The 224,758-nt window shown below is 66.3% G+C and carries 216 protein-coding genes and 2 pseudogenes (1 of these 218 cut by a window edge); 104 read left to right on the forward strand and 114 right to left on the reverse strand.

Annotated features, from left to right (window positions below; genetic code table 11):
• A protein-coding gene (locus HTUR_RS15870) for a YihY/virulence factor BrkB family protein (RefSeq protein ID WP_012944344.1) crosses the window boundary here: on the forward strand, positions 1-526 show its 3' portion. Its footprint begins 311 nt before the window's first position; 526 of the gene's 837 nt are visible here — the last part of the coding sequence; its start codon lies off the left edge, out of view; its stop codon occupies positions 524-526.
• Positions 527-578: 52 nt separating this feature from the next.
• Here the strand turns inward: HTUR_RS15870 and HTUR_RS15875 are convergent, their stop codons facing one another.
• The 3 genes from HTUR_RS15875 to mutS form a co-directional block, all read right to left on the reverse strand.
• The gene (locus tag HTUR_RS15875; RefSeq protein ID WP_012944345.1) at positions 579-1,613 is read right to left on the reverse strand and encodes a PfkB family carbohydrate kinase; all 1,035 of its coding nucleotides are present in this window, start codon (positions 1,611-1,613) and stop codon (positions 579-581) included.
• Positions 1,614-1,686: 73 nt separating this feature from the next.
• Positions 1,687-3,651, reverse strand: coding sequence for a PAS domain-containing protein (locus tag HTUR_RS15880; protein WP_012944346.1), 1,965 nt, complete (start codon positions 3,649-3,651; stop codon positions 1,687-1,689).
• 75 nt (positions 3,652-3,726) lie between these two features.
• The gene (gene mutS / locus HTUR_RS15885) at positions 3,727-6,414 is read right to left on the reverse strand and encodes a DNA mismatch repair protein MutS (RefSeq protein WP_012944347.1); all 2,688 of its coding nucleotides are present in this window, start codon (positions 6,412-6,414) and stop codon (positions 3,727-3,729) included.
• 165 nt (positions 6,415-6,579) lie between these two features.
• On the opposite strand from mutS, the gene HTUR_RS15890 reads away from it, so the two are divergent.
• Together HTUR_RS15890 and HTUR_RS15895 are read left to right on the forward strand one after the other, a co-directional pair.
• Positions 6,580-7,398, forward strand: a complete 819-nt coding sequence (locus HTUR_RS15890; protein WP_012944348.1) for a universal stress protein — start codon at positions 6,580-6,582, stop codon at positions 7,396-7,398.
• 214 nt (positions 7,399-7,612) lie between these two features.
• Positions 7,613-7,954, forward strand: coding sequence for a HalOD1 output domain-containing protein (locus HTUR_RS15895; RefSeq protein WP_012944349.1), 342 nt, complete (start codon positions 7,613-7,615; stop codon positions 7,952-7,954).
• Between the two features lie 8 nt (positions 7,955-7,962).
• Here HTUR_RS15895 and HTUR_RS15900 read toward each other — a convergent pair whose 3' ends face one another.
• The 10 genes from HTUR_RS15900 to HTUR_RS15945 all read right to left on the reverse strand — a co-directional run bounded on the left by HTUR_RS15900 (position 7,963) and on the right by HTUR_RS15945 (position 17,219).
• Positions 7,963-8,661 (reverse strand): universal stress protein, encoded by a 699-nt coding sequence (locus HTUR_RS15900; RefSeq protein ID WP_012944350.1) that lies wholly within the window; start codon positions 8,659-8,661, stop codon positions 7,963-7,965.
• A gap of 49 nt (positions 8,662-8,710) precedes the next feature.
• Positions 8,711-10,132: an APC family permease gene (locus HTUR_RS15905; RefSeq protein WP_012944351.1), complete on the reverse strand. Its 1,422-nt coding sequence runs from the start codon at positions 10,130-10,132 to the stop codon at positions 8,711-8,713.
• Positions 10,133-10,242: 110 nt separating this feature from the next.
• Entirely contained in the window at positions 10,243-10,572 is a 330-nt protein-coding gene (locus HTUR_RS15910) for a hypothetical protein (protein WP_012944352.1), read from the reverse strand.
• Positions 10,573-10,674: 102 nt separating this feature from the next.
• Entirely contained in the window at positions 10,675-11,244 is a 570-nt protein-coding gene (locus HTUR_RS15915) for a hypothetical protein (RefSeq protein ID WP_012944353.1), read from the reverse strand.
• A gap of 72 nt (positions 11,245-11,316) precedes the next feature.
• Positions 11,317-12,291, reverse strand: coding sequence for a TIGR03560 family F420-dependent LLM class oxidoreductase (locus tag HTUR_RS15920; RefSeq protein WP_012944354.1), 975 nt, complete (start codon positions 12,289-12,291; stop codon positions 11,317-11,319).
• A complete protein-coding gene (gene thiD, locus HTUR_RS15925; RefSeq protein WP_012944355.1) occupies positions 12,288-13,649 on the reverse strand; it encodes a bifunctional hydroxymethylpyrimidine kinase/phosphomethylpyrimidine kinase in 1,362 nt (453 codons plus the stop codon). Before thiD ends, HTUR_RS15920 begins: the two co-directional genes overlap by 4 nt.
• A gap of 170 nt (positions 13,650-13,819) precedes the next feature.
• The gene (locus HTUR_RS15930) at positions 13,820-14,860 is read right to left on the reverse strand and encodes an AIR synthase family protein (RefSeq protein ID WP_012944356.1); all 1,041 of its coding nucleotides are present in this window, start codon (positions 14,858-14,860) and stop codon (positions 13,820-13,822) included.
• A gap of 105 nt (positions 14,861-14,965) precedes the next feature.
• Positions 14,966-15,187 (reverse strand): hypothetical protein, encoded by a 222-nt coding sequence (locus tag HTUR_RS15935; protein WP_012944357.1) that lies wholly within the window; start codon positions 15,185-15,187, stop codon positions 14,966-14,968.
• 37 nt (positions 15,188-15,224) lie between these two features.
• On the reverse strand, positions 15,225-15,548 hold the full coding sequence (locus HTUR_RS15940) for a hypothetical protein (protein ID WP_012944358.1): 324 nt from the start codon (positions 15,546-15,548) through the stop codon (positions 15,225-15,227).
• A 186-nt stretch (positions 15,549-15,734) separates the two neighbouring features.
• Positions 15,735-17,219 carry an MATE family efflux transporter gene (locus HTUR_RS15945; protein WP_049941770.1) on the reverse strand — a complete coding sequence of 495 codons (1,485 nt, stop codon included), beginning with the start codon at positions 17,217-17,219 and terminating at the stop codon, positions 15,735-15,737.
• A 240-nt stretch (positions 17,220-17,459) separates the two neighbouring features.
• Between HTUR_RS15945 and HTUR_RS15950 the strand changes: the two genes are divergently transcribed.
• The 3 genes from HTUR_RS15950 (at position 17,460) to HTUR_RS15960 (ending at position 20,473) form a co-directional block, all read left to right on the forward strand.
• A complete protein-coding gene (locus tag HTUR_RS15950) occupies positions 17,460-19,331 on the forward strand; it encodes a molybdopterin biosynthesis protein (protein WP_012944360.1) in 1,872 nt (623 codons plus the stop codon).
• A 126-nt stretch (positions 19,332-19,457) separates the two neighbouring features.
• Positions 19,458-20,111: a helix-turn-helix domain-containing protein gene (locus HTUR_RS15955; protein ID WP_012944361.1), complete on the forward strand. Its 654-nt coding sequence runs from the start codon at positions 19,458-19,460 to the stop codon at positions 20,109-20,111.
• A gap of 98 nt (positions 20,112-20,209) precedes the next feature.
• Positions 20,210-20,473: a glutathione S-transferase N-terminal domain-containing protein gene (locus HTUR_RS15960; protein WP_049941918.1), complete on the forward strand. Its 264-nt coding sequence runs from the start codon at positions 20,210-20,212 to the stop codon at positions 20,471-20,473.
• 328 nt (positions 20,474-20,801) lie between these two features.
• Here HTUR_RS15960 and HTUR_RS15965 read toward each other — a convergent pair whose 3' ends face one another.
• Both HTUR_RS15965 and HTUR_RS15970 read right to left on the reverse strand, forming a co-directional pair.
• Complete coding sequence (locus tag HTUR_RS15965) at positions 20,802-20,999, reverse strand: hypothetical protein (RefSeq protein ID WP_012944363.1); 198 nt, start codon at positions 20,997-20,999, stop codon at positions 20,802-20,804.
• Between the two features lie 66 nt (positions 21,000-21,065).
• A complete protein-coding gene (locus tag HTUR_RS15970; protein WP_012944364.1) occupies positions 21,066-21,695 on the reverse strand; it encodes an HAD family hydrolase in 630 nt (209 codons plus the stop codon).
• A 185-nt stretch (positions 21,696-21,880) separates the two neighbouring features.
• Between HTUR_RS15970 and HTUR_RS15975 the strand changes: the two genes are divergently transcribed.
• Complete coding sequence (locus tag HTUR_RS15975; RefSeq protein WP_012944365.1) at positions 21,881-22,318, forward strand: DUF7344 domain-containing protein; 438 nt, start codon at positions 21,881-21,883, stop codon at positions 22,316-22,318.
• 46 nt (positions 22,319-22,364) lie between these two features.
• On the opposite strand, the gene lwrS is transcribed toward HTUR_RS15975, so the two are convergent.
• Both lwrS and HTUR_RS15985 read right to left on the reverse strand, forming a co-directional pair.
• On the reverse strand, positions 22,365-22,754 hold the full coding sequence (lwrS, locus tag HTUR_RS15980; RefSeq protein WP_012944366.1) for an LWR-salt protein: 390 nt from the start codon (positions 22,752-22,754) through the stop codon (positions 22,365-22,367).
• Between the two features lie 2 nt (positions 22,755-22,756).
• Positions 22,757-23,038 carry a 4a-hydroxytetrahydrobiopterin dehydratase gene (locus tag HTUR_RS15985; protein ID WP_012944367.1) on the reverse strand — a complete coding sequence of 94 codons (282 nt, stop codon included), beginning with the start codon at positions 23,036-23,038 and terminating at the stop codon, positions 22,757-22,759.
• A gap of 232 nt (positions 23,039-23,270) precedes the next feature.
• Here HTUR_RS15985 and HTUR_RS15990 point away from each other — a divergent pair, with 232 nt between their 5' ends.
• Entirely contained in the window at positions 23,271-23,450 is a 180-nt protein-coding gene (locus HTUR_RS15990; RefSeq protein ID WP_008893856.1) for a hypothetical protein, read from the forward strand.
• A 3-nt stretch (positions 23,451-23,453) separates the two neighbouring features.
• Here HTUR_RS15990 and hemA read toward each other — a convergent pair whose 3' ends face one another.
• The 4 genes from hemA to HTUR_RS16010 all read right to left on the reverse strand — a co-directional run bounded on the left by hemA (position 23,454) and on the right by HTUR_RS16010 (position 27,088).
• Complete coding sequence (gene hemA / locus HTUR_RS15995; protein ID WP_012944368.1) at positions 23,454-24,788, reverse strand: glutamyl-tRNA reductase; 1,335 nt, start codon at positions 24,786-24,788, stop codon at positions 23,454-23,456.
• Complete coding sequence (locus HTUR_RS16000; RefSeq protein ID WP_012944369.1) at positions 24,785-25,441, reverse strand: precorrin-2 dehydrogenase/sirohydrochlorin ferrochelatase family protein; 657 nt, start codon at positions 25,439-25,441, stop codon at positions 24,785-24,787. Before HTUR_RS16000 ends, hemA begins: the two co-directional genes overlap by 4 nt.
• 29 nt (positions 25,442-25,470) lie before the next feature.
• The gene (ahbB, locus tag HTUR_RS16005) at positions 25,471-26,553 is read right to left on the reverse strand and encodes a siroheme decarboxylase subunit beta (RefSeq protein ID WP_012944370.1); all 1,083 of its coding nucleotides are present in this window, start codon (positions 26,551-26,553) and stop codon (positions 25,471-25,473) included.
• A gap of 127 nt (positions 26,554-26,680) precedes the next feature.
• Positions 26,681-27,088: a DUF5778 family protein gene (locus tag HTUR_RS16010; protein ID WP_012944371.1), complete on the reverse strand. Its 408-nt coding sequence runs from the start codon at positions 27,086-27,088 to the stop codon at positions 26,681-26,683.
• A gap of 117 nt (positions 27,089-27,205) precedes the next feature.
• On the opposite strand from HTUR_RS16010, the gene uppS reads away from it, so the two are divergent.
• Both uppS and HTUR_RS16020 read left to right on the forward strand, forming a co-directional pair.
• A complete protein-coding gene (gene uppS, locus HTUR_RS16015; RefSeq protein WP_012944372.1) occupies positions 27,206-28,162 on the forward strand; it encodes a polyprenyl diphosphate synthase in 957 nt (318 codons plus the stop codon).
• A 91-nt stretch (positions 28,163-28,253) separates the two neighbouring features.
• A complete protein-coding gene (locus HTUR_RS16020; protein WP_012944373.1) occupies positions 28,254-28,637 on the forward strand; it encodes a DUF7344 domain-containing protein in 384 nt (127 codons plus the stop codon).
• A 68-nt stretch (positions 28,638-28,705) separates the two neighbouring features.
• On the opposite strand, the gene HTUR_RS16025 is transcribed toward HTUR_RS16020, so the two are convergent.
• Positions 28,706-29,311 (reverse strand): undecaprenyl diphosphate synthase family protein, encoded by a 606-nt coding sequence (locus HTUR_RS16025; protein ID WP_049941771.1) that lies wholly within the window; start codon positions 29,309-29,311, stop codon positions 28,706-28,708.
• Between the two features lie 208 nt (positions 29,312-29,519).
• On the opposite strand from HTUR_RS16025, the gene HTUR_RS16030 reads away from it, so the two are divergent.
• Positions 29,520-30,869, forward strand: a complete 1,350-nt coding sequence (locus tag HTUR_RS16030) for a DUF92 domain-containing protein (protein WP_049941772.1) — start codon at positions 29,520-29,522, stop codon at positions 30,867-30,869.
• A 72-nt stretch (positions 30,870-30,941) separates the two neighbouring features.
• On the opposite strand, the gene HTUR_RS16035 is transcribed toward HTUR_RS16030, so the two are convergent.
• The 4 genes from HTUR_RS16035 to HTUR_RS16050 form a co-directional block, all read right to left on the reverse strand.
• Positions 30,942-31,142: a hypothetical protein gene (locus HTUR_RS16035; RefSeq protein ID WP_012944376.1), complete on the reverse strand. Its 201-nt coding sequence runs from the start codon at positions 31,140-31,142 to the stop codon at positions 30,942-30,944.
• Positions 31,143-31,222: 80 nt separating this feature from the next.
• Entirely contained in the window at positions 31,223-31,429 is a 207-nt protein-coding gene (locus HTUR_RS16040; RefSeq protein ID WP_226377456.1) for a hypothetical protein, read from the reverse strand.
• 140 nt (positions 31,430-31,569) lie between these two features.
• Positions 31,570-33,003 carry a DNA primase DnaG gene (gene dnaG, locus HTUR_RS16045; protein ID WP_012944378.1) on the reverse strand — a complete coding sequence of 478 codons (1,434 nt, stop codon included), beginning with the start codon at positions 33,001-33,003 and terminating at the stop codon, positions 31,570-31,572.
• Positions 33,004-33,179: 176 nt separating this feature from the next.
• Positions 33,180-33,989, reverse strand: coding sequence for an ArsR/SmtB family transcription factor (locus HTUR_RS16050; protein WP_012944379.1), 810 nt, complete (start codon positions 33,987-33,989; stop codon positions 33,180-33,182).
• Positions 33,990-34,204: 215 nt separating this feature from the next.
• On the opposite strand from HTUR_RS16050, the gene HTUR_RS16055 reads away from it, so the two are divergent.
• The 3 genes from HTUR_RS16055 (at position 34,205) to HTUR_RS16065 (ending at position 36,870) form a co-directional block, all read left to right on the forward strand.
• The gene (locus HTUR_RS16055; protein ID WP_012944380.1) at positions 34,205-34,507 is read left to right on the forward strand and encodes a DUF3311 domain-containing protein; all 303 of its coding nucleotides are present in this window, start codon (positions 34,205-34,207) and stop codon (positions 34,505-34,507) included.
• A complete protein-coding gene (locus HTUR_RS16060; RefSeq protein ID WP_012944381.1) occupies positions 34,504-35,988 on the forward strand; it encodes a sodium:solute symporter family protein in 1,485 nt (494 codons plus the stop codon). The genes HTUR_RS16055 and HTUR_RS16060 overlap by 4 nt, the downstream gene beginning before the upstream one ends.
• A 96-nt stretch (positions 35,989-36,084) precedes the next feature.
• Entirely contained in the window at positions 36,085-36,870 is a 786-nt protein-coding gene (locus HTUR_RS16065) for an SDR family oxidoreductase (RefSeq protein ID WP_012944382.1), read from the forward strand.
• Positions 36,871-37,455: 585 nt separating this feature from the next.
• Here the strand turns inward: HTUR_RS16065 and HTUR_RS16070 are convergent.
• Complete coding sequence (locus HTUR_RS16070) at positions 37,456-38,061, reverse strand: riboflavin synthase (protein WP_012944383.1); 606 nt, start codon at positions 38,059-38,061, stop codon at positions 37,456-37,458.
• A gap of 134 nt (positions 38,062-38,195) precedes the next feature.
• On the opposite strand from HTUR_RS16070, the gene HTUR_RS16075 reads away from it, so the two are divergent.
• Positions 38,196-38,480 carry a DUF7533 family protein gene (locus HTUR_RS16075; RefSeq protein ID WP_012944384.1) on the forward strand — a complete coding sequence of 95 codons (285 nt, stop codon included), beginning with the start codon at positions 38,196-38,198 and terminating at the stop codon, positions 38,478-38,480.
• 49 nt (positions 38,481-38,529) lie between these two features.
• Positions 38,530-38,682, forward strand: a complete 153-nt coding sequence (locus HTUR_RS27500; RefSeq protein WP_012944385.1) for a hypothetical protein — start codon at positions 38,530-38,532, stop codon at positions 38,680-38,682.
• A 15-nt stretch (positions 38,683-38,697) separates the two neighbouring features.
• On the opposite strand, the gene HTUR_RS16080 is transcribed toward HTUR_RS27500, so the two are convergent.
• The 4 genes from HTUR_RS16080 to HTUR_RS25635 all read right to left on the reverse strand — a co-directional run bounded on the left by HTUR_RS16080 (position 38,698) and on the right by HTUR_RS25635 (position 42,404).
• Positions 38,698-39,930, reverse strand: coding sequence for a M24 family metallopeptidase (locus tag HTUR_RS16080; RefSeq protein WP_012944386.1), 1,233 nt, complete (start codon positions 39,928-39,930; stop codon positions 38,698-38,700).
• On the reverse strand, positions 39,927-41,801 hold the full coding sequence (locus HTUR_RS16085; RefSeq protein WP_012944387.1) for a UvrD-helicase domain-containing protein: 1,875 nt from the start codon (positions 41,799-41,801) through the stop codon (positions 39,927-39,929). Before HTUR_RS16085 ends, HTUR_RS16080 begins: the two co-directional genes overlap by 4 nt.
• A gap of 97 nt (positions 41,802-41,898) precedes the next feature.
• Positions 41,899-42,057: a DUF7563 family protein gene (locus HTUR_RS27505; RefSeq protein ID WP_007260282.1), complete on the reverse strand. Its 159-nt coding sequence runs from the start codon at positions 42,055-42,057 to the stop codon at positions 41,899-41,901.
• Between the two features lie 161 nt (positions 42,058-42,218).
• On the reverse strand, positions 42,219-42,404 hold the full coding sequence (locus HTUR_RS25635; protein WP_012944388.1) for an HVO_0416 family zinc finger protein: 186 nt from the start codon (positions 42,402-42,404) through the stop codon (positions 42,219-42,221).
• Between the two features lie 181 nt (positions 42,405-42,585).
• Here HTUR_RS25635 and ubaA point away from each other — a divergent pair, with 181 nt between their 5' ends.
• Positions 42,586-43,428: an SAMP-activating enzyme E1 gene (gene ubaA / locus HTUR_RS16090; RefSeq protein ID WP_012944389.1), complete on the forward strand. Its 843-nt coding sequence runs from the start codon at positions 42,586-42,588 to the stop codon at positions 43,426-43,428.
• Between the two features lie 416 nt (positions 43,429-43,844).
• Here ubaA and HTUR_RS16095 read toward each other — a convergent pair whose 3' ends face one another.
• Together HTUR_RS16095 and HTUR_RS16100 are read right to left on the reverse strand one after the other, a co-directional pair.
• Positions 43,845-46,133, reverse strand: a complete 2,289-nt coding sequence (locus tag HTUR_RS16095) for an ATPase AAA (RefSeq protein WP_012944390.1) — start codon at positions 46,131-46,133, stop codon at positions 43,845-43,847.
• Positions 46,134-46,249: 116 nt separating this feature from the next.
• The gene (locus HTUR_RS16100; RefSeq protein WP_012944391.1) at positions 46,250-47,263 is read right to left on the reverse strand and encodes a PrsW family intramembrane metalloprotease; all 1,014 of its coding nucleotides are present in this window, start codon (positions 47,261-47,263) and stop codon (positions 46,250-46,252) included.
• 141 nt (positions 47,264-47,404) lie between these two features.
• Here HTUR_RS16100 and HTUR_RS16105 point away from each other — a divergent pair, with 141 nt between their 5' ends.
• A complete protein-coding gene (locus HTUR_RS16105; protein WP_012944392.1) occupies positions 47,405-47,782 on the forward strand; it encodes a DUF7532 family protein in 378 nt (125 codons plus the stop codon).
• Positions 47,783-47,804: 22 nt separating this feature from the next.
• Positions 47,805-49,241, forward strand: coding sequence for a DUF402 domain-containing protein (locus HTUR_RS16110; RefSeq protein WP_012944393.1), 1,437 nt, complete (start codon positions 47,805-47,807; stop codon positions 49,239-49,241).
• A gap of 66 nt (positions 49,242-49,307) precedes the next feature.
• Here the strand turns inward: HTUR_RS16110 and HTUR_RS16115 are convergent, their stop codons facing one another.
• The 3 genes from HTUR_RS16115 to HTUR_RS25640 all read right to left on the reverse strand — a co-directional run bounded on the left by HTUR_RS16115 (position 49,308) and on the right by HTUR_RS25640 (position 51,205).
• Positions 49,308-49,772, reverse strand: coding sequence for an NUDIX hydrolase (locus tag HTUR_RS16115; protein ID WP_012944394.1), 465 nt, complete (start codon positions 49,770-49,772; stop codon positions 49,308-49,310).
• 120 nt (positions 49,773-49,892) lie between these two features.
• Positions 49,893-50,882, reverse strand: coding sequence for a bile acid:sodium symporter family protein (locus tag HTUR_RS16120; RefSeq protein ID WP_012944395.1), 990 nt, complete (start codon positions 50,880-50,882; stop codon positions 49,893-49,895).
• Between the two features lie 188 nt (positions 50,883-51,070).
• Positions 51,071-51,205 (reverse strand): DUF7560 family zinc ribbon protein, encoded by a 135-nt coding sequence (locus tag HTUR_RS25640; RefSeq protein ID WP_012944396.1) that lies wholly within the window; start codon positions 51,203-51,205, stop codon positions 51,071-51,073.
• A gap of 215 nt (positions 51,206-51,420) precedes the next feature.
• On the opposite strand from HTUR_RS25640, the gene HTUR_RS16130 reads away from it, so the two are divergent.
• Positions 51,421-52,224: an SDR family oxidoreductase gene (locus HTUR_RS16130; protein ID WP_049941774.1), complete on the forward strand. Its 804-nt coding sequence runs from the start codon at positions 51,421-51,423 to the stop codon at positions 52,222-52,224.
• 25 nt (positions 52,225-52,249) lie between these two features.
• Here HTUR_RS16130 and HTUR_RS16135 read toward each other — a convergent pair whose 3' ends face one another.
• Complete coding sequence (locus HTUR_RS16135) at positions 52,250-52,681, reverse strand: hypothetical protein (protein ID WP_012944398.1); 432 nt, start codon at positions 52,679-52,681, stop codon at positions 52,250-52,252.
• Between the two features lie 102 nt (positions 52,682-52,783).
• On the opposite strand from HTUR_RS16135, the gene HTUR_RS16140 reads away from it, so the two are divergent.
• The 3 genes from HTUR_RS16140 (at position 52,784) to HTUR_RS16150 (ending at position 53,802) form a co-directional block, all read left to right on the forward strand.
• Positions 52,784-53,128, forward strand: coding sequence for a winged helix-turn-helix domain-containing protein (locus HTUR_RS16140; RefSeq protein ID WP_012944399.1), 345 nt, complete (start codon positions 52,784-52,786; stop codon positions 53,126-53,128).
• A gap of 1 nt (position 53,129) precedes the next feature.
• Entirely contained in the window at positions 53,130-53,450 is a 321-nt protein-coding gene (locus HTUR_RS16145; protein ID WP_012944400.1) for a DUF7521 family protein, read from the forward strand.
• A gap of 82 nt (positions 53,451-53,532) precedes the next feature.
• Positions 53,533-53,802 (forward strand): hypothetical protein, encoded by a 270-nt coding sequence (locus HTUR_RS16150; RefSeq protein WP_012944401.1) that lies wholly within the window; start codon positions 53,533-53,535, stop codon positions 53,800-53,802.
• Positions 53,803-53,837: 35 nt separating this feature from the next.
• Here the strand turns inward: HTUR_RS16150 and HTUR_RS16155 are convergent, their stop codons facing one another.
• Positions 53,838-54,893 (reverse strand): aldo/keto reductase, encoded by a 1,056-nt coding sequence (locus HTUR_RS16155; RefSeq protein ID WP_012944402.1) that lies wholly within the window; start codon positions 54,891-54,893, stop codon positions 53,838-53,840.
• A 148-nt stretch (positions 54,894-55,041) separates the two neighbouring features.
• On the opposite strand from HTUR_RS16155, the gene HTUR_RS16160 reads away from it, so the two are divergent.
• Positions 55,042-55,299 (forward strand): hypothetical protein, encoded by a 258-nt coding sequence (locus HTUR_RS16160; RefSeq protein WP_012944403.1) that lies wholly within the window; start codon positions 55,042-55,044, stop codon positions 55,297-55,299.
• Between the two features lie 45 nt (positions 55,300-55,344).
• On the opposite strand, the gene HTUR_RS16165 is transcribed toward HTUR_RS16160, so the two are convergent.
• From HTUR_RS16165 to HTUR_RS16180, 3 genes are all read right to left on the reverse strand, one after another.
• Positions 55,345-56,118 (reverse strand): hypothetical protein, encoded by a 774-nt coding sequence (locus HTUR_RS16165; protein WP_012944404.1) that lies wholly within the window; start codon positions 56,116-56,118, stop codon positions 55,345-55,347.
• A 663-nt stretch (positions 56,119-56,781) separates the two neighbouring features.
• Positions 56,782-59,325, reverse strand: a complete 2,544-nt coding sequence (gene folP, locus HTUR_RS16175) for a dihydropteroate synthase (RefSeq protein WP_012944405.1) — start codon at positions 59,323-59,325, stop codon at positions 56,782-56,784.
• Between the two features lie 86 nt (positions 59,326-59,411).
• Positions 59,412-60,503 carry an endonuclease/exonuclease/phosphatase family protein gene (locus HTUR_RS16180; RefSeq protein ID WP_012944406.1) on the reverse strand — a complete coding sequence of 364 codons (1,092 nt, stop codon included), beginning with the start codon at positions 60,501-60,503 and terminating at the stop codon, positions 59,412-59,414.
• A 320-nt stretch (positions 60,504-60,823) separates the two neighbouring features.
• Here HTUR_RS16180 and HTUR_RS16185 point away from each other — a divergent pair, with 320 nt between their 5' ends.
• The gene (locus HTUR_RS16185) at positions 60,824-61,198 is read left to right on the forward strand and encodes a cupin domain-containing protein (protein WP_012944407.1); all 375 of its coding nucleotides are present in this window, start codon (positions 60,824-60,826) and stop codon (positions 61,196-61,198) included.
• A gap of 10 nt (positions 61,199-61,208) precedes the next feature.
• On the opposite strand, the gene HTUR_RS16190 is transcribed toward HTUR_RS16185, so the two are convergent.
• Positions 61,209-61,994: an ABC transporter ATP-binding protein gene (locus HTUR_RS16190; RefSeq protein WP_012944408.1), complete on the reverse strand. Its 786-nt coding sequence runs from the start codon at positions 61,992-61,994 to the stop codon at positions 61,209-61,211.
• Positions 61,995-62,053: 59 nt separating this feature from the next.
• Positions 62,054-63,217, reverse strand: coding sequence for a hypothetical protein (locus tag HTUR_RS16195; RefSeq protein WP_012944409.1), 1,164 nt, complete (start codon positions 63,215-63,217; stop codon positions 62,054-62,056).
• Between the two features lie 201 nt (positions 63,218-63,418).
• Here HTUR_RS16195 and HTUR_RS16200 point away from each other — a divergent pair, with 201 nt between their 5' ends.
• The 5 genes from HTUR_RS16200 to HTUR_RS16220 all read left to right on the forward strand — a co-directional run bounded on the left by HTUR_RS16200 (position 63,419) and on the right by HTUR_RS16220 (position 68,211).
• On the forward strand, positions 63,419-65,077 hold the full coding sequence (locus HTUR_RS16200) for a hypothetical protein (RefSeq protein WP_012944410.1): 1,659 nt from the start codon (positions 63,419-63,421) through the stop codon (positions 65,075-65,077).
• 112 nt (positions 65,078-65,189) lie between these two features.
• Positions 65,190-65,765 carry a GNAT family N-acetyltransferase gene (locus tag HTUR_RS16205; protein WP_012944411.1) on the forward strand — a complete coding sequence of 192 codons (576 nt, stop codon included), beginning with the start codon at positions 65,190-65,192 and terminating at the stop codon, positions 65,763-65,765.
• 158 nt (positions 65,766-65,923) lie between these two features.
• Positions 65,924-66,622 carry a CDP-alcohol phosphatidyltransferase family protein gene (locus HTUR_RS16210; RefSeq protein WP_012944412.1) on the forward strand — a complete coding sequence of 233 codons (699 nt, stop codon included), beginning with the start codon at positions 65,924-65,926 and terminating at the stop codon, positions 66,620-66,622.
• The gene (locus tag HTUR_RS16215; RefSeq protein ID WP_012944413.1) at positions 66,619-67,353 is read left to right on the forward strand and encodes a CehA/McbA family metallohydrolase; all 735 of its coding nucleotides are present in this window, start codon (positions 66,619-66,621) and stop codon (positions 67,351-67,353) included. The genes HTUR_RS16210 and HTUR_RS16215 overlap by 4 nt, the downstream gene beginning before the upstream one ends.
• A 201-nt stretch (positions 67,354-67,554) precedes the next feature.
• Positions 67,555-68,211 carry a metal-dependent hydrolase gene (locus HTUR_RS16220; RefSeq protein WP_012944414.1) on the forward strand — a complete coding sequence of 219 codons (657 nt, stop codon included), beginning with the start codon at positions 67,555-67,557 and terminating at the stop codon, positions 68,209-68,211.
• A 13-nt stretch (positions 68,212-68,224) separates the two neighbouring features.
• On the opposite strand, the gene HTUR_RS16225 is transcribed toward HTUR_RS16220, so the two are convergent.
• Positions 68,225-68,875 (reverse strand): helix-turn-helix domain-containing protein, encoded by a 651-nt coding sequence (locus HTUR_RS16225; RefSeq protein ID WP_012944415.1) that lies wholly within the window; start codon positions 68,873-68,875, stop codon positions 68,225-68,227.
• Positions 68,876-69,010: 135 nt separating this feature from the next.
• Between HTUR_RS16225 and HTUR_RS16230 the strand changes: the two genes are divergently transcribed.
• On the forward strand, positions 69,011-69,580 hold the full coding sequence (locus HTUR_RS16230) for a DUF4188 domain-containing protein (RefSeq protein ID WP_049941776.1): 570 nt from the start codon (positions 69,011-69,013) through the stop codon (positions 69,578-69,580).
• A gap of 66 nt (positions 69,581-69,646) precedes the next feature.
• Here the strand turns inward: HTUR_RS16230 and carB are convergent, their stop codons facing one another.
• A complete protein-coding gene (gene carB, locus HTUR_RS16235; protein ID WP_012944417.1) occupies positions 69,647-72,871 on the reverse strand; it encodes a carbamoyl-phosphate synthase large subunit in 3,225 nt (1,074 codons plus the stop codon).
• Positions 72,872-73,209: 338 nt separating this feature from the next.
• On the opposite strand from carB, the gene HTUR_RS16240 reads away from it, so the two are divergent.
• Positions 73,210-75,312 (forward strand): hybrid sensor histidine kinase/response regulator, encoded by a 2,103-nt coding sequence (locus HTUR_RS16240; protein ID WP_012944418.1) that lies wholly within the window; start codon positions 73,210-73,212, stop codon positions 75,310-75,312.
• A 97-nt stretch (positions 75,313-75,409) separates the two neighbouring features.
• Here HTUR_RS16240 and HTUR_RS16245 read toward each other — a convergent pair whose 3' ends face one another.
• From HTUR_RS16245 to HTUR_RS16270, 6 genes are all read right to left on the reverse strand, one after another.
• The gene (locus HTUR_RS16245) at positions 75,410-75,946 is read right to left on the reverse strand and encodes a DUF5815 family protein (RefSeq protein ID WP_012944419.1); all 537 of its coding nucleotides are present in this window, start codon (positions 75,944-75,946) and stop codon (positions 75,410-75,412) included.
• Between the two features lie 113 nt (positions 75,947-76,059).
• Positions 76,060-76,818 (reverse strand): class I SAM-dependent methyltransferase, encoded by a 759-nt coding sequence (locus tag HTUR_RS16250; protein WP_012944420.1) that lies wholly within the window; start codon positions 76,816-76,818, stop codon positions 76,060-76,062.
• Between the two features lie 35 nt (positions 76,819-76,853).
• Complete coding sequence (locus HTUR_RS16255; RefSeq protein WP_012944421.1) at positions 76,854-77,738, reverse strand: aldo/keto reductase; 885 nt, start codon at positions 77,736-77,738, stop codon at positions 76,854-76,856.
• 134 nt (positions 77,739-77,872) lie between these two features.
• Positions 77,873-78,283 carry a DUF7124 domain-containing protein gene (locus HTUR_RS16260; protein WP_012944422.1) on the reverse strand — a complete coding sequence of 137 codons (411 nt, stop codon included), beginning with the start codon at positions 78,281-78,283 and terminating at the stop codon, positions 77,873-77,875.
• Between the two features lie 79 nt (positions 78,284-78,362).
• Positions 78,363-78,590 (reverse strand): hypothetical protein, encoded by a 228-nt coding sequence (locus HTUR_RS16265; protein ID WP_012944423.1) that lies wholly within the window; start codon positions 78,588-78,590, stop codon positions 78,363-78,365.
• Positions 78,591-78,810: 220 nt separating this feature from the next.
• Positions 78,811-80,049: an NAD(P)/FAD-dependent oxidoreductase gene (locus tag HTUR_RS16270; protein WP_012944424.1), complete on the reverse strand. Its 1,239-nt coding sequence runs from the start codon at positions 80,047-80,049 to the stop codon at positions 78,811-78,813.
• A 266-nt stretch (positions 80,050-80,315) separates the two neighbouring features.
• Between HTUR_RS16270 and HTUR_RS16275 the strand changes: the two genes are divergently transcribed.
• The 3 genes from HTUR_RS16275 to HTUR_RS16285 all read left to right on the forward strand — a co-directional run bounded on the left by HTUR_RS16275 (position 80,316) and on the right by HTUR_RS16285 (position 83,654).
• Positions 80,316-80,912 (forward strand): DUF6149 family protein, encoded by a 597-nt coding sequence (locus tag HTUR_RS16275; protein ID WP_012944425.1) that lies wholly within the window; start codon positions 80,316-80,318, stop codon positions 80,910-80,912.
• A gap of 135 nt (positions 80,913-81,047) precedes the next feature.
• Positions 81,048-82,283 (forward strand): polysaccharide deacetylase family protein, encoded by a 1,236-nt coding sequence (locus HTUR_RS16280; RefSeq protein ID WP_012944426.1) that lies wholly within the window; start codon positions 81,048-81,050, stop codon positions 82,281-82,283.
• 99 nt (positions 82,284-82,382) lie between these two features.
• On the forward strand, positions 82,383-83,654 hold the full coding sequence (locus HTUR_RS16285; protein ID WP_012944427.1) for an MFS transporter: 1,272 nt from the start codon (positions 82,383-82,385) through the stop codon (positions 83,652-83,654).
• A gap of 110 nt (positions 83,655-83,764) precedes the next feature.
• Here the strand turns inward: HTUR_RS16285 and HTUR_RS16290 are convergent, their stop codons facing one another.
• A complete protein-coding gene (locus tag HTUR_RS16290) occupies positions 83,765-85,099 on the reverse strand; it encodes an ABC transporter substrate-binding protein (RefSeq protein WP_394298187.1) in 1,335 nt (444 codons plus the stop codon).
• 273 nt (positions 85,100-85,372) lie between these two features.
• On the opposite strand from HTUR_RS16290, the gene HTUR_RS16295 reads away from it, so the two are divergent.
• The gene (locus HTUR_RS16295; RefSeq protein ID WP_012944429.1) at positions 85,373-88,567 is read left to right on the forward strand and encodes a methyl-accepting chemotaxis protein; all 3,195 of its coding nucleotides are present in this window, start codon (positions 85,373-85,375) and stop codon (positions 88,565-88,567) included.
• Positions 88,568-88,693: 126 nt separating this feature from the next.
• Here the strand turns inward: HTUR_RS16295 and HTUR_RS16300 are convergent, their stop codons facing one another.
• Positions 88,694-90,148, reverse strand: coding sequence for an FAD-dependent oxidoreductase (locus tag HTUR_RS16300; protein WP_012944430.1), 1,455 nt, complete (start codon positions 90,146-90,148; stop codon positions 88,694-88,696).
• Positions 90,149-90,258: 110 nt separating this feature from the next.
• On the opposite strand from HTUR_RS16300, the gene HTUR_RS16305 reads away from it, so the two are divergent.
• Both HTUR_RS16305 and HTUR_RS16310 read left to right on the forward strand, forming a co-directional pair.
• Positions 90,259-91,140, forward strand: a complete 882-nt coding sequence (locus HTUR_RS16305) for a homoserine kinase (RefSeq protein ID WP_012944431.1) — start codon at positions 90,259-90,261, stop codon at positions 91,138-91,140.
• A gap of 41 nt (positions 91,141-91,181) precedes the next feature.
• Positions 91,182-91,532 (forward strand): hypothetical protein, encoded by a 351-nt coding sequence (locus tag HTUR_RS16310; protein ID WP_012944432.1) that lies wholly within the window; start codon positions 91,182-91,184, stop codon positions 91,530-91,532.
• A gap of 7 nt (positions 91,533-91,539) precedes the next feature.
• Here the strand turns inward: HTUR_RS16310 and HTUR_RS16315 are convergent, their stop codons facing one another.
• From HTUR_RS16315 to HTUR_RS16325, 3 genes are all read right to left on the reverse strand, one after another.
• Positions 91,540-92,319, reverse strand: coding sequence for a hypothetical protein (locus tag HTUR_RS16315; RefSeq protein WP_012944433.1), 780 nt, complete (start codon positions 92,317-92,319; stop codon positions 91,540-91,542).
• 97 nt (positions 92,320-92,416) lie between these two features.
• Positions 92,417-93,331 (reverse strand): pyridoxal 5'-phosphate synthase lyase subunit PdxS, encoded by a 915-nt coding sequence (pdxS, locus tag HTUR_RS16320; protein ID WP_012944434.1) that lies wholly within the window; start codon positions 93,329-93,331, stop codon positions 92,417-92,419.
• 114 nt (positions 93,332-93,445) lie between these two features.
• A complete protein-coding gene (locus tag HTUR_RS16325; RefSeq protein ID WP_012944435.1) occupies positions 93,446-94,228 on the reverse strand; it encodes an acetoacetate decarboxylase family protein in 783 nt (260 codons plus the stop codon).
• 120 nt (positions 94,229-94,348) lie between these two features.
• Here HTUR_RS16325 and HTUR_RS16330 point away from each other — a divergent pair, with 120 nt between their 5' ends.
• The 3 genes from HTUR_RS16330 (at position 94,349) to HTUR_RS16340 (ending at position 98,731) form a co-directional block, all read left to right on the forward strand.
• Entirely contained in the window at positions 94,349-96,022 is a 1,674-nt protein-coding gene (locus tag HTUR_RS16330; RefSeq protein ID WP_012944436.1) for a PQQ-binding-like beta-propeller repeat protein, read from the forward strand.
• Between the two features lie 238 nt (positions 96,023-96,260).
• The gene (locus tag HTUR_RS16335; protein ID WP_012944437.1) at positions 96,261-97,898 is read left to right on the forward strand and encodes an outer membrane protein assembly factor BamB family protein; all 1,638 of its coding nucleotides are present in this window, start codon (positions 96,261-96,263) and stop codon (positions 97,896-97,898) included.
• Between the two features lie 122 nt (positions 97,899-98,020).
• Positions 98,021-98,731 (forward strand): DUF1405 domain-containing protein, encoded by a 711-nt coding sequence (locus HTUR_RS16340; protein ID WP_012944438.1) that lies wholly within the window; start codon positions 98,021-98,023, stop codon positions 98,729-98,731.
• Positions 98,732-98,738: 7 nt separating this feature from the next.
• Here the strand turns inward: HTUR_RS16340 and HTUR_RS16345 are convergent, their stop codons facing one another.
• Both HTUR_RS16345 and HTUR_RS16350 read right to left on the reverse strand, forming a co-directional pair.
• Entirely contained in the window at positions 98,739-99,092 is a 354-nt protein-coding gene (locus tag HTUR_RS16345) for a DUF7344 domain-containing protein (protein WP_012944439.1), read from the reverse strand.
• A gap of 463 nt (positions 99,093-99,555) precedes the next feature.
• The gene (locus tag HTUR_RS16350) at positions 99,556-102,450 is read right to left on the reverse strand and encodes a valine--tRNA ligase (RefSeq protein ID WP_081443476.1); all 2,895 of its coding nucleotides are present in this window, start codon (positions 102,448-102,450) and stop codon (positions 99,556-99,558) included.
• Between the two features lie 294 nt (positions 102,451-102,744).
• Between HTUR_RS16350 and HTUR_RS16355 the strand changes: the two genes are divergently transcribed.
• Complete coding sequence (locus tag HTUR_RS16355; protein ID WP_012944441.1) at positions 102,745-103,578, forward strand: DUF4097 family beta strand repeat-containing protein; 834 nt, start codon at positions 102,745-102,747, stop codon at positions 103,576-103,578.
• 100 nt (positions 103,579-103,678) lie between these two features.
• Here the strand turns inward: HTUR_RS16355 and HTUR_RS16360 are convergent, their stop codons facing one another.
• On the reverse strand, positions 103,679-104,323 hold the full coding sequence (locus tag HTUR_RS16360; protein WP_012944442.1) for a hypothetical protein: 645 nt from the start codon (positions 104,321-104,323) through the stop codon (positions 103,679-103,681).
• Between the two features lie 93 nt (positions 104,324-104,416).
• On the opposite strand from HTUR_RS16360, the gene HTUR_RS16365 reads away from it, so the two are divergent.
• Positions 104,417-107,035, forward strand: a complete 2,619-nt coding sequence (locus tag HTUR_RS16365) for an efflux RND transporter permease subunit (RefSeq protein WP_012944443.1) — start codon at positions 104,417-104,419, stop codon at positions 107,033-107,035.
• A 35-nt stretch (positions 107,036-107,070) separates the two neighbouring features.
• Here the strand turns inward: HTUR_RS16365 and HTUR_RS16370 are convergent, their stop codons facing one another.
• The 4 genes from HTUR_RS16370 to HTUR_RS16385 all read right to left on the reverse strand — a co-directional run bounded on the left by HTUR_RS16370 (position 107,071) and on the right by HTUR_RS16385 (position 110,418).
• Positions 107,071-107,988, reverse strand: a complete 918-nt coding sequence (locus HTUR_RS16370; protein WP_012944444.1) for an HFX_2341 family transcriptional regulator — start codon at positions 107,986-107,988, stop codon at positions 107,071-107,073.
• A 104-nt stretch (positions 107,989-108,092) separates the two neighbouring features.
• Complete coding sequence (locus HTUR_RS16375; protein ID WP_012944445.1) at positions 108,093-109,097, reverse strand: hypothetical protein; 1,005 nt, start codon at positions 109,095-109,097, stop codon at positions 108,093-108,095.
• Between the two features lie 124 nt (positions 109,098-109,221).
• Complete coding sequence (locus HTUR_RS16380) at positions 109,222-109,860, reverse strand: hypothetical protein (protein WP_012944446.1); 639 nt, start codon at positions 109,858-109,860, stop codon at positions 109,222-109,224.
• Between the two features lie 90 nt (positions 109,861-109,950).
• The gene (locus tag HTUR_RS16385) at positions 109,951-110,418 is read right to left on the reverse strand and encodes a Tfx family DNA-binding protein (protein WP_012944447.1); all 468 of its coding nucleotides are present in this window, start codon (positions 110,416-110,418) and stop codon (positions 109,951-109,953) included.
• 155 nt (positions 110,419-110,573) lie between these two features.
• On the opposite strand from HTUR_RS16385, the gene HTUR_RS25645 reads away from it, so the two are divergent.
• Positions 110,574-110,771, forward strand: coding sequence for a hypothetical protein (locus HTUR_RS25645; RefSeq protein WP_226377509.1), 198 nt, complete (start codon positions 110,574-110,576; stop codon positions 110,769-110,771).
• A gap of 294 nt (positions 110,772-111,065) precedes the next feature.
• On the opposite strand, the gene HTUR_RS16390 is transcribed toward HTUR_RS25645, so the two are convergent.
• The 3 genes from HTUR_RS16390 to HTUR_RS16400 form a co-directional block, all read right to left on the reverse strand.
• Complete coding sequence (locus tag HTUR_RS16390) at positions 111,066-112,058, reverse strand: MBL fold metallo-hydrolase (protein WP_012944449.1); 993 nt, start codon at positions 112,056-112,058, stop codon at positions 111,066-111,068.
• 56 nt (positions 112,059-112,114) lie between these two features.
• Positions 112,115-112,471: a hypothetical protein gene (locus tag HTUR_RS28035; protein WP_012944450.1), complete on the reverse strand. Its 357-nt coding sequence runs from the start codon at positions 112,469-112,471 to the stop codon at positions 112,115-112,117.
• A 290-nt stretch (positions 112,472-112,761) separates the two neighbouring features.
• On the reverse strand, positions 112,762-113,286 hold the full coding sequence (locus HTUR_RS16400) for a TRAM domain-containing protein (RefSeq protein WP_012944451.1): 525 nt from the start codon (positions 113,284-113,286) through the stop codon (positions 112,762-112,764).
• A 206-nt stretch (positions 113,287-113,492) separates the two neighbouring features.
• Between HTUR_RS16400 and HTUR_RS16405 the strand changes: the two genes are divergently transcribed.
• The 5 genes from HTUR_RS16405 (at position 113,493) to HTUR_RS16425 (ending at position 120,994) form a co-directional block, all read left to right on the forward strand.
• Positions 113,493-114,284 (forward strand): electron transfer flavoprotein subunit beta/FixA family protein, encoded by a 792-nt coding sequence (locus HTUR_RS16405; protein ID WP_049941923.1) that lies wholly within the window; start codon positions 113,493-113,495, stop codon positions 114,282-114,284.
• The gene (locus tag HTUR_RS16410) at positions 114,281-115,234 is read left to right on the forward strand and encodes an electron transfer flavoprotein subunit alpha/FixB family protein (RefSeq protein WP_012944453.1); all 954 of its coding nucleotides are present in this window, start codon (positions 114,281-114,283) and stop codon (positions 115,232-115,234) included. Before HTUR_RS16405 ends, HTUR_RS16410 begins: the two co-directional genes overlap by 4 nt.
• 879 nt (positions 115,235-116,113) lie before the next feature.
• The gene (locus tag HTUR_RS16415; RefSeq protein ID WP_012944454.1) at positions 116,114-117,382 is read left to right on the forward strand and encodes an ABC transporter substrate-binding protein; all 1,269 of its coding nucleotides are present in this window, start codon (positions 116,114-116,116) and stop codon (positions 117,380-117,382) included.
• Complete coding sequence (locus tag HTUR_RS16420; RefSeq protein WP_012944455.1) at positions 117,382-120,045, forward strand: methyl-accepting chemotaxis protein; 2,664 nt, start codon at positions 117,382-117,384, stop codon at positions 120,043-120,045. Before HTUR_RS16415 ends, HTUR_RS16420 begins: the two co-directional genes overlap by 1 nt.
• A 106-nt stretch (positions 120,046-120,151) precedes the next feature.
• On the forward strand, positions 120,152-120,994 hold the full coding sequence (locus tag HTUR_RS16425; RefSeq protein ID WP_012944456.1) for a polyprenyl synthetase family protein: 843 nt from the start codon (positions 120,152-120,154) through the stop codon (positions 120,992-120,994).
• Position 120,995: 1 nt separating this feature from the next.
• Here HTUR_RS16425 and HTUR_RS16430 read toward each other — a convergent pair whose 3' ends face one another.
• Both HTUR_RS16430 and HTUR_RS16435 read right to left on the reverse strand, forming a co-directional pair.
• Entirely contained in the window at positions 120,996-122,120 is a 1,125-nt protein-coding gene (locus tag HTUR_RS16430) for a DUF373 family protein (RefSeq protein ID WP_012944457.1), read from the reverse strand.
• Positions 122,121-122,246: 126 nt separating this feature from the next.
• Entirely contained in the window at positions 122,247-124,304 is a 2,058-nt protein-coding gene (locus HTUR_RS16435; protein ID WP_012944458.1) for a PAS domain S-box protein, read from the reverse strand.
• Positions 124,305-124,524: 220 nt separating this feature from the next.
• Here HTUR_RS16435 and HTUR_RS16440 point away from each other — a divergent pair, with 220 nt between their 5' ends.
• Complete coding sequence (locus tag HTUR_RS16440; protein ID WP_012944459.1) at positions 124,525-125,520, forward strand: radical SAM protein; 996 nt, start codon at positions 124,525-124,527, stop codon at positions 125,518-125,520.
• A gap of 392 nt (positions 125,521-125,912) precedes the next feature.
• Positions 125,913-126,686: a hypothetical protein gene (locus HTUR_RS16445; RefSeq protein WP_012944460.1), complete on the forward strand. Its 774-nt coding sequence runs from the start codon at positions 125,913-125,915 to the stop codon at positions 126,684-126,686.
• A 32-nt stretch (positions 126,687-126,718) separates the two neighbouring features.
• Here HTUR_RS16445 and HTUR_RS16450 read toward each other — a convergent pair whose 3' ends face one another.
• Positions 126,719-127,996, reverse strand: coding sequence for a helix-turn-helix transcriptional regulator (locus tag HTUR_RS16450; RefSeq protein WP_012944461.1), 1,278 nt, complete (start codon positions 127,994-127,996; stop codon positions 126,719-126,721).
• A gap of 93 nt (positions 127,997-128,089) precedes the next feature.
• On the opposite strand from HTUR_RS16450, the gene HTUR_RS16455 reads away from it, so the two are divergent.
• On the forward strand, positions 128,090-129,433 hold the full coding sequence (locus HTUR_RS16455) for a DUF7096 domain-containing protein (RefSeq protein ID WP_148225349.1): 1,344 nt from the start codon (positions 128,090-128,092) through the stop codon (positions 129,431-129,433).
• Positions 129,434-129,700: 267 nt separating this feature from the next.
• Entirely contained in the window at positions 129,701-132,514 is a 2,814-nt protein-coding gene (locus tag HTUR_RS16460; protein WP_187291460.1) for a S8 family serine peptidase, read from the forward strand.
• A 931-nt stretch (positions 132,515-133,445) separates the two neighbouring features.
• On the opposite strand, the gene HTUR_RS28040 is transcribed toward HTUR_RS16460, so the two are convergent.
• Positions 133,446-134,630: a BGTF surface domain-containing protein gene (locus HTUR_RS28040; RefSeq protein WP_226377510.1), complete on the reverse strand. Its 1,185-nt coding sequence runs from the start codon at positions 134,628-134,630 to the stop codon at positions 133,446-133,448.
• 93 nt (positions 134,631-134,723) lie between these two features.
• On the opposite strand from HTUR_RS28040, the gene HTUR_RS28045 reads away from it, so the two are divergent.
• Positions 134,724-135,638 carry a hypothetical protein gene (locus tag HTUR_RS28045; RefSeq protein WP_226377515.1) on the forward strand — a complete coding sequence of 305 codons (915 nt, stop codon included), beginning with the start codon at positions 134,724-134,726 and terminating at the stop codon, positions 135,636-135,638.
• Between the two features lie 57 nt (positions 135,639-135,695).
• On the opposite strand, the pseudogene HTUR_RS28660 reads toward HTUR_RS28045, so the two are convergent.
• A pseudogene (locus HTUR_RS28660) lies at positions 135,696-135,806 on the reverse strand (surface glycoprotein); the annotation flags it as partial.
• A gap of 812 nt (positions 135,807-136,618) precedes the next feature.
• On the opposite strand from HTUR_RS28660, the gene HTUR_RS16470 reads away from it, so the two are divergent.
• Entirely contained in the window at positions 136,619-137,113 is a 495-nt protein-coding gene (locus tag HTUR_RS16470) for a type IV pilin (RefSeq protein WP_012944466.1), read from the forward strand.
• A 51-nt stretch (positions 137,114-137,164) separates the two neighbouring features.
• On the opposite strand, the gene HTUR_RS16475 is transcribed toward HTUR_RS16470, so the two are convergent.
• Entirely contained in the window at positions 137,165-137,788 is a 624-nt protein-coding gene (locus HTUR_RS16475; RefSeq protein ID WP_012944467.1) for a methyltransferase domain-containing protein, read from the reverse strand.
• Between the two features lie 158 nt (positions 137,789-137,946).
• Between HTUR_RS16475 and ahaH the strand changes: the two genes are divergently transcribed.
• From ahaH to HTUR_RS16520, 9 genes are all read left to right on the forward strand, one after another.
• Entirely contained in the window at positions 137,947-138,279 is a 333-nt protein-coding gene (ahaH, locus tag HTUR_RS16480) for an ATP synthase archaeal subunit H (protein ID WP_012944468.1), read from the forward strand.
• The gene (locus HTUR_RS16485) at positions 138,266-140,515 is read left to right on the forward strand and encodes a V-type ATP synthase subunit I (RefSeq protein WP_012944469.1); all 2,250 of its coding nucleotides are present in this window, start codon (positions 138,266-138,268) and stop codon (positions 140,513-140,515) included. Before ahaH ends, HTUR_RS16485 begins: the two co-directional genes overlap by 14 nt.
• Positions 140,516-140,517: 2 nt before the next feature.
• Positions 140,518-140,784, forward strand: a complete 267-nt coding sequence (locus tag HTUR_RS16490; RefSeq protein ID WP_012944470.1) for a hypothetical protein — start codon at positions 140,518-140,520, stop codon at positions 140,782-140,784.
• A 22-nt stretch (positions 140,785-140,806) separates the two neighbouring features.
• Positions 140,807-141,388 carry a V-type ATP synthase subunit E gene (locus HTUR_RS16495; RefSeq protein ID WP_012944471.1) on the forward strand — a complete coding sequence of 194 codons (582 nt, stop codon included), beginning with the start codon at positions 140,807-140,809 and terminating at the stop codon, positions 141,386-141,388.
• Positions 141,385-142,452: a V-type ATP synthase subunit C gene (locus HTUR_RS16500; RefSeq protein WP_012944472.1), complete on the forward strand. Its 1,068-nt coding sequence runs from the start codon at positions 141,385-141,387 to the stop codon at positions 142,450-142,452. Before HTUR_RS16495 ends, HTUR_RS16500 begins: the two co-directional genes overlap by 4 nt.
• On the forward strand, positions 142,449-142,778 hold the full coding sequence (locus HTUR_RS16505; RefSeq protein ID WP_012944473.1) for a V-type ATP synthase subunit F: 330 nt from the start codon (positions 142,449-142,451) through the stop codon (positions 142,776-142,778). The genes HTUR_RS16500 and HTUR_RS16505 overlap by 4 nt, the downstream gene beginning before the upstream one ends.
• Before the next feature lie 3 nt (positions 142,779-142,781).
• Positions 142,782-144,545, forward strand: coding sequence for an ATP synthase subunit A (locus tag HTUR_RS16510; RefSeq protein ID WP_012944474.1), 1,764 nt, complete (start codon positions 142,782-142,784; stop codon positions 144,543-144,545).
• 2 nt (positions 144,546-144,547) lie between these two features.
• Positions 144,548-145,963, forward strand: coding sequence for an ATP synthase subunit B (locus HTUR_RS16515; protein ID WP_012944475.1), 1,416 nt, complete (start codon positions 144,548-144,550; stop codon positions 145,961-145,963).
• A 379-nt stretch (positions 145,964-146,342) separates the two neighbouring features.
• The gene (locus tag HTUR_RS16520) at positions 146,343-147,956 is read left to right on the forward strand and encodes a long-chain-fatty-acid--CoA ligase (RefSeq protein WP_012944476.1); all 1,614 of its coding nucleotides are present in this window, start codon (positions 146,343-146,345) and stop codon (positions 147,954-147,956) included.
• A gap of 59 nt (positions 147,957-148,015) precedes the next feature.
• Here the strand turns inward: HTUR_RS16520 and HTUR_RS16525 are convergent, their stop codons facing one another.
• Positions 148,016-148,342: a hypothetical protein gene (locus HTUR_RS16525; RefSeq protein ID WP_012944477.1), complete on the reverse strand. Its 327-nt coding sequence runs from the start codon at positions 148,340-148,342 to the stop codon at positions 148,016-148,018.
• 59 nt (positions 148,343-148,401) lie between these two features.
• Here HTUR_RS16525 and HTUR_RS16530 point away from each other — a divergent pair, with 59 nt between their 5' ends.
• The 3 genes from HTUR_RS16530 to HTUR_RS16540 all read left to right on the forward strand — a co-directional run bounded on the left by HTUR_RS16530 (position 148,402) and on the right by HTUR_RS16540 (position 149,920).
• A complete protein-coding gene (locus tag HTUR_RS16530) occupies positions 148,402-148,605 on the forward strand; it encodes a zinc ribbon domain-containing protein (protein WP_012944478.1) in 204 nt (67 codons plus the stop codon).
• 136 nt (positions 148,606-148,741) lie between these two features.
• Positions 148,742-149,494, forward strand: coding sequence for a V-type ATP synthase subunit D (locus tag HTUR_RS16535; protein WP_012944479.1), 753 nt, complete (start codon positions 148,742-148,744; stop codon positions 149,492-149,494).
• 30 nt (positions 149,495-149,524) lie between these two features.
• Positions 149,525-149,920, forward strand: a complete 396-nt coding sequence (locus tag HTUR_RS16540; RefSeq protein WP_012944480.1) for a DUF6276 family protein — start codon at positions 149,525-149,527, stop codon at positions 149,918-149,920.
• 149 nt (positions 149,921-150,069) lie between these two features.
• Here HTUR_RS16540 and HTUR_RS16545 read toward each other — a convergent pair whose 3' ends face one another.
• The 5 genes from HTUR_RS16545 to HTUR_RS16565 form a co-directional block, all read right to left on the reverse strand.
• Entirely contained in the window at positions 150,070-150,468 is a 399-nt protein-coding gene (locus tag HTUR_RS16545) for a DUF5811 family protein (RefSeq protein WP_008893744.1), read from the reverse strand.
• Between the two features lie 71 nt (positions 150,469-150,539).
• Positions 150,540-151,016: a pyruvoyl-dependent arginine decarboxylase gene (locus HTUR_RS16550; RefSeq protein WP_012944481.1), complete on the reverse strand. Its 477-nt coding sequence runs from the start codon at positions 151,014-151,016 to the stop codon at positions 150,540-150,542.
• A 575-nt stretch (positions 151,017-151,591) separates the two neighbouring features.
• Positions 151,592-152,824, reverse strand: a complete 1,233-nt coding sequence (gene pan2, locus HTUR_RS16555) for a proteasome-activating nucleotidase Pan2 (protein ID WP_012944482.1) — start codon at positions 152,822-152,824, stop codon at positions 151,592-151,594.
• Between the two features lie 228 nt (positions 152,825-153,052).
• Entirely contained in the window at positions 153,053-154,813 is a 1,761-nt protein-coding gene (locus HTUR_RS16560; RefSeq protein WP_012944483.1) for a hypothetical protein, read from the reverse strand.
• On the reverse strand, positions 154,806-155,606 hold the full coding sequence (locus HTUR_RS16565; RefSeq protein WP_012944484.1) for an ABC transporter ATP-binding protein: 801 nt from the start codon (positions 155,604-155,606) through the stop codon (positions 154,806-154,808). The genes HTUR_RS16560 and HTUR_RS16565 overlap by 8 nt, the downstream gene beginning before the upstream one ends.
• 77 nt (positions 155,607-155,683) lie before the next feature.
• On the opposite strand from HTUR_RS16565, the pseudogene HTUR_RS25650 reads away from it, so the two are divergent.
• Positions 155,684-155,926: pseudogene (locus HTUR_RS25650) on the forward strand (transposase); the annotation flags it as partial.
• 177 nt (positions 155,927-156,103) lie between these two features.
• Here the strand turns inward: HTUR_RS25650 and pepF are convergent.
• A complete protein-coding gene (gene pepF, locus HTUR_RS16570; protein WP_012944485.1) occupies positions 156,104-157,924 on the reverse strand; it encodes an oligoendopeptidase F in 1,821 nt (606 codons plus the stop codon).
• Positions 157,925-158,085: 161 nt separating this feature from the next.
• Here pepF and HTUR_RS16575 point away from each other — a divergent pair, with 161 nt between their 5' ends.
• Positions 158,086-159,195, forward strand: a complete 1,110-nt coding sequence (locus HTUR_RS16575; protein WP_012944486.1) for an oxidoreductase — start codon at positions 158,086-158,088, stop codon at positions 159,193-159,195.
• A 66-nt stretch (positions 159,196-159,261) separates the two neighbouring features.
• On the forward strand, positions 159,262-160,641 hold the full coding sequence (locus HTUR_RS16580; RefSeq protein WP_012944487.1) for a M28 family peptidase: 1,380 nt from the start codon (positions 159,262-159,264) through the stop codon (positions 160,639-160,641).
• A gap of 33 nt (positions 160,642-160,674) precedes the next feature.
• Here the strand turns inward: HTUR_RS16580 and HTUR_RS16585 are convergent, their stop codons facing one another.
• The 3 genes from HTUR_RS16585 to truA all read right to left on the reverse strand — a co-directional run bounded on the left by HTUR_RS16585 (position 160,675) and on the right by truA (position 162,259).
• Entirely contained in the window at positions 160,675-160,989 is a 315-nt protein-coding gene (locus tag HTUR_RS16585; protein WP_012944488.1) for a NifU family protein, read from the reverse strand.
• Between the two features lie 85 nt (positions 160,990-161,074).
• On the reverse strand, positions 161,075-161,317 hold the full coding sequence (locus HTUR_RS16590; RefSeq protein WP_012944489.1) for a hypothetical protein: 243 nt from the start codon (positions 161,315-161,317) through the stop codon (positions 161,075-161,077).
• Positions 161,318-161,371: 54 nt separating this feature from the next.
• Entirely contained in the window at positions 161,372-162,259 is an 888-nt protein-coding gene (truA, locus tag HTUR_RS16595; RefSeq protein ID WP_012944490.1) for a tRNA pseudouridine(38-40) synthase TruA, read from the reverse strand.
• A gap of 124 nt (positions 162,260-162,383) precedes the next feature.
• Here truA and HTUR_RS16600 point away from each other — a divergent pair, with 124 nt between their 5' ends.
• Both HTUR_RS16600 and HTUR_RS16605 read left to right on the forward strand, forming a co-directional pair.
• Positions 162,384-163,139 (forward strand): potassium channel family protein, encoded by a 756-nt coding sequence (locus tag HTUR_RS16600; RefSeq protein WP_012944491.1) that lies wholly within the window; start codon positions 162,384-162,386, stop codon positions 163,137-163,139.
• 84 nt (positions 163,140-163,223) lie between these two features.
• Complete coding sequence (locus HTUR_RS16605; RefSeq protein WP_012944492.1) at positions 163,224-164,177, forward strand: nucleoside hydrolase; 954 nt, start codon at positions 163,224-163,226, stop codon at positions 164,175-164,177.
• A 655-nt stretch (positions 164,178-164,832) separates the two neighbouring features.
• Here HTUR_RS16605 and HTUR_RS16610 read toward each other — a convergent pair.
• Positions 164,833-166,257, reverse strand: coding sequence for a sulfatase family protein (locus tag HTUR_RS16610; protein WP_012944494.1), 1,425 nt, complete (start codon positions 166,255-166,257; stop codon positions 164,833-164,835).
• Between the two features lie 249 nt (positions 166,258-166,506).
• Between HTUR_RS16610 and HTUR_RS16615 the strand changes: the two genes are divergently transcribed.
• The 4 genes from HTUR_RS16615 (at position 166,507) to HTUR_RS16630 (ending at position 173,372) form a co-directional block, all read left to right on the forward strand.
• Positions 166,507-167,952: a sulfatase gene (locus HTUR_RS16615; RefSeq protein ID WP_049941781.1), complete on the forward strand. Its 1,446-nt coding sequence runs from the start codon at positions 166,507-166,509 to the stop codon at positions 167,950-167,952.
• A gap of 609 nt (positions 167,953-168,561) precedes the next feature.
• Complete coding sequence (locus HTUR_RS16620) at positions 168,562-168,870, forward strand: hypothetical protein (RefSeq protein WP_012944496.1); 309 nt, start codon at positions 168,562-168,564, stop codon at positions 168,868-168,870.
• A 382-nt stretch (positions 168,871-169,252) separates the two neighbouring features.
• A complete protein-coding gene (locus HTUR_RS16625; RefSeq protein ID WP_049941924.1) occupies positions 169,253-170,725 on the forward strand; it encodes a hypothetical protein in 1,473 nt (490 codons plus the stop codon).
• A gap of 85 nt (positions 170,726-170,810) precedes the next feature.
• Positions 170,811-173,372 carry a heavy metal translocating P-type ATPase gene (locus HTUR_RS16630; RefSeq protein ID WP_012944498.1) on the forward strand — a complete coding sequence of 854 codons (2,562 nt, stop codon included), beginning with the start codon at positions 170,811-170,813 and terminating at the stop codon, positions 173,370-173,372.
• 19 nt (positions 173,373-173,391) lie between these two features.
• Here HTUR_RS16630 and HTUR_RS16635 read toward each other — a convergent pair whose 3' ends face one another.
• A complete protein-coding gene (locus tag HTUR_RS16635; protein WP_012944499.1) occupies positions 173,392-174,753 on the reverse strand; it encodes a restriction endonuclease in 1,362 nt (453 codons plus the stop codon).
• Between the two features lie 129 nt (positions 174,754-174,882).
• Here HTUR_RS16635 and HTUR_RS16640 point away from each other — a divergent pair, with 129 nt between their 5' ends.
• Complete coding sequence (locus tag HTUR_RS16640; protein WP_012944500.1) at positions 174,883-175,284, forward strand: hypothetical protein; 402 nt, start codon at positions 174,883-174,885, stop codon at positions 175,282-175,284.
• Positions 175,285-175,306: 22 nt separating this feature from the next.
• Here HTUR_RS16640 and HTUR_RS16645 read toward each other — a convergent pair whose 3' ends face one another.
• Together HTUR_RS16645 and HTUR_RS16650 are read right to left on the reverse strand one after the other, a co-directional pair.
• A complete protein-coding gene (locus HTUR_RS16645; RefSeq protein WP_012944501.1) occupies positions 175,307-176,230 on the reverse strand; it encodes a TIGR03571 family LLM class oxidoreductase in 924 nt (307 codons plus the stop codon).
• Between the two features lie 158 nt (positions 176,231-176,388).
• Positions 176,389-178,362, reverse strand: a complete 1,974-nt coding sequence (locus tag HTUR_RS16650) for an aconitate hydratase (RefSeq protein WP_012944502.1) — start codon at positions 178,360-178,362, stop codon at positions 176,389-176,391.
• Positions 178,363-178,641: 279 nt separating this feature from the next.
• Between HTUR_RS16650 and HTUR_RS16655 the strand changes: the two genes are divergently transcribed.
• The 7 genes from HTUR_RS16655 to HTUR_RS16685 all read left to right on the forward strand — a co-directional run bounded on the left by HTUR_RS16655 (position 178,642) and on the right by HTUR_RS16685 (position 184,185).
• Positions 178,642-179,157 (forward strand): deoxyuridine 5'-triphosphate nucleotidohydrolase, encoded by a 516-nt coding sequence (locus tag HTUR_RS16655; RefSeq protein WP_226377511.1) that lies wholly within the window; start codon positions 178,642-178,644, stop codon positions 179,155-179,157.
• 71 nt (positions 179,158-179,228) lie between these two features.
• Entirely contained in the window at positions 179,229-179,780 is a 552-nt protein-coding gene (locus tag HTUR_RS16660) for a metal-dependent hydrolase (RefSeq protein WP_187291489.1), read from the forward strand.
• A gap of 114 nt (positions 179,781-179,894) precedes the next feature.
• Positions 179,895-180,359, forward strand: coding sequence for a hypothetical protein (locus tag HTUR_RS16665; RefSeq protein ID WP_012944505.1), 465 nt, complete (start codon positions 179,895-179,897; stop codon positions 180,357-180,359).
• A gap of 124 nt (positions 180,360-180,483) precedes the next feature.
• The gene (locus HTUR_RS16670) at positions 180,484-180,921 is read left to right on the forward strand and encodes a hypothetical protein (RefSeq protein WP_012944506.1); all 438 of its coding nucleotides are present in this window, start codon (positions 180,484-180,486) and stop codon (positions 180,919-180,921) included.
• 258 nt (positions 180,922-181,179) lie between these two features.
• Positions 181,180-182,079: a phosphogluconate dehydrogenase (NAD(+)-dependent, decarboxylating) gene (gene gnd / locus HTUR_RS16675; protein WP_012944507.1), complete on the forward strand. Its 900-nt coding sequence runs from the start codon at positions 181,180-181,182 to the stop codon at positions 182,077-182,079.
• 196 nt (positions 182,080-182,275) lie between these two features.
• A complete protein-coding gene (locus tag HTUR_RS16680) occupies positions 182,276-182,575 on the forward strand; it encodes a HalOD1 output domain-containing protein (protein ID WP_012944508.1) in 300 nt (99 codons plus the stop codon).
• A gap of 119 nt (positions 182,576-182,694) precedes the next feature.
• The gene (locus HTUR_RS16685; RefSeq protein WP_012944509.1) at positions 182,695-184,185 is read left to right on the forward strand and encodes an HNH endonuclease; all 1,491 of its coding nucleotides are present in this window, start codon (positions 182,695-182,697) and stop codon (positions 184,183-184,185) included.
• A gap of 6 nt (positions 184,186-184,191) precedes the next feature.
• Here the strand turns inward: HTUR_RS16685 and HTUR_RS16690 are convergent, their stop codons facing one another.
• The 3 genes from HTUR_RS16690 to HTUR_RS16700 all read right to left on the reverse strand — a co-directional run bounded on the left by HTUR_RS16690 (position 184,192) and on the right by HTUR_RS16700 (position 186,269).
• A complete protein-coding gene (locus tag HTUR_RS16690) occupies positions 184,192-184,545 on the reverse strand; it encodes a hypothetical protein (protein ID WP_012944510.1) in 354 nt (117 codons plus the stop codon).
• 52 nt (positions 184,546-184,597) lie between these two features.
• Entirely contained in the window at positions 184,598-185,845 is a 1,248-nt protein-coding gene (locus HTUR_RS16695) for a hypothetical protein (RefSeq protein ID WP_012944511.1), read from the reverse strand.
• A gap of 235 nt (positions 185,846-186,080) precedes the next feature.
• Positions 186,081-186,269, reverse strand: a complete 189-nt coding sequence (locus tag HTUR_RS16700) for a hypothetical protein (RefSeq protein WP_012944512.1) — start codon at positions 186,267-186,269, stop codon at positions 186,081-186,083.
• Between the two features lie 132 nt (positions 186,270-186,401).
• Here HTUR_RS16700 and HTUR_RS16705 point away from each other — a divergent pair, with 132 nt between their 5' ends.
• On the forward strand, positions 186,402-186,797 hold the full coding sequence (locus tag HTUR_RS16705; protein ID WP_012944513.1) for a thiol-disulfide oxidoreductase DCC family protein: 396 nt from the start codon (positions 186,402-186,404) through the stop codon (positions 186,795-186,797).
• Between the two features lie 58 nt (positions 186,798-186,855).
• Here the strand turns inward: HTUR_RS16705 and HTUR_RS16710 are convergent, their stop codons facing one another.
• The 4 genes from HTUR_RS16710 to HTUR_RS16725 form a co-directional block, all read right to left on the reverse strand.
• On the reverse strand, positions 186,856-188,319 hold the full coding sequence (locus HTUR_RS16710; RefSeq protein WP_012944514.1) for a lipase maturation factor family protein: 1,464 nt from the start codon (positions 188,317-188,319) through the stop codon (positions 186,856-186,858).
• Positions 188,320-188,399: 80 nt separating this feature from the next.
• Positions 188,400-189,566 (reverse strand): zinc-dependent alcohol dehydrogenase, encoded by a 1,167-nt coding sequence (locus HTUR_RS16715; protein ID WP_049941925.1) that lies wholly within the window; start codon positions 189,564-189,566, stop codon positions 188,400-188,402.
• Positions 189,567-189,577: 11 nt separating this feature from the next.
• Positions 189,578-190,315 carry an SRPBCC family protein gene (locus HTUR_RS16720; RefSeq protein WP_012944516.1) on the reverse strand — a complete coding sequence of 246 codons (738 nt, stop codon included), beginning with the start codon at positions 190,313-190,315 and terminating at the stop codon, positions 189,578-189,580.
• 2 nt (positions 190,316-190,317) lie between these two features.
• A complete protein-coding gene (locus tag HTUR_RS16725) occupies positions 190,318-191,106 on the reverse strand; it encodes an HpcH/HpaI aldolase family protein (protein ID WP_012944517.1) in 789 nt (262 codons plus the stop codon).
• Between the two features lie 98 nt (positions 191,107-191,204).
• Here HTUR_RS16725 and HTUR_RS16730 point away from each other — a divergent pair, with 98 nt between their 5' ends.
• The gene (locus tag HTUR_RS16730) at positions 191,205-191,726 is read left to right on the forward strand and encodes a cupin domain-containing protein (protein WP_012944518.1); all 522 of its coding nucleotides are present in this window, start codon (positions 191,205-191,207) and stop codon (positions 191,724-191,726) included.
• Positions 191,727-191,736: 10 nt separating this feature from the next.
• Here HTUR_RS16730 and HTUR_RS16735 read toward each other — a convergent pair whose 3' ends face one another.
• Positions 191,737-192,951, reverse strand: a complete 1,215-nt coding sequence (locus tag HTUR_RS16735; protein ID WP_012944519.1) for an MFS transporter — start codon at positions 192,949-192,951, stop codon at positions 191,737-191,739.
• Between the two features lie 113 nt (positions 192,952-193,064).
• Here HTUR_RS16735 and HTUR_RS16740 point away from each other — a divergent pair, with 113 nt between their 5' ends.
• The gene (locus HTUR_RS16740) at positions 193,065-193,571 is read left to right on the forward strand and encodes a TIGR03668 family PPOX class F420-dependent oxidoreductase (RefSeq protein ID WP_012944520.1); all 507 of its coding nucleotides are present in this window, start codon (positions 193,065-193,067) and stop codon (positions 193,569-193,571) included.
• Between the two features lie 38 nt (positions 193,572-193,609).
• Here HTUR_RS16740 and HTUR_RS16745 read toward each other — a convergent pair whose 3' ends face one another.
• The 6 genes from HTUR_RS16745 to HTUR_RS16770 all read right to left on the reverse strand — a co-directional run bounded on the left by HTUR_RS16745 (position 193,610) and on the right by HTUR_RS16770 (position 197,494).
• On the reverse strand, positions 193,610-194,899 hold the full coding sequence (locus HTUR_RS16745; RefSeq protein ID WP_012944521.1) for an MBL fold metallo-hydrolase: 1,290 nt from the start codon (positions 194,897-194,899) through the stop codon (positions 193,610-193,612).
• 131 nt (positions 194,900-195,030) lie between these two features.
• Positions 195,031-195,462: an SHOCT domain-containing protein gene (locus HTUR_RS16750; RefSeq protein WP_012944522.1), complete on the reverse strand. Its 432-nt coding sequence runs from the start codon at positions 195,460-195,462 to the stop codon at positions 195,031-195,033.
• 39 nt (positions 195,463-195,501) lie between these two features.
• Positions 195,502-195,852 carry a hypothetical protein gene (locus HTUR_RS16755; RefSeq protein ID WP_012944523.1) on the reverse strand — a complete coding sequence of 117 codons (351 nt, stop codon included), beginning with the start codon at positions 195,850-195,852 and terminating at the stop codon, positions 195,502-195,504.
• Positions 195,853-195,862: 10 nt separating this feature from the next.
• Entirely contained in the window at positions 195,863-196,861 is a 999-nt protein-coding gene (locus tag HTUR_RS16760; RefSeq protein ID WP_012944524.1) for a hypothetical protein, read from the reverse strand.
• A complete protein-coding gene (locus tag HTUR_RS16765) occupies positions 196,858-197,124 on the reverse strand; it encodes a hypothetical protein (protein ID WP_148225350.1) in 267 nt (88 codons plus the stop codon). Before HTUR_RS16765 ends, HTUR_RS16760 begins: the two co-directional genes overlap by 4 nt.
• Before the next feature lie 85 nt (positions 197,125-197,209).
• Positions 197,210-197,494 (reverse strand): hypothetical protein, encoded by a 285-nt coding sequence (locus HTUR_RS16770; protein ID WP_012944525.1) that lies wholly within the window; start codon positions 197,492-197,494, stop codon positions 197,210-197,212.
• A 397-nt stretch (positions 197,495-197,891) separates the two neighbouring features.
• On the opposite strand from HTUR_RS16770, the gene HTUR_RS16775 reads away from it, so the two are divergent.
• Positions 197,892-198,296 carry a 30S ribosomal protein S6e gene (locus tag HTUR_RS16775; protein ID WP_012944526.1) on the forward strand — a complete coding sequence of 135 codons (405 nt, stop codon included), beginning with the start codon at positions 197,892-197,894 and terminating at the stop codon, positions 198,294-198,296.
• Positions 198,297-198,315: 19 nt separating this feature from the next.
• Positions 198,316-198,753 (forward strand): DUF7112 family protein, encoded by a 438-nt coding sequence (locus tag HTUR_RS16780; protein WP_012944527.1) that lies wholly within the window; start codon positions 198,316-198,318, stop codon positions 198,751-198,753.
• A gap of 127 nt (positions 198,754-198,880) precedes the next feature.
• On the opposite strand, the gene HTUR_RS16785 is transcribed toward HTUR_RS16780, so the two are convergent.
• The 8 genes from HTUR_RS16785 to HTUR_RS16820 all read right to left on the reverse strand — a co-directional run bounded on the left by HTUR_RS16785 (position 198,881) and on the right by HTUR_RS16820 (position 206,608).
• Positions 198,881-199,381: a PadR family transcriptional regulator gene (locus tag HTUR_RS16785; protein ID WP_012944528.1), complete on the reverse strand. Its 501-nt coding sequence runs from the start codon at positions 199,379-199,381 to the stop codon at positions 198,881-198,883.
• Between the two features lie 336 nt (positions 199,382-199,717).
• Positions 199,718-200,176: a FlaD/FlaE family flagellar protein gene (locus HTUR_RS16790; protein WP_012944529.1), complete on the reverse strand. Its 459-nt coding sequence runs from the start codon at positions 200,174-200,176 to the stop codon at positions 199,718-199,720.
• Between the two features lie 159 nt (positions 200,177-200,335).
• Entirely contained in the window at positions 200,336-202,069 is a 1,734-nt protein-coding gene (gene flaJ, locus HTUR_RS16795) for an archaellar assembly protein FlaJ (protein WP_012944530.1), read from the reverse strand.
• A gap of 31 nt (positions 202,070-202,100) precedes the next feature.
• Positions 202,101-203,780 (reverse strand): type II/IV secretion system ATPase subunit, encoded by a 1,680-nt coding sequence (locus HTUR_RS16800; protein ID WP_012944531.1) that lies wholly within the window; start codon positions 203,778-203,780, stop codon positions 202,101-202,103.
• A 1-nt stretch (position 203,781) separates the two neighbouring features.
• The gene (locus HTUR_RS16805; RefSeq protein ID WP_012944532.1) at positions 203,782-204,510 is read right to left on the reverse strand and encodes an ATPase domain-containing protein; all 729 of its coding nucleotides are present in this window, start codon (positions 204,508-204,510) and stop codon (positions 203,782-203,784) included.
• Positions 204,507-204,968, reverse strand: a complete 462-nt coding sequence (locus HTUR_RS16810; RefSeq protein WP_012944533.1) for a flagellin — start codon at positions 204,966-204,968, stop codon at positions 204,507-204,509. Before HTUR_RS16810 ends, HTUR_RS16805 begins: the two co-directional genes overlap by 4 nt.
• A 3-nt stretch (positions 204,969-204,971) precedes the next feature.
• Positions 204,972-205,409, reverse strand: a complete 438-nt coding sequence (locus HTUR_RS16815) for a flagellin (protein ID WP_012944534.1) — start codon at positions 205,407-205,409, stop codon at positions 204,972-204,974.
• Positions 205,410-205,432: 23 nt separating this feature from the next.
• Complete coding sequence (locus HTUR_RS16820) at positions 205,433-206,608, reverse strand: FlaD/FlaE family flagellar protein (protein ID WP_012944535.1); 1,176 nt, start codon at positions 206,606-206,608, stop codon at positions 205,433-205,435.
• A 479-nt stretch (positions 206,609-207,087) separates the two neighbouring features.
• Between HTUR_RS16820 and HTUR_RS16825 the strand changes: the two genes are divergently transcribed.
• The 6 genes from HTUR_RS16825 (at position 207,088) to HTUR_RS16850 (ending at position 211,192) form a co-directional block, all read left to right on the forward strand.
• A complete protein-coding gene (locus HTUR_RS16825) occupies positions 207,088-207,693 on the forward strand; it encodes an archaellin/type IV pilin N-terminal domain-containing protein (RefSeq protein ID WP_012944537.1) in 606 nt (201 codons plus the stop codon).
• A gap of 3 nt (positions 207,694-207,696) precedes the next feature.
• On the forward strand, positions 207,697-208,314 hold the full coding sequence (locus HTUR_RS16830; RefSeq protein WP_012944538.1) for an archaellin/type IV pilin N-terminal domain-containing protein: 618 nt from the start codon (positions 207,697-207,699) through the stop codon (positions 208,312-208,314).
• Between the two features lie 25 nt (positions 208,315-208,339).
• Complete coding sequence (locus tag HTUR_RS16835; protein WP_012944539.1) at positions 208,340-208,777, forward strand: DUF7500 family protein; 438 nt, start codon at positions 208,340-208,342, stop codon at positions 208,775-208,777.
• Positions 208,778-209,064: 287 nt separating this feature from the next.
• On the forward strand, positions 209,065-209,793 hold the full coding sequence (locus tag HTUR_RS16840; protein WP_012944540.1) for a twin-arginine translocation signal domain-containing protein: 729 nt from the start codon (positions 209,065-209,067) through the stop codon (positions 209,791-209,793).
• Between the two features lie 192 nt (positions 209,794-209,985).
• The gene (locus HTUR_RS16845) at positions 209,986-210,420 is read left to right on the forward strand and encodes a DUF5807 family protein (RefSeq protein ID WP_049941785.1); all 435 of its coding nucleotides are present in this window, start codon (positions 209,986-209,988) and stop codon (positions 210,418-210,420) included.
• A gap of 76 nt (positions 210,421-210,496) precedes the next feature.
• The gene (locus tag HTUR_RS16850) at positions 210,497-211,192 is read left to right on the forward strand and encodes a hypothetical protein (protein WP_012944542.1); all 696 of its coding nucleotides are present in this window, start codon (positions 210,497-210,499) and stop codon (positions 211,190-211,192) included.
• 15 nt (positions 211,193-211,207) lie between these two features.
• Here HTUR_RS16850 and HTUR_RS16855 read toward each other — a convergent pair whose 3' ends face one another.
• From HTUR_RS16855 to HTUR_RS16870, 4 genes are all read right to left on the reverse strand, one after another.
• A complete protein-coding gene (locus HTUR_RS16855; protein ID WP_012944543.1) occupies positions 211,208-212,560 on the reverse strand; it encodes a sensor histidine kinase in 1,353 nt (450 codons plus the stop codon).
• 65 nt (positions 212,561-212,625) lie between these two features.
• Complete coding sequence (locus HTUR_RS16860; protein WP_012944544.1) at positions 212,626-213,285, reverse strand: helix-turn-helix domain-containing protein; 660 nt, start codon at positions 213,283-213,285, stop codon at positions 212,626-212,628.
• Between the two features lie 90 nt (positions 213,286-213,375).
• Entirely contained in the window at positions 213,376-214,641 is a 1,266-nt protein-coding gene (locus HTUR_RS16865) for a DHH family phosphoesterase (protein ID WP_012944545.1), read from the reverse strand.
• A 120-nt stretch (positions 214,642-214,761) separates the two neighbouring features.
• Positions 214,762-215,232, reverse strand: coding sequence for a universal stress protein (locus HTUR_RS16870; protein WP_012944546.1), 471 nt, complete (start codon positions 215,230-215,232; stop codon positions 214,762-214,764).
• Between the two features lie 102 nt (positions 215,233-215,334).
• Between HTUR_RS16870 and HTUR_RS16875 the strand changes: the two genes are divergently transcribed.
• The gene (locus HTUR_RS16875; RefSeq protein WP_012944547.1) at positions 215,335-215,796 is read left to right on the forward strand and encodes a universal stress protein; all 462 of its coding nucleotides are present in this window, start codon (positions 215,335-215,337) and stop codon (positions 215,794-215,796) included.
• Between the two features lie 502 nt (positions 215,797-216,298).
• On the opposite strand, the gene HTUR_RS16880 is transcribed toward HTUR_RS16875, so the two are convergent.
• Positions 216,299-216,859 carry a GNAT family N-acetyltransferase gene (locus HTUR_RS16880; RefSeq protein WP_012944548.1) on the reverse strand — a complete coding sequence of 187 codons (561 nt, stop codon included), beginning with the start codon at positions 216,857-216,859 and terminating at the stop codon, positions 216,299-216,301.
• 2 nt (positions 216,860-216,861) lie between these two features.
• Positions 216,862-217,230, reverse strand: a complete 369-nt coding sequence (locus HTUR_RS16885; protein ID WP_049941786.1) for a universal stress protein — start codon at positions 217,228-217,230, stop codon at positions 216,862-216,864.
• A gap of 161 nt (positions 217,231-217,391) precedes the next feature.
• Here HTUR_RS16885 and HTUR_RS16890 point away from each other — a divergent pair, with 161 nt between their 5' ends.
• The 8 genes from HTUR_RS16890 (at position 217,392) to HTUR_RS16920 (ending at position 224,712) form a co-directional block, all read left to right on the forward strand.
• A complete protein-coding gene (locus HTUR_RS16890; RefSeq protein ID WP_012944550.1) occupies positions 217,392-218,825 on the forward strand; it encodes an ATP-binding protein in 1,434 nt (477 codons plus the stop codon).
• A 145-nt stretch (positions 218,826-218,970) separates the two neighbouring features.
• Positions 218,971-219,777, forward strand: coding sequence for a histidinol-phosphatase HisJ family protein (locus tag HTUR_RS16895; RefSeq protein WP_012944551.1), 807 nt, complete (start codon positions 218,971-218,973; stop codon positions 219,775-219,777).
• Positions 219,778-219,883: 106 nt separating this feature from the next.
• A complete protein-coding gene (locus HTUR_RS16900; protein WP_012944552.1) occupies positions 219,884-220,291 on the forward strand; it encodes a DUF2237 family protein in 408 nt (135 codons plus the stop codon).
• A gap of 74 nt (positions 220,292-220,365) precedes the next feature.
• A complete protein-coding gene (locus HTUR_RS27510; RefSeq protein ID WP_187291462.1) occupies positions 220,366-220,521 on the forward strand; it encodes a hypothetical protein in 156 nt (51 codons plus the stop codon).
• Complete coding sequence (locus HTUR_RS16905) at positions 220,512-221,336, forward strand: MBL fold metallo-hydrolase (protein WP_012944553.1); 825 nt, start codon at positions 220,512-220,514, stop codon at positions 221,334-221,336. The genes HTUR_RS27510 and HTUR_RS16905 overlap by 10 nt, the downstream gene beginning before the upstream one ends.
• A gap of 123 nt (positions 221,337-221,459) precedes the next feature.
• The gene (locus HTUR_RS16910; protein WP_012944554.1) at positions 221,460-222,938 is read left to right on the forward strand and encodes an ATPase domain-containing protein; all 1,479 of its coding nucleotides are present in this window, start codon (positions 221,460-221,462) and stop codon (positions 222,936-222,938) included.
• A 26-nt stretch (positions 222,939-222,964) separates the two neighbouring features.
• Positions 222,965-224,053: a sensor histidine kinase gene (locus HTUR_RS16915; RefSeq protein ID WP_012944555.1), complete on the forward strand. Its 1,089-nt coding sequence runs from the start codon at positions 222,965-222,967 to the stop codon at positions 224,051-224,053.
• A 113-nt stretch (positions 224,054-224,166) separates the two neighbouring features.
• Positions 224,167-224,712 carry a hypothetical protein gene (locus HTUR_RS16920; RefSeq protein ID WP_012944556.1) on the forward strand — a complete coding sequence of 182 codons (546 nt, stop codon included), beginning with the start codon at positions 224,167-224,169 and terminating at the stop codon, positions 224,710-224,712.
• Positions 224,713-224,758: the final 46 nt, after the last annotated feature.

The following is a 224,758-nucleotide window of genomic DNA, read 5'->3' on the forward strand; positions in this document are numbered from 1 at the left end:
CTTTCGCGGCGTCACGACGGCCTTCGACGAACTCTACGCGGACGGCGAGAACTCGTTCCCGGAGAAGGTCGTCAACGGCGCCGTCGTCTTCGCGGTCATCCTGATCGCCACCGTCGGCGCCGGCTTCGGGGCGACGACGCTGGCCTCGGTCGACCACCCCGTCGTTCAGGCGGCGACGCCGATCGGCCTGTTCGTGGCTCTCTCAATCGCGTTCTTTCCGATGTACTACGTCTTCCCGGACCCGGACGTCTCCGTTCGAGAGGCCCTTCCGGGAACGCTCATCGCCGCCGGTGGCTGGGTCGTCCTCGAGACGGTCTTCGGGATCTACGTGGGGCTGGTGAACACCGTCGGGACGTTCGAGACGTTCGGCGCGGTCATCCTACTGTTGATCTGGCTCTACGGCAACGCGCTGATCCTGCTGGTCGGCGCGGCGGTCAACGTCGTGATCGGCGGCCACCGCGCGATCGACCGCGAGGACGATCGCGATTCCGAGGACGGGAACGCTCAGGAACCGGTCGGTGCGTGAGACCTCGTCGCCCCGGTCGGTGCTCGAGATCGACGCGACCGTCGAGATCGGCTCAGCCGCCCAGAAACGCACGGAAATCGTCTCGAGTACCGGTCTCGCCCGTCGCGACGTAGTAGGACGCCGCGCAGTTCCCGAGCGCGAGCGCCGTCTCCCAGTCCCAGCCGCGTGCGCGGGCGACGGCGAGGCCCGCGCCGAACCGGTCGCCGGCGCCCGTCCGCCGTTCGAGGTCCTCGAGGGCGACGTTCTCGACGACCGTCGTCTCCGCCCGCGTCGCGACCGCCGCGTGCTCGGTCTCGTGGAGAACGGCGGCCGTGATCCCCGCCATCTCCCGAACACTCTCGAGGCGCTCGAGGTCGGCGTTCGTCCCGGACGCGTCCGATTCGGCGTCGATCGCGTCCGCCGTGTCCTCGAGTTCGGCCCGATTCACGCTGTAGACGATGTCGGTCGTCTCCTCGAGTTCGCCGAGCGCCTCGAGGAGGTCGAGCAGAGCCCCGTCGGACCGCGTATTCACGGGCCCGGGATCGAGAACGAACGTCGGTGCCTCGAGCGAGCCCTCGGCGAGCGTCTCGAGCGCGTCGGTCAGCCCCTCGACGGACGCCCAGTTGCCACAGCAGACGGCGTCGGCCGCCAGTGCCTCGCCGGCGTCGCCGCTCGGCGCCGCGGCCTCGAGGTCGGCCAGCGACCAGTTCGCGACGGCCGAGGACCGCTCGGAGAGCAGGAGGTCGTCGTCATCGAAGGAGAAGACCGAGATCCGCGACGGCTCGCCCATCGACACCGTCTCGAACGGCAGGTCGTCGAAGATCGGATCCTCGAGGTGGCCGTAGAGCGTCGGTTCGTCGCCCAGTGCGTGGGCCTGTCGGGCCATGTTCACCGCCTGCCCGCCCGGCTCCCGGGCGTCGCGCTCGATCGGAACCGAGTCGCTGTCGCCGCGAGCGATCCGATTCCCGAACGTCTCGCGGTCCGCAATCCGATCGCCCGCCGCGTCGAACGGGGTGTAATAGGTATCGACGCTGCCGTCCGGAAACACCGCGATCCGCCGCTCGCGATCGTCACTCGCGAGTCGATCGACGAGCGCGTCGTAGCTCATATCGGATCCGCAACGCCCGCCGGCAAAAACCACTGCGCTGCGCTACGGTCGCTGCCAGCGTCCGTTCCCGTCGTCACTCGTCCGCGCGCGGGAGTTCGATCCGAATCGTCGTTCCGTCCGGGCCCGTTTCCTCGATGTCGATCGTCCCGCGGGAGAGGGAGACGATCCAGTGAACGAGCCAGAGCCCCATCCCGAGGCCGTGATAGAGGGGTTCGACCGTCCCGTCGCCGGTGATGATCCGCCGCTCCTCCTCGGGAAGGCCGGGACCGTCATCGACGATCCGGAGGTGGACCGTTTCGGGTCGCCGCTCGACGCGGAGTTCGACGGACGGCGACGCCCGATCGCCGTGGACGACGCCGTTTACGAGGAGCTCGTGAATCGCCGTCTCGAGCGTTGGAATCCCGACGACGGTCGCGTTCGGATCGCCCGCGAGCGTAACGTCGGCGTGGGGGTAGTCCATGCGGACGCTCCGACACGGTCGGCGACAGAGCGGCTCGAGTGCGATCGGCTCCGGCGTCGGTCGCTCGCTCAACAGGCGGACGATCGAGCGGTGTTTATCGGTCAAGCCGAGCAGTTGGTCGGCCTCCTCGACGATCGTCTCCGCGGCGGCTTCGGTGTCGCCGCCGGACCGCTCGGCGAGCTGTTCGGCGGTCCCCCGGATGATGCTCATCTGGTTGGCGAGGTTGTGTCGCAGGACGCGGTGGAGCACGCGGAGCTGTCGCGTCGCTTCCTTGCGCTCGGTGACGTCCTGCTGGAACCCGACGTAGTTCGTCACGTCCCCGTTCTCGTCCGCCACCGGTGCGACGGTGACCCGGTTCCAGAACTCACTCCCGTCCTTCCGGTAGTTGCGGAGTTCGACGGTGTTCGATCGTTCCGCGTCGATCGCCGCGCGCAGGTCATCGACTGGCTCAGTCGCGGTTCGCTCGCCCTGGAGGAACCGACAGTTTCGACCGAGGATTTCCTCGCGGGCGTATCCGGTGAGCCGTTCGAACTGATCGTTGGCGTAGACGAGCGGATTGTCCGGCCGCGTGGCGTCGCTGAGCGTGATTCCGATCGGCGCTTCGTCTATCGTCCGGTTCTTCAACTCGAGTTCGTCCTGTCGCTCCCGTCGCTCCGTGATGTCGCGGACGAGCCAGAGGCGACCGTACTGCGTTCCCGCGTCGCTGCGAACCGGCGTCGAGTAGAGCTCGAACACCCGGCCGTCGTCGAGCGCGAGCTCGTCGTGGCTCGTTTCCGCGGGGTTCTCGGTGAGGTGTTCGACCCGGCGGATGAACGCCGCCGGGTCCGTGACCCGGTCGCGAATGCGGTCGAGGACGGCGTCGCCGCGGGGCGGCTCGAGCCCGTCAGCCGAGAGGTTCCACAGATCGCGAAACCGGGTGTTCCAGGTGTGGAGCTCGCCGCCGTCGCCGACGACGAGGACCCCGTCGGGCATCGCCTCCTGCTGGGCCTCGAGGAGCGATCGGCGGAACTCGAGCTCCCGTCGCTGCTCGGCGCTGCGGTGGTTGCGCAGGGCCCGATGGACGACGTCGGCGACGTCACCGGCGAACTGGATCTCGGTCTCGGTCCACTCGCGCGTCCGGCCGACCTGTTCGTGACAGACGACGCCGATCACGTCGCCTTCCGAACGGAGCGTCGCGTCGAGCAGCGATTCGACCCCCGTCGGCTCGAGATAGTCGGCCGTCAGTTCCCGCGTTCGCGGATCCGTACGGGCGTCGCCGGCGCTGATCGATCGGTGCGTCCGTAACGCCTCGAAGTACGCGGGATAGTCGGCCGAGACCAGTTCCGTGCCGCCGGTGTGGTCGTCCGTGCGGTCGTCGTAGCGGTCGACACAGCGGAGGCGGTCGCCGCCGTCGTCAAACAGCCAGACGCTGACGCGAGTCGCACCGACGATTTCGGCGGCGGTCTCCGTGACCGAACGGAGGGCTGCGTCGAAGGCGCCCTCGACGACGTCGTCGTCGGTCATGAGATCGAGGACCGCCTCGTGATAGCGTTGGCAGTGCCGCCGTCGCCGCTCGTCGGACTCGTCCTCGGCGGTCATCGGAATACGTCCCGTTTCGTGACGGGTCGAATGAAGTTTTGGGCCCGTCCGATTCGATCCCGGCTCACGAGGGGATCAGCGGTCCGTCTCCTCGAGGCGCTCCTGGAGCTTCTGGACCTCCGAGACCAGTTCGATCGGCGGCGTCGTGTTCACGTCGATCTCCGCGAACTCCTCGAGGACGGCCTTCGCCTCAGGATCGATCGTCTCGCCGGCGGCCGAGTCGTTCGCCTCGGCCGATTCGCCGCCGTCGGAGGGGCGCTCCCCTCCGTCGGCGTTCGCCGGCCCGCGGAACTCGCCGTCGCCGAGGTCGAAGACGGTCTGGACGGGCTCGCTCGAGGAACCCCCCTTCGCTTCGATCGCCTTCTCCTCGCGCAGGCGCTCGAGGACGTCCCGCGAGCGGTCGACGACGGGGTCGGGCACGCCGGCGAGGTCGGCGACGTGGATCCCGTAGGAGCGATCCGTCGGGCCGTCCCGGACCGTCCGGAGGAAGGTCACGTCGCCGTCCCGCTCGTCGGCGGCGACGTGGACGTTGGCGACGCGAGGCAGCTTCTCGGCGAGGCCAGTCAACTCGTGGTAGTGGGTGGCGAAGAGCGTCTTCGCCTGCACCTCGTTGTGCAGATACTCCGTCGCGGCCCACGCGATGGAGATGCCGTCGTAAGTCGCCGTGCCGCGGCCAACCTCGTCGAGGATCACCAGCGAGTCCTCGGTCGCAGTGTGGAGGATGTTCGAGAGTTCGCTCATCTCGACCATGAACGTCGACCGCCCCTGCGCGAGTTCGTCCAGCGCGCCGACGCGGGTGAAGATGCCGTCGACGAGTCCGATTTCGGCCGACTCGGCGGGGACGAAGCTACCGATCTGAGCCAGCAAGACGATCCCGGCGACCTGTCGCATGTACGTCGACTTGCCGGACATGTTGGGACCGGTGACGACGAGGAAGCCGCGGTCTTCATCCAGACGCACGTCGTTGGGAACGAACTCAGTTGTCTGCTCGACGACCGGGTGCCGTCCCTGCTCGACGTCGAGGCGGTCGCCCCGATGTAACTCGGGCTGGACCCACCGATTCTCGGCCGCGTGGGTCGCCAGACTCGCCAATGCGTCGACGGTCGCCAGCGCCCGCCCGACGTTCTGGAGCAGTTCCGCCCGCGCGGCGACCTCCTCGCGCAGTTCCTCGAACAGTTCGTACTCGAGGTTACCCCGTTGCTCCTCGAGTCGGAGGATCTCCCGTTCCTTCTCCTCTAATTCGTCGGTCGTAAAGCGCTTGGAGTTCTTGAGCGTCTTGATCTCCTCGTAGTGATCGGGGACGCCGTCGGCGGCCGACTTGCCGACCTGAATGTAGTAGCCGTCGGTCTTGTTCCGGTCGACGGTCACGTGGCTCAGACCGTACTGTTTTTTCTCCCGGTCGGCGAGCGTATCGAGCCACCGCTTGACCTCCTCGTGGCGGTCGATCACCTCGTCCAACTCGTCGTCGTAGCCCTTCCGGAAGAGTCCCCCCTGCGTCACCGTCGACGGCGGCTCGTCAGCGATAGCTTCCTCGAGGGCTTCCCGCAGTTCGCTCGCGGCTTCGCGGTCGGGCCGGTCGACGATCTCCGACAGCGGCGACGCCGCGAGATCGGGATTCGACGCGATGGTTTCCGCGAGCGCGGGCAGAACTGCGAGCGTCTGTCGCACCGAGAGCAGGTCTCGTGCGTCGGCGCTACCGTGACTTGCCTTCGAGGCCAGCCGCGCCAAGTCGTAGGCGTCGCCGAGCCGGTCCTGTAACTCGTCGCGGGCCAGCGCCGCCGACGCCAGCGCGGCGACGCTCTCCTGGCGGCGCTCGAGCGTCTCGAGCGACCGTCGCGGCCGCTGGAGCCACTCCTTCAACAGGCGACCGCCCGCGCTGGTCTCGGTGTGGTCGATCGTCGCGAACAGGGACCCCTCGCGTTCGCCCTGCATCGTTTCGGTCAGCTCGAGGTTACGCTGGGTGGTCGCGTCCAGCGTGACGTGGTCGTCGCCGTGGTGGGCCTGAATCCGGGTCATCGAGGCGAGCACGCCGGTGCCGGTCTCCGCGACGTAGTCGAGCACCGCGCCGGCGGCCGCGAGGGTCGAGTCGCCGACGGCGAGCCGGTCGACCGTCTCCTCGCCGAACTGCTCCCGGACGGTGTGGGCGGCTCGTTTGGGCGCGAACGCCTCGGTCTCGTGGAGCGTCAGCGCGGCGTCGATGCGCTCTCGCACGAGGCCGAGCAGGTCGTCGTCGGTTCGCACGTCGGGGCCCGGCAGCACCTCGACGGGATCGAACCGGTATAGCTCCGTCAGCGCGTCGTCGGCGTCTTCCGCGTCGGCCACGAGGAAGCGGCCGGTCGTCACGTCCGCGAAAGCGAGGTCGTAGCCGCCGTCGCTTGCGGACTCGGTGCCGTCGACCACCGCCGCCAGATACTGCGCGTCGGCGTCGGTCGTCTCGAGCAGCGTCCCGGGGGTCACGACGCGGACGATCTCGCGGGCGTGGCCGGAATCGGTCTCGTACTGGTCGGCGACGGCGACGCGGTAGCCGCGCTCGACTAAGGCCTTCAGATAGGGCGTCAGATCGTCGATCGGCACGCCGGCCATCGGATACGACGAGCCGTGCGAGGACTTCTGGGAGACCTTGAGATCGAGTTCGTCGCTGACGGTCTCGGCGTCCTCGCCGAAGAACTCGTAGAAGTCGCCACACTGCATCGCCAGCAGATCGGCGTCGGTGTCCTCCTTGAGCGAGAAGAACTCCCCGACGATACCCGTCGCCTCTGTCATAGGCGGTGACTGTCCCTCCACCGCAAAAACCCTGCGGGATCCGCGGCGGACGTGATCGGTCGGCGACGGATCGACGGTTCGAGACGCGGCCGACGAGACGGTTCCGGTCATCGACACGGGAGGGCTATATGGCGCCCACCGTGGTAGGAAGACGGACCACCAGTTATGTCTTCACCCCGCGACCATCGCGTGCTGGTCCCGGTCGACGTCCTCGAGGGCGAGTCCGTTCCGCAGACGATCGTCGACGCGTTCGCGTCGATCCCGGTCGTCCTGCTGGGCTACCGCGAGCTCCCCGACCAGACCTCGACCGACCAGGCGCGCGACCAGTACGGCGACCGCGTGCGGGCCGAAATCGAGGAGCTCCGAACGGTGTTCGAAGACGCCAACTGTGACGTCTCGTCTCGGATCGTGTTCACCCACGACCGACTGAAGACGTTCGAGCGCGTCGCGGTCGACGAGTCCTGCGACGCCGTCCTGTTGCTCAACCCGGCGCCCGTCCTCGAGACCGTCCTCGTCGCGGTCCGGGGCGACGTGAACGTCGAGTACATCGCTCGACTGCTCCGGACCGTCCTAGACGGCACCGACCTCGAGGTGACACTCTTTCACGTGGCAAGCGACGAGTCGGATCGAGAGGCGGGTGTGGAACTGCTTGCAACGGCCCGCGACGCGCTGGTCGACGAGGGCGTCCCGAGCGAGCGCATTGACAGCACCGTCACCGTCGACGGCTCGCCGACGGAGGAGATCCTCGATGCGGCGGCCGATCACGACCTGCTGGTCGCCGGCGAGAGTCGACCGTCGATCCGTCGCTACGTCTTCCGAGACCGGGCCGAGCGACTGGCTAAACGGACGGTCGATCCGGTGCTCGTGATTCGCGGCGAGTACCTCGAGGCCGAGGATGAGCGGGAATCGGTCGACGCTCCCGACGACGCTGACCCGAACGGTCGTTCCGGGGAGATTACCAGCGGTGATCGAGAAGCCGAGTGAACGGAGTTCGTCGGTCGAACTCACTTCGAGGAGTCCGCCTTGGTATCGACGCCGCGGATATCGAACGAGAGCCTCAGTTGCGAGTAACTCACAATCAGGAGTGAAGACCGCCCTCTCGAAGGTTTGAACCGGTGATTTGAACGGGTTTGCCTGCTAGTGCACCCGACAGTACCACACCGTCTGGAGTGTGAGGATGGTTCGAGTCACACAGTGTATGTCTTCGACGAATTCGAACTGCTCCGACGGTTCAGACTCCACGATACGGGTCGAGCACCAGTACGACGGTGATACGCCGCCGAGTATCGCGATCGTTCGAGCCATCGCCGTCATCGAGGACGTCGATCCGATGGATTCCCCGGCCGAACTCGGACTCACGCTCTTCGACCACGTCGATCCGACGGCGCTCGACCGACTGGTCGCCGAAACTCCCGGTCGCAGTACCGTCACCGTCGACCTGACGATTCATACTGATCACTACTATTGCGTACGGATACGAGGAAACCACCTGATCGTCGAAAAAGCGTCGAGCAATTCTGGAGAATCGGCGACCGACTAGATCGCGGGTCAGTCACTCCCGTTTTCTCGGACGACGAGCACCGGCGCGATCGATTCGGTAGCGATTCGTTCGGCCGCCTCGCCGAAGACCAGCGAGCGGAGCGACGGCGCCTGCTCCCCGATGACGACGGCGTCGTGGGCGGCCGCGGCCTCGAGCAGCGCCTCGAAGGCCGGGACGTCGATAGCGAGTTGCGTTTCGACGTCGATACCGTGGGCCGAGAGGGAGTCAGCCGCCGTCTCGAGCAGTTCCGCGCTGGCGTCTCGCCCCGACTCGTCGCTCGCCAGAAAGAGCGTGACGCCGATCTCGCGGTCGGCGATCAGCGCGGCGACGAACCGGATGATTCGATCGACGGCGACGTCGCCCGTCAGCGCGACGAGGAGCCGATCGACCTGCCCGCTCGCGCCCGTGATCGCGTAGGCGTCGGCGGCCGTCTCTGCCGCGACCCGGTCGATCGTCTGCTCCCGGTCGCGGGTGAACACGAGGCGGTGATCGGCGCTCGTGGCCGCCGTCTCGAGGGTCGCGACGAGGTCCTCGAGGGCAGCGGTCGCCCGGTCCTCGTACTGCAGTCGCGCCTGATCGGGCGGCGTCTGCTCGGGCAAGACGTGGTAGCCCAGCACGGTCGCGTCGACCGGCTCGAGCAGCGCCGTCAGTCCGGGCGAGAGCGCTTCGCCCTCGAGGATCGCCACCGGGACGAGGACCCGTGTCATCGGCGCTCACCTCGGCAGAGCAGCGTTCGGGGCATCGATGGTCGGGGCATCAGAGCTCACCTCGCAGGCTCACGTCTCGAGCGTAGTAGGCGTACCAGCCGGCGGTCGCGACCATGATCGCGACGCCGACCACCTGAGACGCGGGCTGCATGAAGCCGATCATGACGAAACTGGCGACCGCGCCGAGAGCTGGCACGACCGGATAGCCGGGCACTCGAAAATCGGGGTCGTACCAGTCGGGTTCGTTCCGGCGGAGCGCGATCAGCGCCACGCAGATCAGCCCGTACATGACCAGATGTAGGACGGAGGCGACTTCGGCAAGCAGTTCGACCTGCCCGGTCGCGGTCAGGACGAGAATCGGCCCACCGGCCATCCCCAGCGCGACGTGGGGTGTCCCGTAGCGGAGGTTGATCCGACTCGCGCGCCGCGGCAACAGGGCGTCCTTCGAGACGGCGTAGATGGCTCGGGAGGTGCTGAGCACCGAGGCGTTGGCACTGGACATCGTCGCGAGCAGCCCGCCGAAGACGATCGCGACCGCGCCCGCGGTCCCCAGATAGTGGCGGCCGACCTCGACCATCGCCGTCTCGCCGAACGTCGAGAGTCGCTCGCTTCCGAACGCGCTCGTCGCGACGAAGATGGTCACGACGTAGAGCAGGCCGACGGTCAGCACGGAGCCGACCATCGCCAGCGGCAGGTTCCGGCCGGGATCTTTCATCTCCCCGGCGACGGTCGCCACCTGCGCGAACCCGAGATACGAGGTGAAGACCAGCGCCGCGGTCGTGAACACTGACATCGCGCCGAACGGGGCGAACCGCTCGGGCGTCGCTGGCTCGCCCACGAGGCCGACCGCGTCGAGGCCGCCGTAGCCGAGAAACGCCACGAGGATCGACAGCAGCAGGGCGACGATCCCGTTCTGCAGTTTCGCCGCGTTCTCCGTCCCGGTCACGTTCAGCACGGTGAAACCCGCACCGAACAGCACGGCGACCGGGATGACCAGCCCCTCGCCGACCGCGATACCGAGTTCGGCGAGCGTATCGACCGCGTAGTAGCCGAAGCCGACGAGGTAGAAGGCCGTCGCGAACACCAGGCCGAACCACAGCGAGAGGCCGACGACGGCGCCCGCGAGCGTCCCGAGCGCTCGCGAGATGAAGTAGTAGCCGCCGCCGCTCTTTGGCATCGCCGTCGCGAGTTCGGACGCCGGCAGCGCCACGAGCAGGGCGACGACCGCTCCGATAGCGAACGATCCCGCCGCGGCGGGTCCGGCCCGGCCGACCGCCAGCCCCGGGAAGACGAAAATTCCCGCGCCGATCATCGTCCCGATGCCGATTGCGAGGCCGCCGGTGAGTCCGAGGGTCCGCTCGAGTTCGGCGTCGTCGGTGATCGTCGCCTCGTCGGTCTCGATCGTCGGGTCGGCTCGAGGCGACTCGCCCTCGATGTTCGTCCCCTCGGCCGACGGCGGCTGCCCGCCCATACCGGCGGAATCACGGCCGAACGTATAGATCTCCGTACAGTCTCGGATGACTGTTCGCGGTCCGATACTGTCTCCCGCAAGAAGAGGTACACCGCGTCAGTAGGGGCGTCTCAGAACAGCGGGCCGCCCAGCGGCACGTCCTGTTCGGGTTCGACGAGCACTGGGAACTCCTCCTCGTCGGGCACGCCGACGGTCAGCGCCTCGGATTTGAAGCCGGCGATCCGAACCGAGCCGAGGTTCGTCGCACATAGCACCTGTCGGCCCTCGAGTTCCTCGGGGTCGTAGTGGTGATCGTACTGCGCGGCCGACTGGACCTCGCCGTGTTCCTCGCCGAGGTCGATCCACAGCTTGGTCATCTTCGGCTTGTTCGCCTCGGGAAACGGTTCCGCCTCGAGTACCTCGCCAACGCGGATTTCGACGCCGAACGGACTCTCGACCATGCGAATCGCTATTTCGGCCTCGAGAATGAGTGTTCGGTTTCCGGAACCGCGACTCGCTCGTCACGACGCCCGGCCCGACTTCGCCGGTCGACCGCGCCGCTCTCAGAGATTGCGTCCCGAGAGGGTGTCGCGCCGGCGAGTGAAGTTCCGGAGGAGGCGATCGCCGAACAGGAGGACGAGGACTGCGCCGAGGAAATCGAACGCGAGGTCGAAGAGGGTGTCGCGAACGCTGTACGGAATCAGGACCGGTTCGAGACCGAACCGATCGCTGAGAGCGTGAACGGTGTACTCCATAAGTTCCCAGAGAACGCCGCTACCGACGACGACCGCGAGCACGCGAGGGAGGGGATCGCGGCCGCGGCGGCGCGCGGCGGCGTGGACGGTTCCTCCGAGGAGCGTCGCTGAGAGCGTGTGCGTAACGTGGTCCCACCACCACGTCTCGTCGTACGGACCGAGCATTCCGACGGCGTGAGCGAGCATGGCGATCTCCGTGTACACGCGTTGCCACGGCCGGAATTCGACGTCGTACCGACGCTCGATGACCGCGGGAAGGTAAGCGCCCGCTAGTCCCAGTCCGGCGTTTACGATCGCGCCCGAGTTCGCTCGGCGATAGCCCGCGACGAACACGGCAACGATCGAGCCCCTGATACCGCGCTCGGCCCGCCGCGTCATCGGGGTCCGCGTAGTCTCTCTCACGAGTTCCGGTAGGCCGGTACCGAAGACAAATGTGCTGGTTGCCGAGCGCTAGGCGAGGACCTCGTCGGCCAGCAGCTCGAGGCTCTCATCCCCGTCGTCGGCCGCGTCGGGAACCACGAGCATGACCTCCTCGATGCCGGCGTTGGCGTAGTCCGCGAGTCGGTCGCGGACGTCCTCGGGCGTCCCCGTCGGCGCCGTCTCGACGTACCCCAAGAGGAAGAACTCGCGGGGCTCGGACGGCTCGTCTGGCAAGAACGCGTCGACGAACCGCTCGCGCTTCGCCTCGGCGTCGTCGGTCGTCTCGCCGACGAAGACGAACAGCTCGGCCGATTTGCGGATCTCGTCGTAGCGCGCCTCGCTCTCGCAGTGCTCGCGCAGAACGTCGAGCTTGTCGGCGAATCCCTCGGGCTCGAGCGTGCCGAAGTTCCAGCCGTCGGCGAGTTCGGCGGTGTACCGTAGCGTGAACTCCTCTCCCCCGCCACCGATCCAGATCGGCGGATGGGGCTCTTGGACGGGTTGCGGTTCGCAGAAGGCCTCCTCGAGGTCGACCTCGAGGTGCTCGCCCTCGTGACTGTACGTTTCGTTCGTCCACAGCCCCTGGAGAATCTCGACCGTCTCGGCGAGCCGTCGGAGCCGCTTTGCCGGGGGTTCCCGGAACTCGTAGCCGAAGCGGTCGTACTCGGCTTCGTACCAGCCCCCGCCGAGGCCCAACTCGAGGCGGCCATCGCTGACGCGGTCGACTTGCGCGGCCATCTTCGCCAGCAGCGCAGGGTGGCGGTAGTCCTGACTCGTGACGAGCGTGCCGAGTCGGATTTCGTCGGTGGCTTCCGCGAGGGCACTGAGGGTCGTCCAGCACTCGTGGACTCCCCGCCGCGGGTCACCGATCCACGACTGGAAGTGGTCCTCGAGCCAGACCGCGTCGTAGCCCAGCGACTCGGCCTCGAGGGCGGTATCGCGGACCGTCTCTATCGCGGTGCCGTACTGCGGGAGGACGAGCCCGACGTCGAGGTCGCTCGCGCTCATCGTTCGACCTCGCCGTTCAGCGCCAGCGCCCGCTCGGCGAGCGTCTCCGGATCACTGGCGACGAGTTTCACCATCGCCTCCTTCCCGATCTCGCCGCGGTCAACGACCGCGACCGGCGACTCGTCGCGATCTACGAAGGCCTGCCGAGCGCCCCAGCCCATCGTCGACCCGTCGGTTTCGGCGACCTCGTCGGGCTGTTCGTCGCGGTCGTACTCGGCGACCGACCACTCGAGGGTCTCGAGCGCGTCCTCGACGTCGTCGTCGAACCGACAGTTGACCGCGAACCGGAGGTCGGGGAAGAACTCGCGGGCCGCGAGCAGGAAGCGGGCGACGTGACTCGAGGCGCCGAACCGAACGCCGCGGTTGGGCTGGGCGCCCGAGAGCGTGCGCGTGATCCGGCCCTCGACGGCCGCCGTCTCCGCGACCGATTCGGCGTAGGGGGTCGCGCCGGCGACGTTCATCCCGACTTCGGGGACCAGCGCCGACACGTCCGCGTCGACGAACCGGTCGACGACGGCCTGGACCTCCTCGGCGGTCAGTTCGCGGCTGGCCTCGTTTCGCAGGGAGACCATGTGATTGACCGCGCCGTGGCCCTCGCCGACGTCGTAGTAGTAGCGCACCGCGCGGGCGAGGAACTCCGTCGCCCCCTCGACGGCCGTCTCGAGGGGCTCGCCCGTCGCGAGGCGGGCCGCGATCGCCGACCCCAGCGTACAGCCCGAGCCGTGGGTCGCCTCGGTGCCGACCCGCGGGTGTTCGAACGTCCGGACGCCGTCCTCGGTGACGAGGGTGTCCCGGACCGTCTCGCCGGGGACGTGACCGCCCTTGACCAGCACGGCGTCGACGCCGGTCTCGAGGATCGCCTCGCCGGCCGCCACCGCGCTCTCGCCGTCGGTCACCTCGATATCCGTCAGCACCTCGGCCTCGTCGGCGTTGGGCGTCGCCAACGTGGCTTCCCCGAGCAGGTCCTCGTATGCGCGCTCGGCCTCGGCCTCGAGCAGCCGATCGCCCGAGGTCGCGACCATCACGGGATCGACGAGCAGCGGGAACTCGAACTCGCGGGCGTAGTCGGCGACGGTCTCGATGACCGGTGTCGTCGCGAGCATCCCCGTCTTCGCCGCGCCGACCGCGAAGTCGCCGGTGACGGCCTCGATCTGGGCCTCGATCTCCGCCGTCGGCAGGACGTGCGAGGACTCGACGCCGCGGGTGTGCTGGGCCGTGACGGCCGTGATCGCGGACGTGCCGAAGACGCCGTGGGCGGCCATCGTCGCGAGGTCGGCCTGGATGCCGGCGCCACCGCCGGAGTCGCTGCCGGCGATCGTCAGGGCTACCGGGCGCGAATCGGGTGCTGGCGTTCTCATACGTGGCTCGTATTTTCCGGTTGTACAAAGCGGTCATGGTCGACGATCGTGAGAGTCGACTTTCCCGGCATACCTGAGAGCAGCGAACGGGTGAAAGGAACGGCGCAGAAGAACAGCGAAGTCACGTCCTCGATTCTCGTTCAAGGCAGCAGCTCGTTCCTGAAACCCGGCTATTCGCCCGCTGAATCGGCCAGTTCGGCGTACGCCCGCCACGAGGGGTCGACGCTCGGGTGCGGAAGTCGGTCGCCGTCGACGACGACCTCGCCGTCTCCGTCCGTACCGCTCGGTTCCTCCACCCGGCCGATTTCGGCGACGACGGTGTCCCGGTCCTCGAGCGCCGCGACCACGTCGTCGACACCCTCGGGAGCGACCGCGAGCAGCAACGAGCCGCTGCTGGTCGCGGCCCAGGGATCGATCTCGAGGTGGTCACACACCTCCTGTACTCCGGGACGCATCGGAACGGCGTCTCGATCGACCGAAAACCGAGCGCCGGCGCCGTCGGCCATCTCGTTCAACGCGCCCGCGAGACCGCCCTCGGTGACGTCGTGCATCGCCGTCACCGGCCCCGCGGCGGCCGCTGCGAGGGCGTCCCGGACGCAGTAGACCTCCTCGAGTCGGTCCTGCGCGTCGTCGATCACGTCGCCGGGTAGCGCCGCCTCGAGTTGGTCGGCGAACAACGTACTCAAGAGCCCCACTGACTCCACGGCGGGGCCGGTCGTCAGGAGCAGCCGATCGCCCGGACGGGCGCCGTCGGGTCGGACGATCTCGTCGGGGTCGCCGACGGCCATCGCGGTCGCGGCGCCGACCCACGGGTGGGAGGGGTCCGAGTAGCGGGCGGTGTGGCCCGTCACGACGGCCACGCCGAGGTCGACGCACTCCTCGTGGATCGTCTTCCAGACGGTCGCGAACTCGTCGTCGGTCATCGTCTCGGGGAGGGTAAAACAGATCGAGAGGTGCGACGGCGGGATCCCGCTGACGGCGACGTCCGCGAGCACGAGGTCCAGCGCGAACCGGGCCGCGCGCTCGAGGCCCAACTGGGGCATGATCGAGACGGGGTCGGTCGCGGTCACCAGCGCCTGCCCGCCGATCTCGAGGACGCCGAAGTCGACGCCGTGCTGGGGGCCGACGGCGACGTCGTCGCGGTCCGCGCCGAGGTTCGGCGCGACGTGGCGGTCGAAGAACTGCCGATCGATCTTGCCGAGGTCGCTCACGAGCGAGAGGTCCAACGGAGCCGCCTTAGCGATAGTGGTTTCGGGGCGACACGAGCGCTCGCGGAGAATTCGACACTCACCGACCGAGCACCGGTCGCACAGCGACTACCGCTCGCGGACGCCCTCGAGGAAGAGCGTGGCGATCCAGACGATCGCGAACGCCGCGACTGCTAGCCCGCCAACACCGAGCAGAACGTGGTCGCCGGAGGCGGCCGCACGGAGGAACCAGCCGAGCCCGATCAGCGCGACGACCGCGAGCGAGACGCCGAGCAGCGAGCGGTGGAGCGAGGCGACGAAGCGCTCGGTATCGAACGGAGCGTCTGCCATACGCGGCTATTTAGTCGGACGTGTAACAATTAGTTCGTTACTCGAGTCGCCGCCAGCGGCTCGCCGACTCCAGTTTCGGCAGCGCCGACTCGAGGTCCTGCTCGGCGGCGCCGTAGAAGCGCTCCCGGCCGACGGGCGTCTCGACTCGCATGACGACGGTGTTGGTCGTCACCCGAAAGATCGTCAGCAGCCACGAGCGGCCCGCCCGGGCCCACTCGCTGTGTCGAACGACGTCCTCGCCGTCGACCACGCGCGATCCGAGTTCCCAGCTCAGTCGCGATAAGTGCGGCAGATCGAACGGTACCGCGTCGGGGAGGGAGACGCCCGCGCCGGCCCCGTCCTGAAAGCCATGGGTAGCCATACCACGCGATTCGACACTCGAGCGGAAAAAGACATTCATCCGTGTTCGTTTATAAAAGATCACAGAGGATGGCGGTAGCGACGGGTCGAGCGGGGATGAAACTGGAACGGTGATCACGAACTCGAGCGACCGACGGCGAATTGCTGTCAAGAACGAATACCGGGGCCGGTGGACCGCCGCGTTCGGTTAGTCGCCGGGCGAGGAGCCCGACTCGGGACGGTAGCTCCGGCTGATGACCTTCCAGGAGCCGGTCTCGAACCGGTAGTAGGTGACGACGGCCGGAACGAGCGTCTCGAGGACTAAGGCGGCGTAGAGCGCGCCGATGCCGAGCGGTGTCGCGGCCTCGAGACCCGGCACCGGAACGGCGGCGGCGCCGAGGTAGGCGACGGGGATCGCGAAGACGTACAGCCCCAGCGCCTGCCCGTAGAACGGCCAGTTGGTGTCGCCGCTGGCTCGCAGCGGGCCGGTCGCGCCGCCGCTGATCCCGCGAAAGACGACGCTGACGCAGGCGACGGCGATGAACGTCGTCACCAGCGGGAGGATCGACGGATCGTCCACGAAGACGCGGCCGACCTGCTCGGCGAAGACGAAGACGATCGTCGCGCTGATGAGATAGACGCCGGTGCCGAACCAGAGCACCTCGCGGCCGTAGGTGTCAGCGGAGCGTTCGTCGCCGGTGCCCAGTTCCTGTCCGACGAGGCTGCTCGAGGCCAGCGAGAAGCCCCAGCCGGGGGTGTCCATCAGGTCTCGGACGCGGCGGGCGACGACGTAGGCCGCGAGGACGTTCGGCCCGAACAATGCGACGATCGCGAGCATCGGGAACTGGGCGGCCCGGCGGGCGCCGTTCGTAAAGACCAGCGGCGTACCGATCGAGAGCACGTCGCGGACGTCGGCCCGCGTTACGGGGGGCCACTCGAGGTCGAGCGTGACGGGGAATTCGCCGATAACCGGGAGACGGCCGGTCGTGAAGCCGACGACGAAGGCGGTCAACACGAGGACGTTCGCGACGACCGTCCCGATCGCCGCGCCGACGACGCCCATCTCCAGGACGAAGATCAACACGGCGTTGATCGCGACGTTGACGACGGCGCCGCCGGCCCGGAGCATCATCGGCGTCCACGCGTCGTCGGCGCCGACGAGGGTCCGGCTCCCGATGAGGTTCAGCCCGGCGAACGGGACGCCGAGAGCGAGAACGCGGAGGTAGTCGGTACCGTAGGCGATCGAGGCGGCGTCGTTGCCGACGAGTCCGATCAACCATTCGGGGACCGTCCCGTAGAGGACCCCGAGCGGCAGCATGATCGCGGCGGTGACGAGTGCGCAGGTCGTCACCGCGAGCGAGAGGTCGCGGACGGTTCCGCCGGTGTAGCGCTGGGAGACCAAACTGATCGTGGCGCCGGCGATTCCGCCGCTGATCCCGAAGGCCAGCCCCCAGTAGGGGGTCGCAAGGCCGACGCCCGCGATCGCCGCCGGCCCGAGGGCGATCCCGACCATCGCGACGTCCGCCGCGGACTTCGACATCCGGGCGAGCCCCGTGACGATCCGCGGCCACGCGAGGTCGGTCGTCCGCTCGACGCGCTGGGGAGCGATCACGCCCAGCCGCGCGAGCAGATACCCGACGGAGAGCAGCAGCCAGCGGAGGGGATTCGGGACGGTACGCAAGCGAGAACTCACAACGATGCGTCCGTGACCGAGCACTAAATGACTTCATATGTTGAGGTGTCTCGAGATATCCTCACACATTCAACCAGTAGTATACCATTATCGTTCATTATCGAAATCTCTCGATTCTGACATGCGGCCGCGAAAGCGCCGACCGACGGGACGGTGTTCATCCGATCGCTCGGACGCGGACCGCTCGAGTCGTCGCCGCGTTCGACCGACGTTTTTACCCCCGGGTCGCTAACTGCGGGTATGGAACGCAAGGAGTTTCGCGATCTCGCGACCCCCGAGGAGGCGCGGGCGGCGATCGACTCGCTGTCGCTCGAGGGCGGCCTCGAGCGCGTCTCGCTCGAGAACGCTCGCGGCCGGGTGCTGGCGGCGCGACTCGACGCCGAACTCGACGTGCCGGGGTTCGACCGGGCGAGCCTGGACGGCTACGCGCTCCGGGCCCGAGACACGTTCGGCGCCGACGAGGCCGATCCGGCGCGACTCGCGGTGGTCGGCGAGGTCCACGCCGGCGAGGAACCGGATGTCGCGCTCGAGGAGGGCCAGGCGGTCGAGATCTCGACGGGCGCGGTGATGCCCGACGGCGCGGACGCGATGGTCCCCGTCGAGCGGACCGATATCGACGGGGAAGGCGACGACGTACTGGTCCGAACGTCGGTCGCGCCCGGCGACAACGTCATGTTCGCCGGCGCGGACGTCGCGGCGGGCGAACGGGCGCTCGGCCCCGGGACGCAGATCACCCCCCGCGACATCGGCCTGCTCTCGGCGCTCGGGATCGACGAGATTCCCGTCCGCGCGCCCCCGAAAGTCGGCATCGTCTCGACGGGCGACGAACTCGTCCGACCCGGTGAGGACCTCCACAGCGACCGCGGCGAGATCTACGACGTCAACAGCTACACGATCGCCGCGGGCGTCGAGGACGCCGGCGGCGAGGCGGTGCTCTACCCCCACGCGGGCGACGAACAGGACGAGATGGAACGCATCCTGCGGGAGGCCGCCGAGGAGTGCGACCTCGTGCTCTCCTCGGGGTCGACCAGCGCGAGCGCGGTCGACGTCATCTACCGAGTGATCGAGGAACAGGGCGAACTGCTGCTCCACGGCGTCAGCGTCAAACCCGGGAAGCCGATGCTCGTCGGTCGCCTGCAGGACTCCGCGTACGTCGGGCTCCCCGGCTACCCCGTCTCCGCGATGATGGTCTTTCGCACCTTCGTCGCGCCCGCGATCCGCGAGGCTGCCGGCGTGCCGGAGCCCCGAGCCGCGACCGTCACCGGGGCGATGGCCCGAGAGGAGCGCTACGCGGAGGGCCGAACGCGGCTGATGCCCGTCGGCTTGATCGAGGATTCGAACGGCGAGACGCTCGTCTACCCCGTCGACAAGGGCAGCGGTGCGACGACCAGCCTCGCCGAGGCCGACGGCGTCGTCGAGGTCGGCCCCGAGACCGACTACCTCGAGGAAGGCGAGTCCGTCACCGTCCGCCTGTTCTCGCCGGACGTCCGGCCGCCCACGCTGCTGGGCGTCGGCGAGGACGATCCGACGCTCAACGGGTTGCTCGACGGCCTCGAGAACCCGCGCTACCTCTCGGTGGGCACCCGTCCCGGACTGCGACGGCTCCGCGAGGGCGTGCCGGACGTCGCGGTCGCGGCGGGGCCGCTCGATCGGACCGTCGACGCCGAGGAACTCGGCCGCTGGAGCCGCGAGTGGGGACTGGTCACGCAGGCCGGCAACCCGAAGGAAGTGGAGGACCTGGCCGACCTGGTCGAGCGCGACCTGCGCTTCGTCAACCGGACGAGCGACTCGGGCCTGCGCTCGAGCCTCGAGGCGGCCCTATCGGACCTCGCAACTGACCGCGACGCGAGCGCCCGCGACCTCCGCGAGGCCATCGACGGCTTCGACCTGGGCCTTCGGGCCCACGAGAGCCCCGCCCGCAAGGTCATCGCGGGCGAGGCCGACGTCGCCCTCGGACTGCGCGAGACCGCCGACCGGCTCGATCTGGGCTTCGTCCCCGTCGGCGAGCAGTCGGTTCGCGTCCTCGCGAACCCCGATCGGACGGGCAAGGAGAGCGTGCGGGAACTCGCCGCCGCCCTCGAGGGCGAGTTCGGGACCGAGTCCGACGAGTAACGGGGTCTCGGATCCGCCGCCCGAGGACGAGCCGCGATAGTCGATCGTCCCCGGCGGTATCAGCGAGAGCGACAGTCAGCTCCGTCTGAACAGCGCTTTTTACTCCAGTAGGGTGTACGAGTGGTAATGTCCACGATCGCCGAGTTCCGCCTTCCGGCTGCGGAGACGACACTGGGGGTCGCCCTCGAGCACGTTCCCGACGCCACGTTCGAACTCGAGTCCTCGGTGTCGAAGACGCGACCGTCCCTCTGGCTCTCCGACGTCGACCGCGAGCGGGCCGAGGCCGCCTTCGAGGCGGACCCATCGGTCGCGGGCCACGAACTCCTCGTCGAGACCGAGTCCCGGCTGCTGTACGACGTGACCTTCGTGGACGAGACGGTGCGGCTCAGCGACGAACTGCTCGCCGAGGGCGGCTCCCTGCTGGAGATGTGGGGCACCGACGGCTGGTGGCAGGTACGGGTCCGGTTTCGCGACCGCGACGCCCTCGTCGACGCCTACGACCGCCTCGAGGAGGCGGGTATCTCCGCCGACCTGCGCCGGGTCAGCGACGTCAACGGCGTCGCGGACGACGAGACGCAGCTCACCCCCCAACAGCAGGAGGCCCTCGAGGCCGCCCTCGAGCACGGCTACTTCGAGATTCCCCGCGGCATCTCGATGGAGGAACTGGCCGACGAACTGGGGATCTCCCATCAGGCGCTGTCCGAGCGGTTCCGCCGGGCCTACGAGACGCTGGTCGACGACGAACTCCAGCCGGCGAGTAACCGATCGGACCTCGAGTGACGCGAGCGGTCGTCGATTTCCCGCTCGCCGGACGCGACTGCGGGCGGCGACGAATGCATGGCTAAGGGTTACGCCCTCGAACGACGACGATGCCGTACATGCTCGAATTCTACCAAGCGGAGGGCTGTCCCCACAGCGCCGAGGTCCGAGAAACGCTCACCGATCTCGGCCTCTCGTACGTGATCCACAACCCTCGACGGCCCGGATCGGAGGGCGGCGACACGCTCAACGAACTGACTCAGCAGGCGATGGTCGACATCGGCGGCGAGGACGCGATTCCGTTTCTCGTCGACACCGACCGCGGCGAGACGCGCTACGAAAGCGAGGAGATCGTCGACTACCTCGAGACGCACTACGAGTGACGGCCGGGTGCGTCTCTATCGATCGTCTCGAGCACGCTGGCAGCGAATCGGGCTGTATGCACAGCTGACGAAGGGTAGTCGACGTATTCAGAACCCGCCATAGCAGCCGCTCTCGAGTGTTGAAGTGACGGGGTAGGTCAAGGCAGGTGAACCCACGTGGAGACCACGCGGGCTGAAAGGTGACTGCTGACCGTGCCGTCTACCCTCCCTTTCGCCTCTCGTCATAAAACACCACCGGTATGCGACTCCGATAGGGCCGAACTGATGACCGACGAACCGAGCGGTCGCCGCCACATCGGCCCGGTCCGCGGAAAATCCGAGTCGAAAGTCAGTCGCTCGAGGGGACCAGATCGTCGACGAAGATCTCGGCGGGGACGTCGGGCAACTGCGGGGGGATGACGCCGTCGCTCGAGTCGACGGCGTGGCCGGTCTCGACGTGGTGGTCGATCGCCGCACGCGATCGAGCCCGGGCGGACGGTTCGTCGGTCGCGCTCGCATGCCAGTCGCAGTGCAGACAGTACTTCATTCGTCTCTATCGCTATCTGCGACCACGCTCCTGAAGCTTTTTCGGTGTTCGGGAACCGCGAGTCGATCAGAACAGTTCGTCGAACGACTCGACGCGGTAGTCGCCGCGGACGCACCGACCGCGGCGCTCGTGGCCGACGCGCTCGACGTGGATCGCGTCGAGGCCGGCGTTCCAGGCCGCGCCGACGTCGCCGGCGCCGTCGCCAGCGAGGACGCCCGCGTGACCGTTCTCGCCGACGCCGAGGTCGTCCATCACGCGGTAGACGGGGTTCGGGTCGGGTTTCCACCCCGTCTCGGGCGTACAACAGAGGCGGGCGTCGAACCAGTCGCGAATGCCGAGGCGGTCGAGCACCGGCTCGCAGAGGAACTCCTGGCAGTGGGTCACTAGCCCCACGGGTTCCTCGAGGTCGGCGACGAACGCGGCGTCGTCGTGGAGATACGTCTGTTCGGCCCGCACCATCGGATCCTCCTCGTCGTGGAAGACGGTCCAGAACTCGTCGGGATCGATGCCCCACTGTCGGAGCTGTCGGTCTCGAGAGCCGGTCAGCCCGCTCCAGAGGATGTCGGCCTCCCGGTCGGTGAATTTGTACTCGAGTCGTTCACCGACCCGGTCGAACACGTCCCGGGTGTAGGACCACTCGACGTCGACGAGCGTGCCGTCGAGGTCGAGCAGCCAGAAGTCGTACTCGCCGTCCATCGGACACTGTGGTACGAGCGTCTCGAGTAAAGATGTATCGCCCCTTCGCAGCCGAGCACGGCGGCCCGTCGCGACCGGTAGTGGGACCCGGGCACAAATATCACACTCAGTAGCGGTAAATCGCACGGCCGTCGAGAGAGGCACTATCCACAATATATAACCGAGTGGTACCAGTCAATTATACTATGACGAAGAACGACGATAGTAGTCGAAACGGGACAGAGACTCCGACGGACGCGGTCGACGGCGGCGGATCCGATCTCGACGAATTCCTGCGGTTGCTGGGCGAACGGCGGCGGCGCTACGCGCTGTACGTGATGCGCGAACGGAACGTCGAGGAACTGTCTGTCCTCGCGAGACGGATCGCCGCGGAACTGGCCGGGGCGACTCCCGACGCCGTCGACGAGACACACCGGAAAGAGGTCGAAACGATGCTCGTCCACGCCGACGTCCCGGCGCTGGCGGCCGCGGGCATCGTCTCGTACGATCGGCGAACCGAAACGCTGCGTCTCGAGCACCTCCCGGAACCGCTCGAAGCGGTACTCGAGGCGTGTGCGACGCCCGACGGTGTAGACTCGTTGACAGGAGAGGGCGCGGACGGGGCGCCGACCGATCAGGGCTGAAACGAGCCGTCGCGGTGCTCGCGACCGAACCCGATGCGGTTCGGCGCTACTCGTCCTCGGTATCCGTCACTCGGATGCTCGAGCCGAGATACTTCGAGAGCACCTCCGACACGTTGTCGGCGTTAAAGAGGTCGAGGTCGTCGGCGATCGCGTCCTTCAGCGCCGCAAAGTACCCCTCGTCGACCTGTAGCTCGCGAAACGAGACGGACTCGACGGGTTCGCCGAGCCACTCCTCGGCGAGTCGGCGGCCGTAGTCGGCGTCGCCCACCTCGCCGCGCCACAGCGCATCGCGGAAGAAGAGCCAGCCCTCCTCGCCCGGCTCCGGGGCCTCGCGAAAGACGGTGACGGTCGTCTCGGTCGTCGACGGCTCGAGGCGGACCCCGGGCTCGTCGGCCTCGAGGCGGAGTTCGGCGCGGAAGACGTACCGGGCGTCCATCCTCAGGCGTCGCGCTCGGACTCGATCAGTTCGGCCATCTCGATGTCCTGGTCCGTGATCCCGCCCTCCTCGTGGGAGGTCAGGCGGATCTCGACTTCCTCGTAGCGGATGACGATCTCGGGATGGTGGAACTGCGCCTCGGCGATCTCGCCGACCATCTGGGCGAAGTTGACGCCGCGGAGGTAGTCGTCGAACTCGTAGGAACGAACGATCTCGTCGCCCTCGCGGGTCCACTCGTCGGGCAGTTGCGCGTCGATCTCGTCGTCGGAAAGTAGGTCGGCCATAGTCGCTCGAACGGAAGCCAATCAGATAACGATTGTGCCACGGCGTATTCGCCGCGACGGGTCTCGAGACCCCCTCGAGCGGATCAAATCGAGATGCAGCGGCCACGATGACAATAGTCGCGTCATACGACAACGTACATTACAAGCCGAATCGATAGCCGGAGCCGAGGCCGCGGACGATCGTGGCGCCGACAAGGACTTATCCACGAACGGAGTACGTGCTGGCAGTGTAATGTGTGACCGGTCAGGCGACTGTGCGAACGACGAGACGTGCCAACTCGTTCTCAAAAACGAACACACCGGGATCGAGACGACCGAGTACTACTGCAAGGCACACCTCGTCCTCAGAATATGGGAAGTCGAAGCCGACGACGCCCTCGATATCGTCGACGCGACGAAGCTCTGGCACTGACCGTTAGTCGTCGTCGGTCGCCTCGAGCGGCGAGGCGGTGCCGGTGACGGGTGGGGCGACCGGGCCGTCGTCGCCGGCGAAATCGGGATCGAACAGCTGAAGGGCGGTGTTGATCGTGCTCCAGTCGTCTTCGGCCGCCGCCTCGCGGAGGCTCTTGGTCGGTGGCGCGAGCAACTGGTTGACCAGCGCGTCGGCCATCGCCTCGACGACCTCTCGCTGTTCCGCGGTGAACTCTTCGCCCTCGAGTCGCGACAGGGCCGTCTCGAGTTCGCGCTCTTTCATGCGCTCGGCGGACTCGTACATCGCGGCGATCACTTGGTCGGCGCGGGCACGTTTGTACTGGTCACAGAGCAGGTCGAACTCGCGGTCGACCATCGATTCGACCTCACTGGCCGCGTCCGCGCGCTGTTCGCGGGTCTCCTCGGTGATCGATTCGAGGTCGTCCAGGTCGTAGACGGCGACGGTCGAGAGTTCGCCGGCAGCCGGCTCGACGTCACGGGGCTGTCCGAGGTCGACGACGACCCGGTCCGTCCCGGCCTCGGCGTCGGCGCCGCCGTCGGTTGCGAGGTGGTCCGGCTCGAGGATCGGCTCCTCGCTGCCGGTCGCGGTGACGACGACGTCGGCGTCGCCGGCGACGGCGGAAAGCGCCTCCAGCGGGACTGCCTCGGCGTCGACGTCGAGTTCGGCCGCGAGGTGTTCGGCGTGGGCGACCGTCCGGTTCGCGACGACCACTTCGTCGACCCCGGTGTCGGCGAGGCTACGAGCCGCGAGCCGACTCATTTCGCCGGCGCCGACGACGAGCGCGGTCGTTCCATCGATATCGATTTCGCGGCCGGCGAGTTTCGTCGCCGCTGACCCCAGCGAGACGACGCCCTCGTTGATCTCGGTCTCGGTGCGCGCCCGCTCGCCGACGTGGATCGCCTTCGTCACGGCGGTCTCGAGCATCTCGCCGATGCCACCGATGGTCCGGGCGTCCTCGTAGGCGGTCCGAACCTGTCCGAGAATCTGATCCTCGCCGAGGACGACCGACTCGAGGCCGGCCGCGACCGACAGCAGGTGGTGTAAGCTCCCGTCGTGGTCGCTGACGACGACCGCGTCGTCGTCGACCGCCGCGAAGAACTCCTCGAGTGCGGCTCGCCCGACGGAGGCGTCGGTGCCGACGACGTAGGCCTCGACGCGGTTACAGGTCGAGAGCACGTACGCCTCCTCGATCTCCGGCACCGAACACAAGTCGGCGACGGCGTCGCGCTGGCTCTCGGGACTCGCGTCCGCGAGGTCGTCGACGCTGCCGCTCTCGTGTGTTACGCGCGCAGCCGTGACGACTCCGGCCGAGATCATGGTCGATCACTCCCAGTATATAGCTCTTCGCCCAGCACGTCCTCAATCACTTGACGATAGTTGGAAGTACCGGTACGTAAAGCTGTCCAAAGGTCCGGAGAATTGACGACGTCGGTGACGATCTCCCGCCGTCGCTCGGGCGAGATATCGTGGGATTTCAGTTCCGTGCGCAACGCGGCACAGACCCGCGCCATCTCCCCCGCGCCGGCGAGCGTCTCCTCGAGGTCCTGTCGGAGATACTTGCTCAACGCGGGCGCGGTGCCGCCGGTCGCGATCGAGACGACGACGGGATCCTCGCGCACGGTCGCGGGGACGACGACGCTGCCGACGTCGCGCTCGCCCGATCGATCGGCGCGGTTGACCAGCGCGCCGCGCGCTCGGGCCGCCTCCGCGACGGCCTCGTTGAGCGCCGCGTCGTCGGTCGCGGCGACGACCAGCGCGGGGTCGGTCCGCTCGAGCCAGTCGTCGATGTCGGCCGGGTTAGGTGCGGCCCGGATCAGTTCGGCCGAGCCGAAGTCCCGATCGGCGAACGCGGGACTGACGACGACCACGTCGGCCTCGCGGGCGAACCGTCGGGCCTTCCGCGAGCCGACCCGACCGCCGCCGAAGACGAGCACCGTGGCGCCCGTGAAATCGTGCAGGAGTGGGATCATTCTGGTATCGAGCGCTCGTTCGTCATCCGTTACTCGGCCTCCGTGTTCGCATCGGCACGCTCGTCCAAACGAATACCCGTTTTCTTCAATATCTGTGTGGAGTGCAAGGTATCCCAGTCGTCGGCAGTTACGTCCCAGTAGTCGTCCATCCGTTCCCGAACCTGTTCGATTCGCCGCCGGCTCTCGTCCTCGCTGCGGCCGTGGGTCATCGCGAAGAAGTTGTACGGCCAGACCTCCTCGTGGCGCGGGCGCTCGTAACAGTGGGTGACGAAGGGGAGGGCGGCGATCTCGGGACCGACCTCCGCGACTCTGTCGTCGGGCACGTTCCAGACCGTCATCCCGTTCTCCGTGTAGCCCAGCGCGTAGTGGTTCGGCACGACGCCGATCCGGCGGATCTTCCCCTCCCGTTCGAACCGTTTGATCGTCTCGAGGACCCACTCGGTCTCTCGACCGATCGCGTCGGCGACGTCGGCGTACGGCGTCTTGGTGAGGGGGAGCCCGTTCTGGACCTCGAGGAGCAGGTCGCGTTCGGCCGGCGAGAGCGTCTCGCTGTCGACCGGAGTCACGTCGGGGCCCAGCTCGGTGCAGTCGATTCCGGCGCGCTCGACGTCGCCGTCGCCGTCCAGCGGGCCGTCGACGTAGAACTTCGCCTCGACGCGGAACTCCCGCTGTTTGGGCAGGTTGTACGTTTCCTGTCCGGTCTCGGCCTCGATCGCCGCGAGGACTTCTTCGACGCGATCCCCGTCAGCCACCGAGACGACGAACCACACGTTGAGATGGGGGTGTTCGCGCTCGTAGTTGTGGGCGACCTCGCGGTGGGCGTTGACCTGCTCGACGATCTCGTCGAACCGATCCTCGGGGGCGTGCATGGCGACCAGCGTCGCCGCGCCGCCGATCTCCTGGGCGTTGACGAGCGGGCCGAACCGGGAGAGGACGCCGCGCTCGTCCAACTCGCGGATCGTCTCGAGCAATCCGTCCGCCGTGATGTCGACCCCGCGGTCGCGCATGGCGGCTGCGGCCGGTTCGAACGGCCGTTCAGTGACCGGGAATCCGCCCTGAAAAGCGTTGACGACCGCCCGCTCGCGCTCCGTGAGGTCGACGTCAGTGGTCATACGCGGCACTCCGGACTACCGAACTATAAGGAACTCGGAGACGTGCTCCTCGGGACGACTCGGACCCGCTCGAGGGTCCCGTACGGAGGCGACAGCTGTCCGAAAATCGCCGCGTCGGCTCGGTCCCCTACTCGTCGCCTCGGACGCCGGTGACCTCGTGGCCGAGCTCGCGGATATCCTCGAGAATGGCCTCGTGGTCCGCCGTCGCCCGGTAGTAGATGACGATGTCGAAGCTCCCATCCCGAAGCAGTTGCTGACACTCCCAGACGAACTCCTCGTCGTCCAGGGTCAGCCCTTGGTGTTGGTTCGAGGAGAAATCGGGGTCGTCGTTCCCCGAGTAGACGTAGCAGTCCTCGGGATCGTACTCCGAGCGCTCGGCGATGATATCGCCGACGTCGAGGGTCGCCTGCATCATCTGGACGTCTGCCTGACCGTCGTAGTCGGTGTGAACGATCGCCCCGTTGAGATCGATCTCGCCGGGCTCGAGCAGTGCCTTGGTTCGCTGGTAGAGGTCGTCGTCGATCGCGTCTGCCATTGTCAGAACTGAACGGGGCCGAACGGATAGCGGTCACGATTTTCTCGAGGAGCTTGCGTTCTCATGCTGCTAGATGCCACACAAGACACATAGGGATAGAAGACCTTTACTCCGATAATGAAGCGGTGGCTCCGTGAACGCGTCGACGCTGCCTACGAGGGGTTGCTCTCGCGGGAGATTTCCGGCGCACCGACCCACGTCGCAGTGATTCAAGACGGGAACCGACGGTACGCCCGCCGCAAGGGCGACGACGCTCCCGAGGGCCACCGCGAAGGTGCACAGACGACCGAACGGGTCCTCGAGTGGTGCCAGGACATCGGCGTCGAAGAGTTGACGCTGTACACGTTCTCGACGGAGAACTTCGATCGACCCGACGAGGAGAACGAGCAACTGTTCGATCTCCTCGAGAGGAAACTCCACGAGTTCGGGGACGCCGACCGCGTCCACGACAACGGGGTCCGCATCCGAGCGCTCGGCGACGTCGACCGGCTCCCCGAGCGGGTCCGCGAGGCCGTCGACTACGCCGAACGGCGCACCCGCGGCTACGATCAGTTCGTGCTCAACATCGCGCTGGCCTACGGCGGCCGCTCCCAGCTGCTCGAGGCCGCCCGAGGCGTCGCGACCGACGTCGAAAACGAACGGCTCGAGCCCGACGAGATCGACGTCGAGACGATCGAGGACCGCCTCTACGAGCGGCCGGTTCGGGACGTCGACCTGATCATCCGGACCGGCGGGGACGAACGGACCTCGAACTTCCTGCCGTGGCACGCCAACGGCAACGAGGCGGCCGTCTTCTTCTGTACGCCCTACTGGCCGGAGTTCTCCAAGACGGACTTCCTGCGGGGGATCCGAACCTACGAACACCGCGCCGAATCCTGGCGGCGGAACCGCGCTCGACGCGCGCTGGCCCTTCTCGGCGCCGTCAGCGACGCCGAACTCGCGGAGGCGAAGTCGGTCGTCGAGCGGTTCCGCGACTCGCTCCCGACGGCCGAGCAGCCCGATCCAGAGGAGTTAGACGCGATTCAAAACGAGCAGGGCGACGGGATCGACTCGAGCAGTCGGGCCGCCGACTGATCGTTAGCGACCGCTGACACGCTCGCAGTCGCAGCAGGAGACCCGCCACGATCCAAAAAATTTTACCAGTATATGTATAAAAGTAATAACCATGGTAGTTGCTGGCAGCGTCGTCGACATCGAGCGGCTCACGCAACTGGCGAATTGCTCGACAGAGGCGGCTGCGACCCTGCTCGGGAGTTCGCGGACGCGGATCGCGCTTCGGGTGCTGTCGCGGTGTGACCCGCCGGTCTCGCTCGACCGACTGGCGGCCGACGTCGCCGCGGTCGACGACGGGCGGACTCGGACAACGGCCCGCATCACGCTCGTTCACGTGACACTGCCGAAACTCGAGGACTACGGACTGCTCGAGTACGATCTCCGAGCCGGAACCGTCCATCTGTCGGGCCCCGTCGTCGCCCTCGAGGAGCCGCTGGGAACGCTGCCGGACGACGACGACCGCGAGTCGAGCGACATTCGCGACCGGCGTCGTTAGCTGAAAATGAGGGCGCTAAGCCCCCGTCCTCAAGGAGTTCGCGAAGCGGGCGAGTAGGCAGGGGTAGTTCACCGACCGAACCGACGCGAGCGGTTACAGTACTCCCGGACGGCCCGCAGGAAGTCCCGCTTGCGGAAGTCTCGCCAGTTGACGTCCGTGAAGTACAGCTCCGAGTAGACCGACTGCCAGATCATGAAATCCGAGAGCCGCTCGGCACCGGTCTTGATCACGAGGTCGGGCTCGGAGGGGAAAACGAGGTGATTCTCGACCCGCTCGTCGTCGATCTCCTCGGGCGCTAGCTGCCCGTCGTCGACGTGTTCCGCGAGCGTCCGGACCGCGCTGGTGAACTCGTGTTTCCCGCCGAGTCCGATTCCGATGCGAATGGGTGCCTCCGCTGGCGTTCGATCGTCTGGGCCGCGGACGGCCACCTCGCGGGGCGCCTCGAGGGTCTCGAGTTCGCGTCGCAGGGCCGGCACCGCCGCGGCGTCGAGGACGCTGACGTAGACGGTCACCTGGGTGGCGTACTCGAAGGCCCACGCGAAGAAGTCCGTCAGCGTTCCGTAGGCGTCCCGCTCTAAGAGGTCGCGCTCGGTAATGACGAGCGCGATATGATCGGGGAGTTCGCCGTCGTGGCGACGGATCCGGAGGCCGAGATACTGTTCGTACAGACCCACGGTACTGCGTTTCCCGTCCGATCTCATACCGGTTTCGGGTTTTCGCGGGCAGCGATTCCCGGTCTCGGCCGGCGATCGTCCGGCCCGTGGCCGAACCGTCGGCGTCAGAACGGTGGGGTTCCGACGAAACACCCAGTGAGGCGTGTCAGAACGGCCACAGCGAAGTTCACGAAGGTTCAAGTGAACGCCACAGAAAGGACTCGATATCGTGACAGCACCTGTTCGGCGAGCAGGCGTGTTTGCAGCCCTCTGTACGCTCGCACTCGCCGTTCCGCTCGGTAACCCGCGGGTCGGGGCTGCGATCGCCGCCGTCGCGGTCCTCGGGGCGCTCGCCGTGACCGACGGGCCGCTCTTCGAACTGCTGGCCTATCCGAGCGACTACGAGGCGGGGCGTCTCTACGGCATCGTCACGCTCGTGCTCGCAGGGGCCACGCTCGGTCTCATCGCGGTTACGACGTCGATGTCGGTCGCGGTCTTCGTCGGGACCGTCCTGCTGGTCGGGTACGGCAACCTCGCCGAGCAACTCGCCCACCGGTGGACCGATCGCGACGTCGTCCACACGGCAGCCTTCTGCGTCGTCGCGACCGTCGCCGCCGTCGCCGGCCAATCCGCGGCGCGCTCGATCGCCGACGGCGCCACCCTCGAGTCGCTGTCGCCGGCGCTGCCGACGATGCTCTTCCTCGGGGCCAGCGGCGCGTTGCTGGCGTCGCTGCTCCGGGACATCCTGTTCGCGAACGACGATCCCGTCGTCATGCTCACCGTCGGCCTCCTCGGCTGGCTGCTCGCGGAGCTCGAGCCGGCGCTGGCCCTCTCTGGCGGCGAGATCGTCGCCGCGCTCGCGGTCACCGTCGCCTTCGGCTACGCCTCCTACGCCCTCGAGACGGCCTCGATCGCGGGGATGCTCACCGGCATCCTGCTGGGGCTGCTGACGATCGTCCTCGGCGGCTACGGCTGGTTCGCCGTCCTCATCTCCTTTTTCGCCATCGGCGGCCTCTCCTCGAAGTACCGCTACGAGGAGAAAGCCGAACGGGGCGTCGCCGAGGATAACAACGGCGCCCGGGGCAGCGGGAACGTCCTGGGCAACGCCGCCGTCGCGCTCGGGGCCGTCCTGGGTTATGCGGCCAGTTCGGCGACGCTGTTGCCCGGCAATCCGGAGCCGAGCCTGTTCCTGTTCGCCTTCGCCGGCTCCGTCGCCACGGCGATGAGCGACACCCTCTCGAGCGAGATTGGCAGCGTCTTCGAGACGCCGCGGCTGATAACCACCTTAGAGCCCGTCGAACCCGGCACCGACGGCGGTGTCACCTGGCAGGGCGAGATCGCCGGCGTCGCGGGCGCCGCTGTCGTCGCCGGCATCTCCTACGGCCTCTTCGACGCGGTCACGACCGTCGGCGCGGCGATCATCGTCGCCGCCGGCGTCGTCGGCATGACCGTCGACAGCCTGCTGGGTGCGACCCTCGAGGGACGGGTGCTCGGCAACCAGAGCGTCAACTTCCTCGCGACGCTCTCGGGCGCGCTGGTCTGTGCACTGTTGGTCCTGTCGTTTGCCGTGCTCGGCTGAGACGGGAACACCGAGCGACAAGTGCTGCGAAAACGAGACGTATTCCATCCGCTCGACCGCGACTGACTGGCCTCAGTCGTCGGCGGTACGGAACGAGCGTTCGGCGGTTCTCTCGGTCGACGCCTCGAGGTCGTCGAGTCGACTGTCGGGAACGATGTTATCGGGTCGGTCATCGGCGTGCGCTTGCGTCGTCGCGCTGGTAGCGGTCGCCCAGAAGACCGTGAGCATCCAGACGCCGAGCAACGCGAGCGCAGCTGTTCCCGGTGGTGTCATTACCGCTCGCTCAGCGCTATCGGCTTATCAATTACTCGCCCGAGTCCCGCTCGCTGGGAGTCCCCGCGAGCGCCGCGTTATTAGCCACAGGAGCCACCGCAGCCACAGCCGCCGGTCGACCGTCGAATCCACAGGTACAGGCCGCCCCCGACGCCGATGGCGACGCTCCCGACCAGCAGTCCGGAGACGGTGCCGACGGCCGGAACCGCGACGGGTTCCGGTGGCACGAGCGTGCCGATACCGAGCCCGACGACGACGGCTGCGAGGAACTTTCCGATCCAAGGCATAGAGACCGAATCGAGCGCTGATAGTCCCATCTTGGTCGAAGTGTCATTCAGGACTACCTTCAGTCTTGTGGAGAGGAGACGGCCGACTCGAGAACCCGGATCGCGCCTCGAGGCGTGCTCGGAGCGACCCGACGGCGACGCTACTCTGCGTTCGGCGGTTCGTCCGCGATCTCGTCGATCGCGTGGATTCGAACACCGGTCGGTCGCTTGGTGAACTGGCCCAGCGAGCGCGCGACGATCAACTCGACGCCGCGGTCCGCCGCGAGGTCGAGCAGTCGCTGGTCGAGGATCTCGTCCAAGACGATCGTCGTCGGCGCCGTCTCGAGTCCCTCGAGGGTGTCGTAGGCCTCGCTTGCGTCGGCCTCCTCGACGGCGTCGCCGTCGGCGTCGAGAAAGCGGACGCGGTCGGTGTTCCGCCGGACGATCACCGTCGCGTGGCCGTAGACGGTCTCGGGTTCGGCGTCGTCGCTGGTATCGTCCTCAGCCGCCGCGTCGGAACCGGTCTCGGCCGACGCCGACTCGGCGGTCGGTTCCGTTGCCGACGCGTCGGAGACGTCGTCGCGGGCGGCACCGTCGTCGACGGTCTCACTCCTGCCGTCTACGTCGCCCGTCGGCGCCGATGGACTCGCCGTCTCGGGTGGCGACGTCGTGGGACCGTCGATCGCCTGCGACGAGCCGTCGGCGTCGCGGTCGGTCGTCGACTCGGTCGGCGCCGGGGCCGGCGTCGAACTGCCGTCAGTCGCGGCGACGGCCTCGCGGGGTTCGTTCATCCCCGAGACGGTGTCGTAGGGGACCTTGTTCCGCAGGGCGGTGAACAGCTGGTGGTGGTCCAAGTCCTCGACGGACTCACCGGCCGGCGCGAACGCGACGTAGTCGACGTCGCCGACCTGAGAGAGTTCCTCTAAGATGAGGTCACCGCCTCGGTCGCCGTCGAGGAACGCCGTGACCGTGCGGTGGTGGGTCAGTTCGGCCACCGCGTCGGGGACGTTGGTTCCCTCGACCGCGATGGCGTTCTTGACGCCGTACTTGAGGAGGGTGAGGACGTCGGCTCGCCCCTCGACGACGATGATCGCGTCGCTGTCGGTCACGCGAGGACCGGCGGGGAGTCCCTCGTACTCGGTGATGTCCTCGACGCGGACGTGCTGGCGGACCTCCGCGAGGATCTCCTCGGAGGACATCACGCTGTCGTCGAACCCCGTCTGGAGCAGTTCCTTCGCGCGGTCGACGACCGCCTTGCGCTTGGCGGCGCGGACGTCCTCGATCTCGGTCACCTCGAGGTCGGCCCGACAGGGACCGACCCGGTCGATCGTCTCGAGGGCGGCGGCGAGCGTCGCGGTCTCGACCTTGTCGAGGCTGGTCGCGATGGTGAGGTGGCCCCGAGACTGGCCGCCCGTGCTGACGATTTCGACGTCGATGCGTCCGACTTTCTGTGACTGGCGGAGGTCGCGGAGATCGAGTTCGTCGCCGAGCAGGCCTTCGGTCTGACCGAAGATCGCGCCGACGACGTCGCTCCGCTCGACGACGCCCTCGGCCGTAACATCGGCGTGGATGAGATATTTCGACGTGTCTTCCATAGATCTGTCCTCGCTGCGCGGTCCCGCGGTCGGGATCGCGATCGGTTTATGTAGGTTTTGGATCGTGACGGGGAAATAGCTGTTGACCTTCCAGACCGCCGAGGATCGAATCGACCGCCGGTAGAGATCCGACGGCGCCGGCGATCGGAACGCCCTCGAGTCGCCTCGAGCGGGACTCAGTACGCTGGACGGTACCAGTACCAGTAGGCCGTGACGGCGAGCAACACGAGCAGGCCGCCGAGGAAGAAGAGCAGGCCCGGCGGCGCGACGTCGAAGATCGCGTCGGCCACGTCCGCGGCGCCGTCAGTCGCTCCGTCGACGGTCTCGTTACCGGTCGCGTTCTCGGTCGTCCCGTTGTCGTCGAGGCTCGACGCGCCGTCGCCGCTGGGTTCGTCACTGGTGATTCCGACGTCATCCGACTGCTCCTCGGCGGATCCCGTTCCGCCGTCCCCGCCTGCGTCCGTTCCGTCACCACTCGTTCCGTCGCCCTCGTCCCCGGCAGCGCCCGTCGGCGCCGTTTCGGCTGGCGCGGACTCAGTCACCGACTCGGCCCACCGCGTGAGACTGTACTGGACGAACAGGCCGCCGGCGGCGAGCAGCGCGACCCCGCCGACGAACCGCGAGAGGGCCTCGCGAAGCCGGCTGGCCGTCGACTCGTCGCTCGTGACGATCAGCGGTCCGTCGGTCGTCGCGTAGACGCTCATCTCGTTGCCCCGCGAGGAGTACCAGGTGTCGACGACCTCGACGAGCCCCGCCTCCTCCAAGTTCTCGAGGTGATAGCGGACGTTCTGGATCGAGGAGTCGATGGCCTCGGCGGCGTCGCTGGGCGTCGCGGGCTCCTCGTCGAGGCGCGCGTAGATCCGCCGGGCCGTCGTCGAGGAGAGCGCGCTGAACACCGCGTCTGCGTCCTCGCCCTCGAGGCCGACGATCCGCGGCTGGCCCTCGGTTTCGGCGGGTTCGGAGCGAAACGGGAACAGCCGGGCCATGTGGTTCGCTTCGTACTCGCGCGGCGATTACTATACGTTTTGTCCTGTCTGAAAGAGCGATTTTAGCTTGGGACAACCAATGACTCGTGCTGGCAAAGAGCGATTTGAGTCTGAAACGGCCGGCGGAGAGCGCTTTCGAGGGGTCGATAACGAAACGTCTTCAATCGCGACGGTTGAAGGGAAACTGTTACCAACGTCGGGCCGAACACCCGGATATGCGTCGACTGCAACTCCTGGGGTGGACCGCGGTCGGGACCGCCCTCTGTGCGCTGGCGGTCCCGTGGTTCCTCTGGGGCGATTCGACGGTCGTCGCCGGCCTGCCGCTGTGGCTCTGGTGGCACGTCGGCTGGATGGGACTCGCGTCCGTCGTCTTCTGGACATTCGCTCAGCGGGCATGGGGTATCGGCATCGAACCCGGACGCGGGGGCGACTCGAGCAAGGCGAGCGAATCCGAGACCTCGGGCCTCGAGCACGGAGATCGCTCGTCGCGACCGGCACCGGGAGGTGACCGGCCGTGAGCGTCGCCTTACAGCTTGGAATTATCGTCGGCTACCTGCTGTTGGCGCTGGCCGTCGGGCTGGTCGCCTACCGCATGACCGACCGGACCGCGGAGGACTTCTATCTCGCGAGTCGGACGCTGGGAACGGTCGTCCTGCTGTTCACGACCTTCGCGACGCTGCTGTCGGCGTTTACCTTTTTCGCCGGTCCGAACATCGCCTACGCGCAGGGTCCCGAGTGGATTCTCGTCATGGGGCTAATGGACGGGATCATCTTTGCCGTCCTCTGGTACGTCATCGGCTACAAGCAGTGGCTGCTCGGCCGCCAGTACGGCTACGTCACGCTCGGCGAGATGCTCGGCGACCGCTTCGGGTCGAAACGGCTCCGCGGGCTGATCGCCGGTATCAGTTTGTTGTACCTCTTCCCGTACGTGATGCTCCAGCAGGTCGGCGCCGGGACCGCCCTCGAGGCGCTCACCGAGGGCGCAGTTCCCTACGCCGCCGGTGCAGGGCTGATCACCGCGTTCATGATCCTCTACGTCGTCGTCGCCGGGATGCGCGGGATCGCCTGGACCGACACCCTGCAGGGCGCGTTCATGCTCGTCACGACGTGGGTCGCGACGATCTGGGTGCTCGCCGCCGTCGGCGGTCCCGGCGCCGCGACCGAAGCGATCGCCTCGAGCGAGGCGACGAGCGGGTTCCTCTCGCTGGGTAGCGCCTACTACACGCCCCAGTGGATGCTTTCGACGGCGATCACGATCGGCTTCGGCGTCGCGATGTTCCCGCAGGTCAACCAGCGGTTCTTCGCCGCGGGCTCGAAGACGGTGCTCAAGCGCTCGTTCGCCCTCTGGCCGATCCTCTGCGTCCTGCTGTTCGTCCCCTCGTTCATGCTCGGCGCGTGGGCCGCCGGCCTCGAGGTGGCGGTGCCGGAGGGCGGTAACGTACTCCCGATCGTGCTCGCCGAGTACACGCCCGTCTGGTTCGCCGCGCTCGTCATCGCCGGCGCGATGGCGGCGATGATGTCCTCTTCGGACTCGATGCTGCTGTCGGGTTCGTCCTATTTCACGCGGGATCTGTGTCGCCCGATCCTCGCGTTCTTCGGACGGGCGCTCTCCGAGCGAGGCGAGGATCTGATCGCCCGCATCGGCGTCGTGGTCTTCGCCAGCGCGGCCTTCCTCGCGAGCCTCTGGAACCCCGCGACACTGTTCGAACTCGGCGACGCCGCCTTCAGCGGGTTCGCACAGCTCGCCCTCCCCGTACTTGTGGCTCTCTACTGGCGCCGGACGACTCGATCGGGGATCACGGCCGGAATCCTCGCCAGTCAGACGTTCTACCTCTTGAGCCTCTTTCTCTCGATCGTTCCCAGCAGTTACGCCGGCTGGACGGCCGGCATCGTCGGCATGGGCGTCGGACTGCTCGTCACCGTCGCCGTCTCGCTGGTGACGACGCCCGCGGCCGCCGAGCGGCGGGCGATCTACTTCGAGCGGCTGGGTGCGGACTGAACGGCCGTCCGTCCGGCCGACCCCGTCGCAACTGGTTCTCGTGACTCCCTTGCCACTGGCACCGAGATTTTGTAGTTCGTCGCCCTGGGTACGCGCATGGACCTCGAACTCGACGGTAACAGCGCACTGGTGACGGCCTCCTCGAGCGGACTCGGCTTCGCGAGCGCCGAGGCCCTCGCCGAGGAGGGCGCGAACGTGATGATCTGCGGTCGCGACGAGGAGCGCCTCGAGGAGGCCCGCGAGAAGCTCGCCGACGCGGGCGACGGCGAGGTCCGGGCGACGCCGACCGACCTCACGGACCCCGACGAGGTCTCCCATCTCGTCAGCGAGACGGTCGACGCCTTCGGCGGGATCGACCACCTCGTCACCTCCTCGGGTGGTCCGCCGAGCACCACCTTCCTCGAGACCGACGAACAGGACTGGTACCAGGCCTACGACCTGCTGGTGATGAGCGTCGTCTGGACGATCGAGAACGCCCACGAGCACCTCCTCGAGTCCGACCACGGCACGATCACCTGCATCACCTCGCGGACGGTCCGCGAGGTAGCTGACGGCCTCCTGCTGTCGAACTCCGTACGCCGTGGCGTGATCGGCCTCGTCAAGACCGTCTCGCGGGAGTTCGCGCCCGAAATTCGCGCGAACGCGGTCCTCCCGGGAACGATCGAAACGCCCCGAATCGAGGAGCTCATCGAGGCGAACATCGAGCGCGGCGTCTACGAGGACTACGAGGAGGGGCTGGCGGACATGTCGAGCGACATCCCGATGGACCGCCTCGGCGAGCCCCGCGAACTCGGCGACGTCGTGGCGCTGCTCTCGAGTCCCCGCGGGAGTTTCGTCAACGGTGTCGCGCTCCCGATCGACGGCGGGCTGTTGCGGAGTTAGGCGCGCTCGAAACCGTGTTCGAACTCCCTCGAGCGTGATTCGAACAGTAGGTGCATTCTCTGCGGTGGCGCGCGCGGTCGGGAGTCTGAGCGATAGCGAAGACTCCCGACGAAACTGCGCGAGGGATGAGCGAGCGACTGAAGGGAGTGAGCGAATCGGTTGGGGAGGGTGTGGCAATTCCCTGTTGCCAGAACAAGCAGACCGCTTCGCTGTTCTTTTCGTGCCTTTCGAACGTCCCGTTCCATTCACGAGTTACTACGTCGATCGGTCCAGCGGTACCCGTTCTCGAGTATCGCCATTCAAATCATCTCCTCGAAAGAATCCTCGTTCCTCATTCTCGTGGCAACGGTGATTTCCACGTCCTCCCCGACCGATTCGCTCGCTTCGTCTGCTTACGGGCGCGAAGCGCCCGTTCGCATGGTATGCGAGACCGAAGGTCTACTCACAGAGACCTCGAACGATTTCATTGGCTGTCCTCACTGCCGCTCGGACAGCCGACAGCGCGCGCCACTGCACACTGGCTCTCCAGTGGACAGACTCAGAATTGCGAGAGAGACGCTGAGATAGTGTTTGCCGACGGATTCGTCACTCGAACCGCGCTTCGAGCAGCCGCTCGACGTACTTCGCGAGCACGTCGACCTCGAGGTGGACCTGATCGCCGACCGACTTCTCGGAGAGCGTCGTGAGGTCGTAGGTCGTCGGGATGATGGCGACGGTCACCCGACCCGCGGCCTCGTCTAGGTCGGCGACGGTGAGGCTGATCCCGTCGAGCGTGATCGACCCCTTCTCGACGACGTACTTCGCGTACCCCTCGGGCAGTTCGAACTCGAAGAACCAGTCCTCTTCTACGGACTCGATTTCCGTCACCGTCGCGACCGCGTCGACGTGGCCCTGGACGACGTGGCCATCGAACCGGCCGTCGGCCGGCATCGCCCGCTCGAGGTTGACGATATCTCCCTCCTCGAGGGTCCCCAGATAGGTCCGCTCGACCGTCTCGGTCGCGAGGAAGACTTCGAACCACGCGCCCGTTTCGAAGCGTTCGACCGTCAGGCAGACGCCGCTGACGCTGATGCTCTGGCCGTGCTCGAGGCCCGTCGCGACCGCGTCGGCGCCGATGCGCAGTCGGAGGCCGTCGTCGGTCCGCTCGCGAGCGACGATCTCGCCGGTCTCCTCGACGATTCCCGTGAACATACTCGAAGGTCCGAGTCGACGGATAAAGCCGTTCCGAACTCGGAACTCGTTCCAGATCTGTGGCGACTCGAGAGCCGATGGCGGCGGTGACGGAGTCGCCGCGCTTTTGACCGCATCGCGCGTACGCCGGGGTAATGGCCGGTATCATCGACACGATCAAACTCGCGGGGACGCTCGTCTTCGCGCTTCCCGCCGCCATGGCCGGAATCCAGTTTCTGATCGACGGGAAGACGCTCGTCGGCGCTATCCTGGTCACCCTCGCGGTGTTGCTCGTCGTCATCCAGCATCACATGACGACGCCGTCGGACCTCCCCGAACTGGCCGCCAAACGAGTCGTCGGATCGGTCGTCAGCGAACCGGAATCCGAGGACGAGGACCGCGACATCGTGGACGTGACTCCCGAGGACGAACGGAAGTAGTGTTCAGGCATCAACAGTTATTCCGCTGGAGCGACTATCGGACCGATAGATGTCGGACCTCTTTCTCGGACTTATTCACGCCGTCAACTTCGTAGTCGAGGGCGTCCTGAGCGTTTACGCTCGAGTAACTAGTTCCGAAGCGGACGCAGACGGCGACGCGACCGACGAGCGCTCGATAACCGACTCCAACGATACCCACTGAGCGCGCCGGTGGCCGCTACTCCTCGAGCAACGCCCGCGGCTCGAGCGAGCGCGACGGCGACGCCAGATAGGTCGCCCGCTCACCCTCGTCGCCCTTCACGAGGAGGTCGGCGATCCGCAGCCAGCGGTCCCCCTCGACTCGCACTGCCGACTCGAGTCGGACGACGCTCCCTGGCTCGATCTCGTCGCCGCCTGCGAGCGGTCGCTCTCGGGGCTCGAGCCCGACGCCGCCGACTCGCGTCGCGACGGCATCGGGATCCTCGAAGCCGAACGCGCGGACCTCTGCCTCGAGGTCGGCCTCGACGGCGGTCACCGACTCGCTGTCGGCGGTCAACATCGCCGCCGCGGAGCGAAACGACTGGGTCGCGCCGACGTGGGCCCGCCGCTCCCGACCGCCGTCGCCGTCGACGACGAGCGTGCGGACGAGCCCCCCGTGGTAGCCGCCCGGACCGCGGGGTGCCGTCTCGAGGACGATCGGCTCGGCGGGGCGAAGCGGTTCGTCGGCCGCGTCGGCACCGCCAACGGAACCAGCGGCGACGGTTGCGTCGCGACTCGAGGGCGCGTGTCCGGAATCGGGATTGACGACGGTGTTGCCCGCGGGAAACGCGCCCGCTGCCACGATGCCCTCGTCGATCGCCGTCCGGAGCCGGGACGGGGTCACGGCGTCGCCGTCGGCCACGAGGTGGCCGTCCTCGATCGTCGCGTCTGCGAGCAGTGCGGCCCCTCGACGGATGCCGGCGCCCGCGGCAGTCTGGGCGGCGGCGATCCGCTCGCGTTCGGCCGTCGTCTTCGCCGCGCGAGCGCGTTCGAGCACGTCCGTCGAGGCCGGTTCGAAGCCGGCCTCCTCGAGGTAGAGCGCGGCGTCGTGAGGGAGCCGCGCCGGCGTCAGAACCGTCCCGGCGGCGACGCGATCGGCCAGTTGCGAGGCGAGCGCTCGAGCGGGATGGGTCGACGCGTCGGCGGCCGTGGCCGTGAACCACTCGCGCGTGTCACCGTCGAACGCGACAGCCGTGAGCGGTTGCTCCCGCTCGGCCGCTGACTGATCGCTGCGTTCCTCGAGCACCACTTGACAGTACCGGAGCCCCGGATCGCGCGGAAAACCGACGTGAACGAACGCGACGGCGCCGCGGCGCTCGAGGGTTTCGGCAAGACGCGACTCGAGGCGGTCGGCGACGCTCCCCGTGGGTTCGGTAGCGGCGTCGCCGTCGCTGGCGTCGTCGCTCTCGCCGATCGAATCGGCGTCGGTCACGGCGCTTCGGCTTCGACCTCGTTGTCGTCCGCCTCGGCGTCCTGGGGTTGCTGGGCCTGCTCGACCAGTTCCTCGAGGGGCATATCGGTCAGCCGGTTGTTGAGCAGGACGTCGATCGGCAGCGTCGGCGCGCCGTCGACTAAGTTCTCGAGGAGGACGAGCCGTTCGCGGGCCCGAGACATGCCGACGTAGAAGACACGGCGCTCGTTGTCAGTGAGAACGGGGACGGGGGAGGTGTTCTTGGTGAACTCCTCGACGCCGGGGACGTCCTCGGGGTCGTCGACGGTGGCGACCATCTGCTCGACGACCTTCTCGGTGAGGTCAGTGCCGACGATGACGTGGTCAGCCTCACGACCCTTCGCGGAGTGGATCGTGCCGACACGGACGCGGTCGGTTTCCATGCCGAGGTACTCGCCGATCGCGAAGTACGACCGGATACTCTTCTTCTGGAAGTTCGTGACCTTCCGGACCATGTCGCCCGCGGAGGCGGGACCGGGCATGAACGGAACGTGGTCCGCGACGACGTCGGCGGGGATCACGAGCTCCTCGAGGTCGTCGATGCCGGCCTCCTCCTGGCGGTCGTCGATGGTATCGAACAGGTCGTCGCGCTCGTTGGTCCCGAAGGCCGACTCCTGAAGCATGTCGGCGAGCCGTCGGGCCTGCAAGCCGGTGACGTCCTCGCCCTCGTCGATGGCCTCGACGGCCCGGACGTACTGGGTGAGTCGATCGGTCCACATCCGCTGGTCGGTCAGCGACGTGAACGGCACGCCCTCCGTGATGAACTCGTCGATGAACTGGAACATCTGGTAGCGCGCCCGGAACAGGATCATGACGGTGCCGTCGGTCTGATCGAGGGTCCGACGCACGTTCCGGACGACGTCGAGCATCGAGGCGTTCGCTCGCGCCTCGACGGCGCCGCCCTCCTTGCGGGGCTTTAGGTCCTTGTCCTGACGGGTCTCGATGTGGCGGATCTCCTTGTTGACCGCGTTGAGGACGTTCGAGGGGAGTCGGTAGGAATTCGGGAGAATAACGTCCTCGTCGACCTGCTCGTCGAGCAGGAGCGCGGGATCAGCGCCCTGCCAGGAGTAGACGACCTGGTCGTCGTCGCCGGCGATCAGTACCTGCCGCATGTGGGGTTTCCACTCCTCGTAGACGTCGTACTGCAGCGTGGTGATGTCCTGAAACTCGTCGATCACCAGGAAGTCGACGCTCGGAAGCAGGGAGCGCTGTGCGACCCGCTCGAGCATGTCCGCGAAGCCGATCTTGCCCTCCTCGCCCTTGTAGGAGCGCCAGGCGCGGATCGCCTCGGGGACGTCGATCCGGTCGTCGTCGCTGGGCCAGGTCGGGGTGTACTTGTTGCCCTCCTGGGCGTTGGGATCGATTTCGGGCGGCAGTCGCACTTCTTCGTCGTTCCACTGGAAGGGGACGTCGTACCAGTCGGTGACGTCACGTCGGGTCCGCTGGAGCCACTGGCTGGTCGCGATGACCTTGTTACCGATCGTCGTCGACCGGGCGGTGCGTCGACCGGCGCCCGAGTACTCGTCCTCGTACTCGAGGCCGTACTCCTCGCAGAACTCCTCCTTGTCGGACTCACCGATGACGTCGCTTCGAGAGAGGTCCAGCAGCTCGTAGGCCTTCGCGTGCATCGTACAGACGTTGCCCTGCAGTGCGCGGGGGCTCTCGCCGAGTCGCTCGGCCAGTCGCTCGCGAACCTCCTGTGCTGCTGCGCGCGTGTATGAGACGACGAGGATATCCCGGAAGGTCACACCCTCCTCCTCGAGGATCTCTTCGACGTGGTCGAGCAGGGCAGTAGTCTTCCCGCTGCCCGGACCACCGAACAACCGGGTCACCTTCGTCTCCGTGGTAGCCATTATCCCTGTTCAGGGTCGCAATACCCATAAGTCACGTGGGTTTTGGTCGGCAAAAATCGACGGCCGTTCGCCGACGGAAACGGATCGGGACCGACGGTCAGGGGTTCCGCGGGGAGCGGGCGGTTCGAACGTCGGCGCCGTCACGGATCTTGTCCTGACAGTCGGGACAGACCCGCGGGTCGTCGACGTCGCGCGGCGTGAACACGCGTGCGTAGGCATCCGTTACGAACGCGCCGCAGTTCTGGCATTCCGGCATTGTTCTCAGCGAACTATAGGGTAACCATACGTTATAGTTGTATCGCATGTTTGGCGTTGAAATTACGGCCAAACGAGCGGCTGATGCTCCGTTTACAGGACGGCACGCACTGTTCCGTTTCGATTCAGCGGACGCGAAAAAACGAGCGACGTAGCGTCGTGTTACGGCGTCGGTTCCCACCCACAGACGGTACAGGTCGTGGCGGACGTATCGTGCAGGCCGCCACACTCGGGGCACTGCTTCTTATTATACTCCTGCTCCCACCCGACTCGTTCTACGGTGTGACCGCGGTCCGAGAGGAATTGGTCGATGACGTCGTCACCGCCGCCATTGGGTGAGGTTGCCATAGGTGTGTCAATGGCTGCCACAGTATTAAACGATTGGGTTGGCACCCAGATCTGCCTCGAACTCCGAACGCCATCGGCGGCCGAACGACGGACGATCGATCGCTCCGATCGACTCGAGAACTGTTCCAGCACCGCTGGCACGACCCGCGGACTTTTCTCGGTCTCGGTCCAACTATCGCTCATGAGCGACCTGCGCCTCGATGCGACCCAACTCGATCGCTACTCGAGACACGTCATCATGGATGAGATCGGGCCCGAGGGCCAGCAACGGCTGCTCGATGCCAGCGTCCTCGTCGTCGGAGCGGGCGGCCTGGGCTCGCCGGCGATCCAGTACCTCGCGGCGGCGGGGGTCGGCCGGCTGGGGATCGTCGACGACGACGTCGTCGAGCGGTCGAACCTGCAGCGCCAGATCGTCCACGGCGACGGCGACGTCGGCCGTCCGAAGGTCGAGAGCGCGGCCGACTACGTCGACGCGCTGAACCCGGACATCGACGTCGAGACCCACGAGACCCGCATCACGGCCGACAACGTCGGCGACCTCGTGAGCGGCTACGACATCGTCTTAGACGCCAGCGACAACTTCGGCACCCGATACCTGCTCAACGACCACTGCGTCCTCACCGAGACGCCGCTGTCCCACGGCGCGATCTACCGCTTCGAGGGGCAGGTCACGACGTTCACGAACGAGCGCGGGGACGGCGTCGACGACTCCCCGCCCTGCTACCGCTGTATCTTCCCCGAGGCGCCCGAGCCGGGCACCGTCCCCGACTGCGCCACGACCGGCGTCCTCGGCGTCCTTCCCGGCACCGTCGGCTGCATTCAGGCCACCGAGGTCGTCAAGTACATCCTCGGAAAGGGCGAGCTCCTCGAGGGGCGCCTGCTGATGTACGACGCAATGGCCATGAGCTTCGAGGAGGTGCCGATCCAGTCGAACCCGACCTGTCCGGTCTGTGGCGACGAGCCCGAGATCGAGTCGGTCGAGGACGTCAGCTACGAGGGGAGCTGCGAGATCTCCGCGGACTGAACGGACACGCCAGCCCCGATCTACGTCCCGATTACTCCAGCCTGAGAAACCACGGTGCGGTGGCGCGCGCTGGACCGCGGTGAGGCGGCGTTGTGCGACTGGAGAGAGCGCCGACGAACCGCGGTCCGAACGCGCGCGAGGTCTTCACGAACGGAGTGAGTGAAGGCTTGGAAGACACTGTGCGTCTTCCAGTGGATGAGCGACCGGAGGAAGCATTAGCGCGGGAACTCTGGTCCCGCGAACCATCCGAACGGGTGCTTCGCACCCGTGAGGAGAAATCGGCTGGGGAGGGCGTGGCGATTCCCCGTTGCCACAAGCAGCAGAAACTCGCGTTCATCCAAACGCCGTTCGAAACGCGTCTCGGAACAGATGCGGCCAGCTTCACCGAGGAACCCGGTGGGGAAAGATCGATCCCGCTATTCCGCGTCGTCGGCCAGTCGCTGCTGACACGCCTCGAGGATCGCGACCTGTCGCTCGAGCAGGTCGCCGGTGATTTCGTCGTTCGTATCGACTCCCGCTTTGGTCGCGTCGACCGTTTCCTCGAGTTGCGTCTGCATCGATCGGAGCAACTCGAGGTGGACCGAGAGCTGTTGGTCGAACTCGTCGGCCGGGAGGTCGGCGTGTGTGTCCTCGAGAGCGGCGATCGCCTCGTCCACCGACCGGGACGAGCCAGGGTCGGAACCGGTACCGCCACCCAGCAGCGCACCGACGATATCGAAGTAGCCGCTGGTCGCCGCCTGCGTCGCCTCGAGGCCCTGCTGTTGCATTCGGAGCGGCGTCTCGACAGCCGAGGGGGCGGCGGCCTGCTGGGCGGCGAGGCCCTGTTTGACCAGTTCCTGTCCGCCGGTCATCGCGGCCCGCTGTGTCGCGACCACAGCCGCGAGCGGCGAGCCCGCTCGATCGTATCGGTCGGTCGTCTCGCGATCGGTCTCGCTCTCAGCAACGGGGAGATCCGGCTCGTCGACGCGCTCTCTAGCGACTGCTCCGTCCGCCGACTCAGTGTCAGTCTCCTGGTCGGCGAGCGTCTCCGGATCGATCCCCGGTTCCGAACCCGCATCTTCGTCGGCATCGACGGCGGATTCGATGTCGACGCCGGGGGCGACGTCCGTCGGCGACTGCTGTTCGTCCGAAGACATCGACTCGTCTCGAGTCGCCGCGTCGTCGACGGTCGATTCCGGTGACTCGAGTTCGGTCTCCGGCCGAGGATCGGACGCGGGACCCGAGCGAGCGTCGACGTCGGGATCCAGGTCCGTCTCGGGACGGGCGTCGGGCCGCGATCCCGAATCACCCGTCGCGGCCGACTCGATGTCGACGCCCGTATCGACCGCATCGGTGAGGTCCGTCGATTCGGTTTCGCTCGAGGACCCCTCGCGGTCGGCGTCAGGGGTCGATTCCGCGGCCGACTCGAGGTCGAGACCGGTGTCGACCGCCTCGGCGACGTCCGCGTCGTCGCTCGAGTCGCTCTCCGTTCGGTCCGCATCGTCAGACTGCTCGTCGTCGCCGGACGCTACCGCGGCGTCGATATCGGTGCCGGCGTCCAGTTCGCTGGCGAGATCCGTCTCCTCGGTCGCCGGTTCCGCCGCATCGTTGCTCGAGTCGCTCGCTGCCGGCTCCGCAGCCGAGTCAGTGATGGCTCCGCCGTCAGCGTCGTCCTCGCGGGCGGCGTCGTTCTCGCGGTCGGTGTCGGCCGGCGACTCCATCTCGGCGTGGTCGGGCGCCGACTTTGCCTCCCCGACCGGCGTGTTCTGGACGCCCGCACGATCCATCTCGTCGGGAGAGTCCCTGTCTCGAGATTCGCTCGTTTCGTCGTCCGACGACTGTGTGTCGGCGGTTTCGGCGTCCGAGTCGCTTTCCGTGTCCGTCTCGAGTGGCTCCGTCGTCTCGATCCCGCTTGACGTCTCGGCCGTGTCGATCTCGTCGCGTGAGTCGCGATCGCCGGGACCGGCTATCGAGTCATCCGCCGTCGAGTCGTCGGTCCCACCCATCGGTTCGATCGCGTCAGAGTCGGCGGCGGCATCCGTCGACTCGTCCAGTTCCGGATCGCCGGGGGCATCTATCGGCTCGCCCATCTCCGGTTCGTCGGGAGTCTCGATCGACTCGTCGGTCTCCGACTCGACGATCACGGACGGCTCCGCTGGCTGTGTTGTCGTCTCCGACTGCTCGTCGTCGGCTTCGGACGGTTCGGACTCCGCGGTAGCAGTATCGGCGGGCCCGGCGGGCTCGTCGGTCCGCTCGGCCGCGTTCCCTGTCACGTCTCCCTCCTCGTTGACGGTATCTCGCTGTGCGGCCCCGCGCATCTCCTCGGTGAGTTCGGCGTCCAAGTCGCGTTCTGCAGCGTTCGCGGGCTCGTCCTCCGCTCGAGACGCCGACTCCGTCGCGTCGGAGACGTTCGACGGTGTCGATGCGGCCGTATCGACATCCGCTGGCTCGTCTGGCGATCGGTCAGTCGACGTCGTCTCGCCCGCCGCGGCCGTCTCGAGGCGGATCGCCTCGCTCGAGATCGCGTCGACGGCGTCCTCGTGGATCGCGACGGTGTCCTCGTGGCTCCCGCTCCAGCCGAGGGCGGCCCTGATCGAGTCGACGAGGCCGGTCCGGGGTTCGACGCGAACGGTATCGTCCTCGACGGACGCGACGGTCCCGATCACCTCGCCGGACTCGTTCTCGACGGTTTTCTCGAGATCGTCGTCAGTAAACGTGGCGCTCATGGGAGACTCTCGGGCCGCTGCGAGGCAAGCCACTGCTGCCTGCACCCGCGGGCCGCGTCAGAACCGCCGCTCTGACGGGTCGACACGGTGGGATCGTCGCTCGAGACCGAGACTCGTCAGCGTCCGGGCGGGTCGAACTCGGTCTGTTCCGACCGCGGTTCGGGTCCGGTATCGTCCCTGACGGCGCGGAATGCCCGGCGGTATCTGGCGATCTTCCGGTAGAGGAACGCGCCGATGGCGAGGTCGAACAGGACCACGTAGCCGATAAACGCCGCGCCGAAGGGAAGCGGGGTAGCGCCGGTGATGAGCTCCGGGACGATGCCGACCGTGACGTTGTACGTGCCGTGGATGAACGCGGCGATCAACAGCCCCTTAGTGACGATCGAACCGGCGTGCTCGGGGTTGAACTTCGCGAGCCCGAGGTAGTAGCCCGCGATCGCCGAGTAGATGACGTGGCCGGGGCCGACGAGCGCCCGGACGGTCGTGGTTCCGGCGGCGACGGTGAGGAGGCCGCCGTCGGCCGTCGCGACCGCGCCGGAGATGTAGAGGGTGTTCTCGATCGCGGCGAACCCGAGGCCGGCGACGGCGCCGTAGACCGCGCCGTCGATGACGGCGTCGAACGCCTCGCTCCGGTACGCGAAGAATCGGATCGCGAGCAGTTTCACCGTCTCCTCGACGGGACCGACGATCAGGTAGAAAAAGAGGACCATCCCGACGGAGCCGAGCGTCTGAAAGCTCGGACTGAACAGGGAGTTGACGACGGCCGCGAACGTCGCGAACAGCACGGCCAGCACGAAGGTCGCGACGAGCAGCGTGAGCGGTTCGTTCGTCGTGATATCCGAGTACCAGATGAAGGCCGCGAGGATCGCCGCCGGAACGACCGAGAGCCCGAAGAAGAGGGCGATGAAGATCGATCCCTCCTCGAGGACGAGCAGCGCCGGTTGGACCAGCAGGGCGACCGTGATCGCGAACGCGACCGCGAGCACGATCGTCTGTAGCCCGTAGTTGATCGCGGTGTAGATCGTGTACGCGAATCGATCGAGGAGCGATCGCGGCTCCCACGTCGAGACGTCGTACAGATCGGTCGACTCCTCGCTGGCCGCTTCGACCGGATCGCGCCTGCGTGCCATACGCAAGTGTATACGAGCCGGCCCAGTATAGGTTCGGCACACGGACTCAAGTGGTGTGTACCCGACGGCGTTCAGACACACCGTAGCTGTGAGAGAGCCCAACTCGGAATCCACAAAGGCCCGCCCCGCGTATCGGCGCCCATGCACTTCGATCAGCGAACCCAGCAGGCGCTTCGCGACGTCGGCCTCGAGACCGACGATCTCCGGGCCGCCTCGGAGGCGGTCGTCGAGGCCGTCGCGGCCGACGCGGCGGCCCTCGAGGAGTTCTTCGACGAACGCGATACCGTTTACTCGGACATGGACATGGCTCACTCGTCCTCAGAGTATCCTGAACACACCGTCGAGTACCTCGACCTGACGACCCACGCCGACGAGATGCGGGGCTGGCTGCGGTTCGACACGTGGGGCGTCTACGTCGAGGACGGCCGCGTGCTGCCCGACGAGTCGGTCGAACTGACGCTCGGACCGACGATCAACGGCCGCGTTCGGTTCGCGCCGGACCGCGAGACGCTGCGGTGATCCCCAGTATGGAGGGACAGCGATGACGACGGGACGCGTTCGCGGCATCTACACCACTGCGATCACGCAGCTTCTTCGCAACCGCGGCCTCGAGGTCGTCCAGGCCTCCGATCCCATCCGGGAGCGGTTCGATGCGTCGTTCGAGGCCGCGCCGGCCGACGTGGCGATCGAGACGACTCGGGACCGACAGGGCGTCGAACTCTCGGGCGACCCCGACGCGGTCGAGACGGTCGCGAGCGAACTCGAGTCACTCGCGATCGATAGCTTCCGCTGGGACGACGACGTCCCCCGCGGCGCGGTCTTCGACTGCGAGGTCGTCGACGCCGGCGGCGGGGGCGGGGCGACGGTCGACCTCGGCGACGGCCGACGAGGCTACCTCCACTACGACGACGTCGACGGCTACGTCGACTCGGGGAACCGCTACCGGGTTCAGGTCACCGAGCCCGTGCCGCCGTGGGCCGGCGACGATCCGCGCGTCGAGCCGACGCTCGAAGTCGGGGACGGCCTCGTCGCCCTCTCGCGAGATCGGACCGGCGTTTCAGCGGCACTCCGGGGTGAGCGGGCCGACGAACTCGTCGGCATGACCGACCTCCTGTCGGTCGACGTCCCCGACGATTGGGGCGTGCGCTGGCAGGGAACGGCGGCCGACGCTGACCTCGAGGCGATGGGAACCGCCCTCGAGCGCGCGGTCGATCGGGCGCTGGAACTCGAGGACGCGCTCGCCGACGCGCCCGAGACGCCGGGCGAACCGGGGCGACTCGCCGCGCCGCGGGCGACGACGTGGGCCTGGTTCGGCCGCGAGTCGCGGTTCGCGCTGGACGGGGTGCGCCGCGAGGTCGAGACGACGATGGCGGGCCACCACCGGACCAAGGCCGCCGACCGGGCCGTGAGCGCGGCCGTCGACTTCGCGGAAGCCGTCTGCGACTCTCCCGGCGAGAGCGGCGACGACGGCGACGGGTTCCCCTTCGGCGCCGTCTCCAGCCAGTTCGGACCGACGACCGGCGACCGCCTCGAGATCGGCCACGGCAAGCCCGACGGGCGACTCATCTCGCTCGGCCGCGGCGAGGTGACCGACTGGGACGCCGACGGCTCGGTCACCCTCGAGCGGTCGATGCGCGGCGGCGGCAGCTACGACGCGCTCGGCGTTCCGAAAGAGGAGGGTGACGTCGCCGTCACGAAGTTCCGCGAGGGTCGCTGGTGGTATCCGACGACGTACAAGGACGAAACCGGGACGGCGAAGGGAACGTACGTCAACGTCTGTACGCCCGTCGAACTGTTCCCCGACGCGGCGCGATACGTCGACCTCTACGTCGACGTGATCCGCCACGCCGACGGGACGGTCGAGACCGTCGACGCGGACGAACTCGAGGCCGCGGTCGACGACGGCCACGTCTCCGAGGAACTAGCCGAGAAAGCGACGAACGTCGCGGCAGCCGTCGAACGGGCGCTCTCGAAGTGAGAGTGGATCGAGGGCGGGGTTTCACCGGATCGCCGGAAGTAACGCTCGAGCGTCGGAGACGTCGGCTCAGTCCGAGACGCTCGCGACGTCGCCCTCGTCGGTCGCGGAGTCGGTCGGCAGCAGATGGACGTAGTCGTCGAGATCGAGGGCGAACTCGCGGTTCGTCGGCGGCTGGACCCATCGGAACTTGAACTCGGAACCGTGTTCCTCGCCGCCGTCAGTGACGGTGTGGGTCCAGCGGTCGCGCGGTTCGTGGACCGTCGCGTGGAAGAAGTGCCGGACGTACCGCTTGGGCGGCGACTCGCGGCGGGTCCAGACGTCGGTCGTCAGCTTCGTCGCTCCGTTTAACGTGCCGAGACCGCTCTCCTCGACGACCTCCCTGAACAGCGCCTCCGCGGGCGATTCGCCGGCCTCGAGTGTCCCCTTCGGGATCTGGAGGCCGTCGTGACCCGGCCCCTCGAAGACGAGGAGTTCACCCGTCTGTCGGGTGACGTAGGCGCACGCCTTCTGTACGTACGTGACGTTACTCATGATACGATACGCACACCGTTCTCCCGTAAAAACCCTGTCCCGTAGTATGTTAAAAGACACTAAGGATATTGCACGTCCGATTCGGAATCGAGAGAGAAACGAAACGGACGTACTGGGAGATTAGTCCGAAGCGATCGTCGCGTCGACGTCCTCGACCCGCTCGTCGTCGTCGAGGTGCGTAAAGAGCGTCGCCAGCGCCGGCCCGGAGACGTTGTGCCAGACGCTGAACAGCGCCGGGATCAACGCGGCGCCGGCGCTGAAGTGCGCGGTGGCGAGGGCGACCGCGAGCCCGCTGTTCTGGAGGCCGACCTCGAACGCGCAGGCCCGCGATCGATCCTCGGCCATGCCCGTCGCGCGGCCGACGGCGTAGCCGGAGCCCAGTCCGAGCCCGTTGTGCAGGACGACCGCGAGGAAGACGAGGGCGCCGGCGCCGAGGATCGTCTCGACGTTGAGTCCCACGACAGCCGCGACGATCGCGACGATCGCGACCACGCTGATCGCCGGGAAGACGGAGAGCCCCGCTTTCGCGACGACTGGCGCGCGCCTGTCGAGGACGTAACGCAGCGCCAGTCCGCCGATGACCGGCACTAGGACGACCTGTACGATCGACTCGGCCATCTCCGCGAACGTGACCGAGATCGACTCGCCGGCCAGCAGGACGATCCACGCCGGCATCACCACCGGCGCGGCGATCGTCGTCACCGTGGTGATCGACACCGACAGCGCGACGTCGCCGCGTCCGAGGTAGGTCATCACGTTCGACGCCGTCCCGCCGGGCGCCGCGCCGACCAGGATCAGACCGAGGCCGATCTCCCACGGCAATCCGAGCGCGACGACGAGCACGTACGCGATCGTCGGCATCAGGAGCCACTGGGCCAGTGCGCCGACGGCGACGTCCCGCGGGCGCGCTACGATCCGGCGGAAGTCGTCGGGGGTCAGCGTCAGCCCCATGCCGAGCATGACGATCCCCAGTAGCGGCGTGATGTACGGGGCGATCGGCGTGAAGAGATCGGGCGCGTACAGCGCCAGGGGCGCCGCGATCACCACCCAGAGGACGAAGTACTTGCTCGTGAACTCACCGATCCGCTCGAGAGTGGTATGCAAACGCATTCGACTGAGTCCTCTGGGTGTCCGGACTATGAAAACTCCGGCTTCCGTGTTCGTTCGGGACGCTGAACCGAGAGGGCCGGCGAATCGAGGGCCGTGACCGCTCACCGATCGGCCGTTACCGTCGAAAACGACGTTGTCGTCGATCGAACGCTCCGATCACCGCATTCCGAGCGCAGTACCCGTCGGTATCAAACCGCGAAGTGTTCGCCGGAGACCGATCGCCCGCACACCGGACAGCCGCTCGACAGCGTCGCCTCTCGCATCGGATCGGTCACCGGTATCGCTCGCCGACAGTCCGGACAGGTAAACTCGTAGGTATTCATGGCCGTGTTCCTCCGGATACTGGTACGTCCGCGTCGGGGATAGGGTGGGTACCCGGATATAGAGGGAGTTATATACCGGCGACGCTCGTCCCGGCCGACCGAACGCCGTCCGCACCGGGGAAGAGCGGGATGCGGACCGGCCCGCGGCCGGCCGCCGGCGCACGGGCGACCGACCCACACGTATTTCGGTGATGCCGATCGAAGTTGTAATACTGATGACCCGTCGAACGCTCCTGACGGGCGCGACCGGGACGCTGGGGCGCGCGCTGCGGCCGCGTCTGCGCGATGCGGGCCATGACGTAGTCGCGGCGAGTCGATCTCCGCCGTCGACCGACAGGGCCGACGTGGAATGGGTCCGAACGGATTTCGCCGCGGAAACGGGAATCCGCGACGCCGTGTCGGACGTCGACGTGGTCGTCCACGCCGCGACCGCGCCGCGGGGCGACACCGAGTCGGTCGACGTTCGCGGCACCGAACGGCTGCTCGTGGCGGCGGCCGACGCCGGCGTCTCGAATTTCGTCTACGTCTCGATCGTCGGCGTCGACGAGATTCCGTACTCGTACTACGAACACAAGCTGACGGCCGAACGGATCGTCGCGGAGAGTCCCGTTCCGTCGACCATCGTGCGGGCGACCCAGTTCCACTCGTTCGTCCACGATATCCTCGAGACGATCGCGCGCGTGCCGATCTGGCCGCTCCCGACTGGGATCCGACTCCAGCCGATCGACGTCGGCGAGGCGGCGGCAGCGATCGCCGACTACGCGACGCCGGAGGCGGCCGGACGAGCGCCCGACGTCGGCGGGCCCGAGATACTGACCGTCCGCGAACTCGCGGAGACCTACCGCGAGGTCCGCGGGCTCCGACGGCCCATCGTTCGACTCCCGCTGCCGGGAGAGGTCGCCGCCGGCTTCCGGTCTGGCGCGGCCTGCTGTCCGGATCGAACCGTCGGGACCACGACGTGGGGGACGTGGCTCGAGTCCGCGCATCGCGACCGTCTCGCGGCGGGCGGACACCGATAGGAGCTGCCACGCCAGCGATCGCCACTCACCACAGGTTCGCGAGGACGAGAGTGACCTGGATGACCAGCAGCGACAGGAGGACCGTCAGCACTGCCAGTTCGTAGTGGCCCCGCTCTCTATCGCCCGCCTCGGTGCGCACGAGGACGTTCGCGAGTCCTCGAAACGCGCCGACCGCGACGGCGACGAGGATCGGGAACGCGGCGAGTGCGATCGTCGTCGGTGCGTACTCCGGTCCGTAGTAGGTGCCGACGCTCCAGCGGATTCGGAGCGTCTCTCCGAGGAGGCCGGCCGCCGCGAGGCTTACGGCGGCGCTGACGGCGACCAGCGCGAGCCCGCCGCCGGCGGTCGGTCGAAGCGGACTCGAGCCCGTCAGTCGGGTCCACAGCCAGCCCGCCGCGCGGCGCGTGATCCTCGTCGAATCGGTTCGATCGTCGATCGCTCGAGTCGATGGCGACATACGAATACCGACGCGTTCGGGGACGAAAGACCGTCGAGCACGACTGCAGCGGCTGCAGTCGTGAAAACCCCTTTATGTCAGTTCTCGGTAGACGTTGCTACCGTGAGTGAGGAGCCGGACGTCGAGACGATCGGGACCCTGCTGGAGGACCCGACGGTGCGCACGATCCTCACCCAGACGAGCCAGGAACCCATGTCAGCGACCACCTTGAGCGACCGCTGTGACGCGTCCAAACCGACGGTGTACCGGCGGCTCGACGACCTCCGCGAGTGTGGACTCCTCGTCGAGCAAACGAAACCGGATCCCGAGGGCGGCCACCATCGGACCGTCTACGCGACGAACTTAGAGCGGATCACGATCGAACTCGAGGACGACGGGTTGTCGCTTCGGATCGACCGCCGGACGGATATCGCGGATCGGTTCACCGATCTCATCGAGGGGATCTAGCGTGCAGTCGACACCGCTGCAGCTCTGGGAACCGGCGGCGACGGAGTGGCTCGTGACGTTCGTTCAGGCGACCGACGTGCTGAGCGCCTGCATCGGCTTGTTCATCGCGTATCAGGCCTACCGCGGCTACCGGCGAAACGACAGCCGACCGATGCTGGTCATCGCTATCGGGTTCACACTCGCGCTCGCCGTGCCGTTCCTGCTGGTCGTGCTCTACGCGACGCTTCCGTTCCTCTCGGAGACGGCGATCGCCGTCCTCAGTCAGCTCAGTCAGCTGTCGGGGCTGGTCGCGATCCTCTACGCGCTCCGGATGCCCTCCTGACACGGCCGCCGCATCGAGGACGCCGACTCGAGGCGAACATTCAAGGTGAAACGTTAACGTCCCTCACGAACTATGCCAACCGATGTCGACGTTAAACGACGAGATGGCCGACGTGCGGTCGGAGGTCGATGACGTCCGCAACCGGCTCAGGGAGGACGTCCCCGACCTCTTCGCGTTCGACGTCACGGTCGGCAACATCGCGTACAACGCCAACAGTAACAGCGTCTCGGTCACCGTCGAACCGAGCTCTCGAGCGCGAGAGCAGCTCTCGGACGAACTCGGCGGAGTCAACGTGAAAACTGAGGGACATCTCGAACTCGAGTTCAGACTGACGAACACCGATCGAGAGTAGTCGCTCCCGCGACGTACTCGAGGTCGAAAACGCGCTCAGTCGGCTGCCAGTTTGTCGAGGCCGGCCGACTCGATGTCCGCGCCGTCGACGGAGGAGCGAAGCGAGTCCATGCCGTCGTCGCGGTCGATGTCGAAGTCGTTCTCGTAGAGTTCCTCGACGCGGCTCATCTCCTCCGCGGAGAGCTTCGGGACGTCGCTGGCGGCGGCCCACTCGTCGATGTCGCCTTTCGTGCGGAACGTCGGGGTGACGGTCGCGACGGAGTCGTGGGAGAGCAGCCACGCGATCGAGGCCTGCCCCATCGTTCGTTCGCCGTCCCGCTCGAGAAACCGAAGCTGCTCGAGTTTCTCCCAGCCGGTCTCGTACCACTCGTCGGGGCGGAAGCCGCGGTGGTCGCCCTCGCCGAGTTCGGTGTCGGGGGTGACCTGCTCGTTGAGAATCCCCGAGGAGTGGGGAACGCGGGGGATGAGGCTCGTCGACGAGCCCGTCTCCTCGATCGTCTCGAGGAAGTGGTTGCCGACCTCCTGCTCGAGTACGTTCCAGACGAGTTGGACGGAGTCGAACTCCTCCTCGATGGCGAGGTCGCCCTCCGCGAGCCAGCCGATCGAGGGCCCTAACGCGAGGCCGGTCGCGTCGATCAGCCCTTCCTCCTCGAGTTCGTCGAGGAGTTCGAGCACGTCGGGCGTGATCTCGTCGACGTCGGCGTTATGCAACTGGAGGACGTCGACGGAGTCGACGCCGAGCCGATCGAGGCTCTGCTCGACGGCGTCCCGGAGGTACTCGGGGTCCATCTCCTTTGGCAGTTCGCCGTGGCCGGCCTGGGGATTGTTGTAGAAGTCGTAGCCGACCTTGGTGGCGATCGTGACCTCGTCCCGAACCTCGGAGAGGGCCTCGCCGACCAGTTCTTCGCTGCGACCGTGGCCGTAGACGTCGCCGGTGTCGAAGTAGGTGATCCCCTGCTCGACGGCGTACCGGAGCATCTCGAGGGCGTCGTCTTCCGAGCGGTCGCCCCACCAGTCGGTGCCGACGACCCACGCGCCGAAGCCGACTTCGCTGACCTCGACGCCGGAGTCGCCGAGTTCCTGGTATTGCATAGTCGCCCGTTCGTATCGAGGGGACTTATGGGATGCGGAATATCGCTTTTCGGATCCCGAAATATGATGGGTGGGTTCGTAATCACTCGAGACGGATTCTGACTTCGCGATCCGAACGACTCATTGGAGTCGGATCCCACCGTTCTGCATGGCAATTCAGGGAGACCGCCGCCTCGAGTACGCCGCCCTGGGACTCGCCGTGCTCGTCGTCCCCGTCACGGCGGTGGTCGTCCTCGAAGTCACCGCCATCTCACGGTTCGATCCGAGCCGGATCACCAGTTGGGCGGTCGTCGGCGGCGTGCTGCTCGCGCTCGCAGCAATCGCCCTTCCGGCCGTCCTTCTCACCGGCTGGCAGTCCGCACAGCGGACGGCACGCGAGGAGACTACTCGGGACCGACGGTCGTAGCCGTCCACTCGAACGGAACGGCGTCTCACGCAGTCGCCACTCGAGTTACTCGTCTTCGTCGTCGCCGTCTTCGGTCGCCTCGTTCTCGTCGTCGGTGCTGTCGGCTTCCTCGCCCGGTTCGACCTTCATGTCCGAGGCGTCCTCCTCGGGCGTCTCCTCGGGTTCGGTCGCGTCGGTCTGGGAGGGCTGGGCCTGTTCGGGGTCGGGACCCGTCGCTTCGGCGGTCTCCTCTGCCATGGCCGTATCGGAGACGTCGACCTCGACCGTCTCGTCGTCGTCGCCGGTGTCCCGGCGCGGATCCTCTTCGTCGCCTACGTGGTCCGGTTTCGTGCGCGTCTCTTCCTCGTCCGTCTCGTCGCTGAACTCGATGCGCGAGCCCGTCTCGCCCTCGTCGCCGAGCTGTGCCGACTCGTGGACGTCCCCGTCGGCGTCGATTTCGGACTCCTGTCCGGAATCGGGGCGCTTGGCGGCCGCGTGGGCCGCGTCGGAGACGTCCTTCCCGTCGGTCCCGCCCTCGATCTCGTCTAAGGTCGGCCGGAACGTCTCCGCCTCGTCCCCGCCGCGGTTCCGCAGCCCGTAGCTGAGCAGGCCGGCGGCGACGGCAGCCTTCGGAATCGCCCGCAACTGTCCCTTCCCGAGCGATTTGAGTGCCGAGAGGAGCACCACGCCGCCACCCAGCAACGGCACCATGGATTTGAAGTCGCCGCCGACGATCGACAGCGCCGTGTCTATCGGAACGTCTACGTCGTACTCGTCGAGTTTCTCGGTCGCTTCCGTCGGGAGTTCCGTCGCCAGGTCGTGATCGTGTTCCTCGGACATTGAATGAACCTCCGCGCACGCTGCGCTCGTGGCGGCTACACCCCCCGGACGGTTGAAGCTTGGACCGGCAACTGAAGCTGAACGTCGAGGGATCGACGACCGATCGCTGTCAGCCGGTCGGCGAACAGTCAGCCGAGCGAAACGACTATGCCGTACGCGGTCACGATACCCGAGCGATGCGCCTCGAGTGATTCCGTTCGGCGATCGACCGAGTCGATCCGCCACTCCGTCGGGCTGGGCGGTCCGTCCGATGGCCGTTAGGAGCAATACGGTCTACGCTGGTCGTTCTCGCGTATCCCCATCCGATCTTCGGCGTTCTGTTCGGTCTGACGTTCTTCTCCCTCGCTCTCGCTCGCCTCCACCCGATCCTCTCGTGGGTCGGGCTCTCGGAGCAGGCGGTCGGTGTGATCGCCGGCACCGACGCGCTCGCGGCGTTCTGGGTTACGGCCTCCGACTCCTGTTCGACATCGATGTCGTCGCATCGGTCGGAGCAATAATACACTATTTCGATAATGGCACCCCTTCCGCAGGAAATCTGCTTCATACGCACCTGTAGTTACCAACTCACTCGATTCGCTTTCAGACCTCCGTCTGAACAAAGAAACCGTGCTACTATCTACTGAAAACGAACCGTAACGGGTCCTCTGACTCGAGCGATCGGCCTCAGGGCTGCCAGTCGAACCGTTCCGGATTCCGTGCCGCGAGCGCCGTCCGAACTGCAGCGACGTTCTCGGGAACGTCGTGGACCCGAACGATGTCGGCGCCCCGGTCGGCCGCGATCGCGCTCGCTGCGACGGTCGCCGCGGTGCGCTCGCCGGTCTCGCGGCCGACGTGTTCGAACATCGACTTGTGGGAGTGGCCGATCAGGATCGGACAGCCAAGCGCCCGGAACTCGTCGGTGCGATCGAGGAGTTCGAAGGCCTCGGGAGCCGACTTGCCGAAGCCGATCCCCGGATCGACGATGATGTCCTCGCGGTCGATGCCGGCCTTCTCCGCGAGGAGAATCCGCTCGGAGAGCCGGTCGATCACGTCCTCGACGACGTCGTCGTACTCGATCTCGCGGCCCGGCACGACCGGCGCGTCGATGCTGTGCATCAGCACCAGCATCGCGTCGTGGTCGGCGACGACGAAGCGCATCTCGGGGTCCTCGAGTCCCGAGACGTCGTTGATGATGTCCGCGCCGGCCTCGAGAGCGGCCTCGGCGACGGCGGCCTTCCGGGTGTCGATCGAGACGAGGGCGTCGAGGTCCGCGATCTCCTCGACGACGGGGACGACGCGGTCGATCTCCGCCTCGGTCGGCACCGGGTCGGCGCCGGGACGGGTCGACTCGCCGCCGACGTCGATCACGTCGACGCCGTTCTCGATCATCCGTTCGGCGCGGGCGACGGCGTCCTCGAGGGCGTCGTACTCGCCGCCGTCGTGGAAGCTGTCCGGCGTGACGTTCAGAATGCCCATGACGGCGGTGCGGTCGTCCCAAGGATGGCCCGCGTCGGCGCCGTCGGCGCCGGTAGTCCCGGCCGTGACTGCTGTGGGCCCATCGCTCGAGTCCGCCTCCGAATCGATCTCAAGGCGCTCGCGAAGTTCCCGGGCGACCTCGAGCAGACCGCGTGTGCCGTCGTCCGAGCGGTCCGTCGGCCCGGGGCCGGACTCGAGGCGCTCGACGAGGCGTTCGAACTGGGTGACGGTACCCATCAGGACGGCGTCGACCGACTCCTCGTCGCGCTGGAGTCCCGAGAGAGCGCACTCGCCGCCCAGTCGCAGCAGTTCCCGTTCGACGGCCGTGGCCCGTCGGTAGCCGAGCGAGAGCGAGACGACGCGGTGGACGGCGTCGCCCTGCAGTTCCGAATCGCTCGCGGCGGGTACGTTCGCCGTCGAAAGCGCCTCGCGGGCGTCCTCGCGGTCGCGAATCCGTTTCGGAACCCCGGCGTTCGTCCAGCGCGAGCGGGCCTCGGCGACGGCGAACAGCGAGCCCGTCACGAGCACGCAGTCGTTGTCGTCGGCCTCGCGGAGAGCGGTCTCGAGGGCGTCCTGGACGGTGGCTGACGTTCGGACGTCGGCGACGCCGACGTCTTCGAACACGCTCGCGAGGACGTCGCGGTCCTCGGCGCGGTCGAGGGGCGGCTCGGTCGCGACGACCACGTCGGGCGTCGGCAGCGTCGCGGCCATCTCGCGGTGGTCCTTGTCGTGCATCGCCCCGAAGACGAGGTGGAGGTCGTCGTAGTCGTAGGTGTCGAGCGTCGCCGCGAGCGGCTCGCAGGCGCCGGGGTTGTGCGCACCGTCTAAGACGATCAGCGGCGTCGTCTCGAGGACCTCGAATCGGCCGGGCCAGTGGGCACTTCGCAGCCCGCGTGCGAGGTCGTCGTCCGAAATATCGGCGACCTGCCGGGCCAAGACGGCGGCGATCCCTGCGTTCTCGGCCTGGTGGGCCCCCAGCAGCGAGAGTCGGTTTTCGAGGGTCCAGTCGCCGTGTTCGACGGTGACGGCGGCTTCGGTGTGGTTCACGCGGCCGCCGTATGCGACGCGAACGTCGGGCTCGTCGTCGCGATCGGCGTCTGCGGCCCCGACGGTGATCACGTCGCCCGCGACCTCACGGACTCCCTCGAGGGCGTCGCCGGTGGTTCCGGTCACCAGCGGCGCGTCGGCGGGCGCGACGTGGGCCTTGTCGCGGGCGATCTCGCCGACGGTGTCGCCGAGGATGCCCGTGTGCTCTAGTGTGACGCTTGTGACCGCGCTCGCGACGGGGTCGACGACGCTCGTGGCGTCGTACTTCCCGCCGATGCCGACCTCGAGGACGGCGACGTCGACGTCCTCGCGACCGAACTGCCAGACGGCCATGGCGGTCATCGTCTCGAAGAACGTCGGCGACTCGCCGTCGGCGCCCCGGTCGGTAAGGTACTCGTGAGCCGCCTCGACGAATTCGCGGACCGCCGAGCGGGGGATCTTCCGGCCGTCGACGCGGATCCGCTCGCGCAAGTCCTCGAGGTGGGGCGAGGTGTAGAGGCCGACCGAGAGCCCGGCCTCCCGGAGGCTTCGCTCGACCATCCGCGCCGTACTCCCCTTGCCGTTGGAGCCGGCGATCTGCACGAACTCGACCCCGTCGTGGGGGTCGCCGAGGTGGGCGAGCAGCCGCGCCGTCGACTCCGTCCCCGGTTTGGGGCGAAAGCGCCGCAGATCGAATAAGAAATCCGCCGCCTCGTGATACTCCATACCCGAACCACAGAGTCCGCGCGCTTAGGGATATCGGACTCCGCTCTCGAGCCTCGAGGTGTCGGCGATCTCGAACGACCCGCGTCTCACGCGTCCGTCGCCGTCAGCGACAGGTCCAGTCCGACGTGATCGGCCAGGTAGTTCGGCACCTCGCCGCCGTCGTCCGCGTAAAACTGATCCGGCGGCGCGAGTTCCCGCCAGAACACACGGCGCTCGAGCGCGTCGACGTGCAGTTCCATCTCGTGGTCGGCCGTCGGCTCCTCGAGGAAGACGTAGTCGATTTGCTCGCCGGCGTCGTCGCCGGGGCAGTACGCCGGCGGCGCACCGCTCGGGTCGAAGGCACAGCCGTCGATGATCGCGTCGTCGTTCGTGCCGCCCGGTCCGCTCCCGTGGTCGAGCCACGCGTCGTACAGCCCGGCGGTCGACGCGAACGACTCGAGGGCGTCGGCCGCCGCGCCGTCCGGCGCGATGTTGAAATCGCCCGCGACGAGGGTCACGTTCTCCGGGCTGGTCTGCTCGGCGACGAACGCGCCCAGTTCCTCGAGTTGCTGGCCTCGGAGCGCCGGGATGTCCTCGTCACCGCCGTCGGTCCACGGAAGGAGCGAGCCGGACACCAGATGCGTCGTAAATAGGTCGACCTTCCCGGGGCCGAGGTCGAGTTCGACGTAGTTGGCTCCTTTCCCGACGTGGGCGTCGACGTAGGTCAGATGGTCGCTCGGTTCGGCGTCGTACTCGAGCGTCGCGTGGTCGGTCACGGTGACGCCCGCGACCAGATCGAGCAGTCCCGCACCTTTCTCGCCGCCGTCCGGACCGGGACCCGCGATCGCCGTTCCGGTACCGGCACCGTCGACGTACTCGGTCTCGACCGTCTCCTGCTCGTCGTTGAACACTTCACAGAGTCCGACGATATCGTAGCCCTCCTCGACGAGTCGCCTGCCGAGTTCGCTCGCCCGCTCCTGGTACTGCGGTTTCGCTGCAACGGTAAAGGGTAGGCCCGCGACGCCCTCCATGCCGTCGGCGAGCCACGCGTTCACCCAGAGGAACCGGTAGGACTCGGGCGCCGCCCGGACGGACTTCGAAGCGCCCGTCGCGCCGAGCAGTACGCCGCCGAGGCCGGTCGCGCCGGCTTTCAGTGCCGTTCGCCGTCGAAACGTCGGAAGGTCCGCGCTGTCAGTCATGCGTCACTGACTATCGCTCGACAACCGAACTTCACTATTAATATTTTATCTATATCTACTAAAATTTGTGTCCGTGCGAGTACGTTACTGGAATCGCCGAAGCCGACCACGGGCGACAGTTGCGTTAATCCTCTCGTAGTGGAGACGACAGCGGATGCAAACGGCGGCAGCCGTGCTTCATCCGGACGAGACAACCGCCGGTCGATCGAGCGTCCCGTTCCAATCGCGACGGAGCTAACACGTTCGGGGGAAAAGCGACCCGGTCAGCCTGTTTACGCTTTCGCATGCGTAATTCCGGGAGTCGCCGAGGATGATCACTGATGCCAGCAACTGACTTCGACGCCGAACGGACGTACGACGAGGAGCGATTCAGCACCGCGCCGGTCTTCCGGAACGATCGGATAAAGGTCGTCCTCGGCTACTTCGAGCCGGGACAGTTCATCCCGGTCCACGCGCCGGGTAGCGATGTGACAATCTACGTCCGGTCCGGACGCGGCGTCGTCCGCGAGGGCGACGCCGAACACGACGTCGAACCGGACGACGTCGTCGTCGTTCCGGCCGACGTCGACCGCGGCGTGCGCGCCGCCGAGGAGGAACGACTCGAGGCGCTGTTAGTTACGGCGCCGCCGCCGACGGACGAGGAACACGCGCCCGTTCGCGAGGGGCTTCAAAAGGGTGTCTTCGACCCCGACTGACGGCTGGGTATCACTCGATCGACGGCTCCGCCGACCGCTCCTCGGCCTCGGGTGTCTCCTGTGTCACCTCGAGGAACGCCTCCTCGAGACTGCGGGCCTCGCCGGTTTCCGCGCGGGATTTCAGCTCTTCGGGGTCGCCCTGTGCGACCAGTGTGCCCTTGTGGAGCACGCCGATCTCGTCGGCCAGTTCGTCGACGACGGGGAGGATGTGCGTCGAGAGGAAGATCGTCATCTCCTGGTCAGCCAGATCGGCGATCGTCTCCCGCATCGTCCGGGCCGCGCGGGGATCGAGTCCGCTGGTCGGTTCGTCGAGGAAGGCGACGGCCGGTTGGTGCAACACGGCCTGAATGACGCCGACCTTCTGGCGCATCCCCTTCGAGTAGCCCTCGATTCGCCGGTCGGCGTCCTCGCGCAGGCCGAACCGGTCGAGCATCGATTCGATCCGTTCGGATGACTCGGCTTCCGGCAGATTGCGGAGCCCGGCGGCGTACTCGAGTTGCTCGCGGCCAGTGAGTTCGTCGTAGATCGGCGGCTCCTCGGGGAGGTAGCCGATGTGGGGCGTGACGGCGTCGCGATCGGTGATCGGCTGGCCGGCGACGCGAGCCGTCCCCGACGTCGGTCGCACCAGCGTCGTCAGCATCCGCATCGTCGTGGTCTTCCCGGCCCCGTTCGGGCCGAGAAAGCCGTAGACCGTCCCGCGGTCGACGTCCATCGTCAGGTCGGAGACGGCGGTCGTCTCCCCGTATCGTTTGGTCAACCCGTCGGTCTCGATAGCGGGGCCGGCAGCAGGACTCATACGGTTTGCTTCGTCTGAATATAGTTAAAGGTGTGTCATTTATCACGGTGGGGAGGAGACTACTGCTCCGGCGCCGTCCACTCCCTCTCGACGTAGTTCTCGACCGAGAGGGGATCCGTTGCGCTCAGTGAGACGGTTGTGGCGTCGAGCGACGTCGTATTCGTCTGGTTCGCCGTCTCGTTCGTCTCGTTTCCGGCGCCCGCGTCGGTACCGCTGTCTCCGCCAGAGCCGGTGTCGCCGGCCGGTCGCTCGAGGATGGTGCCGGCGTCGCCGACGGCGACGTCGTACGTCGCTCCCGCCGCGACGCCGTCGAGTTTCGCCTCGACGCCGGTTTCGTAGCGCTCCCACTGGCCGGCGGACCGGCGCTCGTAGATCGTCCCTCCGTCGCCGGCCGCGAGTCCGTCGGCCCCGTCGCGGTCGACGGCCCGGATCGCCCGTCGCTTGTCGTCGACGACGTGGGGCGTCCACCGGAAGCCGTCGTACCGATAGACGATCCCCGAGCCCGCGGCGGCGTTCACGTCCCGCTGACTCTGACTCGCGAGGTCGAAGAACGCGCCGCCCGCGAAGTCGATTCCGATCTGCTCCCATGTCTCGCCGCCGTCGGGAGTCTCCCCGACGAACTGGCTCGTGGTGCAGACGTGGCCTGCTTCTCGGGCGTGGAAGTCGATACCCGGGATCGTCGAGCCGCCGCCGGGTTTGATCACCTCCTCGTACTGCATCGCACCGCCGTCCTGCCGGACGCCGACGAGCAGTTCACCGGAGCCGTTGACGAAGTACACCCGCTCGTCCTCGCCGGCGGTCCCCCGCACGGCGCAGTCCTCCCAGGTGCTGGTCTTCCCCTTCGGCGCGGAGTAGTTGGTCAGCGTCCGCGTCTCGACGTCGTACTCGCCGATGACGCCGCTGCCGCCGACGAACCAGACCGCACGGCCGTCGTCGGTGGCATCGATCCCGGTCAAGCGACGGCTCCGGGCCTGCGGGCCGTACGCCACGACCGTCTGCCAGCCGTCCTCGCGACGGACGATGACGTTTCCGTCGGCCCCGGCTGCGAACGGCCCCGCCGCGGTATCGACGGCGTCGTTCAACGCCTTTCCGGTCGGCGAGTCGACCCGTTCCCACTCGCTGTCGTCCGATTGCGCGGCGGCCGCCGAACCGAGCCCGAAAACGCCGGCGGTCGTCGATACGGTCGCGAGGCGAAGCACGTCGCGTCTGGTCTGGTCGGTCATGGGTCGCAGCCCGGGGTAGCGCTTGAGGGCCTATAAGGACCCGAGACGTTCTAACTCGGTAGACTAAACGAGGACGGCAACGGGATCGATCGACGTCCGTTCGCATGACAGAAACCGAACTATTTACTGAATGCGCGACGCGCTTCCGACTATGGCCCCCGCGACGACGACACGTCGAGACGAGAACGGAGGCGATCGCTGATGACGGGAATCCCCGCGCTCGTCGCCAGAACGGAGTTTCGGCGGACGGTGCGAACGGTCACGTCTGATACGACGAAACTCCTCGTAACGGGGTTTCTGGCGTTGGTTTTCGGCGGATCGATCCTTCTCGCGGGCGGCTATATGCTCCCGCGGCTGGGCGCGGAGCTCGCCGACGGTGTCTCGTCGGACACCGCCGCGTTCGCGACGAACCTCGTCACCGGTGGCGTCGGCGTCGGCTGGTTCTTCCTGGTCTTCTTCACGACCTTACGCGCGTTCTCGACGGCCGCAGATCCGGACGAACCGGAGTTCCTCCTCACCTCGACGTCGCTTCGAAACGCCGTCATCGGCGTCATCGGCGCCGAAATACTGCTGTTCGGGAGTTGGCTCCTGCCCGCGTCGCTCGTGCTCTCGGGCGCATTCGCCTACGGAACCGGCACGGTCTGGCCCGTTCTGGTCGGCCCGCTGCTCGTCTGTCTCGCCCTCGCCACCGCCGTCCCGACCGGCTTCGTGATCGGGATCAGCGTCCGACACCTCGTCACCGTCTACGAACCGATCGCTCGCTTCCGCATCCTGGTGTTCGCCGCCTTCTGGGCCGCGTACCTGTGGGTGTTCGCGACGGGCCGCATCGACGGGCTCACAAGCTGGTTGTTCTCGCTCCTCCAGGACACGCCGCTGGGCTGGCCCGGCCACATCCTGCTCGCGGCCGTCCCGAACGTCGACGCCTCGAGCACGGCGATCCTGGGCGGCGTCGTCGGTGCCGTCGCCGTCAGCGCCGTCGCGTTCGCCGTCGCGATCGCCATCGCCGGCGTCCACTGGTTCGCCGATCCGGCCCGGTTCGAGGAGGAAGAGGCGACCGCGACGGAGTCGTCGAACCGGCTCGCGGACCTGCTGGGTCGCGGCCTCTCGCGACCGGTCCGAGCGGTAACCGTCACCGCGATCCGGCGGACGAAGCGAGCGCCGATCCGGCTGGCGTACGTGGCCTACCCGCTGTTCGGCTCGATCGCGTTCTTCCAGGAGATTGTCCAGACCGGACGCGTGCCCGCGCACATCGCCGTGATCCTCTCGGTGTACCTCGTCTGGGCCGCCGGCGCGCTGTTCACGCTCAACCCGCTGGGCGATCTTGGCCGCGGGCTGCCCGCGGTCGTGGCGTCGCCGCTGTCGGGCCGACAGGCGATCACCGGGCTGGTCGTCGCCGGCGCGCTCGTCGCCGGCCCGATCGGCTTCGTTGGCGCGCTTGCGCTCGGCCTCGCCAGCCCGCTCTCGCTCGAGCGAACGGCCGCGCTGGCCGCGGGCACCACCGTCGGCACCGTCGTGACGCCCGCGCTCGCGACGGGTATCGGCACGGCCGCGCCCCGCTTTGGCAGCGTCAAGGTCACGAACAACCGCGAGGCGGTGATGCCGAGCAAGACCGCCTTCGTCGTCTACTCCCTGGCGATCATCCTCCCCGCGATCGCCGCGGTCGTGCTCTACGCCGAGGCCCCCGAACTGATCGCCGACACTATGCTCGCCGTCTCGACGTGGCTGCCCGGTCCGACGGTGTCGGTCTCCGCACGCGGGATCACGATCGCCGCGTGGGCCGTCCTCGTGACCGGCCTGATCGCACCCGTGATCTCGTACCTGTACGCCGTCGAACGGTTCGACTGGTACACGCTCGAGTGAATTCCCGAATTTCCTCGAGCGCGGCCGTACTCGTATTCGACGCCGGCGACCGTCGACGTCCCGGTGTCGGCGGCCCAATACTTATCTCGCGGGCCGAGAAACCGCTCGCGCAATGCCACGGCTGTGGCGGCTGACACGGAATCGGTACGGTCGCGCCGTCTACGACGCGCTCGCACGGCGCGGAATCACGGCGACGGAGATGATCGAGTACGTCGCCGACCTCGAGGACGCGCCGGCCGCCGACGGCGGGAGCCAGCGCAGTGCGTATACGGTCGAAGTCTGCGATCCGTCGACGGTCACGGCGCTCGACGCGCCGGTCGAGGAGCTCCGACCGGACGAACTCGTCGTCGCCGCGCTCGAGGACGGCCGTCCCCGCAGCTACCTGTTTTGCTCCGTCGACGCGACTCACGAGATCCACCCCCTCGAGCGAGAACTGCGCTTCGAGGGAGCCTACATCAGGCGCGTCTTCGTCGATCCCGACCACCGCAATCGCGGCATCGCGACGGCGCTGGTCGGCGAGACCTGCCGGCTGGCTCGGGAACGCGGTGCGAAGCGCGCGACGGCGCTGGTCGCGCTCGACAATAGCCCCTCGAGAGCCCTGTTCGAACGCCACGGCTTCACCCCTTCGCGCCGCCGCCGCTACGTCAGAATCGGGCCGTTTTCCCACCGGTCGGTGCGACCGTCCTGACCGGAACACGCCCCGAGGAGGGTGAATTCGATGCTTCGCGTCGATCGCCTGGGACTCCGTACCGGTACGTAGCGACCAAGAACTATATAGATGCGTACTAAGTAAATAGTTCTCGGAGCAGCTTTATTCCGATTCGGGTAGAGGTACCACTCGAGCGGATGACCAACGAACTGCGAGAGGCGATACGGGGCGTCAGGAACCGACTGGATCTCGCCGATCGGCGCGTCGGGACGACGGCGGACCGAACGAACGTGCTCGAACAGTTGACGGGCGCCGACTACATCAGCCTCGGGGCGCTGTTCGTCGGCTGGGCCAGCGCGCTGCTGTTCGTCGGCGGCGAACCCAACTGGGCGCTGCTGGCCATGTTCGGCGCGTTCCTGCTGGACAAGGTCGACGGCTGGTACGCCCGCCGCACGGGGACGTCATCGCCCTTTGGCCGACAGGTGGACTCTTTCATCGACATCTTTGCCTACCTGGTGCCGGCGGTGCTGCTCTATCACTTCGTCCTCGCGCCGCACGTATTCGCCAGCCTCGTGGTCGGCTTCCTCGTGCTCGCCTTCGGCGGCCTGCGACTGGTCCGACACAACGAGGAGGGATTCGGTTCCGACGGCGGCGCGAGTTACTACCACGGGACCACCGTCGTCCACACGAACCTCCTCGTGGTCGCGAACTACTTCGTCGCCGCCCTCGTCGCCCCGTGGAACGGCTGGATCGCGGGGCTGCTCGTCGCCGCCGCCTGCCCGCTGATGGTCTCGGACTACAAGGCCTACAAGACCGACGGCACCCACGTGCTGGCTGGCCTCGCCGCGGTCGCGGCCGTCGGCCTGGCGCTGGGCCTCGAGTTCGGCTACCTATGACGCGTCGGGCCGAATACGCCGCGGTCGATTCGGGGCCGCAAACGCTCCGAATCGACACCCACGTTCACACCGCGGCGTCCTACGACGGGACGACGACGCCGGCAGAGCTGGTCGACGCGGCCCGCCGCGCCGGCCTCGACGGGATCGCCGTCACCGACCACGACACGATCGACGGGGCCCGCGAAGTCGCGCGACTGGCGCCCGACGATCTCCTCGTCATCGTCGGCTGCGAAGTCTCGACTGCCGACGGCCACCTGCTCGCACTCGGCGTCGACGCCGCGCCGGAACCCGGCCGTCCACTCGCCCGAACGGCCCGAGCGGTGCGCGAGGCCGGCGGAATCGCGGTCGTCGCCCACCCGTTCCAGCGCTCGCGCCACGGCGCCCGCAGGGCCGCGATCGACGACGTCGACGGCGTCGAGGTCTACAACGCCCACGCCGTCACGAACGTCCGCAACCGGCAGGCCGACCGGTTCGCGATCCGCCGCGACTACCCTCGGTTCGGCGCCAGCGACGCCCACCGTCCCGAAAACGTCGGCCGTGCCGCCACCGACGTTCGACTCCCCGCCGACGCCGTTTCGTCACCGAACGCCACCCCAGCGACTGAGACGGTCCTCGAGGCGATGCGCGCCGGCCGAACCGACCCCGTCGGCGACCGGACGACGACCTGGCAGTACCTGACCAAGGTCGTCGGCAACGCCCGGCTGAAGACCACATCGCTCTCGCTGTTCTGACTCCGTCTCGCCGCGGCGAACGCGGTCGGCGATCCGGCCGCGATATGCTGATTCGTCGCGCTGTCGCTGTGACTCGAGGGGCTTCGCTCGAGTTGTATCCGATCGAACGCTCCGTCGCCGCTCGAGTCCAGCCTGACTAACACGACCACGAAAAGGCGCTTCTTTATCAGGATTGAGAACTACGTACCGAACAGTACCGCTATGATGGCGCTCACCCACGGGTTCATGGCTCTCGCGGCCGCCGTGTTCCTCCTGCCGGTCGTCGGCGAGTACGCCGGGCCGGCCGTCCTCGCGGCCGCGTTCCTCGGCGGCCTCGCGCCCGACGCCGATCTGGTGGCGCGCCACCGGAAGACGCTGCACTTTCCGGTCTGGTTCTCGGTCGCGACGCTCGCGCTCTCGGGACTCTTCCTCCTGACGGGATTGAGCGCGTTGCTGATCCTGACGGTCGCCGTCGGAGCCGCCGCCCTCCACTCGCTCTCGGACGTCCTCGGCGGCAGCGCCGAGCGCGAGCCGTGGAATCCCGTGACCGAAAACGGCGTCTACAACCACGTCCTCGGGCGCTGGCACCGGCCTCGTCGGTACGTCCGCTACTCGGGCGCGCCGGAGGACTTCGTCGTCTGCCTCGCCTTCGCGGCCGTCGCGATCGGCTCCGGACTGACCGCGCCGGCCGTCGACCGCGCGCTGATCGCTCTCGTGGCGTTTGCCGGCGTCTACGCGCTCTGTCGGAAACGACTCGCGACGATCGGCGCGGTCGCCGGTAGTCTCGTCCCGACGAGACTGCGCGCGGTTCTCCCCGCGGTGTCCGTCGAGGAGACGGAAACCGATGGGACGACGGTCGACATCCGGTTCGGACGCTGAACCGATCGAATCGTCACGGCTCGCGTCGGTCGGCCCGTCCCGGGCCGGCGAGGGCCGATTTCACCAGTTTCGCTTCGCCTCGACGGAGGATCGTACTGGCCGTCGCTTTGTCGATGCCGGCTGCTTCGGCGACCGTCGCGAGCGTGCAGTCCCGCGGCACTTCGAAGTAGCCCTCTCGTATCGCGATCTCGAGGAGTTCGCGCTGTCGATCGGTGAGCAGCGACTCCGTCTCCGTGGTTCTCACCAGCGACTGGAGTTCGTACGCCAGTCCGGACGCCTCGAGCGTCGCCCGGAGGTTCTCGAGTTCCTCGCGGGTCCCGGTCAGATCGAATTCGAACCGGCCGTTCCGGACCGTGACCGGAAACTCGATCGGCAGCGACGGCTCCTCGACGAAGTCGTAGAGCGCCGTGTCGGTCGTCTCGTACTTCCCGAGGACGCGCCGCTCGGTCGATTCCAACCGTTCGAACGCGAGGATCGAGGGGTGGGTCCGTAGCGCGTCGACGACCGCGTCGGGGGCGTCCGTCGTGACCTCGCCGAGTTCGACTGCGGTCTCGTCAGACCGGTAACCCGAGAGGAGCGCGAAGGTCGCATCGGAAAACCGCTGCGAGAGCGTTTGCACCCAGATGCCATCGGGCAGTTGGATGCGAAATCGGGCGCGAATCATTGGAGAGCGACGACGGCGCGAACGCTTCGGCTGGCGGGTCCGCGTCGGACGGTACCGTCGAGAGCGTCGTCGCTCGGAGCGCTCGCTAACATGTTAGTGTAATCGGCAAGTGGGAGCGCCACGAGTATGAGTGTGATGACAACACGCGACCGTTGGGACGGCGATTCGGGGACGAAGAACGCAGCGGAACCGATCGAACAACGAGTCACCGCGGAGCGCGACGGAGGAATCGTTGTCTTTCATATCGGCATGCGAATCAACGCCCTCTGGAAGATCCAGCTGTGGCTTCCGATACTCCTCTTCGGTCCGCGGATGGTCCGCGAACTCCGTGCCGACCCGGACTCCGGACTGCTCGGGAGTCGAACGGTGGTCGGACCGGGGATCCGACACATCGGGTTCGTCCAGTACTGGGAGTCGTTCGACGCGCTGAAGGAGTACGCTCACGACGGCGACCGCTCGCACGTCGACGGTTGGCGGTCCTACCTGAAGCGCAGGGAGAACGGCGCCGTCGGGATCTGGCACGAGACGTATCGCGTGGCCGCCGGCGAGTACGAGACGGTGTACGACAACGTGCCGCCCCACGGACTCGCCGCGAGCGAGGGAACGGAAATCGTCCCCGCGACCGGTCGGCGAGAGTCGGCAGCTGGTCGGATCGGAAACGCGAGCGATGCGGATGAGAGCAGCGGCGAGGACGGGACGGACTAACCCGCCGCTGCGCTCGAAAACGAGAAAAACGGCGAAACCGGGGTGAGAGCGTCGTCCGTCAGTTCGTCAGTCCGAGCGGCCCCACTCGGCGGTGCGCTTCGGACGGTCGGTGATCGCCTGCACGTCGATCGGTTCGTCCTTCGCCTCGAGCGCCTCGAGCGCAGCGGACGCGCTGGCGGGCGTCGAGAAGTAGGTGATTTCCTCCTCGACGGCGACCTCGAGCAGGTCGCGGTCGCGGGAGACGATGAGGTCGACCTTGCCCTCGCGGACGGCCTGTGCGAGGTCGACTTCCTCGCAGAGGTCGAAGTACTCGGTGAAGCCGTCGACCAGTGCCTCGCCCTCCTCGGTCTCCGGGTCCGGGAACTTGTCGGCCGAGAGGTCGATGATCGCGGTACCCGACTCGGGAATCGGCTTGTTCGTCGCGTCCTGGGCCTTGTCGTAGGCCTTGCCGAAGGTGTCGGCGCTGCCCATGACTTCGCCGGTGGACTTCATCTCCGGGCCGAGACGCGGGTCCGAGCCCGGCAGGCGGTCGAACGGCAGGACGACCTCCTTGATCGAGGTCTGCTCGGGGATCTGTTCCTCGATCGCGAGGTCCGCCAGCGTCTCGCCGGCCATGACCTTCGCGGCGATCTTGGCGATCGGGACGCCCGTGGCCTTCGAGATGAAGGGGACGGTACGCGAGGAGCGCGGGTTCGCCTCGAGGACGTAGACCTCGCCGTCGCGGACCGCGAGCTGGACGTTGAGCAGCCCGACGGTGTCCAGCGCCGTCGCGATGTCCTCGGTGACCTCGCGAACGCGCTCGAGCGTCTCGTCGTCCAGCGAGCGCGGCGGGATCATACAGGCCGAGTCGCCGGAGTGGACCCCCGCGGCCTCGACGTGTTCCATCACGCCGCCGATCAGAACGTCCTCGCCGTCGGCCACGGCGTCGACGTCGAGTTCGACCGCGTCCTCGAGGAAGTCGTCAACCAGAATCGGCTTGTCCGGGGAGACGCGGACGGCCTCCTCGATGTAGGTCTCGAGTTCGGCGTCGTCGTAGACGACGTCCATCGCGCGGCCGCCGAGCACGTAGGAGGGGCGCACGAGGACCGGGTAGCCGATCTCGTGGGCCAGCTGCATGGCCTCTTCCTTGCTGTGGGCGGCGCCGCCTTCCGGCTGGGCGATGCCCAGATCGTCCATCAGGGCGTTGAAGCGGTCGCGGTCCTCGGCTAAGTCCATCGCCTCGACGGAGGTGCCCATGACCGTACAGTCGAGCCCGCGGCGCTCGAGTTCGTCCTCGAGCGGTTCGCCGATGTTGACGGAGGTCTGGCCGCCGAACTGGACCATCACGCCGTCGGCGCCGGTCGCCTCGGCGACGTCGGCGACCTCTTCGGCCGTGATCGGCTCGAAGAAGAGGCCGTCGGAGGTGTCGTAGTCGGTCGAGACGGTCTCGGGGTTGTTGTTGACGACGTGGGCCTCGATGCCCATGTCGCGAAGCGCCTGGACCGCGTGGACCGAACAGTAGTCGAACTCGACGCCCTGTCCGATGCGGATCGGTCCGCCGCCGACGACGATCACGCTCTCTAAGTCGCGGTCGACCTCGAGCTCGCCCGACGCGGCGTCGCCCAGCAGCGGCCCTTTCTCGTACTCGTTCTTGCGGGCGGAGTAGTAGTAGGGCGTCTCGGCCTCGAACTCGCCGGCGCAGGTGTCGACCTGCTTGTAGGTGCGACCCGGCACCTCCTGTTCGACGGTGTCGACGTCGGCGCCGGCCGTCGCGGCGATCGACGCGTTGGTGTGGCCGGCGATCGCGGCCTCGGTGAAGTCGCCCTCCTGGGCGGCGAGCGACGAGTCGGCGATGCGCTTGAAGCGCTCGGCGTACCACTCGAAGATGCCCGTCAGTTCAACGACCTCGTCGACCGTGTAACCGCGCTCGTAGGCTTCGAACATCGCGTACGGGCGGTCAGGGGAGGGACGCTCCAGATACTGCTCCTCGAGTTCCTCGTCGCTGACCTCGGCCCAGTCGACGTCGGGTTCGTACTCGCTCGAGCGAAGCGCCTTGAGGAGGCTCTCCTCGAAGGTTCGGCCGATGGCCATCGCCTCGCCGGTCGACTTCATCGCCGTCGTCAGCTCGAAGTCGACGTCGTCGAACTTGTCTTTGGGCCAGCGCGGCACCTTCGTAACCACGTAGTCGATCGCGGGCTCGAAGGCGGCGGTGGTCTCGCCGGTAATTTCGTTCTCGATCTCGTGGAGGCGCTTGCCGAGTGCGACCTTCGCGGTCACGCGGGCGATCGGGTAGCCGGTCGCCTTGGAGGCCAGCGCGGAGGAGCGGGAGACGCGCGGGTTGACCTCGACGACGCGGTACTCGCCGCCTGGCGTGCCGTCGTCGTGCCAGGCGAACTGAATGTTACAGCCGCCCTGAATGCCGAGTTCGCGGATGACGTCGAGCGCGGCGGTGCGCATCTCCTGGTGGCCCTCGTCGGGGACGATCTGGGAGGGCGTGACGACCGTCGACTCCCCGGTGTGGATTCCCATGGGGTCGATGTTCTCCATGTTGCAGATGATGATACAGGAGTCGTCGGCGTCGCGCATGACCTCGTACTCGTACTCGACCCAGCCCGCGATGGACTCGGTGATCAGCACCTCGCTGTTACGCGAGAGGCGCAGGCCCTTGCGGACGCGGGCCAGCAGTTCGTCGAACTCGTGGACGACGCCCGAGCCGGAGCCGCCCAGCGTGTACGTGGTGCGGGCGATGACCGGCAGCCCGCCGACCTCCTCGACGGCGGCCTCGACGCGCTCTCTGAGGTCCTCCTCGGTCAGTTCCGAGACCTGCTCGCCCTCCTCGAGCGAGATGGTCGTCGACTTCGGAACCGGCTGGCCGATCTTCTCCATGCGCTGGCGGAAGAGGTCGCGGTCCTCCGTGGCGTAGATCGTATCGAGGGGGGTCCCCATGATATCGACATCGTACTCCTCGAGAACGCCCTCTTCGGCCAGTTCGGCCGTGACGTTCAGACCGGTCTGGCCACCCAGCCCGGCGATGACGCCGTCGGGTTGCTCCTTGCGGATGATCTCGGCGATGGCCTCGGTCGTGATCGGCTCGATGTAAACGCGGTCGGCCATCTCCGGGTCCGTCATGATCGTCGCGGGGTTGGAGTTGACGAGGACGACGCGGGCGCCCTCCTCCTGTAGCGCCCGGCAGGCCTGTGCGCCGGAGTAGTCGAACTCGGCTGCCTGTCCGATCTGGATCGGGCCGCTCCCGATCAGCAGAATCGTGCGTCCGTCCCCTGTCTCGCCCTCGCTTGGCTGGTCCGTACTCATTTCTCTTGTTCGTCCGGAGTTCGCACATCGTAATAAGCCCCACGATACAGTACGAATCTCGAAATGGCTTTTCGAAATTCGAACCGGGGGCTCGATAGGGGTCGTCGACGGGGCGATCCGTCGTGGCGTTTCGACGGAAAGTACCGAGATTGTCTCTCATCCCCGGTGCGATCCGCCGCACCGTTTCACGGATCGGCGCTCGTTTACGGCCACCGTCTCGAGGTCGGCAGTTCGGCGATCGGACGCGTGAGTCCGTGCGCGCGCCGGCCGAATCGCTTATCGTGGCTCCGTTACTGTTCGTACGCAACGAGATGGTCGACGCCGGACGCTCACGTTCGATGCCGTCGAGAGCCGTGCTGTACGTCGATCCCGACGAGACGGCTCGACGGCGTCTGTCACGCGACCTCGCGGCCGGCGCGGCCGACCCCGCGATCGACGTCGAGGGGGTAGCGACGGCGGCTGCCCTTCGCGACGCGCTCGCCGACGAGTCGAGCGCCTACGCCTGCGTCGTCACCGAATACCGCCTCGACGGCCTGGACGCTGACATGGACGCGCTCACGCTGTACGACTCCCTGCGAGCCGACGGACTCGCGACCGTCCCGTTCGTCCTCTACACCGCCGACGGGAGCGAGACGCTCGCCAGCGAGGCGATCACCGCCGGATTCTCCGGATACGTTCCGAAGGGGCGGACGGATTCGGTCGAGCGACTCCGCGAGCAGTTGCGAGCCGTGACCGGACTGGATGCGAACCGAACGATCCGCGCTCGGACGGACCAGCGGGCGGGGCCGCGGGGCCCGAGCCAGGAGTGCGAGCACGAGCAGGACCTCGAGCGATACCGAACGCTCGTGGAAACGGTCGGGGACTCGATGTACGTACTCGACGAGTCCGACCGCATCGAGATGGCCAACGAAGCCATGGCCGACGCGTTCGAGACGACGCGCGAGCAACTCCGCGGCCGGCCGATTGACGACTTCGTCGCCGCCGAAGACGCCGGTTGCATTCGGTCGACGCTCGAGGAGGTACGGGCGATCGACGGTCGGGCGTGGAAGACCGTCGACCTGACCGTCGAAGTGACCGACGGAACGACCTGCGACGCCGAGGTCAACGTCGCGCCGCTGGTCGACGCCGACGGGACGCTGACGGGGAGCGTGGGCGTGATCCGTGACGTCTCGGAGCGGGCGAAACGCGAGTGGCGGATCCGACGGCTCCACGACGGGACGCGGCGGCTGATGGCGGCGACCGAGACCGACGAAATCGCCCGCATCGTGACCGAGATCGCCGCCGACGCGCTCGATCTCGATCTCAACGCCGTCTACCTCTACGAGCCGAACGTGCTGACGCGATCGGCGTCCCGCGCCTCCGGCGAGTCGACCGACGGGGACGCCCGATCGGACGCGACCGACGAGGAGCGAGGCGGACTCGTTCCCGTCGCGATGAGCGACCGCATGCTCGAACTGTTCGACGGGATCACATCGCACATCGAACCCGGCGGCGGAATCGCCTGGGACGCCTACGAGGCCGGCGAGGAGATCGTCCACGGCGACGTCCGGCAGACGTCGAACGTTCGCAACCCCGAGACGCCGATTCGCAGCGAGGCCCACGTTCCGCTCGGCGATCACGGGATCTTCATCGCGAGTTCGCTCGAGCCGAACGACTTCGATCCGGAGGCGCTGACGCTGGCGCGGATCCTCGCGGCCAACGCTGAGGCCGCCCTCGACCGCGCCGAGCGCGAGAGCGAACTCGCCGAGCACGGCCGCGAACTCGAGCGCCAGAACGAACGGCTCGAGGCCTTCGCCAGTACGGTCTCGCACGACCTCCGGAACCCGCTGGCGCTCGCGACGGGCCACCTCGATCTCCTCACGGACCGGATCAACGGCGACGGCGAGACCGACCGCCACGTCGAAGAGATCGAGTGGGCCCTCGCGCGGATGGACGCACTCATCGAGAACGTCCTGACCCTGGCCCGGAGCGGCCGGCGGTTGACCGAGACCGAGCCGGTCGACCTCGCCGCCGTCGTCGAGCGCGCCGAGCGGACGACCGAGGGAGACCTCGAGGTAGTCTGGGACGGGGCACTGCCGACGGTCGACGGCGACGAGGAGCGGCTGTGCGTCCTCTTCGAGAACGTGTTCCGTAACGCCGTGGAGCACGGCTCCACGAGCCCTGACTCGCACGCTCTTCGGGCTGCGACGGAACAGAGATCCGAGACCGTGACGGTCACGATCGAGCCGACCATCGAGGGGTTCGCGATCGCAGACGACGGCTCCGGCATCCCTCCCGGCGACCGCGACCGCGTCCTCGAATGGGGCTACAGTACGGACGCCGAGGGGACCGGCTTCGGGCTGGCGATCGTCACGGAGGTCGTCGAGGCCCACGGCTGGTCGGTTGTGGTCGAGGAAAGCGACGCGGGCGGGTTGCGGTTGGCCGTCTCCATCCCGCCGTGACGGATCTCGCGGGCCGCTATCGAACACGGCTCCCCAGGAGACGAGGCGCCGTTACATGGAAGCAGGAGAACGCCCACGACTTCAGTCGTGGGAGTAGTCACAGCGCGCGGTCGTGTTCGCTCTCGAACTCGCGCTGGCGTCGGTACTGGTCGACGAACTCCGCAACATCGAACTCGAGCATCTGGGTCTCGAACTCGGAGATGGCGGTGTCGTCGTCGGCGTGGCTCACCGCGTGTTCCATCAGTTCGACCACCAGTTCGACGACGATCTCGTGGAGCCGTCGGGCGTCGAAGTCGGTCATCCACAACATTGCGTAGCCGACGGCGCCGTCGTCGCTGGCGTCGTAGGTGCGGACCTTCTCGGGGAACTCCTCCATGACGACCCCCAGCAGGTGGGGCGTGCCGAACTCCTCGAACTCGTCGGCGGGTTCGATCGTCTCCCGCAGGACGGCGACGAGCGATTCGGGGAAAAAGCGCGAGGGCGGGTGGACGTCCGTGACGACGGCGTGGGACGCACCGCAGGGACAGGCGTACTCGCGCATCCCCAGATCGATCTCGTGGGGGTCGATCGAGTTGCCGCAGGGAAGCTCGAGGTGCCGGTCGCCGCCGGATCCCGGAACGCGGGGCTCTGCCATTGCTCCTCGTAGGCGGGGGCGAGCCAAAAGGGCGACGACTCGAGACGTACGGGTGACGCCTCGAGTCGGGTGGACAACGGCCGCGATCGCCTGCCGAGACCCGTCGCCGTCGCTCACTCGGGCCGGCGCAGGGCGAGGCTGTACATCTCGCCGGCCGACTCCGAACCGATCCCGTCGACGAGGGCGTCGGCCCGCTCGAGCAACGCGGCCCCCAGTTCCGAGTCCGCGGGGAGCGCGTCGACCCTCGAGCGGACTACCGCGGCGTGGGCCTCGAGGTGGCTCTCAGTCCATGGGACCGGGTCCAACAGCGTTCGGCGCCGATCGACCGTCCACCCGTAGCCGGCGAACAGTCGGCCGAGCGCTGCGGCCGGGTAGAAGGTCAGCATCGGCTCGCCGTCGGCAAGCCGTGCGGCCGCGTTCTCGAGGGCGAAGAGGTCGCGAACGGCGGCGTCGTCTGGCAACGGCTCGTAGTCGTCGACGACGAGGTGACAGCCCGGCGCGGCGACGCGGGTCAACTCGCCGACGATCGCGTCGAGATCGGCGGGCGGGACCACGTTGAACAGCCCGTGTGCGGTGATGACCTCGACTGCGTCGTCGGGCAGCGGGATCGCGCGGAGGTCGGCCTCGAGGACGGCGAGTCGATTGCGTGCTCGTCTCGGGTCGTCGTTGCCATCGTCATCGGTGGGCGATCGGACGCGCTCGAGCGTGGTCTCCGCGTGCGTTCGATCGTCGGTCACGGCGTAGACCCGCGCCGCGCCGTTCGCGAGCAGCCCCGCCGTCGTATTGCCGACGCCGGCCCCGGCTTCGAGACAGACCGCCCCCTCGATCGGGCGGTCCTCGAGGGCGGTCGTGACGGTGCGTGGAACGTCCATGTGGTCTCGCGGGTCGCCTCGCCGTCGCGGGCGGTTCAGTGGTGGAGCTGTTCGGGGACCGGGCTGTCGTCGTGGCGCGCGTCCGCGATGAGCGAGCGCTGTTCGCTCTCGGCCATCCCGTCGTACCGGGTGGCGGCGTCGAGCACCATCGCGACGAGCTTCGGATCGCCGGGCGTGACGACGGTCGAGAGGCCCTGCGACGCGGCGAAGTCGAACCGCTCGCGGATCTCGTCGGGCGTATCCACCGGCTCGTACCAGTTGGAGTACGGCCGATCCGCTTCGGGTAACTCCTCGGTCGAGGGCCACGATCCCTTCGCGAAGGCCTTGATCCCGAGCGTGCCGATCCCCGCCTCTTCGGCGCGCTCGAGGACGGCCTCGTAATCGTGGTCGTCGTCGCCCTTCGCGGCGACGACCGGGTTCAGTGGGAACATCACCGTCGCGAGGTCGTCGATCCGATCCATCGCGTCGAGAATGAGCTGCGGGTTCCCGTGGCTCGTGAGGCCGATGTCGCCGATCAGCCCCTCTTCTTTGGCGTCGCGAAACGCCGCGAGGGCGCCGTCATCGCCCGTGATCTCCTCGAGTTCCTCCTCGTACTCGAGGCCGTGGACCTGATAGAGGTCGATGTGATCGACGCCGAGTCGGTCGAGCGAGCGCTCGAGTTTCCGGCGCGCGCCGTCGTAGTCTCGCTCCTGGGTCTTGCAGCCGAGATAGATCTCCTCGCGGTGCTGGCGGAGTTTTGGGCCGAGCTTGAGTTCGGCGTCGCCGTAGGTCGGCGCGACGTCGAAGTGATTGACGCCGCGGTCGAGGACGAGTTCGACCATCTGGTTCGCGCCCTCCTGCTCGAGCCAGTTGAGTGCGATCGCACCGAAGGTCGCAACGGTGCTTTCGTGGCCGGTCGGGCCCAAGTTACGCGTTTCCATACCGGTCCATCGGCGAGGTCGCACATAAGTCACGGGCCATCGGCAGTCCGAACGATGGCTCGAATCTGCGGTGTCTCACCGAACGAGCGGAGAAAGGAGCGGCGGCTCGGTCGGCCTGTCGGGGGCCGTCGCGGTCAGGGCCAGTCGTCGCGGACCGGTTCGGCGTCGTCGTCGCCGGTCTCGGTGTTCGCGGCGATGATCCAGTCGGCCGCCTCGGCAGCGTCCTCGACGTCGAGATACTCCCAGTCGACCTCGTCGGCGAGCTGTTCGTCCGCCTCGGTCGAGCCGATGAAGACGTACCGGTCGGTGTCGAACTGGTCTTTGACGCCCTCGAGGCTCTCGGCTTTGCCCCGCGGTCCGGAGAAGAAGTCCTGCCGGATGCGGTTCTTCCGAGTGAAGTTCGTCACGACGTACGTGGGTTTCTCGGAGACAACGCCGATGTACTCGGTCCAGCCTCTGGCGTCTTCGAAGACGCTCTCGGGCGAGGCGAGTTCTTTCAGCGCCTCGAGTTCGAACGCCAGGGTCATGTCGCTATCGCCGTTCATAGGTCATCGAAGGCGCGCACGCGGGAAAACGACTTCGATACTTCCGACGGGCCGAGAGCGGGGGCGGCGAAGCCGGAGGTTAGACGCTGACGACGCGATAGTACTCCGTGAAGACGATTACCTCGCCGGCCTCGAGATTTACCGCTGACTCAGGGACCGGGCGATTTTCCTCGAGACACTCGTAGAACGCCTCCAGCGTGTCCGTATCGAGCTGATCGACGTGGCGGACGGTCGCGTCCGACGACACGGAGTCGGCGCGCTCGAGTCGGACTCGTCGTTGGAGGAGCTCAGTGGAACCCATGTTCATTGTTACCAAATGTCGTGATACTACTTAACGGTTCCGCCGAGATCGATGAGAATCGGTGTCTCGAATCGATCGAACCGACCGGATCGCAGTACCGAACGTCGAACGTGACCTCGATATGACGGGCGTTGATACCCGATCGCGGGGAAGTAAAATCAGTCCGTGAACGGACGATGAGACCGCGAGCGGCGACCGGATCGCGGCCGGCCACCGTCGACGACCGCTACTGTTCCTGTGCCGGCGCGAGCTCGTCCAGATCGACCTGCTTCTCGAGGAGGACCTCGGCCTGGTCGGCGACGTCACGCTGTTCGCGCATCAGCTGTTTGAACTTGCTCTGGGGCGAGAGATCGCCGATGAGGACCCCGCCGACGATCTTGCCGTCCTTGAAGGCGATGCGTCGCCACTCGGTGTCGCTGTACTTGCGCTCGGCGTGTTCGTCGCCGAGTGTCGGGTGGCCGAAGGAGAGGAAGGGGAAGTCGAAGTGCGTGATGGAGTACGAGGAGACCCACTCGAACTCTTCTTCCTCGTCGTCGGCGGCCATGTTGACCGCGGCGACCCGACCTTGTTCCTTGGCCGAGCCCCACGAGCCGTTCTGGGCCTGATCGCCGAGCAGGACGTCGTAGAAGCGCGTGATGTCGCCGGCGGCGTAGACGTCGTCGACGTTAGTCTGCATGTACTCGTCGACGACGAGCCCGTTGTTCTGCTCGAGACCGGCTCCCCGGAGGAACTCGGTGTTGAATGTCAGCCCGATGGCGACACCGGCGAAGTCGCAGTCGTAGCGGTCGCCGTTGGGGTCGACCGCGGCGGTGACGTGTCCGTCGTCGTCGACCTCGAAGCGGTCGACGCCGCTGTCGAAGACCGGTTCGACGCCGACCTCGCGCATGCCCTCGTGCATGATCTCGGCGCCGTCGGCCGAGAGCGCGTAGCGCCACCAGCGGTCGCCGCGCATCAGGTAGTCGGCTTCGATACCCTGCGCGCCACAGACGGCCGCGAAGTCGATTCCCAGCAGGCCGGCGCCGACGATGACGCCCCGATCGGACTGCTCGGCGTGCTCGCGGATCCCGCGGGCGTCCTGAAACGTCCAGAAGTGGTGGACGCCGTCGGCGTCGCTGTTTTCGACCGGGAGCTGCGTCGGCGTCCCGCCGGTCGCGACCAGGAGCTTGTCGTACTCGATCTCGCCACTGTCGTAGGTGTGGACGATCCGCTCGTCCGTGTCGACGCTCGTGACGTGGGTGTTCAACGAGAGCTCGATATCGCGCTCCTCGTACCACTCTTCCTCGTGAATCGAGATGGGAGCTTCTGGCAGTTTCCCCTTCGCGTGTTCCTTAATGAGAATGCGGTTATACAGTGGCTCCCCCTCATCGGTGATGACGGTAATCGTCGCCTCCGGATCCTCCTCCCGGAGGGTCTCGGCAGCCGAGCTGCCGGAGATTCCGTCACCGATGATCACGTAATGGGTCATATTCGGACCGTTCGTAATGCGGGTTAAAGTGGATTGCTATCTCGTCTATTTTACCCAGCGGGAGTTTCGCCACAACAGTTGTATGCTGAAATCGGACGCAAACTGTCAAAACGGTAATCGCACGTCGGTCTTCCGTTTCCGATACTTGACGTTGCAAGGTTTGCTGGTATCTCCGACGGTCGACCGTCCGAGCGAGCCGTCGGTATCTCGCCGACCCTTCATAGTTGTCCGAACCGTTCTTTAGGCGCTACTGCCTACATCGTCGCATGAAACTCCGTCAAAACGCGAAACACTTCGCCTATCGAAAGGCCCTCGAGACGCCGGGCGTCCGTTCGGTCGCCAACGCGGGGCTGGTCAGACTGCACACGAAGATATTCACCGGAAAGGCCGACCCCGCCCACGCGGAGGAGCGAACGGCCCACCTCGACGGCCTCTTCGACGCGACGATGGACACCTACCTGCGAGCGCTTCAGGCGGGGTTCTCCGAGGCCGAAGCCCGCGAGATCACCCACATTCAGGCCAACTTCGACTTCTACAACCACGGCTGGACCGAGATGATGGAGATCCCGGTCGACGAACTCGAGGCCCACTACGAGCGCTACGGCGACTTCTTCGAGCGGTGGGACATCACGATCGACGACCCGCTCGGCCAGTTCGAACCGCCCGAGGGGATTCCCGAGGCGCCCTCGACGCCCGAACGACTCGACGAGCCCGAACACCCCCACGCGGAGGGCGGGTTCGCCGACGACGTCTACGTCGAGACCGAGGACGGCGACCTCGTCGTGGGTAGCCAAGACGAGCCGGACGACGTCGACGTCTCGAACGCGGTCGATCTCGAGGACGAGGATATCGAGGCCGACTGACCGACGTTCGGTCCATTCTGCCGCGCCTACTCGCGATCGAGCCCGCATTTCGCACCAGCGCTTTCGACGTTTGTTCTCGTCTACCGGATAGTAATCTAACAGTAACAATATTGTTTGCAGATCTGTTTTCGGTCGATGAACCGACGAACGTATCTCGCGGCAGCAGCGTCGGCAGCGGGGCTCGGACTGGCGGGCTGTGCCGACTCGCCCGCGCTCGACGAGGACGAAGGGAACAACGACGACTCGCCGCCGCCGAGCGATCCCGCCGCGAATCTCCCCGACGCCGCCAGAACCGTCGACGACTTCGAGGACCTCGAGGCGTGGACGGTCGCCGGCGGGACGCTTACGGCGGATCCGGACCGCGCCGCCGTCGGCTCGCAGAGCGCCCAGCTGACGGTTGGCAAGACCGAGCAAATGGCCAGACTCACGAGGACGTTCGCCGATCCTCGCGATCTCACCGACGTCGTTCCCGGCGTCGCCGTCGCGACGGACGAACTCGTCGTCCCGTGGCTTCGACTGGTCGACGACGAGGGAGCCGCCGTCGAGTACCGTCGCGGGATCGTCGGCGACCTCCCCCTCGAGCGGTACAACTTCGGCGTCAGCGAGATCGATCCGGCGTTCGACGCGGCGAGCGTCCGAAAAGTGTCCCTGCGGCTCTGGACGGCCGAGGGGGAGCGACGGACGGTCTGGTTCGACGACCTTCACTTCACGCCGCGGCCGGAGACGGGGCAGGTGATGATCCAGTTCGACGACGCACACGTCACCGATTACACGGAAGCGTTGCCGCGCCTCGAGTCGTACGACTATCCCGCGACGACGTTCGTCAACTCCGGGTACATCGGCGGCGACGACGTCGGCGGCGATCCCCGATTGACGGTCGACCAGCTCCGCGAACTCCAGGACGCCGGCTGGTGCGTCGCGAACCATGCGAAGAACCACCCGAAACTGCCCGAACTCGACAGCGACGAACAGGAAACTCAGATCCGGGCGGGCAAGGAGTGGCTCGTCGAGCGAGGGTTCGAGGACGGCGCCGACTACTTCGCCTACCCGTTCGGCCAGTACGACGCGACGTCGATCGAACTCGTCGACGAGTACCACTCGATCGGCTTCGGTGGCGGCCCGCCGGCCCAGGGTTATACGACGAATACGAAACTGGCCTCCAGAATCGGCAACCCCAGCGCCGAACGCGTCCGAAGCGCGCTCGAACACACCGTCGAACAGCGCGGGATCACCGGTCTCTTCTTCCACCGCCTCGAGGACGACCACCTCGAGGCCTTCGAGACGATGGTCGAAACGATCCACGAGTACGAGTCGAAGGGCGAACTCGAGGTGATTCTCCCCCGACATCTCGAGGAGCGGTTCCTGTTCTGAGGGAGGCCGACTCGGCGCCCGTCGAGAAGCGTTCGGGCGGTGTCGGGATCCAAGCCGCTAAGTGTCCGGGGAGACCCGTTTCAACAACGAGACGATTCGATGGCACTCGATAGCAATGACCGATCGATCGCCGGCTTCACCATGGCCGGCCACGCGCTCGTCCACTGGTTCGAGACGTCGATCCCGATCTTTCTGGTCGTCTGGCTCGATACGTTCGACACCGGCGTCGCCCTGTTCGGACAGGTCGTCGCGCTCGGCTACGCGCTCTTCGGGATCGGCGCGCTGCCGAGCGGCATCCTCTCGGATCGATACGAGACCAAGCGGCTCATCCTGGCCTGTCTCGCGGGAATGAGCGGGGCCTTCCTCATCCTCTCGTTCGCGAGGTCGGTCTACGCGATCGCCCTCGCCCTCGTCCTGTGGGGAGTCGCCGCCAGTATCTACCACCCCGCCGGGCTGGCGCTCATCAGCACCGGCGTCGAGGAGCGGGGCACCGTCTTCGCCTGGCACGGGATCGCCGGCAACGCCGGCATCGCCCTGGGCCCGTTCGTCACGGCGACGCTGCTCGTCGTCTTCGAGTGGGAGCTCGTCGCAGCGCTGCTGGCCGTCCCCGGCGTTCTCGCGGTGCTGTACGGCCTCAGCGCGTCGTTCGATCCGACCGCAGCCGTCGACGACGACGTCGACGCCAGCCCCGACGAGGCGCTGTCCGTCTCGGAACTGTTCGCGGAGACGCGAACGCTGTTCGCGAGCGCCTTCGCCATCGTCTTCGCCATCGTGATGTTCGAGGGGCTGTACTACCGCGGGATGTTGACCTACCTGCCCGAGATCCTCCACGGTCTCGAGGCGATGGCCAGCTTCGCCGTCCCCGCGAGCCTCGAAGGGATCGAGCCGGCCGATTACATCTACGTGGGGCTGTTGGTCGTCGGAATGGCGGGCCAGTACGCCGGCGGGAAACTGACCGACCGCGTGGCACCGGCCCGTGGCATGATTGCCATCTTCGCCGTCCTCGCGGTGCTGGCCGTCGCGTTCGTTCCCGTCACCGGCATGGGCGTGGTCGCGATCGCAGCCCTCTGTGGCGCCTTCGGATTCTTCCTGTTCTCGATCCAGCCGTTCTACCAGAACGCCGTCGCGGTCTACACGCCCGCGGACAGTCGCGGACTCTCCTACGGCTACACCTACCTCGGCGAGTTCGGCTTCGGATCGGCGAGCATCGCCATCGGCGGCTTCGTCCTCGGCGGCTTCTCGCTCGCGGCGTTCTTCGCGTTGATCGCCGGCTTCGCCCTCGTCGGCGGCCTGCTCGCGGGCGGCCTGCTGGTCGGTAGCGGGCGGCTCGCGACCGACGCGAGGGAAATCGAAGCCGAAGCGGACGATTGACGCTGTACGGTCAGAGGGTCCGAACGGGACAGCGTACCGACGGCCGAAGGTACCGATCAAACGGCAAAGCGAGGGAAGAATGAGAACGGCTCCGTCGACTCGAGTCGCTGTTAAAACCAGTCCGGTTCGGCGTAGTCGGCCGTCTTGTGCTCCTCGGGCCAGATAGTCTGCTGGACGCCCGTCCCGTCGTCGTTCTCCTGCCACTGGAAGAACAGCGGGTGGACGTTGTCTTCACCGTAGATGACGTCGTGGGCGTGCTCGTGGCTCGAGTCGTGGAACTCAATGGTTCCGGTCGTCCCGGTAACGGAAATGTCCTCGAGTTCGCTCACCAGCTCGTCGGAGTCGGACGTTTCGGCCTCCTCGACCGCCTTCGCGAAGAGTTTGACCGCGTCGAACGAGATATAGCCGGTGTAGACGGGCGCGGACCCGTCGTTCCTGCGCTGGTACTCGTCGACGAACGGCAGGGTCTTTTCGGTGGTTTCGGTGGTCGGTGTCGCAAAGGCGTACCCGGTCGCGTAGCGGCAGGCGCCGTCGACCATTCCGTAGTACGAGGACAGCTGCATCGGCACGTGAATTCCGCTGAAGGCGAACGGCCGTTCCGCTGGCCCCCAATCCATCACGGCCCGAGTTCCAGTGTGGGCTGCCGCAATGATCGCCGCGTCGGCTCCCGTCCGTTCGACCTCGTCGTAGATGTCCGAGAAGTCGTCAGTCGCCGGTGCGTACCGCTTTTGCATCGCAACGTCGACGGCCGTGTCACCCAATCGGTTCTGGTACACCTCCCACAGTCTCTCGGTCCAATCGTAGTCTTCGACGAGGATAGCGACGGAGCCCCAGTCGAGTTCAGGTCCCATCTCGTCCAGAAAATCGATCTGGGTCTCGGCGAGGTTCACGTCGTTGATCGGACCGACACGGAAATGGTACTTGTACTCCTCGTACTGGTCGCTGACCATCCGGCTCGCCGCCGTCGTCGCGGAACCGACCGTGAGATGGGGGATCTCCTGCTCGGCAATGTCGTCCATCAAGTGGATGAGTACCTCGGAGGTGGCGACGCCGATCGTAACGTCCGCGCCTTCCTCGAGAACGAGCCGCTGGTACTGACGGCGCGCCTCGAGCGGACTCCCGTTCGTGTCGCCAATGGCCAGTTCGACGGCTCGACCGTCGATTCCGTCGTCGTCGTTGAGTTGGTCGCGAGCGATTTCGGCTCCCTCGACGATCGATTGCCCGGTGGAGTTGCTGTCCGGATCGGGTGCCAGAACGCCGATCGTAACCGGATCGATATCGGCGCTCCCCACGACCGATCCGACGGTCTCGATACAGCCCGCCAGTGAGAGGCCGACCACTCCGCCAGCCGTCGTTTTGAGCACGTGACGGCGATCGAGATCGCGTCGCTGAGTAGCGCCAGCAGAAGTATTTCCGTCCCCATTCCTGGGGGTATTGTCGTTCATATTGAACAGTTGTTTCGACCTACGTTTCTTAACGTTTGCGGAGAATAGCATGAGGAAGGGAAACAGTCCGGCAGGCGCGACAGCAGAGATAGTATGTTGGAATCGTTAGTTTGATCCGAAATTCACACCCGATATCTCCATAATCATTCCTATTAGAGCCCGTATATTTTATTGTTATGGATTTCGCAACACATCTATTTATTGAGTCCCGTTATCAGTACCGATAACTGCAGATCACCATTTATGTAGTAACGAAATCACCCGTACGCTATCATGGATTTCGTTCGACGGTTGGTGCCGACAGCTATCCGACGCAGGTATGCAGTGAAGTTCGGAATCGCGTTGCTGATTCTCGGACTCTCGGTAGGGCTACTCGGAGCCGGTGCAACGGGAGCGATCACGAATCAGGTAGAAGACCGGGTTCAGGAAGATCACGCTTCTTCGGCCGAACAGGAAGCACAGAGCCTACAGATGTGGAACGAACAGAACGAACACACGATCGGGACGATCGCCCGATCCGACGTCGTCGCCAGCGACGATCCGGCAGCGATCCAGTACCGCTTCCTCGACTGGCAGGAGCACTTAGATGCTGACACGTTCGATATCTCCTACGTCGACCTCAACAACGATACCGTCACGGCCAGTACCAACGAGGCGTACCGCGATAGGGCGACCACCGAGATCGACACCGTTCCTGACGAGGCCTACTCGACGGCCACCGAAAACGTCCCCTGGGTCTCGGACGCCTACCTCGCCGAGGGAGAGTTCGGTCAGAACACCACCGTGATCACCTACGTCCAACTCTCGGCCGAAAACGAGGACCGGGCGATCATCTACACCGCCAATCTCGAAGCCTACGCGAACCAGCTTCAGAACGACGACGGCGTCACGACGATGGTTCTCGACGGCGACAACGAGGTCATGATCGATAACACGGCGGACTACAGCGAATCCCACGGGACGTTCGGCATGGCCTACGGTGGCGACACGAGTCTCTTGGAGTCCGCCCGAACAGAGGGAGCGACTACGCGGCAGGTCGCCGGCTCGTCGCTGGCCTTCGAGAACGACGCCTACGACTTCGGAAACGACGGCGAATACGTCACGAGTGCTGCTCGCATCTTCGGTACCGACTGGGTCATCGTGACCCACGAACCGACCGATCAGGCGCTCGGGTTCGTCACCACGATCGGCCGGTGGGGCGGCATCGCGACGATCGTCGGCGTGCTCATGATCGGCGTGGTCGGCGTCGTCCTCGGTCGGAACACCGCCGTTTCGATCGATCGGCTCACCGACAAGGCCAGCAAGATGGAGGAGGGCGACTTAGACGTCGACCTCGAGACGAAACGCATCGACAACATCGGCCGACTCTACGAGGGCTTCGACTCGATGCGCGTCGCCTTGGGCGAACAGATCGAAGAGGCCGAAGCCGCTCGCGAGGACGCCGAACGAGAGCGCGAGCGCATCGCGGAGATCAACGGGCAACTCGAGCGGACGGCCGACGAGTACAGCGACGTGATGGAGGCGGCCGCCGCCGGCGATCTGACCGCCCGGATGGACGCCGAGACGGACAACGAGGCGATGGCGGAGATCGCCGCGGACTTCAACGACATGCTCGAGGAGATCGAGGAAACCGTCGCCGACCTCAACCGGTTCGCGACCGACGTCGCGACCGCCTCCGAGCAGGTGACCGCCTCCAGCGAAGAGGTTCGCTCCGCCTCCGAGCAGGTCACGGAGTCGATCCAGGAGATTTCCGACGGCGCCGAGCAGCAAAACCAGTCGCTGCAGTCGGTCACTCAGGAGATGAGCGGGCTCTCGACGACCACCGAGGAGATCGCCGCCTCCTCGAACGAGGTCGCGGACATCGCCGAACGGACGGTCGACACCGGCCAGGAAGGACAGGAGGCCGCCCACGAAGCGATCACCGCGATGGACCAGATCGAGACCGAGGCGGAAGACGCCGTCAGCGAGATCCGCCGCCTCGAGCAAGAGGTCCAGCAGATCGACGAACTGATCAACACGATTTCCGAGATCGCCCGCCAGACGAACATGCTGGCGCTGAACGCCAACATCGAGGCCTCCCGCTCCGCCGGCGGACAGGACGACGAAGGGTTCTCCGTCGTCGCGAAGGAGGTCAAGGCCCTCTCCGAAGACGTCGCCGAGGCCGCTGACGAAGCCGAGGACCGCCTCGAGGCGATCCGCGAGCGCACCGAGCGGTCCGCGAACGAGGTCGAGGGCACCAGCGACCAGATCGAGGCCGCCGGCGAGCAGGTCACCGAGGCTGTCGAAGCGCTCGAGGAGATCGCCGACCTCGCCCAGGAGACCAACGTGGGCGTCCAGGAGATCTCCGCCGCGACCGAAGAGCAGGCCGCCTCGACGCAGGAAGTCGTCGCGATGGTCGACGACGCCGCGACGATCTCCGAGGAGACGACCACCGAGGCCGAAAACGTCGCCGCCGCCGCCGAAGAGCAGACCACGGCCCTGACCGAAGTGACCCAGTCCGCCTCCGACCTCTCCGGCCAGGCCGCGGAGCTCTCCGAAGCGCTCGATCGCTTCGAGACCGGCATCGACCGCGAGCGACTCGAGAGCGACCGCGATTCGGACGACGATGACGATCCGACCGCGACGGAGCGTCCGCCCGAGTTCGACGCCGCGGCCGACGCGGCCGTGGACGAGTCACGGTCCGACGAGCAACCGCCGGCGTCGGAGGGCGACCAGCGAGGGCAGGGAATCACCCTCTCGACCGACGACAGCGAGACGCTCGAGTCGCCCGAGCGGACCGACGAGCAAGCGACCGAACCCGACGCGGAGCAGCCGACCGAACGTGAGGCAGAGCAGCCGACCGAGTCGTTCGAGGCCGAGTCGGCGGAGACCGAGCCCGCAGACGACATCGCGCAGACCGCTGATGCGGCCGATATCGAACCCGCGCCGGCTCCGGACACAGACGCGCTCGAGGCCGAATCGGGCGATCAGACGTCGATCACGGACAGCGGGTCGACGAGCGAGACCGAACCCGAGAGCGATATCGACGCCGAACCGACGCCGGCGCCTGCTCCGGCCGCTCTCGAGGAGTCGGACCGGTCGGACCAGGAGTCGGCGGCCGACGGCGAGACGACCGCGGGCGGCGAACTCGCCGCCGAGGAGATCCTCGGGATCGACGACGACGGCACGACCGTCAGCGAACCGGAAGCCGATGACGACGAGACCGACGAACCGGCAGCCGACGTCGATGCGACCGACGAATCCGAGGACGCCGCGGCGGACGCGACGGATCCGCTCGCGGACGACGCGGACTCGGTGACGGCACTCGAGCCGGTCGAAGACGACGAGTCCGACGAGACCGGCGACGGAGACGTCGGGTCGAATGACGCTGAGACGGCTGCTACCGACGACGACGACACTGATGTGACCGACGACGACACCGACGCGACCGACGACGACGTGTTCACGTTCGGAACCACCGACGAGTAGCGCGAACACGCGACTCGAGTCGCTCCGCTTCACGTCGATCGATTTCGTCGGGATTCGCCGCCGTGAATCGCCGTTCTGTTCTCATCTCTCGTCCGTACGCAGTGGCCTCTCGTACGCGGTACCCACTCACTGCTCAGTGATCCGCCGGCCGTCGAGCCGAGACCGGCGACTCGGCTCGGAGACCGCCCGCGCACAACGCAGGCCGGTCTCGAGCGCGCCGCCGGCGCGTCGCTGGGGGAACTGCGGCTGCCGGACGACCGTCGCGTCGTAGATGCCGTCAAGATCAGTCGCGCGCGCGTGCGGAGACGCTCCGTTGACGCTCGAGTGAACGCCGTCGGGGACCGGCTGCCGGATCCGCGTCGAGTCGACGGCGACGAGGTCGTTCCGGTCGAACGCGGAGAACCGGGACGCCAGCGCCTCGAGCCACCGTCGTTCGATCGTCGCGCTCGAGCGACCGTCGGCGACCGCTTCGCCGCCGTCGAGCAGGTAGTACCGGTGACCGCTGGACGCGTCGGGCGAGCGCGGTATCGTCGGTGCGACGAGTTCGCCGAAGGGTGCATCGTCGACCATCGTCACGCGATACGCGTCGGTCAGCTGCGTTTCGGCGGTCGTCGAGACCCGCAGACAGGTCCGCGTTCGAAACGATACCGACGGGGATCCAAGCGACGACTCGAGGGCCTCCGGAACGGTCGCCAGCACGACCGCGTCGACGGCGTGGCGCTCGCTCGCGTCGCCCCGGTCGACGGTGAGCGACTCGACGGCGCCGTCCGCCGTCCCGAGTTCGCTCACGCGCGCGTTCGTCGCGATCCGCTCGCGGCCGACGGCGTCGACGAGCGCCTCGACGAGGACGGCCGCGCTCTCGGCGAAATAGCCGTGCTTCTCCCGGCCGAACCGAGTGCGGTCCACCCGGCCGCGACAGTGCTCGAGCACCCACGCGGCGCTGACATTCGCCGCCGCCGAGCCAAAGCGAGCCTCGAGCAGCGGTCCGTAGAACCGCTCGTAGACGGCGTCGCTCGCGTGCTCGCGGACGAACGCCTCCGCCGGGACGTCGCTGTAATCCGACGGCTCGTAGGCGTCGAACTGCGGCCGTCGTCGAGGGAGGCCGCGGCAATCGATCCCGCTCTGGAGGGCGGCGAGACGCGCGGTATCCGACAGCGACAGCGGCGGGTAGGCCAGAAACTCCCAGGGCGCGTCGACGGGGTGGACGATGCCGTCGACGTACATCGCCGTCCGGATCGGTCCCCACTCGAGGTGACCGGACAGGCCGAGTTCCGCGAGCAACTCGAGAGCGACCTCGTCTCTGGGTCGGGTAAACGAAACGGGGACGCGCTCGAGCGGTGTAGTGGCGGTTCCAGACGGCGACGATGGAGACAGGGGTGACGGCCAGGACGGAGACTGAGACGGTGCAGACGAAGACGGAGACTGAGCCGAAGACGACGAAGGCGAAGTCGGAGACGGGGTCGTCGCCGCGATGCCGCCCAGTTCGTCGCCCGGTTCGAAGACGCGGACGTCGTAGCCGCGCTGGCGGAGCCGGTAGGCGGCCGCGAGTCCGGACAGCGATCCGCCGACGACGCCGATCATATGCAGTGAACGGGAGTAGCGACCCTTTGCAATTGCGGTCGGCCGGTCGACGGGCCGGCGGGCCGTCGCGGTCCGCTACCTTTTTGCCTGCCGTCTCGGAAGGAATCGGCATGCTCACCGTGCGGGCACCCGCGACGAGTGCGAACCTCGGGAGTGGCTTCGACGTCTTCGGTGTCGCCCTCGGCACGCCCGCCGACGTGGTCCGAGTCGAACGCGCGCCGGAAACGCGGATCTCCGTGACCGGCGCCGGCAGCCAGTACATTCCGGAGGATCCGGAACAGAACACCGTCGGGGCGGTCGCCGACGCCCTCGACGCGCCGGCCCACATCAAGATCGACAAGGGCGTGCGGCCCTCCTCGGGGCTGGGCTCCTCGGCGGCCAGCGCGGCCGCCGCGGCCGTCGCCCTCAACGCGCTCTACGATCGCGGACTCTCCCGGAAGGAGCTCGTCCCTATCGCCGCCGAGGGCGAGGCGCTCGTCTCCGGCGAGGCCCACGCCGACAACGTCGCCCCCTCGCTGCTGGGCGGCTTTACTGTCGTCACCGACGACGGCGTCACGCAACTTGACGCCTCGATTCCCGTCGTCGCCTGCCTCCCCGAGATGTCCGTTTCCACGCGCGACGCGCGAGAGGTCGTCCCCGATTCGGCCGCCCTCGAGGACGTCGTCGACACCGTCGGCAACGCCGCGACGCTGACCGTCGGGATGACCCGCGACGATCCCGACCTCGTCGGCCGCGGGATGGAAGACGCCATCGTCACCCCCGAACGCACCGCCCTGATCGACGGCTACGACCGCGTTCGCGACGCCGCCCTCGAGGCTGGCGCGACGGGCGTCACCGTCAGCGGCGCCGGGCCGGGTATCCTCGCGGCCTGTCACCGCCCCGACCAGGGCGCGATCGCCGGCGCGATGATCGACGCGTTCGACGCCCTCGGCATCGAGAGTCGCGCCTACCAGACCCGGATCGGCGAGGGCGCGACGCTGTACCGGGACTGATCGTCGATTCCTGTCTCGAGTCGTCTCGAGTCGAATGAACCATGGGGACCCGAACCGACGCCGCGCTCGCGACACTCGTTCTCGCGGCCGTCGGGATCGCGTTCGTCCTCGTCGACGCGTCGCTATCGCCCCTCGCAGTCGCTCTCGGCGGACTCGGCACGATCGTCTTCGAACTCGTGGCCGCTCGGGCGTACGAGACCGTCCGCGACTACTGGGAACGACCGCTCGTGGAGGGACTGTCCCTCGTCGCGGCGCTGATCGTCGTCGCCGTCGGCGCCACCGCCGCACCGGAGGTCGTGCTGTCGCTGTTCTGTGGCGGAGCGGTGACGTATCTCGCGTTTCTCGCGCTCGTCGAAACAGGGGTCGTTCCACCGCCGGAGACGTGGTGGTAGCCCCGAGCTACCGCGGTCTGCGAGCCGTCTTCCAACGGCGACCGTAGATCCGCGGAAGCGCGTCGACCTTGGCCCCGCGAACGTTCCCTGGCACGGTCGACACGCGCGTAGAGATGCCGGCCGGGAGCGGGCCGTAGGGCACCGATGAGACCGCAGTCGGGTTATTCGACACCGGTTTCCGGCCGGCGTAGCCGGAGCCTCGTTGCTTCGACTCGTACAGGGTCTCGAATTTCGAGTGTCCCTCGATGACTCCGTTCCGTGCCGTTTTGGCGGCCTTTTTCGCCTTCTGTTGGATCGCCGCGTCCACCGCGTCGGGTTTTATCTCGTCGACGAACGACCTCACTTCCGCTGCTGCCTCGGAGTCGCCCGAGGAGTCAAGCGCGTCGGGACCGACGACGTCCTCGAGTTCGGCCTTGAGTTGTCGTAGCTCCTTCTGGAAATCGACGAGGTCGACGGTGTTCCAGAGTTCGTGAAGGTTGACGGCGCGTCGAACCGTGCTGAGATCCAGCACCTGGTCCAGATCCTTCTCGCGAATCGCGTCGGGAAGTGCGTCTAGCTTGAGGAGATCCGGTAGCGCCGACAGCTCGACGACGTCCGGCAAATTCTCGAGATCGATCGTCTCAAGGAGGTCTTCGACTTCCTCGACGACGTCCCACAGTTCGGCCGCCGTCGCCGACAGCGAATCGGACGTCTCGCCGTCGGTAGTTTCCCGGATCAACCGTTCGGTTCCCGCTTCGACCCGGTCCGACAGTTGCTCGGCGGCAGATGGAGACGTCGTTTGACTCATACGAAATGGAGGTGCTAGACGGGGATAACGGAGTTGCTTGCCGATCGGTTGCGCGTCGGGACCGTCCGTACCGAAAGCGAGTTTCGCCGCCAGTCGGTTAGACGCCTCGGCCCTGCAGTTTCTCGTCCTCGGGGAGGTCGGCGTTCGCGTCGCCTTTCATCCCCTTGCCGAGGTTCTTCGAGATGTCGGCGAGTCGCTCGGGGTCGTCCCAGTTGTTCGTCGCCTCGACGATCGCTTCGGCCATCGCGGGCGGGTTCTCGGCGCCGAAGATGCCGCTGCCCACGAAGATGCCGTCGCACTCGTGGTGCATCATGAGCGCGGCGTCGGCGGGCGTCGCGATGCCGCCGGCAGCGAAGTTGACGACCGGAAGACGGCCCATCTCGGCGGTCTCGTGGACCAGTTCCGCGGGCGCCTCGATCTCTCGAGCGAAGGCCTCGCGCTCCTCGTGTTTCATCCCCTCGAGTTCGCGGATCGCACCCTTGATCGTCCGCTGGTGGTGGACGGCCTGGTTGACGTCGCCGGTGCCGGCCTCGCCCTTGGTTCGGATCATCGCCGCGCCCTCGTCGATCCGGCGCAGCGCCTCACCTAAGTTGCGGGCGCCGCAGACGAACGGTGCGGTGAAGTCACGCTTGTCGATATGGTAGGCGTCGTCGGCGGGGGTGAGCACCTCGGACTCGTCGATCATGTCGACGCCGACGGCCTCTAAGATCTGGGCCTCCTTCATGTGGCCGATCCGCGATTTGCCCATCACCGGGATCGACACTTCGTTCACGATCTCCTCGACGTCGGCGGGGTCGGCCATCCGGGCGACGCCGCCGCGTTTGCGGATGTCCGCCGGGACGGCTTCCAGTGCCATCACGGCGACCGCGCCGGCGTCCTCGGCGATACGAGCCTGTTCCTTGTTGACGACGTCCATGATGACGCCACCCTTCTGCATCTGGGCGAAGCCGCGCTTGACGAGGTCGGTTCCGCGCCTGAGTTCCTCGAGATCGGTCTCGGTTTCGTCAGTCATAGTACGCAGTTGTGAGCCACTGTACTTACGCGTGTCCGTTCGAGTCCGAGTCACACGGATGACAGAACCGAAGCCGGTCAGCCGGAGCGGAAACGGCGACAGTAGGGACGCGTCTCACGCCTCACCGACCGGTTCGCCCGGATGCAGCCGTGCACGCACTCGAGGCCCGGACAGTCGCGCGATCGGCTGAGTCCAGCAGCCTAATTGCGCTCGCAGTTCTGAATCGACCTCGAGCGTCGCGCCGACCGGCGTTCCGAACGAAATGTCCCCCCGGATCTCGGCCCGCGTCCGCAGGAGATCGTCGCCCATGGTCGTGTAGTTCCATAGCGTCCACTCGCGGTGATCGGTGCCGACTCGAGTTCGGGGCGGAGCGACCGCGAGCCGAGCCCGTTCCCGCCCTCGACCGTCGTCGGAATCCTCGGCGACGACGCACTGGAACCTCTGGGGCCCGTCGTCGATCTCGATGTCGGCCCGCTCCTTCGGATACCCCCAGATCTCGCGGCCGAGCGCGACCGAGGCGTCGGTCGTGACGGGGAGCCAGTGGACGTAGCCGCCGATCTCGCCGCCGACCAGTTGCGCGCCCGGCGCGTCGGTCCGCCCGTTCCGGACCGCGGGGAGGATGACCGCGAACTCGTCGTAGGGCTCGAGCGCGCCGTCGCCCTCGGTATCGTCGAACCGGCCGCCGACGCGGTGATACTGTATTCCGACGAACGTCACGCAACTGAGTCCGGGTGCGATCGCGAGCGCGGAGAGGTCGTCCGGCAGGAGCGCCTCGAGTCGGCTACGCCGGGCCGGAACCGTCACGCCGCCCATCGCGAGGGCGAGCTCGAGCGGGAGGTCGATCTCGTGGCCGGTCGAGAGGGTTACTCGAGATCGGGTGTCGGGACTGCGCTGCATGCGACGATCGACGAACGCGACGCGCTAAAGTGCAGGGGGTGCCGTTCGAAACGGTTGAGCGTTTTACAATTCAGCCTTAGATACCAGATAGTAACGACAGCACTCCGAACAGATCGTGGCATGGAAGAATGGCATCGCCGTTCGGTACTGGCGACAGGTGCAGCGCTCTCGGCCGGCGGGTTCGCTTCGATCGGTGCGGGGTCCGAAGGTGACGACGCCGTGGATCTACCCGATCCGGACGTCGCTCCGAACCCGGAGATGGTGGACGAAGATTGGCCGTCGTTCGCCGGCGACGCCGGTCACGCACGATTTATCGAAGATGGGTACGAGTTCAACGGCGACCTCGAAGTCGCTTGGACCGCCGCGGAGGGCGACCTCGAGTGGCCCCATCGGATCCCGTCGGTCGCCGTGGCCGACGGGACCGTCTACGTGACCGGTCCCACGACACTCGCGTTCGAACAGGGTTCGTTCGGCGTCGCCGCGTACGACGCAGCGGACGGGTCGCTGCGCTGGAAGAACGACGATATCAACGTGAGCGATCCGTCGGTCGTCGGCGACACCGTCTACGTCACGGGCGAGGAACTCTTCGCACTCGACGTCGCGGACGGCAGTGTCCGCTGGCAGACCGAATTCGATCCGGAGGAACCGATCGAGACCCAGACGGTCGCCTACGGCGCCGTGTTCGTCGTCGTCGACGGCACGCTGTACGCCCTCGAGGCCGACGACGGGTCCGTCCGGTGGGAGATCGATTCGGTTGCAACTGCCGACGAAGAGGACGAATACGTATTTTTCACGTCTGTGGCCGCGGCAAACGGTGTCGTGTATACCGCCACAGAGGGAATCACTCTATCGGTCGAACCTGAGACCGGAGCCGAAGTCTGGCGGCACGAAACCAAATCCACGTCCGCGCAGACCCGTGCAACTACGGCTGCGGTCGCCCTCGGGAGGATTAGTTTTGCCGAGCGGCAGATTCGCGACGCACAGACGGGCGAGCATCTCAAGATAGGAACGGCAGAATACGGAGACCTGACGCTCGGAGAGGAGATGTATACCGGCATAGGTGCCCAGTATCTGAGTGCCATGTCTATCAAAGGCGAGGAATACAGTTGGGAAATACCAATTCTCTATGACGCTGGCCAACCGGTCATTAGCGGAGAAACCGTCTATACCTATTTCGAAGACGAGTCGGATGGAATGTCGTCGTGGCCGAAATACAGCTATGAACTCGTTGCGCTCGACAAATACGAGGGAACCGAGAAGTGGGCGATCTCGAACGACGATGCGCCGGTCGGACCGATCTGTGCGATCAGCGACGAAACGATCTACGTCGTAGACGACGGCGATCTCGTCGCACTCCGCGAGCCAGCAGATAGCGAGGGCGAGGAGAACGGGGATGACGAGCGGGAGGATGAGGGTTCCGACGACGACGGATCGGCCGACAAATCCGATGACGCTGACGACGGCCGTGGAGACGCTGACGACGACGGAGGCAGTAATAACGGAGACGCCGACAACGAGAGCAGCAACGGCAGTGACGCCGACGACGAGAGCAGCAATGGCGGCGACACTGGCGATACCGAGAGTAGTGACGGTGACAGCGCTGACGAAGACGGAAGCGATGACGACGGAAACGCCGACAGCGACGGGCAGACGGAGAACCGATCGACCGACGCCGAGGATAACGATGATACCGACGGGACGCCGGGCTTCACCGCCGGTGTAGGACTTCTCGGCGGTGCACTCGGTCTCGAGTGGCTACGCCGACGGGACGACGCGGACGAACCGGCCGAGTAGTTCACGCTGCCCGCTCTAGTCGACCGCCGACGCTAAACCGGGAAACCGAGGCGGTCGTGTCCGTCGCTCCTCGAGTGCGGCGACGAATTCGTACATCACCGTGCCGTCGTTGCCGTTGTCTACGCGCTAAAGCGTGGAGATCGGTGTTTGAAGATTTTTATAGCGTGAAACGATTATAATAGATATAATTCAATTTTAGATACCAGATAGTAACGACAGTATCTGATACCGATGGCGTATGGAAGACTGGTATCGCCGTTCGGTACTGGCGACAGGTGCAGCGCTTTCGGTCGGTGGGCTCACGTCGATTGGTGCGGGATCCGAGGATGGCGACGCCACGGATCTGCCGGATCCGGACATCCCTCCGAACCCGAGGATGGCCGACGAGGACTGGCCATCGAGATCCGGCGACGCCGGTCACGCGCGATTCGTTGAGGACGGCTACGAGTTCGACGGCGACCTCGAGGTCGCCTGGTCCGTCGACCAGACGGACTCCGTTGCAGTCGCCAACGACACCGTGTACACGACGACCGAGGACGGTGTCGTCGCCCTCGACGCGGCCGACGGCTCGCTCGTCTGGGAGAGCACCGACGCCGACGCGTACAGCCCCGCGGTCGTCGGCGAAATGGTGTATCTCAGCGGCGACGAGATCGTGGCGCTCGACCGAGAAGACGGCAGCGTCCGCTGGGAGAGCGACCTCGGTCCCGAGGAGTGGACGAGTAGTCACACAGTGGCGTACGACAGCGTTTTCGCCGTCGTCGATGGGACGCTGTACGCCCTCGAGGCCGACGACGGGTCTGTCCGGTGGCAGAAGGACTCGGTTTCCATCGAGATGGACGATGGCGAGGAGCGAGCGTACGATTTCGTCACCGGAACCGCCGCGGCGAACGGCGTCGTCTACGTCGGAACGGAGGGCGGTCCCCTCGCTTTCGATCCTGCAACTGGAGACGAGGTCTGGCGGGGCACACCGTGGTCTAATATCGTGGCCACGAGGACCGGTATCCAGGCGACGACGACGGCGGTTCTCGTCAATACGACCTGGAATCCCGAGTACCTCCACTACGATGCGCAGACCGGCGAGCGGCTGTACCCGGTCGTGGCGCACAATGCACCGGCACTCAGCGACGAATCCACGATCGCCGGAGACGATCACGGCTACGGCAGTCAATCCATCCGCGATGGCGAAGGCGACTGGAAACTCGACGTTACGTACACCTACGGTTACAGGCCGGTTATCAGCGGCGAGACCGTCTACGTCTATTTCGTCACGGACGGCCACAATTACGGAGACCGGGATTACGATCGGAAACTCGTCGCGCTCGACAAACGCGACGGGAGCGAGAAGTGGGCTCTCTCGAGAGACGACGCACCGGTCGGGCACGTTCGCGCGATCAGCGGCGAGACGATTTACGTCGATCACGACGGCGAACTCGTCGCGCTCCGCGAGCGAGCAGGCGACGAAGACGCGACTGACGAGGGCGATGAGAACGGAGCCGACGAGCGGGAGGGCGAGGGTTCCGGCGACTCCGACGGGGGAGACGCGGGCGAGAGCGGCGACGCGAACGGTGACGAGGACGCCCCCGAAGACACCGGCGAAGACGCGGACGGCGATGCGGGCACGGAAGACGACGCGGACGACTCGAGCGGCGATTCCGACGATGACGATAATAGCCCCGGGGAGGCCGGCGGCGACGGGACGGCTGACGACGGAAACGGGGACGGCGACGATCCGACGGAGAACGCGACGACGGACGCCGAGGATGACGGCACCGGCGACGGCGTTCCGGGCTTCACCACCGGCACGGGGCTCGTCGGCGGTGGCCTCGGCCTCGAGTGGCTGCGCCGACGGGTCGACGCGGACGAACCGGCAGAGTGACGGACGGAGTCGTCGGGATCTCGAGTTCGACGGTGCTGCCGTTGCCCATTCGACCGTGACTCGACTGAGAGTCACCAACCGCTACTGTTTTGCGAGTGTCGGCCGTCACGCCGAGTGAACCGATGTTCGCGTCGTCCACGCTGCCCGACCGGGAGCCGCTGCCGACTTATCTCACGCCAGTTCCGAAAACCCTCGAGGACCTCGGCCTGCGGTTCGCGTGGCTCGTCGTGGCGATTAACCTCGCGGGGACGGCCTTCGGCTTCTGGTACTACGGCCCCCAGCTCGGCGAGACGCCGGCGGTGATGTGGCCGTGGGTGCCCGACAGCCCGATGGCGACGCTGCTGATCGCGCTGGCGATCGCCTGCTGGAAGCTGGGGTACGAACAGCCGTGGCTGACGTCGCTGGCGTTCTTCGGCAACGTCATTCTGGGTCTGTGGACGCCGTACACGCTACTCGCGTTCGCCGACGCGTACAGCTATCTCAACCCGCTGATGTACCAGTTCCTCTTCTGGAGTCACCTCGCGATGGTCGTCCAGGCGTTCGTCCTCCACCGAATCTCCGACTTCCCCGTGTGGGGCGTCGCTGTGGCGGTAGCGTGGTACGGCAGCAATCTGATCGTCGATTACTTCGTGCCGATCGTCGGCGGGCCACACCACACGGCCGTCCCCGTCCCGGGGGACGAGCCGATGTTCCTCGGCGCGGACGCGCTCGGCGTCGTCGCCGCTGGTGAGGTGACGTTCGCGCTGCTCGCCGTCTTCCTCGCGCTCGCGATCCGCGTCAAAAAGTGCGAAGCGGCCCGCGGGGGCGTCCCGGCGGACCGCGTGGGTCGATAGCGGGCGATTACGGTTCGTATCGCCGCGCGAGCTGGAGGAACGGATCGAGCGCCGCCGCCTCCGGACGGCGTTCGACCGTCCCCGCGTCCGTGTCGTACCGCACGACCGCCGCGTCGATCAGTTTCGGCAGGTGGTTGTGGCGGAACCCGGCCGTGATCGCGTCGACTCGCGTCCCCGACGCCTCGCCGTCCCGGAGTGCGACCTGTGCCACGAGGTCCTCCAGGGCGACCGCGCCCACTTTCCCCGACAAGTACTGCAGCGCGTCGCGCCGCTGATCGTCGAGCAACAGCTCGAAGATCGTGTTCGCTGGGAGCGAGTCGGTACCAGTCCGTGATTCCGCGTTCGACGTCTCTGTTGTCATGGTGCTCTGTACTCGGCTTACGCGACTACCCGCGACTCAGCGGCGACGAACGACTTCAGCAGAGCACGTGCGACGAATGGTCGATCGAGACGATAAACGTTGCTTTACCACCGTACCTATTTCCTGAATGTTGAGTAATACCGCGTGTTCGCACAGGATAGTCGGATATACTTGGAACTGTGATCGGCCAGTCTCGGAGACCGTCGGCGGGACACGTCGTCTGCCGATCGAAAGCAACCGAGACGGTCGTCCTCGACTCCAGTCCGCTCGAGAGTCGCTCGAGCGGCGCTTGTTCACGGTCGTCAGCCGTCCGATCGACGGAGAATGCGACACGAAACCTTCGCCGACACCCACAGTCACTGACGATTACCGACGCGACCGGGCGACGCTGTCGGTCGCAAAGCGGTGTCTCGAGTCGAACGACGATAGAAGCGGGGCGACCGGTTCGCCGAGGTCTACGCGACTATTCGAGGATGACGACCGCCGATTCGGTCTCGATCATCTCGCCCTCGCCCGAGTAGGTACGCTCGCGTTCGACCTCGAAGAGGTCGTCCTCGAGTTCCTCGCCGGCGACGCGGAGCACGCCGTCATCTCGGTCTCGCGGCTCATCGCCGTCGTCTCGCGGCTGCGCCGCTCGACTGTCCGCGGAACTTCGTTCCGCGCTACTCGACTCTTCCGCGGAGCGTTGCTCCGCGCTCACGATCTCGTACTCGCCGCTCTCGATTCCGGAATCGATCTCGCCGACCTTCGAGCCGAACTTCGGTCCGAGCGTCGAGTAGTCGAGGTCAATCGACGCGATCTCGGTGGTGACCTCGGGTTCTTCTTCGAGGACGGTCAGCTCCTGGACGTGCATGACGTTCTGGATGGCGTCCTCGAAGCCTTCGATGGGGCCGTAGACCGACACCGACTCGAGATCGGCGTTCAGCGGCAGCTGATTCTCGCTCTTGTAGCGCCGGAGCGCCGAGATGACGTCCATGGCGGCCTCGCCGGCCTCGAGGTCGGCCTCGTACCCCTGCGGGCTGGGCCAGTCGCGGACGTGGATGCTGGTGTTCTCGAGGTCCGCGGGATCATCGCTGTAGACGGCCTGCCAGATCTCCTCGGTCGCGTGGGGCAGGAACGGCGCCCACAGCTCGAGGAAGGTCCGGTGGGCCGTCCGCAGCGCGTACTGCGTCGACGGCTCGTCCTCGCGCGTCTTGGCGATCTCGAGATAGTCGTCGCAGAACGTGTTCCAGAAGAAGGTCCGCAGCCGATCGCGGGCCTTCGCGAACTCGTACTCCTCGAGGTGGGCGGTCAGATCGTCGACGGCGTCGTCGAGTTCCGCCAGCAGCCAGCGGTCGATCGCCTCGAGCTCCGCGGGTTCCTCGGGCTCGCGGGGCGCGAGCGTGTCGACGAGCTTTGAGGCGTTCCAGAGCTTGCGCAGGAGCTTCTCGCCCGCGGTGAGGTCCTTCTCCTGATACGGGAAGTCGTCGCCGACCGCCGCGCTCGCGGCCCAGAAGCGGACGGCGTCGACGGGGAAGTCGGCGAGCACCTCGTCGGGTTCGACGACGTTGCCACGGGACTTGGACATCTTCTCGCGGTTCTCGTCTAAGACGTGGCCGTTGATCATCGTCGCGTCGAAGGGCACCTCGCCGGTGTGCTCGTAGCACTTGACGATGGTGTGGAACAGCCAGAACGAGATGATGTCGTGGCCCTGCGGACGGAGGTCGAACGGGTACAGCTCCGGTTTCTCCATTCGGAACTCCTCGGCGTCTTCGTCCCAGTCCCAGCCCGCGTTGATCAGGGGGGTCAGCGAGGAGGTGGCCCACGTGTCGAAGACGTCCTCTTCGGCGACGAAGTCGTCAGCCCCGCACTCGGGACAGCTATCGACGGGCGGCTCGTCCGAGAGCGGATCGACCGGGAGCGTCTCCCGGTCGGCCATGATCTCGTGGTCGCAGTCCGCGCAGTACCAGACCGGGAATGGGATCCCCGAGTCGCGCTGGCGCGAGATGAGCCAGTCCCACTCGAGGCCCTCGATCCAGTGTTTGTAGCGGCTGAACATCTTCTCGGGGTACCAGTCCATCTCCCGGCCGGCCTCGAGGTACTCCTCCTTGTGGTCCAGAATTTCGACGTACCACTGCTTGGAGACGCGGTACTCGACGGCGGTGTCACAGCGTTCGTGGACCTGCACCGCGTGGGAGATCTCCCAGCGGTCGCGCAGGTACCCCTCGTCCTCGAGGTCTTCGACGATGGCCTCGCGGGCCTCCTCAGTCGACATTCCCTCGTAGTCGCCGGCGAGGTCGGTCATCGTCGCGGACTCGTCGATGGCCACGCGCAGCGGCAGGTCGTGGGCCTGGTACCACTCGATGTCGTTCTGGTCGCCGAAGGTACAGCACATCACGACGCCGCTGCCCTTCTCCATGTCGACGCGCTCGTCCTCGATGATCGGCACCTCCTGCTCGAAGATCGGGACGCGGGCGGTCTCGCCGACCAGATCCTGGTTCTCCTCGTCGTCGGGGTGGACGAAGACGGAGACGCAGGCGGGGATGAGTTCCGGTCGCGTCGTGGAGATGACGAACTCCTCGCGGTCCGCACCGTCGCTTGCCACGTCGAACGCGATGTCGTTGAAGTGCGAGCCGCGCTCGTCGTCTTCCATCTCGACCTGCGAGATGGCCGTCTCGCAGTCGGGACACCAGATCGCGGGCGCCTTCTTGCGATACTCCCGTCCCTTCTCGTAGAGATCGAGGAAGGAGAGCTGTGAGACCCGCTGGACGCGAGGTTCGATCGTCTTGTAGGTGTTATTCCAGTCGATCGAGGTGCCGAGATCCTGCATCTTCTCCGTGAACTCGGCCTCGTACTCCTGACAGACCTCGCGGCAGAGCTCCTGGAACTCGCGGCGCTCGTAGTCCTGGTGGCGGATGTCCAGTTCCGACTCGGTCAGTCGCTCGCTGGCGATCCCATTGTCGTCGTAGCCGAAGGGGAAGAGCACGTCGCCGTCGGCCATCCGCTGGTATCGCGCGGCGAAGTCCTGTAGGGTCGAGCCGTAGAGGTGGCCCATGTGCAGGCTGCCCGAGACCGTCGGCGGCGGCGTGTCGATCGCGTAGACCGTGTTGGGATCGCGCTCGGCGTCGCTCTCGTAGGCGTAGACGTCCGCGTCGATCCAGCGCCGCTGCCAGCGATCCTCGACCGCTTCGGGATCGTAACCGCCCTCGAGGGTCGGCTCGCTATCAGCGGGATCGCTCTCCGGCTCCGATTCGGGCGCGTCCGTACTCATGCTCTCACCGCCCGCGCGGGGCGTCGGCCGTGCGTCGTCGTGGCGTCGAAGGTGTGCGTACTCATTGCTGATACCGGTCGTTGCTCGGTGAATGCTGGTCGCCGACAATACATCCGTCGAAACGGGGTGGGGAATGCGGGGCTATGGCGCCCCTACAAAGACGGTGCCGCGCGGACCGTCGACGGCGCCGACCGGAACCGCGACTGGAGTGGGCATACGGATACGTGGGTGTTCCGCCGGGAGCGGTGTTAGGTTTTTCGTCACGGAAACCCTCACCCGGCGTCCGCGGCGGAACACGCCGTCCAGTGTGGGATCCGATCGTCGTATAAAAAATACGGGGTTCGGCTGATCGGTCGCCAACCGACCGACCCCTTAACGTCGGACTGGTCCGTGCAATCACGTATGAGCGCCGACATGACCAGGCGGGAACTGCTCGGGAGCGTCGGAACAGTCGGTCTCCTCGGGCTCTCCGGCTGTCTCGGAGCGACGCCGCTGGTCAGCAACCGCAGCGAGGAGAGCGAGACGATCTCCCTCGAGGACGCCGCGTCGATCGCGATCGTCGGCGATATCGGGCAGATCTCGGTCGCCGGCGCGGATCGGGACGACGTGGGACTCGAGATCGTCAAGGAGTCCGATTCGGTCCGGACCGATCTCGAGGACCTGACCCTCGAGACCGAGCGTACCGACGGCCGGCTCGAGCTCCGATCGGAGTGGGACGGCAGCGAGGGGTGGCTCGCCAGCCGTCCCTCGATGGACCTCAACGTGGAGATCCCCCGCGAGGTCGCCCTCGAACGCGTCGAAACGAGTACGGGACGGATCACCGTCCGCGACGTCGCGGGCGATCTACACGCGGATACCGGAACGGGGCGAGTCGATATCGCGGGCGTCGACGGGACGGTCTCCACCGAGACGAGCACGGGCCGGGTCGAGATCCGGGACGTGGAGCGACTCGGCGACGTGTCCGCCTCGACCGGCCGGATCAGCGTCGAGGTACCGGCGATCGACGGTGAGACGACGATCTCGGCGTCGACCGGACGGGTCACCGCCGCCGTGAGCGAGGCCGTCGACGCCGATCTGCGCGTGGAGACGAGCACGGGTCGGATCGACGTCGACGACCTCTCGCTCGAGAACGCGACCCGAGGCGAGGACAGCGTCGCGGGACGGCTCGGTGACGGCGGTCCGCGGCTCCGGATCGAGACGAACACGGGTCGAGTCACGATCGAATCGCTCGAATAACCTGCATCGCCCCACTTGCCAGCGGTCGCCGGTGGTCGCCCGCAATCACTAGCGATCCCACGCCTCGGCCGGGAACGGCGCGTTCGAAGCGGTGCCGGACTCACTCACCCTCGAGGTCGATGACCGCCCGCGAGTCGGTCACGTACCGCAGTTCTCCCTCGAGATACCCCGCCAGCCGCTCGAGGAAGCCGTCCCTGAGATCGTCCGCGTCCGCGTCCGCGTCAGCGATTACAACCCGATCGTGAACCGCCGGATCGTGATCGCCCTGCATGACGACGGTAAAGAGTTCGCGCGGTGTGACCGGATCGCCGGCCTCGAGCCGCGAGACGACGCCCGACAGCGAGGACTCGACGGTCGTCTCGACGTCGAAGCGCACGTCGACCGAGACGCGCTCGTCGCCGCTCGCCGCGAGGAACTCCTCGCAGCTTCTGACCGCCGGCTCGAGGACGGTCTCGAAGTCGGTGCCCGACTCCTCGAGCCCCAGATAGGCGAACGCGAGCATCGCCCGCAGTCCGGCGAGGAACTCCTCGTCGGTCGCCGCCTCCTCGAACACCTGTCTGCGGTCCTTCTTGGCCAGCGTGTGCAAGAACAGGTCGAAATCGAGGACGGCAGCGCGGATGCGCCGTCGAATACGGGCCTCCGCGTTCCGTTTCGACTGGTCGTGGCTCATCTCGCGGTCGCCGAGCAGGTAAGCGCGGTCCGCGGGGCTGAGAACCCCCCGTTCGCGATCGATATCGGTGTTCATAATCGAATATGGATTATACGACATCGATTTCCATCCGAACCGTTATGAGCGGTCCGGTCGGAGCCGGAGACGATGATCGAGCGTGAGTGACGAATGAGCGGGTCCGTCGCGACGAAGTACGCCGAGTGGATCGTTTCCCACAGCCGCCTCGTGATCGTCCTCGTCCTCTCGCTGACCGCCGTCGTCGCCGCCGGCGCGGCGATCGGCGAGAGCGAGGAGGGCGAGATCGGCCAGTTCGACGTCGACTCCGAGGAGACCGATGCGCTCGAGGAGATCGAGTCGACCTACGGCACCGACGACGCGATCGTCGCTCAGGTCGTCGTCCGCGACGAGGGCGGCGACGTGCTCACCCGCGAGTCGCTGCTCGAGGGGCTCGAGCTTCAGCGGGCGGTTCGCGAGGACGAGGAACTGAACGCCACGCTCGACGAGCAGGGGTTCGTCGGCCTCGAGAACGTCGTCGGGACGGCCGCCGTCTACGAGGATCGGGCCGCGGAAGCGGACGGACCGCCCGACGCCAGTCAGCCGACCCTCGAGGAACAGATCGCGGCGCTCGAGTCGCGCTCGGACGAGGAGGTCGAAGAACTGCTCGCCGACGTGCTCGATCCCGACGGCGACGTGGGGCAAGGGGGCCAGTCGGCGGGAGCGGGCGCGGAGGCTGACCCCTACGAGTTCCTCCCGACCGACTACGAGCCGGGTGAGACCGAGGCCGACGCGCGGCTCACCCTCGTCTTCCAGGTCGACGACAGCGGTTCCGAGGGGGACCCCGAGGCCGCGTACGCGGCGCAGGTCGATATCGCCGACCGCGTCGACGAGCGCTTCGACGACGCGTTCGTCTTCGGACAGGGGATCAGCGACGAGGCGTCGTCGAACGCCGTCGGCGACAGCTTCGCGATCATCACGCCCGTCGCGCTCGTGTTCGTACTGTGCGTGCTGGCGGTGACCTACCGGGACGTCGTCGACGTCCTGCTCGGCCTGTTCGGCATCGGCGTCGTGCTGGTCTGGCTCGCGGGGATCCGGGGCTGGCTCGAGATCCCTTCGAGTCAACTGCTGATCGCCGTCCCCTTCCTGCTGATCGGACTGAGCATCGACTACGCGCTCCACGTGGTGATGCGATACCGGGAGGCGAGGGCGGGCGAACTCGAGGCCGCGCCCGCCGCGGACGGGGGACGGGTCGGGGCGGACGAGGGCATGCGACTCGGCCTCGCCGGCGTCGCCCTCGCGCTCGCCGCGGCGACGGTCTCGACGGGCGTCGGCTTCCTCTCGAACGTCGTCAGCCCGCTGCCGGCGATCCGGGACTTCGCGGTCCTCTCCGCGGGCGGCATTCTCGCCGCGTTCGTCGCCTTCGCGGTGCTCGTCCCGGCGCTGAAGGTCGAGGTCGACGGTTTCCTCGAGCGCCGGTTCGGTCGCACGCGAGCGAAGCCGGCGTTCGGGTCGGGGTCGGGCATCGGCAACCGAGTCCTCTCGGGCGTCGCCGCCGTCCCACAGCGGCTGCCGCTGGGCATCGTGCTGGTCGCGTTCCTGCTCGCCACCGGCGGCGCCTACGGCGCGACGACGATCGACACGGAGTTCAACCAGGCCGATTTCCTCCCCGAGGACGCCCCGGAGTGGGCCAAGTCCCTGCCGGGACCGCTCGCGCCGGACACGTACACGATCAGCGACGACGCCGCGTACCTCGGCGAGAACTTCGGCGGACAGGGCGAGAACGGGCAGACGCAGGTACTCATACGCGGAGCCGTCACCGATCCCGACGCGCTCGTCGCGATGGACGACGCCGTCGGCGGCGTCGACGGCGACGAGGGAACGATCGCCTCCCGGCCCGGCGGCGACCCCGCCATCGAGGGCCCGCCCTCGGTAATTCGGGACGTCGCGAGCGAGAACGAGACCGTCGCCGCCGCGCTCGAGGAGCGCGATACGACCGGCGACCGGCTCCCGAACGAGGACGTCGCCGGCTTCTACGACGTGCTGTTCGACGCCGATTCGGACCGTGCGTCCGCGGTGCTCTACCGCGCGGACGGTGGCGACGGGGACGGCAGCGGCGACTACGAGAGCGCCCGCCTCGTCGTGGACGTCCAGGGTGACGCGTCCGCGCAGGCCGCTGCCGACGACACCCGCGACGTGGCGTCGGCGATCGAGGACGACACCGACGCCGTGACGGCGACCGCGGCGGGCGGCCCCGTGACGACCGCCGTGGTTCAGGACGCGCTGCTCGAGACGCTCGTCGAGGCGTTCGTCGTCACGCTGGTGGTCATCTTCGCCTTCCTGACGGCGCTCTACTGGGTCCGCCACCGGGCGCTCTCGCTGGGCGCGATCACGCTCGCGCCGGTGGTCGCCGCGCTCGCGTGGCTGCTGGGAGCGATGGCGCTGCTCGGCCTGCCGTTCAACAGCGAGACGGCGGTCATCACGAGCCTCGCGATCGGACTGGGGGTCGACTACAGCATCCACGTCGGGGAGCGGTTCGTCGCGGAGCGAAGTGAGCGGGACTCGCTTCCGGACGCCCTCGCGGCGACGATCACCGGCACCGGCGGGGCGCTGCTGGGGAGCGCGGCGACGACCGCGGCCGGCTTCGGCGTCCTCGCGCTCGCGCTGGCGCCGCCGCTGCAGCGCTTCGGTCTCGTGACGGGCCTCAGCATCGTCTTCGCCTTCGTCGCCTGCCTCACCGTGCTCCCCTGTCTGCTCGTGCTCCGCGAGCGACTGCTCGCTCGCCTGTCGTGATCGCGGGCGAAAACCGAGCCGATCGCCGCCTCCCGCTATCGCGACTCGTCGTCGGAGTGGGCCCGCACCCAGAGTTCACCGATGCGAGAGAGCCGCGTTCGGTAGGATTTGCCGTGTTCTTCGCGTTCGATGTACCCCTTGCCGCCGGGGCCGAGGCGGTCGACGTTGTAGATGACCTTCGACCGGAAGCTGTCGGTGTACTCCTCGTTCAGTTCGCGGGCCAGCGACTCCGCGAGTTCGGAGACGGAATCGAACTCGCCGTCCTCGCCGAGTTTGAACAGGATGAGCTCCTCGAAGGGTTTGACGTTCGAGAAGGAGGCGACGGGCAGTTCGACGATGTGGCGACCGTCGATCTCCTTGGCGCCGATCGTCGTCCCGCGCTCGTCGAACTCCGAGAGGAGGTCGCGGGCGCTCTCGAGGCGTTCGTCGATCCGTTCGCCGTCGAGCGCCTCGTCGCCGTCGACGCCCGCCCCGGCGTCTAACTCCTCGAGCAGTTCGATCTGCTCGCGGAGTTCCTCGGCCAGTTCCGTCTCGAGGTACTTCTCGGGGGCCGTGTAGTAGGTGTGGATCCCCTCGCGGTCCTCCTGGCGCTCGACCATCAGCGAGTGGGCGGCGTTGGCGAAGGCGAAACTCACCGTGCGGGGCATCGCGGCGACGTTGACCCAGACTTCGTTTCCGTCGTCGAGTTCGGCGGTGATGAGGTCGTAGGCCTGCTCGAAGGCCGCGTCGTAGTCGTAGACGTCTTCGAGGACGAACCGCTCGGTGGTCGCCCCCAGCAGGTTCTTGAAGTCCGTCTCGAGTTTGTCCGAGAGGTGCCGGGAGTACTCGACGTTGGCCTCGCTCCCGACGGCGCCCTCGAGGAGGATGACGCTGTCGACGTCGATCTGATCGCGCACCAGCGGCGCGATCAGCCGGTCGTAGTCGAAGCCGACCGGGACGATGTGGGTTTGCATACGCGGTACGTGGAGGCGGCGCTTATAAAAAGCACCAGTCTCCGATCCGCCGGTTCGCAGAATGAGCGGTGTAGTGACGCGTTCCCCGCGCCATTGCGGTCGGGCTACGACTGGTAGCCCAGCGCCCGGAGGTGTTCTTCGACGACCTCGTCGTCGACGTCGTCCCGTTCCACCGGGCGTTCCGCGACGATATCGCGCCGGTTCTCCCAGGGGACGACGAGCCAGGGGACGAGTCGGAGCTCCGGCGTCCAGACGTAGCCCGGATGCTCGTACCGGTCGCCGGTGAGTCGGGAGTAGAGGTTCGTGGTCTCGCCGAGCAGTTCCCCGTGGTCGGCGGTGATGACGGTCTTTCCATCGAGTCGTTCGACGAGTCGCTCGACGTGCTCGAGGACCCGCTCCAGGTTTTCGACGTACACCGCCTGCAGTTCGGCCGGGGAAACGTAGCCCGCCTCCGCGGCATCCATCAGATACACCATGCCGTCCGAGCGACTGGTGACGTCGGCGTCCGATTTCCAGGCGGAGAACTCGAGCCCCTGATTCGTCCGGAGCCGTTCTCGCAACGCTTCGGCCTTCGGTCCGAAGTACGGGCCGTGGGGCTGCATGAAGTGGACGAGTAACCGCTTGTCTGGATGGCGTTCGTAGGCCTCGACGGCCTTCTCGCGAACGATCCCCGGCCGGTAGTTCCGATAGAGTTCGCTATCGAGAACGTCCCGCTGGGACTCGGGGTACGTCGAGACGAACTCGTGGAAGGTGCCGTCCTCCAGCTGGTGAGAAAACCCGTTGGCGGAGACGTATACGGTGTCGTGGAACGTCTCCCCGGCGAACGTCTTCTCCATGAATTCGTTGCTCGTCGACGCGACGGAGACGGCGGCGGTTAGCTCACCGTCTATCGAATTGTGTTCGGCGAGATAGTCGAATCGACAGGCGTCCAGCAACAGAAGGTTGTCCCAGTCCGCGTCCATGATATTCGTCGGGCGGCCGTGCTCCCGATAGAAGACGTGTTTCTGCACATCGCCGTACCGCTTTTTGAGCTCGTGTTTGAACGCTTCTGGATTCTTACACGCCTCGATAAAATTGGAGAGGGTGTACTTCTCCGGGGAGAGGTCCATCGTGTCGAGGTCCAACTGGACGATCAATCAATTTTAGCATCCGTTAGGATGAAAGTCACGATATCGAGAGCGTCCGAACTCGGCCGAGCGATCGGCCCAGACGGCGCGGCGAGTCCCCGAACAGTCAGGAGGCGTCCGACGCGTCGTCGTCGAAGTCGACCGTCCGAATCAATTGCGCGATCGTCTCCCGGTCGCGCTCCGGATCGATATCCAGCTCGCCGTCTGCCGTCGTCGAGTCGGTGGTCTCGGTGCGAACGCCGTTCTCGAGCGGGAGCACCCCGCCGGCCATCCCGAACGTCGACTCGAGCGGCCAGACGGCGATGTGGGCCTCGGCGTCGATCCGGTTCGGGCCCTCGCTCGTCTCCCCGTCGACGGGGTATCCCACGTCGAGGACGTACCACGAGCCCCCGTTGCCGTTGGACGCCTCGAACTCGAGGCTGTTCCGGGTGCCCTCAACGGCCAGCCCTTCGGACTCGAGGGTGTCGACGAACTGGTCTCTCGCTTTCGGTGCGGCCTTCGAGAAGACGGACGTCGTCGATAGCCCGAGATCGTCGGGCGAGGGGGAGACGGTCACGTCGACGACGAACAGGGAGCGGGCCGGAATGTCACTCGCCTCGAGCGCGCCCACGCCGGTCGCGGGCGTGACGCGCTCGTAGACCGTCGTCTCAGCGGTGATCGAGGCGAGCATGGCGCTCGTCTCGCCGGTTCGCGTCCCCAGCGGACGCCACGAGTCGGCTACTGCCTCCGGCAGGTCGAAGGTCATCACCCTCGCGTATGCCGCCGTCGCCTTTCGGTCTTCGGACTGCTGACGCTGCCTGCAACCGGCGTCGTGCGACGCGGCGTCGGACGGCGATCACTCTTGGCGGTCCTGGTGGCGGACCCGCACCATCCCATCGGAGGTGACGCCGACGATCAGCGGCGTCGACACCTCCCGGCCCGACACCGCCGACCCCGCGGCGTCGCTGACGACCTTCATCAGGTCCGGCGCGGTGTGATCGACCTTGACACCCTGCTCGTCGCAGGCGTCGTAGACCAACTGCGGGACGTCGTAGAGGTCGGTCCCCGCCGACACCCGGACGCGGACCGGCGCCCGCAGCGCCTCGGCGAAGGCGACCGTCTCGTGGGCCTTCTCCAAGTTCTCGCGCGCGCTCGACTCGATCGAGGAGACGTTCGCCCGCGAGGTGCCCAGCGCGTCGGCGATGTCGGCCTGCGAGACGCCGCGTTCGCGGAGCGCGAGCACCTGCGCCTGACGGTGTGTCAACACGCTCGTCTCGCCGTCGAATCCGATCTCCTCGAGCAACTCCTCGATCTCGTCGATCACGGCGATCGCCTCTGCTCCCGCTCGCGCTCGAGTCCGCTCATACCCCAGTCTAAGACGGCGGCAGGGTCAAAGCTTCCCCGGTCCGTCCCGTCGGTCGTCGGCCGGCCGCGTGAAATCGGCCGAACGCTATATGCGGGTCGCGCGACTGTCATCGGCTGTTCGAGGCGAGCCGCGCCCGCGCGGTGGTTTCGGGCCGGGACTACGTCGCTCCCGAGGACATCCACGCGGTCGTTCACCCCGCGCTGGATCACCGAATCGTCCTGACCACCGAGGCGGACGTCCGCGGCGTCGATCCGCGGACGGTCGTCGAGGGTGCGGTCAACAGCGTGCCAATGCCCTCGATGGATCGGTGAGGGCTCGAGCGAACGGTGCCGTTCGATCGGAACGTCGCTGAAATCGACCTGTCGACTGATCGGAACTAACCAATAGAGATAACAGTCGGTGTGCCGGAATGTATACTGCGCACCGGATGCGCCACGGCGGGTCCGTGCCTCTGACATCGCCTCTCGCCGTGTCTCACGCGGCTCCCGCGAGGGGAGCGAGAGTCACCCTAGGGGGGTACTCTTTCGCCGCGTCTTTCGCCGTCCCGCTGCGAGCGTGAGCGACTGGTTTTCGCGGAAACCGGAGACAGAGGGGCCGCGCCGCGGTCAGTACTCGAGGTGCCAGCGCCGTTCGTCCTTCGCGGCGAGCACTTCGGCGACGCCGTCGGCCAGCCGATACTCGGTTTCCTCCCGAACGACGGTCCCGGCCCGCTCTAAGTGCTCCAGATGGGCGTACGATTCGCCGGGGCCGTGGAGGATGTGGATGTCCTCGAGGTCGCCGAACAGGGCCGCGCTCACCGTCCAGGTGTCGCAGGGGCCCTCGCGATCCAGCGCGTCGAGGACCCGCCAGGCGCGTTCCGCGTGATGGTCGATGATGTGCTGGGCCCGGTCGGCGGGTTCGTCGATCGGATCGCGGTGGCCCGGCCACGCGCGATGGTAGTCGGCCTCGACGATCCCGCGGAGCGCCCGCAGATAGCGCTCGAGCGGGCGATCGACGCGGACGTCCGCGCCGCCGACGTTGGGCGTGTAGACGGGCAACAGCGCGTCGCCGGAGAGCACCTCCCGTCGGCCCTCGAAGGTCGTCTCGAACATGCACAGTCCCGCGGCGTGGCCGGAGGCGTGGACGACCTCGAGTTCGCCGCCGGGTACGGGAAACGTCTCGCCGTCGGCGAACGTCGTGACGGTCGGCGACGCGGCGCCCGTCTCGGCGTCGGACATCCGCTCGCGGAGGACGGCCCGCTGCTCCTCGGGCATCCCCCACTGTTCGAAGTACTCCTCCTGTAGCTCGTACATCGTGTTCCAGGCGTCCTCGTCGCCCTCGACGAGCGGCGCGTCGGCCTCGTGGACGTAGACCTCGGCGCCGCCTTCGGCCTGAATCGCGCCCGCCAGCCCGGTGTGGTCGCCGTGCCAGTGGGTGAGGAACACCTGATCGACGTCGGCGAAGGCGAGGCCCCGTTCGGCGAGGGCGGCCTCGAGTTGCTCCCGCGTCGTCGCCGTCCAGTCGCCGGTGTCGATCAGCGCCACCTCCGACCCCTCCGTGAAGAGGTACGCGTTGTTGTCGCCTTCGAACGCCGCGTTCGACAGGGGGATCCGCTCCATGCATTTGTGTCGCACAAGCGACGGGAAAACCCTTGCGTCGCGACGGTCGCGGCGTTCTATCCGCGAAGCGCCCAGGCGACGAGCACGACCGCGAACAGCCCGCTGCCGACGGCGACCGCCGCGTACGCCGGATCGGCGATCGCGACGCCCGTCGCGACCCACCGGTAGCAGGCGACGGTGGCGCCCGCGACGACCGCGCCCGTCAGCGTGGCACCGCCGACGTGGACGAGTTCCGCCCGCGTCGTCGCCGCGTCGCGACCAAGTTCCGTCCGAACGCCGTCGGCGGCGACGAGCACGTCGCCCGCGACGCCGAGCAGGTCCATCGCGGCCGCGCCGGCGTGCTCGCGGGCGCCGGAGTCAGGGAGGATTCGAAGAGCGACGATCCCGACCACGTCGATCGCAGTGAGCGTCATCTCGGTCGCAGCCCGACTGCTGTGTTGTCGCTTCACCGCCACCAATGCCGTCTAACAGGCCGTTGGCTGGCGATTCCGAGCCACCATCGGCATCGCGCTCGCGGCGAGAACGAGTCCGCAGACGGCACACAGGACGGCACCGATCGTCAGTATCCGTTGTCCACTCCCCGAACCAGTTGCCATCGGTCGCCTAACAGTTACCAGAACTGGTACTTACGTCTTATTGCAGTTAAACCGCCGAAATACGCGAAAACGGATCGATCGACGACTGTCCACTCGCGGGGGTCCGACTACGAGCCCCAGAAGTTCTCCCGACTGCCCAGCCGTTCGCGGGCCGGCTTGTCGGCACCCTTCCCGCCCTCGTCGTCCGAGTCGGCCGCCGCATCGTCGCCGTCGTCTGCAGCGTCCTCGTCGGTCGACGCCGCGTCCGCCGCCGATTCTGCGTCGTCCTCCGACTCCGCGTCCTCGTCCTCGTCCGGATCCATCGGGAGGAGTTCGAGTTTCTCCGCGCGGGCGTGATTGCTGTGGACTCGAGTCACTTCGACGCGAGCGCGGGCCTCCGGCAGGATGCCGTCGACCATCACGATAAATCCGTCTTCGGTTCGCCCGACGCCGGCGCCGCTCTCGTGCATGTCGACGACGTCGATAACGATCTCCTCGCCCGACTTGACGGGCTGGGTCTTCAGGTCCTCGATGGGCTGGCTGTAGTGGTTACACCATTCCTTGCCCCCGCGGTCGCCGTAATGCTGACACCCCATTCCCGAGATCCGTTCGGAGAATTCCGGGCAGTCGTCGGCAAGTGGACAGTCTGCCATACGGCATACTACCAGTGGCGTCGTTAAACCGTTTCCGTCTTGCGGATCGATGGCGTCGTGTCTAGAAACGTTGGTAGTATTTTTCCCAAATATGGATGATGTTGTAGTCTTTTCTGGATATTTAATCACAGGTTGTTAAATGAACTGGCTCCCTATGAAAGCGCGTTTCGAAAAGGTTTACGGTACGGGCGTGGCAGTGATAAATGATGAAAATCCTCGTTACGGTCAAAGAAGTCGCGACCGTCGAAGACGAGTTCGAAATAGAGGGTACTGCGATCGCCGACCAGTACCTGGGCGCCGACTTGAACGAGTGGGACGACTACGCCATCGAGGAGGCCGTCCAGCTCCAAGAGGCGGGCGTCGCCGACGAAGTCGTGACGGTCACGATCGGTCCGGAGGAGTGCGAACAGACCATCCGGCAGGCGCTGGCGAAAGGCGCCGACCGCGCCGTCCGCGTCTGGGACGACTCGCTCGAGGGCGTCGATCTGTTGGACGTCGGCGCCAAAACGGAGCTTCTGAGCGCCGTCATCGAGGAGGAGGATCCCGACCTCGTGCTGACCGGCGTTCAGGCCGGCGACGACAGCTTCGGCGCGACGGGCGTCTCCGTCGCCGAGAACCTCGGCTACCAGTGGGGGGCCGTCGTCAACCACTTAGAGCACGGGTTCGACGACGACGCGGCCTCCGTGCGACGCGAACTCGAGGGCGGGGTCGAGGAGCTGACCGAGATCGAGCTCCCCGCCGTCCTGACGATCCAGACGGGGATCAACGAGCCGCGCTACGCCAGCCTGCGGGGCATCCGGCAGGCCCAGCGCAAGGAACTCGACGTCAAGGCGCTGGCTGATATCGGCGTCGACGAGAGCGCTATCGACGCCGACCTCGAGCTGACGGACATGTACGAGCCCGAAAGCGAGAGCGACGTAACGACCTGGGAGGGTAGCGCCGAGGAGACGGCCGGAGAGCTCGCTGAGCTCCTTCGCGACAAGGGGGTGGCACAATGACGGATATCCTCGCAGTCACGGACCACCGCCGCGGCGAACTGCGCGACGTCAGCTACGAGATCATCACCGCGGGCCGCCAGCTGGCCAACGAGACCGGCGGCGACCTGCATCTGGCGGTCATCAGCGGTACCGTCGACGAGTTCGCAGAGAAACTGAACCGCGAGGGCGTCGACGCCATCCACACCGTCGACTACGGCGAGGAGTTCAACCACGACGTCTACACGCAGGCGATCACGCAACTGTACGACGAACTCGCCCCGCAGTACGTCCTCGCGCCCAACAGCGTCAACGGTCTCGACTACGCCCCCGCCGTCGCCACCCGACTCGACCTGCCGATCGTCACCGACACGATCGACTTAGCGACCGACGGCGAGACCCTGATCGCCACCCGTGAGATGTACGGCGGGAAGGTCGAAACCACCACCGAACTCGAGGGGAGCGCGGTCGCGACGATCCGCAGCGCCGAGTGGCCCCAGACGGAGGGGACCGGCGACGCCGCGATCGAGGCCTTCGACGCGGCGATCGACGAGGACGCGATCGGCTCGACGGTCAACGGCTTCGAGGAGGTCGGCGGCGGCGACGTCGACATCAGCGAAGCGGACGTCCTCGTGAGCGTCGGCCGCGGGATCGAAGAGGAGGACAACCTCCCGCTCATCGAGGAGCTCGCGGACGCCCTCGGCGCGACGCTGTCGTCCTCGCGACCGATCGTCGACAACGGCTGGCTGCCCAAGAATCGGCAGGTCGGCCAGTCCGGCAAAGTGGTGACGCCGGACGTCTACATCGCGATCGGCATCTCCGGTGCGGTCCAGCACGTCGCCGGCATGAAGGGATCGGACACGATCGTCGCGATCAACACCGACCCCAACGCGCCGATCATGGACATCGCCGACTACGCGATCGTCGACGACCTCTTCGACATCGTCCCCGCGCTCACGGAAGAGTTCCAGTAACTGCGTGGTTCGAGCGGAGTGAGAACCACGACAGGCGAACGGGCGCGTTGCGCCCGTGAGCTGTACCGCGAGCGACCGAAGGGAGCGAGCGGCTTTTTGGTCCAGATTTTTTCGAGAGGGTGAGTGAGAGCGCGGCGCGTAGCGTCGCGGTGAAGCGAACGGCGCAGCCGTGAGCAGGGAGCGAACCCGAGCGAAAAAAGGTGGTCGCACGTCGTCCCCGCGCTCACGGAAGCGTTCCAATGAGCGGATCGCGGGCACGGCGGTAGTGAACGATCGGTCTGGGCCGGTCGTAGCGCAGCACGCGTTCAATGGGTTCGGTCGATCGGTGTTCGTCCGTCGGCGTTTCGCTTTCGTGCGCCCGCGTATACGACGACCCTCTCGTGAACCGCCTCGCAGTCACGCGCTTCGAGCTCCCCTCGGCGTCTCGTCACCGAGCCGAGCGAAGTTCGGCGAGGTCGGCGGGGCGAAGTCGTTCGAACACGCCGAGGCACTCGGTCTGCGTTCGCTGTCGATTCGACGCTCCGTTTCTCGGTCGGGTGGCAGCGACAGCGTTCGCTGGCTACCGCCGTACCCACCGGGCGGCCACGCATCTTCTTCGACTGCCGTTCGACGCGATCGAAAGCGCACTATTGAAGATACCTGATATATCTTGTACAGTACTGTTCTACGGTACATCTGTCGATAATTTACTAGATCGATTACCGATCGAGGTTTGGTAGCTCTTCACACCTATTGCCGCTTGCGAGTGTCTTTCAAACGTAGTACGACGTGTTGCCACTGTAACTATTTCAGAGTATACTAAATCGAGTTATGATTTACTTAGAGTCTTTCACAGAAATCAGACAGTGTGGTTATATGGTATGAGTAGAATGCAGAAGTATGTCCGTTCAATTGAATCGTCGAAAACTACTGTCCGGTCTCTGTACCGCCGGACTCGGCGGCCTCGCCGGCTGTCTCAGTTCGGTTCCCGGGCTCGACTCGACCGACGTCGAGGACGGGAGCGACGTCGGAGGCACCGATCGAACGCTCAGACTGGGAATCATGCAACCGCTCAGCGGCGACCTCGAGAACGTCGGACTCCCGATTCGGGACGCCGCAACACTTCCTATCAAGCAGATCGAAGACGAGATCTCGCTCGATATCGAGTACGAAGTCGTCGACACCGAGACATCGCCGTCGGCGGGCGTCCAGGGTGCGGCCGCCCTGGTCGACGAAGGATACCCGATGGTCAACGGCCCGGCTGCCTCGGACGTGACGCTGCAGGCGACACAGCAGGTCCTCATTCCGTACCGGACCGTCTGCTGTTCGCCCGGTGCGACCACGCCGACGATCACCTCGCTCAACGACGCCGGGCTGGTCTTCCGGACCGCGGTCTCCGACTCGCTGCAGGCGGTCGTGCTCGCCGACCGGGCGGCGAACGATCTCGGCCACGACAGCGCCGCGACCCTCTACGCGAACAACGACTACGGCTGGCAGTTGAGCCAGGCGTTCGCGCGCTCGTTCCGGAGCGATCACGGCGGGACGGTCTCGGCGCAGATCCCGCTAACGGAAGGACAGGACACCTACGAAGCGGCTCTCGAGCGGGCCAGGGAGGACGACCCCGAACTGCTCGTCGTGGTCGGCTACCCGGAAACGGGAGGACAGGTTCTCAGAGATCTCGGAGCCGACGCCCCGGAAGACGTCCTCGTCACCGACGGCCTGCGGGACGGAGACCTCCACGACGAGATCGACTACTCGCTCGACGGCATCCGCGGCACCGCGCCGCTGGTCGACGGGCCGGGGACCGAAACGTTCACCGAGCTGTTCGAGGACGCCTACGACGCCGAGCCGAGCGTCTTCACGCCCCACTCGTACGACGCGAGCGCCGTCCTGTTGCTCGCGAACGCCTACGCCGGGCAAAACGACGGCACCGCTATCAGAAACGCCATGCAGGCGGTCACCACAGGCGACGGCGAGGAGATCACACCGGAGACCCTCGCCGAGGGGGTCGACCTCGCGGCCCGGGGTGACTCCGTCACCTACCAGGGGGCCTCGAGTTCGGTTGACTTCGACGAGAACGGTGACATCGTCGGCGCGGTCTTCGAGTACTGGGAGTTCGACGAAAGCGCGGACGGCGGAATCACCGAGATAGAACGGGTGAGCTCCTAATGCCGTCGCTCTCATCCCTGGTTCCGTCGTTCATCAGGCGGCGGTATCTCGTGAAGTTCGTGGTGTCGATTCTGGCGGTCGTGCTCGTCATCGGGGCCGTCGGGGCAGTCAGCTACGCCGATATTGACAACACGGTTCGGGCGGACTCGAACGAGCAACTCGAATCGACCGCCGAGATGCAGGCCGACGCGATCAGCAACTGGGTCGAGACGATGCGGGTCCAGACCCGGACCGCGTCGGACTCGCAGATCCTGCAGGAAGGCGATCCCCAGGAAGTCCAGGGCCAGCTCGTCGAAGAGCAAGCCCGAATGGACGTCGACGTGCGGGCCATCCACTACGTCGACACCGAAAATGGTGAAATCGTCACGAGCACGAACGCCGACTACCGCGGCGAGTCGTTCGCAGACCTCGAGGAACCGTGGGCGACCGACGACTTCGGGAACAACCTCGGGCTCGAGGAGTCCGTCTGGCACTCCCAAGAAGCCTACCAATCGCCGACCCTCGACGACCAGGTGATGGCCTTCGCCAGCCCGGTCACCGAACGGGAGGATCGAGCCGTCGTCATCATCGGGACGCTCGAGTACCAGGTCGAGCAGCTCCACCAGGAGAACACGTCCGCTTCGACGGCCATTATTGACAGCGACGGCTCGGCCGTCTTCCAGGCCGAATCCGCGTCGATCGACGAGGCAGCGATCGACGACGAGGCGATGGCTGCCGCCCTCGGCGGACGACTGACCCGCATGCAGGACGGCGACGTCGTACGGGCGTACGTCCCCGTCGGCAACACCCAGTGGGTCGCGGTTACCAGCGTTCCGACGGACCAGGCCTACGGCGTCGCGTCCGACGTCGGGACGAACGTCGTCGCGATGGTGCTGACGAGCCTGCTCGCGCTCGGCGTCGTCGGCGTCGTTCTCGGCCGGCAGACCGTCGGCCCGCTGGCCAGATTGCGCGACCGGACGACCGAGATGGAACAGGGGAACCTTAACGTCGATCTCGAGACGAACCGCGTCGACGAGATCGGACGGCTGTATGACGGCTTCGACAGCATGCGAAACTCGCTGCGAGACCAGATCGAAGCCGCCGAAACCGCGCGCGAGGAGGCCGAAGCGGCCCGCGCCGAGACCGAGTCGATAAATCGCCACCTCGAGGCGAAAGCCGAGGAGTTCAGCGCCGTGATGGACGACTGTGCGGACGGCGATCTGACCCGTCGCCTCGATCCCGAGAGCGAGAGTCAGGCGATGACCGACATCGCCGACGCGTTCAACGAGATGATCGCGGACCTCGAGGAGACGACCGCCGACGTCAAAGCCTTCGCGAACGAGGTGGCGGCGGCCAGCGAACAGGTGACCGCGTCCAGCGAAGAGGTTCGCTCGGCCTCCCAGCAGGTCTCCGAGTCGGTCCAAGAGATCTCCGACGGCGCCGATCGGCAGAACGAGAACCTCCACTCGGTCAACCAGGAGATGAGCGGGCTCTCCACGACGACCGAGGAGATCGCCGCCTCCTCGAACAACGTCGCCGATCTCGCCGAGCAGACGGCCGAAACCGGTCGACTCGGGCGCGAGGCGGCACAGGAGGCTATCGACGGGATGCACGAGATCGAAGCGGAGTCGACGGAGGCCGTCGAGGCCATCCGAGAGCTGGAAGCGGAGATGACTCAGATCGACGAACTGGTCGAGTTCATCAGCGACGTCGCCCGCGAGACGAACATGCTCGCGTTGAACGCGAACATCGAGGCCTCTCGAGGCGGCGACGGCGAGGGCTCCGGCTTCGGCGCCGTCGCGACGCAGGTCAAAGAGCTCGCCGCGGACACGAAATCGACCGCCGAGGACATCGAGCAGCGGCTCGAGCAGATCGACGAACAGACGGCCGAGACCGCGACGGAGGTCCAACAGACCGCCGATCGGATCGCCGAACACGTCGACTCCGTCGAGAACGCCGCCGAAGCGCTCGACGAAATCGCCGACTACGCCGACCGGACCAACGAGGGCGTCCAAGAGATTTCCGCGGCGACCGAAGAGCAGGCGGCTTCGACCCAGGAGGTCGTTGCCATGGTCTCGTCGGCGACCGATATCTCCGAATCGACGGCCGCCGAGGCCCAGCGCGTCGCCGCGGCCGCGGAGGAACAGACCTCCGCCCTCTCGGAAGTCACCGAGAGCGCGAGCTCGCTCACCGATCAGGCGACGTACCTGAGCGAGACGCTCGATCACTTCGAGACCGACGAGACGGCGGACGTCTCCGTCGACGACTCCGGCACCGACGAGACCGTCGCGTTCGACGAACTGGATATCGACGATGCCGACAGCGCTGTCGATACCGACTCGAGCGAGGATACCGACGGCGATACCGGCGAATTCACGCCCGAAACGAACGGCGGGATCACGGACGCGAGCGGTATCGACCGAGACGCCGAACCGACGCCCGTCACCGACGACGGAAACGACCTCGTCCACGACGGGTTGCGTGAGACGATCGACGGGGCCGACGTCGTCGAACTCGAGGAGGGAGAGGCTGCGGAAAGCGGCGAGGACGACGCGGCGGCCGACTCGGAATCGACGCACGGCGACACCGGGGATGCCGACGCCGCCGACGATGGCGACGACGACGGAACCGTCTCCTCGGACGGCGAGGACGGGTTCACGTTCAGCCAGTTCGACGACGAGTGAGCTGATCCCGCGACTGACGTCGCGGCGCTTCTCCCCCGTGTAAGCGTTCCAACTACTACACCGCTGAACCGTCACGTACTTTTCACCCCCGTCCTAAGCGCGTGTGATGGAATTGCTGGAGCGCCGTCGGGCGCTGATCGAGGAGCGGCTCGTCGAGGTAGTCGACGACCTCGAGCCGGACGCGCTCAGAGCGGAAGTAGAACATACAGCCCTCGCCGGCGGCAAGCGCGTCCGGCCGATGGTGACGGTGCTGGCCTGCGAGACGGTGGGCGGAACGGCCGAGGACGCCGTCGACTTCGGCGTCGGGATCGAACTCGTCCACGCGGCGTCGCTGGTCGTCGACGACATCATCGACCGCTCGGAGCTGCGCCGCGGAACGACCAGCGCCTGGGCCGAGTTCGGCTACGGCCCGGCGATCGTCTCGAGCGACGGCTTGCTCGGCGAGGCCTTCGCCCTCTTTTCGTCGGATCCCGACGCCACGCGCGTCGTCGCCGAGGCCATGGTCGAACTCGGCATCGGCGAGGCGACGGAGCTGTCGGCCGAGCCCGAAACCGAGGCCGAGTACATGACCCTCGCGCGCCGAAAGACGGGCGCACTCTTTCGCGCCGCCGCGGAGCTCGGAGCGATCGCCGCCGGATCGGATGCGGTCACCGTCGAGGCGCTCGGCGAGTACGCCGAACGGGTCGGAGTCGCCTTCCAGATCCGCGATGACGTCTTAGACGCGATCGCCGACCCCGACGAACTCGGCAAGCCGACCGGCCACGACGCCGCCTTAGAGCGCCCGTCGGTCGTGCAGGTGACCGATCTCACGCCCGACGAGGCCAACGCCCGCGCTCGAGCAGAATCGGACCGAGCGATCGAGGCCCTCGATCGGGTCGAGGTCGCCGACCCGACGGCCCGAAACTACCTCGTCGAACTGGCCGAGTTCGTCGTCGAACGCGAACAGTGAGTTAGGCGCGGTCGGTCTGTCGCGTCCCGTCTTCGGGTTCTCGATCGGCGCCGTCCGAGTACTTGGACTCGATGACGGCGAAGGCGAGCGTGCTTGCGATGCCCAGCAGCGTGCCGACGGTCAGCGCCGTCGCGAGGAAGCTGATCCCGACCTCGTCGAGGAAGAACGCGCTCACCGCGTAGAGGACGATGGCGATCGAGAGCACGTAGAACGGCGCGTTCAAGTAACGCCACTCGAGGGTCCCGGCGATGTACTCGTCGGTGATCTGGCCGAGGCTGGTGGTGACTCCCGCGGCGGCGATCCACTGGATCGAGCCGTAGACGAGCGCGGAGAGCATCACGGGAACGCCGACTTCGCCGGGCGTCGCCTCCCGGACGGCCTCGAGTTCGTTCCGGCCGCTGACGCCGCCGAGGGCGAACAGGGCGGCGGCGACGACGTAGGCGAGCAGGGTCGTCCGGCCGGCGTACAGCGACCGGCGGGCACGCTCGACGGCGGCGTCGAGGCGGTCGCCCAGTCCGAGTCCTCTCGAGATGAGGTACAACCCCAGCAGCGCCGAGGTCGTTCCCAGCACGAACCCGGGCATGTCGAGGACGGTCCCGACCAGGGCGAGCGGGTAGATCAACAGGAGGATCCCCAGCGGGATCAACACCGTCCCCCGGGTCTCCGGATCGTTCAGCACCTGCTTGATCGTGTAGTACATCGACTCTAAGTTCTGGGCCTGCCGAACGACGACGCGGCGGACGCCGTCGATGGGGACCCGCGAGCGGATGATCGGAATGACGGACTCGTCTTGGGCGCCGTCGGTGACCACGAGCGCGGTGACGTCCTCCGCGGTCGAGAGGCTCGCGAGGACGGTGTCGACCTCGTCGCCGACCTCGCGGTTGGCCATCACGTCGCCCTCGTCGTTACCGGTGACGACGGCGACTTCGACGCTCTCGTCGCGATCGGCGAGATCGTCGTAGACGTGTAACCCCTGGAAGATCACGTTGACGTCGGAGTCCTCCGGGTCTTCGGTCGCCAGCGCGACGGCCGCTTCCTCGACGGGGTCGCGGCCGATTACCGGCGTCGAGAAGCCGGTCTTGCGACCCAGATCGTCGTCGAGGTCGACACAGAGGACGAGCAGCATCTATCGATCGTTCGACCGGGAGGTATTTCCATCTTCTGGGGACGACAGAATTCCCCGGACGTCCGCGAGACGGGCCGCTCGCCGGTCGTCGGCACCGAGCGCGGATCGCCCGCTGCAGGCACAGCGTTACGTCGACCCTGACCGATCGTCGCGAACGTCGACGCCGCTGATCTCGAAGCGCGCGCCGCCATCGTCGCCGTTTCGCGCGGTCACGGCCCAGCCGTGGGCCTCGGCGATCCCCTCGACGATCGCCAGCCCGAACCCGGTGCCGTCCTCGGCGGTGGTGTAGCCGAACTCGAACAGTTCGTCGACGCTCGAGTCGAGCCCCGACCCGTCGTCGGCGACGTAGAACCCTCGTATCGGCCGATCGTCGCTGGCGTCGGCCTCGAGGGGACCGACGGTGACGGTGACGGTGACGCCGGATCGATCCTGTTCAGTCGACGAGTCAGGGCTCGTGGGGCCGTGCTCCACGGTGTCGTCAGCGCGGTTCCCGCGCTGACTGCTTGTCGAGCCATGCTCGACACCGTCGTCGGCCTGCGGCCGACTGTCCGTGGAACCGTGTTGCACGCTGTTCTCCTGAGCTTGCGAAGGAGAGCCTGTCGAACCGTGTTCGACAGCGTTCCGAAACAGGTTCTCGAGCAGCGCCTGCAGGCGCCCCTCGTCGGCGACGATCGTGGTATCGACGTCGCACTCGAGGGTGGCGTCCGCGGTATCGACCGCGTTCCAGGCCCTGTGGACGCTTGTCGAGAGCGAGATCGGGGTCTGCTCGCCGATCGTTCGCCCGTGGCGAGCCAGCGACAGCAGCCGGTCGATCAGGTCGTCCATCCGCTGGAGCGACCAGCGGACTCGCTCGATCGACTCCCCCGACTGCGGACAGTCCTCGGCGTGGAGTTCGAGCGTGCCCCGCGCCACGTTCAGCGGGTTGCGCAGGTCGTGGCTGACGACGCTCGCGAACTCCTCCAAGCGGTCGTTCTGGCGCTCGAGCTCCCGCTGGGAGCGCCGTCGTCGGGTGATATCGCGGATCGCGTGTATCGTTCCGACGAACTCTCCGTCCTCGAGCGGGAGGAGCTCGGTGTGTACGTCGTGGATCCGCTCCTCACCGTCGGGCGACTGGAACCGGACCTGATACTTGGCTCGAGTGCGGTCGACCGACGAAGAGAGGAGCGCTCTGACCTCGTCGGTGTACTTGCTGATCACCCGCTCGTCGTAGTAGCCCCGTTCGATGAGCTCCGGAAACGGGGTCCCGATCAGGGCGTCGATCTCCTCGGTGAACGCGTCGGCGAACTCGTCGTTACACCAGGTGATCGTCGCGTCCGCATCGAGGACGAACAGCGCGATCGGCGCGAGATCGACGATCCGCTCGTACCGGGCGAGTTCGCGTTCCCGACGTTTCCGCGCGGTGATGTCTCGAACGACGGCCGTAGAGCCGGCGAACCGACCGTCGTCGTCTGTGAGGGCGGTCACGTTCGCCTCGCCGACGCGCTCCGTGCCGTCCTCGGTTCCGATGGTGAATTCGAAGCGATCGGACGCCCGGTCGCTCTCGTGGAGGTGATACACCGTCTTGGCGCCGCGCTCGAGCGCCTCCCCGGAGATGAACTCGGCGATGGGTTCGCCGACGATGCGGTCTCGATCGACGCCGAGCAGGTCGCAGAACGCGTCGTTGATGATCGTGCACCGTCCGTCCGCGTCCAGGACGTACATGGGGTCGTCGACCGTTTCGACGAGCGTCCGATACCGCTCGAGTTCGCGTTCGCTCTCGCGTCTGGCTCGCTCCGCGCGGCGTTTCTCGACGGCGTTCTCGATGCGGTTCGCGAGGACGACGTACTGATCGGTCCCCGTCCCCTTCTGGAGATAGTCGGTGACGCCGGCCGAAATCGCCTCGCGCGCGATCGCTTCGGATCCCGTTCCGGTGAAGAGGAGAAACGGCATCTCCGGGTCGCGCTCGCGAACCGCCGCGAGGAACTCGAGGCCGTCCATTCCGGGCATCTCGTAGTCGCTGACGATACAATCGATAGCGGGGCGCTCCGGCTCGCTCTCGGTCCCGTCCAGGCGCGAGAGCCCGTCTCGTCCGGAGTTCGCCGTCGACACGACGAACTCCGATCGGGATCGCTCGAGTGTGGCGGCAGTTACCGAACGAATGTCCGGGTCGTCGTCGACACACAGGACGTGGATCCCGGATGCCATTGATACTCTATCGTTCGGTCCAATCGTATAATAGCATACTGGGCAACGAGAGGCGATTCGAGACGCAGTTCGGTTTCGGGTCGACGGGGCCGCCGTCCGGCGGTCGCGGCCGTGTTGATCGCGTGACGCCGCCCGAGCGACGGCGGCCCACGGTGACGGGACCCACGCGAGATCCGCGTTTCGCACGGCTTTTGTGAGTCGGGACAGTACGTTCCCTCGAATGATCTCGAAGGGCTGTGAGCAGTGCGCGAAAGGCGGCAAGATGGTGCTGTTCGTCTACGGTTACTGCGACCAGCGCGACTGCTTCTACTGCCCGCTCGGCGAGAACCGAAAGAACGTCACCGACGTCTACGCCAACGAGCGACTCGTCGAGTCCGACGAGGATGTCATCACGGAGGCAAAGCGGATGGACGCGCTGGGGACGTCGATTACCGGTGGGGAACCCCAGGAGGCCCTCGATCGGACCTGCCACTATCTCGAACTCCTGAAAGACGAATTCGGCGAGGACCACCACACACACCTCTATACGGGTATCACGGGCGGTCGCGAGAACATGCGACGGCTCTCCGAGGCCGGCCTCGACGAGATTCGGTTCCACCCGCCGTACGAACAGTGGGGCGACCTCCACGGCACCGAGTGGGAGGAGATCCTCCACATCGCCCGCGAGGAGGGGCTGACGCCCGCGTTCGAGATCCCCGGCATTCGCGCCGAAGAGGAGTTCCTCGAGTTTTTGGACGAGGGCGCAGCGGAGTTCTGCAACGTCAACGAGTTCGAGATGAGCGACGGGAACTACCGGCGGATGCAAGAGCAGGGATTCGAACTCAAGGAAGACCACATGAGCGCCGTCGAGGGCTCCCGCGAGGAGATCCTCGAGGTCATGGGCGACCACGAGAAGGTCTACTTCTGTACCTCCGTGTTCAAGGACGCGGCCCAGCACCGCCGCCGCCTCAAGCGCATGGCGCGGAACATCCGCCGCGAGTTCGACGACATCACCGACGACGGCACGCTCGTCTACGGGAAGACCCGCGCCGACCCCGCGGAGTTCGAGGCCCTCGGCGTCCCCGAGGAGTTCTACACCGTCAAGACGAACCACGTCGAGGTGGCCTGGTGGCTCTTAGAGGAGATGATCGAGGAAGGTGACCTCGAGGACGGTGAGATCGTCGAGCAGTATCCGACGTACGACGGACAAGTCGTCGAGCGGACGCCGCTGGTGTAAGTACCGCGAGTGTGCGGAGTGAACGAGCGGCTTTTTGATGTCTTCGTGAGGACAATGAGCAAAGGATCAGCGAGAGCGTCGCTCTCGCAAGGGGATTTTTCAAGGAGTGGTGAGCATCGCGAGCGAACTCGACGAGAAAAAGGTCCACGTGACAGGTCGTCGAGCGGACGCCGTTAGCGCAAGTAGTCGGTCCGCCTCGGTTGCGAACCGTCAGGAGTTCCGTCGAACACCGCGCTCGTGTCGGTTGGTGAGATCATAAGGACCGTTCCGCTGCACTCAAACTTGCGAAAGTGGCCGATATGATCATGCAGAAGCTATATTACCACCGATTCAGGAAACGCTGCTTATCGGGGCTGTAATAATGGGCCGTCCCCCGGTATGACCGGTCACTGATGCAATTTCGAACGCTCGCTGTCGTCGCAGTTGCACTGCTCGTGGCCCTGTCGGGGTGTGCCGCCCTCGAGGGGGTAACGACCGACGACTCACCGAACGAGACGGACGCCGAGAACGGGACGAATATCACGTCCGAGAACGGTGACGCCCAAGACACCGAGACGGACGTGACGGACCCAGCCGACGAAGACGAGACGGCGACCGCGGAGTGGCGGCCGCCGGAGGAGCCGAACCGGCCGCTGGAAAACAAACGCGAGGACCGGATCGAGAGCGTTTCGGTCGTCGATACGGAGCCCGCCGAGGACGGTGACGGCTACTCGAACTTCAACCTCGAGGTCGTCGCCAACACGAGCATGGAGAATGTCGACCCGGCCGAACACGGCGACGTGGAAGGCGAGCCGTACTTCTTCGTCAAGATCAACGAGGGGCCGGGCGACCGGAAGATCGTCGAGCGGACGGGAGAGGTCCAAATGAAGGAGAACGGCACGTTCCACATCGACGTCCGACCGGCCGGACTCGAGGAGTTCGGCGAGGGGTCGCTGACCGTCGAGGTCTTCCTGATGGACGAGGACAAGGACTGGGACGACATCTACGACGCCGTGGCAACGGAGGTCGAGTTCAACCCGGAGACGGAGGACGGTGAGACTGACGCAGAAACGGACGACGGAAGCGAGAACGACTCGGAGACAGACGATGGAACCGGTGACGAGTCGGAGATAGACGGGAACGAGTCAGAGACGGACGGGAACGAATCAAATACGACCGAAAACTAGTTGCGACCGACCGGACGTCGGTCCAGCGGAACTCAGTCGATCTCAGTCGGATCGATGTCGGGGAGGGTGATGAGATTCTCGCGGCCGATTCGGAGCTTCCGAATCCGGTCGTCGTCGTCCATCTCCGAGAGGAGTTGCGAGACTTTCGCGTCGGACCAGCCGGTCTCCTTGACGATCGTCGCCTGTTTCATCCGCCCGCCGTTTTGCTCGAGCAGTCGCCGGACTCGCTCGTCGTCGCTTAGAAGTTCCTCGTCGATCACGTCGTCCGTATCCCCGTCGGGGCCGGCGTCGACCGCCTCGGTCTCGTCGAACTCGTGTTCGATTCCCGGCGGATCGGTCCTCGAAGCGCCGAAAGCAGTTCCCGAGCCGTCGGTTTCGGTCGCTCGGGGATATTCGGCGCCCGTGGGAGACTCGTCGTCGAACGGCCACGCCGATCGCTGGTAACGGCTGACAAGTAGCGCTGCTCCCACAATAACCAAGACGAAGCCGCCGAACGCTGCGGCGATTCCCTCTGCCGTGAAAACCGACTCGCTGAGGGGATCGGGCTCGGACGGTGTCCCGCCGGATCCGCCCGGTGAATCAGTACGGAATAACTCCATCTCGAAGTCCCCTTCGGTGAAGCTCTTCGGTCCCTCGTAAACGATAGTCCCGTTCTCGATCCCTGTCGGTGCGGCTTCGAAGCCGTAGTTCGGCGGTGACTCGACTACCAATCGCTGCCCGTCCTCGAGCGATCGGAGCCAGACGCCGCCGTCGTCGGTCACGAACGCGTCGCCAAAGTGGACTTGCTGGCCGTCGACGACAGCGAAGTTCGTCCAAGTAAAGGAGTAGGAGATGATTCCCAATTTCTGGCCGTTGCGGGATTCGATCCGCGGGTCGTTCCAGCTTTCGTTCTCGAAGGCCATCTCGCGGCCGGTCGAGCGCTCGGCGAGGACACGTGCCTGATCGTACTTCTTGACGTCGTAGCCGACGTCGCTGTTTGCAACGGACTCAGCGTACTGTTTGAACTGATCGGTCTCGTTTTCCGAGAGTCGAAAGCGACTCTCGAGCGTCCAGCGAACGTCGCCGTCTTCGGTCACGTTGAGACGGATCACCTGCCTGGTGTCGGCCCGCTCCGGTTGATACTCCTGATCAGCGTCTTGGACCGACGACTCGAGGGTGGCGGAAGCGAGCCGCGACTGGGAAGCAGAAAGCGCGGCGGACTCGTCGGCGGTCGACGTCGCGGCCGTCGCGGGAGCGATGACGACCGTTCCGACGGTGAGCGCGGCGAGGAGGACGGATAGGGCGAGGGCAACAGCGGTTGATAACCGCATACGTACCAACTGGTTGATCGCAGGGGAAAAAACCCTTTCCATCCAAACAATGCGACATTACCACTCTGAGCGGATGCTCCCGAGCGATCATAAGTGCCGATTACTGGCCGTCTCGGTCGGGCGACTCCTTTTTGTACGTCGGGAAAAAAGACAGTATCGATGAGACACCCGGTTCCGATCATTCTCGCCGTGCTTCTCGCTCTCTCGTTGCCGGTTTCGGCAATTGGAACCGCTGGATCCGCGGGATCGGCGACCGTTGCTAATGAGAGCGACGACGAGGAACAGACATTCCAATTCCAAAATCCGTCTGTTTCGGTCGAAGGTGACCACGCGCAACTCGAAGGAACGCCGAACAGGCTCGTCCTTCGGGGAGACGGGAAGACGGCGTATGCCACCCCGACACTCGATTTCGGCCTCGCAGTTTCGAGCCACGATGAATCGATTCACACCGATTACCGGACGTACGCGTTCGAAAATTCCCTGGGAGAGATCGAAGGCGACGAGAACCGCACCGAAGCCGTCGTTGCGGAGCTCGAACGTATCGAGGAACGCATCGAAAACCTCCGTGAGCGCGAACAGAGGATCGTCGCGGCCAACGCCGCAGCTGATAGCGACGTCAGCGAGGAGGAAGTCCTCCAAACGCTCGCGCGCAATTACTACGAAGCGCAGGTTCTACAGCGAGCCTTGAACGATCTCGACAGACAGTCCGCTGGAATCGTCGATATCTCGGACTCAGTCGACGCGCTCACCGCCGAACTCGAAGTGTATCGCGGTCCGATTCGCACGGATATCGAGCGTGCGATTCGCGGCGTCGACGAATCGGATGACGCCGCGGAATCGAATCCGACGATCCTACTCGAGTCCGCGTCGAACGGTCTCACCCTCTCGATGCTCGACGGGGACACGTACGTTCGCGAGACAACTCGGTACGACAATCGCGCGCGTGATCGGTCCGACCAGATCAGGACGATGGACAATGCGCGCGGGACCGCACAGGAACTCTACCCGTGGGCATTTGAAACGACGACCGGGACGTACACGATCAAGCACGACGCTACGAATCTGTATCAGGTTCAGGCGCTGTCGCACGATCAAGGTCAGCTCACGGTTTACTTTGACGGCGGATCAAACGCTGTCTACCACGAGCGCCAGACGCTCGATATAGATTCTATTCCGATCGAAACCACCGACGCGATGTCCAGCGACAATGTGACCGCGACGCTCGAGCGCACGCCGGACACCGCACCGGCGAGGATTACCGTCACGGAGTCGGGAAGCGAGACACACGTCGACGCAACGGTCACCGTCGACGGGACAGTCGTCGGCGAGACAGGTGAGGACGGGAAATTCTGGTTCGTGCCGCCGACCGACGGGTTCGAACTCACGGTCCGTGCGGAATCAACGTCGCTAAACGCGGTCGAATTTCCGAGACGGTAATACCGAAGACCGTCTTCCTGTACCACTTTTGTGAAGTTTCTGGATTTTTCTAGCTGATTCGACACCGGTTCCCTGTGACTGGACCGGAAGCATCGACACTATCGTTCGGTGCCCTGTCGCGATCCTCGCGGGTTCCGGTAGCCAGATTGCTTATACCACGTGACTTTCTGGTAGTAACTAATGTCTGGATTTCCGATACGCTGCCGTCGGCTCATCGTAGTCTCTCTGGCGGTGGTTCTTTGTACCTCACTGTTATTTCCAATCGGTTTGGCGGCCGGAAGCGATCCGCTCGCGGACGCGGCCAAAACGGGTGACACAGTCTCCCAGCAATCGGCCGACGGTGTGACTGCAGTCGAACGCTCGAAGCCCGCACAGATCGACCCGACACTCGAGGATGCCGACGGTATCGTGGAGGTAATTGTCCGACTCGAGAGCGACCGGATGACCGCGATATCGACCGGTGAAACGAAACCGGCGGCGTTGCGGGCCGCCGCAGACGACTCACAGACATCGCTCGAGCGCGCGGCCGAGACGACTGCGGGACTCGACGTCGAACGACAGTTCTGGCTCGCGAACGCCGCATTGGTGGCAGTCGACACCGATCGCGTCGCTCTAGAGACGGTCGGTTCGATCGACGGCGTCGTCGAAATTCACGCCGACGCCGCCGTGGAACTCGCAGCGGGGGCGACAGCGTCCAACCCGAACGCCTCGACAGTCGGTCCGCGATCCGGACCGACTGCTAACAGATCGACGACGAACGGGTCGTCAATGACCGCAGCGACGGGGTTTGGTAGTGCGTATACTTACGGCCTCGAGCAACTCTCCGTGCCTGCAGCCCAAGAGAAATACGGCGCCCGCGGCAACGGAGCGACGGTCGCAGTCCTCGATACGGGCGCCGACGACTCACATCCCGACGTGACGGTCGATGCGTGGCGGGATTTCTCTGGCAAATCGTCGACGCCGATGGATTACAACGGCCACGGGACCCACGTCGCCGGGACAGTCGTCGGCGGCGACGCGAGCGGGACGCAGATCGGCGTCGCACCCGAGGCGAACCTGCTCGCCGGCGCCGTTCTGACTGACTGTACCGACGGGAGTTGCGTCGGCCGGACGTCGGACGTGATCTCCGGCATGCAGTGGGCTGTCGATAACGGCGCCGACGTTATCAGCTTGAGTCTCGGTTCCGAGGGGTACACCACCTCTTATATCAGCGCCGTTCGGAACGCGGAAGCCAGCGGTACCGCCGTCGTCGCTAGCGCCGGAAACGGCGGCGACGGCGTCTCCTCGTCGCCGGGAAACGTCTACGACGCTATCAGTGCCGGGGCCACCGACGAGAGGAAGCGCGTCGCTGACTTCTCGAGCGGTGAGGTCATCGATACTCGCGACGCGTGGGGGTGGCGCGCGCCCGACGAGTGGCCCAGCAGCTACGTCGTTCCGACGGTGACGGCGCCCGGCGAGCGCGTCCTCAGCGCGTCCTCGAACGGCGGCTACGTTCGCAAGAGCGGAACTAGTATGGCCACACCCCACGTCGCGGGCGTGGTCGCGCTGTTGCAGGGGGCGACCGACCGACACCTCGAGCCCGACGAGATCGAGGCGGCGCTGACGGAAACGGCCGCGAAGCCGGCCGGAGAACCCGAGGAGCAGGACACCAGATACGGTCACGGGATCATCGACGCGGTCGCCGCCCTCGAGGCGGCCGGGTCGTTCGCGACCGTCGAAGGGACGGTGACCGATACGGTGACGGACAAGCCGATCGCGGATGCGACCGTCACTCTCGAGGGCGACGACGGAACCGTTTCCGAGACGACGACCGACCTTTACGGGCGGTACGAACTCAAAGGCGTCACCGGCGACCGCGAGTACGCCCTCACTATCGCTGCCGACGGGTACGAGACGAGCAGCGAGACACGGTTCGTGCCGGCCGACGAGACGACGACGGTCGACGTCTCGCTCGCCGGTGACGGGGAACTCGAGGTGATCCTCACGGACGACCAGTTCGGCGACGGGATCGCGAACGGAACCGTAACGGCGACGACCTGGTACGGCACGTATCCGGCGAGCCACGAGGGCGACGGGAGCTACGTCGTCAGGGACGTCCCCACTCGAGGCGAGTATACGCTGACCGCGGCCGCACCGGGATACGACGACCGAGAGCGCGACGTAACGGTGACGAAGTCAGGGACGCACGTCACTGAGCGGTTCGAGCTCACGGGCGACGCGACGCTCGAGATCGCCGCCGAAGACGCGGTGACGGGGACACCGATCTCGAACGCGACCGTCGTTATCGAACGCTCGGACGGCGCTTCGTTCGAAGCCGCCGACCCGACGGACGGTGCCGGGACGGTCGCGGTCACGATACCGGGAACCGACGAGGAGTACACCGTCTGCGTCGACGCAGCGGGATACGAGACGGGAACTGAGTCACGAATCGTCTCGAGCGGGGATGACACGGACGTCGGTCTCGCACTCGAGGGAGACGGCGTTCTCGAGGTGATCCTCGAGGACGCGCAGTTCGGTGACGGCATCGCGGACGCGACCGTCGACGCGATCGGCCGACAGGGGACGTATTCAGGCGTTCACACGAAGCACGGAACGTACCGCATCGAATCCGTTCCCGGCGGTGACGAGTACGCGGTGAACGTGTCCGCGGCGGGCTACGTCGACGAGACGCTCTCGATGGAAATCGATTCGAACCGAACGGCGCGTGAACGGGCGGTTCTCGAGGGCGACGCGACGCTGTCGGTGACCGTCACCGACGAGGACGGCGATCCGATCGACGGCGCGACCGTTACGATCGAACGCCCGGGCGGAACCTCGTTCGCGGTCGCCAACGAGACGGATTCGGACGGCACACTCGAGACGACCGTGTCCGGAACCGGTGTAGGATATGCAGTCGAAGTCGGTGCGGAGGGATACGAGTCGGAGCGCGTGACGACGGAGGAGATCTCGAGCGGAGCGACCGAGTCCGTCACCGTCACGATGACGGCGGCCGACAACGGTGTCCCTGGATTTGGAATCGCAGTCGGCGTGATTGCCTTAGTGACGGCGCTCGTCGTCGGTATCTCGCGTCGGACACCATAGATCGTCTGTTCAGTGTAATCGACGCTCGGACGCCAGTACTGCTCGAGTGTCCTGTTCCCTTCGCATGCTACTGAGCAGTCGGTTCCCTGTGCACGGATAGAATTCATCGTCTCGAAACGTCTCCGTTGACACCCTGAAACAGCAGCCGATGGCTGCCGTCGCGGAGTCCCCCATCCGCGCGATAGTGTGTCACCGGATCGGCGATCGAAATCGAATCGGGTCAGAGAGACGATCGACCGATCTCGGTCCGTGGCGAGGCAGTTGCCTCAGTGCAGTCGGCTCCCGTCGTCAACGACAGCGAGCGGTGCCTCGCCGGATAGCTCATTCGACCATCGGAAAGTAAGCGTACTGGCCGGTCAGTCGTCCGATATCGGGTTGCAGCCTCCGATCTCGTCGTTCGGCCAGTACTCGAGTAGCTCTCGAGCAGCTTGCGTCGATCGGCAAGACGAAGGCGACGAATCAAGCGCGGATTCTCAGTTCGAACGGAACAGCGAGCTCCACGCTCGACTCGAGGCTGTGTGGACAGACGCGATCACCGAACGGGACACACACGACTGTCGAACAGTGGCTCTCTCGAGTCGAGTTGCTCTACGGTCGAGTCGAGCTGGCTGCGCGACGTCAGGTCTCGAGTGGCTCTTGACCCGGTGTGTCCGTCAGGTCCAGTTCCGGCTCGGTGTGCTGGACTCGAGGCCACCGATGATTGCGTCCGAAGTGGTACACTGTGAACCGTCGACCGGTGGACTGCCGAGGTGAGGCCTCGAGCAGTCGGCACGGAATCGGTCACGGTGACGGCGTCGGTCGCGAAAAGAGTACGTCCGCGGCGGGTCGCGGACAGCGCTGTCGCTCGAGGTGTAGCGTCCAAGAAAAAATCAGCGTACCGCAGGGTCGACCTCACCGCGAGGTCGGTGGTTCGAACGAGTGCGTCGCAGCCTTAGTTCTCGCGGCGGAGTGCGAGCATGGCGGCGGCGAGCAGCGCGATGGCGGCGACAGCGACGCCGAAGCCGGGCGTGCCGTCGTCCGAGCTCTCGGAGTCGTCGGAGTCGTCCGAGCTGTCGGAGCTGTCAGAGTCGTCCGAGCTGTCGGAGCTGTCGGAGTCGTCGGAGTTGTCCGAGTCGTCGGAGTCGTCCGAGTCGTCAGAGTCGTCCGAGTCGTCAGAGTCGTCCGAGTCGTCAGTCTGCTCGTTGACGGTCAGCGTACCGGACTCGTCACCAACGGACCACGCGACGTCGCCCGCTTCGTCGGTGGGGAGGTCGAAGGAGACAGTGTCAGAGGCGCCAGCGTCGAGCGTGACGTTCTGGGTGCGTTCCTCACCGTTGATCGTCGCGGTGACCGTGGTGGTACCTTCGACGTCGCCGGTGTTCTCGACGGTCACGTCGAGGGTGGCGTCGTCGCCAACGGTGACGTTGTCAGGTGCGCTGACGTCCGTGGTTTCGAACGAAGCCTCTGCAGGCTCGTCGCCTGCGACGAGGACTGCGTTCCGACGGTCGCCGTCGTAGTCGCTACCTTGAATGTCGAGCGTGAATTCGAAGCCAGGCTCGTACTCGCTCAGGTTGAACTCAGCGGCGAATTCGCCGTTCTCGAGTTCGACCTGCTGCGTCAGGAGCTCGTTGGCTTCGTCGCTACGGAGGGAAACAGTGTACTCCGCACCGTCTGCGGCGGTACCTTCGCCCATGATGGCGACCGTACCGTCGTCCTGCTGTTCGATCTCGAATTGACCGTCCGCGTTCGCTTCGTGAGCGAAGTCGACCGTGCGGTCAGTCACTTCGAACTGCGTTCCGACATCGAAGGCGTAGTCGTCCTCGTAGTCCTCGGCGTCGAAGTACTTGTTCTCGTTAGCGTCGAGGAGGAGCGAAACGTCGTAGGCCTCGTCGACACTGACGTTTGCGTTAGACGTGTCGATAGCGACCGTGTACGTACCTGCGTCCTCGTCCCAGGCCATACTAACGCCGCTGTCACTCTCGTCCAGCGTCATGGGCTCCTGGTTCAGGGCCGCTTCGCTCTCCTCAATGATTGCGCTCCAACCATTGTCGGAATCGTTCGAATCATTGTCGGCGTAATCGCCGTTAAAGCCAACGCCCTCGTAGATGACGATAACCGTGTCGCCTTCCGCGACCACGTTTCCGCTCGTCGTTCGGACGTCGTCAGGGTTGGTGTTACCAGCGGTGAAGGTGTCGCCAGTTACGTACGTACCTTCAAGCGAAGGCTCTTCGTGAGAATTCACGTCGAGCGTGCCGATAGCCGACGCGATGCCGGTAGTGAGGTCGAGTTCCATGCCGTACTCGCCCGTCGCGAGTTTGTCACGGGCGATGTCCTGACTCACATTGACGTTCTCAACATCACCGCTGAGAACCTCGCTGGTGTTCGAACCAGGTGCGGACGTATCGACCGTCACGGTGGCGGTGTTGCTGTTTTCGGGGTTGATAACAGTTGCGTTCACTTCGAAACCAACGTCCTCGCCACCGAGGACGAGCTCTGCGTCGTCAGCGGTGTTCTGGAAGTTGATCTTGAGGTCAACTTTATCGCCTTCGTTGACCGAAGTGACGGAGTTCTCGAAGTCGATGTTAACGGAGCCCTTCTCCGCGACAGACACCGTAGCGGTGTCCGATGCGGTCGTGTCGACAACATTGATGTCGAACGTGTAGTCTCCGGTCTCGACGCTCTCGAAAGTGAGGTCCTGAAGCGCCTCAGTGTTCTCTGCATCCGGGATGACGACCGGGTCGTCATCGCTAGCGTCAGGGTCCTCAGAGACGTTGAAGAGCGTCGCGAGTTCGCTGTGGGTGAGACCATCAGCGTTGACCGTGACGTTGTACTGGTTGCGGAGGCTGGACTCAATACTCAGGTCAACCGAGTCGCTGTCACCGTTCGTGACGGTGTCTCCGCTGAAGCTAGCATCGACGTTCTGGACGACAACCTCGAAGGAGTTATCCGTCGAGATATTGTCACCGGTCAGTTCGTATTCACCGGTGTCGAGGTCTGCCGTGTCGAACGTGATGGTAGAGTTTGCGTCGGCCGTCTCAAGGACAACCGGACTACCGCCCTTGACGCGAATCTGGATATCGTCACCCTCTGTGACGTTTTCACCAGAGAGGTCGACCTGAACGGTCTGACCAGCGTAAACGAGTGAGTTGTCAAGGTCGTTAAGGGAAGTGTAGTTCGCATCCGGTTCATCTTCTGCCGCGGCCGCCCCGCCCGCAAACGCTGCGGACATGGCGAAAACCGACATCACCATAAGCGCGGCCAGGACGACTGCGCGTCCCTTTTCGCGATATGATGGTTCGTTATTGCGTGTCATTTAGTATTTATGTTCGTTGTCTGCTGTTTTGTGTGCGATTCGTCGGGGAAGCCCGATTTCGGCATGAACGCGCAGCCGTAATCGGGGCTTACCCCGGATGGGTAGGGGTAGTTCAGCATTAAGAGGTGTTTATAATAAGCTTTCTGGTCATTGGGCGTCAGACAACGAAATCGTAACCGGTCATTACACCGCTTCCGTCCGGTGTTTCTCCGTGTTAACGAGATCGGGTAAGTCTCGATAAGCAGGTGATACAGGTGGGTAGTCATATAAAAAGGACATCGGTGAATGGAATCCTATTTGGACGGAATCCGTACGTTCAATTCCTATAGAAAGTCGGCTTATACGGAATATTAACGTCTTATTCAGGTCGTAATTGAGACAGGGTGGAAACAATATAAAGACGGATCAGCTACCGACGCTGCTCTACGTGCGGGCGTGTGAAAAATACGATATCGCCGATCTTGCATTGCCATCGCTTCACGCATGACTGCGCTGCTCGAGCGCGCGTCTCAGGACCCGCAGATATGAACGGGCTGCGACCGAAACCCAGCCGCCAGTCGAACGTCCGATCCTGTGATGCCTACTAGCCACAGTCTGAGCGCGTCTGATCGAATCACGTGACCGTCGAGTCATTCGTAACGTTCTCGAGCGAACTCCAAACAGATCGAAGCACGACAACCGAGGCCGGCCGCTCGAGTTTCCGGTCCAGGGTCGCTGTTAGCCACCGACTCGAGGAACTGATCTCGAGCGATCGACTCACAGCGACAGAGCCATCCAACTCTTTATCAACCAGTACGCGGCGAACCCGTGGCGTGCCCGCCGATCCGCCACTCGAGTCTCGCACCCGCGCCGTCGCCCCCATCGTCGGCCTCCTCGCTCTCCTCGCGCTCACGGTCGTGCTGGCAGCCACCGTCGCCGTCGGGATGGGCTTCGCTGGCGGCGCCCTCCTCGAATCGAGCCCGAACGCCGCGTTCGACCTCGAGGCCGACGCCGATCGTTCGGAGCTGACCCTCGAGCACGTCGGCGGCGAGTCGATCAACGTCACTAACCTCGAACTCGAAATCGCGGTCAACGGGGACCGACTCGAGCACCAGCCGCCGGTGCCGTTCGTCGGCGCCCATGGATACCGGGGCGCGCCCAGCGGGCCGTTCAACCCCGAAACCGATCCGGAGTGGCGGGTCGGTGAGACGGCGACGCTCCGCGTTGCCGGAACGAACGATCCGGCGATCCAGTCGGGCGATACGGTGTCGGTCATGGTCGTCGTCGACGGCACTACTGTGACGAAACTCAAGACGACGGCGAACTGAAAGAACGCACGGAGCCGACGAGATCGACACCCAACGCGAGCGGACGGCGCCTTATTCGGGTGCGCGACCGATCGTCGTAATCGCGACTTCGGGCTCGTACGACGGCCCCATGAAGGCGTGTTTGACGTCCTCGAAGCCGGCCCGCTTGAACATGCGGTCGGCCTCGTACTCGTCGTAGAAGAGCATAATGGAGTCGGCCAGCAGCTGGCTGACGACGTTGTCGGGATAGTTCGGGCCGACGACGAGCACCTGCCCGCCGGGTTTCAGCACGCGGCGGAACTCCCGCAGCGCGAGGATCGGGTTCGGCCAGTACTCGATCGAGCCCGACGACCAGACGACGTCGAACGTGTCGGTCGCGAAGGGGAGGCGTTCGGCGTCCCCGCGGTGGAAGTGGACCGGCGGGGAACGTTTCCCGAACTTCGCGTAGGCCTGCTCGAGCTGGTGTTCGCTCTGGTCGAGCGCGTACACTTCGTCGACGTGCTCGAGCAGTCCCTCGGTCGCGAAACCGGTGCCACAGCCGACGTCTAGAACCGTCATTTCGGACTCGAGGTCCAGCAGGTCGAGCGCCGCAGTACGCATCTCCTCGTTCCAGATAAAGGGGTTGACCTGGTCGTAGACCTTCGAGAGGTACTTATAGAACAGTCGCGCCCGAGCCTTGTTCTCGAGGATTCCCATTAACGGCTGCTTTCGCACCGACCGGGATATGTCTACTGTTCGGCCGGTCGCCGCCGCCGAGTAATCGACGACTTCGAGCCGATTGGAGCCGAACGGTGGCTGACGCTCTTTCGCAACTACCATATACGCGCTCTGGCAAACGTTCAAGCGCTTAGAGTATGCCGAGGCCAGAGGTTCTCGAACGAATACAGTCGGCGGAGGAGGAAGCCGACGAGATCGTCGCATTGGCAGAGAACGACCGCGACGAGCGAATCACCGAGGCCCGGGAACGAGCCGAGGAAATTCGCTCGGAAGCGGAACGGGAGGCGCGCGAGCTCAAGGAGCAGCGCCTCGAGGAGGCGCGCGAAGAGATCGACGCCGAGTGTGAACGCATCCTCGAAGAGGGCGAGCAGGAGCGAGAGGCGCTCGCGGGTCTCGCCCGGGATCGGGTCGACGAAGTGACCGATCACGTCGTCGAACTGTTCCAGGAGGACATTCATGCTCAGACCTAAACAGATGAGCAAGGTCTCGGTGACCGGCTCCAAGGGCGTCATGCCCACGGTCATCGAGACGATCCACGAACTGAACCTGATCCACCTCTCGGACTACGACGGCTCCTGGGCGGGGTTCGATAACGGAAACCCGATCGAGGGCGCCGACGAGGCGTCCGAGAAGCTGGTGACCGTTCGCTCCCTCGAGAGCTCCCTGGAGCTGTCCGACGAGGACGTCGACCCGAGAGTCCTCGAGGACGACTGGGAACAGCGACTCGAGGAGGTCCGCGAGCGAGTCACCGAACTCGACGACCGCCGCGGAGCGGTCAACGACGACCTGCGGGCGGTCAACGAGAAGATCGATCGCGTCGAGCCGTTCGCCGAGCTCGGAATCGACCTCGACCTGCTGTCCGGCTACGAGACGGTCGACGTCGTCGTCGGCGAGGGGAACGTCGGTGCGATCGAAGACGCCGTCGCGGCGTCGGACGACATCCGCGCCTTCGAGACGTTTACCGGCGGTGACGTCGTGGCCATCGTAGCCGCGCCTACCGAGGACGCCGACGAGGGCGCCCTCGAGGACGCGCTGGTCGGGATCGAGTTCTCGCGCCACGAGGTTCCCGAGACTGAACAGAGCCCGAGCGCGTACGTCAACGAACTCGAAGAGCGACAACAGGAGCTCGAGTACGAACTCGAGGAGATCGACGCGGAACTCGAGCAGCTCAAGGCGAACCACGGCGAGTTCCTGCTTCGCGTCGAAGAGCGGCTGACAATCGAGGTCCAGCAGGCGGAAGCGCCCCTGCAGTTCGCGACGACCGATCGCGCGTTCGTCGCGGAGGGGTGGCTCCCGACCGAGGAGTACGATCGCCTCGTCGCCGGACTGAACGACGCGGTCGGCGACAGCGTCGAGGTCGAAGAACTCGAGCGGGCGGACTACGACCGCCACGGCGCCCACACCCACACGGAAGAGATCCAGAAGGGGGCCGAAGCCGGCGCCGAGGACGAGTCGTCCCCCGCCGCGACCGACGAGGACGAGCAACAGCAAAAGGCCGTCACCGACGGCGGATCGGCGGTCACGATGGGCGACGAGCCCCCGACGATTCAAGACAACACGGGACCGGCGAAACCGTTCGAGGTGCTGGTCCAGGCGGTCAACCGTCCGAAGTACAGCGAGCTCGATCCGACGATCTTCCTGTTCCTGACGTTCCCGGCCTTCTTCGGCTTCATGATCGGTGACGTCGGGTACGGGATCATGTACATGGCCATCGGCGCATACATGGTCACGCAGTTCGACAGCGACGGGATCACCAGCCTGGGCGGCGTCGCCATCTGGGCCGGTGCGTTCACCGTCCTGTTCGGGATCATCTACGGCGAGATCTTCGGACTACACGTGCTCGGAGAAGTGCTCTGGCACGACATGCTCCACTCGGAGCTCTTCCCGCTGAACAAGGGGCTCGAGCCAGCAGCCGGTGACTTCGCGCTCGGCTGGATGGTCGTGAGCGTGCTCGCCGGGATCGTCCACCTGAACATCGGGTACATCCTGGACTTCTACGAGAACCTCAGCCACGGCGTCAAAGACGCCGTCCTGCACAGCGGGACGTGGATCCTGATGCTCAACGGCGTCTGGATCTGGATCTTCTCGCAGCAGGCCCGAGCGTCGAAGCCGGACTTCCTGTTCACGACGTTCGCGAGCGACGGGCCGTTCCCGATCGGTTTCACCGGGTTCCCGGAGTGGGTACTCATGACGATTCCGCTGGGGATCACCGACTTCCCGCTCTCGGCGCCGCTACTCGTCTTCCTGATCGGGTTCGTCCTGCTCATCGTCAGCGAACCCGTCGAGGCGATCGAGGCGCTCGACGTCGTCGTCAACGTCTTCTCGTACACCCGAATGGGCGCAGTGTTGCTCGCGAAGGCCGGCATGGCGTTCGTGGTCAACCTGCTGTTCTTCGGCGGGTACGAGGACCCCGACGGCGCGTTCCACTTCCTGCGGAACCACGAGCCGAGCTACGTCTCCGAACACTACGGCGAGGGCGCCGAGGTCATCTTCGGCGGCCTCATGCACTCGGGGACCGCAGCGCTCATCGGTGGCCTCGTCATTCTCATCGTCGGACACATCGTCGTGCTAGCGCTTGGCGTGACAAGCGCCGGCTTACAGGCTGTGCGCCTCGAGTACGTCGAATTCTTTAACAAGTTTTATGAAGGCGGTGGGAAGAACTACGAACCGTTCGGACACGATCGAACTCACACGGAGGACTACTAACAATGGCAATTGAGAACGCAGCAGTTGACGCTGGTATCGCACTTCAGCAGACCGTCGAAGAGAGTCCGTTCCTGACCGATGCGGGCGCGGCCGCCCTCGCCGTCGGCCTCGCCGCACTGGCATCCGGCTATGCAGAGCGTGGTATCGGTGCGGCTGCGGTCGGTGCGCTCGCCGAGGACGACAGCCTGTTCGTTCAGGGCCTGATCATGACCGTGCTTCCGGAAACGCTCGTGATCCTGGCGCTGGTCGTCGTCTTCATCGTCGGATAACCACCGCGACCCTTCTCTTACAATGAGTTTGGACACAGTCGTAGAAGACATTCGAGAAGAGGCCCACGCGCGTGCGGAGGATATCCGCGCTGAGGGCGAAGCGCGCGCTGACGAGATCGAATCGGCCGCCGAGGAGGACGCCGAGGAGATTCGCGCGGAGGCCGAGCGGGAGGCCGACCGCGAGGTCGAGCAGTTGCGCGAACAGCGCCTCTCCAGCGCGAAGCTGGAGGCGAAACAGAAGCGCCTGGAGGCCCGCCGCGACGTCCTCAGCGACGTCCGCGAGGAGGTCGAAGACGAACTCGCCGCCCTCGTTGGGGACACCCGCGAGGAGCTGACGCGTGCGCTCCTCGAGGGCGCCAGCGACGAGTTCGACGAGGGCGACGACGTCAACGTCTACGGCCGCGCCGACGACGAGGAGCTGATCGAGTCGATCCTCGCCGACTACGACGGCTACGAGTACGCCGGCGAGTACGATTGCCTCGGCGGCGTCGTCGTCGAGAGCGACCAGTCTCGGGTTCGGGTCAACAACACGTTCGACTCGGTGCTCGAGGACGTCTGGGAAGACAACCTCCGGGAGATCAGTAACCGACTCTTCGAGCAATGAGCGCAGGTGCCTCGAATCCGGAATACGTGAACGCTCGCGTGCGGTCCCGACGAGCGTCGCTGTTCGCGGACGAAGACTATCGGAAGCTGGTCCGGATGGGGCCGAGCGAGATCGCGCGGTTCATGGAGGAGACGGAGTACGAGCGCGAGATCAACGCGCTCGGTGCGCGGTTCTCGGGCGTCGACCTGATCGAGTACGCCCTGAACCGCAACCTCGCGAAACACTTCCAGGATCTGCTGGACTGGTCGGAGGGTCGCCTCTACGACCACATCGCCCGGTATCTCCGGAAGTTCGACGTCTGGAACCTGAAGACGGTCTTCCGCGGGATCTACACCGACAGCGAGCCCGAGGAGGTCCGGACGGACCTGATCCGGGCCGGCGAACTCGAGGACGCGACGATCGATCGCCTCCTCGAGACCGACTCCATCGAGGACGCGATCGAGTTCCTGCGCGGTACGAGTTACTACGAGCCCCTGACCGAGGCCTACGCGGAGTTCGAGGATCACGGCGCACTCGTTCCGCTCGAGAACGCCCTCGACCGGGAGTTCTACGAGAACCTGCTCGCGGACGTTTCGCGGGGCCCGAGCGCCGAACCTCAGGAGGGGCCGGAGGCGAAATACGTCGAGTTCCTGCAAGCGGAAATCGACTTCCGGAACGTCCGGAACGCCCTGCGGCTGGCCCGCAGCGGAGCGGATCTCGATCCCGCGGCCTACTACATCGACGGCGGCGTCCTGTTCGATCGGACGGATCTGAGTCGGCTCGTCGGCGATTACGACGCGCTCGTCGACCACATCGCCGAGAACAAACGCTACGGCGACCGCCTCTCGGGGGCGCTGGAACGGCTCCGCGACGCTGACAGCCTTATCCAGTTCGAGCACGCACTAGACGCTGCGTTGCTCGAGTACGCCGATACGCTCTCGAGCATCTACCCGACCTCCGTTTCGGCCGTGCTCTCGTACATCCTCGCGAAGGAGCGCGAGGTCGAGAACATCCGTGCGATCGCGCGCGGTCGAGAGGTCGGTCTCGACGAAACCGAGATCGAAGAGGAGCTGGTGATCCTATGAGCCAGGAAATCGCAGTCGTCGGCAGTCCGGAGTTCACGACCGGCTTCCGCCTCGCGGGGGTCCGCCGCTTCGAGAACGTCCCGGACGACGAGAAGGACGAGCGACTGGACGAGGCGGCGACGGCGGCCCTCGAAGACGAGGGTGTCGGCATCGTCGTCATGCACGACGACGACCTCGAGCACCTGTCGCGCAACGTGCGCCAGGAAGTCGAGACGAGCGTCGAACCGGTCGTCGTCACGATCGGGAGCGGAACCGGTGGCGGCGGACTGCGCGAGCAGATCAAACGCGCGATCGGTATCGACCTGATGGACGAGGACGAACAATAAACTATGAGCCAGGCAGAAGACATCGAATCCGTCGACGAAGACGGTGTAATCGAAAGCGTGAGCGGTCCGGTCGTGACCGCCACGGACCTCGACGCCCGGATGAACGACGTCGTCTACGTCGGCGACGAAGGACTGATGGGCGAGGTCATCGAGATCGAAGGGAACCTGACCACCATTCAGGTCTACGAGGAAACCTCCGGCGTCGGCCCGGGCGAACCCGTCCAGAACACGGGCGAACCCCTGAGCGTCGACCTCGGACCCGGCATGCTGGACTCCATCTACGACGGTGTCCAGCGCCCGCTCGACGTTCTCGAGGGGAAGATGGGAACGGCGTTCTTAGACCGCGGGGTCGACGCCCCGGGGATCGACCTCGAGAAGCAGTGGGAGTTCACCCCCAAGGTCGAGCCCGGTGACGAGGTCGAGCCCGGCGACATCGTCGGCGTCGTCGAGGAGACCGTCACCATCGACCACAAGGTCATGGTGCCGCCGGACTACGAGGGCGGCGAAGTCACCACCGTCGGTGACGGCGAGTTCACGGTCGAGGAGACCGTCGTCGAACTCGACAACGGCGAGGAGATCCAGATGCACCAGGAGTGGCCGGTCCGAGAGGCCCGCCCCGCCGGTGACAAGGAGACGCCGACCGAGCCGCTGGTGACGGGCCAGCGCGTCCAGGACGGTCTTTTCCCGCTCGCGAAGGGCGGGACGGCGGCGATTCCCGGGCCGTTCGGCTCCGGGAAGACCGTCACCCAGCAGCAACTCGCCAAGTGGTCCGACGCGGACATCGTCGTCTACATCGGCTGTGGCGAGCGCGGCAACGAGATGACCGAGGTTATCGAGGACTTCCCGGAACTGCCGGACCCACAGACCGGGAACCCGCTGATGGCTCGGACCTGCCTCATCGCCAACACGTCGAACATGCCCGTCGCGGCCCGCGAGTCCTGTATCTACACGGGAATCACGATCGCGGAGTACTACCGCGACATGGGCTACGACGTCGCGCTGATGGCCGACTCCACCTCCCGGTGGGCCGAGGCCATGCGCGAGATCTCTTCCCGACTCGAGGAGATGCCCGGCGAAGAGGGGTACCCCGCGTACCTCGCCGCTGCGCTCTCGGAGTTCTACGAGCGCGCCGGCAAGTTCCAGCTGATGAACGGCGGCGAAGGGTCGATTTCGGTCGTCGGGGCGGTCTCGCCGCCGGGCGGCGACTTCTCCGAGCCGGTCACCCAGAACACGCTGCGTATCGTCAAGACGTTCTGGGCGCTTGACGCCGACCTCGCGGAGCGTCGGCACTTCCCCTCGATTAACTGGAACGAGTCCTACTCGCTGTACAAGGACCAGCTCGACCCGTGGTGGGAGTCGAACGTCGCCGGCGACTGGGCGGAGACCCGCCAGTGGGCGGTCGACGTGTTAGACGAGGAAGGCGAGCTCCAGGAGATCGTTCAGCTCGTCGGTAAGGACGCGCTGCCGGAAGACCAGCAGCTGACCCTCGAGGTCGCTCGCTTCCTCCGTGAAGCGTGGCTCCAGCAGAACGCGCTCCACGACGTCGACACCTACTGCGAACCCGAGAAGACCTACCGGATGCTCGAGGCCATCAAGACGTTCAACGACGAGGCCTTCAACGCGCTCGAGGCCGGCGTCCCGGTCGAGGAGATCACGGACGTCGACGCCGCCCCGCGGCTCAACCGGATGGGCACCGCCGAGGAGTGGGAATCGTTCATCGAGGAGATCGAGAACGACCTCCAGGAACAACTGCGAGCACTGTACTAACAATGAAAGAGTACCAGACAATCACGGAAATCAGCGGTCCGCTGGTGTTCGCCGAGGTCGACGAACCGGTCGGTTACGACGAGATCGTCGAGATCGAGACCGAGGACGGGCGGACGCTGCGCGGCCAGGTGCTGGAATCGAGCGAAGGACTCGTCTCGATCCAGGTGTTCGAAGGCACTGGCGGGATCGACCGCAACGCCTCCGTTCGCTTCTTAGGCGAGACGATGAAGATGCCCGTCACCGAGGATCTGCTCGGGCGGGTGCTGGACGGCTCCGGGAACCCGATCGACGGCGGCCCGGAGATCGTCCCCGACGAACGACATGACATCGTCGGCAAAGCGATCAACCCCTACTCCCGGGAGTACCCCGAGGAGTTCATCCAGACGGGCGTCTCCGCCATCGACGGCATGAACACGCTGGTCCGCGGCCAGAAGCTCCCGATCTTCTCCGCGTCGGGGCTGCCCCACAACGACCTCGCGCTCCAGATCGCCCGACAGGCGACTGTGCCGGAGGAGGACGAGGGCGGCGACGGCGACGAGGGCTCCGAGTTCGCCGTCGTCTTCGGCGCGATGGGGATCACCGCCGAGGAGGCCAACGAGTTCATGGACGACTTCGAACGCACGGGCGCCCTCGAGCGCTCGGTCGTCTTCATGAACCTCGCGGACGACCCCGCAGTCGAGCGGCAGGTCACGCCGCGACTCGCCCTGACCACGGCCGAGTACCTGGCCTTCGAGAAGGATTACCACGTCTTGGTCATCCTGACGGACATGACCAACTACTGTGAGGCGCTGCGCGAGATCGGCGCCGCACGCGAGGAGGTCCCGGGCCGCCGTGGCTACCCCGGCTACATGTACACCGACCTGGCACAGCTCTACGAGCGCGCCGGTCGTATCGAGGGCAAGGAGGGATCGGTCACGCAGATTCCGATCCTGACGATGCCCGGCGACGACGAGACCCACCCGATTCCGGACCTGACCGGCTACATTACCGAGGGCCAGATCATGATGGATCGGGACCTCAACAGTCAGGGGATCGAACCGCCGGTCAACGTCCTGCCCAGCCTCTCGCGGCTGATGGACGACGGGATCGGCGAGGGCCTGACCCGCGCGGACCACGGCGACGTCTCCGACCAGATGTACGCCGCCTACGCGGAAGGTGAGGACCTGCGCGACCTCGTCAACATTGTCGGTCGCGAAGCGCTCTCCGAGCGCGACAACAAGTACCTCGACTTCGCCGACCGCTTCGAGGAAGAATTCGTCCAGCAGGGCTACGACACCAACCGCTCGATCGACGAGACGCTCGAGCTCGGCTGGGACCTGCTCTCGATGCTCCCACCGGAGGAGCTCAACCGGATCGACGAGGACCTCATCGAGGAGCACTACCGCGAAGAGGAGCCGGAAGCCGTTCAGGCCGACTGATCGGGCTTCGGCACCGCGTTCCGACCGTTTTCGGGTATTTTTCGACGACATCGACGCAACCGGAATCCCGCTCGACGACGCATTCGATCGCGCCGTAATCGCGTTCTCGAGTCGAGTTCGAGCCAGACCGCTGCCCGATTCGAGCCACTGACGTCTTTCTCTATCGATGCGCGGACCGTTCCGTAACTCGACCGTCGCTGTCGGCCACTGATTCTCACATAGTACACCGGTAGCTGGTGCCGCTGGAACCGACGTCACGTGGAGCGACTCGCTCCGAGATTCGAACCGGCTGAGCGGAGGCAATCGAGACCGTCGCTCGCTCCCGCGGTCCGGATCGAACCGAAATGAACTTAATTATCGTTAATGTCGTATACCGCATATGCACAAGCCACTGCTCGTGACGGACTTCCTCGACCGGGCGCGCAACCATTACGGAGACGAGGAAGCCGTCGTCGCCACGACGGGGGAGCGGTACACGTACGGCGAGCTCGGCGAGCGAGCCGATCGATTCTCGGCGGCGCTGCAGGAGCGGGGCATCGAGAAGGGCGACCGCGTCGCGGTGCTCGATCCCAACACCCACTACCACCTCGAGGCGGCCTACGGGAGCATGCAACTCGGCGCGGTGCACACGCCGCTGAACTACCGGTTGACGTCCGACGACTTCTCGTACATGCTCGAGGACGCGGAGGTCGACGCCATCTACGCCGACTACGACTTCGCCGACAAGATCGAGCCGATCCGCGACGAGGTGCCGACGGAGACGTTCATCACGAACGACGCCGACGCGGTGGAGGGCGAGTGGGAGGAGTTCGACGCGGTGCTCGAGGACGCGGGCACCGAGTACGACCGCCCCGAGATGAACGAAGACGAAATCATCACGATGAACTACACCTCGGGGACGACGGGCGACCCGAAGGGAGTCTGTCGGACCCACCGCTCGGAGACGCTCCACGCCTATCTGATCACGGCCCACCAGGAGCTGCGCGACGACGACGTCTACCTCTGGACGCTACCGATGTTCCACGTCAACGGCTGGGGCCACATCTACGCCGTGACGGGGATCGGCGCGAAACACGTCTGCACGCGCGGCGTCGACGCCGGGGACATCTTCGAGGCGGTGCAGACGGAGGACGTCTCGTACATGTGCGGCGCGCCGACGGTGTTGAACATGCTGATCGACTACTACGAGGAACACGATCCGGAGACGACCGGAGCCAACGACGTCCGCATCGCGACCGCCGGATCAGCGCCGCCAGAGGCCACCATCCGCACCGTCGAGGACGAGTTCGGCTGGTACCTGAAACACGTCTACGGCGCGACCGAGACGGGACCGCTGATCACCACCTCCGACGCCCGCCGGACGTTCGACGACGACGATTTGGACCGGTTCGCGATCAAGAAACGCCAGGGACTGGGCTATCTCGGCACCGAGATCCGCGTCGTCGACGAGGACGGCAACGACGTCGACCGCGACGACGCCTCGATCGGCGAGATCGTCGTCCGCGGCAATCAGGTCATGGAGAAGTACTGGAACAAGCCCGAGGAGACCGAAGAGGCGTTCAACGACCGCGTCGAGGGCTACTACCACACCGGCGACCTCGCCGTCGTCGACGAACACGGGATGATCTCCATCCAGGACCGCAAGAAGGACATTATCATCTCCGGCGGCGAGAACATCTCGAGCATCGAACTCGAGGACACGCTGTTCGACCACCCAGAGGTCTCGGACGTGGCCGTCATCCCGGCGCCAAGCGACGAGTGGGGCGAGACGCCGAAGGCCTTCGTCGTGCCGAGTAACGGCGATCCCGACGACCCGAGCGTGACCCGCGACGAACTCGTCGAGTTCACTCGCGACAACCTCGCGGGCTACAAGGTCGTTCGAGAAGTCGAGTTCGTCGAGGAACTGCCGACGACGGCGACCGGCAAGATCCAGAAGTACGAACTCCGCCAGGAGGAGTGGGAAGACGAGGATCGGATGGTGGGTCAGGGCTAACCGGTTCGGTCTCACCGGACTCGGTCCGCAGGTGTTCCCGAATGGTCGCGCAGAACTAACTACTGCCAGCGATCATCGCGGTCCGACTCGTCCGAGCGGGTTCCCCACTGCTCGTCTCGCTCCGTCGAGGATCGATCGTCGGTCCGTGGCCGCCGGTCGGATTCTTCCTCGTGGTCGTCGGTAGCTGTCTTCGCGCTCGTCGCCGGATCGTCACTCGAGTCGGCTCCCGACGTTCCTCGACCGCCGCGTTCCGTCGCGATCCGTTCGGCTTCCGCGCGGTCGACGACGGTCGGGTCCGACGTCTCGCTCTCGATCGCGATCCACAGGAGGAGCGGGATCGCGATCGCGAACAGGAGGAAGACGAGGATGACAGCGCCGGACATCATTGGTCGCTCCGACGGGTCGCGAGCACAAAATATTTGTCCTCTAACACGAATGCAGACGTATGAAAGGCGACGACCGCGGCTGCCCCAAGTGCGATCACACGGGGACCGAGATCGACGAGATCGCGACGAGCGGGACCGGGCTATCGAAGCTTTTCGATATACAGAACCGCCAATTCATGGTCGTGAGCTGTACGAACTGCGGCTACTCCGAACTCTATCGCGGCCAGTCGACGGGGAATATGGTCGACCTCTTTCTCGGGTAGTACCGGGTGCCGAGCCGAGTCGGCTCGTCCCCCAGTCGTAAACGGGACCCGACGGGCACTACGGGGCTCTCCCGTCGGCCGATACCCGCCAAAACTGTAAACAGTTATCCGACTGGGGGCGCAAACCCTCCACAAGATGGCCAAGGACGTCAAGCCCACCCGCAAGAACCTGATGGAGATCGAGGATCGGATCGAACTCTCCGAGCGGGGACACGGGACGCTCGAGAAGAAACGGGACGGGCTGATCATGGAGTTCATGGACATCCTGGACAAGGCCCAGGACGTCCGCGGGGACCTCGCACAGGACTACGAGGACGCCCAGAAGAAGATCAACATGGCCCGAGCCATGGAGGGCGACGTCGCGGTCCGCGGGGCCGCCGCCGCGCTGCAGGAACACCCCGAGATCACCACCGAATCGAAGAACATCATGGGCGTGGTCGTGCCCCAGATCGAGTCCTCGCGAGTCTCGAAGAGCCTCGATCAGCGGGGCTACGGGATCATGGGCACTTCCGCCCGCATCGACGAGGCCGCCGAGGCCTACGAGGACCTCCTCGAGAGCATCATCCTCGCCGCCGAGGTCGAGACGGCGATGAAGAAGATGCTCCGGGAGATCGAGACCACCAAGCGCCGCGTCAACGCTCTCGAGTTCAAACTCCTGCCTGACCTCTACGAAGGCCAGGAATACATCGAGCAAAAACTCGAGGAGCAGGAACGTGAGGAGACGTTCCGCCTGAAGAAGATCAAGGAGAAGAAAGAGCAGGCCGAGAAGGAAGAGCGGAAGGCCGAAGAAGAGGCGGAAGACGAAGTGGCTCCCGAGGACGAGGGCGGAGACACGGCCGAACCGGACATGGAGCAGTCGACTGCGGGCGGCGTTCCGGGCGGCGACTGATTGCCCTCCGTCCGCGCATCTCTCACGACTATGGCCTGCACGGCGTGTAGCTCACCGACGGTCGTCTTTTCGATCCCCGAGGAGTACCGCGAGCACGCGCCGGGAGAGTCGCCGGCCGGGTCGCTCTGTACCCGCTGTTTGAACGTCGATCCCGACGGGGGAAGCCCCCTCGAGGAACCGGATTTCTCTAGGGTCAGCGACGCGTATCCGACCGACCCCGACGCGGCGATTCCGCTGGCGCTCGCCGTGGCTCTGTGTTCGTCGCTCGCGACGAATCGGGCCGCGATCGAAGACCTTCTCGAGGCCGTCGAACGCGCGGGGACCGACCCGCTGCTCGCGCTCGACCGGCTGGTCGACGACCCCGACATCGAGCCGACGATCGACCTCGAGCGGCGCCGGCATCAACTCGAGCAACTGTTGTACTAATTTCCACCGCCCGTCAGCGTCGGTGACCCCGGGTACTCCGTACGGGCCGATCTGGAACGGGACATCAGTTCGACTCGATCAGCATTGTTGATCGCGAAGGCAGCGACTATCGATCTTCGTTCACTCGAAAACGGCGACGACGACGGGCGTTACTTCGCGGTCGGCGTCACGTTGTCGCTGATCGCCTGCTTGACCTGCAGGGCGGCGCTGGCCGCCAGTCCGCGGGCCACCTCGTCGCGTTCGTCGGCGGTGATCACCGCGTCGCCGGCCGCGACCTCCTCTAAGTCGGGCGTGAAGCCGGCGCTGACGGCGTGGCCGATCGGCGGGCGGACGGCGACGGTGACCTGCGGGCCGGTCATGCTCTGGGAAACCTCGGAGTCGACGACGTATTCGTCGGGGAGGAAGTCACGGGTTCGAGCGGCGATTCGGGAGACGTCTCGGTGGAGGGAGCGTTTCTGGGTCCGCGAGAGGTCCGGAACGTCCGCCGCGGCACGCTGACCAGCACCCGTTTCTCCCGGCAGCCCGGCGTACGGCGTATTTCCGTTCATGAGAAGTGTGTACTGGTAGCAACGCACCGACGCATCAAAAGGATTCGCTTTCGGGAAATTCCGACAACGCGTCAACAGATCGGCTCGCTCTCGCCGTACACCGCGAGGACGATAGCAGTCGTGTGCTCGCCGGATTCGGCCCGCTGGCTCTCGACGGCTACCTGCGGATCGGCGAACTGCCAGTCCCGAAGTTCCTGACCGGCACGGAGTCCCTCGCGAACCCGGCGTTCGACGTCGGCCTGATCCGTCTCGCCGGCCGTCTCGTAGAACAGCCCCGGCCCCTCGGCCGATTGGGCCCACGCCAGCGCCGCGCTGACCCGTCCCGGTCCCGCAGTGGTGGCTCGAGCCTCGACGACGGTCAGTCGGTCGCCGACGGGGCCGAGGTCGGGCGCCGTCCCGACGGCCTCGACGTCGACGTCGGCCGGGATCACCGAGGAGACGGAAACCAGATTGTAGTTCTCGACACCGGCCTCGGCGAGCGCGGCGTCGTAGGAGGCCATCGCCGTCGGGGCCGAGGCGGACCCCCAGACGACTCGAATCGTGCTCATACCCGACTTTGGGACCGGACGGCGTAAGGCGTTGCGATCCGACGGTGGCTCGAGAGAGATACCCATTCAGTGGCCGTGAATGGAGCCCGAAAAAGTGAGGGCTCCGTGAGCCGGGGGAGGGCAGGCCGTCACACTGTTATTCACCGCGAGCGAGTGAAACGAGCGAGCGGGCCGACGACCGATGTGAGCGACTGTAAGGAGCGAACGGAGGGAGGTGTGTCTTCGTGAGCGGAGCGAGCGAAGGCTCGGAAGTCGCAGCCCGCGAACGGAGTGAGCGGGAACGTCTTCCGTTGCTTTTCATCAAAGCTGAGCGGGATCGAAGATCCCGCGAGGTCGTCGGCGCGAAGCGCCGACTGCAAGCGATTCCGAAGGAATCGCCCAGTCCAAAAGAGTGCGTAGCACTCTTTTGAGGATTTTCCCGAGGGCGCGGCTTTGCCGCGTCCGTGGTTCGAAAGACGCCTTCGGCGTCTTTCGTCATCAAGCGAGACCTCCGGTCTCGCGGACCTCGCGAATCGAAGATTCGCTCAGTCACGAGAGAGCTTCGCTCTCTCGAACGACAGAGCAAAGCTCTGCTTTTATTGATAGAAGTAGCCGGGCGACGAAATCACGTCGCTCGAGTCGTCTTCCTCGATCTTCTCGAGGGCCTCTACGAAGTCCTGGTGGGTGACCTCGTTGCGGTCGTTGCGGATGGCGAACATGCCGGCCTCGGTGGAGAGGCTCTCGATTTCGGCGCCGGAGTAGCCCTCGGTGTCGTCTGCGAGGGCGGCGAAGTCGACGTCGTCGGCGACGTTCATGCCGCGGGTGTGGATCTCGAGGATCTGCTCGCGGCCGTCGCGGTCGGGTTCGGGCACCTCGATGAGGCGGTCGAATCGGCCGGGGCGCAAAATTGCGCGGTCGAGCATGTCGAAGCGGTTAGTCGCGGCGATGATGCGGATCTCGCCGCGGGCCTCGAAGCCGTCCATCTCGGAGAGGAGTTGCATCATGGTCCGCTGGACCTCGGCGTCGCCGGAGGTCTTGGACTCGGAGCGGCGGGTCGCGATGGCGTCGATCTCGTCGATGAAGATGATGGCGGGCTCGCGCTCGCGGGCCATCTCGAAGAGGTCACGGACGAGCCGCGAGCCTTCCCCGATGAACTTGCGGACGAGTTCGGAGCCGGCCATCTTGATGAAGGTGGCGTCGGTCTCGTTGGCGACCGCTTTGGCGAGCATCGTCTTGCCCGTCCCCGGCGGGCCGTAGAGCAGGACGCCGCTCGGCGGTTCGATGCCGACCTCGGTGAACAGCTCGGGTTCGGCCAGCGGCTGTTCGACGGCCTCGCGGACCTCCCGGACCTGCTCGTCGATGCCGCCGATGTCGGCGTAGGTGACTTCGGGCCGTTCGGTGATCTCCATCGACTGGGCCCGCGCGTCGGTCTCGGCGTTTAACACCGTCTGAATCGCGAAGGAGTCGTTGACGGCGACGCGGTCGCCGGGCTCGATCTGCTCGACGATCCGCGGCGAGACGTCGGTCAGTACCTCCTGGTTGTTCCCGTGCTGTTTGACGATGACCTCCTCGTTCTCGAGGACGTCCTCGACGGTGGCGATGTACAGCGAGGAGCTCTTGAGCGTCTCGTTTTCGCGCTCGATGCGGTCGACGCGCTCGCGGAGTTGCTCCCGGCGCTCGTCGGCGTCATCGAGCTGTTCGGAAAGCTGTTCGTTGACGTCCACGAGGTCCTGATAGTGATCGCGGAGCGCCTCGAGCCGCTCGTCGTCGGGGAGATCCGGATCGATATCGCGGTGAGGTCGGTCGGGGATAGACGGGCTTCGAGACATCCTGACGTACGCTGGTAAGTCCCCGACGATAAATGTGCCTTTGGGTCCCGGATGCTTTTCGAATCCCGCGAATGCTGGCTCAAACCCGCGATATGCGCCGTCTCAGAGCGAACTACAGGGGCGACGACGGCGACTCGAGCAGGGGTCTCGGGTCGACTCGAAGCCGGACGATTCGAGACTGCTTCGGTCGGAACCGAGTGAAGCGACACCGCCGGAGTATTCGGACCGTCAGGCCGTCGTATAGTGCTCGAAACGGTCGATCGCGCGCCGGTACGAGAGCACCGCGACGAGGAGGCCACCGACGAGCACGAGGCCGCCACCGCCGAATCGCAGGACCGCGAGGTCCAGACTCCCGATCCCGTCGCCGAGTGCGACGAACCAGTCGGCGGGCGCCGCGACGACGTCGGCGGTCGCGGCCGCGAGCAGTTCCGACAGGACCGCCGGAAGGACGCCGAAGAGGCCGGCCAGCGCTCCGCGCGTCAGTTCCGGGGCGAGGACGAGTCCCGCGAGAACGGTTCCGGGAACGACCGTCAGTCCTGCGTGGAGGGCCACGGCGGTCATCCGCGGCGGGATCACGTCGCAGCTCCGCCCGACCGAGATAGCGCTGAACCGCGGGAACACCATCCCGATCGCCGGTGCGATCGCGACCGCGACGCAGGTCACGAAGCCGCTCAGAGTGATCAGGCCGACGCGCTCGAGGAGCGTGTACGGCGAGACGAGCGTCGCGAGCCCGGTCACGAGGGGGACGAGCGGGAGGCCGATCAGCAGGCCCGGCACCAGGAGGCCGCGGACGTACTGGCGGCCCGGGACGGCCGTCAGCGTTACCGGGAGCACCGCACCCTCGTCGCCGAAGGGGTTCATCGCGAACAGGGAGCCGACGACCCACGGGAGCGCGACGGCACACAGCGGCGCGGCCACCGTCTCGATCGAACCGGACTGGATCGCCGTATTGACGACCGCGCTGCCGACGGCGAAGAGGGGAATCATGAGGAACATCAGCCGGTTGGAGTCGCGTCGCGTTCGAAGGAGCGCCCACTCCGCGACGCGGCGCGTCGGCGTCGACAGCAGTCGGGGCACCGGCAGCGGCGCCGCGGCGGTCGTGAGCGCGTCGCGACGGAGCGTGAGTTCGCCTGCACGTTCGCCGTCGCTCGAGCCGTCCGAATCGACGCTCACCGGCTCGATAAACCACAGCGTCGTCGTCAGCCGGTCGACGAGGAACCCGCCGACGAGCAGAATCACCGCGCTGCTGAGACCGACGCCGAACCAGCGCAACGGCGTCGTCGTAAGCCCCGTTCCGGCCAGTGCGAGGTCGGCGAACCACCCGACCGGGAGCACGGCGAGCGACGATTGATCGACGCCGCCGATCTGCGGATAGAAAAACAGCGCGTAGCCGCCGAACCCGAGCAGCGAGGCGGCCGTTCCGAGCACCGTCTTGTGGCGAGCGACGAACGGGGACGTCGCCACCAGCAGGGCCACCACGTAGCCGGCCGCCGACCCCGTGACGACCGCGGTCGCCGCGAACAGCGCCGCCGTCGTCGGAACGACGAGCAGACTCGCGGGCGACCCCAGCAGGAGGACACAGACCGCAGTCGTCAGGAGTACCGGCGGCGCGAAATAGGCGAGGACGCGGAGCGTCTCCGCGACGACCAGTCCACCGGCGGTCGCTCGCGACGAGACGGTCGTCAACACGAAGGGTTCGGCTTCGATCCGCGTGCGCACGGACACGACCCGTTGGCCGATCAGAAACACCGCGAACAGCCAGAAGAGCGCGACCATTCCGCGGACGGAGTCCAGTTCCGAGAGCGTCTCGAGGCCGCGGATCGCATCGGCGAAAACGAACACGACGAGGGCCCCGATTAGCGTCGGCACCGCCGCACCGAGCGCGATGAGGGCGAACCGGCCCTTGGAACGCCACAGCGCGCGGATCGACCGCCGGAACTCGAGGACGCCGATGTCGAGGCTCGCCTGAGCCCACCTCGAGTCAGTCACGGGCCGCCTCCTCGGTCTCGATCACGGTCTCGCTGCCGGCCCCGTCGCGAGCGGAGTCGATAGGGTCAGCGTCGGTCAGTTCGAGGAAGACGTCCTCGAGCGTGCCGTCGTCGCCGGTTTCGGCCCGTCGGGCGAGCGCGTCGGGCGCGCCCTCGGCGACCAGTCGCCCGTCGGAGAGGATGCCGACCGTGTCGGCGACCGCTTCGACGACCGGGAGGATGTGCGTCGAAAGGAAGACGGTCGTCCCCCCGTCGGCGAGGCCGCGAATTCGCTCGCGGATCGTCTTGGCCGCTCGCGGGTCCAGCCCGGAGGTCGGTTCGTCGAGGAAGACGACGTCGGGGTCGTGGAGCACGGCCTGCACGAAGGCGACCTTCTGGCGCATCCCCGTCGAGTAGTCGTCGATAAGCGTCTCGGCGTCGGCCAGCAGGTCGAGGTCCGCGAGCAGCGAGTGGATCCGATCGCGCGCCGTCTCGAGGTGTAGATCGCGCAACCCGGCGACGTACTCGAGTTGCTCGAGCCCGGTCGCTCGCTCGTACAGCGGCGGCGTCTCCGGGAGGTAACCGACGCGCGGGCGGAGCCGCGCTCGGTCCGTGATCGAAACGCCGGCGACGGCGGCGCTCCCCTCGGTGGGCCGGGCGAGACTGGTCAGCAGCCGCATCGTCGTCGTCTTCCCCGCGCCGTTCGGGCCGAGAAAGCCGTAGACGGATCCCTCGGGAATCGAGAGCTCGAGATCGTCGACAGCAACCGTCTGTCCGTACCGTTTCGTCAGTCCCGTCGTCTCGATCGCTGCCATTCGTTACGTCGATATACCTATCAATACAAGTAGTAGTTGCGGTTTGGTTTCAGCTTCTTCATGTCTGTCCGTATAATGATGGCACTTTCCGAGCTTCGCAACCCGTGACTGTTTCTGACGATGCACGGGCAACTCCACTGGCCTCAGAACAGGCCGTCATCAGACGTAGTCTGATGACCGCTCTGGATAGTGGTGCGAACAATCTCGTCGCCTGTACCACCACGACCGGCGAGCGATATCTGTACGAAGGCCGCGAATTGTTCCAGCGGTTCCGCGAGACGACGCGAGAAATCGCCCGGTTGCAGTCGAAACTCGAAGATTGAAGAAGTCCCAAAGAACAGCGCACAGACCCGAGTACCGTCCACCGTGACGGGAATGTTGCCTCCGGCGAGTCGTAGACCGGCTGAGACTCCCACGGAGGAAACCCCGGCGTCGTCGGGCTATACCCGACTGCTTGAGGGAGCTTCGCTCCCTCTCTGTTTACGCCGGGGAGGATGTCATTCCATCAGCGCTTCCATCTCCTCGAGTCGCTGGCCGTACGTCTCCAGGGCTCGATCGATCGGATCAGACGTACTCATGTCGACGCCGGCGATCCGCAGGAGTTCGAGCGGGTACTCGCGGGAGCCCCGCCGGAGGAACTCGAGGTAGTCCTCGGCGGCGTCGGCGTTCCGGTCGCCGCCAGCGCCGTTCGGCAGCACGTTGTCGACGATGGCCAGCGCCGCGGAGATGCCGGTCGCGTACTGATAGACGTAGAACGCTCGGTAGAAGTGGGGGATGCGCATCCACTCGCGGGCGATGCGGTCGTCGACGACCGCGGGCTCGTAGTAGTCTTCTTTCAGCCCGCGGTAGAGTTCGTCCAGTCGGTCGGCCGTCAGCGGCTCGCCCTCCTCCTCGAGACGGTGGGTCTCGTGTTCGAACTCCGCGAACAGCGTCTGACGGTAGAGTGTCGACCGCACGCGCTCGAGGAATTCGTTGAGCACGTGTTTCTTGAACTCAGGGTCGTCGACGGTCTCGAGGAGGTGGCTGGTCAGCAGCGCCTCGTTGACCGTGCTGGCGACCTCCGCCACGAAGATCTCGTAGCTCGAGTAGACGAACGGCTGTTCCTCCTTGGTGAGCTCGGAGTGCATCGAGTGGCCGAGTTCGTGGGCCAGCGTGTACATCGAGGAGATGTCGTCCTGATAGTTCATCAGGATGAACGGCTGGGTGTCGTAGGTGCCCCCCGAGTAGGCCCCCGCCTGTTTCCCCTCGTTCTCGTAGACGTCGACCCAGCGGGACTCGAGTCCCTCTGCGACCCGCGACTGGTAGTCGTCGCCCAGCGGCGCCAGCGACTCGACGATGTACTCGGTGGCCCGGTCGTACTCGACGTCGGGCCCCTCGTCGCCGGTCAGGGGCATGTAGACGTCCCACATCTGCAGGTCGTCGACGCCAAGCGCTCGCTCCTTCAGTTCGGCGTGGCGGTGGAGTTTGTCGATGTTGTCGTGGACCGTCTCGACGAGGGTGTCGTAGACGTCGACGGGCACGTTGGGACCGTCGAGGGCGGCCTCGCGGGCGGTGTCGTAGTTGCGTGCTCGAGCGGTCTTGACGTCGGCCTTGACGCTGTTCTTGTAGGCCGAAGCGACGGTGTTTCGCATGGCCGACCACTCGTCGTAGTACTCCTCGTGGACCGTCTGACGGAACTCGCGGTCGGGCCGTTTCAGCAGGTTGACGAAGTTGCTCTGGGTGATCTCGATCGCGTCCTCGTCGTCGCCCTCGGGGGCCTCCACGGTGGGAAACTCCATGTCCGCGTTCGCGAGCATGTTGTAGACCTCGCCCGTCGCGCCCGTCACCTCGCTCAGGTCGGCGAGCAGCTCCTCGACCTCCGCCGAGCGGGTGTGGGGCTTCATCCGGAGGACGTCGTCGACGTAGTGGTCGTAGGTCTCGAGGGCGGGTTCGGTCTCGACCATCGCGTCGAACTCCTCGCGGGTCAGCTCCTGCAGTTCGGGGTCGATGAATGACGCTGCAGACTGAGCGTCGGCCCCCAGCGACTGCGCTCGGGCCGTCAGCGCCTGGTACTGCTGATTCGTCGTGTCCTCGTCGCGGCGCATGCGGGCGTAGGCGGCGACGGTCGACACCTCGCGCATGATCTCGTCGCGCAGTTGGAGAACGTCGCGGAGCGTCTCGGCGTCGTCGGTGACCTGCCCCTCGTAGGCGGCGAGTTCGTCGACGCGCTCGGCGACCGCCTCGTAGGCGGCCTCCCAGTCGTCGTCGGTCGCGTAGATGCTCTTGAGGTCCCAGGTATAGTCCTCGTCGACCTCGGAGCGTTCGGGAACGGAACTCATACGACGCGTTTCGGAACGTAGGTGGTAAAGCGTATCGGAGAGGAAACCGACCGCGGCGGCGCCGGTGCGACACTGTCGGTTCGTATCGGTTCGCGATCGCTATTTCGCGGCCGATACACGACGGCCCGCCACTTTTACGCGGTGGCAGTCAACCGTCCCCGATGAGCACTTCCGACGACGTCCTGTTCGATTCCGTCGACCTCGGCGACGAAACGCTGTCGAACCGGGTCGGCCTCGCACCGATGACGCGAACCAGCGCGACGGGAGACGGCCGCGCGACGGCCGAGATGGCGCGCTACTACGCGAAGTTCGCCCGCGGCGGGTTCTCCTTCCTCGTTACCGAGGGGATCTATCCCGACGAAGCGTATAGCCAGGGCTACGACGATCAGCCGGGTATCGCGAACGACGAGCACGTCGAGGCGTGGCGGCGAGTCACCGACGCCGTTCACGACGAGGACGCGCCGATCTTCGCCCAGTTGATGCACGCCGGCGCGCTCTCCCAGGGGAACCGCTACACCGACGAGCGGCTCGCGCCGTCGGCGATCCGACCGACGGGCGAGCAACTCGAGATGTACGGTGGGAGCGGCGAGTTCCCGGAGCCCCGCGCCGCGACGACAGACGATATCGAGGACGTGATCGAGAACTTCGCTACTGCGGCGGAGCGCGCGGTCGACGCGAACTTCGACGGCGTCGAAGTCCACGGCGCGAACGGCTACCTGCTCGACCAGTTCCTCACGACGTACACCAACGAGCGCGACGACGAGTACGGGGGCAACGTCGAGAATCGGATCCGCCTGACTGCGGAGGTCCTCGAGGCGGTGCAGGCCGCGACCCCGGACGAGTTCGTCGTCGGTGTACGGATCTCCCAGAGCAAGGTCAACGATCCCGATTACCGCTGGCCCGGCGGTGAGGACGATGCAGAAGTCATCTTCGAGAGACTCACCGACGCCGGCGCCGACTACCTCCACGTCACCGAAGAGGACGTGACGACGCCCGCCTTCGAGAGCGGCCCGACGCTCACGGAACTCGCCGACCGGTACGGCGACGTCCCGGTGATCGCCAACGGCGCGCTCGAGGACCCCGACGCGGCGCGGGCGACCGTCGAGGAGGGCGCCGACCTGATCACCCTCGCGAAGGGCGCGCTCGCCAACCCCGACTGGCCCCGCCGGGTCGCCGAAGGCCGGCCGCTCGAGAAGTTCGATTTCCAACGCATCCTCCAACCCGACGCCGGCATCGACGAGTCCGAAGTCCCCGAACCGGCGGACAGCTAGGGCGGGACGATCGATCGCTGACGCGGTAGGCCCCGCGCTTTTTTCGCTCACCGACGAAGGAGGGCTATGAGCGAGAGCGACCCGACGCTCGAACGGGCCCTCGGTCGCGCCTGGACCGACGACCGGTGCTGGGAGCTGTTGACGCGATTGACCGAACTCCCCCACCGCATGGGTGGCTCGCCCGCCGAGCGCCGCGCAGCCGAGATCGTCCGCGAGACGTTTTCGAACGCCGGGCTCGAAGACGTGCAATTGCAGGAGTTCCCGATGCAGTACTGGGAGCGGGGAACGACCGAGTTCGCGGTGCTATCGGAAGCAAGCGAAGCGGACGACGGACCTGACTCTCGAGCGATCCCCGATCGGTCCTTCGAGGCGATCGCGCTCCCGTACTCGCCGGCCGGCGACGTCGAAGGACCGCTGGTCGACGTCGGCTACGGGACGCCTACGGAACTCGAGGCGGTCGACCTGCAGGGCGCCATCGCCGTCGCCAGCACCACGACGCCGCGGGACCAGCGGTTCGTCCACCGGATGGAGAAGTTCGGCCACGCCGTCGCCGCGGGCGCGGAGGCCTTCGTCTTCGCCAACCACGTGCCCGGACAACTGCCCCCGACGGGAGCGCTGCAGTTCGACGCCGAGGCCGCCGTCCCCGGCGTCGGCGTCAGCGCCGAGACCCACGACTGGCTGATCGACTACGCCGAGCGGGGGGCTCGAGCCAGGATCCGCGTCGACGCGTCGACCGAGGACGGCTCGAGTCGGAACGTCCACGGCGTTTTCGGGCCGGAAACAGACGAGGAGGTGCTCGTCGTCGCCCACTACGACGCCCACGACATCACCGAGGGCGCGCTCGACAACGGCTGCGGGATCGCGACCGTCGCCGGCGCGACGGCGATCCTCTCGGCCCTCGAGGCCGATCTCGACTGTCGGGTCCGGATCGCCGGCGTCGGCTGCGAGGAGATCGGCCTGCTGGGCGCCGAGGCGATGGCCGACGAGTTGGACCTCGAGTCGGTTCGTGCGGTGGTCAACGTCGACGGAGCGGGCCGGTTTCGCAACCTGCGGGCGCTCTCCCACGGCTCCAAGACGCTCGAGGAACTGGCCGAAGACGTGACGACGGCGGCGGGCCAGCCGATCGTCCACGAGCCGGACCCCCACCCGTTCAGCGACCACTGGCCGTTCCTGCGGGCGGGCGTGCCGGCGCTGCAGCTCCACAGCGAACCCCCCGAGGGCGGCGAGCGCGGCCGCGGCTGGACGCACACGACGGCCGATACGCGCGACAAAGTGGACCGCCGGAACCTGCGCGAACACGCCATGTTGACGGCGCTGCTGGTCCGGGAACTCACGCGTACCGAGGTACCCCGAGTCGACACCGCGGATCTGCAAGGGCGACTGCGAGAACAGGAGTACGAACCGGGGATGCGCGCCGCCGAAATCTGGCCCGATGCGTGGGACTAACCGAGGCGAGGCTTCGAGAGAGAATTGCGAGGATCAGAACGGGACGTCGTCCGAGATATCCCGCGAGGTCCCCTCCGTGAGTCCGTCGAAGCCGGTCGTCACCGAGACGTAATCGATTTCGTCGATCTCGCCGGGGAGGCGACGCTGGATCGCCTGGGTCGTCATCGGACTGACGCCGCAGCCGCTACAGGCGCCGGTCAGGTTGATCTCGACGGACCCCTCCTCGAGGTCGACGGCGGTGATCGACGAGTCGCCACCGTGGGCCTGAATCTGGGGGAAGTTGCGCTGGAGGAACAGCGAGACGGCTTCGCGGACCTCGTCTTCGGGGGACTGGGCGGACTCGCTCATACCGTGGCAGAGGATCCGGACGGATTTATCTCTGTTCACCGATCGGTTCGGGCGCGAGGGCAACGGGAATCAGTCGATCCAACCGTCACCCGCGCATCTCTGCGTCGACGGCGGTCCGGACGACGCGGGCGACGCCGAGCATCGCGACGAACGAGCCCGCGAGGATCAGCGCGGCCAGCAGGAAGACCGCGAGCCCGATCGCGCCGGCAGTCGGCCCCGACAGCAACGGCGAGACGAGTTGCATGCCGAAGACGACGATACAGACGCCCGCCGCGACGCGGATCGAGCCCCGCCAGTAGGCGCCGTACTCCTCGGGCGACAGTTCCATACGACTGACTGTCGGCCCCGACCGTTAAAAGCGTCCGTCCGCCGGCCAGTCCGCTTACCGGACGCCGTCCGCGATCTGGCTCGCGACTCGAGCCCCCGTCCGGCGCTCGATCCGCCGTTCGCGAAAGATCTCGCGGGCGCTCGCGGCCGCCGCCGAGTCGATCTCGAAGGCGAGGTCGGGATAGTCGACGGCAGTCAGCACCAGCGGCTCCGGCGGCGCCGGCGCGACTCCCTCGTGGCCGGGCAGGGGTTCGGGGTCGAACGCGCGGTCGATTTTCTCGAGTGGCGCGTCGCCGGTTCCGACCGCGCGGGCGAGCGAGACCAGCCGGCGGACGAGTTCGCGGACGAAGCCGCCGGCGGTGACGGTCACGACGAGGAAGTCGCCGTCGCGAATCGCCTCGAGGGTCGGCGAGCGCTCGGTGTTGCGGTCGTCCGGCGTGAGGTTGTGGAAGTCGTGGCTGCCGGAGAGAGCCTCGCAGGCGGCCCGAAAGCGGTCGTCGTCGACGGCGCGTTGTCCGGGGGAGCCTCGAGTGCCGGCGCGATCGCTCACCGGCGCGGCTCGGTCGCGTCGACGCGAGTCCGCCGGCGGCGCGTACAGGTGATACGCGTACTCGCGGCGCTCGGCGTGGTGGGTCGCGTGGAATTCCGGGGGCGCGTCGGCGGCGGCCCACGCGCGGATGTCGGCGGGGAGTTCCCCGTTCAGGGCTCGCGGCGTCAGCCAGTCGGGCGCCTCGAGGGCGACCGTCTGGGCGAGCGCGGAGACACCGGCGTCGGTCCGCCCCGCGGCGGCGTAGCCGTCGGGCCTGTCGGCGTCCGCAGCGAGCACCTCGAGATCGCGCAGGGCGTCGAAGATCGCGTCCTCGACGGTGGGGACGTCGGGCTGGCGCTGGAAGCCGTGGTAGCCGGTGCCGTCGTAGGCGATCCGGAACGCGCGGGTCGGCATCGACTCGAGGGAGGGCGGCCAGCGTGTTAGGGCCGTCGACCCGCGCCGAATCGCGGGACGCAGAGTCCTCCCGATAATTGACACGGTCGTGACGTTCATAGTCGCCTTCTCCGCTATTGCAGGTATGTCCTCCGACGAGGGCGGGGCGCTGTCGAAGCGGCCGCTGTTGCGACGAGCGCTGTTGCCGATGATCGTGTTCTGTGTGGTGGTCGCGGTGACGATCGGAGGGTTCGTCGCGCTCGCCGACATCGATCTCGTCGAAGCGGCCTACTGGCTGATCACGCCGGAGAACATCGGCATCCACTTCCGGGACCACTCGGGGCCCGAGACCGTGACCAAGGGGTTCGCGGTGGTCTCCCGACTGGCGCAGATCGTCACCGGGCTGTGGATCGGCCAGACCGTCGCGTCGGCCCTGTTCGGGGGACAGCTCACGGAGGAACTCAAACGCGTGACCCAAGAGAAGAAGATAGCGACGTTCTCCGACCACGTAGTGATCTGTGGCTACGGCATGTTCGGAGAGACCATCGCATACCAGTTGAACGGAGCGGGGAAGGACGTCGTCGTCATCGAGAGCGACGACGACAAAGCGAGTCAGGTCGAACGCGACGGCCACCTCGTCATCGACGGCGACGCGCGCCAGGAGCCGACCCTCGAGCGCGCCGGGATCGAGGACGCGGCGACCGTCGTCGCGGCGATCGACGATTCGAACGTCAACCTCCAGATCAGCGTCCTCGCGAGCCAGCTCGCGCCCGAGGCGACGCTCATCGTCCGCGTCGGCGAGCAGACGTACGCGTCGACGGCCCGCCGCGCGGGCGCCGACACCGTGGTCATCCCGGAGATCATGAGCGGGAGCGACATCGCCGGCGAGCTGACGGACTGAGCGACGAGGCGCTCTCGCGGCGGCGGGACCGTCCGGCGACCGCGATCCGGCCGCTTATCCGCCGGAAGCCCCGAGACATCCCGCATGAGCCGTCCCGTGCTGATCGATACGGATCCGGGTTGCGACGACGCCGTGGCGCTCCTGGCCGCCCTCGAGCACGCGTCCCTCGAGGTCGTCGGGCTGACGACCGTCCACGGGAACGCGCCGGTCGAGGACACGACGCGAAACGCCCGCGCGATCCTCGAGGCGGTCGACCGGACGGACGTCCCCGTCGCGAGGGGCGCCGACCGGCCGCTGCTGGTCGACCTCGAGACGTCCGAATACGTCCACGGTGGGGGCGGGCTCCGCGGTGACCTTCCGGATCCGGGGCCGGCGACCGAGCCGGGCGACGTCCACGCCGCACGGCGCATCGTCGAGCAGGCCCGCGCCCACGACGGCGACCTCGCGCTCGCAACGATCGGCCCGCTGACGAACGTCGCGCTCGCCCACGCGATGGAACCCGCCTTGCCCGAGTTACTCGACGAACTGATCGTCATGGGCGGCGCGGCCTTCGCGTCGGGGAACGTCACGCCGCTGGCGGAGGCGAACTTCCACTCCGATCCCCACGCCGCCCGCCGGGTCGTCCGGGACTGCGAGCCGACGATAGTCGGGCTTGACGTGACGGCGCGGGCCGCGGTCCCGCCCGAGCGGGTCGACGGGCTCGAGCGGGACGGGCCGCTGGGACGGTCGCTTTACGAGTGGCTCACCTACTACGACGCCGACCGCCTCGAGCGCTACGGCATCGAATCGGCCGCGATCCACGACGCGCTCGTGATCGCAGAACTGATCGACGACGGCGTGCTCGAAACCCGATCGTATCCGATGGAGGTCGCTGCCGACGGCGACCTCGCGCGGGGCGCGCTGGTCGTCGACGAGAACGGCGTGACCGGGGCGGCGGAAAACGGCGAGGTAGCGATCGAGGCCGACTACGAGCGGTACCGGGAACTGATGAGCGCGTCGCTCGAGCGCGTTCTCGAGCGGATCGAAGCGGAACCGTGAGTAGATATCGACTAGAGAGGGAGTGGCAATTCCAGCCACCAGCAGGGACGGGACACTCGTTTTCGTCCCGCCCCGTTCGAGTTAGCCCGTGAAAAACCTCTCAGAGGCCTGAATTCGGGTCGGTCGTTCTCTTGTTGTGGCAACGAGGAATCGCCTCGCCCTCCCCAGCCGGTTCACTCACTGCGTCTGCTCACGGCGCAAAGCGCCGTTCGCATGGTATGCGGGACCTTCGGTCCCGCACTATTCGTTCACCCCTCGCACGGTTTCGGACCGCGGCTCGCTGCCGCTCACCCCGGTCCAGCGCACGCCATCACACGTCGATTCCGGACGGGGCGGGAGAGCGCCACGAGGGTACTCACCGGTCGTCGCCGACGGCCCCGAACGCATCTTCGAGCGCTCGTTCGACCGTTCCGCGTTCGGGTATCGCGTTCTGGACGCCCGCAGTCTCGGTCGCGACCTCGAGGTCCGAGAGGTCGCGACTCGCCTCGACGCGGACGGTCTCGCCCGCGGCCGGAACCTAGTCGTACCGGGCCTCGAGGTCGCGGACCCGTTCGGCCGGCAGGTACCACGTTCGGTCGACGTTGACGCTGCCGAGAGTCACGACATCGGGCATTCGGTGCCGGATGCGTCCGCGAGGGAAAAATATCGGTCGGGATTACCGCCGGATGTCGTCGCGGTCGTCCTCCAGCCGGGGGTGGACCGTCTCCCAGTTGTTCGGCAGCACGGGGCCCTCAAGCAGCGGATCACCGGTCGCGTCCATCCACTCGAGCAGGTCCGTTCGAAGCTCGTCGCGAACGGTCTCGGTAGCCGGATCGTCCGGGTCGTCCCCCGCCGCGAGGTTCTCCCGCTCGAGCGGGTCGGCCTCGAGGTCGTATAGTTCCTCGTAGGGTCGCTGCACGCCGTAGTAGTCCTCGTGGACCTCCCGACCCGCCGCGCTGCAGAAGACGTCCGTCGTCATGTAGACTGCGGGTAGGTGCCAGAAATTACGGATATACTTCCAGCGGTCGGTTCGGATGGCCCGGATCGGGTTGTATCGATCGTGCCAGGTCATCCCCGAGAAGACCCGGTCGCGGGGCTTGTAGGCGTCCTTGCCAGCGGCTCCGTTCGTGCCGCCGCCGTTCCCGCCGTCGAACAACTGCGGCGCGAAACTCTGCCCCGCGATGTCGTCCCCATCGGTGTCGACGCCGGGGACCGGCGCGTCCCCGATATCGAGCAGCGTCGCGAAGACGTCGACGTTGCTCACGAGGTCGTCGACGACCCGGCCCGACGCGAGGGTTCCCGGTTGGGCCATCAGCAGAGCCGCCTCGATGCCGGCGTCGAAACAGGTGCCCTTCGCGCGCGGCATCGCCAGCCCGTGTTCGGTCGTGAAGAGCAGGAGGGTGTCTTCGGCCAGTCCCTCGTTCTCGAGGGCGTCGACGATCGTTCCGACGCCGTCGTCGATCGCGCGGACCATCCCGTTCATTCCGGCGATGTCCGACCGGATACCGGGCCGATCGGGGAGGAACTCGAGGGGCTCGACCGCGTTGGGATCGGGGGCGTCGTACCGCTCGCCGTCGAAGCTGAACCCGCCGTCCACCGCGATGCGGTGGAGTTCGAAGAAGCCGACCGAGGCGAAGAACGGATCGTCGCGGTCGCCCGCCTCGAGCCACCCCGCGACGTCGGCGGCGACGGTGCGTGCGCGGGCGCCCTCGTGGACCGACGTCGGGGTTTCGCTCGTCAGGGACTCCTCGTTGTGCGTCAGATCGTAGCCGAGTCGTTCGGGGTACTCGGTGACGTGCTGGAGTCCGAAGCGGTGCGTCTCGTAGCCGGCCTCGCCGAGTAACTCCGGCAGGAATCGCTCGTGGGGGCCGACCTCCCAGTTGCCGTGGGCGAGTCCGAGCATCCCGTTCTGGTGGGGGTGACGGCCGGTCATCAGACTCGAGCGACTCGGCGAACACTGCGGGGCCGTCACGAAGTGGCGATCGAACCGGACGCCCGCCGCGGCGAGGCCGTCGATCCGTGGCGTCTCGACGCCGGCGCCGCAACAGCCCACGTACTTCCCCAGATCGTGGCAGTGGATGAGAACGATGTGTGGCGGCATGAACGCCGTCTACGGCGACGAGGGGAGTAAGGATTCGGACCCGACCGTCCGAGAGAGGCTCTCTCGGCGCCGAATATCGGCGCTCCGAACACGTTCCGATATCGTGAATCACCTGCATACTCCGGGCGGGTGGCCTTCCCTCCGAGGGGCGGAGTAGGGGTAACCATGGCCGAGTCAGTCGATTCACCCGATTCATCAGACGTCGACGCAGCGTCGGCTAACGGACGTGATCCGGAGTCACATTCCACTGTGCGGAACGTCGTGCTCGTCGTCCTCGATACCGCACGGGCGACGAGTACGGGGCCGAAGACGACGCCGAATCTGAACCGCCTCGCGGCCGACGGAACCCACTTCGACAACGCCTTCGCGACCGCACCCTGGACGCTCCCGTCTCACGCCTCGATGTTCACCGGGACCTATCCCTCCGAGCACGGCACCCACGGCGGACACACCTATCTCGACGACGAGTTGCGGACCCTCCCAGAGTCCTTCGCCGATTCCGGATACGAGACGATCGGCGTCTCGAACAACACCTGGATCACCGAGGAGTTCGGCTTCGACCGCGGCTTCGACGACCTCCGGAAGGGCTGGCAGTACATCCAGTCCGACGCGGACATGGGCGCCGTCGTCCGCGGCGAGGACCTCCGGGAAAAGCTCCAGGCGACCCGGAACCGGCTCTTCGACGGCAACCCGCTGGTCAACGCCGCGAACATCCTCTACAGCGAGGCCCTCCAGCCCGCGGGCGACGACGGCGCCGACCGATCGACGACCTGGATCACCAACTGGCTCGACGATCGCGACGACAGCCGTCCGTTCTTCCTGTTCTGTAACTTCATCGAACCCCACGTCGAGTACGATCCGCCCCGCGAGTACGCCGAGCGGTTCCTCCCAGACGGCGCGAGCGTCGACGAGGCACTCGCCATCCGGCAGGACCCCCGCGCCTACGACTGCGAGGACTACGGCCTCTCCGAACGGGACTTCGCCCTGCTCCGCGGGCTCTACCGGGCCGAACTCGCCTACGTCGACGAGCAGCTCGGACGGCTCCGGGCGGCCCTCGAGGACGCCGGCGAGTGGGAGGACACCCTCTTCGTCGTCTGCGGCGACCACGGCGAGCACATCGGCGACCACGGCTTCTTCGGCCACCAGTACAACCTCTACGACACCCTGATCAACGTCCCGCTGGTCTGCCACGGCGGCCCCTTCACCGACGGCGGCCAGCGCGAGGACCTCGTCCAGTTGCTCGACCTCCCCGCCACGCTGCTCGAGACCGCGGGGATCGACGATCCCGAACTGCGCGCGCAGTGGTCCAGCCGCTCGTTCCACCCCGCGTCGGACGACGACCCCCGAGACGCCGTCTTCGCGGAGTACGTCGCCCCCCAGCCCTCGATCGACCGCCTCGAGGCCCGCTTCGACGAACTTCCCGACCGCGTCTACGAGTACGACCGTCGCCTCCGGGCCGTCCGGACGCGCGAGTACAAGTACGTCCGCGGCGACGACGGGTACGACCGGCTCCACGACGTCGAGACCGACCCGCTCGAGCGCGACGACATCGCCGCACGGGAGCCCGAGCAGGTGCGAGCGATGCAGCGGCGCCTCGAGGAGCGGTTCGACCCGCTCGCCGAGGCCGGCGAGAGCGGCGAGGTCGAGATGCGCGAGGGGACCAAGGAGCGACTCGCGGATCTGGGGTATCTCTAAGGCGGGACGATCGGGTTCGGACGCTTCTGTATCGGTCGTGTGGACTGTGCGCTCGAGACGCGACTCTCGAGGGAAACCGGTCGCTGAGTATCGCCCCTCCACCTCGCTCCACTCTGGACGAAGCAACCGGCGTGCGGTGGCACGCGCTGGACCGCGGCGAACGGGCAGTGAGGCGCGGTCCGATGCCGTGCGAGGGATGAGTGAGCAGAGCGAGCGAATCGGCTGGGGAGGATGTGGCAATCCCTAGCCGCCAGGATGAGCAGCACGCTATCTCTCGACTACCGTGGCAACGAGGAGTGACCACTCCCTCCCCAGCCGATTCGCTCGCTCTTTCCAGTCGCTCGCTCATCCCTCGCGCACTATCGTCGACCGATCCTCGTTTTCGTTCACGGCTCACGCTGTTCGCCGTTCACTTTCGAGGTGCTCACTTCGTTCACACCTCGCTTTCCTCGGACACGGTCGACAGCGCGCGCCACCGCACGCCGGTTCAGTGGGCCGGAGCGACGCGATGAACGGATAATGAGCAACAGTGACGGCCGATCCACCTCATCATCAAACGGCCAGTCGTACACGCGGAGACGTTTGGCGCTCGAGTCGAACCGTCGTCGCATGTCCGCGTTCGGCGCCGCCGAAACGACGCCCCTCCCGTTCCCCGTCCGGATCCTCCACGACCGCACCGCCGACCGCCTCGAGATCGTCGCCGACGTCTCGCCGGCCGAAATTGATGACCTCACTGTCGAGGCGGGCGCGACTCGAGTCCAGATTGCGATCGACCGCGACGACGAGCGCTACGCCCGCGTCCTGTCGCCGCTGGCGTCGATCCCCCTGCGGCGGGCCTTCGGTGACGGTCGCAGCGCCGTCTACAACAACGGCGTGCTGACGATCTCGCTCGAGACGACGCGTCGTCGAACGCGATAATCGACTGTCGAGCCCCGAGACCGGTATTGCGAGGCCGACGTTCGATCGGGCTATCGACGATGGACCCGATAGGAGACGCTACGCGAAGGACGATTTCGTCGATAGCGTCAACGCCATCGCCGAATCCGGCGAGCCGCTCGGCGCCAACGCCCACGGGCAGAGCAGCGTCGTCGGCAAACTCGTCGCAATGGAGTCCGAGCGAGTCGACGACCGGACGCAGCTCGTGTTGCTCGAGGGTGATCACGGCTTCCGACCGGACGACTCGTCGACCGCGGAAGCCGTCGTGCGCGTGCCTGCAGCATCCTTTTGCTCGCGAGTCCGATACGATGGACTCGAGCCGACGGATCGACCGCCGATCGACCGACCCGCGACCGAACACCCGATGTCATCACAGAACGCTCGTCTCGAGACCGGCGGCTTCGTTCCCTTCTATCGGTCCTACACGAAGACGTGGATCCACGCCGTCGCGACGGCCGGCCTGACCGCGTTCGGGACGCTGACGATCGTCCACCGCTGGTTCGCCGCGCTCGCGCTCGCGTCGTACGTCGTGCCGCCGATCGTGCTCTACCTGCGCCACGGTCGGGGCGACGACCGGGCGGACGCGGACCGCGACGCGTCGGCGCCCGAACGCGGCGACTCGCCAACGGCATCCGAACCGGAACCCGACACGCCGGAACCGAATCGCGAAATCGAATCGGACCGCACTGGGCCGGATCCCGACACGTCAGGACCGAGCCGCGCCGACCCGGACACGACGGCTGCAACGGATGCGACCGGCGCACTCGAGGAAGACGACTCAAGCGGTGAACGGGACGAGTCCACCGAGAGCGACGACAGTATCGAGCGCGACGAGACCACCGGGAGCAGCGACACCGCCGAATCGACCGCGGCCGATGAGACGCCAGGAGCCGTGACTCGAGACGCTCGAGCGGAACCAGCACCCGAATCCGAGCGGGGGTGGCACACCGTCGAGGCGCCCACGGACGCGACGCTGCGCGACGTCGCGGTCGCCGCAGCCGACGACACCGCGGACTCGAGCGCCGCCTACGCGGTCGGTGACGGCGGGATCGTCCTCGCTAACGCGGGCGACGAGTGGACGTCCGTCCTCGAGGACGGCCCCGCCGCGGGGGGCCACGACCTCCGCGGAGTCGACGCGACGGCCGATGGCGAGGCGGCCTGGGTCGCGGGCGACAGCGGCGCGCTGGGGCGGATCGACGCCGAGACGGGCCGCCACACGGACTTCACGGCTCCCGAGGATATCACCGACAACTGGCTGGGGGTCGCCGTCGGCGGCGCGAGCGGCGCGGAGACGGTCCTCCTGATCAACGGCTCCGGGGCAGTGCTCCGCGGGACGTACGACGACGGTGACGGTCGCGCCCTCGAGTGGACCGGGCCCGAGAAACCCGGCAGCGGCTCGAGTCTCTCCGGCGTCGCGCTCGCCGACGACGTGATCGGCTACTGCTGTGATACCAACGACGGCGTCTACGAGACGACCGACGGCGGCGAGTCGTTCGACCGCGTCGGACTCGAGGGCGCCGACGGGACGCTCACCGACGTCGCGACCGCGGGCCGGGACGACTGTCTGGTGAGCGCGGACGACGGCGTCGTCCACCGTTACGACGGACCGACCTGGACGCCCGAACGGGTCGCCGACGACGCGCTGACCGGTATCGCCCGCCGCGAGGAGCGGACGATGGCGTGTGCGGCCGACGGCGCGGTCCACGAGCGCGCCGGCGGAGCCGCCGGCTGGGAGCGCACCGATACCGACGCCGCCGGCGCGCTGCTGGCCGTCTCGATCGGCGCGGCGCGAGCGGTCGCCGTCGGCGAGGACGGGACGATCGTCGCTCGAGGATGAGATCGAACGATCGCAGCCCGAAAGCGAAACCGATCCTCGACCGAGGTTGACAGCGTTATGTCCCTCGAGTCCGACTGTTCGGACAGTGAGCGAAACGCGAACGGACCGGGATCGGTGTCGCCTCTGTGGAACCGCGCTCGAGGAGTCGCCCGGCGAGCCCGTCTCCGCGGGAGCCGACGGCCCGTTCTGCTCGACAGGGTGTCGGGATATCGCCGCGGAGCTCGGCGCCGGCGAGGGCGGTGCGGACGGCGATCCGGGATTCGCCGACGAGGAGCGAACGAACGCTGACGAGACACTCGAGGACGATCGCTCCACGGATCTCGAGCGGTCGTTCTTCCGGATCGATGGGATGCACTCGGCGCAGTGCGAGGCGTACCTCGAGTCGGTCGCCGAGGGTCGCGACGGCGTCGCGGACGCGGCGGCCAGTTACGTCACGGAGACGGTCCGGGTCGATCACGATTCCGATCGGATCACGGCCGAGGCGCTCGAGGACGCGCTGAGCACGACCGGCTACACGGCCTACCGCCGCGAGGAGGCCGCCGAGGACGACGACGCGGCGAGCGACGAGAGCACGACCCGCCGGTCTCGCGAGATGCAGGGGGTCCGGAAACGTCGCTCGGAGAACGTCCTCGAGGTCCGCTACATCGTCGGGATCGTCTTCGGCTCGTTTCTGCTGGTTCCGTACGTCACGACGTTCTACCCGATGTATCTCGCCGCGTTCACCGACTACTGGCTGTTCGAACAGTTCGCACAGCAGTTCGACAGCGGCGAGGTCAGCCTCTACGCCCCGCTGTTCATGGGGATGACCGGTGCCATTCTCTACCTGACCGGCCGGCCGCTCCTGCGGGGGGCGTACGTGAGCCTGAAGCTCCGCGAGCCGAGCACGCACCTGCTGGCGACGCTGACCATCGTGGCCGCCTACGCCGCCGGAGGAATCGCCTTCGTCCGCGGCGGACCGGATCTCTACTTCGACCTTACGATCCTCGTCGCCGCGATCGTGATGGGCGCGATCTTCTACGAGGAGACGGTCAAACGCGACGCCCTGAACCGGCTGACCGACCTCACGATCTCGCAGGTCGGTACGGCCCGGGTCCTCGAGTCCGACGGAGCGACGCGGGAGGTGCCGGTCGCGGACATCGCGGCCGACGACCGCCTGCTCGTTCGCGCGGGCGAGCGCATCCCGGTCGACGGCCGCCTCGCCGAGGGGCCGTGTACCGTCGACGAGGCGGTCGTCACCGGCGAGTCGCTGCCGGTCTCGAAGACCGACGGCGACCCGGTTATCGGCGGCTCGGTCGTCACCGATGGCGCCGCGGTCGTCGCCGTCGACGACGAGACGACGAGCAGCATCGACCGGCTGACGCGGACCGTCTGGAACCTCCAGAGCGCGGACCACGGCGTCCAGCGCCGGGCCGACGCGCTCGCCGGCACCGCGCTTCCGATCGTCGTCGCCGCGGCCGTCGTCGCGGGGCTGGCCGCCGTTGTCCTCGACGGAACCGTGTTCGGGGTCGCCGCGGCCGTCTGTCTGGCGCTCATCGCCGCGAGCCCGTGGGCGTTCGCGTTCGCGACGCCGATATCGATCGCCTCGAGCATCCGCGACGCCCTCGAGCGCGGGATCGTCGTCTTCGACGAGAGCGTCTTCGAACGCCTGCGCGAGATCGACGTCGTCGTCTTCGACAAGACGGGGACGCTGACGACCGGCGAGATGACCGTCCTCGAGGCCGACGCGCCGGAGGATCTTCTTCGAGCGGCCGCCGCGGTCGAGCGCCGGGCCTCGCATCCGGCGGCCACGGCGATCGCGGACGCCTTCGGGGACTCGAATGACGCCGCACCGGACACTCGAGCCGATGGCGGCGTCGTCGACGACGCCACGGACAGCGAGGAGAGCGAGGACGGCGCCGAATCCAGAACAGTTCGAGAGTTCGAGCGCCACGCCACCGGCGTCGAGGGGATCGTCGACGGCCGGCGGGTCCTCGTCGGTCACCCCGACCTCTTCCGGGAGCGGGGATGGGACCTCGGGGACGAACTCGCAGACCGCATCGCCGAGGCGCGGGCGGCCGGCCACTTGCCCGTCGTCGTCGGTCGGGAGGGTCGCGCGGAGGGGCTCATCGTCGTCGGTGACGAGCCCCGACCAGAGTGGGCGGAGACGGTGACGGCGCTGGCCGACGAGGGCGTCGACGTCGTGGTCCTCACCGGTGACGACGGCTCGGCGGCGGCTAGCTTCCGGGAGCATTCGGGCGTCACGCGGGTCTTCGCGAACGTCCCGCCCGCGGGCAAGACCGCGGCGATCCGCCGGCTGCGCGCCGAAGGTCGCGTGGCGATGGTCGGCGACGGCACCAACGACGCGCCGGCGCTGGCGGCGGCGGATCTGGGACTCTCGCTGGGCGGCGGGACGGCGCTGGCCGCCGACGCGGCCGATCTCGCGATCGTCGAGGACGACCTCGCCGCGGTCGAGCGCGCGTTCGCCCTCGCGCGGGCCGCCCGCCGTCGAGTCGTTCGGAACCTCGGCCTGGCGCTGGGCTACAACGCGATCGTGATCCCCGTCGCGCTGGCGGGCCTGCTGAATCCGGTCGTCACGACCGGCGCGCTGACCGTCACCGGGCTGGCGATCGTCGGCAACTCCCTGCGCGAACTGGTCGGCGACGAGTGAGCCAGCCGACGGATCCGAGCTAGACGAGCCCGATCGAACTCGCGACGAAGAACGCCGCGAGCAGCGCACAGAGAACGCTTCCGACGGCCAGCGGGACGTTCTCCATGGCCTTCTCGTGGATCGGCATGGCCGCGTACTCCTCACGGAAGGCCTCGAGGTTCGCCTCGTCGTAGAAGTACTTCGTCTCGAGCGCGAACCGCTCGGTGACGGCACAGCCGGTACAGACGGAGTCGTCCTCGAGTCGCTCCGTTTTCGTGTGCTCCTCGCAGTTGACGCTCCCACAGTTGTCGCAGTAGGTGTAGGTCTCGCTCGCGCCCGCCGTCTCGCAGTGGACGCACTCTTGGAGGTCGTTTCGCGTGGTCGCCCGCGAGGGGCCGGCGGCGCGGTAGGCGTACCGATAATCGTACTCGCCCAGCGAGAGTCGAGACCGGACGTGCGGGACGTAGACGGGATCGATCTCGCGGACCGAGATATCCGACCGCTTGGGCGTGCAGGTCTTCTCGTAGTCGACGTTGTTGTCGCCCGTGTAGTGGACCGTCGTCGTCTGTGCCTGCCGGAGGCGGTCGATCGTCCACTCCTTGTACTCGGTTTCAGTTTGCCCGAACCGGCGGCGTTCGACGCCGTCGAAGGTCGACTCGAGGTCGGCCGCCTCGAGATCGATGCGGGACGCCGAGGAGTTCGCGACGAGATCGCGAACGTCGCCGGTCGCGACCTGCGGTTCGTCGCGGTCGGCGCGGATCGCGAGGGCGGTCGTCTCGTCGATCCGGTGGATGACGCCGACCGAGGTCTCGAAGGTCGCGTCGGTCGTCGCGCGGACGGTGACCATCGGCTCGAGGGCGACCGTCGTCTCGGGCGTCGGAATCGTCGCGGCCTCAAGGTTCTCGATCTCGCGAACGGCCTCGAAGACGGGCGCGTCCCGGCCGGCAGTGGGGTGGGTCGGCCGGAGCGCTTCCTCGCAGAGGATCTCGATCCGCCCGTTGTAGAGATCGAGGCCGATCTCCGCGCCGATCTCCCGGAGGTCCCGACCGTCGAGGAGTTCGACGCCGCCCTCCCGGTTCGACCCCAGGTTCGCGGCGTACTCGCGTGCGGGCTCGGTAAACCGGCCGGTCGTCACGACCATCCCGCGGACCGGCCCGTCGTAGTCGTAGGTCGCGACCGCCGAGTGGAGTTTCTGGATGACCGGCCGGCTGACGGTTCCCGTGTGTTTGCACTCGACGACGACCGCCCGGCGGCGGCCGTCGACGACTTCCTCCATCAGGATGTCTCGTCCCTCGTCGGCCGTCCGCCGCGACTGGCGGACGTTCTCGTAGCCGCAGTGTCGAAACACGTCCTCCATCAGATCCTCGAACTCGTAGCCCGAGAGGTCGTCGAGTATCGCCATCGCGTTCACGACTCGCTCTCGAGTCGACCGCCGAGAGTGTTGCGGCCCGAGTATCGCCCGTGAGAATCGGCAGCAGGCGCGGACACTGTTTGGCCCAAGCGCTTTTATCGCGTCCGTGGTCCGACCCCTATGACGACTGACCCGGACGACCTCGAGTTGAGCGACGCCGAGGAGGACGCGCTCCACGAACTCCAGCTCGGTATCAAGTACGTCCACCGGGCGTACGGCACCCTGCTCGAGTTCCACCACGAGCTGGGCCACGCGATGGACCGAATGAGCGACGCCGAGGACGCCCTCCGCGAGGCCGGCCACGAAGAGTGGGCCGACGCCCTCCGGGACGACCACCTCCCCGCCGGCGCGGTCAGCGACCAGTGGACCTTCGAACTCGTCGAGGAGTTCTCCGCGGAGTTCCTCGAGGAGGTCGACGCCTTCGAGACCGAGGTCAGGGACGAGCTGGCCGCCGGGATCGATCACGTGACCGAACGCCGTCAGAAGCGACGGCTGCGCGATCGCGCGGACGGCGAGGACTGAGCCGTCGTCCCGATCGAGACCGCTACAGTTCACCCATGATCTCGTCGGCGAACGTCGACAGCGCGGCCTCGCGGTCGTCGTTCTCGAGCCCGACGATGGCGTGATCGAGGCCGTACCCCTCGAGTCGCCGGAAGTAGTCCCGGAACCACTCGACGCCGGCCCGAAAGCCCAGGTGTAGCGGTTCGGCGTCGGCCGTCGGGTCGTCGGCGAACTCGACGCGGACCGCGATGGCGAACGGTTTCTCGCCGGCCGACTCGCGCCACTCGACGAGGTAGTCCTCGAGCGTGCGTTCCGGGAGGTGATAGAAGAGCCAGCCGTCGCCGTGCTCGGCGATCCACTCGCGGGACTGGCGGGCGTTCCCGGTCGGCAACAGGGGGATCGTCTCGCTCGTCGGGTCGGGGACGACCTCGAGGTCGCCCTCGAGCGAGCCCCACTCGCCCTCGAGCGTGGGAAAGTCCTCGCGCCAGAGCGTTCGGATTGCCTCGAACCGCTCGCGGAATGCGCGGCCTCGCTCCTCGCGGTCGACGCCGAAGGCGGGGTACTCGGGGTCGCGGTCGCCGGAGGCGACGCCGAGGACGAGCCGCCCGTCCGAGAGCCGGTCGACGGTCGCGGCGGACTTGGCGACGTGGATCGGATGCCGGAGCGTGAGGACGATACTCGAGGTGCCGAGCGCGACGTCGTCGGTGCGGGCCGCGACGTGGGAGAGCCACGGCCACGTGTCGAACGTCTGGCCCGCATCGCCGAACTTCGGCCAGTAGGTCGGGACGTCCCGCGCCCAGAGGCCGTCGAAGCCGACCGCCTCGGCGCGTTCGGCGAGTCGCAGTTCGGCTTCGATGTCGGGCGTCGAGCGGTTCGCTCCCGTCAGCGGAAAGCCGGCGCCGAAGGTCAGGCCGTCGCGGTCGAACAAGCGTCGATAGCCGGCGTTTGCGTGTCCTGCCGGTGGCATTCGCTCGTGCTATCGGCCGCTCGCTCAAGACGGTGACGCTGTCGGCCTGCGGGGTCGTTCGGCTCCGGTAGCACGGAGAGCGCTGTGGCTCGAGCGCGCATCGAAAGAAAGAGAAAATCAATCGGTGGTGACGGTGGTGACAGCCGAGTCGTCGCCGATCAGTCGTCGGCGGGCGCGGCGCCGCTGTCGCCCTGGGCCTGTTCTTTCGTCCAGGCGAGCTTGCCGCCGGCCGCGAGGATGTCGCGTTCGCGCTCGGAGGCGTCGAGGGTAGCGGTGTACTCCTCGTCGCCGTTGACGCGGACCGTGAACTCCTCCTGACCGGAGGTGACGGCGTCGTAGACGTCGTCGACGATCTCGATCTCGTCGCCCTGGTCGATGTCCTCGTAGGTGTCCTCGTCGATCGTCAGCGGGACGATGCCGAAGTTGAAGAGGTTCGCGCGGTGGATGCGCGCGAAGCTCTGTGCGAGGACGGCCTCGATACCGAGGTACATCGGACACATCGCGGCGTGCTCTCGCGAGGAGCCCTGTCCGTAGTTCTCGCCGGCGACGAGGACGCCGCCGTCGGCCTCTCGAGCGCGCTCGGCGAACGTGTCGTCGACGCGGGAGAGGGTGAACTCGGAGAGCTTGTCGATGTTCGACCGGTACATCAGGATGTCCTGGGTCGCGGGGATGATGTGGTCGGTCGTGATGTTGTCCTCCATCTTCAGGAGGGCCTCACCCGCGATGTCGGCGTCGAGCTGGTCCTTCAGCGGGACGTCGCCGATGTTCGGGCCCTTGATGAGTTCGTCGTCGACGGCCTCGTCGGGTGCGATGAGGTCCGTCTTGGAGCCGTCGTACTCGTCGGGGAGTTCGATGCCGGGGGCCTCGAGGTCGCCGAGTTCGTCGGCGAGGTTACGCGGGTCGACGATTTCGCCTTTGAGCGACGCAGCGGCGGCGACCTCTGGCGAGCAGAGGTAGACGTTGTCGTCTTCGATCCCGGAGCGACCCTCGAAGTTGCGGTTGAAGGTTCGCAGCGAAACGGAGTCCGAGGAGGGGACGTGACCGATGCCGATACAGGCACCACACGTCGCCTCGGAGAAGTTGACGCCGGCGGCCATCATCTCCGCGACCCAGCCCTCGCGGGCGAGCATCTCGGAGGCCTGCTTGGAGCCGGGTGCGACGATCGTCTCGGTCTCCATCGAGGTCTCGCGACCCTCGAGCATCTTGGCGACGGGGAGGATGTCCTCGTAACCGCCGTTCGTACAGGAGCCGACGATGACCTGCTCGACGGACTCTCCTTCGACTTCGCTGACGGGAACGACCTTGTCCGGCATCGAGGGCTGTGCGATCAGCGGCTCGAGGTCGGAGAGGTCGACGACGATCTCGTCGTCGTACTCGGCGTCGTCGTCGGGCTGGAGCTCGACGTACTCGTCGCCGCGGCCGACGCGTTCGAGGTAGTCCTCGGTCTGGTGGTCGGTCGGGAAGATCGACGTCGTCGCGCCGAGTTCCGTTCCCATGTTGGTGATGGTCATCCGCTCGGGTGCGGTCAGCGTCTCGACACCGGGTCCGGTGTATTCGAGGATCTTGCCGACGCCGCCCTTGACGCTCAGCCGGCGGAGCAGTTCCAAGATGACGTCCTTCGCGGTGGCCCACTCGGGGAGCTCGCCCTCGAGGCGGACGTTGACGACTTCGGGCATCTCGATGTAGTAGGGTGCGCCGCCCATAGCGACGGTGACGTCGATCCCGCCGGATCCGATAGCGAGTTCGCCGATTCCACCGGGCGTTGGGGTGTGGCTGTCGGAACCGAGCAGCGTCTTGCCGGGCGCTGCGAAGTTCTCGCGGTGAACGTTGTGGCAGATACCGTTACCGGGTCGGGAGAAGTGAGCGCCGTATGTACCGGCCGCAGAACGCAGGAAACGGTGGTCGTCGGTGTTCTTAAAGTCGAACTGGTAGGTCTGGTGGTCACAGTACTGGGCGGCGATCTCGGTCTGGACTTCGTCCAGTCCCATGGCTTCGAACTGGAGCCAGACCATCGTGCCGGTCGTGTCCTGTGTAAGCACCTGGTCGATCTCGATCCCGATCTCCTCGCCGGTCTCGAGTTCGCCCTCGACGAGGTGGTCGTCGAGAATCTTCTCGGTGAGAGTCTGTCCCATAGCATCCAAAACTCGGCTTTCCGTCGTGATAAATCCAGCGTGTTTCTATGAGGGGAAGCCGGTGCCATGCGGTCGAATCCGGCCGAGCCTGGGTAAGTATTGCCTCCCAAATGGACAGTCGTGGAGCGGGGTATCGTCGACCGTCGTTCGCGGGTCGCGCCGACGGGCGCCTGCCGCGTCCGCCCCGCGTTCGGGGAGTGTTCGCGCGTCTACCACGCGTTCTCGTCACGTCCTCGACATCTGCCACGCGTTCCCCTCCCCAACGCCCCGCGAACGGACATCCTTTTCTCCGCCGCGCGGTCTTGTACGGACATGTTTCGCTCCGGTACGTTCGTCGCCGAGCACGTCTCGCCGACGACCGCCGATCAGGTCCAGCCCAACGGCGTCGACCTCACGCTGGACGTCGTCTTCGAACAGCTCGAGCCGGGTCGTATCGGCCGGGACGGCAAGCAGGTCGGCGACCGCGTCGCCCGCCCGCTCGAGGAACTCGAGCAGAAGGATCCGGACACCTACTACCTGCCACAGGGCGCCTACGTCGCCCGCTACGGCGAACGGATCGAAATTCCGGAGGGGCACGTCGGCTTCGTCTATCCGCGCTCGTCGCTGATGCGCAACTCCTGTATGCTGAACACGGCCGTCTGGGACGCCGGCTACCAGGGACGCGGCGAGGGCCTGTTGCAGGTCCACCACGACATCGAGATCGAACGCGGCGCCCGGATCGCCCAGCTAGTTCTCGCGGAAGCCGGCCACGAGGACGTCTACGACGGGAGTTATCAGGGCGAAGGCCTCGAGTAATCGATGGCGGCGGCGGAGCGCCAGTTCGCGTACCCTTTTGCCGATTCCCGTCGGAGGGAGCCGTACCGATGATGGCGACGACGCACGTGTTCGCGGGGCTCGCCGCCGTCGCCCCGGTCGCCTACCTGCTGCCGAAACTGTCGACTCCGCTGGCCGTCGGGGCGATACTGGGTGGTCTCGCGCCCGATTTCGACCTCGTCTTCGACCACCGGCGGACGTTTCACTTCCCGGTGGTGGGCGCCGCGATCGCCGCTCTCGCGGTCGCCGTCGCCGTCACCGTCCCTGGACCGCTCACGGCCGCGCTCGCGGCCCTCGCCGTCGCCGCGTGGCTCCACGCGGTCAGCGACGCCGCCGGTAGCGGCCCCGAGATGGACCCGTGGAACCACCGACACGGACGGGCCGTCTACGATCACGTCCGCGGCCGGTGGCTCCGACCGCGGCGCTGGATCCGGTACGACGGATCCCCCGAAGACGCCGCGCTCGCGACCGCCCTCGCGGTGCCCGCGCTGGTGGTCTTCGAGGGCCCGATCGACGTTCTCGTGCTCGTCGGCGTCGCCCTCTCGATCGCCTACGCGCTCCTCCGGCGACGGCTGGTCGCGTGGCTCCCCGACTGGCTCGAGTGAGGCTTGGCCAGGAGCGACACTCGACCGACTCGAGCGAGCAGAGCGTCCACGACCCGGCGTCGCGCTCGAGCGCGAGTCGGAACGCTGATACTCCAGCCCTTCGAGGCAGTCGGTATGGTTGATGTGTTCCTCGCCCAGACGATTCACCTGATCTTCGCCGGGATCTGGGCCGGCAGCGTCTTCTACGTCGCGTTCGTCGTGTTGCCCCTCGCGCGGGACGGCGCGTTCAACACGACCAAGCCCCTCGAGGCGATCTCCGGGAAACTGACCACCATCTCGCGCGTGAGCGCCCTCGTCTTGCTGCTCTCCGGCGGCCACCTTGCCGGACACCGATACACGTCCGCGAGACTCTTCGAGACGACCAACGGCCACCTGGTGCTCGGGATGGTCGTCCTCTGGGCGCTCTTGGCGGGTCTCGTCGAGGTCGGCGCGAAGCGACTCGAGACGGGGCTCAACGGGAAGAAACTCCGCGAGCCGGCGGCCAACGCGCTCCCCGTGTACCGGGCGGGGGCGGTCGTCGCCATCGGGTTGCTCGTCGTCGGCGGCGCGATCACGTCCAACGCCGCGGCCCTTCTCTGAGTCCCGTCGAAAGGCGACTGCCGACTGAACGAGACAGTTCACGCCGCAATCCTGTCGTCCGGACGCCAACGAAATCCGGACATTCTTGCGAAAGATACTTAATCAGTTGCTGTAAGGTACTCGCATGATGATCAGGGGCAAAGAAATGGCGCTGTCGCTGCTGGCGGTCGGAACGGCCGCAGTCGCCGGATACGCACTTCGCTCGGGTCAGCGCACCGATTCGCCGTCGCGATCGAAAGCGAACCTCGGCGCACGAATCATCGGCCACGAGGACGTTCCCGACGGGGTGACCGTCGTCGATAGCACCTCCCAGCGACTGGGCGAAATTCCGGGCGCGCGACGCGCCATCGGCCGTGCGGTCCGCAACGACGCGCGCGAGGAATGGGAACATGTCACTATCGACCGGGACGGCGCTTGGTCCGTCGTCGACACCGTCCGCGGTTCGCTGCCCTACTACAGCGGTTCCGGTGGAGAGTACAACGGCGTCTACGTCCGCCACAACGACCGCATCGTCGTCCTCGACGCGATCGGCTGGGCCCGACTCGAGGAGCCGCTGCACTGATCGGCCGGCCGACTCGAGCCACTGTGTTGTTCGCGAGCGAGCGGGAATTCTAGCGGTGCTTCTCGGTTCGTTCTTCGTTCTTCGTTCGCCGATATCGCCCAGCGACCGTGCTATCGTTTCGCGCGAAGCTGTGAGTCCGGCGTATCAGCTCGTAGAGAGCGACGCGATGGCGCTCCGCGCGCTCGAGTCCGCGGGCCGGACGCGACCGGGGGCCGCGAAATCACAACCACTACCACCGAGCCCCGCCGAGTGGTCTCCATGGAACTGGGCGTAATCGGACTCGGACGCATGGGACAGATCGTCGTCGACCGCAGCCTCGAGGCCGGCCACGACGTCGTCGCCTTCGACCTCGACGCGGAAGCCGTCGCGACGGCCGCCGACGCCGGCGCCGAACCGGCCGACTCGATCGCCGACCTCACCGACCGACTCGGCGAGGAGAAGCGCATCTGGCTGATGGTACCCGCCGGCGAGGCCGTCGACGCGACCCTCGAGGAACTCGAGGCACACCTCGATTCGGACGACGTCGTCGTCGACGGCGGCAACTCCTACTTCGAGGACTCCGTGCGCCGTGCAGAGGCCTGTCCCGCGGCGTATCTGGACTGTGGCACCTCCGGGGGGCCCGCGGGCGCGGAACTGGGCTTCTCGCTGATGATCGGCGGCCCCGAGTGGGCCTACGACGAACTGACGCCCGTCTTCGACGCGGTCGCGACCGGCCCCGACGGCCACGAACGGATGGGGCCCGCCGGCTCGGGCCACTACGTGAAGATGATCCACAACGGCGTCGAGTACGCCCTGATGCAGACCTACGGCGAGGGCTTCGAGTTGCTCCACGAGGGCCGCTACGATCTGGACCTCGAATCGGTCGCCTCGGTCTGGAACAACGGCGCCGTCATCCGATCGTGGCTGCTCGAGCTCTGCGAGGAGTCGTTCCGCGAGGAGGGCAACGACCTCGGAACCGTCGCCGACCGCGTCGAGGGCGGCTCGACCGGCACCTGGACCGTCCAGGAAGCCTTAGAACAGGAGGTGCCGCTCCCCCTGATCTATACGGCGCTCGCCGAACGGTTCGGCTCGCGGGCCGACGACGGCCGCTTCTCGCGGCGCCTCGCGAACCGGCTTCGGTACGGATTCGGCCGCCACGACGTCCCGCGACGCGATTGACGGCCGCGAAACCCGTCGGAAACGGACGCGCAATTCCGAAGCACATATACGACCGTTCGAAGTAGTTCGGCGCGAACGCGTTCGGGGGGTGGCGCTGGCCCCGACAGTTCGCCCGGACGGACTGTAATTTTGCCTGTCGGATTCGGTCCGAAAAATTGAGTCATTTTCTTTACTCCCGCTCCCAACAGCGTTAGTTATGAACTCCGAGTATTCGACGACAGTGGCGGCCGGCGACGACGACCCGAGTATGGCCGTCATCGAACTCGTCGCCGACGCCTCCGGAATCGATCCCCTCGAACTCGACCCGCTCTACAACGTCATCGATCCCGAAGTCATCGACTCCCTCTCCTCGAGTACCGGCTTCTCGTCGCTCGAATTCGAGTACGCCGGCCACACCGTCGTCGTCGACGGAACTGGCAACGAGATCGAGATCTCGCTCGAGCCCGTCACGATCGGCTCCGACCGATCCTCCGGCGTTTCCGGTCCCTCCCTGTAGGCTGTTTTCGCGGTCGTCCGTCAGCGCTCCATCGAACGCCCAGTCGTTGTTTTCGATCAGTCCGCGCTCGAGACAGTCCAGACCGTTTATCTCTCGCGAGCCTAACCGATAGCGAGTGAATGGGTGAACGCAAACGGAACATCGCCGTCCGGTTCTTCGGCGGTGCGGGGAACTACACTGCCGTCCTCGAGGAATTCTGCCACTACGTCCTCACCGAGGACCCGGATCTGGAGGGGGCGCTCGAGTGGGTGAAAGCCAATACGCGGGCGACCAGCGATGCGGGAATCGCCGACCGACTGCGATTTCTCGAGTCGATCGGGCTGCTCGCGCTCGAGGAAGCGCAGGTCGAACTCACCGATCGAGGGATTCGGTGGGTCGCGGAGTCGGACCCCGAGATCCTGTTCGATGCGCTCGTCGAGAACGTCCACGGGTTCGAGACGCTGCTCGAAGCGCTGCTCGAGGGACCACAGACGGACGCCGAACTGGGCGACGCGATCGCGGCCGACCACCCGGCGTTCGACTGGACTGACCCGTCCGGTCCCGCACAGCACCGCGGCTGGCTGCAGAGCCTCGGCTACGTCGAGCGGTCGGCCGGACTGAATTCGCTGACCGACAGCGGGGAGCGGCTGGCCCGGCGGATCGCGTCCCGGCTGCCGACCCTCGAGCCCGGGACCGACTACGCACAGTCGGAACTCGAGGCGGCGTTCGACACGGGTTTCGGCTCCTACATCAAGGGAATCAACCCGCGAACGGACGACGACGGAGAACTGGCGTACATCATCCTGAAGGCTCGCGAGGACGGCCCGTACGGCGACGACCTCACGGGCGAGCGGTTTACCTACATCGGAGAAGGTGTCCCCTCGAAAGGTGACCAGCAGTTGACGCCCGCGAACGGGGCGCTGGTCAATCACGCCGAAGGGGCCGTCGTGCCGATCTACTTCTTCTACCAGCCGGCGGACGCGGATCGACTCCGGTACGAGGGACTGGTCGACATCGTCGACGCCGAGTACGTGGCCGATCCGGGCGGCGAGCGACTGGTGTATCGGTTCACGATGGAACGACTCGAGATCGAAGACCCGACCGAGTTCGAGGCGCTCGCGGACTCGGTGGTCGACGGCGACACCGAAACCGGTAGCGCATCGGCCGAGAGCGAGACGAGCGACGACTCCGACGGGAGCGAACCGCCCCTCACCGCAGACGAGGAGGAGTTCACCGCGACGCAGCGGCGGGTGCGCTCGAGCACCTTCGCGAAGCGGGTCAAAACCGCCTACGGCCGGCGCTGTGCGATCTGTGGCGCGTCCCGCGAGTCGCCCGCCGGAACCGTCGACATCGAAGCTGCCCACATCTACCCGAAGAAGGAGAACGGCCGCGATACTGTCCGCAACGGGCTCGCGCTCTGCCGACTCCACCACTGGGCGTTCGACGCCGGCTGGCTCGCGGTGACCGACGACTACCGCGTGCTGGTCGCCGATCGCCCCGATCTCGAGGGATACGAGGAGTTCGCGCGACTCGAGGGCGAGGAACTAACGCTCCCCGCAGCGGAAGTGAAACGGCCGCACGCGACGTTCCTTGCCGCGCATCGAGAGCGACACGGGTTCGAATCGTCGTAGACGGTCTCAGTACTCGTCCCGCACGTTGTCGATCTGGCACTGCACGCAGAGATCGTCGGCGAAACAGGAGACGCTGTCGTGGGGACAGTCGTGGTCTTCGACCTGCACCGACTGCCGGCGTTTCTCCCGTCGCCAGACGCGCTCCCAGTCGTCGATGTCCATGTCGGCGGAGGTGAACACGACGGAGCCGTCGCCGGCGACGATCTTCGCCGCCGTGACCGCGTGCTGGCATTCCTTGACGCGGTCGATCGCGTCCTCGTAGGACGAACAGCGGATCTCCTCGGTTCCCGACTCGTCGTCCAAGAGCCGCACCGTGATCGAGCCGTCGTACTCCTCCGTCGGCTCCAGCCCGTGGGTCATAGTTGATACTATCCGAACGAGGTGAAAAATGGCGGGGAAGGACCCCTCGCGTTCAGACCGGCTCGCGAAGCGCCCAGACGTCGTCGCGGGGCTCGAGGCGGTGCGGCTCCGCGCCGCGCTCGGTCACGATTCCGGTGTGGTACAGCATCGCTTTCAGCTGGAAGACGGTCGGTGCGTGGTAGACGGTGCCGTCCGCGAGCGCCTCGCGTCGCAACTCGCCGTCCTCGGTCAACGCACGCCGGCGAACGTCGTCGTCCCCGCGGAGGAACAGCTCCACGGTGAAGGTCGGGTGAGTCTCGTGGAGGTGTACCACGAGATCCACGAGCGACGGCTCGGGTTGCCAGTCGTCGTGCATCGCCTGCAGTTCGGCGACGAGCAGCTCCGTCGCCGGATACTCGAAGACGACGCGGCGAGCGAGTTGCCCCCAGCCGGGCGCGAGGTCGACGAACCGTTTCCGCGATCGGTACCAGTCCTCGAACTCTGCGAGAGCCGCCTCGACGCTGCCGCACCGTCTCGTCGCGAATCGCAGCACCTCCTGGCCGAGCGAGGTGAGTTCGACGCCGCGCGGTCCGTCCTCGATTAGTCCCAGAAACGCGGCCCCCTGTCTGGCGCTGTCGACGGCGCCGACGACCTTGTACTCCGACAGCAGGGCCGCAGTCTCACCGTCGGCGTAGTGGGCCAGCGGGTAGCCGAGGTAGTTCTTCGGATGGTTCAGCCCGAACGACTTGTTCGCCACGCCCTGCGCACCGGCCTGGAACCGCAGCGCCGTCGCCTCGCTCGAGGTCCGATTACCGACGATCCGGGGCACCTCGAGCGCCTCGACGTCGCCGGCGGCGTCGACGCCCAGCACGCCGACGTTCAACTCTCGTGCCAGCGTCCGATCGGTCTCGGAAATCGCCGCCGTCGGCGCCGCGAGGTACGCCGCGTTGGCCTCGTGGAGTCGGTCGTAGGCCTGGACGATCCCGCGTTGCGTGTCCACGCCGCCGCTGGCGTACCCCTTCGCCTCGATGGCGATCAGCGGCGGTTCGTCGCCCAGTCGTTCGACCGCAAGCAGGTCCGACTCGAGGTCGCGAACGCCCACGAGATCCGGATAACCGCCGCCGATCTGCACGTGGTTGAACGGCGCCAGCCGGTCCCGGATCGCCGGCTCGATGGGGCGTCCGGGCAGCCACTCGTCCTGTGAGAACTGCGTGTCGGCCACGACGTACGATCGTTCCTCGCCCCCCTCGGTCGGAAAGAGCCGCCGCTTGGTGTGGGCCAGCACCTGCGGTTCGGAGAGGGATCCGGCCGCGCTACTCATGGGCCACGATTCGTCACGGCCGTCAATAATGTTCCGGCAGACCGACGGGTCGACAGCCGCTGTACGACTGCCGGCTCGGCGATCCACCGCTGGGTGGGACTGAAAGGGGCGAGGACTCTCGGGGAAGGCGGGCGACGCAAGGACCGCAGGACGGAGTCCGAGGACCGCAGCGAGCCCTCCGACTCGAGAGTCCTCGGGGCTTTCGAGGTAGCGTCGTCGACGACCGCTCGAACGCTTACTCCACGCCGAATGCCCCGGACTCGAGTTCGCTGACGATCCCGACCATCACGCCAACGAGGCCCAGAATCACGAGCGCGACGCCGACGGTCCACTGCGGCGAGCCCCGCACGAACAGGTCGACGAGCCAGAGCGCGCCGACGAGGACGAGGCCGCCGGCGACGATCAGGCGGACGAACCGCTCCATACGCCCGGTTTCACCGCCCGAGCCCAAATATTCGGTCGTTCGACGGCCCGCCTCGAGTTCGATGGCCCGCCTCGAGCGCCTCACCTGCGAATCCGAGACAGCGGTTTGTGTCTCGAGCCCGTACCACGATCCATGCTCGAGCCGACCCTCGTCTACGACGACGACTGCGGCTTCTGTACGTGGTGGGCCGACTACTTCGACGAGCGGACGGACCTCCACATCGTGGGCTTCAGCGACCTGCCGGACCACCCCGACATCCGCGAGCGGCTGCCCGAGTACTACGAGGAGTGCTCCCATCTCGTGACCGAGAGGCGCGTCTACTCCTGTGGCGCCTCGATCGAGGAGGCGCTGCGCCGGTACGACAGCGGCGGCCCCGTCGCCGAAACGCTCGGCTTCCTGCGGAACTTCGAGGACTACGCGCGGATCCGCGAGTGGGGGTACCGACAGGTGGCGGACAACCGCGACACGTGGGGAAAACTCATGTCCAAGACGCCACCGGCACGCCAGCAGTCGGACGACGAGCGGTGAGACGACCGGCGGGCGCTCGAACAGATTCGGTTCGAGTCTCGATCCCCGGACCACCCGCTCACAGCCCCGGCCCGCGAAGCCGCAGTTCCTCGAGCGACGCGGGCGCGACGTAGGTGCCGACGCGCTCGCGGTCCCACCACCGGCCGGTCTCGGCGCGTTCCTCGGGCGTCGTGAACCGATACCGGTACCGGACCGCGCGAATATGCGTCGGCGACTCCTCGCACCCGGCGAAGGGGTCTTCTTCCAGCAGCGACCGCGTTTCCTCGTCCTCCTCGAGCAGCTTCGCCAGCAAGCGGTGGAACCACGGGCTGCGACGCGGCGAGGGCGCCATGGCGGCGAACCAGAGCTGCCAGTCCAGCCGGAGGTGGTAGGGCGCGATCTGGGGCGGCCGGCGCTCGGGGTCGGTCGGCTTCCCCTTGAACTGGTAGGTCTCCCACTCGGTCTCCTCCGTGATCTCCGTGTCCGCGGTGCCCTCGATCACGATCTCGTAGCGATCTCGCGTGATCGAGCCGAACGCGCCGTAGGTGTTGACGAGGTGCAGCGGATCGTAGGCCGTGTTCATCGTCTGGCTCTCCGAGAGCATGTTCTCGATCGGCCGGATGCTCATCGCGACCACGACGACCGCGACCAGGATCGCCGCGCCCTCGAGGTAGAGCGGCGTCGCTACCGTCTCGGGCGCCGTCACGGGCAGCGCCCACTCGAGGGCGCCGTCGCTGAACGTCGCGATCGCTAGCACGATCGTCAGCGCGTTCAGCCACGCGAAGTTGCCGGTGAGCATGAGCCAGCCCATGAAGCCGATCGTCGCCGCCCCCGCCAGCGACGAGGCCGGCTGTGGCGCGAAGTAGAGGAACGGAATCAATAGTTCGACGACGTGGTTGCCGAACGTCTCGACCCGATGGAACCGCTTCGGGAGGTGGTGGGCGAACCAGCTCAGCGGGTTCGGAATCGGCTGGGTCTCGTAGTGGTAGTCCATACACGAGAGGTCGCGCCAGCAGTCGTCTCCGCGGAGTTTGATCAGCCCCGCGCCGAACATATTGCGAAAGAGCACCCACTGCAGGAGCACCAGAATGATGACCGGCGGCGCGACCGCGCCCGCGCCGAGAAAGATCGCGAGAAAGCCCGTCTCGAGCAGCATCGACTCCCAGCCGTAGCCGTAGAAGGTCTGCCCGGCGTTGACGAACGACTGGTAGAGCGCCCACATCGCGGCCCAGAGCACTATCGAGGCGGGGGTCGGGTACGGTTCGGGGAGCCAGTACGGAACCGCCAGCAGCGCCAGCGCCGAGAGGACGACGCCGGCCCACGCCGTGATCCCGATGACGCGGTCGCTCGGATAACAGTAGAAGAGACTCGGCCGCTCGCGAAAGTCGGCGCCCTCGGCGTACCACTCGAGGGGTAGCAGACCGTCCTCGCCGGCCAGCGGCCGGAACTGGAATGCGGCGACGAGAAACGCCAGTAGATACAGCAACGCGAGTCCCCGCTGGAAGAGGAAGCGAACGAACCAGAACTCCTCGCCGTGGAACATAGTCGGGCGTCAGTCCACGAAGCGCCAAAGACCTGACGCGTTCTCTGGCGGACGACTCGATTCCCAACACTACCGCACGGTCAGGGCGTCATGACGACCTTGATACAGTCGTCCTCCTTGTCGTTGAACGTCTGGTACATCTCCGGCCCGTCCTCGAGACCGACCTGATGGGAGATGATGAAGGAGGGATCGATCTCGCCCTCCTCGATTTTCCCCAGCAGCGGATCGAGATAGCGCTGCATGTGCGTCTGTCCCGTCTTGACCGTGATCGCCTTGTTCATCAGCGACCCGAACGGGATGTTCGCGCGCCCGAGGTAGACGCCGGGCACCGAGAGCGTGCCGCCCTTCCGGCAGCACTTGATCGCCTCGCGGAGCACGTACGGCCGGTCGTCCTGCAGCTTCGCGCCCTCCTTGACGCGGTCGGAGACGCCGTCGAGGCCCGTCCCGTGGGCCTCCGTCCCGACCGCGTCGATACACCGGTCCGGGCCGCGACCGCCGGTCATCGACATCAGGCGGTCGTAGACGTCCGCGTGCTCGTAATTGATCGTCTCCGCGTCGCCGTGTTCGCCCGCCATCTCGAGGCGTTCGGGCACGCGGTCGATGGCGATCACCTGGTTCGCGCCCATCATCTGTGCGCTCTGGATGGCGAACTGGCCGACCGGGCCACAGCCCCAGACAGCGACGGTGTCCTCGGGTTCGATGTCGGCGTTCTCGGCGGCCATGTAGCCCGTCGGGAAGACGTCGGAGAGGAACAGCACCTCCTCGTCGGAGACGTCCGACTCGATCGTGATCGGGCCGACGTCGGCGTAGGGCACTCGCAGGTACTCCGCCTGGCCGCCGGCGTAGCCGCCCAGCAGGTGGGAGTAGCCGAACAGCCCCGCGGGCGACTGCCCCATCATCTTGCGGGCCATCTCCGCGTTGGGATTCGAGTTGTCACACAGCGAGTAGAGGTCCTCCTCGCAGAACCAACAGGAGCCACAGCTGATCGTGAAGGGGACAACAACCCGGTCGCCCGGCTCGAGGCTCTCGACTTCGTCGCCGACCTCGATCACTTCGCCCATCGGCTCGTGGCCGAGCACGTCGCCCTCGCGCATTCCCGGCATCCGGTCGTTGTAGAGGTGGAGGTCGGAGCCGCAGATCGCGGTCGCCGTGATCTCGACGATCGCGTCGGTCGGCTCCACGATCTCGGGCCGGGGAACCTCGCTGACTCGAATGTCCTTTTCGCCGTGCCACGTGAGCGCTCGCATCGTTTCCTCGGTCATAGCAGATCACCCCGTCCGCGGGCGGACGGTCTGTGTTCGGTCGTCGGCACCGTGCCCGTCTCCGCGAGACTCTTGAAGCGATCCAGCGCCGTGCCGATGAGCGACTCGGGGACGACGTCGAGTCGCTCCACGGCCGCGCTACCGGCCGTTCCGCCCGGCGGATCGAAGCGGACCTCGAGGGTCACCTCCGTCCCGCGGTCGCCCGGCGCCGAGTCGAACGAGAGCGACCAGGCGTCGAACAGCGCGCCCATCGAGTCGTCGTCGATCGTCTCCCAGCGGAGCCGCTCGCCGGATTCGTCGGCCGCGATCTCCATCTCCCACGACAGCTCTCGGGCGAGCGGACCGCCCGCGCTCCACCGATAGCGGTCGTCACCGACCGCGGAGACGTCGGCGAAGTGGCCGACGATGCGCTCTAAGTTCTCGGGGTCGCGAGCGAGGTCGGACAGTTCGTCCGCCGGTTTGTCGATCGTGACCGACCGTTCGACCGGCTCCGTCCCGCCGGCGTCGGCCAGATAGTCGCTGAGCGTTCGGTAGGAGAGTGCGCCGCCGACGAGCGCGAGTACCGTCCCGCCCAGCGAGCGGCGCCGGAGCCCGAACGCGACGAGGGCACCGCCGAGGGCGACGGTGCCCACTCGTTTCCACCGGGATCGGTTCGGTTCCGCTCCCGCGGACGCTCCCGGGTGCATCGAGTTCGATACGTCCTCGGCCGCCGAATCGAACGAGTGTTCGGACATGATCAGGTACCTCCGTATTCGTTCAGCCACGAGCGCACGGCGCCGCCCAGCGCTCCGGTCGTACTCCCCAGGTTGAGGATCTGGTAGCCCGACTCGGCCTTCTCGTTGACGTCGTCCATCCCGAACCCGAGCCCGCCCAGCGGGACCTCGGCCTCGAGGGCCGCCTCTCGAATCTCCTCGATTCGCTCTTCGACCTCGTCGTGGGTGGGCTCGCCGGGGTGGCCCAGCGAGACGGCCAGATCGAGCGGGCCGGCGAAGACGAACCCCAACCCTGGCACCTCGAGGATCTCCTCGATGTTGTCGACCGCGGTCGGGTTCTCGATCGTCACGCCGACGATAATCTCGTCGTCCTCGGTACCGGCGTAGTCGTCGGTCGTCCCCCACCGACTCGCGCGGGGGCTGGCGAAGCCGCGTTTGCCCGGCTCGCCGTCGTACTCGAACCGCGAGGCCTCGATCGCCCGCCGCACCTCGTCGGCGGACTCGATCCGGGAGACGAACAGCGACCGGACGCCGGCGTCGAGCGTCTTCCGGACCATCCCGGGGTCGGGCTCGGGCAAGCGAACGAGCAGTTCCGTTCCCGTCACGTTCGCGGCCCGGGCCAGGTCCTCGAGTCGGTCGCCGTCGAACGGGCTCGGTCCGGCGTGTTCGAGGTCGATCCAGACGAAATCGAGGCCAAGTTCGCCGTAGAACTCGACCAGCGTCGGATCGTACGCGTTCTCGAGGACACCGAGCGCGACGTCGCCGTCTGCGAGCGTCTGCTGTAAGAGGTTCGTTCGTGGCGAGGTCGCCATAGGCCTCCGACACGAACCGAATGGATAAAGCTTCGCGCTGAATTAGAAGTCCGCTCCGTTCTCGAAGGGTTTTGTTCCGACGCGTTGAATGGCGATCCATGCGACGCATCGCGATCGACGACGTCGACTCCGATCCGGACGACGAGGCCCTCCACGCCGATCGCCGCGCCCTCGCTGACCCCCTCGGGACGGACCACCTCGCGATCACGCGCTACGTCCTCGAGCCCGGCGAGCGGTTCAGCGGCTCCGTCCACGCCCACACGGATCAGGAGGAGGTGTTCGTCGTCCTCGAGGGAGAAGCGACGTTCGAGCTGGGAGCAGCCGTCGGAGACGAAGCGACCGAGCGCGTCGACGAGGTGACGGTCGCCGAGGGCGAGGTCGTCCGGTTCGCTCCTGGGGAGTTCCAGTCGGGACGCAACGCCGGCGACGACCGGGTCGTCGCGCTGGCGCTGGGCGCGCCGCGGGACAGCAAGGACGTTCGTATCGCTCGGATTCCGGGGCTCGACGACGGGAATATCGCGTGTCCCGACTGCGACTGCGATCACATGCGACTCTCGAGGACCGACGAGACAGACTTCGAGTGCCCCGACTGCGAGGCGACGCTGGTGCTCGAGGAGTGAGGACCCGGACTCAGTGAGCGAGGCGTTGCAGGGTGGCGCCCGCGACGACCACGACGAGCGCGCCGCCCGCGAGAATAGCCAGTCCGGGGGCGAACGAGCCGGTGGCGTCGCGCAGCGCCCCGATGAGCACCGGGCCGAAGAAGCCGCCGATCTCCCCGACGGCGAAGATGAAGCCGACCGCGGTGCCGGTCAGGCGGGCGCCGATCCCCTCGAGGTCCGGCGGGATCGCCCGAACGAGCGGCGAGATCCCGCCGACGCCGATGCCGGTGACGACGATACCGGTGAGGACCAGCGGACCGGTACCGCCGGCGATCACGCCGGCGACGCCGCAGAACGCGACGGCGCCGCAGGCCATCAGCGCGGGCCGTCGCAGTCCGTACCGATCGGCCAGTTCCGGGACGGCGAGCACGCCCACGACGTAGGACGCCACCAGCAGGCTCGTGGTCTGGCCGGCCGGGCCGGCCGCGAGCCCCCGGGACTCGAGCAGCGTCGGGAGCCATCCCTGCAGGCCGTGATTCAAGAGCAGGTACATCGTTCCGATGACGACGACCAGCTGCAGTTCGCGGTGGGAGAGCACCAGCCGAAGATCGGCGACGACCGACTCGAGCGAGAAGGAGTCGTCGACGGCCATCCGGCCGTCGATCCCCGCTCGGTGAGTGACGAGCGTCCAGACGAGCCCGTAGGCGACGGCGACGACGCCGCTCCAGAAGAACAGCGGCCGCCAGCCGCCGAGCCACGGCCCCAGGATTGGCCGTCCGACGGCGAAGACGAGCGCCGAGCCCGTCGACGCGCCTACGAGGTAGATCGCCGACGGGCGGCCGGTCTTCTCGGGCGGGAACAATACACCGACCAGTTTCGGGAGGCCGAAGGTGATGGCGGTCGCGCCGACGCCGAGCAGTAGCGTCACGGCGAACAGCGACGGAAAGCCGGGCGCGAAACTTCGGGCGATCTGTGCGATCCCGTAGATCAGCACGCCCGCTGCGAGGCTCCGGCCGGGCCCGATCCGGTCGACGGCGATACCGGAGAACAGCGCCAGCGGGATGTAGGTCAGCGGCACCGCGCCCGTGAGAATTCCCGCCTGCGTGCTCGAGAGCCCCACGTCGTCGATGATGACCGACAGGTACGCCGGCAGCGAGAACCAGACGAACATCAGACAGGTGTAGCTCAGCGCTCCGAACGCGACGAGTCCGTACTCCCGGCGATAGCCAGCGCTCGAGCGACCCATTCGGACGGAGTGAGTGTCGGGCCACTCGAGTAGTTTGCTCTTCCGGTGGATAGCCCCGGGTTCGGTCGACGGTGAGCACCGACCGTTTTCCCCGTCGGCGTCGTTCGTTCGATATGACGCCCGAAGAGCGAGCCGTCCTCGAGCGCGCCCGCGTCGCGACGCTGGCGACGGCCGACGGTGACGGTCGTCCCCACGCGGTACCGATCTGCTACGCGGTGCTCGAGGACGCCGGCGGCGACTCGGCGTCCGACTCCGATCGCGACCTCCGAGTCGTCTCGGCAATCGACGAGAAACCGAAGTCAACCCGCGACCTCCGGCGCGTCCGCGACGTACGGACGAACCCGCACGCGACCGTGCTCGCCGACTACTACAGCGAGGATTGGTCGCAGCTCGCGTGGGTGCAGGTCCGGGGCCGCGCTCGCGTCGTTCCGCCCGACGAGGACGCCGAAACGAGCGACGCCGAACGACGGACAGGCGCGAGCAGCCACGCCGCCGCCGTCGCCGCCCTCGAGTCGAAGTACGCTCAATATGCCGACCACGACCTGTCAGAGCGTACGGTCCTCGAGATCCGCGTCGAGCGGACGCTCTCGTGGGGTGCGCTCGAGGAGTACGCGGAGTGAGGCGAAAACGCAGCGGACGGCCATAGCGTGGCGGAATCCTACAGTGCGGAGCGAGGCGACACCGAGACGGTATCGCCGCGCTCGGGCGCCGTCGCGTCGAATCCGTCCGCCCGCAGTTCCTCGGCGAACGCTTCGCAGCGGTCGCCGTGGTTGATCAGCACTTCACCGTCCCGGTAGGACTCGAGGAACTCGAGGATCCCGTCCCGGTCCGCGTGCGCGGAGAAGTCGTACTGTTCGACCTGGGCGCTGATCGGCATCCGGCGGCCGTCGATCTCGGCGCTCCCGGTCTCGAGGAGGTCGCGGCCGGGGGTGCCCTCGACCTGGTAGCCGGTCATCGCGATCTTGTTCGTCGGATTCGCGCGGATCTCGGGAATGTAGGTCATAGCGGGTCCGCCTGAGAGCATCCCGCTGGTGGTGATGATCGCGGCCTTCTGGTCGGTGATGCGTTTCCGCTGGCCGTTTCGGCCAGTGACGAACCGCGCGTGGGAGATCGCCCCCCGGAACGCGTCGGCGTCGCGGACGAAGTCGGGGTACTGGCGCAGCATCTCGGTCACTCGCTTGCCCATTCCGTCCACGTAGCAGGGGATGTCGTGTGCGTCGCAGACCAGCATCATCTCCTGAGTACGGCCGATCGCGAACGCGGGGACGATGACCGTGCCGCCCTCCCAGAGCGTCGTCTGGACGCTCTCGGCGAACCGCTCCTCGACGACGGCCCGGTCGTCGTGTTCGACGTCGGAGTAGGTGCTCTCACAGCAGACGACGTCGGCGTCGGGTCGCGCGGTCGTTCCCGAGACGAGTCGCTGGCCGCTCGGGGATGTCGTATCTGCCGCGTCGCCCCGCTGATCGTCGACGTGGAAATCACCCGTGTAGAGCAGCCGCGTCTCGCCGTCGTCGACGAGGACGTGCGCGCTGCCCGGGATGTGGCCCGCGTTGTAGAACGTCACCTCGTGGCCGGCCGCCTCGAACGTCTCGCGGTAGCCGTGGGTCTGCGAGACCTGCGTGACGCGCTGGACGTCCGTCTCGGTGAACGGACACTGCATCGTCCCGCCGTGGAGGTTCAGCGTGTCTCGAGCGAGCGTCAGCGTCAGTTCGTACGTCGGCGGCGTCCAGTGGATCGGCGGCCGGGCATCGCCCGAGAGCAGCGACGGGACGGCGCCGACGTGGTCGAGGTGGCCGTGGGAGACGACGACCGCCTCGGGCGTCGGCGTCTCGACGGGAAACTGCGGCGGGTTCGCCGTCAGCATCCCGAAATCGAGCAGCAGGGCGTCGTTCACGAGGATCGCGCTGCGACCCACCTCGCGAGCGCCGCCGAGAAATCGAAGCTCCATCGTTCGCACTGCGTCCTCGAGTCGAATAAGGGGTTTCAAAATCGACGCGGCGGCAGGGCAGCGGACCAACGACGGCAGGGTGGAGCAGCCCGGCGAGGACTGGGCGGTGACGGGGCGGCGCGGAACCGCGACTACCGATCCCAGAGCCGCGACCGATCAGTCGTGGTCGTCGAATCACGCAATCGTCGACTCTCGAGCCCGTCCGTGCGGCCGCGTCCGTCCTCGAGGACGCGATCGAGTTCCCGTTCGAACTCGGCATCGCTGAGTTCGCCGTCGACGTACTGCGAGCGAAGTCGCTCCTCGGGATCGTCGGTCGACCGGGCGCCGTCGCTTCCGTACGCGGCCTCGAGGTCGTCCCCTCCTCCGCCGTCTCGGAGCAGGGAGACGAGTCCGACGACGGCGAGGACGACGACGGCGAGCATCGCGAGCGTCACGACGGCCGTAACGACGGTCGCGACGAGCGAGAGGACGATGCCGACGACCGTCGCGATGACGCCGAGGACGACGAACGCGAGCAGGAGGGCTCCGGCGCCCTTGAGCAGGAGTGATCCGAGTCGAGCCATACCTGTAATTCGGTTCACACGCACAAAAACCTACAGACGTCAGGAGCCATTGGAGCGAGGCTCGCCGGAGACCGCCACGAGCGGGGCTGCTCGCTTGGTGAGCCCGATGAGATAGACGTCGAGCAGGCAGACGATCAGAACGGCGAGCGGGACGGCGACGTCCAGGTAGCTGACCGAGTCGAACTGCAACGCCGTGACGACGAACGGCTCGCTCACGGCGAACGCGCCGGACAGCGTCCGGGCGGAGAGGAAGGCGAGCGCGAGGGCGTACAGCACGAACCAGCTCGCCCCGCGTTTCCACTCGCCCAGATAGCAGTGGCCGAGCCCGGCGACGAACGCCGAGAGCGGGTACGCGGGCCAGATCGGACGCGAGAACTCGCCGTCGCTCATCGGTCGTGACTCACCCGGAAAACGGCAACCGCGTCGCGCGCTCGAGTCGGTCCAGCGGTGTCGAATCGGAGCCGGTCGTCTCGACGGCCGCGGCCAGCGACTCGAGGGCCTCGCGGGCTCGCTCGAGGTGGGACTCGACGGTCGGACTGCCCGACTTGGCCCCGTCGCGCGGCGCCGCTCGCGCGGGCGTCTCGACCTCTCCGGCGAGGATGCGAGCGGCGCGCGACCGGAGATCGACAGCGGACGCGACCGGGGTTCGGGACGTGAGTGCGGTCATCACCGCGTGGCTATAGGTCCGCAGCGCCGTCCGTGTTTCGGTCGGCGCGCCGACGACGGCCGCGCCCAGCGCACCGGCGGTCTCGGCGAGCGTCGCCTCGACGTCCGCATAATCGATGGCACCGCGTCGCTCGTCGACCGGCGCAGCGTCGGTCAGGAGCAGGAAGCGGCGCGCGAGCGCCGACGACCCCTCGGTCAGCAGGCGGTACAGCTCGAGTTGGCGTTCCGCCGGAAGCGGCGCGTCGGCGATCGTCGCGTACGCCCCGGCGTGGAGGTGATCGCTCGCCAGGAGAACGGCGTCCCGGTCCGCCGGTAACTGAACGGTCTCGAGCAGGGCGGACAGCCACTCCGGTGTCGCGTCGGCCGTTCGGATCCGGGCGTCGTGATCGGCGCCGTCGGCGCCCGCTACCAGCGCGAGCCGGAGCCGAACATACCCCTCGAGGAGGACGACAGACGTGGCGGCGGGCTCGAGGAGGCGGCCCAGCCGGTCCGAATCGGGCCGCGTGTGGGGATCCGCGGTCTCGAGTCCGACCTCGCCGGCGGTCGTACACAGCGTCGCGGGCAGCGATCGGTCACGTGGCGGCAGTGATGCGGTGGCCAGCGCTCGGATCGGCGCTGCGAGGCCGTCGGTAGTCTCGGCGGGACGCTGACGCCGGGCGTTCCGAGCCGTGGTATCGTCGTCTCGTCGCAGCGCGGACCCGTCGGCGATGGCGGGGTCGCTGGGGTCGCTCATTCGGGCGACCCACCGTCCTGTTCCGAGCGCGGTTCGCCGCCGATCGGCGAGTCGTCGGCACGGTCCGCGAGTCGCTCGGCGTCCGCTCTCGAGCGGACCCAGTCGACGACGACCGTAAGCGGACCGGAGCGGGCGAACGACGGGGGCGTGCTGCGATCGGTTCGATCGGCGGCGAGCGGGCCGGTGAGGTCAGCGCCGCCGACCTCACAGCGGGCCTGAGACGTCGCACCCACGATCGCATCACGAGCGTCTGTGCTGGTCACTGACCGAATAGTCAGTCAGGGTCGAAAAAGTCGTTTCGGTTTACACGAATACCGATGGCTCGAGGGGCAACTCCGGCCCTGGCCGCTACTCCTCGTTTCGATACCGTCGGATCCCGAACTGACCGTAGCCGCCGTAGGCGATCTCGAGCGACCCGATCCACCAGTTCCACCGGTCGGTCGGCGGCCCGTCAGGCGCGTCCGCGAGTTCGTCGAGGACCACCTCGTTCGTCAGCGGCACCCCGACGTCGTCCTCGTACTGGCCGGCGTCGGCGAGGTCGACGGCCTGTCGAACGACCACGCGGGACTGGCCCATCGTACCACCGAACTCGTCGCGCAGGCGGACCTCGAGTTTCCCGGGATCGATGAACACGGGTTTCCGTAAGCGTTGCAGGTACTTGACTGTTCGAGCGGCGGCGACCGAGACGCTCGGCCCGAACCGTTCGATAGCGGAGCCACACCGACCCTGATGGCCGGGAGGACGGCTCGAGCATCGCTCGAGCCGTCCGATCCGGGGAAGGGCAGGCGTTCACCAGTAATAACCGCGAGCGAACGAAGTGAGCGAGCGGGCCGACGACTGATGTGGAGTGAACAAAGTGAACGTCGGGGAAGGAGGGGCGCTTTTCATCGAAGCTAAGCGGGAGCTTCGCTCCCGCGAGGTCCGAGAGAGCTTTGCTCTCTCGAGATTTTGCCGAGGGCACGGCGTAGCCGCGCCCGCAGAGCAAACTTCGATCGATGTTCTTTTGACCGACGGTCCTCTTCCGTCGGGTATGGCAAGTTTCACTGTCGTCGTCGGCGACCCCGATTCCGGGTCGTCCCATCAGCTCGAGGCGGAGGAACAGGACGCAAACCGGTTTATCGGCAAGTCGATCGGCGAGGAAGTCGACGGCGGCGCGGTCGGTCTCGACGGCTACACGCTCGAGATCACCGGCGGCTCCGACGACGCCGGCCGACCGCTGAACCCCGAGGTCGCGGGCTCGAACCTCAAGGAAGTCCTGATGAAGGAGCGCCAGACGGGCTACAAGCCGTCCCGTGACGGCGAACGCCGCCGAATCACGGTTCGTGGCCGCGAGGTCTCCGACGCCGTCGCACAGATCAACGCCTCGATCGTCGACCGCGGCAGCACCGACGTCGACGAACTGCTCGGCGAAGGCGACGCCGAGGACGGCGAGTAACGACGAGTTTTTTCGGCTTATGGCAGATCGAATTGCGAGCGACCATCCGTCAGTGCAGACGGTTCGGTCGACCTGTGTGGAGACGACGACCGGCGTGCGCCTCGAGATCCCGGCCGACGACCGGGAGGCGTTTCCGACCGACGACGTCGTCCGGATCGTCATCGAGGGCGAGGAGCTGTTCGGTCGCGTCGAGCGGGCGTTGACCGGCGACGACCTGTCGATTCCGGGCGTCTACGAGACGCCGGACGCGGCGCGCGATCCGAGCGGAGCGACGGATCGACTTACCGAGTGGGTCGACGAGGGAAGCGTCTCGACGGGCGGCTCGGTGTTAATCGACGTCGTCGAACCCGATTTCCTCTACGGACTGCGGGCCCCCGGCGAGACGACCTACTACGACGCGTACGAACCGCCGAACAGTAGCTTGAGCGATATTGCGAAGGATATAGAGGAGCAGTAACGACCCAAGGCCGGCGTCGACAGGCGGATATCCGAGGGAGATCCACCGATCGGCAATGGCGTCGCTACTGCATTCTGTTCTCGGCGTGATCGGTAAAACTACGATCGCACGGTGCGGTCGCCGCCGCTCAGAGTCGCGGCAGGAACGCGTACAACAGCAGTCCGAAGGCTAGATGCTGGACCATCGTTCGCTCGACGGTCGCCCTGACGAACTCCTCGTCGGCGATGGAGTACTCCTTGGTTCGAACCTTCGCGTGCATCGACAGCACGTCCTCGTCTTCTAAGTTGTGGAGACTCGGATAGACGGTGCCCGGACTGAGTTGGGCACCAAAGAGGTGAGTTAGATCCGAGAGCAGTTCCTTGCCGTGGGTCTCCTCGTGTAAGGCGATCAACATCAGGAGAATCTCGTCGAGGTTCTCCTTGATCAGCGCCTCGTCGAACGTGACGTCGTCGGTCGGCAACGCCGCGTTAACCTGATCCATTAGCTCGTCGAGCTCGCGCTCGACGTCCTTGGTCGACTCCGCCGTCGTTCCAAGAGAGATATCGTACGATTCCGACTGTGAATCCGCAGTCGCCGCCCTCGACAGTTCGTCGAAGACGGACTCGGTATTGGGGGTTTCCTCACGCATTGACGATCACCAGTGGGGGGGTACGTGAATGGACCCGTCGGCGCCACGCGTCGGCCACGCACTGCCTCCGGTGACAGCGGACCCAGTCACGACTACTGTGACCCTGACACTGAGAGATATTAAACGACAGGGAACGGAACAGACACTATTTGAGTAATTAGAATCTATCGTGACTTATAAAATAACTGTTCTTATATATTATCAGGTATTAGTGTCGATTGAAGAGACTCAATAGCAACGAAATCAACAGAATAACCTCACAATATGTTATAATATCCTAATTTCATCTCGAAGTAACTATCTCTTTGAGTTATTGTCAAAAATAACTGTGGTATGTCAGTACGTCGACGGTCCGTCCCGGATGATGCTCACCATCTCGTCGGGATTCCCGTCCTCGTCGTCCTCGTCGATCTGACGTTCGACGCGTCGTTCGGCCATCCGAGCGATCATGACGTGTTCCTCGAGGTCGTCGCCGCGAATCGTCGCAATGTACTCGAGACTCTTGGCGTGGCTGCTAAACAGCGTTCCGCTGAGCGACTCGAGGGGGTACTCGAGGGTCGTCGGTTCGTCGTACCGCTTGTTGTGGATTTCGCCCAAGGAGAGTCCCCGCAGATAGGAGACCATCTGTTCGCGCACGAGCGGACTGATCCAGCCGAGAGTCTCGTAGTAGCGCAGGCAGTTGAGCGCCCCCGTCGTCCCGAAGGTTTCGCCGAGAAAGCGGGCCCACTGGATGGTCGCGTCGGTCCGCCCGGCCGATTGTTCGAGCGTCTCGAGGTACGGTTTTGATCCGATCATGATGAGTGACCGGTGTCTCCGGTCTATACGGTCAGCAGTCGCGGTAGTATCAAGAAGGTTCGTCCGATTACGAGCGATGAGTCGTCCCCTCCAGTCGTTCGGATCGGCGTCGCCGCGAGATCACTACGGAGTCCGACACAGCGACGCACTCCCGCGACCCTACATCACGAAGTTGACAATGTACTGCGTGCTGACGGCGACGAGGGCGCCGAGCCAGGTCATGAAGACGAAGTGAACGAGGCTGCTGATCATGTGACCGCGGTCGGTGATCCGAATCATGATCGACGAGAGCATCGCGTTGATGAGGATCGTGAGGATCAGCAAGTACTCGATCGCCACGAGGTTGTACTGTTCGGTGTGCATGAACGATCCCGCGGCGGAATTCATCTCGTCCATGTTCATCTCGGCGGTGATGTCCATCATGATCTCGACGATCTCGAGGCCGATGAAGAAGGCGAAGACGCTCGAGGCCGTGATCCCGTAGAGGACGCCGATAAGCGTCGTCGTCGCCTGCTGGCGCTTTTCGCGGACCTTGAGCACTTCGTTCTGGTTCTTGCTGATCACGTTCCCGAGTACCTTCGGGTCGCCGCCCATCTGTCGGCCGACGACGTACATGTCGCCGAACTTCTGGATGAGGTACGAGCCGGTTTCGGCGGCGAACAGTCGCCACGAGCGGACGTTGTCGATCCGCATGTTGAGCCGTTTGTAGAGGGCGTCGACGTTCGCGGTCAGCGCCCCGAAGTCCTTGCGGCGCAGGCTCTCTAGGACGTTCCCGGTCGAGGTCTGTTTGACGCCCTCGACGGTCCCGAGCGCGCGAATAAAGCTGGGGAACTCGGCGTCGCGGTCCTTGACTCGCTCTTCCTCCTGGCGCATTCGCCAGCCGGGCAGCAGTAGCGGGGTCACCGGGATCGCCGCCAGAATCGGCAGCGGGATCCGATCGGCGGCGATCGGCAGGATCCCCAGTAAGACGAGCAAGACGAGGACCGCGAGGACGAGACTGGTCCCGATCCCGATCGCCAGCGCCCGCGGGATCCGCGAGAGGGGGCCGACACCGGCCGTCTCCTCGATGTACCAGATCGGATCGTACGGCGAGACGACGTGGATCGCGTAGACGAACCCCGCCTGCACGATCGCGAACATGGCGATCGTCCCGCCGATGAGTAGCGTCGGACTGGTCCCGATCAGAATCGGCAGGACGATGGCGAACACGAGGATAAACGCGACCGACAGCATCATCGACATGTACAGCTCCTTCATCACGTCGAGTTTCGCCAGATCCGACTCGTAGCGAGTGACGAACTGCTGGATGATCGTGTCCTGTTCGTCCATCAGGAACTCGCTGATCTGCTGGCCGCCGCCGACGGTGTAGGCGAGTCGCTCGAGGAAGTCCGTCAAGAGGGGACTCGTCGTCTGTTTGGCCCGCAGGCGACAGGCGTCGTCCAGACTCTGGTTCCAGGTGTCGACCAGCGCGACGAGATATCCCATCTCCTCGGCGAGCGCGTCGTACTCGTCTTCCTCGGCTAAGGTCCGAAAGATCTCGACGTGGTTGATGTTCGTCATCGAGAGGATGGTGATGTGAGTCAAGAAGAGGTGAAAGCGCTGGCGGACCTGCTTTCGCTTGCGGTCCTGGGCGAGTTTCGGGTAGATAACGGCGACGACCATCGCCAACAGTCCGAGGAGGACGACCGGAAGCGCGAGCAACAGGGACAGATTCAACACGACTACCAGCACTACCGCGGCGATGAACAGTCCGAATCCGGGCGTGATCGCGAGCAGGAGGTATCGCCCGGTGGACATCCCCATGTTCGCGTACGCAGTGGTGAGCGACTCGAGGAGGGAGCGAGCGCTCATGTCCGGCGTCGGCTGGGGTTTTGATTCGGATTCTGTCGCCATAGGTGGTGGGAAGTCAGATGGGGTGAACGCGTCAGGCGAACTGGTTGAGGCCGCGGATCTGGATCGGCAGCCCCTCGATACCGTCGCGCTGGAAGTCGGCGATGGCGTCGTTGACCTCGTGGTAGCCGAGCACGTCGGCGTCAATGAGCTGGCGGATGATTTCCGCGCGTCGATCGAGTTCGTCGTAGATCTCGCGGGTGTCCTGATAGCCCAGCAGGGTCGCGATCTGTTCCTCTAAGACGTAGGAGTTGTTTCGACCCGTGAATGCGACCTCGTCGTCGCGGGGATCCCACTTGAACGCCTGCCGGGTGACGACGCCGCCCTCGTAGTCGGAGTAGCCCTCGATCTCCTGGACCGACGTGACCCGGCGGAGGACGTCGTCGCCCTGCTTGACCCGGTTCTGGAACAGCGCGACGTCACAGTTGTCCATGAACGTCTCGGGGACGTTGATCGGGGCGCCGGTAAACCGCTGGATCATCGAGACGATGTCGCTGGCGTGGAAGGTCAGCATGACCGGGTGGCCGGTCTGGGCCGCCTGGAAGGCCATCTGCCCCTCCGCCCCGCGGACCTCGCCCACGATGATGTAGTCGGGACGCGAACGCAGCGCGGCCGCGACTAGGTCGAACATGTCGACGTCGGCCGACTCGTCGCCCGACCCCTCCCGGGTGAGGAGTTGCTGCCAGGTATCGTGGGGCGGCAACACCTCGGCCGTGTCCTCCGCGGTGTAGATCTTCGAGTCCTGGGGAATGAACGAGAGGATCGCGTTCAGCGTCGTCGTCTTTCCCGAGGCCGTCTCGCCGACGACGAACACCGTCTGTTCGTTCTCGAGACAGAGCCAGAGGTAGGCCGCCAGCTCCGGGCTGAGCGTCCCCCACTTCGTGATCTGGAAGATCGACAGCGGGATCTCCTCGCCCTGTCGAATCGTCATCGAGGGGCCCTGTACGGAGACATCGTCGGAGTAGATGATGTTGATACGCGAGCCGTTGGGCAGCGTCGCGTCGATCACCGGGTCGGAGTCGCTGACCGGGTGGTTCATCCGCTCGCCCATGTTCCGCAGCCACTGCTCGAACTCCGCGGGGGTGCCGAAGTCGACCGTCGCCTCGATCATCCCGTACGTGCCGTGATCGAGGTAACACTGGCTCGGGCCGATCACGTGGATGTCCTCGTTGGCCGTGTCGACCATCACCGGTTCCAGCGGTCCGAGTCCGACGATATCCCGCTGAAGCTGGTAGCGCAGTCGGTCGAACTGGTCCCGCGAGAGGGAGATCTTGCTGGTGCCGAGGGACTTGAGCCGACCGATCGACTGGCCGGTGATTCCCGAGGTCACCTCGACGACGGCGTCGAGGAGTTCGTCCAGGTGCTCCTCGAACTCCTCGTTGTCGCCGGGCGCCGGTCGCGTGACGCTCTTATCGAGGATCCGTCGACGGATGCGGTCGTACAGTTCCTGATCCTCGCCTTCGAGGGTCGGCTCGACGCAGTAGTAGGTGGTACTGATCCCGAGGTCGCCGTGGACGTGACAGAAGATCGGCGCCTCGGCCTCGTAGATCACGTTCGGCCGGTCGGACTCCCACTCGCCCGACGGCTCGTCGATCAGCTTCGGATACTCGTTGTACTCCTCGTAGAACCAGTCGAGGTGTTCCCGCAGGTGCGGGTACTCGTCGGCCAGTGCGTCCAGTTCGTTCTCGAGTCGGTTGGTCCCGAAATCGGACATGTTATGCCACCGTCCTACTGACGATCGAGATTCCGCGGCCCTGCTGGACGTTGAAGCCGATCGAATCGTCGACGGGGTTTCGCATGTTCTGGAACCGACGAACGAGAATCTTCCGGCGGATCTCCTGCCCGACCGTGTTCGTCTCGATCTGGAAGTAGACGTCGGCCACGTTCCGCAGCGGCCGCAGCGCGTCGTCGCGAACGCTCGTCGGATCGATCGTCAACACGACCGTCTTGTCCTGCATGGTCACGTGCCGGAGAAACGAGACGAGCCGCTGGATGACGTGATCCTCGTCGCCCTCGTCGACGACTGCCTCGTAGTTGGGATCGTTTCGCAACAGCGCCGAGAGCGTGTCGACGTAGACCACGTCGGCCTTCCAGAGCGTCTCCGCGCTCGCGAACCGGGCGAGCAACTGGCGCTTTGTTCCCTCGTCGTGCGTGTCGACGTTCGCGTGTAAGAACAGCAACTGCTCGTTCAACAGGAGGTCGACGACGTCATAGGACAGCGAGTTCATCTGCTGGACGAACTCCCAGCACTCGAGTTCCGTCGAAATATAGGTGACGTAGGCGTCCTCGGTGGCCATCCCGTAGGAGAACCGCTGGGAGAGCGCGCTCTTGCCCGCGCCGTCCTCCCCTTCGACGAGGACGACGCTGCCCTCGGGAATGCCGCCGCCGATGGCGTTGTTCACGCGATCTCGTCCCGTCAGTCCGATGGAGTGGTACTCAGTCATGGTACGTAGAATTCGAGCGTTTCCTCGTCACCGTGGACGCTGACGATGATCCGGTGCTCGGCGTCCGACTCGAGAGACGCGTCGAACCGCAGTTCGGCGACGTCGCCGCGCCGCCAGCTGCTGGTATTACCCTGCAGTTCTACCGTTATCGCGTCCCGCTGGACGTACTCTCCGTTTATCAGCACGTCGAGGTCGGTCCCGTCGGTCTCGAGCGTCCGATCGCCGGTGTTCTTGACGAGGATCGTGACGTTCTCCTCGGTCCCGTTGTACACCGCGTCGCTGCCCGGATCGCTGATGATCTCGATATCGGTATCGATCTGGTCTCTGACGTCGCCGCTGTAGGTGTCGATCGAGTTGCTGATCCCGTTGACGTTGGTCACGAGCGTCCCGGCGACGCCGGCCGCGACGAGCATCGCGGCGATAAACAGGATCAGCGTCGAGACCGAATCACCGGACATCGATCAGCTCACCTCCGTCGTCGTCTCGGCGATTCCGTACTCGGTCACGAGCTTCAGCCTGTCCGGCCGATCGTCCGTAGTGACCGTGATCGAGAGCGTCTCGCCGGGCTGCCACAGTTCTCGGCCGGTCGTCCCGTTGACCACGGTCCCGGTCCACTCGCCGTCGGCCACGAACGCGCCGTCGACGAGCAGATCCGTCGCGGGAACCGTCAGCGTCGACGAACCGGTGTTGGTCGCGTTCACGGTGAGTTCGCTCCCGTCGTAGCTCGCCGTCTCGAGGTCGATCGCCGTGTTGCGCATCTCGAGCGCTCGATCGTCGCGGTCGTCCATGGCTCTCGTGCGCTCCTCGTGGGCCGTCTGGACGACCGGGTAGGCGATCCCGACGGCCACGAGCACGCCGACGAAGAGGATCGCCGTCGCGCCACTAGTACTGAATCCCACGGTCGGTCACCTCGATCGGGGAGTCACGTCCCCAGCTCCGATTCGGGCGCGCGGTCGTGTTCCGGTTCGACCTCCGCTTTCGTTTCGTGGATCTCCTGCAGCTTCATGATGTACGTGTAGCTGTCGGCGTGATCCTCGGCGGTCAGTTCCTCCGGCGTCGAGCCCGGATCGACGTGCATGTCCAGATCCGGACCGCTGAGGACGTCCTCGAGATGCGTCTTGACGTCCTCGCCGATCCAACCGATCTCGGCGTAGTAGGAGATCGCTCGCAGCGTCGCGGCCGAGCCGCCGGTCCGAACCAGCCGGGTGAGCCACTCGAAGACGATGATGTCCGTCGCGTACGTGTCCGCGAGCGTCGACAGAGTCGCGTCGTCCGGATCGTCCTCGGAGTCGTCAGCGTCGCTCGAGTCAGTTCCGACGCCCGCATCGGTTCCGGCGGCGTCGCTCGTCGTCTCGGGCTCGTCGACGCTTTCGGTCGCCTGCACTTCGACGCGCGTATCGTTCTCGTCGACGTCGTCCTCGTCGAACGCGATCCGCTCGCCGCCCGAGGACTGCGTCGCCGCGGCGTCCTCGATCACGCCCTTGAGGTCGTCGAACGAGACCGTCTCGTCGCTCGCCGTCGAATCGGCGGCGAGTCGGCTCTCGATTCCCGGCGCGCTCGAGGACCCGTCGCGGCGCTTCTCGTCCTCGCCGAAGACGCCGAAGCCGTTCTGGGCCTCGCCCTCGCCGGTAAACGGGTTCACGTCGTCGGTCACCTGATCGTAGACGCCCAGCAGGCGCTGGACGCGGTCGTTCATCTCCTCGACCTGCTCGGCGACGTGTTGCTGTGAGTCCTGAACCGATCCCAGCTCGGTTTCCTTGTCCTGGAGTTCCTCCTCGAGCTCTTCGATCCGGTAGAAGAGGTCGTCGATGTCGTCCTCGTCGTCGCTCGAACCGCGGCCGAAGAAGCCGCCGCCACTGCGGCTGCCACCGTCACCGCTGTCGCTCTCGGTCGACTCCGGCTCAGACTCTGACGTGCCGTCGTGCGATCCCGACTCGGTCTCTCGAGACTGCCCGTCGGTCGCGGACTCGGCCTCGGGCTCGCCGCCGAACTCGTCGCTCTCCTCCCGTCGCTGCTCGCGCTGGCGGCCCCGGCGACCGCCGCTGTTCGTGAGGAAGTCTTCGATGAGTTCGCGGAGGGATGCGAGTCCGAAATTCATTGTCACCTACACGCGGTCGTAACTCGAGGGGACGCTCGTCGCGGTCGACTCGAGGGCGGGAACCGACTCGAGGACGCCGACAACGGGCGGCGTGTCCCCAGTTACACGTTGCAGACTCATACTACTCCTCAGTAGCGGGTAGGGTCCTAAAGGTGTACGCTCGAGTTCGCGCCGCGTTTCGAGTCGTGAGTCGAGTCTCGATACGCCGCCCGAAATGGTACAGAGCTTGATAGTCCGACTATTCGTTGTCCCGACCGGGGTGCATCCCCAGATACTGTGATGCCAACGTACTCGCCACGCGCCGACCCTCGACGGGACACGACCGACGTCCCGTCGCCACGCCCGCGGAGGGAGCGACGGGCTCGGCCCGTCAGGTCGGCGAGGAGTGTTCGCGTGGACGGTGTCCACGGGGGCGCTCGAGCGTGTCGCGCGCAGTGTGACACGTGGTGGACGAGTCCGGCATACAGGGTGTACGCATTATGTTCGAAGCAATAACAGACAACGAAGAACGTGGCCAGGTGGGTATCGGTACCCTCATCGTGTTCATCGCGATGGTGCTGGTTGCGGCGATTGCGGCAGGAGTATTGATTAATACGGCTGGGGTCTTGCAGAGCCAGGCATCGAATACCGGCTCCGAAACGCAGGAAGAAGTCGCAAACCAGATCGACGTCGTCCACGCGGTCGGTAACGTTTCCGCGAACGATGCAGTCGACCAGATCAACCTGACGATCAAGAAGTCGGCCGGATCGAACGCGATCGATCTCACCTCGACGACTATTCAGTATACGAGTGATGATAAAGCGGTAACGCTGACTCACGGCGGGAACAACGTGAGTAACGCCAGCGATACTGACTTCATCACGAACGGAGTGAACGGCTATAACGACGATTCACTTACTGACACTGAACAACGAGTCATAATTACGATCAATGCCGACGCGATCGAAGGCACCGGTAATGGTGATAGCGGGCTTCAAGGTGGCGACGACGCAACTGTCAAACTGATCGACCAGTCCGGTGCACAGTACACCTACGGTGTGAGCGTGCCGAGTACCTTCGGCGATAAGACCATCGTGGAGGTCTGAAGTATGTTCGAGAATCTAACGGACGATGACGCCCGCGGTCAAGTTGGTATCGGTACTCTCATCGTGTTCATCGCGATGGTACTCGTCGCAGCGATCGCAGCAGGTGTCCTCATCAACACGGCTGGTGTCCTACAGAGTCAGGCATCCAATACCGGCTCCGAGACCCAAGAAGAAGTCGCGAATCAGATCGATGTCGTCCATGCGGTCGGCATGACCGACGGTGCCGACAACGTCACGTCGCTCAATCTGACTATTAAGAAATCTGCCGGGTCGAACGCCATCGATATGACGTCAGCGACCGTCCAATACACCAGTAATAACGAGGACATTGCACTCACGTTCAACGAGAGCGCAAATGCCTCGGTAGATGGTGGGTTAACTGACGCGAACGAAACGAAATTCGGAACGAAAAGCCTTACCAGTAATAACGACGGTGAATCGCTCATCGAGACGAGTGAACGAATGGAGATCCATATCGATACTAAAGCAATCGAATCTGGTAATGGGTTACCCTCTGGTTCGGAAGCCACTATCAAAATCATCGACCAGTCCGGTGCACAGTACACCTACGGTGTGAGTGTTCCGTCGACGTTCGGTGACAAGAGCGTCGTCGAGGTCTAACCACCTCACCCACGACTGACAACCAATGACCCCCGATTCACTCGAGCACGACGACGGCGTCCTCGCCCCCGACGAGCTGCAGTTGGAAGACGATCACGTCGACGCGTTGGGCGAGAACCGTTATCTGGTTCGATCGGGATCCGATTCGAAGCGCACGGAAATGTCTGCGGCCCTTGAGGCCGCAGACGTACCGCCAGCGGACGACGCGTCCGCCGAGGGTGCAGACGGCGAGACTGACGATCACGTACGCACGGATCACGCACTCGCCGACGCACCCGAACCGCACGGGGTCGATATCACGTTGAAAACCGACGGGGAGATCGCACACCACCGCGCGACGTCGAACGACGTCCGCGAGGTGTTCGTAGACCTCCTGACCTGGTACGCGAGCCAGCTCGACGACGACATGACGCCCGGCGAAGCGCTGCAGGTCATGCTGGCCGCGTCCGATCTCGAGGTCTGATCGCCGTCGGCGCCACACACAAACAGGGAATACAGGAATACGGCGTGTCTCGTTTCGATGGAGTGTGGATTTTCCGTTCCACTCGCGGATTGCGATCAGACGGGTGACGAACGTTCTGTTGTTACAGTCCATTCATCGGACCGCTACTGGCTAGTTGGCGCTGAAGGTCCGTCTCACGAACTCTCCGACAGCGCGTCGCTCGAGTCGACTCGCGACGCGAGTCAGTCCACGACTCAGCGCTCGATATCGTCCGGGTCTTTTTGCGGGTTCCGGCGAGACCGACTCGTATGCCAACCGACCCCTCCAGCGACCCGTCACGACGGCAGTTCCTCGGTGCGGCCGCCGGAACCGCCGCGACGGTCGCGACCGCCGGCTGCCTCGGCGCCCTCGCCGGCGACTCATCGGGAATGACGCGAATCGAATCCGAAGACCCCTCCGACCCCCGCGAGGGATCGCCCGGCGAGTTCTACTACTTCCTCGAGGAGAACGACATCGAGGTCGACGAACTGCTGCGCGACGGCGACGAACTCTATCTGACCTATCGCACCGGGGCCGAGACAGTCGAGGAGTCGGACGAGGAAATCACGATCGTCTACGAGGTCTACAAGCGAGCGCTGATCCAGCGCGGGTCGTCGGTCGAGTTTCTCTACGCCGAGATTTCGAACCCGTTCGACGGACAGGCGCTGGGCTGGGGAATCAACACCGAGTGGGTCCACAAGTACGATGATCCCAACGGGGACGACTCGAGCGGTGAGTCGTCGATCGCCGACGACGTCGATTCCGAACCCGGTAACGACTCGAGCGAAGCCGTCGGGAACGAAACGGACAGCGGCGGTATCGATATGGCCCAGGTCACGCTCTGGAACAACATCATGAACTCGAAAGTCTACGACTCCGATTTCGAGGACAACGGGTCCGAATCCGGGGACGGTGAGCTCGAATCCGAAAACGGCGCCTCGGAATCCGATCTCGACAACGATACCGAGTCCGAAGCGAACGACTCCGACGGAAGCTAACCGAGACGGCAGTCGAGGCCGAACTATGGGTCGGCTCGGACTCGAAAACACACGTCCTCTCGAGTAACAGCTTCGACCGAGAGCGGTTTCGACCGCATCGATCCGCGATCCGCTTGGGCAGCGGCTTCGAACTTCGAATCGCGCTCGCTCTGGATGAGGTCCTTTTTCCACCTCGAGTGCCGACTGCAAGGCATGACCGACGCACGCGAGGAATTTCTGGCTGGCGAGCGGCCCGATGACGTGGCACTGTTTCTGGCCGACTCGTACGTCTCCGACGACCGCTTGGCGGAGTTCGGCGAGCGCGTCGAGGACGGCGTTCTGATCGTCGTCGACGGCGAGAGCGGCCGCAACGCCTTCGAGGCGGCGACCGGCACGCAGGCGATGCAGTTCGCAAAGTCCGCGATGGAACTCGAGGGGATCATCGACGACGACCTCACCGGCGGCCAGTGTCCGGAGGCGCCGGCCGACGAGGACCACGCGGTCCAGTTCGTCTTCGCCTTCGCCGAGGAACAGAACGAGGACGTCGGCGGCATCTACGCCGAGGGCGACGTCGTGCACGCGTACGCGCGGTGTACGTGCGGGACGGCGTACTCGGACAAGTGGAACGTTCCCACCGCCGCCGACTGACTCCGCGGGGCGGCCCACACGCGGGTTTCAGCGGTAGGGCGCAGGCTTTTGCGGCCCGCACGGCTAGAGTCGGAGTATGAGCTCGTTCGAAACGCCACACGAGACCGGTCGGGGATTCGGCCTCTCGAGTCGAGAGGTGCGGGTGATCGGCGGCGCGAGCATCCTGATGGCGATCAACGTCGCAGTGATGTACGCCATCGCGACGACGCCGCTGGCACAGGTCAACGAGTACCTGTTCGCGGCCCCGATCATCGGCGCGGTCGTCTACGGCGCGGCGATCATGGCCGGCCAGTACGTCGCCCAGCGAGGGGTCGAGGGCGGGGATATGGGAATCGCCTTCGTCGGAATGGTACTCTTACAACTCGCGTTCGGGATCTTCGGGGCGGGCGTGCTCCGTTTTGCCCCGCGGGAGAGTCAGCTGACGATCCTCGGGATAACGGCGGTCGTCGTCGCCCTCATGACCGCCGGGATCTCCGGCTACGTCTACGCGCGCTCGAAGACGTTCGAGAGCTGGGGGACGTACGCGGGCTACGCGTTCATCGGCGGGCTCGGCGCGATCCTGATCGGCACGTTCGTCCAGCCCGTCCTGCTGGCCGGCTTCGCGCTGATCTTCCTCGGCTTCCTGCTCCGGCTGGGGTACGAAATCTGGCAGGTGCGGGACCACCGCAACGCCTCGGTCGCGCTCCAGACGATCGGCGTCTACGTCGCCGTCGCTGGCGTCTTCGTCCACGTGCTACAGCTCGTGATGCGGTACGCGGGATCGCGGAGCTGAGACGCCGATTGAACGTTAGTCGCGGCTCCGCGAGTCGGATTTCGCCGGTGACGCGGCGTGGTCGGACGCGTCTGCGTCCGCCGACGCGTCGGCGGACGGCAGCGTGAGCGAAAACGTCGAGCCCTCGCCGGGCTCGGAGTCGACCCAGATCTCGCCGCCGACAGACTCGCTTCGCTCGTCCGTCGAGCCCGGCCTCTCGCTGTCCGGCCGGACGCCGTGGCGCTCGACGATCCGCTGGCAGAGTGCCAGTCCGATTCCCGACCCGCTCTGTTCCTCGCTCGAGTGGAGCCGCTGGAAGATTTCGAAGATTCGGTCCTGATCGTCGGTCGGGATCCCCGGCCCCTCGTCGCTGACCGAGATCCGCCACGCCGACGCCGCGTCCGTGTCCGTGTCTATGTCCGACGTTTCGGGCGTTGCCGCGATATGGATGCGTGGGGGCTCGCCACCCGAATACTCGATCGCGTTCGCCAGCAGGTTCTGGAACACCTGCCGGAGCTGGCTCTCGTCGCCGGCGACGGCGGGCAACGGCTCCCGCGTGAGGTCGGCGTCTTCCTCCTCGAGTTTGAACTGGAGGTCCGCGAGCACGTCGTCGAGGATGGCCTCGAGGTCGACAGTATCGAACGCGCCGCCCTGCGTTTCGACCCGCGAGTACTCCAGCAGCGCGTCGATCGTCGTGTCCATCCGATCGGCGCCGTCGCGGGCGAACGCGAGGAACTCCTCGCCGTCGTCGTCGAACTCGTCGGCGTACCGATCCTCGAGGAGGTCGAGGTAGCTCGTCACCATCCGGAGCGGTTCCTGCAGGTCGTGGGAGGCGGCGTAGGCGAACTGTTCGAGCTGTTCGTTCGACGCCTCGAGTTCTTCGACCGTCTCCTCGAGGCGCTGCTCGGTCCGCTTCAGCGCCTCGTTTTGCTCCTCGAGCGCGGCGGCCTGGATGAGCGCCTGTGCCTCGTGGACGCCGATCGCCAGTCCCGCGACGGAGCCGATCGCTAAGAAGACGGCCTGGGTCCCGAACGTGAACTGGACCTCGACGCCGGGATGGAGGACGCGAAGGCCGAGGGCGATTCCCATGACGGTGACGCCGACGACGACCCACAGCAAGATCCGCGGATAGTACGCGGCGTCGATAGACGTCTTCGGCAACCAGAGCCCGATATACAGCAGCACGATTCCGAAGGAACCGACCAGCAGCAGATCGAGGATCGCTTCCAGCAGGATCCCGTTCCCGGCCATCGTGACGATCGAGTTACCGACTGCGACGAGCACCAGGAGCGCGCCCAGCGCGGAGAGCCCTCGGAGCCAGTTGCGCGTATCTCCCAGCGACGACTCGAGAATCGCGTCGGACCCGGATTCGATGGACTCCCCAACCATTACAGTTCACATAGAAGCCTGCAATGTTCAGGGGTACTTTTGGGTATACAACCCACTTAAGTACGCTACTGAGAGCGAGTCGATATCTCGGCGAGTGTGCTCCCGACGAGCCGGTCGATACCGCGCCGAAGGCGAGAGGCGACGGCCTGTTGGGTGATCCCGAGTTCGTCGCCCAGTTCCGCCATGGTCACGTCCCGCGGTGAGTTGAAGTAGCCGCGTTCGTAGGCGAGGAGCACGGCCTCCTGCTGTGGCTCGGTCAACGCGGCCTCGGCCTCGGTTTCGATCGGCGTGAGCGCGTGCAGTTTCGTCAGCGTGATCGGGATGTCGAGTTCGCGACAGCGCTGCTGAAAGTCGGCGATGTCGGCCCGATCGTCGCCGCGTACGTCAAACGTCCACTCTCGGTTCGTCCCGATCGCTTTCACGAGTGGAAGCTTCGTTTCCGTCAGCGTACTCAACACGCCGGCGTACTCGAGCGACCACTCGACGCGCAACAGGTACTCGTCCGCGACGGAATCGATCAATTCGATCTCGACGACGCCGGGATGGTCGTCGAAGGCGTCCTCGATGTCGTCGACGGGCGTTCCTCGCACCCAGAAGTAGGGAACAACCACGTCCCGCGCCGGGATCATGCGCTCCAGTTCGATCGTCACGTCCGGCAGCCGTTCGAATACGCTCCCCAGCGGGAACTGATCGGACGGCACCGTAAACGTCGCTTCGGTTGCCATACTCACTGGAAAGAATCCGACTATGGATAACGCTGGTCGTCTGCCCGGACAGGCTCGAGCGAACGGCCGATGCCGTTACTCGCCGTCGACTCAGTCGTCGCCGTCCTCGCGCTCGTCCGCGACGACCTCGCGGAACGCGTCGAGGATGACCTGCTTCGTCACGGCGCCGCGAGAGGTCCAGTGGGTCGCGTAGTCGAGCATGTCGTCGTAGATGTCGGGTTTGCAGCCGGCGGCCTTGGGGTGGCCGCCGCCGTTGACCTTCCCCGCGACCTCGTGGCAGCGGTCGAATTCGTCCGTTCCGCGGATCGAGGCCGAGCCGGCGGGTTTGACGACGACCGAGGCGTCGGCGCCCTGCTCTCGCATCCCCTCGGCGACCTCGTTTTGCGAACAGCGGCCGTAGGTGACCCCGACCGTGTAGCCGCCGATCTCGCGGAACTCCGCGCGGCCCAGCGCTCGATCGATCAGAGCCTCTTTCTCCTCGCGGCGCTCGGCGAGGTAGGTCTGTACCCACTCGGGGAGGTCGACGCCGTACTCGCGGACGACCTCGACGTACTCCGCCGGATCGGTCCAGTAGGCGTAATCGGCCAGATCGTCGCTGCGCGGATCCTCGCGCAGCCAGAGGTCGTGGTCCCGTGTCACGGCGGCCAGTTCCTCGTACATCGGCGAGAACTCGTACTCGAGCGACCGGTAGACGACATCGGCCGAACACTCCTCGTCGGAGTCGCCGACGACGAGGTCGACGCCGGCGTCGCGGACCGCCTGCGCCACGTCGTCGTTCCACTGGTGGTGGTCGTACCACGAGACGCGGTCGGCGGTCTCGAGGGCCGCATCGAGTTCTTCCTCGACGTACTCGTATCTGTCCGGCGCGAGGTCACAGACGAAGAGGTCGATCCCCTCCTCGCCGAACTCGGCGACGCGAGCCAGCGCGTCCTCGACGTCGTGGGGGCTAGCGGGAAGCAGGGCCACTTCGTGGGGCGTGGGCTCGGGCTCCTCAAGCGGATCGACGGCGTCGCCGGCGAGGCCCGCCGCCGCTTCGTCGGCGTCGTCGACGGCATCGGCCGCGTCCGTTGCGTCGGTCGGCACGTCGGCGTCAGTAGATTCGTCAGCGTCGTCCTTGTCGTCGGGTTCCGGCACGTTCCGTACGTCGTCGTAGGCCTCGCGAAGCAGGGCGACGCAGGCCAGCCCGTCCGCGTCGGGGTCGGCGATGACGGCGACCTCGGCGCCCTCGAGGGCGGCCGCGGCCTGCTCGTCCTCGACGTCCTCCTCGAGCGTATCGGGTAGGAAGAAACCGGTTCCCGGGAGCACGGACTTGCGGGCGAGCGGGAGATCGCCGCTGTCGATGAGATCTTCGTCCATGGCAACGACTGCGTGACGGGTCCGGAAGTAATCGCCGGTCTCGGCCGTCGAGGCGCGACGACGTCGGTCATCGAGGCGCGACGGCGTCGGTATCTCTCGTCAGCCGATCGCCAGTGCGGCTCAGGCGGCGCCGACCGCCTCGTCGTCGGTACCCTCGCCGGCGGGCTCAAGTTGTCGAACCGTCAGCACGGGCACCGGTGAAGTGCGGACGACCCGCTCGGCGACGCTGCCCAGCAGCAGGCGGTTCTCGCCGTGACGACCACGGGTCCCAGTCGCGACCAGGTCGGCGTCGACCTCGCGGGCGTACTCGCAGATCTGGGCGGCCGGCCGGCCCTCGCGGACGGCGGTGTCGATCTCGAGATCCGCGTCGGATCGCTCCTCGACCGTCGCGAGCGCGGCGTCGGCGGTCGTCTCGAGGGCGGTCCGCAGTTCCTCCCGGAGCTGTTGGGGCGAGGCGTCGACCTCGCTGGCGTCGACGACCGAGAGCGCGTGGACCTCGGCGTCGAAGCGATCGGCGAGATCGAGCGCGACGTCGACGGCCCGCTTGACGCTCTCGGAACCGTCGGTAGCGACCACGACCGTATCGAACATGCACGGGAGTTACAGCCGAAATGGCTTAAACACCGGCGGCTCCGCCCCGCGAGCGGGCGTCGTGGGGGTGGCTTTTTTGTGACGGGGGACACACCACCGCGTATGGTCGCCAGCCAGCCGGTCACCGTCGACACCGTCCTCGCGCCGGTCGACGGGAGCGAGGAGTCCGCCACCGCCGTCGAGTACGCCGTCGCCGTCGCCGACCGCTACGACGCCGAAGTCCACGCCCTGTACGTGCTCGGACGGGGCGTCATCCAGGGAATGAACGCCGGCACGCTCGAGGAGGACGCCGTCGCGGAGGACACGCAGGGCTTCTTCGCGGATATCAGCGTCATCGCGGAGGAAGCGGACGTCCCGCTCGGGACGTCGGTCGACGACGGCTTCTCGCAGACGCGCAAGACGCGCCACCCCGGCAGCGTCGTCCTCGACACCGCCGACGCGATCGACGCCGACTTCATCGTCCTCCCCAGGGAACCGGTCACCGAAACCGCGTCGGCCGAAGTCCTCGAGCGGGCCGCCGAGTACGTGCTCTCCTACGCGAGCCAGCCCGTCCTGTCGGTTTGATCTAGTGAGAATAGTGTCGCCCTCAACGGCCGTCGTACAATTGAACGGATAGTCTGGGTTCCTTCCAACTGCCTCTGTGCCTGCACACGGCTCAGTGAGACTCGAGGAACGTGGGGTTGAAAGGAAGGCCGTATTCTGCTACCGTGGCAACGAGGAATTGCCACACCCTCCTCAACCGATTTCCGCTCGCGGGCCAACGGCCCGTCTGCTCACGGCGGCAAAGCCGCCGTCTGTTCACGGGCGCGAAGCGCCCGTTCACATGGTCGGCGAGACCGGAGGTCTCGCCCTATTCGCACGGTCTGCGAGACCGAAGGCCTCGCACTACTCGCATGGTTCGCGGAACCGTCGGTTCCGCGCTAACGCTCATTCGCTTCGCTCACTCGCTCATCCATCGCACGGTTTCAGACTACGGTTCGTCACTGGCTCACCGTAGTCCAGCGCGCGCCACTGCACACCGAATAGCCGGGTAGAGATACCAGTACCCCGGAAAAACGAGCGCTCGCTACAGCCGGATCGCCATCTCCTGTTCGAAGCTCTCCGTGCCGGTCGCCTCGAAGCCGACCCGTTCGTAGAGCGCGATGGCGGGGTTGTTCCAGCGCTCGACGGTCAACCAGACCTGTTCGATCCCGATATCGGCGGCGTGACCGAGCAGGTGCTCGAGCAGCTTCGTCCCGATTCCGGCCCGCTGGTACGCCTGGAGGACGAAGATGGCGAGCTCCCACTCGACGTCGCTGCGGTCCTCGACCGCCGATGGATCGTCGGTGTCGGGGACCAGCATCGCGTGAGCGACGACGTCCTCACCGTGGTAGGCGACGACGTTGACGCTCTCGTCGGCGATCGCCTCGAGCCAGTTGCGGATGCGCGACTCGCCGGTCGGGGGAATCCCCTGGGCCCGGTCGGTGGGGTCGAACGCGACGTACATCTCGACGACGTCCTCGAGGGTCTCCTCGAAGTCGTTCGTGGCCCGGATCTCGATCGATCGACCCTCGCGATCCTCGGCCGTCGTCGGCGGCGAGGGGAACGGTCCGGCCGGCTCGTCCGGATACGGTCTCGTTCCGGCCATCGTTATCGCACCAGTTTGACGGTCGTCGGGGCGTTCAGCAGGACGAACTCGGTGATCGGGCCGAGCTGAATCTTGCCCATCGGGCTCAGGGTGCCGCCGCCGATCACGAGCTGGTCGAACTCGCCCTGTTCTGCGTGGTCGACCAGCGCGCTGCCGGGATCGCCCTCGAGGGTGACGATTTCGGCGTCGATACCGGTCTCGGCCAGCAACTCCTCGGTCCGCTCGACCATCTCCGCCTGCGAGCGTTTCGACTCGGGCTTTTCGACGACGGCGACGGTGAGGTCGTCTCCGACCTCCCGCGTGCGCTCGATCGTCTGCCGGAGGGTTTTGAGGGATTCGTCGCTCCCGACGAGACCCACTAAGACGTTCATATGCATGCATGTGCGCCGGTGGACGAAAACCGTTGTGCCGCAGTCGAATGCGAGACGGCTCGGAACGGCTACTCGAATGCGAGTGAGACTGTGCCAAACGGGTGCCGCAGACCTTGCGCAGGACGACGACGTTAAGAACGTGTGGTGAGTACGTTGACCGAATGAGTGATGCGGCGCTCGATGTCGTGGAGTTCCTGCTCACGACGAGCGTGTATTCGGACGATCGAACGCTGGACGAGAACGATCTGCCGCCGTCGTATCGCCGCGTGTTCTGGACCGGCGGCGTCGAGAACGACGGCGACGATGACGACGAGTCGGGACGCACTCCCGCCGGCATCAGTCGCCCGCTTTCGGTGACGACGACGACGGCCCGAGAGGCGACCGACGTCAGTCGGCCGTGGGAGGCCGTCTCGGATCTGATGTTCACCGAGCGCGACGAGTTCTCGGGGACGATCACCCTCGCCCAGCAGGGGATGGCCGAGAAATGGTTCGCCGAGCGCGTCGACGACGATCGACTGCGCGAGAACCCGACGCTGGTGAAACACTTCGCCGAACACGAGGAGTTCGGCGAGACGTTCGACGTCACCCACGAGGAGGCTCGAGAGCAAAACCGGCCGATCCAGGCCGATCGGGTCTGGATCGACGGCCTCCTCGAGGAGTACTTCGACGAGGAGGAAGACGAGGAGATGCTGGATCTCGTCGAAGTCCGGGCTCCCGAGGAGGTCGACATGTCCCTCAACGACCTCGTGCTGACCGAGGACCAGGAGAACGAACTCGACAAGATCTCGAAGGCGATCGAACACCGTGACTACCTCTCGAACATCGGCCTGCGCGAGATCGGAAAGCTGCTGTTCGTCGGCCCGCCGGGCACTGGGAAGACGTCGACCGCCCAGGCGCTGGCCCAGGACATGGACCTGCCGTTCGTCGAGGTCAAACTCTCGATGATCACGAGCCAATATCTCGGCGAGACCGCGAAGAACGTCGACAAGACCTTCGAGGTCGCAAAGCGCCTGTCGCCCTGTATTCTGTTCATCGACGAGTTCGACTTCGTCGCCAAGACCCGCAGCAGCGACGAACACGCCGCGCTCAAACGCGCCGTCAATACCCTGCTCAAGAGCATCGACAACATCTCGCTGATCGAGGACGACGTCCTGCTGATCGGTGCGACCAACCACCCCGACCAGCTCGACGACGCCGCCTGGCGCCGCTTCGACGAGATCATCAACTTCCCCAAGCCCGACAACGACATGCGGGCGGACATCCTCTCGCTGATCACCCGACGGATGGAGATCGACGAGTTCGATCCACAACTCATCGCCGAGGCGACACAGGGGCTGACCGGCAGCGACCTCCGGATGGTGCTCCGCGAGGCCGTCCTCGAGGCCCTGACCGAGGACCGGACGACGCTGACCCAGGAGGACTTACTCAACGCCGTCGAGGAGTTCGAGGAGCGGGACACGCTGAAGAACATGGACATGATGGGCGGTGACCACGACGCGCTGGTCGCCGGCGGCGACCTCGGAAAGGCCAGCGACGGTGGAGAGCCCAGCGGTCACTCGCACGATCACGATCACGACCACGACCACGATCACTGACCGTCTGCCGGCGCTCGACCGACGCTCCGGCGTCCATCCGCAGTCGACCGATATTCCACCGTCCACCCGCAACGCGTCGCATTCTCGAGTCGCGCGGGGCGTGGTCCTGCGTAACTGTCAACTGCTCGCTCCGTGTCGTACCCGTATGAGAGATTTCCACGCCCACACGAACTACTCCGACGGGAAGTTTCTGCGAGGGATGGTCCAGGCCGCCGAGGAGGCCGGCCTCGAGGGGATCGGGCTCACCGACCACTGCACGATTTCGTCCCGCGAGAGACCCGCGACCGTCCGGAACGTCTACGGTTTCAATCTGGATCTGACCTACGAGCGTCGCCGCCGGGCGATCGAGACGGAGCGCGAGCGCGAAGACCGCTCGATCGAGATCTACGACGGCGTCGAGATGGACTACGACCCGCGAGACGAGGACGAGATCCGCACGTTTCTCGAGGAGGCGAACTTCGACTACGCGATCGGCAGCGTCCACGGCGTCGACGGGTTGAACGTCCAGGTGCCGAGCAACTTCGCGGAGATGACCGACGCCGAGTTGGATCGGATCGTCGACGACTACTTCGAGAACCTCGTCGCGCTCGTCGAGTCGGAGCTGTTCGACGTCGCGGCCCACCTCGACCTGATCGAGCGGACCGCGCCGTTGCGCGGGCGGGCGACGCGGGATCACTACGAACGCGTGGCCGAAGCGCTGGCCCGCTCGCGGACGGTCCCCGAGATCAACGCCGGCCGAGCCGTCTCCGATATGGCGCTAGTCCACCCCTCCGAACCCTTCCTCGAGACGCTGCGGGCGTACGATATCCCCGTCACCGTCGGGTCGGACTCCCACCGGCCGAGCGAGATCGGCGAGCGGGCCGCCTTCCTCGAGGAGTACCTCGCCGAGCGCGGCCTCGAGCCGGTGGCGCCGCCGGGGTTAGAACCGGGACCGGCAGCGGGCCGCGAGTGAGCGTAGACGACTCGCCGCCGTCACGGGTCGTCCGACCGCCTTCGTCGGCCCTCCGCGGTCGACCGCGACGCACACCCTTTTCCCGGCGGCCTCCGACTGCCCGTCTATGACCGACGACCTCGAGGACCGGAACGTCTACGGCACCGAACTCGAGCCCTGCAGCACTGATCCGATGACGGGCTTCCTGCGAGACGGCTGCTGCCGGCGCGTCGAGGGCGACCGCGGCCGCCACGAGATCTGTGCGGTGATGACCGAGGAGTTCCTGCGGTTCAGCCGAGCGCAGGGCAACGACCTCGTCACGCCGCGCCCGGAGTTCGAGTTCCCCGGCCTCGAGCCCGGCGACCGGTGGTGTCTGTGCGTCGCGCGGTGGCTCGAGGCCGTCGAGGCAGACAGCGCGCCGCCGGTCGTCCTCGAGGCGACCCACGAGGCCGTCCTCCGGGACGTCGAACCGGATCTGCTGCGGGATCACGAGCACGAGGGTCGCGTCGACAGCGGATCCGGGACGGAGGAGTGAGCCAGCCGATTCGACCGACGGGAGACGGGAGATGGGGGAATACCCTTTATGCGACGGCTGTTAATCACACCTCGATGAGCGATGGATCGCCACAGGACGACGCGGCGGCCGACGGCAACGCGATCCGTCCGCACCCGCGACGACGAGTCGACGGCCTCGAGGACCGGACCGCAACCCAGCCAGTCTCCGCCGGAACCAGCCCGTTGAGGAGGACGTACCGATGCGCGTAACCCTGCTCGGCGCCGGCGACACCACCGGCACGCCGACCGTCGGCTGCGACTGCGACACCTGCGAGGCCGCCCGCGAGCGCGGCGTCGAGCGCACCCGATTTTCCGTCCACGTCGAGAACGAACGGGTCGACGAGTCGCTGCTGATCGACTTCAGCCCGGACTTTCGGTACCAGTTCCTCCGCGAGGACGTGGCGTTGCCCGACGCCGCCGTCATCACCCACATCCACTTCGACCACCTCGACGGGCTGGGCAACGTCTTCCGCGTCTTCGACTCGCTGGATGTCTACGCCGCCGACGAGACCGACCCCGTGACCGGAAAGAGCGTCGCGCAGACGGTCAGTGACGACTACCACTACCTCGATCCGATCGACGTCCGCCCGACGACGCCACTCGAGACGATTCACGTCTGCGGGTTGGACGTCACCCTGGTGCCGGTCGAACACCCGCCGCTGGTCTGTTACGGACTCGCGATCGAAGACCCCGTGACCGGAGCGAAGCTGTCGATCTCCGGCGATACGAGCTACAACGTTCCCGAGGCGTCCCGCGAGGTATTGGCCGATCCGGACCTGCTGCTGGCCGACGCCATCGTCCCCGCCCACCTCTGCGAGTACCACCCCGCCGGCGGACGCCACGAGACCGACGATGGCGTCCCCCGAACGTTCGGGACGAAGCACATGACCCGGGAGGGCGCCCTCGATCTGGCCGCCGAACTGAACGCCGAGCGGACGCGGCTGGTCCACCTCGCCCACTACTACCCCGCCGACGAGGCGTTCGAGGAACCGCTGGCGGTCGACGGCGAACGGTACGAACTGTAGCCTGCTCCCGGCTGCCGGCCGGATATGATATCGGTGGTAATTCACGCTAATCAACCGGTACGCCGGCTGTCATCCGGTTCGCGAAGGAATCCATTCATTACGCCCAATCTCGTGAACGGGTGTATGGATTCTCGCGTTTCATCGATACGGAGCGGGGTCGACGGTCTCGACGAACTCCTTTGTGGCGGCCTCGTCACCGGTCGGATGTATCTCGTGCAGGGAAAGCCGGGAACGGGAAAGACCCTGCTCGGAATGCACTTTCTCGAGGAAGGACTCCGAAACGACGAGACGGTGCTGTTCATTCACGGCGAGGAGTCTCGCGAGGAGATTCTCGCGAACGGCGAGGCGGTCGGCGTCGATATCTCGGACGCGGCGTTTCTCGATCTGGGGCCGGACTCCGAGTTTTTCACCGAGGATTACTCGTACGATCTGGTCGACCCGAGCGACATCGAGCGGGAGCGGTACACGCAGGATATCCACGACGCGATCCGGGAGATCGATCCGGACCGCGTCGTCATCGATCCGATCACGCAGTTGCGCTACGTCGAGGCGAACGACCACCAGTTCCGAAAGCGGATCCTCTCGTTCATGCGGTTTCTCAAGCAGGGGGAAGTGACGGTCATCACCACCGCGACGCCGTCGCCGGAACAGGAGTACGACACGGAGATCCGATCGCTCAGCGACGGGATCATCGAACTGGATCGGGGCGAGGGCGGGCGCCGAATCCAGGTCTCGAAACACCGCGCGCTCGGACAGCGAGAAGGGGACCACGGCATGGAGATCCGCGACGACGGGATCGAAGTCTATCCGCAACTCGTCCCCGAGGGAACCGACCGGCCGTTCGAATCGAACCTGCTTCGGTCCGGCATCGACGGGCTCGACGAACTGATCGGTCGCGGCTTCGATCAACGGACCGTGACCTTCATCAGCGGGCCGACGGGCGCTGGAAAGACTTCCACCGGGACGCAGTTCATGGCGAAAGCGGCTGAAAACGGACTCAAGTCGACGATCTATCTCTTCGAGGAGGACGTCCAAACGTACGAACACCGCTCGGAGTCCATCGGCATTCCCGTCTCGAGGCTCCGCGAGGAAGGGACGCTGTCGACGACCGAAATCGAACCGCGCGCGCTCTCGAGCGAGGAGTTCGCGCACACGGTCAAACGGCAGATCGACCGTCAGGGGACGGATATCGTGATGATCGACGGGATCGGCGGCTACACGGTCTCGATTCGAGGCGACGAAACGGACCTGATCCGGGACCTCCACGGGCTCACGCGGTACCTAAAGAGCCGCGGCGTGACGGTGTTGATCACCAACGAGATCGCCGAGATCACGGGTATCTCGAGCGCGACGGACAGTAATTTGAGTTACGTCGCCGACAACATCGCGTTCCTGAGTTACGTCGAGATGGACGGCAGCCTCCGGAAGGTCATCGGCGTCCTGAAAAAGCGCACCGGCGGGTTCGAACACACGCTGCGCGAGTTCGAGATCACCGAAGACGGGATCCGCGTCGGCGACCCCCTGACCGGACTCTACGGCATCCTGCAGGGAACGCCGCGAACCGACGAACCCTCCGATATCAGCCGTCTCGATTGTTCGTAATTCACACCCAGTTGAGATCACTATACATGAAACCGAGTGAGAGCACCATCCAGCTGCTCATCGGAGAACGGGGAAACCGCGCTGCGGTCCGAGAACTCCTCGACGACCGGTACGAGGTCATCACGGACCGGTGGGTTAGCGACGCCGATCTCTACCTCGTCGACGACCGCACGTTTCCCGAGTACCACGCCGCCCTCCGCGAACGCGTCGAAGCGAACGATCCCGTCTTCTGTCCGGTGGTCCTCATTCGCCGCCCGGACAGCACGGTCCGGATCTCGCTGCCGAATCCGGAGACCCGCGACTCGCCGCTGCTCATCGACGACGTCGTCGACGCCCCGCTCGATCCGGATCCCCTCTTTCGTCGCCTCAACACGCTCCTCGTTCGGCGAAACCAGTCGAAGGAGCTGCGCCGCTACATCACTCGCCTCGAGGAGTCCAATAAGTCGCTCGAGCAGTTCGCCTACGCCGCCAGCCACGACCTCCAGGAGCCCCTGCGGATGGTCTCGAGTTACCTCCAGTTGATCGAAACCCGATACGGCGACGACCTCGACGGAGACGGCGAGGAGTTCCTCGAGTTCGCCATCGGCGGCGCCGACCGAATGCGCAGCATGATCGAGGCCCTCCTCGAGTACTCCAGGGTCGACAGCGAGGGCGCTCCGCTGGAGCCGACGGACCTGAACGACGTCCTCGAAGAGGCGCTCGCGGATCTCCAGGTGAAGATCGACGAACACGACGGTCGGGTCACGGCCGAAACCTTGCCTCGCGTCCGCGGCGATCCCGACCAGCTCCGGCAGGTGTTCCAGAACCTGCTGTCGAACGCGATCGAGTTCAGCGGCGAACCACCGCAGATTTGGATCACGACGGAACGCGACGGTTCGGAGTGGCGGGTGGCCGTCGAGGACGACGGTATCGGGATCGACCCGGACGATCAGGAGCGAATCTTCGACGTGTTTCAGCGCCTTCACAGTCACGAGGAGTACGAGGGCACCGGGATCGGCCTCGCGCTCTGTCAGCGAATCGTCGACCGCCACGACGGGCGCATCTGGGCTGAGTCCGAACCGGGCGCGGGAGCGACGTTCACGTTCACGCTCCCCGCCGCTGACGCCGATTGTTGACGACAACGGAGCCGAACTCGGACGATCCCGGGACTCCGCCGATCGCTTCTCGTCGACGCCGTCGAACCGTTGCCGGCCCGAGCCTCAAGGGTCTCGAGGTCGCATCGATTCCTATGGAGTGGACCAGACGGCGGGTGGTCGGAACGACCGCGACAGTCGCCGCGGTCGCGGGCTGTCTCGGCGAGGACGGGAGCGGTTCCGACAACCCCAACAGTTCGGACGACGCCGACGCTTCCGCCGACTCCGACGACGGCTCGGACGAAACCGGCGGATCGAACGAGACCGCGGAGCGCAGCGCGTCGGCAGCCCTCGAGGACGCCGCTCTCGAGGATTACACCGGCCAAGAGGAGGTGACGATCACCGTCGATCCCGAGGGGGAGGGCTTCGAGCCCGCGGCGTTCGAGATCGATCCGGAGACGCTCCTCGTCTGGCAGTGGAAGGGGTCGAGTACGGAGCCCTACCCGATCGACATCCCCGAGGGGTGTATCTGGGACCAGGAGGTGGACGAAGAGACGGTCGAGGATCGATCCAGCGGCGACGAGTTCGATCGCCTCTTTACGGTCCCGGGCGCGTATCGCTACGGCAGCCGCGACGCCGACGGCGAGGAGTTCACCGGCGGATTCCGGGTCGTCGGGAGCGGCGAGACCGACGACGAATGAGCGGCCGGAAGCGCGGACGTAGCGGTCCCCGCCTGCGGCACTCAAT

Source organism: Haloterrigena turkmenica DSM 5511, from assembly GCF_000025325.1.
Lineage (GTDB): Archaea > Halobacteriota > Halobacteria > Halobacteriales > Natrialbaceae > Haloterrigena > Haloterrigena turkmenica.

What these genes read in the sequence shown, in the direction of transcription:
- HTUR_RS16735 (WP_012944519.1), bottom strand. Translation starts at nt 192,951, where the DNA reads ATGGGTCGCTCGAGCGCTGGCTATCGCCGGGAGTACGGACTCGTCGCG.
- HTUR_RS16365 (WP_012944443.1), top strand. Translation starts at nt 104,417, where the DNA reads ATGAGCGGGTCCGTCGCGACGAAGTACGCCGAGTGGATCGTTTCCCAC.
- HTUR_RS16845 (WP_049941785.1), top strand. Translation starts at nt 209,986, where the DNA reads ATGACCGACGCACGCGAGGAATTTCTGGCTGGCGAGCGGCCCGATGAC.
- HTUR_RS15935 (WP_012944357.1), bottom strand. Translation starts at nt 15,187, where the DNA reads ATGGCAGACGCTCCGTTCGATACCGAGCGCTTCGTCGCCTCGCTCCAC.
- uppS (WP_012944372.1), top strand. Translation starts at nt 27,206, where the DNA reads ATGAAGCGGTGGCTCCGTGAACGCGTCGACGCTGCCTACGAGGGGTTG.
- HTUR_RS15895 (WP_012944349.1), top strand. Translation starts at nt 7,613, where the DNA reads ATGTCTTCGACGAATTCGAACTGCTCCGACGGTTCAGACTCCACGATA.
- dnaG (WP_012944378.1), bottom strand. Translation starts at nt 33,003, where the DNA reads ATGGAAGACACGTCGAAATATCTCATCCACGCCGATGTTACGGCCGAG.
- HTUR_RS16865 (WP_012944545.1), bottom strand. Translation starts at nt 214,641, where the DNA reads ATGGACGAAGATCTCATCGACAGCGGCGATCTCCCGCTCGCCCGCAAG.
- HTUR_RS16020 (WP_012944373.1), top strand. Translation starts at nt 28,254, where the DNA reads ATGGTAGTTGCTGGCAGCGTCGTCGACATCGAGCGGCTCACGCAACTG.
- HTUR_RS16405 (WP_049941923.1), top strand. Translation starts at nt 113,493, where the DNA reads ATGAAAATCCTCGTTACGGTCAAAGAAGTCGCGACCGTCGAAGACGAG.
- HTUR_RS16580 (WP_012944487.1), top strand. Translation starts at nt 159,262, where the DNA reads ATGAGCGAGAGCGACCCGACGCTCGAACGGGCCCTCGGTCGCGCCTGG.
- HTUR_RS16860 (WP_012944544.1), bottom strand. Translation starts at nt 213,285, where the DNA reads ATGGCAACCGAAGCGACGTTTACGGTGCCGTCCGATCAGTTCCCGCTG.
- HTUR_RS16625 (WP_049941924.1), top strand. Translation starts at nt 169,253, where the DNA reads ATGTCATCACAGAACGCTCGTCTCGAGACCGGCGGCTTCGTTCCCTTC.
- HTUR_RS16055 (WP_012944380.1), top strand. Translation starts at nt 34,205, where the DNA reads ATGCGTCGACTGCAACTCCTGGGGTGGACCGCGGTCGGGACCGCCCTC.
- HTUR_RS16725 (WP_012944517.1), bottom strand. Translation starts at nt 191,106, where the DNA reads ATGGCGACCTCGCCACGAACGAACCTCTTACAGCAGACGCTCGCAGAC.
- HTUR_RS15985 (WP_012944367.1), bottom strand. Translation starts at nt 23,038, where the DNA reads ATGGCCGACCTACTTTCCGACGACGAGATCGACGCGCAACTGCCCGAC.
- HTUR_RS16605 (WP_012944492.1), top strand. Translation starts at nt 163,224, where the DNA reads ATGAGCCGTCCCGTGCTGATCGATACGGATCCGGGTTGCGACGACGCC.
- HTUR_RS16285 (WP_012944427.1), top strand. Translation starts at nt 82,383, where the DNA reads ATGGCACTCGATAGCAATGACCGATCGATCGCCGGCTTCACCATGGCC.
- HTUR_RS16910 (WP_012944554.1), top strand. Translation starts at nt 221,460, where the DNA reads ATGGATTCTCGCGTTTCATCGATACGGAGCGGGGTCGACGGTCTCGAC.
- HTUR_RS25635 (WP_012944388.1), bottom strand. Translation starts at nt 42,404, where the DNA reads ATGGCAACCTCACCCAATGGCGGCGGTGACGACGTCATCGACCAATTC.
- HTUR_RS16400 (WP_012944451.1), bottom strand. Translation starts at nt 113,286, where the DNA reads ATGGCAGACTGTCCACTTGCCGACGACTGCCCGGAATTCTCCGAACGG.
- HTUR_RS16495 (WP_012944471.1), top strand. Translation starts at nt 140,807, where the DNA reads ATGAGTTTGGACACAGTCGTAGAAGACATTCGAGAAGAGGCCCACGCG.
- HTUR_RS16410 (WP_012944453.1), top strand. Translation starts at nt 114,281, where the DNA reads ATGACGGATATCCTCGCAGTCACGGACCACCGCCGCGGCGAACTGCGC.
- HTUR_RS16105 (WP_012944392.1), top strand. Translation starts at nt 47,405, where the DNA reads ATGCACTTCGATCAGCGAACCCAGCAGGCGCTTCGCGACGTCGGCCTC.
- HTUR_RS16855 (WP_012944543.1), bottom strand. Translation starts at nt 212,560, where the DNA reads ATGGTTGGGGAGTCCATCGAATCCGGGTCCGACGCGATTCTCGAGTCG.
- HTUR_RS16450 (WP_012944461.1), bottom strand. Translation starts at nt 127,996, where the DNA reads ATGCGGTTATCAACCGCTGTTGCCCTCGCCCTATCCGTCCTCCTCGCC.
- HTUR_RS16565 (WP_012944484.1), bottom strand. Translation starts at nt 155,606, where the DNA reads ATGGCAGCGATCGAGACGACGGGACTGACGAAACGGTACGGACAGACG.
- flaJ (WP_012944530.1), bottom strand. Translation starts at nt 202,069, where the DNA reads ATGGCGACAGAATCCGAATCAAAACCCCAGCCGACGCCGGACATGAGC.
- HTUR_RS16490 (WP_012944470.1), top strand. Translation starts at nt 140,518, where the DNA reads ATGGCAATTGAGAACGCAGCAGTTGACGCTGGTATCGCACTTCAGCAG.
- HTUR_RS16445 (WP_012944460.1), top strand. Translation starts at nt 125,913, where the DNA reads ATGCAATTTCGAACGCTCGCTGTCGTCGCAGTTGCACTGCTCGTGGCC.
- HTUR_RS16010 (WP_012944371.1), bottom strand. Translation starts at nt 27,088, where the DNA reads ATGGCAGACGCGATCGACGACGACCTCTACCAGCGAACCAAGGCACTG.
- HTUR_RS27505 (WP_007260282.1), bottom strand. Translation starts at nt 42,057, where the DNA reads ATGCCGGAATGCCAGAACTGCGGCGCGTTCGTAACGGATGCCTACGCA.
- HTUR_RS16755 (WP_012944523.1), bottom strand. Translation starts at nt 195,852, where the DNA reads ATGAGCGACGGCGAGTTCTCGCGTCCGATCTGGCCCGCGTACCCGCTC.
- HTUR_RS16200 (WP_012944410.1), top strand. Translation starts at nt 63,419, where the DNA reads ATGACGGGAATCCCCGCGCTCGTCGCCAGAACGGAGTTTCGGCGGACG.
- HTUR_RS16095 (WP_012944390.1), bottom strand. Translation starts at nt 46,133, where the DNA reads ATGAGCGCCACGTTTACTGACGACGATCTCGAGAAAACCGTCGAGAAC.
- HTUR_RS16875 (WP_012944547.1), top strand. Translation starts at nt 215,335, where the DNA reads ATGGTCGCCAGCCAGCCGGTCACCGTCGACACCGTCCTCGCGCCGGTC.
- HTUR_RS16885 (WP_049941786.1), bottom strand. Translation starts at nt 217,230, where the DNA reads ATGAACGTCTTAGTGGGTCTCGTCGGGAGCGACGAATCCCTCAAAACC.
- HTUR_RS16100 (WP_012944391.1), bottom strand. Translation starts at nt 47,263, where the DNA reads ATGGCACGCAGGCGCGATCCGGTCGAAGCGGCCAGCGAGGAGTCGACC.
- HTUR_RS16680 (WP_012944508.1), top strand. Translation starts at nt 182,276, where the DNA reads ATGAACTCCGAGTATTCGACGACAGTGGCGGCCGGCGACGACGACCCG.
- HTUR_RS16505 (WP_012944473.1), top strand. Translation starts at nt 142,449, where the DNA reads ATGAGCCAGGAAATCGCAGTCGTCGGCAGTCCGGAGTTCACGACCGGC.
- HTUR_RS16415 (WP_012944454.1), top strand. Translation starts at nt 116,114, where the DNA reads ATGTCCGTTCAATTGAATCGTCGAAAACTACTGTCCGGTCTCTGTACC.
- HTUR_RS16540 (WP_012944480.1), top strand. Translation starts at nt 149,525, where the DNA reads ATGGCCTGCACGGCGTGTAGCTCACCGACGGTCGTCTTTTCGATCCCC.
- HTUR_RS16545 (WP_008893744.1), bottom strand. Translation starts at nt 150,468, where the DNA reads ATGAACGGAAATACGCCGTACGCCGGGCTGCCGGGAGAAACGGGTGCT.
- HTUR_RS15965 (WP_012944363.1), bottom strand. Translation starts at nt 20,999, where the DNA reads ATGAAGTACTGTCTGCACTGCGACTGGCATGCGAGCGCGACCGACGAA.
- HTUR_RS16255 (WP_012944421.1), bottom strand. Translation starts at nt 77,738, where the DNA reads ATGGAAACGCGTAACTTGGGCCCGACCGGCCACGAAAGCACCGTTGCG.
- HTUR_RS16130 (WP_049941774.1), top strand. Translation starts at nt 51,421, where the DNA reads ATGACCCGTCGAACGCTCCTGACGGGCGCGACCGGGACGCTGGGGCGC.
- HTUR_RS16920 (WP_012944556.1), top strand. Translation starts at nt 224,167, where the DNA reads ATGGAGTGGACCAGACGGCGGGTGGTCGGAACGACCGCGACAGTCGCC.
- HTUR_RS16835 (WP_012944539.1), top strand. Translation starts at nt 208,340, where the DNA reads ATGACCCCCGATTCACTCGAGCACGACGACGGCGTCCTCGCCCCCGAC.
- HTUR_RS16530 (WP_012944478.1), top strand. Translation starts at nt 148,402, where the DNA reads ATGAAAGGCGACGACCGCGGCTGCCCCAAGTGCGATCACACGGGGACC.
- HTUR_RS16435 (WP_012944458.1), bottom strand. Translation starts at nt 124,304, where the DNA reads ATGGCATCCGGGATCCACGTCCTGTGTGTCGACGACGACCCGGACATT.
- ahaH (WP_012944468.1), top strand. Translation starts at nt 137,947, where the DNA reads ATGCCGAGGCCAGAGGTTCTCGAACGAATACAGTCGGCGGAGGAGGAA.
- HTUR_RS16520 (WP_012944476.1), top strand. Translation starts at nt 146,343, where the DNA reads ATGCACAAGCCACTGCTCGTGACGGACTTCCTCGACCGGGCGCGCAAC.
- HTUR_RS16050 (WP_012944379.1), bottom strand. Translation starts at nt 33,989, where the DNA reads ATGGCCCGGCTGTTCCCGTTTCGCTCCGAACCCGCCGAAACCGAGGGC.
- HTUR_RS16340 (WP_012944438.1), top strand. Translation starts at nt 98,021, where the DNA reads ATGTTCGCGTCGTCCACGCTGCCCGACCGGGAGCCGCTGCCGACTTAT.
- gnd (WP_012944507.1), top strand. Translation starts at nt 181,180, where the DNA reads ATGGAACTGGGCGTAATCGGACTCGGACGCATGGGACAGATCGTCGTC.
- HTUR_RS15900 (WP_012944350.1), bottom strand. Translation starts at nt 8,661, where the DNA reads ATGACACGGGTCCTCGTCCCGGTGGCGATCCTCGAGGGCGAAGCGCTC.
- HTUR_RS15940 (WP_012944358.1), bottom strand. Translation starts at nt 15,548, where the DNA reads ATGGCTACCCATGGCTTTCAGGACGGGGCCGGCGCGGGCGTCTCCCTC.
- HTUR_RS16185 (WP_012944407.1), top strand. Translation starts at nt 60,824, where the DNA reads ATGCCAGCAACTGACTTCGACGCCGAACGGACGTACGACGAGGAGCGA.
- HTUR_RS16825 (WP_012944537.1), top strand. Translation starts at nt 207,088, where the DNA reads ATGTTCGAAGCAATAACAGACAACGAAGAACGTGGCCAGGTGGGTATC.
- HTUR_RS16590 (WP_012944489.1), bottom strand. Translation starts at nt 161,317, where the DNA reads ATGGAACTGTCGCCCGAGGAGTACGGCGCCTACTGGCGGGGCTCGATC.
- HTUR_RS16840 (WP_012944540.1), top strand. Translation starts at nt 209,065, where the DNA reads ATGCCAACCGACCCCTCCAGCGACCCGTCACGACGGCAGTTCCTCGGT.
- folP (WP_012944405.1), bottom strand. Translation starts at nt 59,325, where the DNA reads ATGGAGTATCACGAGGCGGCGGATTTCTTATTCGATCTGCGGCGCTTT.
- HTUR_RS16510 (WP_012944474.1), top strand. Translation starts at nt 142,782, where the DNA reads ATGAGCCAGGCAGAAGACATCGAATCCGTCGACGAAGACGGTGTAATC.
- mutS (WP_012944347.1), bottom strand. Translation starts at nt 6,414, where the DNA reads ATGACAGAGGCGACGGGTATCGTCGGGGAGTTCTTCTCGCTCAAGGAG.
- HTUR_RS16805 (WP_012944532.1), bottom strand. Translation starts at nt 204,510, where the DNA reads ATGACTGAGTACCACTCCATCGGACTGACGGGACGAGATCGCGTGAAC.
- HTUR_RS16425 (WP_012944456.1), top strand. Translation starts at nt 120,152, where the DNA reads ATGGAATTGCTGGAGCGCCGTCGGGCGCTGATCGAGGAGCGGCTCGTC.
- HTUR_RS16685 (WP_012944509.1), top strand. Translation starts at nt 182,695, where the DNA reads ATGGGTGAACGCAAACGGAACATCGCCGTCCGGTTCTTCGGCGGTGCG.
- HTUR_RS16760 (WP_012944524.1), bottom strand. Translation starts at nt 196,861, where the DNA reads ATGAGCGACCCCAGCGACCCCGCCATCGCCGACGGGTCCGCGCTGCGA.
- HTUR_RS16135 (WP_012944398.1), bottom strand. Translation starts at nt 52,681, where the DNA reads ATGTCGCCATCGACTCGAGCGATCGACGATCGAACCGATTCGACGAGG.
- HTUR_RS16150 (WP_012944401.1), top strand. Translation starts at nt 53,533, where the DNA reads ATGTCGACGTTAAACGACGAGATGGCCGACGTGCGGTCGGAGGTCGAT.
- HTUR_RS16705 (WP_012944513.1), top strand. Translation starts at nt 186,402, where the DNA reads ATGCTCGAGCCGACCCTCGTCTACGACGACGACTGCGGCTTCTGTACG.
- HTUR_RS16205 (WP_012944411.1), top strand. Translation starts at nt 65,190, where the DNA reads ATGCCACGGCTGTGGCGGCTGACACGGAATCGGTACGGTCGCGCCGTC.
- HTUR_RS16785 (WP_012944528.1), bottom strand. Translation starts at nt 199,381, where the DNA reads ATGCGTGAGGAAACCCCCAATACCGAGTCCGTCTTCGACGAACTGTCG.
- HTUR_RS15975 (WP_012944365.1), top strand. Translation starts at nt 21,881, where the DNA reads ATGACGAAGAACGACGATAGTAGTCGAAACGGGACAGAGACTCCGACG.
- HTUR_RS16740 (WP_012944520.1), top strand. Translation starts at nt 193,065, where the DNA reads ATGACGCCCGAAGAGCGAGCCGTCCTCGAGCGCGCCCGCGTCGCGACG.
- HTUR_RS16000 (WP_012944369.1), bottom strand. Translation starts at nt 25,441, where the DNA reads ATGATCCCACTCCTGCACGATTTCACGGGCGCCACGGTGCTCGTCTTC.
- HTUR_RS16180 (WP_012944406.1), bottom strand. Translation starts at nt 60,503, where the DNA reads ATGACTGACAGCGCGGACCTTCCGACGTTTCGACGGCGAACGGCACTG.
- truA (WP_012944490.1), bottom strand. Translation starts at nt 162,259, where the DNA reads ATGCCGACCCGCGCGTTCCGGATCGCCTACGACGGCACCGGCTACCAC.
- HTUR_RS16260 (WP_012944422.1), bottom strand. Translation starts at nt 78,283, where the DNA reads ATGAACGGCGATAGCGACATGACCCTGGCGTTCGAACTCGAGGCGCTG.
- HTUR_RS16370 (WP_012944444.1), bottom strand. Translation starts at nt 107,988, where the DNA reads ATGCAAACCCACATCGTCCCGGTCGGCTTCGACTACGACCGGCTGATC.
- HTUR_RS16710 (WP_012944514.1), bottom strand. Translation starts at nt 188,319, where the DNA reads ATGTTCCACGGCGAGGAGTTCTGGTTCGTTCGCTTCCTCTTCCAGCGG.
- HTUR_RS16280 (WP_012944426.1), top strand. Translation starts at nt 81,048, where the DNA reads ATGAACCGACGAACGTATCTCGCGGCAGCAGCGTCGGCAGCGGGGCTC.
- HTUR_RS16660 (WP_187291489.1), top strand. Translation starts at nt 179,229, where the DNA reads ATGGCGACGACGCACGTGTTCGCGGGGCTCGCCGCCGTCGCCCCGGTC.
- HTUR_RS16870 (WP_012944546.1), bottom strand. Translation starts at nt 215,232, where the DNA reads ATGTTCGATACGGTCGTGGTCGCTACCGACGGTTCCGAGAGCGTCAAG.
- HTUR_RS16390 (WP_012944449.1), bottom strand. Translation starts at nt 112,058, where the DNA reads ATGGAGCGGATCCCCCTGTCGAACGCGGCGTTCGAAGGCGACAACAAC.
- HTUR_RS16265 (WP_012944423.1), bottom strand. Translation starts at nt 78,590, where the DNA reads ATGAACATGGGTTCCACTGAGCTCCTCCAACGACGAGTCCGACTCGAG.
- HTUR_RS16525 (WP_012944477.1), bottom strand. Translation starts at nt 148,342, where the DNA reads ATGATGTCCGGCGCTGTCATCCTCGTCTTCCTCCTGTTCGCGATCGCG.
- HTUR_RS16300 (WP_012944430.1), bottom strand. Translation starts at nt 90,148, where the DNA reads ATGATCGGCGTCGTCGGCGGATCGCTGTCCGGACTCGCGGCCGCCTAC.
- HTUR_RS16070 (WP_012944383.1), bottom strand. Translation starts at nt 38,061, where the DNA reads ATGTTCACGGGAATCGTCGAGGAGACCGGCGAGATCGTCGCTCGCGAG.
- HTUR_RS16645 (WP_012944501.1), bottom strand. Translation starts at nt 176,230, where the DNA reads ATGCCACCGGCAGGACACGCAAACGCCGGCTATCGACGCTTGTTCGAC.
- HTUR_RS16640 (WP_012944500.1), top strand. Translation starts at nt 174,883, where the DNA reads ATGACGACTGACCCGGACGACCTCGAGTTGAGCGACGCCGAGGAGGAC.
- HTUR_RS16275 (WP_012944425.1), top strand. Translation starts at nt 80,316, where the DNA reads ATGAAACTCCGTCAAAACGCGAAACACTTCGCCTATCGAAAGGCCCTC.
- HTUR_RS16290 (WP_394298187.1), bottom strand. Translation starts at nt 85,099, where the DNA reads ATGAACGACAATACCCCCAGGAATGGGGACGGAAATACTTCTGCTGGC.
- HTUR_RS15955 (WP_012944361.1), top strand. Translation starts at nt 19,458, where the DNA reads ATGTCCACGATCGCCGAGTTCCGCCTTCCGGCTGCGGAGACGACACTG.
- HTUR_RS16895 (WP_012944551.1), top strand. Translation starts at nt 218,971, where the DNA reads ATGAGAGATTTCCACGCCCACACGAACTACTCCGACGGGAAGTTTCTG.
- HTUR_RS16325 (WP_012944435.1), bottom strand. Translation starts at nt 94,228, where the DNA reads ATGCAGCGCAGTCCCGACACCCGATCTCGAGTAACCCTCTCGACCGGC.
- HTUR_RS16245 (WP_012944419.1), bottom strand. Translation starts at nt 75,946, where the DNA reads ATGGCAGAGCCCCGCGTTCCGGGATCCGGCGGCGACCGGCACCTCGAG.
- HTUR_RS25640 (WP_012944396.1), bottom strand. Translation starts at nt 51,205, where the DNA reads ATGAATACCTACGAGTTTACCTGTCCGGACTGTCGGCGAGCGATACCG.
- HTUR_RS16220 (WP_012944414.1), top strand. Translation starts at nt 67,555, where the DNA reads ATGATGGCGCTCACCCACGGGTTCATGGCTCTCGCGGCCGCCGTGTTC.
- HTUR_RS16775 (WP_012944526.1), top strand. Translation starts at nt 197,892, where the DNA reads ATGGCAAGTTTCACTGTCGTCGTCGGCGACCCCGATTCCGGGTCGTCC.
- HTUR_RS16155 (WP_012944402.1), bottom strand. Translation starts at nt 54,893, where the DNA reads ATGCAATACCAGGAACTCGGCGACTCCGGCGTCGAGGTCAGCGAAGTC.
- HTUR_RS16085 (WP_012944387.1), bottom strand. Translation starts at nt 41,801, where the DNA reads ATGGCTACCACGGAGACGAAGGTGACCCGGTTGTTCGGTGGTCCGGGC.
- HTUR_RS16600 (WP_012944491.1), top strand. Translation starts at nt 162,384, where the DNA reads ATGTCCTCCGACGAGGGCGGGGCGCTGTCGAAGCGGCCGCTGTTGCGA.
- HTUR_RS16380 (WP_012944446.1), bottom strand. Translation starts at nt 109,860, where the DNA reads ATGACCTTCGACCTGCCGGAGGCAGTAGCCGACTCGTGGCGTCCGCTG.
- HTUR_RS16550 (WP_012944481.1), bottom strand. Translation starts at nt 151,016, where the DNA reads ATGAGCACGATTCGAGTCGTCTGGGGGTCCGCCTCGGCCCCGACGGCG.
- HTUR_RS16240 (WP_012944418.1), top strand. Translation starts at nt 73,210, where the DNA reads ATGCCGTCGAGAGCCGTGCTGTACGTCGATCCCGACGAGACGGCTCGA.
- HTUR_RS16190 (WP_012944408.1), bottom strand. Translation starts at nt 61,994, where the DNA reads ATGAGTCCTGCTGCCGGCCCCGCTATCGAGACCGACGGGTTGACCAAA.
- pdxS (WP_012944434.1), bottom strand. Translation starts at nt 93,331, where the DNA reads ATGACTGACGAAACCGAGACCGATCTCGAGGAACTCAGGCGCGGAACC.
- HTUR_RS16575 (WP_012944486.1), top strand. Translation starts at nt 158,086, where the DNA reads ATGAGCACTTCCGACGACGTCCTGTTCGATTCCGTCGACCTCGGCGAC.
- HTUR_RS16750 (WP_012944522.1), bottom strand. Translation starts at nt 195,462, where the DNA reads ATGGCTCGACTCGGATCACTCCTGCTCAAGGGCGCCGGAGCCCTCCTG.
- HTUR_RS16915 (WP_012944555.1), top strand. Translation starts at nt 222,965, where the DNA reads ATGAAACCGAGTGAGAGCACCATCCAGCTGCTCATCGGAGAACGGGGA.
- HTUR_RS16420 (WP_012944455.1), top strand. Translation starts at nt 117,382, where the DNA reads ATGCCGTCGCTCTCATCCCTGGTTCCGTCGTTCATCAGGCGGCGGTAT.
- pan2 (WP_012944482.1), bottom strand. Translation starts at nt 152,824, where the DNA reads ATGTCTCGAAGCCCGTCTATCCCCGACCGACCTCACCGCGATATCGAT.
- HTUR_RS16040 (WP_226377456.1), bottom strand. Translation starts at nt 31,429, where the DNA reads ATGCCTTGGATCGGAAAGTTCCTCGCAGCCGTCGTCGTCGGGCTCGGT.
- HTUR_RS16110 (WP_012944393.1), top strand. Translation starts at nt 47,805, where the DNA reads ATGACGACGGGACGCGTTCGCGGCATCTACACCACTGCGATCACGCAG.
- ahbB (WP_012944370.1), bottom strand. Translation starts at nt 26,553, where the DNA reads ATGACCACTGACGTCGACCTCACGGAGCGCGAGCGGGCGGTCGTCAAC.
- HTUR_RS16730 (WP_012944518.1), top strand. Translation starts at nt 191,205, where the DNA reads ATGCGACGCATCGCGATCGACGACGTCGACTCCGATCCGGACGACGAG.
- HTUR_RS27500 (WP_012944385.1), top strand. Translation starts at nt 38,530, where the DNA reads ATGTCGGACCTCTTTCTCGGACTTATTCACGCCGTCAACTTCGTAGTC.
- hemA (WP_012944368.1), bottom strand. Translation starts at nt 24,788, where the DNA reads ATGATCTCGGCCGGAGTCGTCACGGCTGCGCGCGTAACACACGAGAGC.
- HTUR_RS16215 (WP_012944413.1), top strand. Translation starts at nt 66,619, where the DNA reads ATGACGCGTCGGGCCGAATACGCCGCGGTCGATTCGGGGCCGCAAACG.
- HTUR_RS16810 (WP_012944533.1), bottom strand. Translation starts at nt 204,968, where the DNA reads ATGTCCGGTGATTCGGTCTCGACGCTGATCCTGTTTATCGCCGCGATG.
- HTUR_RS16195 (WP_012944409.1), bottom strand. Translation starts at nt 63,217, where the DNA reads ATGACCGACCAGACCAGACGCGACGTGCTTCGCCTCGCGACCGTATCG.
- HTUR_RS16335 (WP_012944437.1), top strand. Translation starts at nt 96,261, where the DNA reads ATGGAAGACTGGTATCGCCGTTCGGTACTGGCGACAGGTGCAGCGCTT.
- HTUR_RS15905 (WP_012944351.1), bottom strand. Translation starts at nt 10,132, where the DNA reads ATGGGCGGGCAGCCGCCGTCGGCCGAGGGGACGAACATCGAGGGCGAG.
- HTUR_RS16790 (WP_012944529.1), bottom strand. Translation starts at nt 200,176, where the DNA reads ATGATCGGATCAAAACCGTACCTCGAGACGCTCGAACAATCGGCCGGG.
- HTUR_RS16295 (WP_012944429.1), top strand. Translation starts at nt 85,373, where the DNA reads ATGGATTTCGTTCGACGGTTGGTGCCGACAGCTATCCGACGCAGGTAT.
- HTUR_RS16035 (WP_012944376.1), bottom strand. Translation starts at nt 31,142, where the DNA reads ATGACACCACCGGGAACAGCTGCGCTCGCGTTGCTCGGCGTCTGGATG.
- HTUR_RS16700 (WP_012944512.1), bottom strand. Translation starts at nt 186,269, where the DNA reads ATGGAGCGGTTCGTCCGCCTGATCGTCGCCGGCGGCCTCGTCCTCGTC.
- HTUR_RS16905 (WP_012944553.1), top strand. Translation starts at nt 220,512, where the DNA reads ATGCGCGTAACCCTGCTCGGCGCCGGCGACACCACCGGCACGCCGACC.
- HTUR_RS15890 (WP_012944348.1), top strand. Translation starts at nt 6,580, where the DNA reads ATGTCTTCACCCCGCGACCATCGCGTGCTGGTCCCGGTCGACGTCCTC.
- HTUR_RS16475 (WP_012944467.1), bottom strand. Translation starts at nt 137,788, where the DNA reads ATGGGAATCCTCGAGAACAAGGCTCGGGCGCGACTGTTCTATAAGTAC.
- HTUR_RS15880 (WP_012944346.1), bottom strand. Translation starts at nt 3,651, where the DNA reads ATGACCGCCGAGGACGAGTCCGACGAGCGGCGACGGCGGCACTGCCAA.
- thiD (WP_012944355.1), bottom strand. Translation starts at nt 13,649, where the DNA reads ATGAGAACGCCAGCACCCGATTCGCGCCCGGTAGCCCTGACGATCGCC.
- HTUR_RS15915 (WP_012944353.1), bottom strand. Translation starts at nt 11,244, where the DNA reads ATGACGCGGCGGGCCGAGCGCGGTATCAGGGGCTCGATCGTTGCCGTG.
- HTUR_RS16650 (WP_012944502.1), bottom strand. Translation starts at nt 178,362, where the DNA reads ATGGGACAGACTCTCACCGAGAAGATTCTCGACGACCACCTCGTCGAG.
- HTUR_RS16075 (WP_012944384.1), top strand. Translation starts at nt 38,196, where the DNA reads ATGGCCGGTATCATCGACACGATCAAACTCGCGGGGACGCTCGTCTTC.
- HTUR_RS16670 (WP_012944506.1), top strand. Translation starts at nt 180,484, where the DNA reads ATGATGATCAGGGGCAAAGAAATGGCGCTGTCGCTGCTGGCGGTCGGA.
- HTUR_RS16900 (WP_012944552.1), top strand. Translation starts at nt 219,884, where the DNA reads ATGACCGACGACCTCGAGGACCGGAACGTCTACGGCACCGAACTCGAG.
- HTUR_RS16695 (WP_012944511.1), bottom strand. Translation starts at nt 185,845, where the DNA reads ATGAGTAGCGCGGCCGGATCCCTCTCCGAACCGCAGGTGCTGGCCCAC.
- HTUR_RS16115 (WP_012944394.1), bottom strand. Translation starts at nt 49,772, where the DNA reads ATGAGTAACGTCACGTACGTACAGAAGGCGTGCGCCTACGTCACCCGA.
- HTUR_RS28035 (WP_012944450.1), bottom strand. Translation starts at nt 112,471, where the DNA reads ATGACGCTCACTGCGATCGACGTGGTCGGGATCGTCGCTCTTCGAATC.
- HTUR_RS16620 (WP_012944496.1), top strand. Translation starts at nt 168,562, where the DNA reads ATGTCCGCGTTCGGCGCCGCCGAAACGACGCCCCTCCCGTTCCCCGTC.
- HTUR_RS16485 (WP_012944469.1), top strand. Translation starts at nt 138,266, where the DNA reads ATGCTCAGACCTAAACAGATGAGCAAGGTCTCGGTGACCGGCTCCAAG.
- HTUR_RS16270 (WP_012944424.1), bottom strand. Translation starts at nt 80,049, where the DNA reads ATGACCCATTACGTGATCATCGGTGACGGAATCTCCGGCAGCTCGGCT.
- HTUR_RS15970 (WP_012944364.1), bottom strand. Translation starts at nt 21,695, where the DNA reads ATGGACGGCGAGTACGACTTCTGGCTGCTCGACCTCGACGGCACGCTC.
- HTUR_RS16440 (WP_012944459.1), top strand. Translation starts at nt 124,525, where the DNA reads ATGATCTCGAAGGGCTGTGAGCAGTGCGCGAAAGGCGGCAAGATGGTG.
- HTUR_RS16665 (WP_012944505.1), top strand. Translation starts at nt 179,895, where the DNA reads ATGGTTGATGTGTTCCTCGCCCAGACGATTCACCTGATCTTCGCCGGG.
- HTUR_RS15960 (WP_049941918.1), top strand. Translation starts at nt 20,210, where the DNA reads ATGCTCGAATTCTACCAAGCGGAGGGCTGTCCCCACAGCGCCGAGGTC.
- HTUR_RS16585 (WP_012944488.1), bottom strand. Translation starts at nt 160,989, where the DNA reads ATGAGCGAGTCCGCCCAGTCCCCCGAAGACGAGGTCCGCGAAGCCGTC.
- HTUR_RS15920 (WP_012944354.1), bottom strand. Translation starts at nt 12,291, where the DNA reads ATGAGCGCGAGCGACCTCGACGTCGGGCTCGTCCTCCCGCAGTACGGC.
- HTUR_RS16305 (WP_012944431.1), top strand. Translation starts at nt 90,259, where the DNA reads ATGCTCACCGTGCGGGCACCCGCGACGAGTGCGAACCTCGGGAGTGGC.
- HTUR_RS16225 (WP_012944415.1), bottom strand. Translation starts at nt 68,875, where the DNA reads ATGATTCGCGCCCGATTTCGCATCCAACTGCCCGATGGCATCTGGGTG.
- HTUR_RS16820 (WP_012944535.1), bottom strand. Translation starts at nt 206,608, where the DNA reads ATGAATTTCGGACTCGCATCCCTCCGCGAACTCATCGAAGACTTCCTC.
- HTUR_RS16745 (WP_012944521.1), bottom strand. Translation starts at nt 194,899, where the DNA reads ATGGAGCTTCGATTTCTCGGCGGCGCTCGCGAGGTGGGTCGCAGCGCG.
- carB (WP_012944417.1), bottom strand. Translation starts at nt 72,871, where the DNA reads ATGAGTACGGACCAGCCAAGCGAGGGCGAGACAGGGGACGGACGCACG.
- HTUR_RS16065 (WP_012944382.1), top strand. Translation starts at nt 36,085, where the DNA reads ATGGACCTCGAACTCGACGGTAACAGCGCACTGGTGACGGCCTCCTCG.
- HTUR_RS16830 (WP_012944538.1), top strand. Translation starts at nt 207,697, where the DNA reads ATGTTCGAGAATCTAACGGACGATGACGCCCGCGGTCAAGTTGGTATC.
- HTUR_RS15950 (WP_012944360.1), top strand. Translation starts at nt 17,460, where the DNA reads ATGGAACGCAAGGAGTTTCGCGATCTCGCGACCCCCGAGGAGGCGCGG.
- HTUR_RS16160 (WP_012944403.1), top strand. Translation starts at nt 55,042, where the DNA reads ATGGCAATTCAGGGAGACCGCCGCCTCGAGTACGCCGCCCTGGGACTC.
- HTUR_RS16210 (WP_012944412.1), top strand. Translation starts at nt 65,924, where the DNA reads ATGACCAACGAACTGCGAGAGGCGATACGGGGCGTCAGGAACCGACTG.
- HTUR_RS16515 (WP_012944475.1), top strand. Translation starts at nt 144,548, where the DNA reads ATGAAAGAGTACCAGACAATCACGGAAATCAGCGGTCCGCTGGTGTTC.
- HTUR_RS16610 (WP_012944494.1), bottom strand. Translation starts at nt 166,257, where the DNA reads ATGCCGCCACACATCGTTCTCATCCACTGCCACGATCTGGGGAAGTAC.
- HTUR_RS16345 (WP_012944439.1), bottom strand. Translation starts at nt 99,092, where the DNA reads ATGACAACAGAGACGTCGAACGCGGAATCACGGACTGGTACCGACTCG.
- HTUR_RS16375 (WP_012944445.1), bottom strand. Translation starts at nt 109,097, where the DNA reads ATGGACCTCTCCCCGGAGAAGTACACCCTCTCCAATTTTATCGAGGCG.
- pepF (WP_012944485.1), bottom strand. Translation starts at nt 157,924, where the DNA reads ATGAGTTCCGTTCCCGAACGCTCCGAGGTCGACGAGGACTATACCTGG.
- HTUR_RS16430 (WP_012944457.1), bottom strand. Translation starts at nt 122,120, where the DNA reads ATGCTGCTCGTCCTCTGTGTCGACCTCGACGACGATCTGGGTCGCAAG.
- ubaA (WP_012944389.1), top strand. Translation starts at nt 42,586, where the DNA reads ATGAGCGACCTGCGCCTCGATGCGACCCAACTCGATCGCTACTCGAGA.
- HTUR_RS16250 (WP_012944420.1), bottom strand. Translation starts at nt 76,818, where the DNA reads ATGGACGTTCCACGCACCGTCACGACCGCCCTCGAGGACCGCCCGATC.
- HTUR_RS16330 (WP_012944436.1), top strand. Translation starts at nt 94,349, where the DNA reads ATGGAAGAATGGCATCGCCGTTCGGTACTGGCGACAGGTGCAGCGCTC.
- HTUR_RS16310 (WP_012944432.1), top strand. Translation starts at nt 91,182, where the DNA reads ATGGGGACCCGAACCGACGCCGCGCTCGCGACACTCGTTCTCGCGGCC.
- HTUR_RS16355 (WP_012944441.1), top strand. Translation starts at nt 102,745, where the DNA reads ATGAGCGCCGACATGACCAGGCGGGAACTGCTCGGGAGCGTCGGAACA.
- HTUR_RS15910 (WP_012944352.1), bottom strand. Translation starts at nt 10,572, where the DNA reads ATGGTCGAGAGTCCGTTCGGCGTCGAAATCCGCGTTGGCGAGGTACTC.
- HTUR_RS15990 (WP_008893856.1), top strand. Translation starts at nt 23,271, where the DNA reads ATGTGTGACCGGTCAGGCGACTGTGCGAACGACGAGACGTGCCAACTC.
- HTUR_RS16120 (WP_012944395.1), bottom strand. Translation starts at nt 50,882, where the DNA reads ATGCGTTTGCATACCACTCTCGAGCGGATCGGTGAGTTCACGAGCAAG.
- HTUR_RS16880 (WP_012944548.1), bottom strand. Translation starts at nt 216,859, where the DNA reads ATGGCCGGAACGAGACCGTATCCGGACGAGCCGGCCGGACCGTTCCCC.
- HTUR_RS16690 (WP_012944510.1), bottom strand. Translation starts at nt 184,545, where the DNA reads ATGACCCACGGGCTGGAGCCGACGGAGGAGTACGACGGCTCGATCACG.
- HTUR_RS16230 (WP_049941776.1), top strand. Translation starts at nt 69,011, where the DNA reads ATGACAACACGCGACCGTTGGGACGGCGATTCGGGGACGAAGAACGCA.
- HTUR_RS16715 (WP_049941925.1), bottom strand. Translation starts at nt 189,566, where the DNA reads ATGCGAGCGCTCACGTGGCACGGCGAAAAGGACATTCGAGTCAGCGAG.
- HTUR_RS16890 (WP_012944550.1), top strand. Translation starts at nt 217,392, where the DNA reads ATGAGTGATGCGGCGCTCGATGTCGTGGAGTTCCTGCTCACGACGAGC.
- HTUR_RS16720 (WP_012944516.1), bottom strand. Translation starts at nt 190,315, where the DNA reads ATGTCCGAACACTCGTTCGATTCGGCGGCCGAGGACGTATCGAACTCG.
- HTUR_RS16635 (WP_012944499.1), bottom strand. Translation starts at nt 174,753, where the DNA reads ATGGCGATACTCGACGACCTCTCGGGCTACGAGTTCGAGGATCTGATG.
- HTUR_RS16800 (WP_012944531.1), bottom strand. Translation starts at nt 203,780, where the DNA reads ATGTCCGATTTCGGGACCAACCGACTCGAGAACGAACTGGACGCACTG.
- HTUR_RS16360 (WP_012944442.1), bottom strand. Translation starts at nt 104,323, where the DNA reads ATGAACACCGATATCGATCGCGAACGGGGGGTTCTCAGCCCCGCGGAC.
- HTUR_RS16780 (WP_012944527.1), top strand. Translation starts at nt 198,316, where the DNA reads ATGGCAGATCGAATTGCGAGCGACCATCCGTCAGTGCAGACGGTTCGG.
- HTUR_RS16315 (WP_012944433.1), bottom strand. Translation starts at nt 92,319, where the DNA reads ATGAGTCAAACGACGTCTCCATCTGCCGCCGAGCAACTGTCGGACCGG.
- HTUR_RS15875 (WP_012944345.1), bottom strand. Translation starts at nt 1,613, where the DNA reads ATGAGCTACGACGCGCTCGTCGATCGACTCGCGAGTGACGATCGCGAG.
- HTUR_RS16850 (WP_012944542.1), top strand. Translation starts at nt 210,497, where the DNA reads ATGAGCTCGTTCGAAACGCCACACGAGACCGGTCGGGGATTCGGCCTC.
- lwrS (WP_012944366.1), bottom strand. Translation starts at nt 22,754, where the DNA reads ATGGACGCCCGGTACGTCTTCCGCGCCGAACTCCGCCTCGAGGCCGAC.
- HTUR_RS16165 (WP_012944404.1), bottom strand. Translation starts at nt 56,118, where the DNA reads ATGTCCGAGGAACACGATCACGACCTGGCGACGGAACTCCCGACGGAA.
- HTUR_RS27510 (WP_187291462.1), top strand. Translation starts at nt 220,366, where the DNA reads ATGAGCGATGGATCGCCACAGGACGACGCGGCGGCCGACGGCAACGCG.
- HTUR_RS16500 (WP_012944472.1), top strand. Translation starts at nt 141,385, where the DNA reads ATGAGCGCAGGTGCCTCGAATCCGGAATACGTGAACGCTCGCGTGCGG.
- HTUR_RS16535 (WP_012944479.1), top strand. Translation starts at nt 148,742, where the DNA reads ATGGCCAAGGACGTCAAGCCCACCCGCAAGAACCTGATGGAGATCGAG.